The organism is Rhodococcus sp. 4CII (genome assembly GCF_014256275.1).
GTDB classification, from domain to species: domain Bacteria; phylum Actinomycetota; class Actinomycetes; order Mycobacteriales; family Mycobacteriaceae; genus Rhodococcus_F; species Rhodococcus_F wratislaviensis_A.
Genome location: NZ_JACCFE010000002.1, coordinates 4,228,675 through 4,459,360, shown reverse-complemented (window position 1 = coordinate 4,459,360; position 230,686 = coordinate 4,228,675). Strand labels below are relative to the sequence as shown.

General features: G+C 66.8%; 206 protein-coding genes and 5 pseudogenes (2 of these 211 running past the window's edge). 75 read left to right on the top strand and 136 right to left on the bottom strand.

Going from position 1 to position 230,686, the window contains the following annotated elements:
* Window positions 1-663, bottom strand: partial view of a cytochrome P450 gene (locus tag H0B43_RS21385; RefSeq protein WP_185726117.1) — the 5' portion only. Its footprint begins 576 nt before the window's first position; only the first 663 of its 1,239 coding nucleotides appear in the window; its start codon is at window positions 661-663; its stop codon lies beyond the left edge, outside the window.
* Window positions 664-1,396: 733 nt separating this feature from the next.
* Here H0B43_RS21385 and H0B43_RS21380 point away from each other — a divergent pair.
* Window positions 1,397-3,076 (top strand): 4Fe-4S binding protein, encoded by a 1,680-nt coding sequence (locus H0B43_RS21380; RefSeq protein ID WP_312033679.1) that lies wholly within the window; start codon window positions 1,397-1,399, stop codon window positions 3,074-3,076.
* 1,041 nt (window positions 3,077-4,117) lie between these two features.
* Here the strand turns inward: H0B43_RS21380 and H0B43_RS41695 are convergent.
* The 8 genes from H0B43_RS41695 to H0B43_RS21340 form a co-directional block, all read right to left on the bottom strand.
* On the bottom strand, window positions 4,118-4,387 hold the full coding sequence (locus tag H0B43_RS41695) for a TetR family transcriptional regulator (protein WP_185726119.1): 270 nt from the start codon (window positions 4,385-4,387) through the stop codon (window positions 4,118-4,120).
* Between the two features lie 97 nt (window positions 4,388-4,484).
* Window positions 4,485-5,513, bottom strand: a complete 1,029-nt coding sequence (locus H0B43_RS21370; protein ID WP_185726120.1) for an acyl-CoA dehydrogenase family protein — start codon at window positions 5,511-5,513, stop codon at window positions 4,485-4,487.
* Complete coding sequence (locus H0B43_RS21365; protein ID WP_185726121.1) at window positions 5,513-6,664, bottom strand: acyl-CoA dehydrogenase family protein; 1,152 nt, start codon at window positions 6,662-6,664, stop codon at window positions 5,513-5,515. The genes H0B43_RS21370 and H0B43_RS21365 overlap by 1 nt, the downstream gene beginning before the upstream one ends.
* A 61-nt stretch (window positions 6,665-6,725) precedes the next feature.
* Window positions 6,726-7,892: a thiolase family protein gene (locus H0B43_RS21360; RefSeq protein ID WP_185726122.1), complete on the bottom strand. Its 1,167-nt coding sequence runs from the start codon at window positions 7,890-7,892 to the stop codon at window positions 6,726-6,728.
* Window positions 7,893-7,977: 85 nt separating this feature from the next.
* On the bottom strand, window positions 7,978-8,994 hold the full coding sequence (locus H0B43_RS21355) for a PDR/VanB family oxidoreductase (RefSeq protein ID WP_185726123.1): 1,017 nt from the start codon (window positions 8,992-8,994) through the stop codon (window positions 7,978-7,980).
* Window positions 8,991-9,701, bottom strand: a complete 711-nt coding sequence (locus H0B43_RS21350) for a nitroreductase (RefSeq protein ID WP_252189743.1) — start codon at window positions 9,699-9,701, stop codon at window positions 8,991-8,993. The genes H0B43_RS21355 and H0B43_RS21350 overlap by 4 nt, the downstream gene beginning before the upstream one ends.
* 41 nt (window positions 9,702-9,742) lie before the next feature.
* A complete protein-coding gene (locus tag H0B43_RS21345) occupies window positions 9,743-11,542 on the bottom strand; it encodes a long-chain fatty acid--CoA ligase (RefSeq protein WP_185726124.1) in 1,800 nt (599 codons plus the stop codon).
* Window positions 11,543-11,599: 57 nt separating this feature from the next.
* A complete protein-coding gene (locus H0B43_RS21340; protein ID WP_185726125.1) occupies window positions 11,600-12,664 on the bottom strand; it encodes a phosphotransferase in 1,065 nt (354 codons plus the stop codon).
* Between the two features lie 187 nt (window positions 12,665-12,851).
* Here H0B43_RS21340 and H0B43_RS21335 point away from each other — a divergent pair, with 187 nt between their 5' ends.
* Complete coding sequence (locus tag H0B43_RS21335) at window positions 12,852-13,292, top strand: nuclear transport factor 2 family protein (protein ID WP_185726126.1); 441 nt, start codon at window positions 12,852-12,854, stop codon at window positions 13,290-13,292.
* 65 nt (window positions 13,293-13,357) lie between these two features.
* On the opposite strand, the gene H0B43_RS21330 is transcribed toward H0B43_RS21335, so the two are convergent.
* The 7 genes from H0B43_RS21330 to H0B43_RS21300 all read right to left on the bottom strand — a co-directional run bounded on the left by H0B43_RS21330 (window position 13,358) and on the right by H0B43_RS21300 (window position 20,669).
* Entirely contained in the window at window positions 13,358-14,368 is a 1,011-nt protein-coding gene (locus tag H0B43_RS21330; RefSeq protein ID WP_185726127.1) for a hypothetical protein, read from the bottom strand.
* 102 nt (window positions 14,369-14,470) lie between these two features.
* A complete protein-coding gene (locus H0B43_RS21325; RefSeq protein WP_185726128.1) occupies window positions 14,471-15,778 on the bottom strand; it encodes a Rieske 2Fe-2S domain-containing protein in 1,308 nt (435 codons plus the stop codon).
* Window positions 15,779-15,969: 191 nt separating this feature from the next.
* Window positions 15,970-16,794, bottom strand: coding sequence for an alpha/beta fold hydrolase (locus H0B43_RS21320; protein ID WP_185726129.1), 825 nt, complete (start codon window positions 16,792-16,794; stop codon window positions 15,970-15,972).
* The gene (locus H0B43_RS21315) at window positions 16,794-17,243 is read right to left on the bottom strand and encodes a nuclear transport factor 2 family protein (RefSeq protein WP_185726130.1); all 450 of its coding nucleotides are present in this window, start codon (window positions 17,241-17,243) and stop codon (window positions 16,794-16,796) included. The genes H0B43_RS21320 and H0B43_RS21315 overlap by 1 nt, the downstream gene beginning before the upstream one ends.
* Window positions 17,244-17,270: 27 nt before the next feature.
* A complete protein-coding gene (locus H0B43_RS21310; protein WP_185726131.1) occupies window positions 17,271-18,023 on the bottom strand; it encodes an enoyl-CoA hydratase in 753 nt (250 codons plus the stop codon).
* Window positions 18,023-19,072: an LLM class flavin-dependent oxidoreductase gene (locus H0B43_RS21305; RefSeq protein ID WP_185726132.1), complete on the bottom strand. Its 1,050-nt coding sequence runs from the start codon at window positions 19,070-19,072 to the stop codon at window positions 18,023-18,025. The genes H0B43_RS21310 and H0B43_RS21305 overlap by 1 nt, the downstream gene beginning before the upstream one ends.
* Window positions 19,073-19,172: 100 nt before the next feature.
* The gene (locus tag H0B43_RS21300) at window positions 19,173-20,669 is read right to left on the bottom strand and encodes a carotenoid oxygenase family protein (RefSeq protein WP_185726133.1); all 1,497 of its coding nucleotides are present in this window, start codon (window positions 20,667-20,669) and stop codon (window positions 19,173-19,175) included.
* Window positions 20,670-21,002: 333 nt separating this feature from the next.
* Here H0B43_RS21300 and H0B43_RS21295 point away from each other — a divergent pair, with 333 nt between their 5' ends.
* The 5 genes from H0B43_RS21295 to H0B43_RS21275 all read left to right on the top strand — a co-directional run bounded on the left by H0B43_RS21295 (window position 21,003) and on the right by H0B43_RS21275 (window position 26,689).
* The gene (locus H0B43_RS21295) at window positions 21,003-22,496 is read left to right on the top strand and encodes an MFS transporter (protein WP_185726134.1); all 1,494 of its coding nucleotides are present in this window, start codon (window positions 21,003-21,005) and stop codon (window positions 22,494-22,496) included.
* A 65-nt stretch (window positions 22,497-22,561) separates the two neighbouring features.
* Entirely contained in the window at window positions 22,562-24,514 is a 1,953-nt protein-coding gene (locus H0B43_RS21290; protein WP_213015209.1) for an NAD(P)/FAD-dependent oxidoreductase, read from the top strand.
* A 43-nt stretch (window positions 24,515-24,557) separates the two neighbouring features.
* Window positions 24,558-25,046: a nuclear transport factor 2 family protein gene (locus tag H0B43_RS21285; RefSeq protein ID WP_185726135.1), complete on the top strand. Its 489-nt coding sequence runs from the start codon at window positions 24,558-24,560 to the stop codon at window positions 25,044-25,046.
* Between the two features lie 6 nt (window positions 25,047-25,052).
* Complete coding sequence (locus tag H0B43_RS21280) at window positions 25,053-25,496, top strand: Zn-ribbon domain-containing OB-fold protein (protein WP_185726136.1); 444 nt, start codon at window positions 25,053-25,055, stop codon at window positions 25,494-25,496.
* Complete coding sequence (locus tag H0B43_RS21275) at window positions 25,493-26,689, top strand: lipid-transfer protein (RefSeq protein ID WP_185726137.1); 1,197 nt, start codon at window positions 25,493-25,495, stop codon at window positions 26,687-26,689. The genes H0B43_RS21280 and H0B43_RS21275 overlap by 4 nt, the downstream gene beginning before the upstream one ends.
* A gap of 87 nt (window positions 26,690-26,776) precedes the next feature.
* Here the strand turns inward: H0B43_RS21275 and H0B43_RS21270 are convergent, their stop codons facing one another.
* From H0B43_RS21270 to H0B43_RS21215, 12 genes are all read right to left on the bottom strand, one after another.
* Complete coding sequence (locus H0B43_RS21270; RefSeq protein ID WP_185726138.1) at window positions 26,777-28,093, bottom strand: Rieske 2Fe-2S domain-containing protein; 1,317 nt, start codon at window positions 28,091-28,093, stop codon at window positions 26,777-26,779.
* 36 nt (window positions 28,094-28,129) lie between these two features.
* Window positions 28,130-28,852 carry a hypothetical protein gene (locus tag H0B43_RS21265; RefSeq protein WP_185726139.1) on the bottom strand — a complete coding sequence of 241 codons (723 nt, stop codon included), beginning with the start codon at window positions 28,850-28,852 and terminating at the stop codon, window positions 28,130-28,132.
* A gap of 99 nt (window positions 28,853-28,951) precedes the next feature.
* Window positions 28,952-30,262 (bottom strand): Rieske 2Fe-2S domain-containing protein, encoded by a 1,311-nt coding sequence (locus tag H0B43_RS21260; protein ID WP_185726140.1) that lies wholly within the window; start codon window positions 30,260-30,262, stop codon window positions 28,952-28,954.
* A gap of 57 nt (window positions 30,263-30,319) precedes the next feature.
* A complete protein-coding gene (locus H0B43_RS21255) occupies window positions 30,320-31,555 on the bottom strand; it encodes an ABC transporter substrate-binding protein (protein WP_185726141.1) in 1,236 nt (411 codons plus the stop codon).
* Window positions 31,556-31,835: 280 nt separating this feature from the next.
* Window positions 31,836-32,444, bottom strand: coding sequence for a PaaI family thioesterase (locus tag H0B43_RS21250; protein ID WP_185726142.1), 609 nt, complete (start codon window positions 32,442-32,444; stop codon window positions 31,836-31,838).
* Window positions 32,434-33,651, bottom strand: a complete 1,218-nt coding sequence (locus H0B43_RS21245; RefSeq protein WP_185726143.1) for an ABC transporter substrate-binding protein — start codon at window positions 33,649-33,651, stop codon at window positions 32,434-32,436. Before H0B43_RS21245 ends, H0B43_RS21250 begins: the two co-directional genes overlap by 11 nt.
* A gap of 75 nt (window positions 33,652-33,726) precedes the next feature.
* Window positions 33,727-34,449 (bottom strand): ABC transporter ATP-binding protein, encoded by a 723-nt coding sequence (locus tag H0B43_RS21240; RefSeq protein WP_185726144.1) that lies wholly within the window; start codon window positions 34,447-34,449, stop codon window positions 33,727-33,729.
* The gene (locus tag H0B43_RS21235; protein ID WP_185726145.1) at window positions 34,439-36,256 is read right to left on the bottom strand and encodes an ATP-binding cassette domain-containing protein; all 1,818 of its coding nucleotides are present in this window, start codon (window positions 36,254-36,256) and stop codon (window positions 34,439-34,441) included. Before H0B43_RS21235 ends, H0B43_RS21240 begins: the two co-directional genes overlap by 11 nt.
* An 18-nt stretch (window positions 36,257-36,274) precedes the next feature.
* Window positions 36,275-37,024 carry a branched-chain amino acid ABC transporter permease gene (locus H0B43_RS21230; RefSeq protein WP_185726146.1) on the bottom strand — a complete coding sequence of 250 codons (750 nt, stop codon included), beginning with the start codon at window positions 37,022-37,024 and terminating at the stop codon, window positions 36,275-36,277.
* Window positions 37,025-37,335: 311 nt separating this feature from the next.
* Window positions 37,336-38,364 carry an acyl-CoA dehydrogenase family protein gene (locus H0B43_RS21225; protein ID WP_185726147.1) on the bottom strand — a complete coding sequence of 343 codons (1,029 nt, stop codon included), beginning with the start codon at window positions 38,362-38,364 and terminating at the stop codon, window positions 37,336-37,338.
* Window position 38,365: 1 nt separating this feature from the next.
* Window positions 38,366-39,502 carry an acyl-CoA dehydrogenase family protein gene (locus tag H0B43_RS21220; protein WP_185726148.1) on the bottom strand — a complete coding sequence of 379 codons (1,137 nt, stop codon included), beginning with the start codon at window positions 39,500-39,502 and terminating at the stop codon, window positions 38,366-38,368.
* A gap of 31 nt (window positions 39,503-39,533) precedes the next feature.
* Complete coding sequence (locus H0B43_RS21215) at window positions 39,534-40,454, bottom strand: hypothetical protein (protein WP_185726149.1); 921 nt, start codon at window positions 40,452-40,454, stop codon at window positions 39,534-39,536.
* Window positions 40,455-40,749: 295 nt separating this feature from the next.
* Between H0B43_RS21215 and H0B43_RS21210 the strand changes: the two genes are divergently transcribed.
* A complete protein-coding gene (locus tag H0B43_RS21210; protein ID WP_185726150.1) occupies window positions 40,750-41,409 on the top strand; it encodes a TetR/AcrR family transcriptional regulator in 660 nt (219 codons plus the stop codon).
* A 74-nt stretch (window positions 41,410-41,483) separates the two neighbouring features.
* On the opposite strand, the gene H0B43_RS21205 is transcribed toward H0B43_RS21210, so the two are convergent.
* The 10 genes from H0B43_RS21205 to H0B43_RS21160 form a co-directional block, all read right to left on the bottom strand.
* The gene (locus tag H0B43_RS21205) at window positions 41,484-42,299 is read right to left on the bottom strand and encodes a mycofactocin-coupled SDR family oxidoreductase (RefSeq protein ID WP_185726151.1); all 816 of its coding nucleotides are present in this window, start codon (window positions 42,297-42,299) and stop codon (window positions 41,484-41,486) included.
* Window positions 42,300-42,369: 70 nt separating this feature from the next.
* On the bottom strand, window positions 42,370-42,618 hold the full coding sequence (locus tag H0B43_RS21200; protein ID WP_185726152.1) for a hypothetical protein: 249 nt from the start codon (window positions 42,616-42,618) through the stop codon (window positions 42,370-42,372).
* Window positions 42,619-42,639: 21 nt separating this feature from the next.
* Complete coding sequence (locus tag H0B43_RS21195; RefSeq protein ID WP_213015208.1) at window positions 42,640-42,951, bottom strand: hypothetical protein; 312 nt, start codon at window positions 42,949-42,951, stop codon at window positions 42,640-42,642.
* A complete protein-coding gene (locus tag H0B43_RS21190; RefSeq protein WP_185726154.1) occupies window positions 42,918-44,060 on the bottom strand; it encodes an alkene reductase in 1,143 nt (380 codons plus the stop codon). The genes H0B43_RS21195 and H0B43_RS21190 overlap by 34 nt, the downstream gene beginning before the upstream one ends.
* Before the next feature lie 91 nt (window positions 44,061-44,151).
* On the bottom strand, window positions 44,152-44,760 hold the full coding sequence (locus H0B43_RS21185) for a nuclear transport factor 2 family protein (RefSeq protein WP_185726155.1): 609 nt from the start codon (window positions 44,758-44,760) through the stop codon (window positions 44,152-44,154).
* Window positions 44,761-44,800: 40 nt separating this feature from the next.
* Window positions 44,801-45,616 carry a mycofactocin-coupled SDR family oxidoreductase gene (locus H0B43_RS21180; RefSeq protein ID WP_185726151.1) on the bottom strand — a complete coding sequence of 272 codons (816 nt, stop codon included), beginning with the start codon at window positions 45,614-45,616 and terminating at the stop codon, window positions 44,801-44,803.
* 163 nt (window positions 45,617-45,779) lie between these two features.
* The gene (locus H0B43_RS21175; protein ID WP_185726156.1) at window positions 45,780-47,030 is read right to left on the bottom strand and encodes an ABC transporter substrate-binding protein; all 1,251 of its coding nucleotides are present in this window, start codon (window positions 47,028-47,030) and stop codon (window positions 45,780-45,782) included.
* Between the two features lie 89 nt (window positions 47,031-47,119).
* Complete coding sequence (locus H0B43_RS21170) at window positions 47,120-47,863, bottom strand: ABC transporter ATP-binding protein (RefSeq protein ID WP_213015206.1); 744 nt, start codon at window positions 47,861-47,863, stop codon at window positions 47,120-47,122.
* Entirely contained in the window at window positions 47,860-50,604 is a 2,745-nt protein-coding gene (locus H0B43_RS21165; protein ID WP_185726157.1) for a branched-chain amino acid ABC transporter permease/ATP-binding protein, read from the bottom strand. Before H0B43_RS21165 ends, H0B43_RS21170 begins: the two co-directional genes overlap by 4 nt.
* Window positions 50,605-50,939: 335 nt before the next feature.
* Window positions 50,940-52,547: an AMP-binding protein gene (locus H0B43_RS21160; protein ID WP_185726158.1), complete on the bottom strand. Its 1,608-nt coding sequence runs from the start codon at window positions 52,545-52,547 to the stop codon at window positions 50,940-50,942.
* Window positions 52,548-52,730: 183 nt separating this feature from the next.
* Between H0B43_RS21160 and H0B43_RS21155 the strand changes: the two genes are divergently transcribed.
* On the top strand, window positions 52,731-53,411 hold the full coding sequence (locus H0B43_RS21155; protein ID WP_185726159.1) for a TetR/AcrR family transcriptional regulator: 681 nt from the start codon (window positions 52,731-52,733) through the stop codon (window positions 53,409-53,411).
* Between the two features lie 67 nt (window positions 53,412-53,478).
* Here the strand turns inward: H0B43_RS21155 and speB are convergent, their stop codons facing one another.
* Window positions 53,479-54,495, bottom strand: coding sequence for an agmatinase (speB, locus tag H0B43_RS21150; RefSeq protein WP_185726160.1), 1,017 nt, complete (start codon window positions 54,493-54,495; stop codon window positions 53,479-53,481).
* Window positions 54,496-54,542: 47 nt separating this feature from the next.
* Window positions 54,543-55,922 (bottom strand): MFS transporter, encoded by a 1,380-nt coding sequence (locus H0B43_RS21145; protein ID WP_185726161.1) that lies wholly within the window; start codon window positions 55,920-55,922, stop codon window positions 54,543-54,545.
* A gap of 163 nt (window positions 55,923-56,085) precedes the next feature.
* Here H0B43_RS21145 and H0B43_RS41690 point away from each other — a divergent pair, with 163 nt between their 5' ends.
* Together H0B43_RS41690 and H0B43_RS41685 are read left to right on the top strand one after the other, a co-directional pair.
* Window positions 56,086-56,697: a PucR family transcriptional regulator ligand-binding domain-containing protein gene (locus H0B43_RS41690; protein WP_312033680.1), complete on the top strand. Its 612-nt coding sequence runs from the start codon at window positions 56,086-56,088 to the stop codon at window positions 56,695-56,697.
* Complete coding sequence (locus tag H0B43_RS41685; protein WP_312033681.1) at window positions 56,667-57,623, top strand: helix-turn-helix domain-containing protein; 957 nt, start codon at window positions 56,667-56,669, stop codon at window positions 57,621-57,623. Before H0B43_RS41690 ends, H0B43_RS41685 begins: the two co-directional genes overlap by 31 nt.
* Before the next feature lie 37 nt (window positions 57,624-57,660).
* Here the strand turns inward: H0B43_RS41685 and H0B43_RS21135 are convergent, their stop codons facing one another.
* The 9 genes from H0B43_RS21135 to H0B43_RS21095 form a co-directional block, all read right to left on the bottom strand.
* On the bottom strand, window positions 57,661-58,866 hold the full coding sequence (locus H0B43_RS21135; RefSeq protein ID WP_185729863.1) for a cytochrome P450: 1,206 nt from the start codon (window positions 58,864-58,866) through the stop codon (window positions 57,661-57,663).
* Between the two features lie 30 nt (window positions 58,867-58,896).
* On the bottom strand, window positions 58,897-59,871 hold the full coding sequence (locus H0B43_RS21130; RefSeq protein ID WP_185726162.1) for a PDR/VanB family oxidoreductase: 975 nt from the start codon (window positions 59,869-59,871) through the stop codon (window positions 58,897-58,899).
* A 112-nt stretch (window positions 59,872-59,983) separates the two neighbouring features.
* Complete coding sequence (locus tag H0B43_RS21125) at window positions 59,984-60,139, bottom strand: hypothetical protein (RefSeq protein WP_185726163.1); 156 nt, start codon at window positions 60,137-60,139, stop codon at window positions 59,984-59,986.
* Window positions 60,140-60,219: 80 nt separating this feature from the next.
* Complete coding sequence (locus H0B43_RS21120) at window positions 60,220-60,969, bottom strand: IclR family transcriptional regulator (protein WP_185726164.1); 750 nt, start codon at window positions 60,967-60,969, stop codon at window positions 60,220-60,222.
* Window positions 60,970-60,996: 27 nt separating this feature from the next.
* Window positions 60,997-62,634, bottom strand: a complete 1,638-nt coding sequence (locus H0B43_RS21115; RefSeq protein WP_185726165.1) for an ABC transporter permease — start codon at window positions 62,632-62,634, stop codon at window positions 60,997-60,999.
* Entirely contained in the window at window positions 62,631-63,560 is a 930-nt protein-coding gene (locus H0B43_RS21110) for an ABC transporter ATP-binding protein (RefSeq protein ID WP_185726166.1), read from the bottom strand. Before H0B43_RS21110 ends, H0B43_RS21115 begins: the two co-directional genes overlap by 4 nt.
* 8 nt (window positions 63,561-63,568) lie before the next feature.
* Entirely contained in the window at window positions 63,569-64,273 is a 705-nt protein-coding gene (locus H0B43_RS21105; RefSeq protein ID WP_185726167.1) for a TetR/AcrR family transcriptional regulator, read from the bottom strand.
* A 48-nt stretch (window positions 64,274-64,321) separates the two neighbouring features.
* The gene (locus H0B43_RS21100; protein WP_185726168.1) at window positions 64,322-64,723 is read right to left on the bottom strand and encodes a decarboxylase; all 402 of its coding nucleotides are present in this window, start codon (window positions 64,721-64,723) and stop codon (window positions 64,322-64,324) included.
* 152 nt (window positions 64,724-64,875) lie between these two features.
* Window positions 64,876-65,613 (bottom strand): dienelactone hydrolase family protein, encoded by a 738-nt coding sequence (locus H0B43_RS21095; RefSeq protein ID WP_185726169.1) that lies wholly within the window; start codon window positions 65,611-65,613, stop codon window positions 64,876-64,878.
* Between the two features lie 146 nt (window positions 65,614-65,759).
* On the opposite strand from H0B43_RS21095, the gene H0B43_RS21090 reads away from it, so the two are divergent.
* Window positions 65,760-66,131, top strand: a complete 372-nt coding sequence (locus tag H0B43_RS21090; RefSeq protein WP_185726170.1) for a hypothetical protein — start codon at window positions 65,760-65,762, stop codon at window positions 66,129-66,131.
* Between the two features lie 5 nt (window positions 66,132-66,136).
* On the opposite strand, the gene H0B43_RS21085 is transcribed toward H0B43_RS21090, so the two are convergent.
* Window positions 66,137-67,186, bottom strand: a complete 1,050-nt coding sequence (locus tag H0B43_RS21085; RefSeq protein ID WP_185726171.1) for a LacI family DNA-binding transcriptional regulator — start codon at window positions 67,184-67,186, stop codon at window positions 66,137-66,139.
* Window positions 67,187-67,274: 88 nt separating this feature from the next.
* Between H0B43_RS21085 and H0B43_RS21080 the strand changes: the two genes are divergently transcribed.
* Both H0B43_RS21080 and H0B43_RS21075 read left to right on the top strand, forming a co-directional pair.
* Window positions 67,275-68,804 carry a cytosine permease gene (locus H0B43_RS21080; protein ID WP_312033682.1) on the top strand — a complete coding sequence of 510 codons (1,530 nt, stop codon included), beginning with the start codon at window positions 67,275-67,277 and terminating at the stop codon, window positions 68,802-68,804.
* A gap of 36 nt (window positions 68,805-68,840) precedes the next feature.
* Window positions 68,841-69,950 carry a C45 family peptidase gene (locus tag H0B43_RS21075; RefSeq protein ID WP_185726172.1) on the top strand — a complete coding sequence of 370 codons (1,110 nt, stop codon included), beginning with the start codon at window positions 68,841-68,843 and terminating at the stop codon, window positions 69,948-69,950.
* A 15-nt stretch (window positions 69,951-69,965) separates the two neighbouring features.
* Here H0B43_RS21075 and H0B43_RS21070 read toward each other — a convergent pair whose 3' ends face one another.
* From H0B43_RS21070 to H0B43_RS21040, 7 genes are all read right to left on the bottom strand, one after another.
* The gene (locus tag H0B43_RS21070) at window positions 69,966-70,733 is read right to left on the bottom strand and encodes a VOC family protein (RefSeq protein ID WP_185726173.1); all 768 of its coding nucleotides are present in this window, start codon (window positions 70,731-70,733) and stop codon (window positions 69,966-69,968) included.
* A 228-nt stretch (window positions 70,734-70,961) separates the two neighbouring features.
* On the bottom strand, window positions 70,962-71,726 hold the full coding sequence (locus H0B43_RS21065; protein ID WP_185726174.1) for an IclR family transcriptional regulator: 765 nt from the start codon (window positions 71,724-71,726) through the stop codon (window positions 70,962-70,964).
* A gap of 56 nt (window positions 71,727-71,782) precedes the next feature.
* The gene (locus H0B43_RS21060; RefSeq protein ID WP_185726175.1) at window positions 71,783-72,778 is read right to left on the bottom strand and encodes a cyclase family protein; all 996 of its coding nucleotides are present in this window, start codon (window positions 72,776-72,778) and stop codon (window positions 71,783-71,785) included.
* Window positions 72,775-73,050, bottom strand: a complete 276-nt coding sequence (locus H0B43_RS21055) for a hypothetical protein (protein ID WP_185726176.1) — start codon at window positions 73,048-73,050, stop codon at window positions 72,775-72,777. Before H0B43_RS21055 ends, H0B43_RS21060 begins: the two co-directional genes overlap by 4 nt.
* Before the next feature lie 20 nt (window positions 73,051-73,070).
* A complete protein-coding gene (locus H0B43_RS21050; protein WP_185726177.1) occupies window positions 73,071-74,408 on the bottom strand; it encodes a TRAP transporter large permease subunit in 1,338 nt (445 codons plus the stop codon).
* The gene (locus tag H0B43_RS21045; RefSeq protein WP_185726178.1) at window positions 74,405-75,766 is read right to left on the bottom strand and encodes an NAD(P)-binding domain-containing protein; all 1,362 of its coding nucleotides are present in this window, start codon (window positions 75,764-75,766) and stop codon (window positions 74,405-74,407) included. Before H0B43_RS21045 ends, H0B43_RS21050 begins: the two co-directional genes overlap by 4 nt.
* Before the next feature lie 592 nt (window positions 75,767-76,358).
* Window positions 76,359-77,750 carry an MFS transporter gene (locus H0B43_RS21040; protein ID WP_185726179.1) on the bottom strand — a complete coding sequence of 464 codons (1,392 nt, stop codon included), beginning with the start codon at window positions 77,748-77,750 and terminating at the stop codon, window positions 76,359-76,361.
* Between the two features lie 718 nt (window positions 77,751-78,468).
* Between H0B43_RS21040 and kdgD the strand changes: the two genes are divergently transcribed.
* From kdgD to H0B43_RS21020, 4 genes are all read left to right on the top strand, one after another.
* Window positions 78,469-79,383 carry a 5-dehydro-4-deoxyglucarate dehydratase gene (kdgD, locus tag H0B43_RS21035; RefSeq protein ID WP_185726180.1) on the top strand — a complete coding sequence of 305 codons (915 nt, stop codon included), beginning with the start codon at window positions 78,469-78,471 and terminating at the stop codon, window positions 79,381-79,383.
* A complete protein-coding gene (locus tag H0B43_RS21030; RefSeq protein WP_213016033.1) occupies window positions 79,380-80,987 on the top strand; it encodes an aldehyde dehydrogenase (NADP(+)) in 1,608 nt (535 codons plus the stop codon). The genes kdgD and H0B43_RS21030 overlap by 4 nt, the downstream gene beginning before the upstream one ends.
* Before the next feature lie 54 nt (window positions 80,988-81,041).
* Window positions 81,042-82,250 carry an L-talarate/galactarate dehydratase gene (locus H0B43_RS21025; protein ID WP_185726182.1) on the top strand — a complete coding sequence of 403 codons (1,209 nt, stop codon included), beginning with the start codon at window positions 81,042-81,044 and terminating at the stop codon, window positions 82,248-82,250.
* Between the two features lie 113 nt (window positions 82,251-82,363).
* Window positions 82,364-84,706, top strand: a complete 2,343-nt coding sequence (locus H0B43_RS21020; protein ID WP_185726183.1) for an FHA domain-containing protein — start codon at window positions 82,364-82,366, stop codon at window positions 84,704-84,706.
* Between the two features lie 17 nt (window positions 84,707-84,723).
* On the opposite strand, the gene H0B43_RS21015 is transcribed toward H0B43_RS21020, so the two are convergent.
* Both H0B43_RS21015 and H0B43_RS21010 read right to left on the bottom strand, forming a co-directional pair.
* On the bottom strand, window positions 84,724-85,047 hold the full coding sequence (locus H0B43_RS21015; RefSeq protein ID WP_185726184.1) for a hypothetical protein: 324 nt from the start codon (window positions 85,045-85,047) through the stop codon (window positions 84,724-84,726).
* Between the two features lie 177 nt (window positions 85,048-85,224).
* Window positions 85,225-85,782 carry a LysR substrate-binding domain-containing protein gene (locus tag H0B43_RS21010; protein ID WP_312033683.1) on the bottom strand — a complete coding sequence of 186 codons (558 nt, stop codon included), beginning with the start codon at window positions 85,780-85,782 and terminating at the stop codon, window positions 85,225-85,227.
* A 28-nt stretch (window positions 85,783-85,810) separates the two neighbouring features.
* Here H0B43_RS21010 and H0B43_RS21005 point away from each other — a divergent pair, with 28 nt between their 5' ends.
* The 4 genes and pseudogenes from H0B43_RS21005 (at window position 85,811) to H0B43_RS43205 (ending at window position 87,374) form a co-directional block, all read left to right on the top strand.
* The gene (locus tag H0B43_RS21005; RefSeq protein WP_312033684.1) at window positions 85,811-86,269 is read left to right on the top strand and encodes an aldehyde dehydrogenase family protein; all 459 of its coding nucleotides are present in this window, start codon (window positions 85,811-85,813) and stop codon (window positions 86,267-86,269) included.
* 59 nt (window positions 86,270-86,328) lie between these two features.
* Complete coding sequence (locus H0B43_RS21000) at window positions 86,329-86,475, top strand: hypothetical protein (RefSeq protein WP_185726185.1); 147 nt, start codon at window positions 86,329-86,331, stop codon at window positions 86,473-86,475.
* A gap of 55 nt (window positions 86,476-86,530) precedes the next feature.
* Window positions 86,531-86,773 (top strand): annotated as a pseudogene (locus H0B43_RS43210) (alpha/beta hydrolase); the annotation flags it as partial.
* 157 nt (window positions 86,774-86,930) lie between these two features.
* A complete protein-coding gene (locus H0B43_RS43205; RefSeq protein ID WP_213015205.1) occupies window positions 86,931-87,374 on the top strand; it encodes an alpha/beta hydrolase in 444 nt (147 codons plus the stop codon).
* Between the two features lie 23 nt (window positions 87,375-87,397).
* On the opposite strand, the gene H0B43_RS20990 is transcribed toward H0B43_RS43205, so the two are convergent.
* Window positions 87,398-90,664, bottom strand: coding sequence for a protein kinase domain-containing protein (locus H0B43_RS20990; RefSeq protein WP_185726186.1), 3,267 nt, complete (start codon window positions 90,662-90,664; stop codon window positions 87,398-87,400).
* Between the two features lie 207 nt (window positions 90,665-90,871).
* Here H0B43_RS20990 and H0B43_RS20985 point away from each other — a divergent pair, with 207 nt between their 5' ends.
* Complete coding sequence (locus H0B43_RS20985; protein ID WP_185726187.1) at window positions 90,872-91,300, top strand: MarR family winged helix-turn-helix transcriptional regulator; 429 nt, start codon at window positions 90,872-90,874, stop codon at window positions 91,298-91,300.
* Window positions 91,284-92,720 (top strand): MFS transporter, encoded by a 1,437-nt coding sequence (locus H0B43_RS20980; protein ID WP_185726188.1) that lies wholly within the window; start codon window positions 91,284-91,286, stop codon window positions 92,718-92,720. The genes H0B43_RS20985 and H0B43_RS20980 overlap by 17 nt, the downstream gene beginning before the upstream one ends.
* On the opposite strand, the gene H0B43_RS20975 is transcribed toward H0B43_RS20980, so the two are convergent.
* Genes H0B43_RS20975 through H0B43_RS20960 form a run of 4 tightly spaced genes read right to left on the bottom strand, consistent with a single transcriptional unit; the run spans window position 92,717 to window position 96,822 of the window.
* Window positions 92,717-93,913, bottom strand: a complete 1,197-nt coding sequence (locus H0B43_RS20975; RefSeq protein ID WP_185726189.1) for an acetyl-CoA C-acetyltransferase — start codon at window positions 93,911-93,913, stop codon at window positions 92,717-92,719. The genes H0B43_RS20980 and H0B43_RS20975 overlap by 4 nt on opposite strands.
* Window positions 93,914-93,927: 14 nt before the next feature.
* Entirely contained in the window at window positions 93,928-94,380 is a 453-nt protein-coding gene (locus H0B43_RS20970; RefSeq protein ID WP_185726190.1) for a MaoC family dehydratase, read from the bottom strand.
* A gap of 44 nt (window positions 94,381-94,424) precedes the next feature.
* Window positions 94,425-95,648 carry an acetyl-CoA C-acetyltransferase gene (locus H0B43_RS20965; protein WP_185726191.1) on the bottom strand — a complete coding sequence of 408 codons (1,224 nt, stop codon included), beginning with the start codon at window positions 95,646-95,648 and terminating at the stop codon, window positions 94,425-94,427.
* A 4-nt stretch (window positions 95,649-95,652) separates the two neighbouring features.
* A complete protein-coding gene (locus H0B43_RS20960; protein ID WP_185726192.1) occupies window positions 95,653-96,822 on the bottom strand; it encodes an acyl-CoA dehydrogenase family protein in 1,170 nt (389 codons plus the stop codon).
* 230 nt (window positions 96,823-97,052) lie between these two features.
* Here H0B43_RS20960 and H0B43_RS20955 point away from each other — a divergent pair, with 230 nt between their 5' ends.
* From H0B43_RS20955 to H0B43_RS20940, 4 genes are read left to right on the top strand one after another with little or no spacing between them, the layout of a single operon-like run.
* Window positions 97,053-97,394 carry an AMP-binding enzyme gene (locus tag H0B43_RS20955; RefSeq protein ID WP_185726193.1) on the top strand — a complete coding sequence of 114 codons (342 nt, stop codon included), beginning with the start codon at window positions 97,053-97,055 and terminating at the stop codon, window positions 97,392-97,394.
* Between the two features lie 22 nt (window positions 97,395-97,416).
* Window positions 97,417-98,607: an acyl-CoA dehydrogenase family protein gene (locus H0B43_RS20950; protein ID WP_185726194.1), complete on the top strand. Its 1,191-nt coding sequence runs from the start codon at window positions 97,417-97,419 to the stop codon at window positions 98,605-98,607.
* A 32-nt stretch (window positions 98,608-98,639) separates the two neighbouring features.
* The gene (gene fabG, locus H0B43_RS20945; protein ID WP_144288532.1) at window positions 98,640-99,383 is read left to right on the top strand and encodes a 3-oxoacyl-ACP reductase FabG; all 744 of its coding nucleotides are present in this window, start codon (window positions 98,640-98,642) and stop codon (window positions 99,381-99,383) included.
* 17 nt (window positions 99,384-99,400) lie between these two features.
* A complete protein-coding gene (locus H0B43_RS20940; RefSeq protein ID WP_185726195.1) occupies window positions 99,401-100,270 on the top strand; it encodes a LysR family transcriptional regulator in 870 nt (289 codons plus the stop codon).
* Here H0B43_RS20940 and H0B43_RS20935 read toward each other — a convergent pair.
* On the bottom strand, window positions 100,210-101,103 hold the full coding sequence (locus H0B43_RS20935) for a LysR family transcriptional regulator (RefSeq protein ID WP_185726196.1): 894 nt from the start codon (window positions 101,101-101,103) through the stop codon (window positions 100,210-100,212). The two genes, H0B43_RS20940 and H0B43_RS20935, sit on opposite strands and share 61 nt — an antisense overlap.
* Before the next feature lie 71 nt (window positions 101,104-101,174).
* Here H0B43_RS20935 and H0B43_RS20930 point away from each other — a divergent pair, with 71 nt between their 5' ends.
* Entirely contained in the window at window positions 101,175-101,942 is a 768-nt protein-coding gene (locus H0B43_RS20930) for a hypothetical protein (RefSeq protein ID WP_185726197.1), read from the top strand.
* Between the two features lie 23 nt (window positions 101,943-101,965).
* Here H0B43_RS20930 and H0B43_RS20925 read toward each other — a convergent pair whose 3' ends face one another.
* Both H0B43_RS20925 and H0B43_RS20920 read right to left on the bottom strand, forming a co-directional pair.
* Window positions 101,966-104,341 carry an FdhF/YdeP family oxidoreductase gene (locus tag H0B43_RS20925; RefSeq protein ID WP_185726198.1) on the bottom strand — a complete coding sequence of 792 codons (2,376 nt, stop codon included), beginning with the start codon at window positions 104,339-104,341 and terminating at the stop codon, window positions 101,966-101,968.
* 14 nt (window positions 104,342-104,355) lie between these two features.
* Window positions 104,356-105,906 (bottom strand): FAD-dependent oxidoreductase, encoded by a 1,551-nt coding sequence (locus H0B43_RS20920; protein WP_185726199.1) that lies wholly within the window; start codon window positions 105,904-105,906, stop codon window positions 104,356-104,358.
* 103 nt (window positions 105,907-106,009) lie between these two features.
* Between H0B43_RS20920 and H0B43_RS20915 the strand changes: the two genes are divergently transcribed.
* On the top strand, window positions 106,010-106,708 hold the full coding sequence (locus H0B43_RS20915; RefSeq protein ID WP_185726200.1) for a Clp protease N-terminal domain-containing protein: 699 nt from the start codon (window positions 106,010-106,012) through the stop codon (window positions 106,706-106,708).
* 9 nt (window positions 106,709-106,717) lie between these two features.
* On the opposite strand, the gene hppD is transcribed toward H0B43_RS20915, so the two are convergent.
* Window positions 106,718-107,923: a 4-hydroxyphenylpyruvate dioxygenase gene (gene hppD / locus H0B43_RS20910; protein WP_185726201.1), complete on the bottom strand. Its 1,206-nt coding sequence runs from the start codon at window positions 107,921-107,923 to the stop codon at window positions 106,718-106,720.
* A gap of 181 nt (window positions 107,924-108,104) precedes the next feature.
* Between hppD and H0B43_RS20905 the strand changes: the two genes are divergently transcribed.
* The 4 genes from H0B43_RS20905 to H0B43_RS20890 all read left to right on the top strand — a co-directional run bounded on the left by H0B43_RS20905 (window position 108,105) and on the right by H0B43_RS20890 (window position 112,805).
* Window positions 108,105-108,632, top strand: a complete 528-nt coding sequence (locus H0B43_RS20905; RefSeq protein ID WP_185726202.1) for an Lrp/AsnC family transcriptional regulator — start codon at window positions 108,105-108,107, stop codon at window positions 108,630-108,632.
* A 206-nt stretch (window positions 108,633-108,838) separates the two neighbouring features.
* Window positions 108,839-110,065 carry a Glu/Leu/Phe/Val dehydrogenase gene (locus H0B43_RS20900; RefSeq protein WP_185726203.1) on the top strand — a complete coding sequence of 409 codons (1,227 nt, stop codon included), beginning with the start codon at window positions 108,839-108,841 and terminating at the stop codon, window positions 110,063-110,065.
* A gap of 16 nt (window positions 110,066-110,081) precedes the next feature.
* Window positions 110,082-111,500, top strand: coding sequence for an amino acid permease (locus tag H0B43_RS20895; protein WP_185726204.1), 1,419 nt, complete (start codon window positions 110,082-110,084; stop codon window positions 111,498-111,500).
* A 135-nt stretch (window positions 111,501-111,635) separates the two neighbouring features.
* Window positions 111,636-112,805, top strand: a complete 1,170-nt coding sequence (locus H0B43_RS20890; RefSeq protein ID WP_185726205.1) for an NADH:flavin oxidoreductase — start codon at window positions 111,636-111,638, stop codon at window positions 112,803-112,805.
* A 7-nt stretch (window positions 112,806-112,812) separates the two neighbouring features.
* Here the strand turns inward: H0B43_RS20890 and H0B43_RS20885 are convergent, their stop codons facing one another.
* Both H0B43_RS20885 and H0B43_RS20880 read right to left on the bottom strand, forming a co-directional pair.
* Window positions 112,813-113,301: an SRPBCC family protein gene (locus H0B43_RS20885; RefSeq protein WP_185726206.1), complete on the bottom strand. Its 489-nt coding sequence runs from the start codon at window positions 113,299-113,301 to the stop codon at window positions 112,813-112,815.
* Window positions 113,298-113,630: a helix-turn-helix transcriptional regulator gene (locus tag H0B43_RS20880; RefSeq protein WP_185726207.1), complete on the bottom strand. Its 333-nt coding sequence runs from the start codon at window positions 113,628-113,630 to the stop codon at window positions 113,298-113,300. The genes H0B43_RS20885 and H0B43_RS20880 overlap by 4 nt, the downstream gene beginning before the upstream one ends.
* 88 nt (window positions 113,631-113,718) lie before the next feature.
* Here H0B43_RS20880 and H0B43_RS41680 point away from each other — a divergent pair, with 88 nt between their 5' ends.
* Window positions 113,719-113,844, top strand: a complete 126-nt coding sequence (locus H0B43_RS41680) for a glycosyltransferase 87 family protein (RefSeq protein WP_312037646.1) — start codon at window positions 113,719-113,721, stop codon at window positions 113,842-113,844.
* 198 nt (window positions 113,845-114,042) lie between these two features.
* On the opposite strand, the gene H0B43_RS20870 is transcribed toward H0B43_RS41680, so the two are convergent.
* The 20 genes from H0B43_RS20870 to H0B43_RS20775 form a co-directional block, all read right to left on the bottom strand.
* Window positions 114,043-114,993: an NAD(P)H-binding protein gene (locus H0B43_RS20870; protein ID WP_312033685.1), complete on the bottom strand. Its 951-nt coding sequence runs from the start codon at window positions 114,991-114,993 to the stop codon at window positions 114,043-114,045.
* A gap of 71 nt (window positions 114,994-115,064) precedes the next feature.
* Window positions 115,065-118,586: a multifunctional oxoglutarate decarboxylase/oxoglutarate dehydrogenase thiamine pyrophosphate-binding subunit/dihydrolipoyllysine-residue succinyltransferase subunit gene (locus H0B43_RS20865; RefSeq protein WP_312037645.1), complete on the bottom strand. Its 3,522-nt coding sequence runs from the start codon at window positions 118,584-118,586 to the stop codon at window positions 115,065-115,067.
* Between the two features lie 673 nt (window positions 118,587-119,259).
* The gene (locus H0B43_RS20860; RefSeq protein WP_185726209.1) at window positions 119,260-120,453 is read right to left on the bottom strand and encodes an NADP-dependent malic enzyme; all 1,194 of its coding nucleotides are present in this window, start codon (window positions 120,451-120,453) and stop codon (window positions 119,260-119,262) included.
* An 86-nt stretch (window positions 120,454-120,539) separates the two neighbouring features.
* Window positions 120,540-121,898: a coenzyme F420-0:L-glutamate ligase gene (locus H0B43_RS20855; RefSeq protein ID WP_185726210.1), complete on the bottom strand. Its 1,359-nt coding sequence runs from the start codon at window positions 121,896-121,898 to the stop codon at window positions 120,540-120,542.
* A complete protein-coding gene (gene cofD, locus H0B43_RS20850; protein WP_185726211.1) occupies window positions 121,895-122,860 on the bottom strand; it encodes a 2-phospho-L-lactate transferase in 966 nt (321 codons plus the stop codon). The genes H0B43_RS20855 and cofD overlap by 4 nt, the downstream gene beginning before the upstream one ends.
* Window positions 122,861-124,117, bottom strand: a complete 1,257-nt coding sequence (locus H0B43_RS20845) for an MFS transporter (protein WP_185726212.1) — start codon at window positions 124,115-124,117, stop codon at window positions 122,861-122,863. It abuts the gene before it with no gap.
* A gap of 139 nt (window positions 124,118-124,256) precedes the next feature.
* Window positions 124,257-124,919, bottom strand: a complete 663-nt coding sequence (gene cofC, locus H0B43_RS20840) for a 2-phospho-L-lactate guanylyltransferase (RefSeq protein ID WP_312037624.1) — start codon at window positions 124,917-124,919, stop codon at window positions 124,257-124,259.
* Window positions 124,920-124,966: 47 nt separating this feature from the next.
* Entirely contained in the window at window positions 124,967-127,525 is a 2,559-nt protein-coding gene (locus H0B43_RS20835) for a bifunctional FO biosynthesis protein CofGH (RefSeq protein WP_185726213.1), read from the bottom strand.
* Window positions 127,522-128,685: an acyl-CoA dehydrogenase family protein gene (locus H0B43_RS20830; protein ID WP_185726214.1), complete on the bottom strand. Its 1,164-nt coding sequence runs from the start codon at window positions 128,683-128,685 to the stop codon at window positions 127,522-127,524. Before H0B43_RS20830 ends, H0B43_RS20835 begins: the two co-directional genes overlap by 4 nt.
* Entirely contained in the window at window positions 128,682-129,380 is a 699-nt protein-coding gene (locus H0B43_RS20825) for an enoyl-CoA hydratase/isomerase family protein (protein ID WP_252189746.1), read from the bottom strand. The genes H0B43_RS20830 and H0B43_RS20825 overlap by 4 nt, the downstream gene beginning before the upstream one ends.
* On the bottom strand, window positions 129,377-130,426 hold the full coding sequence (locus tag H0B43_RS20820) for an LLM class flavin-dependent oxidoreductase (RefSeq protein ID WP_185726215.1): 1,050 nt from the start codon (window positions 130,424-130,426) through the stop codon (window positions 129,377-129,379). The genes H0B43_RS20825 and H0B43_RS20820 overlap by 4 nt, the downstream gene beginning before the upstream one ends.
* Before the next feature lie 110 nt (window positions 130,427-130,536).
* Window positions 130,537-130,854 (bottom strand): NIPSNAP family protein, encoded by a 318-nt coding sequence (locus H0B43_RS20815; protein ID WP_185726216.1) that lies wholly within the window; start codon window positions 130,852-130,854, stop codon window positions 130,537-130,539.
* Window positions 130,835-131,515, bottom strand: a complete 681-nt coding sequence (gene npdG, locus H0B43_RS20810) for an NADPH-dependent F420 reductase (protein WP_185726217.1) — start codon at window positions 131,513-131,515, stop codon at window positions 130,835-130,837. The genes H0B43_RS20815 and npdG overlap by 20 nt, the downstream gene beginning before the upstream one ends.
* 130 nt (window positions 131,516-131,645) lie before the next feature.
* A complete protein-coding gene (locus tag H0B43_RS20805) occupies window positions 131,646-132,467 on the bottom strand; it encodes an IclR family transcriptional regulator (RefSeq protein WP_185726218.1) in 822 nt (273 codons plus the stop codon).
* Window positions 132,468-132,496: 29 nt separating this feature from the next.
* Window positions 132,497-132,967, bottom strand: a complete 471-nt coding sequence (locus H0B43_RS20800) for a VOC family protein (RefSeq protein WP_185726219.1) — start codon at window positions 132,965-132,967, stop codon at window positions 132,497-132,499.
* Window positions 132,968-133,032: 65 nt separating this feature from the next.
* Window positions 133,033-134,643 carry an AMP-binding protein gene (locus H0B43_RS20795; protein ID WP_185726220.1) on the bottom strand — a complete coding sequence of 537 codons (1,611 nt, stop codon included), beginning with the start codon at window positions 134,641-134,643 and terminating at the stop codon, window positions 133,033-133,035.
* Window positions 134,625-136,079, bottom strand: coding sequence for an aldehyde dehydrogenase (locus H0B43_RS20790; protein ID WP_185726221.1), 1,455 nt, complete (start codon window positions 136,077-136,079; stop codon window positions 134,625-134,627). The genes H0B43_RS20795 and H0B43_RS20790 overlap by 19 nt, the downstream gene beginning before the upstream one ends.
* A 28-nt stretch (window positions 136,080-136,107) precedes the next feature.
* The gene (locus H0B43_RS20785; protein ID WP_185726222.1) at window positions 136,108-136,995 is read right to left on the bottom strand and encodes an LLM class F420-dependent oxidoreductase; all 888 of its coding nucleotides are present in this window, start codon (window positions 136,993-136,995) and stop codon (window positions 136,108-136,110) included.
* A 28-nt stretch (window positions 136,996-137,023) separates the two neighbouring features.
* The gene (locus tag H0B43_RS20780; RefSeq protein ID WP_185726223.1) at window positions 137,024-138,226 is read right to left on the bottom strand and encodes a CaiB/BaiF CoA-transferase family protein; all 1,203 of its coding nucleotides are present in this window, start codon (window positions 138,224-138,226) and stop codon (window positions 137,024-137,026) included.
* A 292-nt stretch (window positions 138,227-138,518) separates the two neighbouring features.
* On the bottom strand, window positions 138,519-141,785 hold the full coding sequence (locus tag H0B43_RS20775; protein ID WP_185726224.1) for a protein kinase domain-containing protein: 3,267 nt from the start codon (window positions 141,783-141,785) through the stop codon (window positions 138,519-138,521).
* Window positions 141,786-142,193: 408 nt separating this feature from the next.
* On the opposite strand from H0B43_RS20775, the gene H0B43_RS20770 reads away from it, so the two are divergent.
* The gene (locus H0B43_RS20770) at window positions 142,194-143,036 is read left to right on the top strand and encodes a hypothetical protein (RefSeq protein WP_185729867.1); all 843 of its coding nucleotides are present in this window, start codon (window positions 142,194-142,196) and stop codon (window positions 143,034-143,036) included.
* Entirely contained in the window at window positions 143,033-143,488 is a 456-nt protein-coding gene (locus H0B43_RS20765; protein ID WP_185726225.1) for an OsmC family protein, read from the top strand. Before H0B43_RS20770 ends, H0B43_RS20765 begins: the two co-directional genes overlap by 4 nt.
* A gap of 45 nt (window positions 143,489-143,533) precedes the next feature.
* Here the strand turns inward: H0B43_RS20765 and H0B43_RS20760 are convergent, their stop codons facing one another.
* Window positions 143,534-144,517 carry a potassium-tellurite ethidium and proflavin transporter gene (locus H0B43_RS20760; protein ID WP_185726226.1) on the bottom strand — a complete coding sequence of 328 codons (984 nt, stop codon included), beginning with the start codon at window positions 144,515-144,517 and terminating at the stop codon, window positions 143,534-143,536.
* Window positions 144,518-144,660: 143 nt separating this feature from the next.
* Here H0B43_RS20760 and H0B43_RS20755 point away from each other — a divergent pair, with 143 nt between their 5' ends.
* Window positions 144,661-145,230, top strand: a complete 570-nt coding sequence (locus H0B43_RS20755; RefSeq protein ID WP_185726227.1) for a TetR/AcrR family transcriptional regulator — start codon at window positions 144,661-144,663, stop codon at window positions 145,228-145,230.
* 168 nt (window positions 145,231-145,398) lie between these two features.
* On the top strand, window positions 145,399-147,714 hold the full coding sequence (locus H0B43_RS20750) for a serine/threonine-protein kinase (protein ID WP_185726228.1): 2,316 nt from the start codon (window positions 145,399-145,401) through the stop codon (window positions 147,712-147,714).
* A gap of 98 nt (window positions 147,715-147,812) precedes the next feature.
* Here the strand turns inward: H0B43_RS20750 and H0B43_RS20745 are convergent, their stop codons facing one another.
* Window positions 147,813-148,439, bottom strand: coding sequence for a TetR/AcrR family transcriptional regulator (locus tag H0B43_RS20745; protein WP_185726229.1), 627 nt, complete (start codon window positions 148,437-148,439; stop codon window positions 147,813-147,815).
* Between the two features lie 140 nt (window positions 148,440-148,579).
* On the opposite strand from H0B43_RS20745, the gene H0B43_RS20740 reads away from it, so the two are divergent.
* Window positions 148,580-149,788, top strand: coding sequence for an oxygenase MpaB family protein (locus tag H0B43_RS20740; protein WP_185726230.1), 1,209 nt, complete (start codon window positions 148,580-148,582; stop codon window positions 149,786-149,788).
* Window positions 149,789-149,796: 8 nt separating this feature from the next.
* Here H0B43_RS20740 and H0B43_RS20735 read toward each other — a convergent pair whose 3' ends face one another.
* A complete protein-coding gene (locus tag H0B43_RS20735) occupies window positions 149,797-150,303 on the bottom strand; it encodes a mycothiol transferase (RefSeq protein WP_185726231.1) in 507 nt (168 codons plus the stop codon).
* A gap of 92 nt (window positions 150,304-150,395) precedes the next feature.
* Entirely contained in the window at window positions 150,396-152,537 is a 2,142-nt protein-coding gene (locus tag H0B43_RS20730; RefSeq protein ID WP_185726232.1) for an MMPL family transporter, read from the bottom strand.
* 99 nt (window positions 152,538-152,636) lie between these two features.
* On the opposite strand from H0B43_RS20730, the gene H0B43_RS20725 reads away from it, so the two are divergent.
* On the top strand, window positions 152,637-153,083 hold the full coding sequence (locus tag H0B43_RS20725) for a MarR family winged helix-turn-helix transcriptional regulator (protein ID WP_185726233.1): 447 nt from the start codon (window positions 152,637-152,639) through the stop codon (window positions 153,081-153,083).
* On the opposite strand, the gene H0B43_RS20720 is transcribed toward H0B43_RS20725, so the two are convergent.
* Together H0B43_RS20720 and H0B43_RS20715 are read right to left on the bottom strand one after the other, a co-directional pair.
* The gene (locus tag H0B43_RS20720; protein WP_185726234.1) at window positions 153,084-153,887 is read right to left on the bottom strand and encodes a hypothetical protein; all 804 of its coding nucleotides are present in this window, start codon (window positions 153,885-153,887) and stop codon (window positions 153,084-153,086) included.
* Window positions 153,888-153,963: 76 nt separating this feature from the next.
* Window positions 153,964-154,497: a lipoprotein LpqH gene (locus H0B43_RS20715; RefSeq protein WP_185726235.1), complete on the bottom strand. Its 534-nt coding sequence runs from the start codon at window positions 154,495-154,497 to the stop codon at window positions 153,964-153,966.
* 208 nt (window positions 154,498-154,705) lie between these two features.
* Between H0B43_RS20715 and H0B43_RS20710 the strand changes: the two genes are divergently transcribed.
* From H0B43_RS20710 to H0B43_RS20690, 5 genes are all read left to right on the top strand, one after another.
* Entirely contained in the window at window positions 154,706-156,037 is a 1,332-nt protein-coding gene (locus H0B43_RS20710) for a hypothetical protein (protein WP_185729868.1), read from the top strand.
* Window positions 156,034-157,062 carry a hypothetical protein gene (locus tag H0B43_RS20705; RefSeq protein WP_185726236.1) on the top strand — a complete coding sequence of 343 codons (1,029 nt, stop codon included), beginning with the start codon at window positions 156,034-156,036 and terminating at the stop codon, window positions 157,060-157,062. Before H0B43_RS20710 ends, H0B43_RS20705 begins: the two co-directional genes overlap by 4 nt.
* Window positions 157,034-158,575, top strand: coding sequence for a lipopolysaccharide assembly protein LapB (locus tag H0B43_RS20700; RefSeq protein ID WP_185726237.1), 1,542 nt, complete (start codon window positions 157,034-157,036; stop codon window positions 158,573-158,575). The genes H0B43_RS20705 and H0B43_RS20700 overlap by 29 nt, the downstream gene beginning before the upstream one ends.
* Window positions 158,569-159,840: a CHAT domain-containing protein gene (locus H0B43_RS20695; RefSeq protein ID WP_185726238.1), complete on the top strand. Its 1,272-nt coding sequence runs from the start codon at window positions 158,569-158,571 to the stop codon at window positions 159,838-159,840. Before H0B43_RS20700 ends, H0B43_RS20695 begins: the two co-directional genes overlap by 7 nt.
* 91 nt (window positions 159,841-159,931) lie before the next feature.
* On the top strand, window positions 159,932-160,345 hold the full coding sequence (locus tag H0B43_RS20690; protein WP_185726239.1) for a VOC family protein: 414 nt from the start codon (window positions 159,932-159,934) through the stop codon (window positions 160,343-160,345).
* On the opposite strand, the gene H0B43_RS20685 is transcribed toward H0B43_RS20690, so the two are convergent.
* Window positions 160,310-161,521, bottom strand: coding sequence for an FAD-dependent monooxygenase (locus tag H0B43_RS20685; protein WP_185726240.1), 1,212 nt, complete (start codon window positions 161,519-161,521; stop codon window positions 160,310-160,312). The genes H0B43_RS20690 and H0B43_RS20685 overlap by 36 nt on opposite strands.
* A gap of 92 nt (window positions 161,522-161,613) precedes the next feature.
* Between H0B43_RS20685 and H0B43_RS20680 the strand changes: the two genes are divergently transcribed.
* Window positions 161,614-162,333: a TetR/AcrR family transcriptional regulator gene (locus H0B43_RS20680; RefSeq protein WP_185726241.1), complete on the top strand. Its 720-nt coding sequence runs from the start codon at window positions 161,614-161,616 to the stop codon at window positions 162,331-162,333.
* A gap of 21 nt (window positions 162,334-162,354) precedes the next feature.
* Here the strand turns inward: H0B43_RS20680 and H0B43_RS20675 are convergent, their stop codons facing one another.
* From H0B43_RS20675 to H0B43_RS20650, 6 genes are all read right to left on the bottom strand, one after another.
* Window positions 162,355-163,581, bottom strand: a complete 1,227-nt coding sequence (locus H0B43_RS20675; RefSeq protein ID WP_185726242.1) for a GTP-binding protein — start codon at window positions 163,579-163,581, stop codon at window positions 162,355-162,357.
* 114 nt (window positions 163,582-163,695) lie between these two features.
* Window positions 163,696-164,337: a nitrile hydratase subunit beta gene (gene nthB / locus H0B43_RS20670; protein ID WP_185726243.1), complete on the bottom strand. Its 642-nt coding sequence runs from the start codon at window positions 164,335-164,337 to the stop codon at window positions 163,696-163,698.
* A 26-nt stretch (window positions 164,338-164,363) separates the two neighbouring features.
* Window positions 164,364-164,987, bottom strand: coding sequence for a nitrile hydratase subunit alpha (gene nthA / locus H0B43_RS20665; RefSeq protein WP_185726244.1), 624 nt, complete (start codon window positions 164,985-164,987; stop codon window positions 164,364-164,366).
* Window positions 164,988-165,028: 41 nt separating this feature from the next.
* Window positions 165,029-166,084, bottom strand: a complete 1,056-nt coding sequence (locus H0B43_RS20660; RefSeq protein WP_185726245.1) for a phenylacetaldoxime dehydratase family protein — start codon at window positions 166,082-166,084, stop codon at window positions 165,029-165,031.
* Window positions 166,085-166,249: 165 nt separating this feature from the next.
* Window positions 166,250-167,155 (bottom strand): helix-turn-helix domain-containing protein, encoded by a 906-nt coding sequence (locus tag H0B43_RS20655; RefSeq protein WP_213015202.1) that lies wholly within the window; start codon window positions 167,153-167,155, stop codon window positions 166,250-166,252.
* 117 nt (window positions 167,156-167,272) lie between these two features.
* On the bottom strand, window positions 167,273-168,295 hold the full coding sequence (locus tag H0B43_RS20650) for a helix-turn-helix domain-containing protein (protein ID WP_185726247.1): 1,023 nt from the start codon (window positions 168,293-168,295) through the stop codon (window positions 167,273-167,275).
* 259 nt (window positions 168,296-168,554) lie between these two features.
* Here H0B43_RS20650 and H0B43_RS20645 point away from each other — a divergent pair, with 259 nt between their 5' ends.
* The 3 genes from H0B43_RS20645 (at window position 168,555) to H0B43_RS20630 (ending at window position 171,829) form a co-directional block, all read left to right on the top strand.
* Window positions 168,555-170,108: an amidase gene (locus tag H0B43_RS20645; protein ID WP_185726248.1), complete on the top strand. Its 1,554-nt coding sequence runs from the start codon at window positions 168,555-168,557 to the stop codon at window positions 170,106-170,108.
* A gap of 249 nt (window positions 170,109-170,357) precedes the next feature.
* Entirely contained in the window at window positions 170,358-171,539 is a 1,182-nt protein-coding gene (locus tag H0B43_RS20635) for a zinc-dependent alcohol dehydrogenase (RefSeq protein ID WP_185726249.1), read from the top strand.
* Between the two features lie 137 nt (window positions 171,540-171,676).
* Window positions 171,677-171,829 (top strand): hypothetical protein, encoded by a 153-nt coding sequence (locus H0B43_RS20630; RefSeq protein WP_185726250.1) that lies wholly within the window; start codon window positions 171,677-171,679, stop codon window positions 171,827-171,829.
* A gap of 96 nt (window positions 171,830-171,925) precedes the next feature.
* Here H0B43_RS20630 and H0B43_RS20625 read toward each other — a convergent pair whose 3' ends face one another.
* Entirely contained in the window at window positions 171,926-174,136 is a 2,211-nt protein-coding gene (locus tag H0B43_RS20625; protein ID WP_185726251.1) for a thiamine pyrophosphate-dependent enzyme, read from the bottom strand.
* A 318-nt stretch (window positions 174,137-174,454) separates the two neighbouring features.
* Here H0B43_RS20625 and H0B43_RS20620 point away from each other — a divergent pair, with 318 nt between their 5' ends.
* Window positions 174,455-175,675: a serine hydrolase gene (locus H0B43_RS20620; RefSeq protein WP_252189748.1), complete on the top strand. Its 1,221-nt coding sequence runs from the start codon at window positions 174,455-174,457 to the stop codon at window positions 175,673-175,675.
* Between the two features lie 13 nt (window positions 175,676-175,688).
* On the opposite strand, the gene H0B43_RS20615 is transcribed toward H0B43_RS20620, so the two are convergent.
* The gene (locus tag H0B43_RS20615) at window positions 175,689-178,049 is read right to left on the bottom strand and encodes a transketolase-like TK C-terminal-containing protein (RefSeq protein WP_185726253.1); all 2,361 of its coding nucleotides are present in this window, start codon (window positions 178,047-178,049) and stop codon (window positions 175,689-175,691) included.
* 266 nt (window positions 178,050-178,315) lie between these two features.
* Here H0B43_RS20615 and H0B43_RS20610 point away from each other — a divergent pair, with 266 nt between their 5' ends.
* Entirely contained in the window at window positions 178,316-178,798 is a 483-nt protein-coding gene (locus H0B43_RS20610) for an Lrp/AsnC family transcriptional regulator (RefSeq protein WP_185726254.1), read from the top strand.
* A 9-nt stretch (window positions 178,799-178,807) separates the two neighbouring features.
* Here H0B43_RS20610 and H0B43_RS20605 read toward each other — a convergent pair whose 3' ends face one another.
* From H0B43_RS20605 to H0B43_RS20595, 3 genes are all read right to left on the bottom strand, one after another.
* Complete coding sequence (locus H0B43_RS20605; protein WP_185726255.1) at window positions 178,808-181,198, bottom strand: excinuclease ABC subunit UvrA; 2,391 nt, start codon at window positions 181,196-181,198, stop codon at window positions 178,808-178,810.
* Window positions 181,199-181,269: 71 nt separating this feature from the next.
* Window positions 181,270-181,680, bottom strand: coding sequence for a VOC family protein (locus H0B43_RS20600; protein WP_185726256.1), 411 nt, complete (start codon window positions 181,678-181,680; stop codon window positions 181,270-181,272).
* A gap of 10 nt (window positions 181,681-181,690) precedes the next feature.
* On the bottom strand, window positions 181,691-182,134 hold the full coding sequence (locus H0B43_RS20595) for a helix-turn-helix transcriptional regulator (RefSeq protein WP_185726257.1): 444 nt from the start codon (window positions 182,132-182,134) through the stop codon (window positions 181,691-181,693).
* 45 nt (window positions 182,135-182,179) lie between these two features.
* On the opposite strand from H0B43_RS20595, the pseudogene H0B43_RS43200 reads away from it, so the two are divergent.
* Window positions 182,180-182,309: pseudogene (locus H0B43_RS43200) on the top strand (Zn-dependent protease); the annotation flags it as partial.
* Window positions 182,310-182,383: 74 nt separating this feature from the next.
* Here the strand turns inward: H0B43_RS43200 and H0B43_RS20590 are convergent.
* Window positions 182,384-184,747 (bottom strand): arylsulfatase, encoded by a 2,364-nt coding sequence (locus H0B43_RS20590; RefSeq protein WP_397517510.1) that lies wholly within the window; start codon window positions 184,745-184,747, stop codon window positions 182,384-182,386.
* 320 nt (window positions 184,748-185,067) lie between these two features.
* On the opposite strand from H0B43_RS20590, the gene H0B43_RS20585 reads away from it, so the two are divergent.
* Entirely contained in the window at window positions 185,068-186,213 is a 1,146-nt protein-coding gene (locus H0B43_RS20585; RefSeq protein WP_185726259.1) for an aromatic acid exporter family protein, read from the top strand.
* Window positions 186,214-186,237: 24 nt separating this feature from the next.
* Here the strand turns inward: H0B43_RS20585 and H0B43_RS20580 are convergent, their stop codons facing one another.
* Window positions 186,238-186,633 (bottom strand): VOC family protein, encoded by a 396-nt coding sequence (locus tag H0B43_RS20580; RefSeq protein ID WP_185726260.1) that lies wholly within the window; start codon window positions 186,631-186,633, stop codon window positions 186,238-186,240.
* On the opposite strand from H0B43_RS20580, the gene H0B43_RS20575 reads away from it, so the two are divergent.
* Complete coding sequence (locus H0B43_RS20575; RefSeq protein ID WP_185726261.1) at window positions 186,632-187,507, top strand: nucleotidyltransferase domain-containing protein; 876 nt, start codon at window positions 186,632-186,634, stop codon at window positions 187,505-187,507. The genes H0B43_RS20580 and H0B43_RS20575 overlap by 2 nt on opposite strands.
* 56 nt (window positions 187,508-187,563) lie before the next feature.
* Here the strand turns inward: H0B43_RS20575 and lpdA are convergent, their stop codons facing one another.
* The 4 genes from lpdA to pdhA are packed head-to-tail and all read right to left on the bottom strand — an operon-like array spanning window position 187,564 to window position 192,270.
* On the bottom strand, window positions 187,564-188,937 hold the full coding sequence (lpdA, locus tag H0B43_RS20570) for a dihydrolipoyl dehydrogenase (protein WP_185726262.1): 1,374 nt from the start codon (window positions 188,935-188,937) through the stop codon (window positions 187,564-187,566).
* Window positions 188,938-190,128, bottom strand: a complete 1,191-nt coding sequence (locus H0B43_RS20565) for a dihydrolipoamide acetyltransferase family protein (protein ID WP_185726263.1) — start codon at window positions 190,126-190,128, stop codon at window positions 188,938-188,940. It abuts the gene before it with no gap.
* The gene (locus tag H0B43_RS20560) at window positions 190,125-191,129 is read right to left on the bottom strand and encodes an alpha-ketoacid dehydrogenase subunit beta (RefSeq protein ID WP_185726264.1); all 1,005 of its coding nucleotides are present in this window, start codon (window positions 191,127-191,129) and stop codon (window positions 190,125-190,127) included. The genes H0B43_RS20565 and H0B43_RS20560 overlap by 4 nt, the downstream gene beginning before the upstream one ends.
* Before the next feature lie 4 nt (window positions 191,130-191,133).
* Window positions 191,134-192,270, bottom strand: a complete 1,137-nt coding sequence (gene pdhA, locus H0B43_RS20555) for a pyruvate dehydrogenase (acetyl-transferring) E1 component subunit alpha (RefSeq protein ID WP_185726265.1) — start codon at window positions 192,268-192,270, stop codon at window positions 191,134-191,136.
* A 134-nt stretch (window positions 192,271-192,404) separates the two neighbouring features.
* Here pdhA and H0B43_RS20550 point away from each other — a divergent pair, with 134 nt between their 5' ends.
* Entirely contained in the window at window positions 192,405-192,881 is a 477-nt protein-coding gene (locus H0B43_RS20550; RefSeq protein WP_185726266.1) for an Lrp/AsnC family transcriptional regulator, read from the top strand.
* A 206-nt stretch (window positions 192,882-193,087) separates the two neighbouring features.
* On the opposite strand, the gene H0B43_RS20545 is transcribed toward H0B43_RS20550, so the two are convergent.
* The 3 genes from H0B43_RS20545 to H0B43_RS20535 form a co-directional block, all read right to left on the bottom strand.
* Window positions 193,088-194,101, bottom strand: coding sequence for a CNNM domain-containing protein (locus H0B43_RS20545; RefSeq protein WP_185726267.1), 1,014 nt, complete (start codon window positions 194,099-194,101; stop codon window positions 193,088-193,090).
* On the bottom strand, window positions 194,094-195,458 hold the full coding sequence (locus tag H0B43_RS20540; protein WP_185726268.1) for a hemolysin family protein: 1,365 nt from the start codon (window positions 195,456-195,458) through the stop codon (window positions 194,094-194,096). Before H0B43_RS20540 ends, H0B43_RS20545 begins: the two co-directional genes overlap by 8 nt.
* Before the next feature lie 193 nt (window positions 195,459-195,651).
* A complete protein-coding gene (locus tag H0B43_RS20535) occupies window positions 195,652-196,092 on the bottom strand; it encodes an Lrp/AsnC family transcriptional regulator (protein WP_073361703.1) in 441 nt (146 codons plus the stop codon).
* 77 nt (window positions 196,093-196,169) lie between these two features.
* On the opposite strand from H0B43_RS20535, the gene H0B43_RS20530 reads away from it, so the two are divergent.
* From H0B43_RS20530 to H0B43_RS20520, 3 genes are all read left to right on the top strand, one after another.
* Complete coding sequence (locus tag H0B43_RS20530) at window positions 196,170-196,913, top strand: AzlC family ABC transporter permease (RefSeq protein WP_185726269.1); 744 nt, start codon at window positions 196,170-196,172, stop codon at window positions 196,911-196,913.
* Window positions 196,906-197,235 carry a branched-chain amino acid transporter permease gene (locus H0B43_RS20525; RefSeq protein ID WP_185726270.1) on the top strand — a complete coding sequence of 110 codons (330 nt, stop codon included), beginning with the start codon at window positions 196,906-196,908 and terminating at the stop codon, window positions 197,233-197,235. The genes H0B43_RS20530 and H0B43_RS20525 overlap by 8 nt, the downstream gene beginning before the upstream one ends.
* Before the next feature lie 88 nt (window positions 197,236-197,323).
* Entirely contained in the window at window positions 197,324-197,560 is a 237-nt protein-coding gene (locus tag H0B43_RS20520; protein WP_037242822.1) for a hypothetical protein, read from the top strand.
* An 85-nt stretch (window positions 197,561-197,645) separates the two neighbouring features.
* Here the strand turns inward: H0B43_RS20520 and H0B43_RS20515 are convergent, their stop codons facing one another.
* Window positions 197,646-198,800 carry a LuxR C-terminal-related transcriptional regulator gene (locus H0B43_RS20515; RefSeq protein ID WP_185726271.1) on the bottom strand — a complete coding sequence of 385 codons (1,155 nt, stop codon included), beginning with the start codon at window positions 198,798-198,800 and terminating at the stop codon, window positions 197,646-197,648.
* A 128-nt stretch (window positions 198,801-198,928) separates the two neighbouring features.
* Between H0B43_RS20515 and H0B43_RS20510 the strand changes: the two genes are divergently transcribed.
* The 5 genes from H0B43_RS20510 to H0B43_RS20490 all read left to right on the top strand — a co-directional run bounded on the left by H0B43_RS20510 (window position 198,929) and on the right by H0B43_RS20490 (window position 202,409).
* Entirely contained in the window at window positions 198,929-199,732 is an 804-nt protein-coding gene (locus H0B43_RS20510; RefSeq protein WP_185726272.1) for an MBL fold metallo-hydrolase, read from the top strand.
* 197 nt (window positions 199,733-199,929) lie between these two features.
* The gene (locus H0B43_RS20505) at window positions 199,930-200,463 is read left to right on the top strand and encodes a putative immunity protein (protein ID WP_185726273.1); all 534 of its coding nucleotides are present in this window, start codon (window positions 199,930-199,932) and stop codon (window positions 200,461-200,463) included.
* 70 nt (window positions 200,464-200,533) lie between these two features.
* Window positions 200,534-200,923 (top strand): helix-turn-helix transcriptional regulator, encoded by a 390-nt coding sequence (locus H0B43_RS20500; protein ID WP_185726274.1) that lies wholly within the window; start codon window positions 200,534-200,536, stop codon window positions 200,921-200,923.
* On the top strand, window positions 200,920-202,002 hold the full coding sequence (gene arsB / locus H0B43_RS20495; protein WP_185726275.1) for an ACR3 family arsenite efflux transporter: 1,083 nt from the start codon (window positions 200,920-200,922) through the stop codon (window positions 202,000-202,002). Before H0B43_RS20500 ends, arsB begins: the two co-directional genes overlap by 4 nt.
* Window positions 201,999-202,409: an arsenate reductase ArsC gene (locus tag H0B43_RS20490; protein WP_185726276.1), complete on the top strand. Its 411-nt coding sequence runs from the start codon at window positions 201,999-202,001 to the stop codon at window positions 202,407-202,409. Before arsB ends, H0B43_RS20490 begins: the two co-directional genes overlap by 4 nt.
* Here the strand turns inward: H0B43_RS20490 and H0B43_RS20485 are convergent.
* Window positions 202,390-202,854 carry an ArsI/CadI family heavy metal resistance metalloenzyme gene (locus H0B43_RS20485; RefSeq protein WP_185726277.1) on the bottom strand — a complete coding sequence of 155 codons (465 nt, stop codon included), beginning with the start codon at window positions 202,852-202,854 and terminating at the stop codon, window positions 202,390-202,392. The two genes, H0B43_RS20490 and H0B43_RS20485, sit on opposite strands and share 20 nt — an antisense overlap.
* A gap of 98 nt (window positions 202,855-202,952) precedes the next feature.
* Here H0B43_RS20485 and H0B43_RS20480 point away from each other — a divergent pair, with 98 nt between their 5' ends.
* The 5 genes from H0B43_RS20480 (at window position 202,953) to H0B43_RS20460 (ending at window position 207,054) form a co-directional block, all read left to right on the top strand.
* Window positions 202,953-203,312 (top strand): Rv2640c family ArsR-like transcriptional regulator, encoded by a 360-nt coding sequence (locus tag H0B43_RS20480; protein WP_185726278.1) that lies wholly within the window; start codon window positions 202,953-202,955, stop codon window positions 203,310-203,312.
* A 201-nt stretch (window positions 203,313-203,513) separates the two neighbouring features.
* Window positions 203,514-204,965: an APC family permease gene (locus H0B43_RS20475; protein WP_397517456.1), complete on the top strand. Its 1,452-nt coding sequence runs from the start codon at window positions 203,514-203,516 to the stop codon at window positions 204,963-204,965.
* A complete protein-coding gene (locus tag H0B43_RS20470) occupies window positions 204,949-206,313 on the top strand; it encodes an FAD-binding oxidoreductase (RefSeq protein ID WP_185726280.1) in 1,365 nt (454 codons plus the stop codon). The genes H0B43_RS20475 and H0B43_RS20470 overlap by 17 nt, the downstream gene beginning before the upstream one ends.
* Before the next feature lie 142 nt (window positions 206,314-206,455).
* Window positions 206,456-206,650 carry a CsbD family protein gene (locus H0B43_RS20465; RefSeq protein WP_185726281.1) on the top strand — a complete coding sequence of 65 codons (195 nt, stop codon included), beginning with the start codon at window positions 206,456-206,458 and terminating at the stop codon, window positions 206,648-206,650.
* Window positions 206,651-206,805: 155 nt separating this feature from the next.
* Window positions 206,806-207,054: a hypothetical protein gene (locus H0B43_RS20460; RefSeq protein WP_185726282.1), complete on the top strand. Its 249-nt coding sequence runs from the start codon at window positions 206,806-206,808 to the stop codon at window positions 207,052-207,054.
* A 5-nt stretch (window positions 207,055-207,059) separates the two neighbouring features.
* Here the strand turns inward: H0B43_RS20460 and H0B43_RS20455 are convergent, their stop codons facing one another.
* Window positions 207,060-207,686, bottom strand: coding sequence for a DUF2867 domain-containing protein (locus tag H0B43_RS20455; protein WP_185726283.1), 627 nt, complete (start codon window positions 207,684-207,686; stop codon window positions 207,060-207,062).
* Between the two features lie 34 nt (window positions 207,687-207,720).
* Entirely contained in the window at window positions 207,721-208,020 is a 300-nt protein-coding gene (locus H0B43_RS20450; protein ID WP_185726284.1) for a WhiB family transcriptional regulator, read from the bottom strand.
* Window positions 208,021-208,281: 261 nt separating this feature from the next.
* Between H0B43_RS20450 and H0B43_RS20445 the strand changes: the two genes are divergently transcribed.
* A complete protein-coding gene (locus H0B43_RS20445) occupies window positions 208,282-209,730 on the top strand; it encodes a CYTH and CHAD domain-containing protein (protein WP_185726285.1) in 1,449 nt (482 codons plus the stop codon).
* A gap of 13 nt (window positions 209,731-209,743) precedes the next feature.
* On the opposite strand, the gene H0B43_RS20440 is transcribed toward H0B43_RS20445, so the two are convergent.
* The 3 genes from H0B43_RS20440 to H0B43_RS20430 all read right to left on the bottom strand — a co-directional run bounded on the left by H0B43_RS20440 (window position 209,744) and on the right by H0B43_RS20430 (window position 212,347).
* Entirely contained in the window at window positions 209,744-210,211 is a 468-nt protein-coding gene (locus H0B43_RS20440) for a histidine phosphatase family protein (protein WP_185729870.1), read from the bottom strand.
* Window positions 210,212-210,318: 107 nt separating this feature from the next.
* The gene (locus H0B43_RS20435) at window positions 210,319-211,623 is read right to left on the bottom strand and encodes an APC family permease (protein ID WP_185726286.1); all 1,305 of its coding nucleotides are present in this window, start codon (window positions 211,621-211,623) and stop codon (window positions 210,319-210,321) included.
* 64 nt (window positions 211,624-211,687) lie between these two features.
* Window positions 211,688-212,347: a hypothetical protein gene (locus H0B43_RS20430; protein ID WP_397517543.1), complete on the bottom strand. Its 660-nt coding sequence runs from the start codon at window positions 212,345-212,347 to the stop codon at window positions 211,688-211,690.
* A gap of 102 nt (window positions 212,348-212,449) precedes the next feature.
* On the opposite strand from H0B43_RS20430, the gene H0B43_RS20425 reads away from it, so the two are divergent.
* Window positions 212,450-212,692, top strand: a complete 243-nt coding sequence (locus H0B43_RS20425) for a hypothetical protein (RefSeq protein WP_185726288.1) — start codon at window positions 212,450-212,452, stop codon at window positions 212,690-212,692.
* A 2-nt stretch (window positions 212,693-212,694) separates the two neighbouring features.
* On the opposite strand, the gene H0B43_RS20420 is transcribed toward H0B43_RS20425, so the two are convergent.
* A complete protein-coding gene (locus H0B43_RS20420) occupies window positions 212,695-215,979 on the bottom strand; it encodes a protein kinase domain-containing protein (RefSeq protein WP_185726289.1) in 3,285 nt (1,094 codons plus the stop codon).
* A 355-nt stretch (window positions 215,980-216,334) separates the two neighbouring features.
* Between H0B43_RS20420 and H0B43_RS20415 the strand changes: the two genes are divergently transcribed.
* Window positions 216,335-216,472, top strand: coding sequence for a hypothetical protein (locus H0B43_RS20415; protein WP_185726290.1), 138 nt, complete (start codon window positions 216,335-216,337; stop codon window positions 216,470-216,472).
* Here H0B43_RS20415 and H0B43_RS20410 read toward each other — a convergent pair.
* Complete coding sequence (locus tag H0B43_RS20410; RefSeq protein WP_185726291.1) at window positions 216,459-217,175, bottom strand: hypothetical protein; 717 nt, start codon at window positions 217,173-217,175, stop codon at window positions 216,459-216,461. The two genes, H0B43_RS20415 and H0B43_RS20410, sit on opposite strands and share 14 nt — an antisense overlap.
* 434 nt (window positions 217,176-217,609) lie before the next feature.
* Between H0B43_RS20410 and H0B43_RS20405 the strand changes: the two genes are divergently transcribed.
* The gene (locus tag H0B43_RS20405) at window positions 217,610-218,656 is read left to right on the top strand and encodes an alpha/beta hydrolase (protein ID WP_185726292.1); all 1,047 of its coding nucleotides are present in this window, start codon (window positions 217,610-217,612) and stop codon (window positions 218,654-218,656) included.
* Window positions 218,653-218,970, top strand: a complete 318-nt coding sequence (locus tag H0B43_RS20400; protein ID WP_312037623.1) for a hypothetical protein — start codon at window positions 218,653-218,655, stop codon at window positions 218,968-218,970. Before H0B43_RS20405 ends, H0B43_RS20400 begins: the two co-directional genes overlap by 4 nt.
* Window positions 218,971-219,436: 466 nt before the next feature.
* On the opposite strand, the gene H0B43_RS20390 is transcribed toward H0B43_RS20400, so the two are convergent.
* The 3 genes and pseudogenes from H0B43_RS20390 to H0B43_RS43195 all read right to left on the bottom strand — a co-directional run.
* Complete coding sequence (locus H0B43_RS20390; RefSeq protein WP_185726293.1) at window positions 219,437-220,120, bottom strand: MspA family porin; 684 nt, start codon at window positions 220,118-220,120, stop codon at window positions 219,437-219,439.
* Window positions 220,121-220,191: 71 nt separating this feature from the next.
* Window positions 220,192-220,875 carry an MspA family porin gene (locus tag H0B43_RS20385; protein WP_185726294.1) on the bottom strand — a complete coding sequence of 228 codons (684 nt, stop codon included), beginning with the start codon at window positions 220,873-220,875 and terminating at the stop codon, window positions 220,192-220,194.
* Between the two features lie 20 nt (window positions 220,876-220,895).
* Window positions 220,896-221,105, bottom strand: a pseudogene (locus H0B43_RS43195) (hypothetical protein); the annotation flags it as partial.
* Window positions 221,106-222,092: 987 nt separating this feature from the next.
* Here H0B43_RS43195 and H0B43_RS20375 point away from each other — a divergent pair.
* Window positions 222,093-223,219 (top strand): annotated as a pseudogene (locus H0B43_RS20375) (IS630 family transposase).
* Between the two features lie 125 nt (window positions 223,220-223,344).
* Here H0B43_RS20375 and H0B43_RS20370 read toward each other — a convergent pair.
* The 7 genes and pseudogenes from H0B43_RS20370 to H0B43_RS20340 all read right to left on the bottom strand — a co-directional run.
* A pseudogene (locus tag H0B43_RS20370) lies at window positions 223,345-223,761 on the bottom strand (RNA-guided endonuclease TnpB family protein); the annotation flags it as partial.
* 12 nt (window positions 223,762-223,773) lie between these two features.
* Window positions 223,774-224,655 (bottom strand): NAD(P)-dependent oxidoreductase, encoded by an 882-nt coding sequence (locus H0B43_RS20365; RefSeq protein ID WP_185726295.1) that lies wholly within the window; start codon window positions 224,653-224,655, stop codon window positions 223,774-223,776.
* Window positions 224,656-224,917: 262 nt separating this feature from the next.
* Window positions 224,918-226,423: an aldehyde dehydrogenase family protein gene (locus H0B43_RS20360; RefSeq protein WP_312033687.1), complete on the bottom strand. Its 1,506-nt coding sequence runs from the start codon at window positions 226,421-226,423 to the stop codon at window positions 224,918-224,920.
* Window positions 226,424-226,482: 59 nt separating this feature from the next.
* A complete protein-coding gene (locus H0B43_RS20355) occupies window positions 226,483-227,346 on the bottom strand; it encodes a phytanoyl-CoA dioxygenase family protein (RefSeq protein WP_185726296.1) in 864 nt (287 codons plus the stop codon).
* A 281-nt stretch (window positions 227,347-227,627) separates the two neighbouring features.
* On the bottom strand, window positions 227,628-228,794 hold the full coding sequence (locus tag H0B43_RS20350; protein ID WP_252189750.1) for an aspartate aminotransferase family protein: 1,167 nt from the start codon (window positions 228,792-228,794) through the stop codon (window positions 227,628-227,630).
* Window positions 228,795-229,051: 257 nt separating this feature from the next.
* Window positions 229,052-229,834, bottom strand: coding sequence for a gamma-glutamyl-gamma-aminobutyrate hydrolase family protein (locus H0B43_RS20345; protein WP_185726298.1), 783 nt, complete (start codon window positions 229,832-229,834; stop codon window positions 229,052-229,054).
* Window positions 229,831-230,686, bottom strand: the 3' portion of a protein-coding gene (locus tag H0B43_RS20340; RefSeq protein WP_185726299.1) for a Zn-dependent alcohol dehydrogenase. The gene runs 257 nt beyond the window's last position; the window shows 856 of its 1,113 coding nt (coding positions 258-1,113); its start codon lies beyond the right edge, outside the window; it ends in the stop codon at window positions 229,831-229,833. The genes H0B43_RS20345 and H0B43_RS20340 overlap by 4 nt, the downstream gene beginning before the upstream one ends.

The following is a 230,686-nucleotide window of genomic DNA, read 5'->3' as shown; positions in this document are numbered from 1 at the left end:
TGGCTGCTTCCTCTTCTTCTCGATCACGTCCTCGACGAAATCGCGCAGGCGGCGCCCGTGGGCAGCGGTGCGCTCCAGCGTCTCTTTGGTCGCATTGGGGTCGTGCGCGGGGCTTCCCTTGTCCGCCAGAGCCAGCGCCAAGAACTCGTCCTGGTCCTCATGGGGCACCCCCAGGAGTTCACCGATCGCGTAGACCGGCAGCGGGTAGGCGTAGTCGGCGATGGCGTCCATGCCCTCGTTGCCTTCGACCTGGTTCAGCAGTCGGTCAGCGATGTCCTCCACACGATCCTTGAGCCGCTTGAGACCGCGCGTCGAGAAGGCTGGCGCCGAGCCCTTGCGTAGACGTGTATGTTCGGGCGGCTCGGTCGTCACCATCGTCGGGCCCTTGAACGCCTGGTACCGCTCGCCATCCACCGGCCGCTCGGTCATGTGCGGCTTGTCGATGTTGTACTGGGCAGAGGAGAAGTTCTCGTGATCCCGCAGCACCAGGGCGACGTCGTCATACCGCGTCGCGAACCACAACCCGCGCTTCGTGTTCCAGTGCATCGGTTCGGTCTCGCGCATCATCGTGTAGACGGCGATCGGATCGTCGACATGCGCAGGATCCCAGGGGTCGAAGCCGGACAGCAGGCTGCCGACCTTGGACGACAGAATGTCGGTCATTGATGTTCCTCTCGGTTAGAAAGATCCGCGCGGTACGGGTTCCGGCCCGATGCGCCGAGACCGCCGAGCAGTCATCAACGTAATGGAGCCAGATTTCTAGGTGAGTGTGCGCCCGCATCGAGCTGCTGCGCTCAGCCGTGATCATATTCGAGTCGTTCGAGACGAGGAAGACAACCAGAGGGCGATGTCCTCGACGTCGCACGACGGTCAGATGGGACCGCAGTGGCTATGGAAAGGCTCCCGCGTGAAGTTCTGGTTGACGGTCTGCGTCTCACCCGCTCCTTATCACCTGATACCGGAGGTCTTGTAGGTAGATACGAGATCCACACCGGCGAGGCCGTATGCGTCACACTCTAACGAGTCGGGCCTGATAATTGCAAGACTGACAGTCGCAAATCTCCTGGATGGGCTTTCTTTCAATTGATTGCGACATAAGCTCCCATCACCGTCTTTACGGCCCTTCAAGGAAGCGCGGAGCCGGACCCGAGATGACTTCATGCGCCCGTCGTACGCACGATCCGGGTGTGGTGTCGCCAGGTGGGGAGGCGCCGACGGATCGCTGATGGAACACGGCCGGCGCGAGACTCCGACCGGACCGGAGCCGACCCCGAACAATATATAGACAATGAGGATCAAAATACGGCACAATCGCGGCAATCGAAGAGCGCGACACCGCAGTCGGCAGTCCAACCACGACGCGGTACCGCTCCCACCGTTCCAGAGAGGTCCCGCCGTGGCTTTCGTGATCACCCAATCATGTTGCAACGATGCGTCTTGCGTGTCGGTCTGCCCCGTCAATTGCATCCACCCGACACCGGACGAGGCACCCTTCGCGACGACCGAGATGCTTTACGTCGACGCCGACACGTGTATCGACTGCGGTGCGTGCGCCGACGAGTGCCCCACCGACGCCATCTACGCCGACCACGAACTCACCGAGGACCAGGAGCCGTACCAGCAGCTCGCCACCGAGTACTATGAGCGGTACCCCATCGGGCCGGAGTGGCCGACTGGCCGGGACCACGTCAACGCCCCCGTAGATCTGGGTACTCTGCGAGTCGCCATCGTCGGCTCGGGCCCTTCTGCCTGCTACGCGGCCCTCGACCTGACGTCCCGCGCCCGTGTGGAGGTGAGCATGTTCGACCGCCTCCCCACCCCGTACGGGCTGGTCCGCAGCGGCGTCGCCCCGGACCACACCAGCACCAAGGCTGTGGGCGACCTGTTTCGCCGCGCGCTCGGCCACAAGAACACGGAGTGCCACTTCGGGGTCGAGATCGGCACCGATCTCACCCATGCCGAGTTGCTAGCCAACCACCACGCCGTCATCTACGCCGTCGGCGCCGCAGGTGACAGGCGCGCGGGTATCGAGGGCGAGGACCTGCCGGGTTCCCACGCAGCCACCGAGTTCGTCGCCTGGTACAACGGTCATCCCGACTATGCGGACCGGGTGTTCGACCTGTCCGGTGAGCGTGCCGTGATCATTGGCCACGGCAATGTCGCCCTCGATATCGCGCGGATCCTCGTAACCGATCCCAAACACCTGGCCCGGAGTGAGATTGCGGAACACGCCGTGGCCGCGCTACGCGGCTCCGCGATCCGTGAGGTTGTCATCGTTGGGCGACGAGGTGCGGTGCAGGCCGCTTTCACGACACCCGAACTCATGGCCCTCGGCAACCTCGACGGCGTCGACATCGTCGTCGAAGACAACGAACTCGCCCTCGATCCATCCACGCAGGCGGCGCACGACGACCCGGACACCGAACCCCGGATCCGCTGGAAAGTAGGCCAACTCGAGAAGTTCGCGCAGCAGCCGGTCACACCGGGCAACAAACGTATCGTGCTCCGCTTTCTCTCGTCCCCGATCGAGCTCACGGGGAACGGGAAGGTGGAGGCGATCACCCTGGAACGCACCGCACTCATGACAGTGGACGGTCGGGCAGTGGCGTCGGGCACCGGCGTGCTGGAGACTCTCGAGACCGGTCTCGTCCTGCGTTCTATTGGGTACCGGGGGAAATCGATCCCCGACCTGCCGTTCGACGACCGCCGCGGCACGATCCCCAACGATGGCGGCCGTGTAGTCGACCCCGCCACTGGCAATCCCGTAACCGGGGTGTACACCGCCGGCTGGATCAAGCGCGGTCCGAGCGGCGTGATCGGCACGAACCGACTGTGTTCGGAACAGACCGTGGACGGCCTGATCGAGGACTTCGTCGCGGGCCGTCTCATGCCGCCGGTCGGCGGGCGGGAGAAGCTTGCCGCACTCGTCGCGGAACGCGCTCCGCAGTACGTCGACTATGAGGGCTGGCAGCGGATCGACGAGCGCGAACGCGCCGCGGGCCGGACCGACGGCCGGCCGCGCACCAAGTTCGTCACCACTGCCGACCTGCTGCGGGCCTCGATACCCCCAGCCTGACAGCACCGATGGTCGATGTGTTCCGTCGGTCGTACCCTCACCGATGTGGACGCGTGTTCGAACACGATCCGACCAGGAAGCATTGTCGCCCGGATCGTGCATGACGAGGCCCGCCGGTGCGACCATCACGGGCGTGCCCACCCGCATCGCGGTCGTGTTCGCCCTCACCAGCAGCTGCGCCCGGCGGCCTCTGCCGCCGCCGTTCGTGGTGATGGTCCACACCTCCCGATCGTCGACCGGTGGGCGACCGCCGCCTTGGGCGGGTGGCGAACCGCGTACTCCGCGGCTCAGCGATCTCCCACAATGCATCCGGTACCAAACTGCGAAGAAAGCTCATGCATCACGAGTCACATCAATCACATGAGCCACGCGCCGATGGAGACGGCCTCACCCGGGCGCGCTATAGGTGAGGACTGAAACGCCAGCCGTGTCGTAGATCGACCCACCATGCAGCCCCGGATTCGAGCAAGTGATGCGGTTGCGGCGCACCTGGTTTCGGTTTATTGATGCGGGTTAGTCATGTTCGCCGACAACCGCATGTGCCACCGCGCCGATTCGCGGACATCGCGACCGAGCGGTCCCACCGCGGGGCCACCGGCCTGGCCAGCTGTCGGTCCCATCGCCCCGGTGCACCCTGAGGTCTACACGTCTGGATTGTTGTCGCCCCTGCCCCGCGAACGGTCGCGGGCTGGTGCACATAGCCGCGGTTGAGCCGGCTTGCTGTCAGCGCGGGCCAGACAGTCCTCACCGAAGACGTGTTGACTACGAAGTTATTCAAATTCGTCCGCGCGATTCCAACCCGACAATGCCCCTTTGGCCATGCGCTGGAGCACGCCCGAGATGCCCGAAGGACGCGTGATTCCCTCGGGACGGGAGTGTCCGACGAGATCAGGCCATGCACTGCGCGAACTGCCGCCGCGAGTTCTTCTCGCGCATGGCCGGGATAGTTGGCATCAAGCGCGCGGATCCAACGATCGATGGATGTACCTGCGCTTACGCCTCGTGATGTTGGCGCGGTACACCTGCGACAACGTCGCCTGCTCACGGTTCCAGTTGGTTGCGAGCTCGGGATTGTCGATCGAGAATTCCACATGTGCGGCGATCAGGCCTTCGAAATCCGCCTCGGGGGGAATCAATCGGTTCGCCGATCCGAATCAGCAGAGCATCGAGGAGGCGATAGACGAGCGCGGCGAGGACCTCGTCCTTACTGGAGAAATGGCGGTAGACAGCAGAACCGGTGATACCCGCAGCCGCGGCGATCGCATCGACGCCGACGACATCGAAACTCCGCCCGGAGAACGGCAGGGTCACCGCAGGACGACGAAGACGATCGTCTCCAGGTCCGGTGATCGGAAAACGTGGGGCAACGTCGGGTCGACCGTTTGACCGCACGCGGGCTGGGACTCCTCTAGCCGGTGACGAGACCCCACAGGCCGTCGCGCCCGGCGGCGAGCGCAGCGTCGGTCAACTTGTCGTCCCAGTACTGGACGGAACCGAATTCCGACCGCCAGGCCAGTGCCGGCTTGGTGAACTCGTGCAGTCGGTGCTCGCGGGTCGTGCCGATCGCTCCGTGCACCTGATGGGCGTTGCGCACGACGACCGACGCCGCGTGCCCGGCGCACGACCGGGCGACCGCAATGGAGAACTCGAGATCCGTTGCCGCCCACTGCGTACGCACCGCCACGGCGAGCGCGGCCTCGGTGGCGGCCCGGGCCAGCGCAGCCTCCGCGGCGATGTCGGCCACCAGGTTCTGCACCGCCTGGAACTTGGCGAGTGGACGACCGAACTGCGACCGTTCACTCGCATGCGACACCGACAGGTCGACGATGCGGTCGAGCGCGGCACACGTCTGCAGAGCCCGGACCAGCGCCCCGCGCAGGAAGAACTGCCGAACGATCGACTCGTCGACGGCGGTGCCCGACAGCGCCGTCAGGTCGATGCGCACGGTGTCACGGGGCTCCTCGGCCAGGTTGACACCCTCGGTGATCTCGAAGGCGCTCGTCGCGAGATCGGCTACGCGGTAGGTGTTTCCGTCGTTCCATACGGTGACGATCCGCTCGGCCTCGCGTGCCCACGGCACACTCGACGCAGCACCGTAGGCGCCCAGCACGGCCACTGTGCGCCGCGCCGTGCCGACCGGCAGTCCGGCCGTCTCGAGGAGCCACCCGGCGAGGAGGTCGTGTTCGGCGACGGGCACCCGGACGCCGTTCCAGACCGCGGCCTGGACCAGTTCGGCCGCCTCGAGCCAGCTTCCGCCGCTCCCGCCCGTGGCCTCGGAGCCGGTGAGGCGGACCAGGCCCAGTTCGTCGAGCTGCGCCCAGAGCGTCGTGTTCCAGGGTGCCGCGCCGATCGCCGGTTCGTGTTGCTGCCGGTGCCGCGCGAAGACCGCGGACATCATGTCGACCAGATCGGTGTCGATCGTCGTTGCGGTGGTCATCAGCGCATCCCCAATCCTCGTGCGATCACGCCGCGCAGAACTTCGTTGGTGCCGCCACGGAGCGTGAATCCCGGACGTTGGACGACGGCGCTCTCGAGCATCGCCGCGTAATCCGCCTGCTCGGCGGACGGGTCGCCGGTGAGCAGATCGGCGAAATCGGCGATGTCGCCCTCGGTGGAGGTTCCCAAGACCTTGACGACCGCCGCCGCGGTATCCGCCGGCTCGTGTCGTCCGAGTGCTCCGGCCACGGCCGTCGACATCTGGTGCAACCCGGCGATCCGCGCCACATACCGGCCCACGTCGGTGTGCCGGGGCAACGCCTCACGGCGCATCTGCTCGGCGGACTCCGCGAGCAGAGGAAACGTCGACAGGAAGCGTTCCGGCCCGCTGCGTTCGAAACTCAGCTCGGACGTGACCTGCTGCCATCCGTTGCCGATGGTGCCGAACACCATGTCGTCGGGGACGAATACGTCGTCGAGGATGACCTCGTTGAAATGGTGCCCGCCGTTCATCGAGACGATCGGGCGGACGTCGACGCCCGGAGAATGCAGGTCGACGATGAACTGGCTGAGACCGTCGTGCCGGTGCGCAGGATCGACCGGGGCGGTTCGTGCCAGGCAGATGAACATGTGCGCGCGGTGCGCACCCGAGGTCCACACCTTCGTTCCGGTGACGGACCATCCCCCGTCGACGCGGGTGGCCTTGGTGCGGACGCTGGCGAGGTCGGAGCCGGAGTCCGGTTCGCTCATGCCGATTCCGAAGTAGCAGTCGCCGCTCGCGATGGCGGGCAGGAACCTGTGCTTCTGGACCTCGGTGCCGTACTTCAGCAACGAGGGGACGATCTGCCGGTCGGCGATCCAGTGCGCGGACACCGGCATTCCGGCCGCGAGGAGTTCCTCGGTGACGACGAATCGCTCCAGGTGGCTGCGGCTGTGGCCGCCGTACTCGCTCGGCACGGTCATGCCGAGCCAGCCGCGGGCCGCGAGCGCCCGGGTGAAGTCCTCGTCCCACCCGGTCAGCCAGCAGTCGACCTGCCGGTGGACGCGACCGTCGGCGATGTACTCGGCCACGAAGTCGCGGACCTCGCGGCGCAACTCGTCCAAGGCGTGCGGATCGTCCGACACCGGGGGAACCAATCGAGAAGTGTTCATGTGCAGGCTTTCGGGATCGGGAAGCGTGGGCGCGGGCGGTGACCCGCCGGAATCGAGGTACTCAGGAACCGACTTCGACAATCACCGCCGAGGCCATCCCACCACCGGCACACATCGCGGCAACGCCGGTGCCACCACCGCGGCGCCCGAGTTCGTGGACGATGGTCGTCAGCATGCGCGCGCCGGTCGCCGCCACGGGGTGCCCGAGGGAACACCCGCTGCCGAACGGGTTGACGCGGTCCTCGTCGAGATTCAGCGCGCGGCAGGCCGCGATCGGAACCGACGCGAACGCCTCGTTGATCTCCCACAGGTCGATATCGGTGACCGACATGCCTGTGCGGGACAGTGCCTTCCGGATCGCGTCGACCGCGGCGAGTCCGGTGCGCACGGGGTCGACACCCACCGAAGCGCCGCCCCGGATCGTCGCGAGAGCCGGTAGTCCGTCGGCGTCGACGACATCCGAGGAGGTGATCATGAGCGCGGCAGCGGCGTCGTTGATCCCGCTGGCGTTGCCTGCGGTGACACTGAAACCGGGGATCTCGGGGTGCAGGACCCGCAGGGACGCGAGTTTCGCGGCGTCGGTCGTGGCGCGCGGGTGCTCATCCGTATCGAATACTTGTATCGCGCCGTCCGCTGCGGGCACCGACAGCGGCACGATCTCGTCGGCGAACACGCCCTTCTCGATCGCCGCCAGGGCGCGTCGATGTGAGCGCAATGCCCACGCGTCCTGGTCCTCGCGCGAAATTCCGCTGAGGCGCGCTGCATTCCAGCCCACGGTGACGGACATGTCGTCGGCGGGCGCGTCGAGGGTCGGCCGATGCGACTGGAACAGCCACGCGGTGTCCGGGTCCTCACGGAGCCGCAGAATAGGTGCGGTGGAGGAGGATTGGACGCCGCCGGCGATGATCGACCGCTCGCCGCCCCCGCGCACACCGGCCGCGGCGAGGAGTACGCTGCTGAGCCCGCCGGCACAGTGCCGGTTCACGGCCAGGCCCGGCACGTGCGTCAGGCCGGCCTCGATCGCTGAGAATCGTGCGATATCGCCCCCGCCGTAGAGTGATTCGGCAAGGATGACGTCGTCGACCAGATCGGGTGCGACGCCCGATTCCTTCAGTGCCGCCGTGATGACCGGGACGGTCAGTACGTCGGGCTGGGTGTGTGCCAGGCTGCCCTTGAACGCCGTCCCGATTGCGGTGCGGACGGCGGAGGTGACGATGGCCTCGACCATGAGGACTCCTTCGTGTCGGTGATGTCTGATCCCGGCGCGACGGGCAGAACGATCGTTCCTCGATCGGCACCGGGAATTGCAGGATCTAGAGGTCCAGGATCAACCGGGGGGTGCACGAACGCCCGACGCAGATCATCATCGTTTCGTTCGCCTCGCGCTCCTCGTCCGACAGCACGGAGTCGCGGTGCTCGGGAACCCCACCGAGAACACGTGTTTCACACGTTCCGCAAAATCCTTCCTCACACGACGCGGGCGCGTCAGGGATCACCCCACGCACCGCTTCGAGGATCGTGACGTCCTCCGTGACGTGCAAGGTCGTACCGGTTCGCTCGAGCACGACCTCGAAGGAGGTGTTGTCCCCCGTCTCGGCCGGTTCGCTCGACGCGCCGAACCGTTCGAAGTGCAGCGACGCACCGCGCCCAGCCTCCGTGCACACGTCCTCGAGCGCCCGGAGCAAGCCCTCCGGCCCGCACGCGTAGATCAGGGCATCGGGATTCGTCGCCGCGACCTCGGCTGCCAGGTCCGGCAGCCCGCGCTCGTCGTGCGCGACGATGTCGACCGACTCCGCACCGAAACCGGTGGCCCGCTCCACGAACGCCATCGACGAACGACTGCGTCCGCCGTACACGAGCCGCCACGTCGCGCCCTGCTCGGCTGCGGCGCGAATCATCGGGAGGATCGGCGTGATCCCCACTCCCCCGGCGACGAACAGGTACGAAGGCGCGGGACGCAGCTCGAAGTGGTTACGCCGATCGCGCGCCACGAGCACGTCGCCGACCTGGACAGACGCGTGCAGTTCGATCGAGCCGCCGCGGGATTCGGGTTCCCGCAGCACCGCGATCTCATACGCGGATCCGTCGGCGGGATCGCCGCACAGCGAGTACTGCCGGATCAGGCCCGACGGCAGGACCAGGTCCAGATGGGAACCCGGCGCCCACGCCGGCAGTGCGGTGCCGTCCTCGGCGGCGAGCCGGAATCCGCGGACGCAATCCGATACGTCGACTGCGTCCACGACCCGCAGTCGCAGCGATTCTTCGTTCACGTCGTCCCCGCTTTCGCCCGCGGTGCTCTCGAATCGGGTCTGTGCCTCGTCGATGGTCATTGCTCGCCTGCCCAGGAAATGATCTCGTCGGCGGTCTGCCGCCGGGTGCGGAAGCCGTTCACCGGATCGGAGGTGTCGGCGTACCCGAACGAGATGCCGAGCAGAATCATCCGCTCCTCCGGAATGTCGAAGAAGTCCCGGATGAACGGGGCCTGGCTGGCCATGGCGGCCTGGGGAACGGCCCCGATCCCGCGGGCCTGTGCAGCGAGGAGGAAGCTCTGCACGAACAGTCCGCAGTCCACCGCGCCGTAGATGCCGAGGTTGCGCTCGGTGGTCACGATCGCGACGTGCGGAGCCCCGAACAGCGAGAAGTTCTCGAACATCTGCCGGTGGGAAGCGACGCGGTCACCCTTGGCGATGCCGACGCTCTCGTAGAGCTGGAACCCGCACTCGCGGCGGCGCGCCAGGTACTCCCCCTCGTAGGCCGCCGGAAACGCAAAATCGGGGTCGTCCTCGAACTTCTCACCGACGTGCTCACTGAGCCCCTTGCGGAACCGTTCGGTCTCCTCGCCCTCGGTGACGATCACGTTCCACGGTTGCGTGTTGCACCAGGACGGGGCGTGGCTCGCGTCCGCGACGAGCGACCGGATGACGTCACGGTCGACGGGTTCCGGCCGGTAGCTGCGGCAGCTACGGCGCTCCGTGAGCAGGGTGGCGAGGACGTCGGCAGGCGTCGAGTTGATCAGGTCCATGGAGGGTTCCCACATTCGGTCGGACTCTCGGGAGAGTCGGTGTCGTGTTCGGCGGTTCAGCCGGCGGAGCCGGCGAGGGCACGACGGTCGTACAGTGCCCGGATCTCTTCCTGGTAGCGGTCGGCGACACCCTTGCGGCGGATCTTGAGCGTCGAGGTGACCTCGTTTCCGCCCGGTGCCCACGTGTCGGTGACGATGTGGAACGTCTTGATCTGCTCGACGCGTGAGAGCCCCTGGTTCGCCGTCTCGACGTCCTCCGCGACGACGGCGAGAATCCGCGCGTCGGTGGCCAACTCCTCCAGCGGAGCGGGTTCGATGCCGTTGTCGGCGCAGTATGTGGCGAGAGCGTCCGGGTCCAGTGTCAGCAACGCCACGATGTAGGGCCTGCCCTCGCCGATCGCGACCGCGGTCGACAGCAACCGGCCGTGCTTGCGGAGTTCACCCTCGATCAGAACCGGCGACATGTTCTTGCCTGCCGCGTTGATGATGAGTTCCTTCTTGCGGCCGACGATCGTCAGATAGCCGTCGGTGTCCCGCGTGGCGATGTCACCGGTGTGCAGCCAGCCGTCGCTGTCGATCGCCTCGGCGGTGGCCTCCGGCATGTCGCGGTAGCCGACCATGACACCGGGCCCCTTGACGAGGATCTCGCCGTCGTCGGCGAGGCGGACCTCCTGCCCGTCGAGGGGGACGCCGATCGTTCCGAAGCGCACACCGTCCGGTGGGTTCGTGGTGCACACACCACCGTTCTCCGACATGCCGTACGACTCACCCAGCGGAACGCCGACGGAGTGGAAGAACTCCATCAGTTCCCGTGCCACGGGGGCGCCACCGATGATCGCGGCCGCGATCCGGTCCAGGCCGACCAGCGCTCGGATGTCGCGCATGACGGCGATGTCCGCCTCGTTCGGCTTCTCGCCCCGCCGGACGAGTTCGAGACCCTGCTCGAGGGCGGAGGTCAGCTCCGCACGGCGGGCCGGATCACTCTGCGCGGCAATCTCGGCCTGGATGCGCGACCTCAGCTTCTCCCACATGCGTGGTGGGGAGAAGAACAGACCCGGGCGGACTTTCAGCATGCCGTCGAGGACCTCGGAATGGTCGGTGAGCAGCGTCATCTGGAAGCCGCGCAGAATCTGTCCGTAGTGGTCCATGTTCCGCGCGGCGATGTGTGCCATCGGCAGGTACGACATCTGCGCGGAGCCGAACGGCAGACCCATCCGCTCCATGTAGGTGCCGACCGCCCACAGGATGTTGCCGTGCGTGAGCTGGACGCCCTTCGACACACCGGTCGTCCCGGACGTGTAGATCATCGTCGCGAGGGCGGACGAGGGCACCTGCCGCCAGCGCGCCTCGAAGTCGAAGTCGGCGGGCGTCGCGGCGACGTGGTCGGCCCACGCGTGCCGGTCACCCGGGACCGCGTCGACGACCGTGACGTGCTCGATCAGGCCGGCGGCCTGCTCCGCCTGCTCGCTGTACGCGCGCTCGGTGACCAGGACCCGGGCACCGGAGTTGGTGAGCAGGTATTCGATGAACTGCGGCGGCGCGGTGTTGTAGACCGAGACCGTGCGGGCACCCAGGTGCAGCGCCGCGAGGTCGAACCAGTGGAACTCGGGGCGGGTGGAGAACAGGAGTGCCACGCAGTCACCCCGGCCCACTCCCATGGCCGCGAGTGCCCCTGCGGTTTCCTCGACCTTGCGGGCGTATTCACCCCAGGTGATGTCTGCGAACGACCCGTCGAACGACGTGAACGCAATCCGGTCCCGGTAGCGCGCGGCGCTGTCCTGGAAGCGGGCGCAGAGACTCGCCGGAGCGGAGTCCGCGGCGAGGACGGAACCTTCTCGACCACTATCAGCGTGCACTTCGGTCTCTCCTGTTCATTTCCGAAAGCTCTACTCGAGAAAGAGTGCGGCGGATCGTCACGCGTACACGTCCGCGACGGCGCCGTGGTCCATCACGGCGGTCACGTAGCGGTCGCTCATGATCCGGCTGCGCTCGAAGGGCTGCATCACCTTGGGTGTCATCGTCCACATCAGCCCGTGGACGAGGTGCCGGACGTAGTCGGCCCACGCCTCGTCGAATGGAATCCGCGGTCCGCCGGCCGCCGCGAGCTGGTCCAGGTAGTCCCTGAGGAGATCCCGTTCGCTGCTCCGGCGGTCCTCGACGGACAACGCACCCGACAGGAAGAGGGCGACGTCGTAGGACCACGGTCCGAAGCAGTAGCACTGCCAGTCGATGAAGCCGAGGTCGCCATCCGGGCGCAGGAATGTGTTGCCGAGGTGTGCGTCGCCGTGCTGCAGGGAGTGCACGGCGACGTCGTCCGATTCCCACACCTTCTTGAACGCCCGGTACAGCAGGTCGGGGTTCTGAAGCTCCGCGGGGTACTGGGGTGCACCCTCCTGCGCGAAGTGCGAGTTCCAGTACTTCTCTCGGTAGAAGAGCTTCGCGGCCTTCCGGGTGATGCTGCCGACGCCGACGCCCGGAAGGTCGGCTGCGGTCTTCCCCCAGGTGGCGGCGTGCCACTTCGCCTGGTGACGCAGTCCGCTCACGACCTGATCGACGGTGAGGACGTCACCCGGCTCGATGAACGTCGATCCCGCCGCGGCGATGTCTTCGAGGACGATCAGTCCCTTGCCGCCGGTCCGGTCGACGCCGGCGTAGTAGCACTCGGGCGCCGAGGACTCGAACAGGTGCCGCAGTTCCCCGTAGAACCGGGCCTCCATCGTGTGGATCGCGTCGTCGGAGACGTTGTCGAGACGGCGATCCAGGCCGCCCTTGACGCACAGATTGCGGGACAGCGGGACGTCCGGCTGTCCGGAGTAGGTGGCCTCGAGGAGCACCTTCGTGGCTGTGCCCCAAATGATCTTGGTGACCTCGAGGTGCTCGACCGTCAGCGTCGGGTTCTGCGGGCGCAGGACCCCGGTGAGCCACGCGGCCGTGATCTCGTCCGGCGCGCTCGGCTGGAAATCGGAAGTATCAAGCATGAAACCGGAGTCTCCTCGACTGTCGGCGCGAATATAATTGAGACTGCTAGGATCAATATAGGAACCGCACGCAGCGCCGTCAAGCCATTCGCGTTACCCGACTCACATCCTGCACCCCACGGTGAGTCGATCCACCCACCGCCCGGAATCCGCCGGGACCACCCGTTTCACACCGCCGGGAGACACCGTGCCGAGCATCGAAGAACGCCTGATCAGACTCGAGGACATCGAGCGAATCCGTCGCCTGAAGGCCGAGTACTGCAACGTCTGCGACGATCACCACGACCCGGACGCGATCGTCCGGCTCTTCGCTGTCGACGGCATCTGGGAGGCCGACGGGGTCGGCACATACCGGGGTCACGACGAGATTCGCCGGGCATTCGAGCGATTCGGGCGGTCCATACGCTTCTCCCAGCACAACACGACGAATCTCGACATCACCGTGACCGGGGATACCGCGTGCGGAACGTGGCATTTCGTGGGCGTCGTCGACTTCCACGACGGCGCCGCCCGGCTCACGCTCGCGCGATACGACGAGCGGTACGTCAAGATCGAAGGTGATTGGAAGTTCGCGCACCTGAGCGCCGTGCGGCCCGCCCACCACGAGCTGCCCGGCCTGCAGAGATGACGGAACCGCCCGTGCGTGACGCACGGGCGGTCCGGTGGTTCCGAAACGGGCGACAGCCTTCGGAGTCAGGCGTCGCCGTGGACCAACCCGAACGGGCGGCCGTCCTCCATCCGGTCCGTGACCTCGATCCAGCCGGCACCGGACTTGCCGTTGATCTGCACGTTCGCGAGATGCTCGACGATGCGCAGCACCTCGTCACCCTTCGTGTGCCGGAGCGGGAGACGGCACGTCGGCTGGTAGGTCGCCTCGAACACGTCGCCGTCCGGCAGCGGGATCGTGACGTCCGCACCGGCCAGCCAGTAGTCGGGGGCCCCGTCGTACCGGCATTTCACGCTCATCTTCGTGACGACGTGCGGCGTGCCGTTCTTCAGGACGATGCCCGCGACCGCGGGTTCGGGCGTGCCGACCTGCATCGCGACGACGGAGAAGAGGTTGTCGGCATTGAGCTGGCCGTAGACCCACCGCCAGCAGTCGATCGACTGCCAGTTGCGCACGCCCCATGAGTGGTCACGGAAGCCGAATCCGCGAATTCGCTTCTCCTGACCGTCGATTCGGACGGTACCGGTCACCTGCCCGACGCCGGCATAGTGATCCTTGGCGACCGATTCGCCGCCGTGGTACGTGCCGTCCGTCGACGTGCGGTAGGGCGGGGCCAGGTCGACCCACGACAGGTCGAACGCGACCTTCTCCTTCGGCGAGTTGCGGAACGCCGTACCCGGATCCGCGAATTCCGTTCCGTCGGCGAGGTGGCTCAGTTCGCCGTCGAACGAGATCGACCAGCCCCCGGCCGTCCCCTCCGCGGCGAAGTCGAGGTCCCCGGCCTGCCACCGGAGGTTGTCGGTGATCTTCGCTCTCCGGAAACCGACCAGCGCGTCACCAGTGCTGCGCAACTGGAGCGCCGTCACCTCGGCGAAACCCTCGTTGACCCGTCGGCCGATGCGGAACAGCGCCCCGGCCGAACCGTCCTCTTCGACGACGTGGAAGAAGGCCGACTCGTTCCAGTTCGACTCCGGGCCGGGATCGTGCATCGCCTCGTCGGCCGCGACGACGTTGAAGAATGCGGACTGTGCATCCATGTTCTGTTCCTCTCGACAGAGGCGACCGGCCGTGGCAGCGGGCGCCCGGGATCGGACGGGCGGCAGGAACACCTCTCTCCCGCCGCCCGCACCCGACCCGATTCAGTTGACGGCGGAGTCCTTGGCGACTCCGCGCGAACCCACCTGACCCTTCCAAGAGGTTCCCGGCTCGATCATCTTCTCGGCGGCGCGGATCTCCTCGTACGAGAAGTTCCGCCCCAGGCCGATCGGGGTCTCGCCCTTCGCATACTTGCGCGCGGCGTCGAGTATCAGGCGCCGCATGCGGATGATGGCCAGGTCCGACGTGCCCAGGTGCTCGCGGCTGCGGTCCTCGATGGGACCCATGCTCTCCTGGATGCCGAGGTCCTCGACCTGGTTACCGGTCATGCCGCTGAAGCTGAATTTGTCACCGTGCTTCTTGCGGTCCATCGAGTCCCGATCCTGCTGCCACATGTTCCCCGAGTGGAAGTCCATGTGGAAGTTTTCGTCAAGTTCGCCGACGCCGGACCATTCCAGAATCTTGGCGCGGTACTCGGGCTCGATGTTCTCGTCGTCGAGACGGGCGTGGATGAAGTAGAAGATGGTGTTCTCGTCGTCGACCGGCACGAACACCTGCGAGAACACCCAGTTCTCCGGCGCCGAGAACAGCGCCCAGAACGGGGCGACGAACTGGGTCGTGCGCACGTACTTCTTGTGCTCACCGTCGACGAGCGCGTCGCGGATGCCCGCGTAGTGGAACCCGTAGGGCAGGTTCTCGACCTCGAGGCGCGGCGCCCCGTCGGTCAGCTGGAAGTTGAGCAGGCCGCCGCCGCCGGTGTAGTCGCCGCCTTCGGCCAGACGCCGGTTGAGGTCGTTGTGCAGGAAGTTGGAGTGGGCCGAGTCGATGGCACCCTCGAGGGCTTGAGCCCAGTTGCATCGCTGCGCCACGCGAATCGTGTAGATCTGCTCGGGCTTGCGAGCGGTCCAGTCGAACGCCGGGAATTCCGGTTCGGCCTTCGGGTCACCGAAATACGCCCAGATCAGGCCGCCGGCCTCACGCACCGGATACCCGATGTGACGGATCTTGTCCTTGAACGTGCTGTCTGCCGGCTCCGACGGCGTCTCCACCACCTTGCCGTTCCGATCCACCCGCCACCCGTGATACAGGCACTGCAATGCACAATTCTCGTTGCGCGCCAACGCCAACGACGCACCCCGGTGCGGGCACGCCTCGTTGAGCACCCCGACCTTGCCCTCGGTGTCCCGGAACGCCACGTACTTGCCGCCGAGGATCTTGATCCGCCGCGGAGCGCCGTCCGAGACGACGTCCTCCGACATCAGCACCGGCGTCCAGTACTGACGCATCAAGACACCCATCGGTGCGTCACCCTCGACGCGGGTGAGCAGGTCGTTGTCTTGCTTGTTCAGCATGAGTTCTCTCCAAGTTCGGGGTCTGACGACCGGGCTGCGGTTCCAAGTTCTTCGAGGGTGGAGGATCCGTACCTACCCGACGTCCGACTCGGCCGGTGACGCTGGTGATCCATCCCACGCGTTATTTTGAATATTATCGTCTCATAATAGACGTGGCAAGGAAACGACGGACACGACTTGTCCGATCGCTCCTACGCGGGCCGCTCGCAGCCCACGGCCTGCGCGAATGCGAGCAACTCCCGCTCGAGCGCGTCGGGCTCTTCCAGCATCGGATAGTGGCCGCACCCCTCGATCGTGACCAGTCGCGAGCGCGTCAGCTGCTCCGACAGCCAGGCCGCACCCCGCGCCGAGTGCACGGGGTCGGCACGTCCCACTACCTGCAGAACGGGTACGCGGACGTGTGCGAGCTCGTCGATCTGGTCGGATTCGAGCATCGAGCGGTAACACTCGATCGCCGCCCACGACGGCATCTGCAACGACACCCGCATGAGCCACTCGATCGTCGACTCCGTCGGCGGCTGGGCGAACGCACTTGCGAGGTTGGTCCGCCGAGACCCCAGCCGATCGGCGTTCTCGCCGTCGAGGAGACGCGGCAGCACCTCACTCGCGGGCGCACCGAACGGGAAGTCCGCGCTCCGGCTGGCACGGACCGCATTCGATCCCACCAGCACGAGCCCGGCGATCCGGCCGGAATCCAGGGCCGCAGCCTTGAACCCCACCTGCCCGGCGAACGAGTGCCCGACCAGCGTCACTCCGGCGAGGTCGAGCGTCTCGACCACGTCGAGAAGATCGCGGGCCAGCTGCGGGACGTCGTACCCGTGGCGGGGCTTGTCCGAGAGGCCGTGCCCCCGCTGGTCCACACAGATCGCCCGGAAACCCGCGTCGGCCAGCACCCGCATCTGGCGGTCCCACACCGTGTGGTCGAGACCGAAACCCGCCACCAGCACGACCGGCGGTCCCTCGCCGAGCTCGTGCACGGCGAGTCTGACACCGCTGCCGACCCTGATCAATTCCATCAGGCGCCGTCCACCGCAGTGGCCGAGGCGGCGAGAAGCTCGGCCGTATCGCGGTAATACGCGCGGATCGCGGTCGCCTTGCCGTTCTCGAACGTCCATTCCTCAACGGCGCCGGACGCGATCGGCGCACCGCCGCCCGGCGGGTACCAGTCGAACGACAGCCGCGCCGCGACGCGGTTGCCGCCGTCGACGAGCGCATCGAGGGTCAGTCCGCGCGGACCGACGTCCACCACACCGCGGGCCATGGCCTGGAACATTGCGCGAAGTCGCCGTGCACCCTCGACCCGGCCCCCGTAGGGAAGGGACGACGGCATCTCCACGTAGATCGCGTCGTCGAAGCCTGCGTCGGCCAGCTCCCCCAGTCGCTTGGGATCCTGGTCGATGAGCGCGCCGTAGAACGCACCGACCACCTCGGCCGGTGTGAGTGTGACGTGAGTGCCGTCAGGCATGTCGATTCCTTTCCCGATTTCCACGAATCATCGGCCGAACTCGGCCACGTACTTCTGGAACGCCGGCTGCGTGACCGATGACGCCTGCGCCCACGACTCGAATTCGAGTACCGACGCCAGGTCGCCGTCCTGGGCGAGCTGCACCGCACGCTTCATGTCCGCGAGCATCCCGCGGTCCCGCGTCGAATACCGCTCTGCGAGTTCGAGTGCCGTGGCAATGGGGTCGTCGGCGAGTTCGGTCGCCAAGCCCTCCCGGTACGCCTCGTCCGCTCCGATCGTCTTGGCGCCGAGAATCGTCGCCATCGCACGGTCGGCGCCCATCCGGCGCGTCAGGAACCAGCTGCAGCCGCCGCCGGGGTGCAGGCCGATGTCGGCGAACGAGACGACGAAGCGAGCCCGTGGACCGGCGACCACCACATCGCAGGCCAGCGCGATGTTGACGCCCGCGCCCACGGCGGCGCCCTGCACCGCCGCGATCGTCGGGATCTTCAGGTCGTGGATCCCGAGGAAACTCGCATACACCGTCTTGAGTTCGTCGCGGATCTCCGCGGGCGGCCGGGTCGTGTCACCGAACAGGCTGCCGACGTCGGCGCCCGCGCAGAACGCCCGGCCGGAGCCGGACACGACCAGTGCGCTCGCCTCGGGGTCCGCGGCGACGGCGGCGATCGCAGCGGCAAGCTCGTCGAGCATGTCCCGATCGAGGGCGTTGAGCCGCTCGGGCGCATTGAGTTGGATATGACGAACCGGTCCACGGTTCATCAACTCGATCGTCGAGCCCATTACACGATCACACTCCCGGATTCGTCTGCCGGTTCGACCGGCAGCGGTGTCTTGTTTGATTCACAGTTGTTGTTGCCCTTGCCGATTCCACGGAGGAGCGGCGCCATCCGACGCGCGATCAGGTCGACCGTGCGCTCGACCGTCTTCTCGGGCATGCCTCCGACGGAGGCCCAGAGGAAGACGGTGTCGACCGGGCAGTCGCCGATCCAGGCGGCGAACCGGGCGGTCAGATCCTCGGGTGTCCCGAACCAGAACGCTCCCGGACCGGACAGCGGCCTGTTGCGTCCGGCGGCGGGGTCGTACTCCCGGGGAGCCGGTCCCTCGATTCCGCGCGCCATGTGACGCCGATACGAGTTCTGCTGATATGCGATGTACCCGGACATCTCGGGCCACTCGCGGTTCGGGTCCTCGCTCGGAAGCGCGAAGAACGGCCCGCCCATACGTCCGGTGTCGGGGTCGAGCCCCGCGTCGGCGCGGCCCTGTCGATACGCCGGCATCAGGTCCGGATTGACGAACAGCAGGTTGGCACCGAGTCGCCCGGCACGACGCGCGCCGTACTCACCGCCGCTGCCCAGCCAGATCGGGATCGGGGACTGGACCGGAGTCGGTGTCACCTGCTGCCCCGCCCACATCTCTCGCAGTTCGGACACTTGCCTGGTCATGGTGGTGAAGCGGGCGTCGCGGTCGGCGCCGTAGAGATCGAACTCGGCCTGCTGGTATCCCGCGCCGAGCCCCAGGTCGAGACGGCCGTCGGAGATCAGATCGAGGACCGCCGCTTGCTCCGCCAATTCGACGGTGGCGTGCAACGGTGCGACGACGAGCGCGGTTCCCACCCGGACGGTGCGGGTGCGCGCCGCGACCACCGCCGCGAACGTGAGCGCCTGCGGGAGGTACCCGTCGTCGAAGCCATGGTGTTCGCTGACCCAGATCGAGTCGAGGCCCGAGGCCTCGGCGAACTCGCACATCTCGAGGGTGTGCGCGTAGACGCGGGCCGGGTCGAGTCCCGATCCGGGCGGCACCCGGAGATCGAAATACACTCCGACCTTCACGAGAGTCCGCCCTTCGACAGCGCGACACGCTGCCAAGTCGGGAGCGCGGAAGTAATCGTCGAATCCGACATGGTCATCTGCTCCGTTCGAGGCCTGCCGGTCAGCGGAAGTCCATCCAGTGTCCGTGCGGGGTCCAGCCCATCAGGAACGGAATCTCGATCCGCGCGACCGGGCCCGCGGTGATGTCGTAGGTATCGAAAATCAGATACTCACCCCGCCGCTCCGCCCACCACGACACCGGCACGATGATGAACCCATCCCCCTCCGGCGAGGTCGGGGTCCGCGGCGCGAACGTCGCCTCCAACACCGCCGCCGCCTCCGTCGACCGGATCTGATACACCTGCTCGGCCATCGTCTTCACATTCGTCACGACCAGGCTGTTCATCGACATCCCGTTACGCTTGACCACCCCACCGACCTGGAACCCGAACGTGTACCCCTTGCCGTAGAACCGCTCGTCGACCTTCGGCAACTCCGACGGCCGATCCGAGAGCTGCTCCGTCTTCGCCGCCCCCGTCTTCAGATCGATCGTCCACCGCCCCAGAAAACTCCGCGACACCGAGAAGAACAACGCCACATCCTCGCCCTCCGCGAAATCCTCCGCGAACGGGAACGGCGGCCGGTTGAAGATCGGCGCATCCAACATCAACAGATCACCCTCGACATTCGCCGACAAGGTGTGCATCACATACTCCGCCGGCAGATCCGTGTTGATCCACCGCACCGGCCCCTGCAGATCGTGCCGCGGAATCAACGCGATCACGATCGGCAACGACGCATCCCACCCCCAGATCCCCAACTTGCGCTCGGTGATCTGCTTCCGATCCGCCGTGAACGGCTGAAACGGCATCACGATCCACTCCGGCGTCAACCAAATATCATGCGCCACCGTGTTATACGGGGCATCCTCGAGATCCCGCGACTCCACCGCACCGTCCGGGTGCACGATATGGATCGTCACGAACGGCGCCTCGTCCCGCCAATTCCACCCATACAACGTCCCGGTGTCGTGATCCCACTTCGGATGCGCCGTGAACGAGGCATCCCCGAACGACGACTTCGCGTGCAGACCCGCCGACAACTTACTCGACCAATTCACGATCCCCCGCGTCTGCAGGGTGATCGGATCCAACGCGATCGGCGGCCCACCCTGCTCACCCGACGCCAGCACCTCCCCCGCGAACGGGAAAATATTGATGTTGTTCGTACCCTGCGGAACCCCCACCGTGAACTCGTCACGCTTGACATCGCCGTACGCGTGATCACGCCAATCCCCGAACCCCCCATCGGTCCACTCGAACAACCCCCGCCCCGCCCGCTCCTCCGCCACGAACTTCGGCGTCCGAATCCACCGATTCCGGAAATCCGCCCGTCCATTGTCCAAAACCAGACCCTGCACCATCCCGTCCATACTGATCAACGGGGTCGTACCCTGCTTCGACGGACGACGCCACGTCGGACCCGACCGATAAAAACCACCCGACAACTCCCGCGGAATCTCCCCCGACGTCACAATGCACTCCTCGACCGTCGCCTCGAAACGCATCGGCTGAAACGGCCCCCGCAACGAATTGCCCTTGGGTAACGGATATCCCATTTTCCTCATACCTCCGATAGCGACGGCTGGGTGAAATCCGGCAGCACGTCGCACATTAGCACCGCCCGGACGCGAATGGAAACGCTCGTTCACATTGCCCGATTTGGGCACTTGACCTGCGCCGACGCGCTCGCGCCGGACCCAGGGCGGCGAGACGCTTGCAGGCCGCGTGATACTTATGATACTTCAAATATCATAATATCGTGGGTCGGGTCGGCAGGCAGACGAAACAAGACCGTCATTTCACGCCTGCCCGGAGCATCTCGGTTGCCTCCGGTTCTGCTCGAACACGGATCACAGACCGGAGGCACTGCAGTGATATTCCCCCGCCGAATGCCTCCCACCTGGCTGATCGTCACGTTGATGGCGCTGTGCGGCACGATCGTCTCGCTCCAGCACACGATTGCGATCCCGATGCTTCCGTCGGTGCCGGAGACGTACGGGGTGAGCACGGACGACGCCTCCTGGCTCGTCACCTCAACCCTGCTCGTCGCCGCCGTCGCCACCCCGGTGGTCACCCGACTCGCCGACATGGTGGGACGGCGCCGGATGCTCGTCGTCGCCATGTCGGTGATGACCGCAGGCTCGTTCATCGCCCTCCTCGGCACCTTCCCGGCGCTCATCGCCGGGCGGTCTCTCCAGGGCTTCGCGACGGCGCTCGTGCCCGTCGCGATCAGCATTCTCAGAGATACGCTGCCCCCGGCGAGAATCGGCACCGCAATCGGGGGGCTGAGCGCGACGCTCGGCATCGGGACCACGCTCGGAATCCCTCTCGCCGGATTCCTGCAGGACATGGCGGGACCACTCACCGTGTTCTGGGTCGCGGGAGCCTGCGGGGCGCTGCTGACCGTCGGCGCACTCCTCATCGTCCCCGATATCGGGTCACGGTCACCGGGACGCTTCGACTTCGTCGGCGCACTGCTGTTGTCGATGGGACTCGCCGCGGTGTTGCTGGCGCTGTCCAAGGGCGGGTCCTGGGGCTGGGCCGGTCCGCGCACACTCGGCTGTGTCGCCGCAGCGGCCGTCGTCTTCGCGGTATGGGCGCCGCTGCAATGGCGGGCGCCCAATCCACTGGTGAACCTGCGGACCGCCGTCTGTCGCCCGGTTCTGCTGACCAATCTGGCCGGCATGCTCATCACGTTCGCGATGTTCATCAACACGCTCGCCACGACGCAGCAACTACAACTCCCGACCTGGACCGGTCACGGTTTCGGTCTCACCGCCACCGCCGCCGGCCTCGCGGTCGCGACGACCGCGTTCGCACAGGTGATGGTCTCGCCGTTCGCCGGAATGCTCATCGACCGCTGGAACGGTCGTGCCGTGCTGCTGATCGGGAGTGTCGTCACCACCGTCGCGTGTGCCACCCGGCTCGTGGTGCCCGGCACCGTCGTCACCGTCACGGCCATTGCGTTCGTGATCGCCGGGGGCACCGCCATCTCGTTCGCAACACTTCCCGGGCTGGTCATGGCGGCCGCACCGGAATCCGAATCTTCGGCCGCCAACGGCATCAACTCCCTTCTCCGTTCCGTCGGCGCGTCGCTGGCGAGTGCCACCCTCGCGATGATCCTCGTCTCGCTCAGCGTCGACTCCGGTTCTGTCCCCATCCCCACGGCACGAGCGTTCGACGTCGTGTGGGTGGTGGCCGGGATGTGCGCCCTCGTGACCACGTTCCTGGGCGTGTTCCTGCCCCGACGGTCTCCGGTACACATCGAGGTCACAACGATCGATCCTCGCCGGAATGCGCTCGCAGGCAATGAAACGACCTTCCCCGCACCGAGCAATTCGCCGGTTCCCATTGCGGCACGACGCGCACGTAACCTATTCTGATATTCAGAGTTTCAAAATCCGCCGAGTCGCGGAGCCCTTTCCCGTCGCCAGAAGTCAGGAATCCTGTGACCCAAACAACTCCCGCGCCGCTGTCCGTCTCGGACCCCGCAGAGGCCGAGTTCCAGCACTCCCTCGCCGCCGCGCTCGACGATGCCAATCTGCCGACACTGCTGGCGGCGGTCGTGCAGCTCACCGGCGATCTGTCACTTCTCGAAGGCAAGTTCCGGCCCACCGCCATGCGCGGACCGGGCGACCACGACGACGGCGGCATGCCCGAAGACGTTCGAGCCGAGCTGCGCACGCTTGCGTTCGACGTCGTCCTGGCGCATCGACGCGGCGAACTGCCGGACGCTCCCGCCCTGACACCCGAGCAGGTACTGCACGTCCTCGGCCGATGCCTGGACGAAGAAGTGCCGAGCGCGCAGGGCGGCATGCTCGCCGAGGAACTCGGCGCTCTGTCCCGTGCAACGCCGGTCATCGACACCGCGTCCGGTGAACGGGCACCGCACGTCCTGGTGGTCGGCACCGGCTTCTCGGGACTGTGCGCGGCCATCCGTCTCGACGAGGCCGGTGTGCCGTACACGATCATCGACAAGAACCCGGACGCCGGCGGCACGTGGCACGAGAACGTCTACCCGGGCTGCGGCGTCGACACCCCCGTCCACCTCTACTCGTACTCGTTCGCCCAGCGAGCGGATTGGCCCCGGTACTTCGCCAAGCAGTCGGAGGTCGAGGGTTACCTGCTCGACATCGCGACGTCGTACGGCATCCGTAAGCAGGTGCAGTTCGGCACCGAACTGGAAACTGCCGAGTGGGTCGAGGACCGGCAGCACTGGCGGGTCACGCTCCGCCGCGTCGACAACTCCACGTACACCGCGGAGTACCCGGTCGTCATCACCGCGGTGGGTCTGCTCAACCGTCCTGCCTACCCGAAACTCGACGGTCTGGACTCCTTCACCGGACCGGTCGTCCACACCGGTGCCTGGGATCCCGGGATCGACCTGGAGAACAAGCGGGTCGCCGTGATCGGAACCGGCGCCTCCGCGATGCAATTGGTGCCGGCCATCGCAGGCACCGCCCGTGAGGTAACCGTCTTCCAGCGTTCGGCGCAGTGGATCATGCCCAATCCCAATACCACTCGCGGCGTGGAGCCGGCCAAGCAGTTCCTCATGGCCGAGTTCCCCGGCTACCTCGCCTGGTACCGGCTGCAGCAGGCGTGGAAGTTCGGTGACCGACTGCATCCGATGCTGCGCATCGATCCGGAATGGCCGCATCAGGACCGGTCGATCAACTCCGAGAACGAGCGCCACCGCCAGTTCCTGACCCGGTACATCGAGCAGAAGCTTGCGGGCCGCCCCGATCTGATCGAAAAGTGCGTGCCCGACTACCCGCCGTACGGCAAGCGTCCACTGCTCGACCACGGCTGGTTCGACGCCCTTCTCCGTGACGACGTCGCCCTCGTCGGCGAGGGTGTGTCCCGCATCGACGGTCAGCGCGTAGTCACCTCGTCCGGCGCCGAGCACGAGGTTGACGTGATCGTGCTGGCCACCGGCTTCCAAACGCTCAACATGCTTGCTCCCATGGAGATTCACGGCCGCGACGGGACAACGTTGCGGGAGAGTTGGGGTGCCGACGACGCGCGGGCCTACCTGGGCATGACCGTCCCCAACTTCCCCAACATGTTCATCCTGTACGGCCCCAACACGAATGCAGGCCACGGTGGCAGCCACGTCCTGAGCGTCGAGATGCAGGTCCGCTTCGTACTGCAGGCTCTCGCGCGGATGGCGAAGCGGAACCTGTCGAGCATCGAATGCCGGCAGGAGGTCTTCGACGCCTACAACGGCGAGATCGACGCTGCGCTGGACGGTTCGATCTGGACCCACACCGGCATGACGACCTATTACCGCAACAGCAAGGGCCGCATCGTCACCAACACGCCATGGACGAACGCCGACTACTGGCATCGCACTCGCAGTCTTGTCGCCGAGGAGTTCATCGAGCGCACGCGCGATCTGTGAGCCGCATCCTCCTCATACCTACTAAGACGGAAGGCAACTCGACATGACCGACACCGAACGCACCCGGGTTCTGGTCCTGCAATTCAATGAGGCTCGCGCTCGTAACGACGTCGACGCGATCGCCGCGCTGCTGGCCGAGGACGTCGAATGGCACCCACCCGCCGGCATCCGTCCCCGGCCCTTCCGCGGCCGAGAGCGGGTGGCCGCCGCCCTCACCGGGGCGAATACGAGTCGGGTACTTCACGTCGACACGATCGAGCGCGAAGTCGTCGCGGTCGTGGTCGACGGCGAGACCGCAGTCGTCCGGCAGCTCATGCGCGCGAAGCGAATCGACGGCGAGACCTACACCAATGACTACTGCTGGATCTACACGTTCCGCGAGGGATTGATCCAGCGGATGGACGAGTACGGCGACACCCTGCTCACCGCACGCGCCGGGTTCGTCCCGCTGCTGCCACCCGAAGATTCGGCGACCGAACGGCCGAAGGCCACGAACCTCGTTGCCACCACCCACACCCCCGAAAGGAACTAGGGAATCATGACGACACCCTCCCGTTCCGCCGTCCCCGACTGGTTCGACGCGAGCGAGACCCGGCTCCTGGGCAAGGCGTGCACGCGCTGCCGTTCCGTCTTCTTCCCCCCGACCATCGACCGCTGCCGCAATCCGCGGTGCGGCGGCGATGTGCTCGAAACCCACCCTCTGAGCACCCGCGGCCGGATCTGGTCGTGGACACGCAACCACTACAAGCCTCCGGCCCCCTACGTCTCGGGCGATCCGTTCGAGCCCTACACCGTGCTCGCGGTCGAGCTCGAGGAGGACGGCCTGGTCGTACTGGGGCAGCTCAGCCCGGACAGCCCGCCCGCGAACGTCGGCGACATGGTGTCGCTGCGCACCGAGAAGCTGCTGGAGGACGAAGACGGCGTCCAGTTGGTGTGGCGCTGGACCCTCGACAATTCCGAGACCGTGGAGGTCGCATCATGAGTGGAGTAGCCGTTCTCGGGGTAGGTATGCACCCGTGGGGCAAGTTCGGGAAGTCGTTCGTCGAGTACGGCCGGGTGGCCGCACGCGCGGCCCTCGAGGATGCCGGCATCGACTGGACCGACGTGCAGATGGTCGCCGGCGCGAACACCTGGCGGGGCGGCTATCCCGGCCTGGTCAGCGGCGCGGCCTTCGCGCAGGAGCTCGGCTGGAACGGAACCCGTCTGAGCAGCTCGTTCGCCGCGTGTGCGTCGGGGGCTCAGGCCATCGGGGCCGCCCGGGCCCACATCCTCGCCGGTCTGTGTGACGTCGCCCTCGTCATCGGCGCCGACGTCGCCCCCAAGGGGTTCTTCGGCCCCTTCGGCGGCGGCGATCAGACCGATCCCGACTGGCTGCGGTTCCGGCTCCTCGGCGCCACCAACCCCACCTACTTCGGCCTCTACGCGCAGCGCCGCATCGCGGCGTACGGCGCGAGCGAACGCGATTTCGCGATGGTGAAGGCGAAGAACAGCCGTGCGGGCGCACTCAACCCGAACGCACGGTTCACCAAAGTGGTCACCGAGGACGAGGTGCTGGCGAGCGCGTACGTCGCCGAGCCGCTGCATCTGCTGGACGTGTGCGCCACGAGTGACGGCGCCGCGGCACTGGTCATCACGAGCGAGGACTACGCGCGTCGTAAGCAGCTCGAGCGGGGTGGCCGCGCCGTTCGCATATCGGCGTTGTCCACGAACTCGCCGACCTACCCGAACAACGTCATCGAGATGCCCAACTTCGCCACCGACTCGACACTCGCGGTGCCCGCACCGGACGAGGGTTTCAAGACCTCGCTCGCCAGTTCGGCGTACGCCGAGGCCGGTCTCGGGCCCGACGACCTGAATCTTGCAGAAGTCTACGATCTTTCGACTGCGCTCGAACTCGACTGGTACGAGCACATCGGGCTGTGCGCCGAGGGCGAGGCCGAGAAGATTCTGCACGACGGCGTCACCTCACTGGGCGGACGGGTGCCGGTGAACCCGAGCGGCGGACTCGCGAGCTTCGGCGAGGCCGTACCGGCACAGGCCATCGCCCAGGTCGTGGAATTGACGGTCCAGTTGCGCGGCGACGCGGGTGAGCGTCAGGTGCCGAATGCCAACGTCGGCATGTCGATCAACCAGGGTCTCTTCGGTCACGGTTCAGCAGTGATCGTCACGGCCTGACCTTCACTCCGAACGCCTCGACCCCGTTGCACCGATATGGAATCGGTGCAACGGGGTCGAGGCGTTCGTACTCAGCTCAATTACGGGTCATGCGTCGGTCGACTGCGCGGCCTTGGCCGACGAGGGGACACCGACAACGTCCTGCCAGCGCACACCCGGATCGATCAGTTCCTCCGCCGAACGGATTTCGTCGTAGCGGAAATCCCCCGCCAGGCCCAGTGGCGTCTCGCCGCGCTGGTTCCGACGTGCGGCGTCCAGCATCAGGCGACGCATGCGGATCACGGCGAGGTCGGATGTGCCCAGGTGCTCACGGGTGCGGTCCTCGATCGGACCCATGCTCTCCTGTACCCCGAGATCCTCGGTCTGATTTCCGGTCATGCCGCTGAAGCTGAACTTGTCACCGTGCTTCTTGCGGTCCATCGAGTCCCGATCCTGCCGCCACATGTTCCCCGAGTGGAAGTCCATGTGGAAGTTTTCGTCGAGGTCACCCACACCGGACCATTCCAGAATCTTTGCGCGGTACTCGGGCTCGATGATCTCGTCCCCCTCCCGGGCGTGGATGAAGTAGAAGATGGTGTTCTCGTCGTCGACCGGCACGAACACCTGCGAGAAGATCCAACCCTGCGGCGCGGAGAACATCGCCCAGTACGGCGCAACGAATTTCGTCGTCCGTACATATTGCTTGGTCGTTCCGTCCTTCAGTGTCGCGTCACGGATACCGGCGTACTGGAACCCATAGGGCAGGTTGTCGATCTCGAGACGCGGAGCGCCTCCGACTAGGACCTTGTCGAACAGCCCACCGCCGCCGGTGTACTCACCGCCGCCCGCCAACTTGCGCATCAAATCGTTGTGCAGAAAATTCGCATGCGCCGCATCGATCGCACCCTCGATCGCCTGCGCCCAATTGCACCGCTGCGCCACCCGAATCGTGTAGATCTGCTCCGGCTCGCGAGCGGTCCAATCGAACGCCGGGAACTCCGGTTCGGCCTTCGGGTCACCGAAATACGCCCAGATCAAACCACCCGCCTCACGCACCGGATACCCGATATGACGGATCTTGTCCTTGAACGTACTGTCCGCCGGCTCCGACGGCGTCTCCACCACCTTCCCGTTCCGATCCACCCGCCACCCGTGATACAGGCACTGCAGAGCACAATTCTCATTGCGCGCCAACGCCAACGACGCACCCCGATGCGGGCACGCCTCGTTGAGCACCCCGACCTTGCCCTCGGTGTCCCGGAACGCCACATACTTGCCACCGAGAATCTTGATCCGCCGCGGAGCACCGTCCGAGACGACGTCCTCCGACATCAGCACCGGCGTCCAATAACGACGCATCAAGACACCCATCGGTGCGTCACCCTCGACACGGGTGAGCAGGTCGTTGTCTTCCTGGTTCAGCATGAGCAGTCTCCAAATCAATTCCGTAGGAGGTGAGTATCAGACACAGGTGAAGTGGACGCCGGCGACGTCGAACTGCTCTTTCACGACGATTTCGCTCGGGAGCTTCAGGTCGACGGCGCAGATTCCCTCGCGCAGTTTGTCCTTGGTCGTGGTGAAGCGCACGACCTGGCCGGCCTCGAGCAGGTGGACGTGCGCCTCGTCGTCCGAGACCGTTTCCACCCTGGCATCGAGGGCCACTGCCCATTTCTCGGCGGCGTGGCGTGCATCCAGCATCCGCACTTCCATGGAGAGGATCCCACCGTCGGGATGCTCGGGAACCTTCCCGGACCAGGCCGGACCTCCCCACCTCCACGATTCGTACGGCGTCGCCCAGTCGACCGACACCATCGCTCCCGGCACATCCTTCGGATGCAGCATGTTCGCGCCCTGGTCGAACAACTTCAGCTCCGCGATGATCCGCACCCCCAGCCCGTCCAATCTGGCTCGGGCACGGTCGTTGTCGGGTACCTGGAACACCGCCATGTATCCGGCATCGCCGCCGCGTTCCTCGGCGTATCTCCGAACGGGACCGTCCTCGTACGGGGAGCAGATCTCCAGGAACGAGTTGCCCAGGCCGAAAACGGCGTTGTGCGTCGAGAACTGGTTCGCCAGGTCGTCGTTGAACGGCTCCGGCAACCGTAATGCTTGCTGCACCGTGTCGACCGTGCCCGCCAAGTCCGCGGTCACCACCGCGACATGTCTGAGACGAATGTGAGTCATAGGAATCCTACCGATCTTGATCGTTGTCATCGCGTAGGAAGCCCGGACCGGGGCTGCGTCCCGGACTCCGTTCCGCGGTGCCAGATTGTTCGACGTTCTCTACACGGTTCGCGTTGTCGCAGGTGCTTCGCCACGCGAGCCGACGGTCTCCTGCCAGCACACGCCGGGTTCGATCAGTTCTTCGCCCGGCCGGATCTCGCCGTACAGGAAGTCGCCACCCAGAGCCAGGGGAGTTTCACCGCGCTTGCTGCGGCGTGCGGCGTCCAGCATCAGGCGACGCATCCGGATCACGGCGAGGTCGGATGTGCCCAGGTGCTCGCGGGTGCGGTCCTCGATCGGACCCATGCTCTCCTGTACCCCGAGATCCTCGGTCTGATTTCCGGTCATGCCGCTGAAGCTGAAGTGGTCGCCGTGCTTCTTGCGGTCCATCAGGTCTCGGTCCTGCCGCCACATGTTCCCCGAGCGGAAGTCCATGTGGAAGTTGTCGTCGAGGTCACCCACACCGGACCATTCCAGAATCTTGGCCCGATAGGGCTCATCGATGATCTCGTCCCCCTCCCGGGCGTGGATGAAGTAGAAGATGGTGTTCTCGTCGTCGACCGGCACGAACACCTGATTGAAAGCCCACCCCTCGGGCGCGGAGAAGAGGGCCCAGTTCGGAGCGACGAACTGGGTGGTCCGCACATACTGCATCGGCCTACCGTCCGATACCGCATTGCGGACGGCTGCGTATTGGAAGCCGTAGGGCAGATTCTGGATCTCCAGTTTGGGGGCGCCGTCCACGAGGGTCAGGTTCTGCAGGCCGCCGCCGCCGGTGTAGTCGCCGCCGCCCGCCAACTTGCGCATCAAATCGTTGTGCAGAAAATTCGCATGCGCCGCATCGATCGCACCCTCGATCGCCTGCGCCCAATTGCACCGCTGCGCCACCCGAATCGTGTAGATCTGCTCCGGCTTGCGAGCGGTCCAGTCGAACGCCGGGAATTCCGGTTCGGCCTTCGGGTCACCGAAATACGCCCAGATCAGGCCGCCGGCCTCACGCACCGGATACCCGACATGACGGATCTTGTCCTTGAACGTACTGTCCGCCGGCTCCGACGGCGTCTCCACCACCTTCCCGTTCCGATCCACCCGCCACCCGTGATACAGGCACTGCAAAGCGCAATTCTCGTTGCGCGCCAACGCCAACGACGCACCCCGATGCGGGCACGCCTCGTTGAGCACCCCGACCTTGCCCTCGGTGTCCCGGAACGCCACATACTTGCCACCGAGAATCTTGATCCGCCGCGGAGCACCGTCCGAGACGACATCCTCCGACATCAGCACCGGCGTCCAATAACGACGCATCAAGACACCCATCGGTGCGTCACCCTCGACACGCGTCAACAGATCGTTGTCTTCCTGGTTCAGCATGAGTTCACTCCCACACACGTTTGTCGATGTCGCCCGGACAGAGTCCAGGCCTTGCCTTCACCGCCTGCTTGCGCGGAGAGCCTTCAGTCCCGTGTACACGCCCTCGTCCACACAGAGCGGGCCCACACCCTCCGGGGAGACGAACGCGCCGTCCTCGATCCCCATCACGAAGTAGCACGGCACCGACGACGTCTCCCCCTCGTGGAAGTTGAGCGGTGCGGTCCACCCGTCGAGTGTCTCGTCCACGAGACCGTAGAGGCCGTTGCGCACGTCGGCCGGCGTCGACTGCGGTCCCACTCCGCCGCCTTCGGCTGCGGCCTTGAACAACTCGAGACCCGCCCACACGAGCGCGGCGGGCTGTTGGAACAGTTCCGAACCGCGAAGGTCCGGGGCGAAGGTGTCGATGGCTTCGAGGAAGGTCCGGACTCCCGGGACAGACTCGTCCTGCCACGGCGCGATGGCCGACGACATGAGTCGGCCGTCGAAATTCGGGTCCTGTGTCCACGTGTCCGAGGACCCACCGGCGGTGGAGACGGTGGTCGGTGTGTATCCCTGCTGGGCGCAACTCGACAGCACGCGCGCCTGCACGGGTCCCGAGTTGAGGATCATGAGGGCATCCACGCCCTCGTCGCGCATCTGCAGGCACTGCGCCGTGTAGTTGGGCGCGGTCGACGAGACGGGCGCCGAGACGATCTCCATACCCAGACCCTTGACGATCTTTTCGGCGACGCCGGCGGAGTCCTTGCAGGTCGGTGAATCGGAGCAATACAGGAAGCCGAGCTTTTCGGCTCCCTGTTCCTTGGCGAGGGAATAGGCGCCATACTCCTGCAGCGTCAACGACGCGCCGGTCGAGAAGAAGTCGGGGCTGGTCTCGTACGGCGTGGAGAAGGTGAGCCCACCCACGACAGGGACTCTCTTGTCCGCGAGGTAGTTCACCCACGAGGAGCTGACCAGACTCGCTTCCCCGGAGATGGCCATGACCTTGTCGTTCTCGACCAACTCCTTCACGGCCTGGAGCGAGCGGGCCGCGTCGAGTCCGTCGTCCTTGACAATGACCTCGACCGGGTGGTCGTTGATTCCTCCGGAAGCGTTCACCGATTTGGCCCATGCCTCTGCGATGTCCGCCATCCGGCCGAGCGCATGCGACTGCGCCCCGGAGCAGCTACACACGAATCCGATGCGAATCGGGTCCCCGGTCACCGCGCTCGCCGGTTCCTCGACCTGGCCACATCCGGCGACCAGGGCGATCAGCGAGGCTCCGGCGATCGGGGCCAGCTTCCTCCACAAATTCATGACGTTCCTTCCAGGATTCCAATGAAACTGCGGCCCAGCATGTTTACGCCTGCTGACATCTTGGGAACGGATCGACGGGAAGGAGCTGGAGACGAGCCACCCCCGGCCGATATCCAATTACGAGAATTATCGACTCAAAATCGTGGTGTGACCCACTACACACGACCGGAGGTGCAGATGTCAACGTGCGGAACACGGAATTTTCGCGCACCGGGCGACTTCGTAGTTGCGTAACAAAGGATTACGGAAGGGGTGCCGGATCTGCAGGACGTGCGTTTCGTCAGATCGTGGTCGCGACGAACAACGACTCTGCCTGCGCGCACACTGTGTCCCCGTTCCGCAACGTGCCCCGGAGGAAGCGCTTGCGCCCCTCTTCCCGCTCGAACACGGCCTCGAGTATCAGGGGCGTGTCGAGCGGTGTGACCGAAAGGTACGACACGTTGAGATAGGCCGTGCGCGAACTCGAGCGTTCCCACGACGCGAGTGAGCCGAGCACGTCGTCGAAGATCAGCGGGATCGCGCCGCCGTGTGCCACACCGCCCACACCGTTGAAGAACCGACCGAACCGCACTTGGGCGACCACGCTGTCGTGATCCCGTTCGACCACCTCGAACCACGGAGTCATCGATTGGCCGCGGCTCGGCACGTCGCGGCGGTGCGAGAAGTCGCGATGGACGTCGGGCACCTGATGCTCCGCGAGCGAAGACGCACCCGTGACGAGCAGGGTCGTCAGCTGTTCCGCTTCGGCGACCGGGAGGGCCGCGCCGGCGAGCAGGTCCTGGAAGCGTCGCATCTCGGTGATGAGCCGGTCGAAGACCGGTGCCGGGAGGATCGGCGATTCGGTCCTCCCGGCAATCTCCCGATCGGGTCGTACCTCGCTAGTCGGCATCGGGAACGAGCATTCCGTCGACCGTCGGGCCCGCGTGGACGAATACGAGTTCGTCGGCGCCCCAGGTCATGGTGTGGTCGTCCGCGCTGAAGTCCCAGTCCACGGGCCCGATGTACTTCTCCCGGATCTCGGCCGGAACCCGGCCGCTTTCGAGTGCGTCCGCGAGATCCGCGGCCTCGTTGCTCTCGCTGGCCTCGTATGCACCCCACGCGAGGATCAGATCGTTGTACGTGAACCCCGGGGTCACGAGGCTCACGCCGATCGGCTGGTCGGTGTGGTTGCCCAGCGCCTGGCGGAAGGCGGCGAACGTGTCGCTCTGCGCACTCGGCTGCCCCTCGACCGCGAAGGCGTAGCAGTGGAGTTGGACGTTCGCCCACTGCTCCGGTTGGGCGATGGTGGCGAAGTCGGTTGCGCAGGTCTCACTGCTGCCGAAGATGGGCTTGTCCCATCCCGCGGTCCGGGCACTCGAGAGGTAGACGCCGGTGATCGGCCCGGCTCCGGCGAGGAACAGTGCGTCCGGCTGCTGCGCGGCGAGCTTGAGCATCGTGGGTGTGACGTCGACCGATGTCGGCGCGACCAGTTCCGAGACCACCGAGATCCCGTGCTCGCTGCCTGCCTTCTCCATCGCGGCCAAGCTCAGTCGTGCACTCGTCGTGTCTGCCCCGATGTACGCGATCTTGTGGTACCCCTCGGCCTGGAAGTGCTCGATGACGCGGGCATTCACTTCCATGAACGTCGTACCGGAACCGAAGGCATACGGGAACTTCTCGGGATCGTTCGCATCGGTAGCACCCCCGACGTGGATGGTCAGGATCTGGTTCGCGGTGGCGAGGGGCAGAACGGCCATCACCTCCTGGCTCGTCAGGCCCGGCATGAGCATGTCCGGCCTGCCGTCATCGGTCAGGTAGGTCTGTAGCCGTTCGACACCGGTCGCGGCGTCACCGGCGTTGTCCTCGGCGTCCACGACGACGTTGCGGCCGTCGATGCCGCCCTTGTCGTTGATGATGTCAGCGGCAGCTTCGAGCCCCGCGACCTGGAGAGATCCGAGAGAGCTCAGCGGCCCGCTCAGCGGGGCCAGTGCCAGTACGTGGAACGCGGACCCGTCGTTGCCTGCACTCGCACCGGCACTGCAACCGGTCAACACGAGAGCGGTACACGACAGCCCGGCCAGGCCGGTGAGCCATCGGCGGGTGGAAGTGTGATTCATCGATTCCTACTTTCGTTGTGGCCCGGGGCACGACGCTTCGACGAGGGCCTCACGCGAGGCCCACCGGCGACGGCCTCAGACGAGAAAATCCGAAGTGATCCGATCGGGGGTCATCTCCTCGGCCGAACCCGCGAACGTCACCCTCCCTCGATCGAGGACGACGACGTCGTCGGCGATCCCGTCGAGGAGCATGTCGACGAGTTGGTCGACAAGCACGACGGCGAGACCGCGATCCCGGACGGACTTGATCACGTCCAGGACCTGGGCGAAGGCGACCGGGGACAGGCCTGACGACGGCTCGTCGACGAGCAGCACCCGGGGTTGACCGACGATCGCCTGCGCGATGGCGAGCAGTTGCTGCTGCCCACCGCTCAGGTGCCCGGCCACGCGTGCACGCATCTCGTGGAGGAGCGGGAAGTCCTCGAACACGGCGTCAAGCAGTCGCCGCCGCTCGACCGACGACACCCGCGGCAGTCCGAGCAGGAGATTCTCGTCGACGCGCAAGTCGCCGAAGATCCGCCGGCCCTCCTGAACCAGGCTGATTCCGGAACGGGCCCGCTTCCACGCAGGCGAACCGGACAGATCCTTCCCGTCCAGCACCACCGAACCTGCGCTGATCGGAAGCGATCCGGCGATCCCGTTGAGCAGCGACGTCTTCCCGGCACCGTTGCGCCCCACGAGGACCGTGACCCTGCCGGGCGAGGCGGTCAGTCCGGCGTCCCACACGGCCGTCATGTCGCCGTAGGCGACCTTGACGCCGCTCACCTCGAGTCGCCCACCGCGAATCTCATCGGACATCTTGCGCTCCTTGCGGATCGAGCGTCTCGGGCACTGCCACGGTCAGCGGACGACCCAGGTAACTCTCGATCACCTGGGGAGAGTTGCGCACCGCCTCGGGATCACCTGACGCGATGACCTTCCCGAGGTGCATCGCGAACACTGTGTCAGCCAACGACATCACGAAGGGCACGTTGTGTTCGATGAGGACAATGGTTGCGCCGAGTTTGCGGAGCGACTGCAACAGGCGCGTCAGGTCGTTCAGCGCGGTCTCGTCGAGGCCTGCGGCGGGTTCGTCGAGCAGGATCACCTTGGGCGCACCGACCGCGGCACGGAGGACCTCGAGCAGGCGACGCGTGCCCAGGGGAAGCGTGGCCGCTTCCTGGTCCGCGAGGTGATCGAGCCCGACGAGCGCGATCAACGCTTCGGCTCGGTCGGTCTCGTCACGCCGTGCACGTCGGTAGGACGGCAGGCGGAGGATTGCCGCCACGGGACGGAATCGGCCCGTGCGCAGCATTCCCGAAGCGACGATCTCGCGGACGCTCATCTCATCGGGAATCGCCGGGGTCTGAAACGCGCGGGATACGCCCGACCGGGCCGCGGCAGCGGCTGTGAGGCGGGAGATGGACGTGCCGTCGACCTCGATCACTCCCGACTCCGGCCGGATGAAGCCCGAGATCGCGTTGAGCAGAGACGTCTTCCCCGCGCCGTTGCTGCCGATGATCGCGGTGATCCGGCCCGGCTCGGCGACGACACCGGCCCCGTCGAGCGCGGCCACGCCGCCGAAGTGCTTCGTCACGCCACTCGCCCGCAGCGTGCCCCCGCTCAAGTCCGGTAGAACCCCGTCTGCGCGCTGCGGCACGGCGCGTTTCCGGCTTTCCCGCGCGGCACCCAGCATCCGTTTCGTCAGCATCGACAGGTAGCCCGCGATGCCGTGCGAGAACAGCACGGCCACAATGACCAGGAATGCACCGAAGATCGCCATCGAGTACACCTCGAACGAGGAGATGCGGTCCGGGACGATCACGAGAATCGCCGCACCGATCACCGAACCGTAGATGCTGCGTGTTCCGCCGAGGACCGAGGCCGCCAGAACCGCCAGAAGCATCGACAGGTTGAACGGGGCAGGTGAAATGTATCCGGCGAGGTACGCGTAGAGAACACCGCCCATAGCGGCGGGAATCGAACCCACGACATACGAACTCAGCTTCATCGTGGTGGCCGAGTGGCCCAGAGACTCCACGAGGCGCGGGCTCTCGCGGAATGACCTCAGCGCCACGCCGTAGCCGGACAGAATCAGGTTGCGGAAGATGACGAGCCACACTCCGACCACCACGATGGTGGCGGTGTAGAGTTCGCCGGTCGTCAGCGGGACGCCGAGGAAGGCGGGCGGGGATATCAACTTGCCCTCCAGCCCGCCGGTGTAGTCCCGCAGGGCGACCACGACGGACGGCAACAACATGATCAGGAAGAACGACGTCAGACCGAGCGACCACTTGCTGAGCCGCAAACCGGGCAGGCCGGTGACCAGACCGAGCAGGACGCCCGCAACACAGCCGACGACGAGATTGACGACGAGATCGTTGATCCCGTTGATGCCCAGAATCATCGCGCTGTACGCTCCGGCCGCCATTACGGCGACCTGACCCAGCGCGAGTTCACCGCCGAACCCGAAGCTGAGGTTGATGCCGGCCGTCACGAGGCAATAGACGCCGATCAGTATGATCTGGCGTTCGGACAGCATCGAAAAGCCGAGCGCGGGGAGGAGCAGGACGACGAGCCACAACACGACTGGTACGGTCCAGCCGTACTTGACGATGCGCTCCATGGGTCGATTTCTCCTAGTTCAGACGAGCCGGAGCTGACGTGTCCCGAACAGCCCTGTCGGGCGGATCAGCAGCGTCAGGAGAAGGAGGGCGAACGCGAAGATCAGTGAGTATTCCGCGCCGATGTAGCGGGCCGTGTACGCCTGCAGGAGGCCGACGATCAGCCCGCCGACGAGGCATCCGTGGAAGCTGCCGATTCCCCCAACAGCAAATGCGACGAAAGCGTAGACCAGGAGCTGGATCCCGAGGTCGAACGACGAGTGGATTTTCGTGGCGGCCAGGATGCCCAGCGCACTCCCCAGTGCGCCGGCAAGCATCAGCACCTGAGCCCGGCCGCGGGTGCCGTTGATACCCCTGAGCATCGCCGATTTGGCATCGATGGTCACCGCCCGACCCTCGAGCCCCCACCGGCTCCGGCGGGTCAGGGTGTGCAGAGCCAAGATGCCGGCCACCGCGGCGAAAACGAGAACGACGTCGACGACGGCGAGCCGTCCCCCGAGGAGATCGATGCCCCGGTCCAGCCCGAAGACCGAAACCCGGTGCCCGTCGGTTCCGTACGTCGCGAAGGCGATCCCCTCGAGGACGAAGGCGACCCCGACCGTGGTGATCAGGATGCCGTCACCGCCCCTGGAGATGACCGGCCTCACGGCGACCAGTTCGGTGACGTAGCCGAGTATGGCGCCAACCACGAGGCAGATCGGCACCAGCAGAAGGGCGGGGATCTGAGGTCCCCGGGAAACGAATTCGTACGACGCGAACGCTCCGACCATCACAGTCTGCGGCGCAGCGAAATTGAATACCCCGGATTGCGCCTCCCGATGTTGAACAGCGCCGCGACGAGGGCGTACAGAGCGCCGATCGCCAGAGCCGACCACAGCAACGTCACGTGTAATCCTTTCGCCGTGCCCCGTCGGACACGACACATCGTTCCGGGACCGTGGCATGAGCTCCGCCACACAATTTCGAGCTTATTAGTCTTAATACTGGAAGACATGGGTAGAGGCGTTAAATAAACTTTGCCCCAGTCGATTACATAAGAAATACTGGTTGGGCCGATCCTGAGATCGGCCCCGACCGCGGTTCAGCCGACAAGGCTCGCCTGCCGAGTGCGATTGAAATCCGACTCGACATCACCCAAGGCGTCGAACACTCTGTCCGAGTGGAACTCGGTTGTCCCCCAGGCATTGAGCAGGCTCCAGATCCGCATCAGGTACAGGTGGAGATCTGCTTCCATCGTGTACCCGATGGCACCGTGGCACTGCAAGGCCGCCTTGGCTGTTCGGCGGGCAGCCTTGTTCGCCATCACCTTCGCCATCGAACAGACGCGACGGGAGTCGTCGGCGTCCGTCGCCATCGCCCAGGCAGCCGCTTCCGCTACCGGGCGGGCCATCTCGACCGCGATGTGCGCATTCGCCATATGATGCTTGACCGCCTGGAAGGTTCCGACCGGGGAACCGAATTGTCTCCTGCTCGAGGTGTACTCGACGGTGATCTCGATCGCCCTCGCGGACAGTCCCAGCAGGAAAGAGGCCGTCATAAGCGCTGCACGATCCTCCGCGCGCGCGATGTGGGCGGCCACCCCGGGGCCCTGCGCGAGGACCTCGGCCGTGTCGATCCGCGACCGGTCGAGGCGTCCGACCGCCCGTGACGAGTCCATCGATTCCTGCGGTTCGATACCGTTCAGATCGACGAGCCGGATGCGATCCGATTCCAGAACGAGCGCGTGCCCGGCGCCGAGGTACGGAACGACGTCCGAGACGGTCGCAGTGAGGCCTCCGCTCATCGCTGCGGAATCCGCGAGCCGGTCCGGAGCCAGTGCGGCGAGCAGCGGCACAGCGACGGCAGCGTGCTCGACGACAGGCCCGGGCACGGCGGCCCGGCCCAGTTCCTCGAATGCCGACGTCAGCTCCAGTTCGCTACCACCGCCACCGAGTTCCTCCGGCGCGAGCAGCGCCAGCAGGCCGAGCCCGTCGAGCCCGTCCCACAGGGCAGCAGGCGTCCGCCCGGTGGCCCACGCTGCACGGACCACGTCGGGCCGGCACTCCCGTGACACAAAACTTCTCGTCGCCTCCGCGAAGGCGATCTGATCCTCGGTCGGTGTGAAACGCATGTCAGCTCCTCGGCATTCCAAGTACACGCTCAGCGACGATGTTGCGCTGAATCTCGTTGGTTCCTGCAAAGATCGGCGTTGCCATCGACGTAATGAACCCGTGCCACCACTTTCCGTCGATCTCGGCACCGTCACCGAGCAGGTCGAGCGCCGTCTCGTGCATGTGCACGTCCATCTCCGACCAGAACACCTTGTTGCCACTCGATTCGGCTCCGACCTTGCCGCCCTCCGCTATCCGGGTGACAGTCTTCATCGAGTTGTACCGGTAGGCCTGAGCCGAGATCCACGCGTCGACGACGTCCCGCTTCAGGGTCGACGAAGGTCCGTCGACGGAGGCGTACAGATCGACGAGATTCTGGGCCGCAGCCATGAACCGGCCGGGCGAGCGCAGGATCAGCCCACGCTCGGAACCCGTCGTCGCCATCGCGACCTTCCAGCCGTTGCCGACCCCGCCGAGCACCTCGGAGTCGGGAACGAAGACGTCATCGAAGAAGATCTCGCCGAAGCCGGTCTCGTTGCCCAGCTTCTGCACCGGACGAACCGTGACGCCGGGGGCATCCAGATCGATCAACAGGTACGACAGGCCGCGGTGGCGCGTGGACTCCGGATCGGTTCGGACCAGCGCGAAGAGACGGTTGCAGAACGGGGCGCGCGTGCTCCAGGTCTTCTGACCGTTGACCCGCCAGCCGCCGGCCGCCTCGTCCCGGTCCGCCCGTACCCGCACAGCGGCGAGGTCGCTGCCCGCCTCGGGTTCCGACCAGCCCTGCGCCCACATGTCCTCGACCCCCGCGATGCGGGGCAGCAGTTGGGCCTTTTGCGCGTCGGTGCCGAACTCGAACAATGACGGCGCCAGGAGGAACAGCCCGTTCTGAGCGGCCCGCGGGCCCAACCCCGCCGCGAAGTACTCTTCCTCGAAGATCATCCACTCCCACAGGCCGAGACCGCGGCCGCCGTACTCTTCGGGCCAGGACACCGCAGCCCACCCCGCCTCGAAGAGCGTCCGTTCCCACTCGCGGTTGAGAGCGAAGCCACGCTCGGTATCGGGAGACGGCAACCGTTCGGCCGGACGATTCGTCCGCAGCCAGTCGCGCGCCTCCATCCGGAATTCGTGGTCGGACGAGGATTCCTCGAGATTCATTTTGCCGCCTTTGATTTGAATTGGTTACAGGTCAGGGGTGCGCTCGGGGTTCGACCAGCTCGAACGGGACACCCAGCGTCGACGACGGGTCGAGGCGACGGATCCGCTCCCCGTCCGCGTTCGTCGAGGTGACACCCGTGATACCGCGATCGGCTAGCACCGTCTCCATGTAGTCGAGGTCGCCGACTTCGAGGACGATGGCGTGCGGCCCCGGGCCCCACTCGCGATGGAACGCGCCGAGCTCGGAGTCCGGGCGCGCTTGGCACAGTTCGAGCGCCGCACTGAGCGGATTCCCCAACTCGTAGGTCGCGCTGACTCCGTACTCGTGCGTGCTGACCGAGGTGGCCACGAGGCCGAGGTTCGCGTCGAGTGCCCGCACCGCGACGTCGACGTCGTCGACCAGAAACCTCCGGGCCCTGATCCTGCGCACACCCGGGCCGTCACCGGCACCGTCCTCGGCGGGCACTGCGGGCACACCCGAACTCGATGTGGGCACGACCTCGATCCACAGACCGGCGTCGACGTCGGCGTCGTATCCCAGGGGGTCGTCGGCCGTGACGCCGATCCACACCCGGGGGAAGTCGAAGTCCTCGCTCACCGGGGTGACCCGATGCCGCACGTCGTTCGTCCGGAGGTGCTTCATCACGGCCTCGACGTCGCCCGCGAGTACTGTCGCGTGCGTGCGGACCGGGCGGTTGCCCTGGGCGTCGATGCGCTCCTCCACGTAGTCGTGTGGCGCGGTCCGTGGGCGTGCACCGATCAGTTCGATACGGGTCGGCGCCGACCTCATCGACGGTTGCATCCGCAACCACGCCGCCCGAAAGCCGTGCCCCTCGGGTTCGAGGAAGGCATTCGGCCTCGGTGCGGGCAGGCCCAGTAGCTCCACGAGGGCCGCGGCCGCTCCGTCCGGATCGTCGGTCACGATGTCGGCTGACACAAGTGCGTCGTACAAGGACCCGACCTCCTTTCATGTCAACGTCTTTATATTGAGACAGCTTATGCCATAACTGTTGCAGGCGGAACTCCCCGTGGCAATTCATTCCGGATCGCACCTGCTCGCACATACGGAGAACAGTTGAGCGGAAAGCGCTCTCGGTAAACACGCTCGGGCACTGGTACCGTCCCGCGCCGGCAACTAAGCTGGCGAACATCGAATTGCTACCCAACCGCCGGTGTCGAACATGTGGCGGCTTTGCCGAACAAGAGCGGCGCGCACCTCAGACCTTGCCGATACCAGGAGAGTACGTATGACTCGAACAACGACAGGTGGCCGATCCACCGATCGGAAGTCTCCAGCGAAACGTCCGGTCGGGCGCCCGAAACTCCGGATAGACCCGGACGAGGTCGCTGCCGTCGCCATTCGACTCTACGACGAGCACGGCTTCGACGCGGTGTCCATCGAGGCCGTCGCTGAAGGGCTGGAGGTGTCCCGCGCGACCCTGTACCGGACGGTGCGATCCTTAAACGAGTTGCACAACATCCTCCTCGAACGCATTCTGTCGACGGTCGAGAACAGTGCAGGCAAGATCCTGAGCGCACACGACGAGCCGGGAACCGCCCTGATCGCCCTCATCCGTTTCCAGATCGACGCATCGGTCCGGATGAGGAACTACGTAGGCGTCTACTTCGGCTGGGGGCTGTCCCCCGAGGTATACGACAAGTGGCGCTCGTGGGCCGGCGGGTACGAGCAACTCTGGACCGAGGCGGTCAGGAGCGCGGTCGACGCCGGCTACCTAGAGAGCGACGACGTCAGAACCACCACGCGGTTGATCCTGGGCATGGTCAACTGGGTGTCCCGCTGGTACAGCTCGACGAGCGGACCGACACCGGACGACATCGCGAACGCGGCGATCAAACTCGTGCTCCCCAACTGGAGCGGACCGAGGCCCGATTCCTCCGCATCCTGACCGCCGGGAACGAGAAGAGGCCCTCGATACCAACGGATGTCCGTGATATCGAGGGCCTCCGCTGAACGGCCGGCTCAGTAGGAGTGCGCGCCCGCATCGATACTGATGTGCTCGGACGTGATCTTCTTCGAGTCGTCCGACACCAGGAAGAGCACCAGATCCGCGATATCGTCCACGTCGATGCGGCGGTCCGGCAGAAATGCGGTCGCCATCAGGCCCAGCGGCGGATTGGTCTGCTCCACCTGAGCAATTCGCTGCTGCATGTCACCCGAGCCCATCGGGGTTTCGACAGCGCCCGGATGGATGCTGTTCACCCGGATATTGTGCTTGCCCAATTCGGCGGCGAAGGCGCGCGCCATCCCGGTGACCGCGTGCTTGCTCGCCGTGTAGGGAACCATGAACGGCTGAATCTTGACCCCGGCGTACGAACTGGTCATGACGATGGAACCGCCGCCCGCATCGACGAGGTGCTTGGCACCGGCCATCACGGTGTGCCAGACACCCGTGACGTTGATGTCCATCGTGTCACGGAACTCCTCGGGCGTCGTCGCGTCCCACGTGTTCGGGATACAAATTCCCGCATTGGCGACGATTCCGTCCAACCGGCCGAACTCCTCCACACCCCGGTCGACGAGCGAGGTCATGAACTCCAGGTCCCGGACATCGCCCTGCTCGATCAGCGCCCGGCGCCCGGTGGCCTCGACCAGCGAACGCGTCTCCTTCAGATCCTCGAGCGTCGCCGAATCGTACGGAACACCGGGCAGGTGATCGGCGACGTCGATGCCGATGACGTCAGCACCCTCCTGGGCCGCGCGAACCGCGATCGCCCTACCCTGACCGCGGGCGACACCGGTCACGAAAACAACTTTTCCTTGCAAGCGCTGACTCATCAACATTCTCCACAATTCTCGAATTCATTTCGGTCGGGCAAGAAGAGTGACCGGACCGCAGGCCGGCGAATTACAGGCGCACCGCGCCCAGACCGACCTCGTCGTCGGATTCGATGGCGATACCGAAGAGCCGCAGCGGAACACCGACCCGCAGCTCGAACTCCTTCGCCTCCCGGACCGCTTCGAAGTCGGCAGGGCTGATGCCGATGCTCTGGATGTCGAGGCCGGCATCCCGAGCCGCCGCGATCGCTGTACGGGCATTGTCGAGCAGCACCGCCAGAGAGACATCCTGCGTGATGCCCTGATTCACGACCTGCATTTCACTCACTCCTTGGATCGGTTACGTATTCGGCTGGTTCAGCCGCTGGAGGTTGGCCACCTCGTCGTCACTGAGGCACTTGTAGCCCGGGCCGTCGGGGGACGTCAGTTCACCGTCCTTGACTTCGAACGTGAAGTAGCACGGGATGTTTGCCGGGGTGCCCTCTGTGAAATTGAGCGGGATGGAGAAACCGCCGAGCGTTTCATCCTTCAGAGCGTACAGACCTTTTCGCACATCGTCCGGCGTCGACGTCGGACCGACGTTGCCAGCCTTCGCGGCGGCCTCGAACAACTGGTCCGTCAAGAAACCGCCGCAGAGCTGCCCGGCGTCCAATGAAGGGAGGGATAGTCGATATACCCTGTGGACAGGTCACCCGTCGGAGAAACGTAGAACGACGCACGGTCCGGTGCATTTAGTGGCGCACGGGTACGGAAGCGCTCCGGGAGATCCGGATTGGCGATGAACGAAGCGCCGAAGCTCACCGCGTCGGCTCCCCCGAGTTCGAGTAGCGACTCGGCTGATTCTCTATCGAACCCGCCGTTGGCGACGAGCGCGCCCGAGTAGTGGGCTCTGATCAGCGCAATCGGGTCGAGCCGGGGTATCTCCGAGTGCGATCCGCGATAGTCCGCGACCTCGACAAACGCGAGCCCCATCGTATTCAGGCGGCTTGACAGGTACGCATACAGCTCCTGGGTGTCTTCGTTGCGAACGTCGTTGAAGTTGAAACCTGGCGACAGCTTTACGGCGACCGTCTCTGGACCAGCGATCTCAGCGGCAGCTTCGAGGCACTCGAGCAGGAACCGCGAGCGATTCGCGATTGATCCTCCGTAGGCGTCCGTTCGCTCGTTGGCGTTGGACGACAAGAATTGCATGGGCAGATAGCCACTCGCGGCGTGGATCTGGATTCCGTCGAATCCTGCACGCATTGCCCGGATGGTCGCCTCCCTGAAGAAGCCGACTTCCCTCGAGATTCCTGCCGTGTCGAGCGCTTCGGGTACAGGGAATGGCCGATCGTGCCGTGGGCACCTGATCGGATAGCCACGAAATGCCGGGTCTGGTTGCACCGCCGAAGGGGCGATCGGGTTCACCCCACCCGGCAATAGTTCAGGGAACGATATTCGACCGACGTGCATCAGCTGGGCAAAGATCAGCCCACCGGCGTCGTGCACGGCATCGGTGACAGGTACCCATCCCCGCTCGTGTTCATCGGTGTAAAGGGCGGGCACGTTGTAGTATCCCCGCCCATGTGGAGACGGATTCACACCCTCCGTGATGATCAGCCCGGCGGACGCGCGCTGGGCGTAGTAGGTCGCCATTACCGACGTCGGCACCTGGTCGATGTCAGCACGGTGACGCGTGCAGGGTGCCATGAAGACTCGATTCCGAGCGCGAACCCTGCCGATGCGTAGTGGACTGAGCAGCGGTGTCGACAACGTGTGCATCCTTTCGTAGCGGGCGGAACGCCTGGAGCCAGGATCGAGCCTCCGGAATGTTCCGCTCGATTCAATGGGTAGCTGCGCCTACCAAGTTGATTCAGGACATAGACGTACGCTTCGCAACCTGGTCACGATGGCGACTCCAGAATTCGTCCCAGGTCTTCCAGCGGTGGGGCAAGGTGGGGCGGAATCGGGAGTGCGCGTCGGGTCGGCTCGGCCAGGATACGAAGCCGGCGTCCTGAGGCGACTGCCGAGGGTCGCCAGTGTGAAGATAGGCCATTTGACGATCATCGAAGAGCCAGCGGCCGTCGACGCGAATATAGCGGTCGAAATACACCATCAACTGGACGATCCAATCGTCCCCGTCTTCGTGCTCTACGCGACAGTAGACGGTGCCCTCGGCGTGGTCGCTGTCGACAAGATCCACAACGTGACCGCAGATCTGATGCATGCTGCGGTAGAACCTGGTCAGGACATCGTCGCTGTCGAACATGGCGCGTACACCCTCAGGGCCCAGAGCGTCCGAGAATCCGAAACGGGTGTAGTCGGCACTGGGCGAGTAGAGCGCGGCGAGCGCATCGATGTCGCGCGCATCGACCGACCGCGCGTATCGAACCGCGAGCTGTTGAATGTCGAAGTGTGCCTCGACACGTTCGAGGCGACTCTCGAGCGTCTCACAGGACGTGGCTGATGTGCGCGAGTTCATGCTTGCTCCTCGATTGATTCGTACAGTGGCCGTGCGAGATTCAGTAGGAGTGCGCGCCCGCATCGATACTGATGTGCTCGGACGTGATCTTCTTCGAGTCGTCCGACACCAGGAAGAGCACCAGATCCGCGATATCGTCCACGTCGATGCGGCGGTCCGGCAGAAATGCGGTCGCCATCAGGCCCAGCGGCGGATTGGTCTGCTCCACCTGAGCAATTCGCTGCTGCATGTCACCCGAGCCCATCGGGGTTTCGACAGCGCCCGGATGGATGCTGTTCACCCGGATATTGTGCTTGCCCAATTCGGCGGCGAAGGCGCGCGCCATCCCGGTGACCGCGTGCTTGCTCGCCGTGTAGGGAACCATGAACGGCTGAATCTTGACCCCGGCGTACGAACTGGTCATGACGATGGAACCGCCGCCCGCATCGACGAGGTGCTTGGCACCGGCCATCACGGTGTGCCAGACACCCGTGACGTTGATGTCCATCGTGTCACGGAACTCCTCGGGCGTCGTCGCGTCCCACGTGTTCGGGATACAAATTCCCGCATTGGCGACGATTCCGTCCAACCGGCCGAACTCCTCCACACCCCGGTCGACGAGCGAGGTCATGAACTCCAGGTCCCGGACATCGCCCTGCTCGATCAGCGCCCGGCGCCCGGTGGCCTCGACCAGCGAACGCGTCTCCTTCAGATCCTCGAGCGTCGCCGAATCGTACGGAACACCGGGCAGGTGATCGGCGACGTCGATGCCGATGACGTCAGCACCCTCCTGGGCCGCGCGAACCGCGATCGCCCTACCCTGACCGCGGGCGACACCGGTCACGAAAACAACTTTTCCTTGCAAGCGCTGACTCATCAACATTCTCCACAATTCTCGAATTCATTTCGGTCGGGCAAGAAGAGTGACCGGACCGCAGGCCGGCGATAGCGGTATGGGCGTTGTCGACCAGCAGCGCCAGACAGACATCCTGCGTGATGCCCTGAGACACGACCTGCGTTTCACTCACTCCTTGCCGGAATCAAGCGGTCTTCTGATTGAGGCGTCCGAGGGTCGCCACTTCGTCGTCACTGAGGCACTTGTAGCCCGGGCCGTCGGGGGACGTGAGTTCACCGTCCTTGACTTCGAACGTGAAGTAGCACGGGATGTTTGCCGGGGTGCCCTCTGTGAAATTGAGCGGGATGGAGAGACCACCAAGGGTCTCGTCCTTCAAGGCGTACAGGCCCTGGCGGACGGTATCCGGTGTCGAGGTCGGGCCGAGGTTGGCCGCCTTGGCAGCCGCCTCGAACAGCTCGAATCCGACCCACACCAGAGAATTCGTCTGACTGAACTGACTGGTGCCACGCAGATCGGGCAACTGCTGGTCGACCGCGTCGAGGTACGCCTTGACGGCGGGGATACTCTCGTCGGTGTAGTTCGCGGCCGGTGACGAGGTAAGTCTGCCCTCAAAGTTGGGATCGGAGAACCAATCGTCCGAAATGCCACCGGCCGTGGAGATCGTGGCGGGTTCATAGCCCTGCTGACGGCAGCTCTCCATTACCCTGGACTGCACCGGTGACGTTCCCAGAACCTTCAGAACATCGACGCCCTTATCCTTCATCTGAATGCATTGGGCCGTGAAATTGGGAGCCGTGCTCGAGATCTGCAGCGACGAGAATCCCAGGCCGAAATGATCGGCGATTCTCCCCGCCAGTCCTTCAGAGTCCTTGCATGCGGGAGATTCTCCGCAGTAGAGGAAGCCAAGATTCGTCCCGCCCGTTTCCTTCGCCATCTTGTAGACCACGAATTCCTGCACTGCCAGCGACGGACCGGATGCGTAGAAATTGGGACTCGTCTGGAAGGCGGGCGTGAACGACAAGCCACCGACGATCGGGATCTTCTGGGAATCAACGTAGTTCACCCATGAATCGGCGACAGGACTGGCTTCGCCGACGATCGCAACGACCTTGTCGACCTCCACGAGTTCCTTGACCGCCTGCAGCGAACGAGTGGGATCGAGACCGTCGTCCTTTACGACAAGCTCGACCGGGTGGCCGTTGATACCTCCGTTGGCATTGGTGGCCTTGACCCACGCCAGGGCGACATCGTCCGTCGCGCCGAGCGAATCGGACTGCGGGCCCGAACAGCTACACACGAATCCGATGCGGATCGGATCGCCCGATACGGTGCTGACGGGGTCGGTTCCCGCCGACGACGCTCCACTGCAGCCGGTTACGACGGCCAGGGCGGCCACGCTGCCGGCCACGGTCAGTGCTTTCTTCCACGTGCGCATGTCACTCCTTGGAGACGCGGTGTCCGGGGACCCGCTGACGGGTTTTTTCGAGGGGTATCGGTGGAAAGTATTGGGGCACCGAGCAGGCCTCACACGCTGAGTGTGTGGTCGGAGGAAGCCTCGACGTGGAGGTATTTCTGTGCCAGCTCGTCTTCGTCTATCTCTTCCGGTGACCCCGAGAACACGATCTCGCCCCGCTCCAACAGGTAGAGATGGTCCGCGAAGGCCAGTGCTTGGCCGATGTACTGCTCGACCAGCAGCAACGAAGTACCCGTCGCGGCAAGCGCGCGCAGTGCTTCGAATATCTGCTCCACGACGAGGGGCGCGAGCCCCATGGACACCTCGTCGAGGAGGACAACTTCCGGATTCGTCATGAAGCAGCGGGACAACGCGAGCATCTGCTGCTCACCGCCGGACATCTTGCCTGCATCCTGGTGGAGCCGCCGACCGAGGGCGGGGAAGGCCTCGACCGCGACGTCGATGCCCTCCTGCTTGTGGCCGGCGGGTGCGAACAAGGCCAGGTTCTCCTTCACCGTCAGACGCGGGAAGACGCCCCGGCCCTCCGGGACCAGACACAGGCCCGCTGCTGCGCGTCGATGGGGGCGGTCCGCGGTGACGTCTTTGCCGGCCACGGTGACAGTGCCTTCTCTGGGCTCGAGCAGGCCTCCGGCGGTGCGCAGCAGAGTTGTCTTACCTGCGCCGTTGGGTCCGAGCAGAGCCACGACAGTGCTCGGCGGGACGGTGATGTTCACGTTTTGCAGGACCGGTGCCCCGGTGTAGCCCGCCGTGAGGTTCTTCAGTTCCATCGCGGGAACGGTGTTGTCGTTGGTCATGACGCGGGAACACCTTCCGGCAGCTTCACTGCCATGTCGTCGAGTTCGTCTGCGACGGCCTTCTCGAAGTCGTGGTCTTCCCCGAGGTAGGCGCTCTGGACGATCGGGGACTGCATAGCTTCCCGAGCGGTGCCGGAGAAGATGTGCTTGCCGAAGTCGAGGACGTGGAGGGTCTCGCAGACATCGAGGACCAGGGCCATGTCGTGTTCGACGAGGAGAATGCCGACCCCTCTTTCCTCGACGACGCGACGCAGGATCTCGCCGAACCGTTCAGTCTCCGCCCGATCCAGGCCGGACGACGGCTCGTCGAGGAGCAGGATTCGGAAATCACCCACCAGACACCGCGCCAGTTCGACCAGCCTGCGCTGACCGGTCGACAGGGACGCGGCAGGCGTGTCCGCGAGATCGGTCAGCTCGCACAGCGCGAGGGCTTCCTCGGTCCTCGCATCGACGAGCGCGTGCTCTCCGCGCTTGGGCAGAAAGTGCTTGATCGGGTTGGCACCGGCGAGCGCGGCCTCGAGACCGATTGCAACGTTCTCGCGCACCGTCAGCGAGTCCAGCAGCTGCATTCGTTGGAAGGTTCGTCCGAGGCCCAGCCGGGCCCGGGCGGCTGGACCCAGACGAGAGACGTCCTTGCCGTTCAGCAGGACCCTGCCGCGGGCGGGCTGGTTGAGGCCCGAACAGGCGTTGAACGTGGTGGTCTTGCCCGCGCCGTTGGGACCGATCAGTCCGGTGACGGTTCCGGTCGGCGCGGAGAACCCGAGGCCGTCGACGGCGACGATTCCACCGAACTGGACGCGCAGATCTTCTACCGTCAGCTCACCCTGTGGCACGCGCCCGCGCCGGACCGCCGCGACCGGGACCTTCGACTTCTTCGCGTGGTTACCGCGCGAACCGAAAATCCGGTCGACGACGCGTTGTACTACGACCGGGGCTCCGCCCGACGAATTCGGTTGCACAGCAACGACAACTGCGAAAATGCCGAACAGCAACTGGAAGACGATGTTGACGGTCTCGCCATGAATATAGGCAGGGACGAGGGTCATACCGATCGCAGCCATGACTGCGCTCCAGGGCATTCCGCCCACATTGATCATGATCAGAACGAAGAAGGTCAGCGACAGCATCGGCGGGTAGGAGATCGCCGAGATCGACGTCTGCGCGGCCCCGACGAGCGCGCCACCGACACCGGCGAGGAACGCCGACAGGCAGAACACGAGGACGCGTGTGACATTGACGGACGCGCCGCTCGTCGCGAGTGCGGTCGGCGAGTCCGACATCGCTCGCAGCAGCTTGCCGAGGCGGCCGATGTTGAGTGCCATGACGGCCATCGCGGTCACCACGACGAGCGCGAGAACCACGTAGTAATAACCGGTGTCGGACTGAAAGAAGGCAAGTTCCGGCCGGGGGACGTTCAGGGTGGCGACGCTCGCGCCGAACATGAAGCTTTGCGTGTAGAACATTTCCTGCAGCAGGACCGCGAAGCCGAATGTCGCAAGGGCGAGGTACAGGCCGCCAAGTCGACTCGCGGGAATGGCCAGGATCGCTCCGATCGGGACTGCCACGAGTCCCGCGAGAATCAGGGAAACGATCCACGGCAACCCGGAGTTCAGCCCGATCTGAGAGAAGGCGACCGCTCCGACTGCCATGAACCCGACGTGGCTGAGTGAGACCTGGCCAGCGGTTCGGACCAACAGAACCAGGGACAGGAACACGATGATCAGGGCCAGCGTGGTCGTCCATGCCGTCAGGTACACGCTGGCGAACGCGGGCACGACCGCAAAGACCAAGGTGAGAACGACGCCGGCAACGACATGCATGCGCATCGGTGCCGCCCAGACCGGACGTGGACGCGGGATCGTGAACGCCGGAACCGACAGGGCGCGCTTCGGGAAGACCAGCAGCACGACGAAGAGGACGAGGAACGGAAGCGCCGCAGGGATTCCGGCGAGAATTCCGTCGGTGAACCATTTGGTGGACAGCGAGGCGAGTACACCGATCACCAGACCGCCGAGGAAGGTGACCCACAGGTTCGAGAAGGCTCCCAACGCGGCCGCACCGAACGCGGAGACGACCAGGAACGTAAGTTGGACGGCGTCGAGTGGCAGCAGCGGCGCGAACAACACTCCGCTGACCGCGGTGAACACACCGCCGATGACCCACGCGATCCGACGGGTCAGGGCCGGGCTCATACCGACGACGTCGAGCAGCTCAGGGTTGTCGACGACGGCGCGCATTGCGATGCCGCGCCGGGTCACTCTGAAGTACACAGATAGCCCTATGGTCGCGAGCAGAGCCACACCGCAGGTGATGACGTCGGCGATGAGAATCGTCGTGCCGCCCAGCTTGAAAGTGTCCGTTCCGAGGAACTTACGCACGATCAGGAGCTGGTCCGTTCCGTAGATCAGCTGGGCGGAAGCCCCGATCGCCAGGAGGACACCGACGGTGGCGGCGACCTGCAAGGGCAGGCTCGTCGACTGGATCCGTCTCGCCAGCAGCTCCATCGCCAGGCCCAGCAGTGGGCCGATCACGAAGACGGCGATCGCGGCGGCCATCTGCCACGGCAGTTTCATCGTGATGTGCAGCGAATAGAACGAGTACGCGGCGACGGTGGCCAACGCGCCGTGGGCGAAGTTGAAGACACCGGATGTCTTGTAGGTCAGGACGAGACCCACGCCGGCCAGGCCATATACCGCACCGAGCGTCAGCCCGGCAATCACGAACGGCAATAAACTCGACATGCCTCTCCTAGGGGGTTCCGAGACCGCATGCCTTCGGGCCAGAGTTGCCGTCGAAGCTGGGTCGGTGTGACGTGACCCACTCTATGACCAGCGGTCGGTAATTGCAAGACTTATCGTCGCAAATTAGTTTCCTGATCATTTCCGCACTTCAATTGGCCCCGGCACGCTTGAATCGCAACGACTTTACGCGCAGGGTCCGCACGCACGGCAGTGCCGCACCGTGCGTCGTGAGTTCCGCGAGGCCGGCGTCACCAGGCAGATCGTGAGACCCGCGCATGACAGATCCCCGCGACCCAGTTCGGTTGCAAACCAACCGATCACGCGATCGGCGGCCCTCAGCGGCGCACGGCCGGGGCGATGGTCAGCCCGAGTACGCGGTGGTCCCAGGTTTCTGCGGTCACTCCGCGCTCACGTAACAGGTGCTTCTGTATCCGATCGACCTGGTTCCTCGGAAGCTCGGCGACGATCTCGACATACCTCGGTACTGCGAAGTACGGAACGTGGTCCTGCATCCATTCGAACAGACCGGGCGGTTCGATCGTCTCGCCCTCCCGCACGACCAAGCACGCCTTGATGTCGTCCTCCCCCAGTTCGGATTGCACGGCGTGCACTGCGGCCTCGACGACGGCGGGATGGCGACACAGCGCCGCCTCGAGTTCGAGACTCGACACGTTCTCGCCGCGCACCCGGAGCGCATCCTTCTTGCGGTCGACGAAGCGGAGCGCACCGGACTCGCGGATCGTGCCGAAGTCGCCGGTGTGGAACCACAATCCCTCGAATGCCTCCAGGGTGTCTTCCGGGCGCCCCCAGTATTCGTCGAACATCGCGAAGCGGTGCCGCGGACGTACGCAGATCTCGCCCACCTCGCCCTGCGGCACCGGCTGCCCCCGGTCGTCGAGCAACGCGATCTCCAGATCTCGCAGCGGTTTACCGTTGCTGTCCCGGTCGCGCCGACCGTACGGGGAGTTCAGGGTCTGGAACACGCATTCGGTCTGGCCGTACGACTCGGTCCAGGGGTCGACACCGAATCGTTCCCGGAATTCCGGGTGATACGTCGACGCCAGTGGCGACACGTTGAACAGCCGGAGCTTGTGTGCCTTGTCGTACCTGCCCGGTGGCGTACGGAGCAGCATCATGCCCATCGCACCCACCGCGTTGGCGACGGTGGCACCGGCCTCGGTGGCGGTCTCGAAGAATCCGCCGGCGCTGAAAGCCGGCACCACCACGACGGGAATACCGGCGATCAAGGACGGCATGATCGACGCCAGTTGGCCGCCCGCGTGGAACAGCGGCAGCGGGGTCAGGAAGACATCGTCCTCGGTCAGCCTCATGACCTCTGCGATGGTCTGGCCGGCCCGTGCGTAGTAGCCGTGCGAGAGGACGCACCCCTTCGGCTGCCCGGTGGTGCCGGACGTGTACATGATCGCCATCGTCGATTCGGGGCCCACGTCGACCGAGGGCGCGATCCCGTGCGGCATCTCCCGGTAGAGCACGGCGGGAATGTCGGCGGAACGGTCGTCCACGTCGTCGAACAGCACGACCGCTCGGATCGACGGCACCTCGGGGAGCAGTGGCCGTAGCGCGCGCCAGCCCGGCCCATCGGTGACCACGATTCCGGCTGCGGAATCTCGCAGTTGGTGGCTGAGAAACTCACCCTTCAGGTAGGGATTGAGCGGAACCTGGATGCCGCCCATCTCGGCGATACCGACGAAGAGTTCGAGTAGTTCGTATCGATTCGGCGCCAGCGTGGCGATCCGGTCTCCCGGAAGCGCGCCCAGCGCGTGCAGCTGACCGGCAAGTTCTTTCGCCCGGGCGTCGATCTCGGCGTACGTGGGAGCCCAACCACCGAACTTGGCGAACACGCCGCCGGGCTTCGCCGAGACCAGCTCCGCCAGGATTTCGGTGACCGAAATATGCCTGATCCCCTGCCAAGACGCCTGCATAAGACCTCCGTGTGCGCTGCGGGCCGATGCCCCGAGGATTACGAAATGAACTATCTCAAAATGACAAACTGTCGTCAACCTCGGGTTCCACCCCTGCGCCGGGGTGCCCCGTCCCGGGATCGGCGTCGAACTTCGCATGATCTCGTATCGTGGACCCGATATCCGATGCGATGTGGAGGCACGATGCCGGGGAAAAATGCGAGGACGACCGAGGCTGTCGCCGAAGCAGACGGCGGCAAACGCCCGGTGGGGCGTCCACGGCGCGTCATCGACCTGGATGTCGTCGCGGACGTCGCGGCCAAGTTGTACGCCGAGAAGGGCTACGACGCGGTGTCCATCGAGTCCGTGGCGGAAGAACTCGGCCTGTCACGCGCAACCCTCTACCGAACCGTCCGCTCGATGGACGACCTGCACACACTGCTGTTCGAACGCAGCGCCCGCAACGTCGAGGTCGAGGCCCGCAAGTTGATGCGAAAGGTCAAAGATCCCCGCGAGGCGCTCATCGCTCTCATCTCTTTTCAGGTGGATGCATCCATCCGCATGCGCGAGTACGCGGGTGTGTACTTCGGGATCGGATTGCCGGCCGAAACCTACGAGAGATGGCGCAAATGGGCCAGTGGGTACGAACGACTGTGGACGAGAACGGTCGAGCGCGCCATCGAGGGCGGCCACCTACGCGCCGATGATCCCGTGGTGGCCACCAGACTCATCCTCGGAATGGTCAACTGGGTCTCGCGTTGGTACAGCAGCCGCGAGAAGTACACCAGCGAATCGATCGCACAGGAAGCCGTACGCCTGATCGTCCTTCCGGACCCGGGCGCCGAGGCCGATGCGCCGACTCGACGGACGAAGCCGACCGGTTGAGAGACGGCCGGTACCACTGACGACAGAAAGCGGTGCCCGTCGCCGGGGCACCGCTCCGTCTGGATGTTCAGTAACCGAGAGCCGACGTGCCGATGGCCTCGGCCGCCGCGGCCACGGTGTCGCGCTGTGAACCCGCGACCATGAGCGACACGAGGTCGAACACCACGGTGGCCGCTGCGACACAGGTGATCTCGGCATGATCGTAGGCCGGGGCCACCTCGACGACGTCTGCGCCGACGACGTTGAGCCCGGTCAGCTGACGCAGCATCCGAAGCAGTTCGCGGGATGTCAGTCCGCCCGCTTCCGGCGTGCCCGTTCCGGGGGCGAATGCGGGGTCGAGGACGTCGATGTCGATCGACACGTACACCGGGACGTCAGCGACGCGTCGGCGGACCACGTCGACGGCCGCCTCGGTGCCCATCACGTCCAGATCGCCCGCGCGGATGATCCGGAATCCCATCCGAGCGTCGTCGTTCAGGTCGGCCTGGTCGTAGATCGGACCGCGGATTCCGACGTGAATGGAGTGGTCCTCGACCAGAAGACCCTCTTCGAACGCGCGCCGGAAGATCGTCCCGTGCGTCACCGGTGCGTTGAAGTAGGTGTCCCAGGTGTCGAGGTGAGCGTCGAAATGTACCAGGGCAATCGGTCCGTGCTTGGCGCGCAGCGCCCGCAGATTCGGCAGGGCGATCGTGTGGTCGCCGCCGATCGAGACGATCTTGCGGTCGCCGCCACCGAGAATCTCGTCGGCGTGCGCCTCGATCTGCCGGCAGGCCTCACCGATGTCGTACGGCGTCACCGTCACGTCGCCGGCGTCGACTACCTGCACTTCTTCGAGCGGTGCGACACCGAGTTCGACGTGATAGCCGGGGCGCAGTGCCCGCGCCGCCTGCCGGACGGCCATTGGGCCGAACCGGGCGCCGGGCCGGTAGGACGTGCCGCCGTCGAAGGGCACGCCGAGGATCGCGATGTCGTAGTCGTCGACCTCGTGGATGTCGGCGATGCGGGCAAACGTGCCCTTGCCGGCGTAGCGGGGAACCTGGGTTGCGGGCAGTGCACCGACGAGGGTTTCTCTGGGCTGGGGCATGGCTGTCTCTCCTGTACTCGGGAAGGGTGTAGTCGGGTCGGTTCAGGTCAGGCACGGGTCACGGGCGCCGGGCCGGGATCGGCTGATTTCGCAACTCCTGACTCGGTTTTCGACGCGGTGTCCGTCAGCGACACGCCGCGGGTTTCCGGCGCGAGGAAGATGGAGGCGACGAGTCCGACCAGGGTGACCACCGCGCCGATCATCAACGCCCCACTGGCTCCGAACGTCACCAGCGCCATCGGCATCAGATAGGTGCCTGCGGCAGAGCCGATGCGGCTGATCGCCGTGCCCATACCGACCGCGGTGGCCCGTACCTCGGTGGGGAACAACTCGTTCGGGTAGACCACCTCGAGGAAGCTCGAGGCACCGGAGCTGATGGCGAACACCGCGAGTGCGAGGAAGAAGATCCTCGCCGAGACGTCGGGAATCAGCGCGGGCACGGCGAGGGCGACGACGATGATCGCGAACGACCCGATCAGCAACTTCCGGCGGCCGACCTTCTCGACCAGCCACAGACCGGGTATGCCGCCGACGACGAACAGGATCGCGATGAGAAGCGAGCCGCCGTACAGGTTGGCGTCGCCGTACAGCCCGAAGGACTCGAGAAGGTCGGGGGCGAACGTGTACACCGCGAACAGCGGGATCACCTGGGCCGTCCAGAAGATCGCCACGAAGATGGTGCGTCGCAGGTAGGGCTTCTGGAACACCCGGAAGAATGACGTGCTGACGACGGGTTCCTCGGGAAGGTCGGCGACGCCGTACTGCTCGCCGAAGACGAGTTTGATGGACGCGTCCGCCTCCGCCATCCGCCCCTTGCTCATCAGCCAGCGGGGAGACTCCGGAGTACCCATCCGGGCGAGCAGCGTGATGATCGCGAAGATCGCCGGGCTCGCCAGCAGGAACCGCCACGCGTCGGGTCCGAGGCCCCTCGCGAGGAAGCCGACCACGTACGCGGCCGCCGCGCCGACGGCCCACACCACGAACATGGCGCCCAGCAGTCGACCACGTTGCCGTTTCGGCAGGAACTCGGCGAGCAGCGACGTGGCGATCGGATAGTCGGCGCCGATGGCCACACCCAGCAGGAACCGCAGCAGGATGACCTGCCAGGCCTCACCACAGAACGCGGAGAGGACGGAGAACACGGCGAGCGCGACGAGGTCGGCGATGTACATGACGTGCCGGCCGATCTTGTCCGTCACGTACCCGAACACACCGCCGCCGACGAAGATGCCGACCAGGCTGGCCGCTCCGATGAGACCGATCTCGGTGGCGCTGAGGTCCATGGCCGGTTCGAGGGTGATCAGCGCTACGCCGATGATCGACAACGCGAAGCCGTCGATGAACGGCCCCCCGGATGAGAACGCTGTCAGCTTCTTGTGGAAGGAGGTCAACGGTGCATCGTCGATGAGATGACCGGTACTAGTCATTGGGGCTCCTGGACTGGACGAAGTGCGGGTGCTGCCGGTTGTGACGTCCAACACAGACTGCCTGGCGATTCCGGTGGAGCACGAGTAGCCAATGCGCAAAACCGGTGGTTACGCTTTATTCGATCGCACAAACATGATTGGGCATTGACGCAGAGGAGGCTCCGTGGCCGTCACCGTCGGTGAGCTGGTGGAGATCCCGCACCTGCGCCTGGAGGTGTATTCCGGGGCATCCGGGCTCGGTCGCGAGGTCACCTGGACCCACACCTCCGACCTGCCCGAACCGTGGCGATGGGTCACCGGCGGCGAATTCCTGATGACCAACGGCATGTCGTTTCCGAAGTCGGCGAAGGACCAGGCCGACCTGGTACGGCACCTCGCGGACGCCGGGGTTGCCGGACTGGGCATCGGCGAGAACATGTACTGCCCGCGCCTGACGGCAGCGTTCACGCGGACCAGCGACGAACTGAGCTTCCCGGTCCTGTGGATCCGGTATCCCCTCCCCTTCGTCGCCATCTCCCGGTCGGTGGCCGAAGCCACCCTCGTCGACCAGTCGCATCGCCTCGCTCGCACCGTCCGGATCTACGACCTGATCCGCAGGCACACCGCCCGCGGCGCCGCGCCCGCCGCACTTCTGTCCGCACTCGCACGCGAACTGGGCTGCGAGATCCAGGTGTGCGACCGCGCCACCGGGGAGCCCTGGTTTCCGGGCACGACCCCGCTGGACCAGGAAATCAGCGACGCGTCGTGGCGTTGTCCGAGGCGTCGAAGAACGTGACGGGCGGCGCGTACGGACTTCCGTCGGTCGACGACCGGGCGGCGATGCTCACCGACATCCCCCGCCACGCAGGCGCCGCACTCGTCACGCTCAGCGATCCGCGGATTGGCGTCGACCCGATCCAGCTTCAGCACGCTGCCACCGTCGTCGCCATCGAACTATCGCAGACACAGTTGATGCTCGAACACGAACGGCGTTACGGTTCAGGGCTTCTCACTCAGATGCTCGAAGGCCGCATGGACATTGCCGGGGTCACCGCCCAGCTAGCCGATCTCGGCTTGAAACCCGAGTCCGCCGTTTTGGTGGCGGCGCGCAGCGAGGAGCCGGAACGGATGCTCGAGCTCCACAATTCGCTGTGGCGGCACGCGCTTCCGTACCTGTGCCTGCTGCGTATGGGTACCGCGCACGTCCTGGTGCCGGACGGCCCGGACACCGACTCGGTACTGTCCCGCGCGCTGGGCCCGACCGCCCGTATCGGCATCAGCCGAACCATCGGCTCCCTCGCGCGTTTTCAGGATTCGGCCCGGGAGGCCGCGTGGGCACTGTCGATCGCCGAACGACGCGAGACGGTGATCTCCCGGTACGGCAGCGCCGTCCCATGGGTCGGGCTGTCGAGCGTGGCCGACGCACAAACCCTGGTGGACACGATCCTGCGCCCGGTCCTGGACTACGACGAGCAGCACAATTCGAGGCTCGTCGAAACGCTCGACGCGTTCCTGCAGAACCAGCGGTCATGGCAGCAGACCGCGCAGGCGATGCACATTCATCGGCAGACCGTCATGTATCGCATCCGCAAGGTCGAGGCGCTGACGTCCCGCGATCTGGCGGACACCAATTCACTGTCCGAGCTCTGGCTCGCCGTGCGCGCCGCGGAACTGCTCTACACCCGCGACAGCGACTGGTCGGAGTCCAAGCCGGCGACCTGACCACCTCCCGTCGGGCAATACATACGTACGTATGGCTTCACTGGCCGAGCCGGACCCGCACCGGCACGGATTCCCACGACCGCAGGGTGTTGTTGAGGTGACGGCGCACGGGCCCGGCGATCTCCCACGATTCGACCCTCGTTGCCAGGGCCGTCAGCAGCGCCTCGGATTCGAGGCGGGCGACGTGCTGGCCGACGCATTGGTGGATGCCCATTCCGTACCCCACGTGCCCGGACGGGTTGCGGGCGAGGTCGAAGGCGTCCGGGTTCTCCCATCTGCGGGGGTCGCGGTTCGCGGCGCCGAGGAACATCAGGATCTTCTTGCCGTCCGGGATCATCGTGCCGCCCATCTCTGTGTCGCTCGTGGCGGTGCGGAAGAACGTCTGGACCGGTGACTCCCACCGGACCGCCTCGTCGAACGCCGTCCGCGCCAGCGTGCGGTTCTCCCGCAACCCCGCCCACTGCTCGGGGTGCCGCGCGAACGCGTAGAGCACGGCGGCGAGTCCGTTGACGGTGGTGTCCACACCAGCCGTCAGCAGCGAGCGCACCACGAGCGGCGCCTGCTCGTGCGTGATGTCGCCGCGGTCCGCGGCCGCCCAGATCTGCGCGCCGAACCCGTCGGCGGTGAGCGCCTCGCGGGCACACTGTTCGTTCACCCAGCCCGACAGCTCGGCCACCCGCGGAGCGCCCTTCGCCACCAGACCGTTGGCCGGGCCGAACGCATTGAACGCGTGGTCCCCGTACGGCAGCAGGTTCTCGCGTCCGGAGTCGGGGATGCCGACGGCGTCGGGAAAGACACGCAACGGGAACGCGGCCGCGAGATCGGCGACCACGTCGAATTCGGTTGCGGTCGAGAGCACCTGGTCGACGAGGACCTCCGCGTCCCGAAACCACGACGCCCGAAGTTTCTGCAGAGCGCGCGGCCTGAGAATCTTGGCGAGGACCGCCCGCGGGGCGTCGTGGTGCGGCGGGTCGGCCTCGAGCAGGATGCTCGGCGGGCGCCACGGCGTCTCGTACCGGAAGTTGCTCAGCCCGACTCCGGCGCCGGATTGGAACGACTGCCAGTCGGTCAGCGCGGCGTGGACCTGCTCGTAGCGACCCATCGCGAACACGCCGTACCGCTGCAGGTACACGACGGGGCCGGCGTCCCGCAGGTCGGCCTGGAACGGCAACGGGTCTTCGAGGACGTCGAGGGCGAACGGGTCGGCGTCACTGACGGGCAGGATCGGGGCAGGGGCGAACATCGTCACGGTGAATCCCTTCGGGTTCGAGTGTCAGAGGTCGAGCACGAGACGGTCGGAGCACGACCGCGAGACGCAGATGAGCATGCAGTCGCCTGCCGACCGCTCGTCGTCGTCGAGGACGGAATCGCGGTGGTCGGGGGCGCCGGCGAGGACGGTGGTCTCGCAGGTCCCGCACGTGCCCTCGCGGCAGGAGGACAAGACGTTCACGCCCGCCGCCTGCACGGCGTCGAGCACGGTGGCGCCGGGACTCACGGTCACCGCGAGCCCGGAACGCGCGAGTTCCACCTCGAACGGTTCGTCGCGCAGCGATGCACCACGATCCTTCGGCACGAAGCGTTCGGTCCTCAGTTGTCCGACGGGCCAGTGCGCGCAATAGTTTTCGACGGCACCGAGCAGCGGTCCGGGCCCGCAGACGTACACCCTCGTGTCGGTCGCGTCCGCCGCGGCGAGGTGCGTGGGCAGGTCCGGAAGGCCGCACTCGTCCCGAGGTGCGACCACGACGCGGTCGCCGTATGCCGCGAGTTCGTCCCGGAACGCCATCGACGTGCGGGTGCGGCCGCCGTACACGAGCGTCCAGTCGGCTCCCACCAGTTCCGCCTGTCGGATCATCGGCAGCAGCGGCGTGATCCCGATGCCACCCGCGATGAACAGGTACCGCTGCGACGGGACGAGCGGAAAGTTGTTGCGCGGGCCACCGACCCCGACGACATCGCCTTCGGCGAGTTCGTCGTGGACGTACGCGGACCCGCCCCGTCCGACGGGTTCGCGCAACACCCCGATCCGGTAGGTGTGCGCGTCCCAACGGTCCCCGCACAGCGAATACTGGCGCGTCAGCCCGGTCGGGAACACCAGGTCGATGTGCGCTCCCGGCGCCCAGTCCGGCAGACGTCGCCCCGTCGGGTGACGCAGGGTCAGCGCGACAACACCCTCCGCGACAGCCTCTTTGGCGACAACTCGCAGCGCGGCGTCCGCCGGTGCGCCGGAAGAAACCGGGTTCTGTGACATCTCGACTCCTCGATCTCGCGTTTGTTCGAGGATCTTCCGAGGAGGGGACGAGTCACCAGATCATTTTCAATAGTTGAAAGTAAAGACGTAACCAGGGTCACTCAGCCTGAGATCACGGGGTGTGGGCCCGACGGCTGATGTCCTTGTCGACGGCCGTGGCGATGTCGTGGACGAGACGGGAGTGCCAGTGTTTGTGGGCCTCGAGGTTCGCGGTGAGGGCGTGGCAGTCCGGGCATTCCAGGGGGCTGGTGTGCGATGTGCTTTCCATGGCGCTGCGCTTTCCGGGAGAAGTGGTTCCGATTCCACCGTGGCACGGGCCGGGCGGATAGTCCACCGCACCGGTGCGGGCTACTTCGCCGCCGCCATCACCCGGGTGATACCCCTCGCGGCCGCCTGCAGCACCGGGATCTGCGCGTACGCCTTCTCGTCGTTCGGGACGATCACCGACAGCGCGGCGACCACCCGTCCGGCGCCGTCCCGCACCGGAACCGCGACACCGGTGGTGTCCGGGTACAGGTGACCGGCACAGAGGATGAAGCCCTGCCTGCGGACGTCGGCCAGCACCCCGCGCAACTGCCGGGGGGTACGAATCGTCTTGTCGGTGAACACCTTCAACGGCTCCCCCAGGATCCGCTCCTGAAGGTCCGGCGAGGCGTGCGCCAGCAGGACCAGCCCGGACGACGACACGTGCAGCGGCATCCGGCCGGCGATGCGCGTGTAGTTGACCACCGCGCCGGGTGCCGTCAGGCGCTCGACGAACAACACCTCGTCCCCTTCGAGCACCCCCAGCTGGGTGTGCTGCCCGACGACGGCGTGCAGGTCTTCCATGAACGGCATCGCCGCTTCCCGGAGCCCGAGGGTCGGGGACGCCCGCGACGCGACCTCCCACAGGCGCACCCCGATCCGCACCTGCCGGTTCTCCCGCTCGAGCCAGCCGCATCCGACGAGTTCGTCGATCAGCCGCGACGTGGTCGAGATGTGGAGACCGGACCGTCGCGCGATCTCGGACACGGTCAGCAGCGAATCGTCCGAGCGGAACGATTCGACGATCCGCACCGTCCGGGCCAAGACGGACTCGCCGGTGTGCACACGCGCCATCCCTTCAGTGTGCACACCCGGTGACGCTCAGCGCAGGTCGCGCCGCCGGAACGCCGTCACGCCCACCACGATCAGTGCGGCCGTGATCAGCAGCAGCCACAGAATCGGGGTGGCCGTGAACTGCCCGCCCGGCAGTTTCGGAGCGTGGCTGAACGGCTCGAGGTCGAGTACCGCCTGCGGGAACTGCGCGATCGATCCGACCATGAAGATCAGCAGGAACGCGACGAGCACTCCCCATGCCACGGGCGTGAATCGCGGGATCACCCCGAACAGGAGGACCGTCACGCCGGCGAGCACCCAGATTCCGGGGAGTTGCACGAGCGCCGCCCCGACCACGTCGGGCAGAGCCCCACCCACGTCGCCGACGGATGCGCCGTAGGTGAATCCGGCGGCCGCCCCGGCCACCACCATCGCGACGGCGGGACCCACGAACGCGAACAGGATGTGGCTCGACGCCCAGCGGACACGGCCGACCGAGCCGGCCGTCACGGGTTCGAGCCGCTGGGCGTTCTCCTCGGAATGCATGCGCAGCGAGGCGGAGATCGCGTAGGCCGCGGCGGCGATCGCGAGCATCGTGAACGCGTACCCGATGAACGATTCCTCCAGCGACTGCGAACCACCCATCCGAAGGATGATGTCCCGGATCGTCTGGCTGTCGCCGACCTGCCCGCCGATCCCCTCGGCGGCGCTGCCGATGAGCAGACCGTACAACCCGAGGCCGGCCGTCCAGGCGGCGAGCGTGCCACGGTGCATCCGCCAGGCCAGCCCGAACGTGCCGCCGAGTGCCGGCGATGCGGCGGTGGGTCCGGGGCGTTCGGCGATCAGTCCGGCCCCGACATCCCGTCGGCGCAGGAGTGCGTAGGCCACCCAGGTGAGGACGACTGCCGTGACGAGGCTGGGGACGATTACCCACCACCGTTCGTCGGCGTACGGACGGATCTGGAGCGCCCAGCCGAGCGGCGAGAACCAGGACAGGGTGCCGGAGCCGGCGTCACCGACTGCGCGCACGGCGAAGGCGACGCCGAGCACCGTCAGTGCGATGCCGCGAGCGACGCGGGCGCCGGTACTCACCTGCGCCGCGACGGCGGCCACCGCCGTGAACACGAGTCCCGAGCAGGCCAGGGACGTGCCGAAGGCCACCGAACCACCCACCGGCAGGTCGCGGCCGAGCAACGCTGCCGCGCAGAGTATTCCGGTGACGACGGAGGCGCCGCCCGCCAGGGTCAGTGCCGCCGTCAACCCCGCGTACCGTCCGACGGACGTGGAATCGAGGAGCTCGGCCCGGCCGGTCTCCTCCTCGGCGCGGGTGTGCCGGATGACCGTGAGGATCACCACCAGCCCGATCAGTGTGTAGTAGATGCCGGCCTTCCACACTCCGACCGACCCGAGGCTGGAGTTGAAGATCGGCCCGTACATCGCGATCTGCGCCGGACTGGCCGCCGTCGTCGCCGCGAAGTCCGCCAACTGGGCGTCGGAGGTGTAGATGTCGGCGATGCTCGCCACGTACAGGGCCGGCGCGAACGCGAAGATCAGGATCCACAGTGGCAGCGCGATCCGGTCCCGGCGCAGGAACAACCGCAGAAAGTGCAGTGTCCCCGTGAAATCCGAGGAGGACACCGGCGCCGGCTCGGTCGGCCGGTACCGGGATACCGTTGCGGTACTCATGCCCGCACCTTCTCCACCGTTCCGGACGACGCCGTCGTGCCGTCGTCGATCTCATAGTGCCGCAGGAACAGTTCTTCGAGGGTCGGCGGCTTGCTGACGAGGCTCCGCACCCCGGTGTCGCCGAGCACCCGGATGAGCTCGCCGAGATGTTCGCTGTCGACCTGGCAGTGCAGCGTCGACCCGTCGAGGTGGATATCCTCGACGCCCTCGATGCGGCCGAGATCGCCGGGGTCACCGAGGAGTTCGGCGGTGATCGACGTGCGGCTGAGGTGTCGCATCGACGCGAGCGTGCCCGATTCGACCGTCCGTCCCGCCCTGATGATGGTGACCCGTTCGCACAGCGCCTCCACCTCGGACAGGATGTGACTGGACAGCAGCACCGTCACCCCGCGGCCGCGGGCCTCGGCGACGCACTCCCGGAAGACCTGTTCCATCAACGGGTCCAGGCCCGAGGTGGGTTCGTCGAGTAGGAGCAGGCGAGCGTGCGACGAGAACGCCGACACCAACGCCACCTTCTGACGATTACCCTTCGAGTACGCGCGCCCCTTCTTCCGAGGGTCGAGGTCGAAACGCTCGATCAGCTCCTGTTTGCGGGTCTCGTCGAGCCCGCCGCGCATCCGAGCGAGGAGATCGATGGTCTCGCCTCCGGACAACGACGGCCACAGCGTCACGTCGCCGGGCACATACGCCATCTCGAGGTGCAGGGCGACGGCGTCGCGCCAGGGATCGCGACCGAACACGGTGGCCTCACCGCTGTCCGCGCGGAGGCTGCCGAGGAGGACGCGGATGGTGGTGGATTTTCCGGCGCCGTTCGGCCCGAGGAACCCGTGCACCTCACCTTCGCCGACCTCGAGGTCGAGTCCGTCCAGCGCCCGGGTTCGTCCGAACGTCTTCACCAGGTTGCGCACTTCGATGATCGCACTCATAGCTACTCCTAGTTCGGGGAGTCTTTGAATTCTGTGTGTGCGGCAGCCGCCTGTGCGGCACCGTCTTCGGTGGCCAGGTACGCCTCGAGCGTCGACGAATCCGGGAGCAGGCCTTCGGTGTACATCTCGAGGGCGGGCAGCGTGACGTCGGTGGCGAGGTCGCGGATAGCCGTCGCGTAGTCGAGCGGACTTTCCTTGTCGGCGCGCATCTGCAGATAGAGAAGCAGCGCGCCGACGTTGTAGAGGGTGAGATAACGTGCCCGCGCCTGCGGGTTGCGGCTGGCCCGCACACGCCCCGCCGCCACTCCCACTTCGAGGTACTCCGCGGTGTCTTCGACCATGTGCTCGAAGAGCGATTCGCCGAGACCGCCGCCGGCCTGGAAACTACGCACGATGTACGCGACGAGCGGCGCGTACTGCTCGATGTCGGCGAGGGCCTGCATGGCTCCGGCCGGTCCGGGCGTCGAGATCGCCTCCGCCTTCTGCTCGCGGATGATCCGCAGGACGTGCTGGTCACATTCGGAGCGCAGACCGTCCTTCGAACCGAAGTGGTGGATCACCAGGCCCGGCGACACCCCGGCGGCGGTGGCGATCGCCCGCACTCCGGTACTGAAACCGTGATCGCCGAACACCGTGATCGCCGCGTCGCGCACTCGGGCGCGGGTGGTCAGGTCGGGTTGCGGGGTCTCGGAACCAGCACGGGTTGAACGCATGTTTAATACCCTAAACACGCGTTCAACCAGTACGCAAGGGGTGTGGCGTCAAGATCTCGTCAAGGCCGAGACACCGGCGCCGGTGCCCGCGAAAACGACCGTCGGGCGGGGGTATCGGTTGCGGGCGCAGGCTTCGTCCAGACCGTCGTCGACGGCGTCGCGGATGCCGGTGGGATCTGCATCCAGCAGCATCAATTCGGTCAGGATCACGCCGTAATCGCGCCGCACCTGTTCCATCAGGCCGATCACGTCGTCGACACGGCCGGCGACGGACTGCGGATCATCGGACCCGGACGAGACACTGCAGCGGAACCCAACCAACCGCAGCCGTGGCTGGTCCATCACCGCACGCACCGCGTCCTCGATGCCCGGGCCCATCTCGGACACGTCGAGCACCGTGTTCTCGCGCGCCTGTTCGTGAACGAACGGGTGCGGCAGATGCATCGTCATCGGAACCTCCTCGATCCGGTGGGATCCCCGGGTCGAACAACGCGGGGGATCAGTTCCAGATCTACCCCCGCCCAGCGGGGCTGCAGCCGATCTTGACGCCGAAATGACTCCCCCGCCCGCAATCCTGACGCGGTTTTGGCGGGTATCGCCCTTCAGTCGGGGCCGCCGAGTTTGTCGGCGAAGAACGCCAGCACCCGCTCGACACCCTCCTGCCGCCGGTGCGCGGTCAGCGTCGAGTGCTCCGCGCCCGGAAACTCCACCGCGATGAAGTTGTCGCCGAACTCGCGGCGCAGCGTCTCGAAGCGATTGCCCACCAGACCGTCCTCCCGAAACCGCAGGCCAAGGACCTGGCAGCCGGCGTTCACCTTCGCGCGCACCACGTCCAGGTCTGCGGGGCTGAGCCCGAGGTCCCGTCTACGCGTCTCGCCGACCGGAAACGGGGCGGACGGCTGCGCCAGCACGGGCGCCACCACCGGGGCGTCGACCATCATCGCCAACGCATAGCCACCCGTGAAGCACATTCCGACCGCACCGACTCCGATGCCACCGAGTTCCTCGTGCAGATCGCGCGCCAGCGACCGCAACCACACCGCCACCGGTGCCGTCCTGCCGAGCGCCAGTTTCGTGAACTCCCGGCTCACGCAGACCTGCGCCAGCGAACTGACGGTGCTGAGCGTGCCGTACCCCCGCTCCGGCTTCCCGAACAGGGAGGGCATCACCACGGTGTGCCCTCGGGCGACGACCTCCTCCGCGAATCCGATCACCTCCGGCGTCACACCCGGCACTTCGTGGATCACGATGACGCCCGGCCCACGCCCCCTGCGGTAGGTCGAGTGTGTGATCCCACCGACCGTGTGACAGCCCGGTGTCCACCCGTCCAAAAGCCTCATGACACAAGAACGTACTGGACCGATCACGGATCTCCCGCTCTGCCGACGACACGACCGTGGGTTTCATTCGCCTGCGTTCCCCGCGCCGCCTGTGCAAGTACGGTACGAATCGGCACAATCCGGACAACCGAGGAAAGGGCACATCCATGCGCAACCTTCGACGGATGGCAGTGGCGGGGGCCATGATCGCGGGCGTGACGGCTGCGGGAGTCGCGACGGCGTCCGCTGCGCCGTTCGGCTCCCTCGGTGGCGGGCCGGATCTCGCGATCACGCAGGCGAATGCCCAGGGTGTCAGTGCGTGCGCCGTGCGGGTCACGAACGTGGGCGACGGCACGGCCACGGGGGTGACCGTCCACACCCCGCTCACGTACGCACCCCAGGACCTCGGCCCCCTCGCCCCCGGCGAATCGGCGATCGCCCAGTACTTCGATTGCGGAATCTTTCCCAGCATCAATTACTTCGTCACCGCGAACGGTGAGACCAACTGGGCGAACAACTTCCTGCGCATCGACGTCTGAGGGGATCAGGGTCGCGGCACCGCGCCTTCCGTCGCTTCCCGAGTGGACTGCCGGACGACGAGGCGGCCGTGCAGTGGTCCGGGCGGCACCGGCCGGCTCTGTTCGTCGAGCCGATTGGTCAGCACCGTGACTGCCACCCGGGCAAGGAGTTCGGGTTGTAGGTCCACCGAGGTGATGGGCGGCGTCGCCGACCGCGTGTGTTCCGAGTCCGATCCGCCGACGATCTGCACGTCGCCGGGGACGGCGAGTCCGCGCTCGCGGACCCGGGCGAGCACCCCGGCGGCGTGGCGCCCCGTCAGGCAGTACACCGCATCCGGCGGGTCGGTGCGGTCGAACAGTTCGTCCGCGGCCTCGCGCCCGCCGGCCTCCCCGTCGGTCTCCGGCCGGACCGCGACCAGTTCTGCCTGATCGCGCTCCGCCGCCCACGCCCGGTACGCCGCCTCGGCGCCGAGATTCCATGAGTTCGCATCGGTTCCGACGACGAGGGCGACCCTGCTGGCGCCGCACTCCTCGAGGTGCCGAAGCACACGCCCTGTCATGGCCTCGGTCTCGGTGTCGAGCCACTCCGGGTAGTCGACGCGGGCCGGATCCCGCCCGACGGACAGGAACGGCACACCCTCGTCGAGCAGCATCTCGATCAGCGGATCGTCCACGACGGGTTCGGTGATCAGGAACCCGTCACAGGCCAGGGCAGCGGCGGGCGACTCCTCCCGCGTCGGATCGGATACCAGCATCAGCCCGTAGCCGAGTTCCATCGCGGCCAGGGCCGCCGACCCGGCGAAGCGCAGAAAGTAGTCGACGCCCTCGGGAAGAAACGAGTCGAGCGTTTCCAACGGGCGGAGAACGAGGGCGATCACGCCGAGCCGGTTGCTCCGCAGACTCCGCGCCACCACGTCCGGCCGGTAGCCGAGCGATTTCGCCGCCACCCGGACCCGCTCACGCGTCGCGGTCGCGACGACCCCCTTCCCGCTGAACGTATGCGAGACCGTTGTCGCCGACACGCCTGCCCGGCGTGCGACGTCGTGGATCGTGGGTCGCGGGCGCCTGTCCGTCACCCACCTAGGGTATCAACCCGTACCAGCACCAAATCGATTTGAATTATGATCTGAGACGCTATTGTCCAAATCGATTTGGTTCCGTACGGTGACCGGCATCACGCAGGTCTACGGCACGCACCCGTGGCCCGCTCCCCCGCCCGATCATCCGGAGGACCTCATGGCACCCACCACCGCGAACTCCCGAACGGAGTCGCCCGAGACAGGGTCACCCAATACCGGGTCGACTGCCGATCTGGCCGGCCGTGTGGAATCGCACGGCATCGACGTCATCCCCGACAGCGAACGGCACGGTCGTGCCCGGGACCTGTTCGCGGTGTGGGCCGCGCCCAACGTCAGCTATCTGGCCCTCGTGGTCGGCGGCGCACTGATCCTGATGGGCCTGACGTTGTGGCAGGCCCTGGCCGTGATCGTGGCCGGCAATCTGTTCTCGGTCCTCACCGGCATCGTCGCCGCGAGCGGCCCGGCGTCGGGGACTCCCAGCGAGGTGATCACGCGGGCAATATTCGGCATCCGGGGCAACCGGGTGAACATCCTCGTGACCAGTTGGTTCATCAGCGTCTGCTATCTGGCGCTGAACTGGGCTGCTGCGTCGTATACCGCGTTCAGCCTGGTCGGGAGGTTGGGCATCGAGGTCACCACCCCGGTCCAGATCGGGGTGATCCTGGCGGTCGCCGCGATCACCCTGGTCATCAGCGTGTATGGGCACGCCACGATCGTGCGGCTCTACCAACCACTGGCGGTCACCCTGACCCTGGTGTTCGTGGTGATGGCCGGATTCGTGCTGGCCGAGACGAACTGGAGCTACCGGCCCGAATCGGCGCTGCACGGCATCGATCTGTGGGCGACCGCGCTCGCCGGTCTGACGATCGTGGCGTCCGCCCCGCTCTCCTACACCAACAGCGCGGACTTCTCCCGCTATCTGCCGCGCACCACGTCCCCCGTCGCGGTCGCGGCGTGGACGGCGCTCGGCGCCTTCGTCCCCAGCGTGCTGTTCACCGGACTCGGCGCGCTGGCCGGAACCGCTCTCGACATGACCGACCCCCAGGCCGCCCTCGAGACGATCGTGCCGCCGTGGTTCACGCCGATCTTTCTGATCGCCGTCATCTTCGGCACCATCGCGAACAATGCCATGACGGCATACAGTTCCGGCCTGGCTCTGCAGTCGGTCGGGCTTCGCCTGCGCCGGTCGCGCAGCGTCCTTCTCGACGGCTCGATCGGTGTGGCCCTGACGCTGTACGCGCTACTCGTCTCCAACTTCCTCGACACCGTCAACAACATGATGCAACTCGTCGTCACCGTCATGGGGCCCGTGATGGCCGTCTACGTCGCCGACGTCCTGTGGCGACGCAACCGCTACGACGGCCCCGGTCTCAGCGACGAAACCCGCACCAGCCCGTACTGGTTCACCGGCGGAATCAACTGGGCAGGAACGATCGCCGTGTTCGCAGGCATCGCGGCGGCCGGCCTGTGCGTCGACGCCGAGATCTACACCGGAGTGATCGCCCGCGCCGTCGGCGTGGACCTGTCCCTGCCGGTCGGCCTGCTCGTCAGCGCCGGCCTCTACATCGCCCTGATGGGGATGTACCGCACCCGCACTCCACTCGTAACCCGCTGAACTGCAGCCCCGTTCGCTCCACCTTGTGAGGACACCATGACCGACACCCACCCCACCCGCGCGCACGTCCGAGTCGACGACACCCGCCCCCACGAACGCGGCCTCGCCCGTGGCGAGCAGCTGCGCGACACCCTGCCCGAGTCCCTCGCGCTGTACCTCCGGCTGTTCGACACGGTCGGGGTGAGTGAGCACCGGGTCCGCGACGGCGCGCACCGCCTCGCGGACGTCGTGGCCGAATGGAATCCCCGGTACACCGAGGAGATCGGGGGCGTCGCGGCAGGCGCCGGGCTCGAGGCCTGGCAGGTGATGGCACTGAACGGCAGAACCGAGATCCTGGCCCAGGCGAACGGGACCCGCCCCGGCGAGTGCTCCACCCTCGCCTACACCGGCACCGGACCCGTGCACGCACCGTTCGGTGTCCAAACCTGGGACTGGCACCAGGAATTGGACCCGTACTGGCACACCCATGAGGTCTCCGGAACGCGGCATTCGTTCGTCGGGCTGACCGAGCACGGCATCCTCGGCAAGATCGGGATGAACAGCGCGGGCCTCGGGGTCTTCTTCAACATCCTCGGCCACCGCGACGACGCACCGTCGGGGGTCCCGGTCCACCTCCTGTCCGCGGCGGCGCTGGGCGAGGCGGGCAGCGTCGACGAGGCGCTCGACCTGCTGCGCTCGGCGCCCGTTGCGACGTCGGGCGCGCTGACCCTGCTCGACGCAAACTCGGTCGTGTGCGCGGAGGTGAGCCCGGCCGGGATTGCGACGTTACGCCCGACCGAGCGGTTCCTGGCGCACACCAACCACTTTCTCGACCCGGCCAATGCCGAACGCGAGAAGCGTGGCCTGTACGAACCGGACTCGCAGGATCGCTATGGTCTCATCGCCTCCCGGGTGCGCCGGTACGCCGAGCCGACCGAGGCCGATCACCTCGTCGAGTATCTGTACTCCGATCCGGGTCAGCCGCAGCTGTGCTGTGTCCCCGCCCCGGACGCGGCCTTCGGGCAGCGATGGGCCACCCTGGCGACCGTTCTGCTCGAGCCCGGGCGCCGACGCGTCCGTGTTCTCGCCGGCACCCCGATCGATGCACGCCGGCGACCATGGATCACTCTCGACGCCACGGAATCCGCGGACGTCACGGGCAGGTAGCCGAATCGGCGCGTGTCACCCGGCCAGCGGGGAACCCACCGTGAATTTCGCACCGAACGGATCGGTGACCTCCGCGGTCCGCCCGTACGGCATGTCCGCCGGGTCGTCCGCGGTTCCCCCGCCGGCGCGCGCGGCGGCCACGGCCGCGTCGGCGTCGGCGACCTGGAACAGCGTCCCCCAGGACGACGACGGCGCGTCCGGGGCGCCGATGATGCCACCGATTTCGTGCCCGTCCGGACGACGGAGGAATGTGAAGTCCATGCCGGGTAGGTCGTCGTTCCCGTCCAGCGTGAAGTCGAACACCGCGGTGTAGTAGTCGCGCGCCGGTCCGGGGCTCGCGGTCACCAAGTCGTTGCGCAGCAGCGTGTTCGGCTCGTTCACGAGCTCGCACCCGACGTGCGCCCGGCCTTGCCACAGGCCGAACTGGGCACCGGCAGGATCGCGGACCATCGCCATCCGGCCCTGGTCGGCGATGTCCATGGGCTCCATCAGCAGCGTGCCGCCGGCGTCGGTGGATCGGGCGAGAGTGGCGTCGACGTCATCCGTGGCCAGGTAGACGTTCCACCAGAAGTCGGTGGCGTTCTCGTCGGCATTCGGCATCAGCGCGGCGACCTTCTTACCGCCGAGCAGACACATCGTGTATCGCCCGAATTCTTCGGGGCCCACATCGAACTCCCACCCGAAGACCCCACCGTAGAAGCTCATCGCGCGGTCGAGGTCGGGGATACCCAAGTCGATCCAGGTGGGCGTTCCGAGAGGTTGGTTCGTGGTGACGGCACTCATCGCTACTCCTCAGCTGTCGGGTACGGATCCGACGCTAGACCCTGGCACCGACATCCGGGTTGACGAATCGGGAAGCCGTGCCGATAGCCCTCCCCACACCAGGCGCACAACACACAGGAGGCAATCATGGGATCGACCGACTCGGCCGCGCACATCGGCACGTGGCTTCAGCAGGGAATGCCGGCCGATGATTCTCTGGCGATTGCCGGCGGTTCCCGTCGCCCGTGACTACCCCGCGACGGGAACCCGAGCGCCCAGACTGGTTGCAGCGCGGCGCACTTCGGGGATCAAGTGCTCGATCTGCGCGTCGGTGAGGGCGTCCACGGGCCCGGTCACACCGATGACCGCGACGAGGGTGCCGTCGGAGGCATGGACGGGGGCGGTGACTGAGGCGATGCCGAAGAGGCGTTCGCTGACCGAGACCGCGAACCCGTCGCTGCGAATCTTGTCGAGTTGGGCGAGCAGGTCGGCTTTGGAGATCGATGCCCCACCGGCGAGGGTGATGTCGCCGGCGGGGGCCAGGATCGCGTCGATCTCACCGGCATCCATTTCGGCGAGAATTGTCTTGCCGGCACCGCCGAGGTAGAGGGGCAGCCGTTCGCCGACCGGAAGAATGTAGTTGAGGGGGTTGTCGCTTTCCACCCGGCCGATCAGGACTCGTGAGGTTTCGACCCGCACGTACATCGACGCGGTGAATCCGGTGCTCGCTGCGAGTTGCTGCAGCGTGGGCTGGGCGAGGACGCTGAGCGGGTTGGTCACCATGAACGCATGCGCGACCGCGAGTGCGGCCGGGCCTGCGGTGTAGGTGTCGCCGATCCGGGCGGCGTATCCGCGTTCGAGGAGGACACCGAGTATCCGTTGCACCGTCGCGACGTGGAGGCCGGAGTGCCGGGCTACCTCACTGAGCCGCAGCGGTTGCTTTGCTTCCTGGAGGACGCCGAGCACGTCGAATGCGCGGTCCAGGGATCGCATGTTGCTGGTCGGCGTCGTCATCCGTCCTCCTCGATTCGCCCTACTTTCGATCAAACTTATCATCCTGCGATAAGGGATCAGCGGACGGCGGTGGCGTTACACGGCGAACCAACCCCTCCGACGAAGTTCAATGGTTTGACGGTGACCAGGGCGTCCCAGGTGTGAGTACGGCGGCTGTCCTCGACGAGAGCGGTGAGGTTCCAGAGCTCGCCGAGGGGGACGCCGAGTTTGCCGATCAGCTCTTGGTGCATCATGCCCGCATCCTCCGGCGCGGACTCCGTGAACGGGCTGCAAGGGAGGACGGGGAGCACTTCGACGGCGAAGGTGTCGGTGGCGAAGAGCGCGATCTTGTTGTCCCACAGCCACTGCGGAAACTCACGACTCTGCGCGAACCCAGTGGACCGCCGGCCCGTGCGCACCTCGTCGCGTTCCTCGTCGGAGGCGCCGAGGTACCAATTCGCCCACCCCGTGTGGACGAGGACGAGGTCGCCCTCGCGAATCTCGCAGCCCTGCCGGGTCAGCGCGGCGTCGAGATCCGCGGCGTCGATCGCCGGACCCTGGTGGTGATCGAGTGGTCGGCCACGCTCCGCGAACAGGCCGTCGAGGTCGATCAGCACTCCGCGACCGACGATCGGGTCCTGCGACCAGGCCTGAATCCCGAGCGGCGGGGTGCCCGCGACGATCTCGCCGTCGGGTACACCGTCGTAGAACCCGTGCCCGGACACCCGTCGGTGGCGAAGGCCGTCGAGATGGCTGCTGGCCTGTAGATAGAAGCCGTCCAGCAGATCGTCGCGGGATTCGGCGTGCGCCGAGACGATGGTGTGTTTCGGCGCGGTACGCGACCGTGCCATCGGCGGGTCGAATGCTCCGAGCGGGTAGTCGAGGGCGAATGCCGCACCGCGCTCGACCAACGCTGCGGCTTCGCGCACCTGCCGGGGGCCGGCGAAGTTCGCCGTCCCCCGGTCCGGGTCGTCGAACACTCCCCAACTCGATCCGGCGGGGGCGCCGTCGGTGCGGGCGCACAGATCGGCGTAGGTGGCGTCGGCGTCGATCTCGCTCACCGACGTGGTCATCCGACGTGCTCGGCGGTGCGGGCGGGAGAGTCCTCGTTTCCGAGGGCGTCCTCCTCTCCGCCGTGGTGGAAGTACGACAGGACGAAGGCGAGCAGTCCCGCGACACCGGCGGCGCCGTATGCGTAGGGAGCGAGCAGTTCCTCGACGTGGGTGACGACGCGGCCGTCGCCGAGGATCAGGCCGGCACTCTGACCGAGCACGATCGCCAGCCCGCCGAGCAGGAACACCACGACGCTGATGCGGAAGAGGGTGGAGAAGCTTTTCTGGAACATGACGTGTCCTGTCGGGGTTGTCAGACGGGAAGGAGACCGAGGGCGATGAGCACTCCGATGCCGAGGATGGGGATGCAGTAGTACTTGAGCAGGGGCATGAAGATCTTCGACGGGTCGATCCGGGCGATGCCGGAGGCAACGTAGATCGGGGCGCCCGAGGGCGGGGAGGCTCCTTCGGTGGACGCGAACACCAGCACCGCGGCGGCTGCGATCGGTGCGGCGATGCCGGTGCCGACCAGCGCGGCGACGGCGACGGGGCCGACAGAGGCCATGGTGGCCGACGCCGTCAGCGGGATCGCGATGATGACGATGATGAGGCCGACGAGGATCGCCATCAGCCAGGACGGAGCGCTCAGGCTCTCCAGCATGGCGGTCAGCTGCTGCGGCAACTTCAGCTTGGCCAGCACCGCCGAAGCGGAGAACGCCGCGACGATGGTGATGCCGATGACGCCGAACTGAGGTGCGGCGTCGCCGAGGACCTTCCACCAGCCGGTGGTGGTGTTGGGCAGGTGCCGGCGGCCGAGGAAGAGGACCAGCACGATCATCAGAACCGGGATCCAGGTGATCAGGCTCAGGGCGCTCGACATCACCAGGTCGGTGTAGTGCGCGAGGGGTGCAGCGATCGGACCGCGGGTGAGCAGCAACGGGACCAGGATCGGGACGAACAGCAACAGCGACGTCCACCCGACGCGCAGGCTCCGCTTGACCGGGATGCGGTCCTCAGGCGCGATCGGCTGCAGGCCGTTCTTGCGGACCAGGTAGTAGCTCAGCACCAGCCGGTATCCGAGGCACCAGAGGCCGGCGAGCGCCAACGGGACGATGATGTCGTCGGCGGCCATCATGCCGGTGACGGTGCTGGATCCGACCAGGATGAACATAGTGGCGCTGAACGGGAAGGTCACGCCCATGCCCGCGCAGCCCGCGACGACCGTGGCGGACAATTCGCCACTGACTCCGGAACGTTTCATCCACGGTACGGTCACCGAGCCGACCGCGGCGGTGACCGACGCGCCGACGTGGGCGATCGCACCGAACATGCCTCCCGCGACAGTCGAGGTGTAGATCGGCCCGCCGCGCAGTCGTCCGAGGAACGAGTTGAGGATGTCGATGAGCCGGTCCAGCACAGGAGTTTTCGCGAGGATGAAACTCATGAAGATGAACGCCAGCCCGGCGAACGTCACCTCCTCCTGCATCGAGTCGACGAACCCCTCCCACATGTACTTCGGGGCGTCGCGACCGGCGAATGCACCGACTACGACGAACCCGACGATCATCGCCTCACCGATGTTGCGTTTGAGGACCGCGTTCCAGAAGACGATGGAGGTGATGAACGCGAGGAGCGCCCATATGGCGATCATGACGCGACCTTGCGTGCGGCGATGATGGCAGCGCGACGCTGCGCCTCGTCGGCTTCGACGGCCCGGCCACCGGCCAGGCTGGTGAACGCTTCGGCGGCCGGGACGATGATGACACCGTCGTCGTCGGCGACAACGAGGTCTCCGGGGGCGCAGACCACACCGCCGACCGCGACAGGGACATCGATCTTGCCGGGGCCGTCCTTGTAGGGACCGGAGGGATTGACGGCGCGGGCCCACACTCCGAAGCCGATTTCCTGCAGGACGTCGATGTCGCGGGCGGCGCCGTCGATCACCATGCCCACGCAACCGCGGGAGCGGGCGCGCTCGGCGATCAGCTCGCCCATCAGCGCGCGGTTCTGGTCACCCTGTCCGTTGATGACGATCACCTCACCCGGCTGCACCTTCGCCAGCGCCTCGTGCAGCGCCTTGTTGTCGCCGGCGCGTGTCCACACCGTACGGGCACGGCCGACGATCCGTGCGCCCTTCCACATCGCATGAATACCCGAATCGACCATGCCCATGCGCTGGCGTGCGTCCCCGATGTTCGCCACCGGAAGACCGGCGTAGGCCTCGAACAACTCCACGATGTCCCGGCCGTTCGCATCGGCGAGGGCGGCGTGCACCCTCGCAGTCGCGGATGCAAGGACGGGGCGAACACCCAAGTTGTCGAGAAGCTCCACCGAGGCGGCCGCCTCCACCGAGCGGCGGCCGGCGTGCTTACGGGTGCCGTCACGCAGTCGGTCGAGGGAGGAAAAACTACCGGCGAGCTCGTTCGCGATCTGTTGACGTACCCACTGCTCGGCATCCGCGGCCTTGCCGGCATCCACCGATTCGACGATCAGGGCGCCGAGACCCTTCATGAACGTGCTGCGCAACAGCTTCCGGTTCGACGCATCTCCCGGTGCACCGCCGATGTCCTCGACCGAAGCACCCAGGCTTTCGAAGAAGCCGGTGGCGACCGCGGACCCGCTCCCGCTGATCACCAGATTGGTGCGGACCCCGTGCGCGGGCACCGACCCGACCACCGCGACGTCGGCGAACACCGCACCGACCCTCTCGACGACGGTGGCGACCTCGTTCTTGACCTCGGCCGATGCGGCGTTCATGTCCGCGTAGCAGGCACCTTCCGCCAGATGCGGGGCGGCGTCGGTCGCCGCGCGCAGGGCCACCTTCGCACTGGTCAGACTCAGCACGAGTTCCGCGCCGCGGACAGCGTCGGCGACGTCGTCGAAGCGGAGGACTCCCGCCGGCGTGGCGGTGTCGGCCGGGTCGAACCCGGTCACCTCCCAGCCCTTCGCAAGGAATCCCGACGAGTACAGACTTCCGGCCTCACCCAGACCGAGAACGGCAACCTTCATGATTTCCTCTCATACTGTGATAACCTCTATCACATGATGCTGTAATGGTGGTCACACAAGGGAGGGGATGTCAAGCGCGATTTCAGCGACGGCCGATCGAACAGCGACTCGTCGCCGGAAGGAGGAAGCGGTCGGCGGTGCCGACGACGAGCGTTCATCACCTGCGGGGCAACAGGATTCAGCCCGCGCAGCGGCCGTGGTCGGTACCGGTCACCGCAGCAGCCGAACACACCACGACCCGGGGCCGCACGACTCCCGACCCCGCGAAATTCCGTTGCTGCCGGTGGGGGCGTTCCGGATATTCCGTTGGCGGACCTCTGGGAAGGACGAGCGCAATCATCCGTGCCGCTCGGGATGCGGCCGACATGCGCCGCAGATTGGTTGCGGCGGCGCTCGAAATGGATGCGGCGTCGGACAACTCCGCGCAGACGCAGCGGCGCGCCGTCGTCGCCGCTCGGCCGTCACCGCGAGCTGTGCCGACCCGGGCGCCCTCCCCACGGCATCGGCGACAACCGATACATCGACGGCGGCTACCGATCCAACGAAAATGCCGATCTGGCAGCCGGATACGGGCGGGTACTGGGGGGTACAGTCAGGCGCGCTTCGCGGCGCGCCTGCTGTCGGCGCGGGCCTGCATTTCGGCGAGGTCGAGGCGCTTGATCGGTCCGACGACGAAGACGTAGACGACGACCGTCAGCAAGGCGCAGGCCCCGACGTAGACGAGGGCGAGTTCGAACGAGCCGTAGCTGTCGACGATGTAGCCGATGACGATCGGGGTGGTGATGCTGGCTACCGATCCGAAGGTGTTGAAGACTCCGCCGCCGAGGCCGGAGATCTCCTTCGGGGAGATGTCGGCCATGACGGCCCAGCCCAGCGCGCCGAGGCCCTTGCCGAAGAAGGACACGCACATCAGGGCGACGACGACCCAGGAGGCTTCGACGAAGTTGCAGCCGATGATCGCGGTGGCGAGCAGCAGACCGACGATGATCGGGGTCTTGCGGGCCCGGGTCAGCGACCAGCCCAGGCGCAGCAGCGCATCCGAGATCAGGCCGCCACTGATGCCACCGACGAATCCACAGATCGCGGGTAGGACGGCGATGAAACCCGCCTCGAGGATGCTCATCCCGCGTTCCTGGACGAGATAGACCGGGAACCAGGTCAGGAAGAACCAGGTGATGGTGGTGATGAAGAACTGGCCGACGAACACACCGAGCGACATCCGGTTGGTGAGCAGCAACTTCATGTAGCGAAGTTGATCCGACCCGGCTTGCTTCTTCTGGCCGGGTTCGTCCATGTCGACGAGTGCGCCGCCGGCCTCGAGGTAGTCGAATTCGGGCTGCTTCAGACGGGGATGCCTGCGGGGGCTGTAGATGACCTTCATCCAGACCAGGCCGAGCACGATACCGACGCCGCCGATGACGGTGAACACGTGCTCCCACCCGAGGGCGGTGACGAGCCAGCCCATGATCGGTGCGAAGACGACAGTCGAGAAGTACTGGGCCGAATTGAAGATCGCGGCCGCGGTTCCGCGCTCCTTCGTCGGAAACCAGGCCGACACGATTCGCGAGTTGCCGGGGAACGCCGGGGCCTCCGACAATCCGACCAGGAAACGGAGGAGGAAGAGGAGTCCGACCGCGGTTCCCATGCTGAAGTTGCCGAGGAACCCCTGCATAACGGTGAACGTCGACCAGAGCAGGATCGCACCACCGTAGACCCGCTTCGAACCGTAGCGGTCGAGGAGCCAGCCGCCGGGGATCTGCCCGATCAGATACGACCAGCCGAACGCGGAGAAGATGTATCCGAGGGCAACCGAGCTGATTCCGAACTCGTCCTGAATCGCGTCACCGGCGATCGAAATCGTCGCGCGGTCGGCGTAGTTGATCACCGTGACCGCGAAGATCATCGCCAGAATCGTGTACCGGACCTTCCCGGTCTTCGACGTCGAGGCGAGGGTCGATTCCTCGACCGACCGGCTGGTGGTCATCACGGAGGCTCCTTCGAAGAACTGAGATTCTACGCGGGCGAACGGACGGTGTCGTGAGTCACATTCGCGAGCTCAGCCGAATCTACACACGCCCACGAATGCGCGTCCAAGCCGACTTTTGCATCCTGCGATACCGAACAGGTATCGGACCGGCGGGCACTCGAGTACGCGACACCGTCGAAATACATCTTGCTCGCCGATTCGGGTACCAGGGCGACGCCCCTGCCGAGGTTCACCAGCGCCGGCATGGTGTGGAATTGATGCACGTACTGCACGACCACCGGCGCGACCGAGGCCTCGTGGAACACCGACGACAGCAGCTCGCAGAAGTACCGCGATTCGCTGGACGCTGCCGCCGGTGAAGCCGACGCGGAGGATGCCCGAGCGACCCTGCGACGTCTTGCGCACCGACAACGCGGCGCGCTCGGACAGTTGGGGGAGCCGTCGCGCATCCTCCATGAACGCTTCTCCAGCGGGTGTCAGAGTGACTGCGCGGCTGGACGTGTCGAGCATTTGCACCTCGAGGTATTTCTCCAACAGTTGATCTGCCGGCTCGAGGGCGGCTGCGTCATGTGAAGGCGCTCGGCGGGGAGAACATCGATACCTTCCTTGTATCAGATGATCCATAAGAAGTGTTGGACCTGAACGGTACCGAGTTCGTAGCGTTGTGAATCAGTGCACACCACGGGCACGATTGTCGACAGGAGACCGCAACATCATGACCACCGCCTCGCCTCAGGAGATCGCCCACAAGCTCGGTTCCGGTCTGCTGTCGTTCCCGGTGTCGCACCTGCGCGCGGACGGTTCGTTCGACGAGGCCGCCTACCGCGAGAACATCGCGTGGCTCGGACAGTTCGACGCTTCCGGGTTGTTCGCCGCCGGCGGCACCGGGGAATTCTTCTCGCTCACCCCGCCCGAGGTCGAGCAGGTCGTCACCGCGGCGGTGCAGGAGGCACCCGACGGTCTGCCGGTGATCGCCCCCGCCGGGTACGGCACCGCGACCGCCGTCGAGATGGCCAGGTCCGCGGAACGCGCAGGCGCGCACGGCATCCTGCTGCTCCCGCCGTATCTGACCGAGGCCAGCCAGGACGGATTGGTCGCGCACGTCAAGCAGGTGTGCGCCGCCACCGACCTCGGGGTCACCATCTACTCCCGCGCCAACGCCGTCTACACCGAGTCGGCCGTCGCCGAACTCGTCGAGAGCTGCCCGAATCTCGTCGGATTCAAGGACGGCGTCGGCAACATCGAGCAGATGACGCGGATCTACGCGGGCATCGGCGACCGCCTCACCTACATCGGCGGCCTCCCGACCGCGGAGATGTTCGCGCTGCCGTACCTGGCGCTGGGTGTCACCACGTACTCGTCGGCGATCTACAACTTCGTTCCCCAGTTCGCGCTCGACTTCTACAACGCCCTGCGACGCGGCGACACCGCATTCGTCATCTCGGCGCTGAACGACTTCGTGATCCCGTACTGCAATTTGCGCAACCGCAAGTCCGGGTACGCGGTGAGCATCGTCAAGGCCGGTATGAAGGCCGTCGGCCGCCCCGCCGGCCCCGTCCGCAGCCCACTCACCGACCTCGACGACGTCGAGCTCGCGGAATTGGCCGACCTGATCAAGAAGGTGAACTGACCGTGACCGCCGCACACACCGTCGAACTCACCGGAGCCAACCTGATCGGCTTCGGCGACGTCTCCGACGCGGAAGGCCCGTTCCAGGCGACGAACCCGGCCACGGGAGAGGCGATCGCGCCCGTCTACCACGAGGCCGACAGCGCCACCGTGGACCGCGCGGCCGCGCTCGCCTGGGAGGCGTTCGGAACCTATCGGCACACGACCCCCACGCAGCGGGCCGCGTTCCTCGACACCATCGCGGCCGAGATCGAAGGCCTCGGCGCGGTGTTGATCGAGCGCGTCACCGCCGAAACGGGCATCCCCGCCGCACGCGTGCAGGGCGAGCTGGCCCGCACCACCGGTCAGCTGCGGATGTTCGCCGCCGTGGTGCGCGAAGGCAGCTGGACGCAGGCGCGCCTGGACACCCCCGATCCCGACCGGGCGCCGATTCCCAAGCCGGACCTGCGCCAGCGTGCGGTACCGCTCGGCCCGGTGGCCGTGTTCTCCGCCAGCAACTTCCCGCTCGCGTTCTCCGTCGCCGGCGGCGACACCGCGTCAGCGCTGGCTGCCGGTGCGCCCGTGATCGTCAAGGCGCACTCCGCTCACCCCGGCACCTCGGAGTTGGTCGGCCGCGCCATCCGGGCCGCGGTGCGCGCACACGACCTTCCGGAAGGGACCTTCTCCCTGATCTTCGGCGCCGGGCAGACCGTCGGCATCGCCTTGGTCACGGACCCGCGGATCCGCGCGGTCGGATTCACCGGCTCCCAGCAGGGCGGGGTTGCGTTGACCGCGGCCGCCGCGGCCCGCCCCGTGCCGATCCCCGTCTACGCGGAGATGTCGAGCATCAACCCGGTCTTCGTGCTCCCCGGCGCACTCGACGACCGCGCCGACGCGCTCGGCGCCGAATTCATCGCCTCGATGACCACCGGCGTCGGGCAGTTGTGCACCAGTCCGGGTGTCGTCTTCCTCGTCGACGCCCCGGGTGCCGGCGACTTCGTCCGGGCCGCCGCCGACGCCGTCACGGCTGCGGCACCCGCACCGATGCTCTACTCCGGTATCGCGTCGTCGTTCGCCGACGGTGTCGCGCGCCTGGAGGCGAACGAGAACATCACAACGGCGGCCCGCGCCGACGCCGACGCGTCGATCGCCTGCGGCGCGGTGCCGCAGCTGTTCGTCACCACCGCCGATCAGTTCCTCGACGATCAGCACCTGCAGGAGGAGGTCTTCGGACCGGCATCGGTGATCGTGCGTGTCGAGGACGCCGGTCAGCTGCCGGAACTCATCGACCGGCTCGAAGGACAGCTCACCGCGACCGTGCACGCGGCGGAGTCCGACTACCAGGCCGCCGGCGCCCTGGTCGACCGGCTCGAGCTGATCGCAGGCCGGGTTCTGTTCAACGGCTGGCCGACCGGCGTCGAGGTCGGGCACGCGATCGTGCACGGCGGGCCGTTCCCCGCCACCTCGGCGCCGTCGACCACCTCGGTCGGCAGCCGCGCGATCGAACGTTTCCTGCGCCCGGTCGCGTATCAGAACGCCCCCGAGGAACTGCTCGCCCCGGAATTGCGGACCCACAATCCCCTCGGAATCTGGCGGCGCGTCGACGGCGCCCTGCAACAGAGCTGACCGGACAACTCGCCCATCTCACCCGGCAACGACGCCACCCCCGAAGGAGTACCGATGTCCACCAATACCTTTGCCACGCGGCCGACCAGCGCCCTGGCGGCCCCTGACGCCGCGATCAAGGCCCTCGCTGCCGGTGAGGCCACCGTCGACCGCATCGAGTCGATCGCCCTGTCGTCGATCACCCTTCCGCTGAAGACCCCGATCAGCGACGCGAAGGTGCTCACCGGCCGCCAGAAGCCCATGACCGAGGTCGCGTTCCTGTTCGCCGAGATCCGCACCGAGCAGGGTCACGAAGGCATCGGATTCAGCTACTCGAAGCGCGCCGGCGGCCCCGCGCAGTACGCCCACGCCCAGGAAATCGCCCCGGTCCTGATCGGTGAGGACCCCAACGACATCGGCAAGATCTGGACCAAGCTCGTCTGGGCCGGCGCGTCCGTCGGCCGCAGCGGTGTGGCCACCCAGGCCATCGCGGCGATCGACATCGCACTGTGGGACCTCAAGGCGAAACGTGCCGGTCTGCCGATCGCCAAGCTCCTCGGTTCGCACCGCGACTCGGTGCAGACCTACAACACGTCCGGCGGCTTCCTGCACACCCCGATCGAGCAGGTCCTCGAGAACGCGTCGAGGTCGCTGGCCGACGGCATCGGCGGCATCAAGATCAAGGTCGGGCAGCCGGACTGGAAGCAGGACGTCGCCCGCCTGGAGAAGGTGCGCGAGCACCTCGGCGACGACGTGCCGCTGATGGTCGACGCGAACCAGCAGTGGGACCGTCCCACCGCCATGCGGATGGGCCGGATCTTCGACAAGTTCAACCTCGTCTGGATCGAGGAACCGCTCGACGCCTACGACGCCGAAGGGCACGCGCACCTCGCCCGCAGCCTCGACACCTCGATCGCGACCGGTGAAATGCTCGCCAGCGTCGGTGAGCATGTTCGGTTGATCGAAGCCGGCGCCGTCGACATCATCCAGCCCGATGCCCCCCGCATCGGTGGTATCACCCAGTTCCTGAAGCTGGCCACGCTGGCCGAGCAGAAGCATCTGCAACTCGCACCCCACTTCGCGATGGAGATCCACCTGCATCTCGCGGCCGTCTACCCCACCGAGCCCTGGGTCGAGCACTTCGACTGGCTGGACCCGTTGTTCGACGAGCACCTCGAGATCCGGGACGGCCGGATGCATCTGTCCAACCGGCCGGGGCTGGGTTTTACCCTCAGCGACCAGGCCCGTGCCTGGACGATCGGGACCGCCTCCTTCGGAAAATAGGGCGCTCGATTACGGGTTTGCGGCCGCTCGTTCCGTCCGCGAGCGTGGGGTGCGCGTGAGACGATAGGAGTTCGACACCCCTACGCCCGAAGACGCTGACGGAGGCCGAGGCGATGGACGATCGGGCCGGCAATGGGCACCCGCGGGTGATGATCGAGACCGACCACGGCCACGGGAGCTACGACGCGGGCGAGACCATCCGCATCGGCCGCGATCCGGACAGTGAGATCACGATCGACGATCCCGTGGTGTCACGCGAGCACGCACGCCTGAATTGGGACGACGGATGGCAGCTCGTCGATTCGGACAGCAAGAACGGGATCTTCGTCGGCGGTGAGCGGCGGGAGCGGGTCCGCGTCGACAACCCCGTCGTCGTCCGTCTCGGGGACCGCGCCGACGGCCCCGTCGTGCGGATCTCCGTCGAGGATCCCGAGGCCACGCGGCAGGCCGGGCAGGGCTGGGATCAGCCGACGATCAGTGTGGGCGCCGACCGGGTCACGGCCCGTCCCCCCACCCCCGATCGTCCGCTGCCCGCCGGGTCCCTGACGATAGGGCGCGCCCCGGACAACGACATCGTCGTCCGGGACGTGCTCGCCTCACGACGGCACGCCACCCTCCACACCGGGGCGTCCGGCCTCGAGATCGAAGACCTCGGCAGCGTCAACGGCACGTTCGTCGGCGGGGCCCGGGTGTCCCGCGCGCCGCTGAGCGACGGCGACGTCGTCACCATCGGCAACACCGACCTCACCGTTCAGGACGGACGGCTCGCCCTGCGGCCAGCGGTAGCGGAGACCGTCGGCGGTCTGCGCGTGGACGGCGTCGGACTCACCATCGACGGCGGGCGGCGACTGCTCGAGGACGTCACCTTCACCGTCCCGCTCGGAAGCCTGACCGCGGTGATCGGTCCCTCGGGCGCCGGGAAGACCACCCTCGCGACCATCATCTCCGGCTCGGAAAGTCCGACGGACGGCGTGGTCGAGTTCGAGGGTCGCAGCGTGCACGCCGAGTACCAGGTGCTGCGGTCCCGAATCGGGATGGTGCCCCAGGACGACCTCGTGCACCGGCAGCTGACCATCCGGCAGGCACTCGGCTACGCCGCCGAACTGAGGCTGCCGCCCGACAGCAGCCGGGACGACCGCGACGAAGTGATTGCGTCGGTGCTCGACGAACTCCAGCTCACCGAACACGCGGACACGCGCGTCGACCGCCTGTCCGGCGGGCAGCGCAAACGCGCGTCGGTGGCATTGGAATTGCTCACCGGCCCTTCCCTTCTGATCCTCGACGAACCCACCTCGGGTCTCGACCCGGCGCTCGACCGGCAGATCATGGCGACGTTGCGCCGGCTCGCGGACTCCGGCCGCGTCATCGTCATCGTCACGCATTCGCTGTCGTATGTGGAGATGTGTGATCAGATCCTGCTTCTCGCCCCGGGCGGAAAGACCGCCTATGTGGGGCCGCCGGACCAGATCGGGGCGGTGCTCGGAAGCTCCGACTGGGCAGACATCTTCGCCCGCGTCGCATCCGAACCGGATGAGGTGTTCGCCGAATACCGCGCGCGCCGTCCCGCGGGCGAGCCGCCTCCGCCGAGTACACCGGGGCCGTTGGGGCGTCCCGCGCACACCTCGCGGTCGAAGCAACTGAGTACCGTCGCCCGGCGCCAACTCCGGCTGATTCGCGCGGACCGGGGCTATCTGATCTTTCTGTCGCTGCTGCCCTTCGTGCTCGGCGGACTGTCCGTCCTGGTGCCCGGCGACACCGGTTTCGGGCCGGCGGACGACGAATCCGGCGAACTCACCCAGATCCTCGTCGTGCTGATTCTCGGCGCCGCATTCATGGGTTGCTCGCTGACGATCCGCGACCTCGTCGGCGAGCGGATGATCTACCACCGCGAACGCGCCGCCGGACTGCTGCCGTCCGCGTACCTGACGGCGAAGATCGTCGTGTTCTGTGCCGCGGCGATCGTGCAGTCGGTGGTCATGATGATCGTCGTCTACATCGGCAAGGGCCTTCCCGGACACGGAACCGTGATCCCCTCGGGTGCAGTCGAATTGATCGTGGACATCGCCGTCACCACCTGCTCCTGCGTCCTCGTCGGCATGGCGCTGTCGTCGGTGGCACGTTCCAACGAGCAGGTGATGCCGATGCTCGTGATCGTGATCATGGTCCAGTTGGTGATGTGCGGAGGATTGATCAGCATCACCGGACGCAAAGTGCTCGAACAACTGGCCTGGTTGTTCCCTTCCCGGTGGGGATTCGCGGCCGCCGCCTCGACGGTCGACCTGCGGACGAACGTCCCCGGCACCGAACCCGACACACTGTGGCAGCACACCCCCTCGTGGTGGCTGCTCAGCATCTCGATGCTCGTGCTGATCGCCCTCGTACTGGCTGCCTTCACCTATAGCCGACTCCGCCTACGCCGTTCGCGTCGCAGGACGCGCGCGCCGGCGTCCCGGTGAGGCGGTCACCGCGGCTGTCAGTGGGCGTTCCCGGACGGGAAGTGGACGGACCCGTCGCTGCCCACACATCCGCCCTGCATCGGTCCGCTGCCGAAGTAGGTACCGTTCATTTGACCGGTACCGCCGGGAGTATTCGATCCGACTCCCACGCCGGCGACACCGAGGGCCCCGCACGCGTACCCGTTGGGGTCTTCCGGTGGACTCGTGACGTGAAGCTGTGTGCCGGGCGTGTTCGGGTCGCCGTGAATAATCGGCGCAGCAGACGCGACGCCCGAACCGGCCGCGGCGAGCGCCCCGATGGCGGCGGCCGTGATCGCTACTCGCGAAACAAACGTGTTCATTCGATGTCACCCTCGATCTCCTAGTGGCCGCCTCCCACAGGTCGCCGGTTCTCGGAAGCGGCATGATGACCTGCAACGTCGGCAGCTGCTTCTACAGAGTTTCCACCCCAAAGCCTGCTCGCCCGGGTACTGCCGCGTCAATCGACGAGGGCGGCGACACCTCGATGCGGCCAAGGATCAGGAAGGTGCACTGAGCCGTTCGTCAGGCTCTGCTTGTTCCTCGAGCGGACGGTCGAGCAGCTGCGCGACGAGTGCGCGCGTCGCCGGGCTCAGCGCCCTGCCGCGCGCGGTGGCGAGGTGGATCCGGCGCACCGCCCACGGCTCGGCGAGTTCCATCACTGCAACGCGACTCCTCCTTTCGTGGTCGAGTAGGCACTCCGGCTGCACGGTGACGCCCATTCCCGCCTGGACGAGACTGATCGCGACTTCTCCGCTCCGCACGGAGTGCTTGGAATCGAACTGCTCTCCCAGCCGATTCGCGGCCGCGCGAAATGCGGGGACCATCGCACGCGCCGCGAACAGATTCTCGGGCAGCAACTCCTGAAATGTCACCGCCGACTGCTCGGTGAGCCGGTGCCCCAGCGGCACCACAGCTACCAGGCGATCTCGCCGGTAGGGCGTGACGTCCACACCGTCGAGGTCGAGTTCGTGTGCGGCCGCGAAGACCCCGAGGTCCGCTTCACCGCGCGCGGCCTGCTGAACGATCTCGGCGTTCTCGGTCTCGCGCAATCCCACCGATCCGGCCAACCTGTTCGGCCCCCTGGTGTCCGAACGGCAGCGAGATCGGGTCGAGTCCTACCTGGAGTTGGGGCAACGCGAAGGGGCGAAGGTCGTCGTCGGCGGTGCCCGGTCCACGGCGTTCGATCGGGGCTACTACATCGAGCCGACCGTCTTCCGGGACGTCACGAACGACATGCGCATCGCCCGTGAAGAGATCTTCGGACCCGTCCTCGTCGTCATTCCCTACGAGGACGAGGACGAGGCGATCGCCATCGCGAACGATTCCGACTACGGACTCGGCGGTGGAGTCTTCTCGCCGGACCGCGAGCACGCGACCGCGGTCGCCCGCCGGATCGTCACCGGAACGATCGGAGTCAACAGCGCGTCGTTCCCCACGGAGGCGCCGTTCGGCGGCGTGAAGAACAGCGGCATGGGTAGAGAACTCGGGCCCGGCAGCCTCGAGCCGTATCTGGAGCTCAAGACGATCTTCCGGAGCGTCTGAGCGCCCGGGCACACCGAAGGAAGCACAGTGCCGAAGGAAACGCAGTGCGGAAACGTCCCATGACAGACGCGGCACGGCCGGAACACCCGACGGATGCGCGGCGGGTGATGCACCTCGAGGCAGTCGGTCACGCCGCCTGCGTGGGCTGGCGCCGGGACGACCCCTCCGCGATCCTGCCCGGCTGCTGCGTGTGGCGGTCGCCATGATCGTCGCGGCAATCGGTGGCTACTTCCTCCGTGACTTCGAAGAGCAGGTCCTCGTCTGTGTCGGTGCGTTCGTCGGGGGCATCGGGTCGTTGATGCCGCACAACCGATCACGTCGGGCAACGTCTACGGCAGCGCCCTCGCCGCGGAAGGGTTCGTCGTCATCGCGTTCGACGCAAGCTTCCAGGGCTCCAGCGGCGGCGAGCCGCGCTTCATCGAGGACCCGACATTCCGTGTCCAGGACTTCAGCTACGTCATCGACTACCTCGTGACGCTGCCCTACGTGGATGACGATCGTATCGGTGTTCTCGGAATCTGTGGCGCGGGCGGCTACGCAGTCAACGCCACGATGACCGAGCGCCGAATCAAGGCCCTCGGCACGGTCACGGGCGCGAACTACGGTCGGCTGATGCACGAAGCTTGTCACCGGCTACGACCCCATCGGTGCCCTCGAAGCCATGGCGGCACAACGCACCGCCGAAGCGCGTGGCGCCGAGCTGCGGGTGGACGACCTGCTGCCGCCTTCTCCGGAAGTCGCCAAGGACAAGGGCCTCACCGAGATCGACGTCTACGAGGCGACCGAGTACTACCGCACCGATCGCGGACAGAAACCGCACGGTCTCAACCGTTCGCTGTTCTCTCATCAGGCCACCGCCGTCGGCTGGGATGCTTTCAACCGCGCCGAGGTGCTCTTGACTCAACCGATGTGCATCGTGGTCGGTGACAAGCCGGGCGCATTCGGGGCGTACCGCGACGGCCTGGAAATCGTCCGGCGCGCAGCATCCAAGGACAAGGAACTCGTTGTCGCCGAGGGCTTCTCCCACTACGACCTCTACGACAAGCCCGAGCCCGTCAAGATCGCCCTCGACAAGCTGATCCCCTTCTACAAGAAGCATCTCTGAGATCACCGCGGGCAACCGGGAGCCTAATCGTGTTCCCGCTGCTCCACGACCCAGGCGGCGACCTGCGCCCGGGAGGTGAAGCCCAGTTTGGCCAGGATGTGCTCGACGTGCCCTTGCGCGGTGCGCGGTGAGATCACGAGGCGGTCGGCGATGGCCTGATTGGTCAGGCCTTCGGCGATGAGGTGGGCGACTTCGTGTTCGCGCTTGGTCAGTCGTGTCGACGCGCCGGTGTCACGCGCGGGGGTTCCGGACTGTTGCTCGTGGAGCGCGTAGGCGATGGCCGCGTCGAAGCCGAGTTGCTCGCCTTCACGTCGGGCGGCCTCGAACGCTTTGTCGCCGAGGTCCTTCCGCGCCTTCTCCAAGTATTCTTTTTGGTAGACAATCAGATTGGAGTGAATCACCGCGGAACTGCCGATCGCTCGCGCCAGCCCGTCCGCAGCCCCCATCAGAACGGCGGCCCGGAGTGCATCGTGTCGTTCGAAACTGATCCAGGCGAGCGCTTCGAGGCAGGCCGAAACGACACGGGGACTGCGCACCTGCCTGGTCAGCTGCAGCGACTCCTCGAGCAGTTGCACCGAACGATCTGCATCGCCCTGCTGCCAGACGGCAATTCCCAGGGCCCACAGGGAGTGCGAGCGATACATCTTCTCGCCGAATTTCTCCGTGATCGCGAGGACCCGCTCGTGGCATTCGATCGCCTGCGATGCCGAGCCGCTGAGTCCGTAGGCCGTCCCGAGCGGGTACAGGGCGGCAACTTCAAGCGTGCGGTCTCCCCGTCGGCTGAACTCTGCGAGCGCGGTCTCCAGGTGCGAGCGGGCACGGACGAGGTCACCGCCCAGGAGGCCGAGCATTCCGTCGGCGAAGGAGACGAACGCCCGTACCGAGGGGTCGCTGGTCTTCGCTGCCAGCGCGCGCCCTTGCTCGACGAGTGCCGTCCCCGTGTTCAGGTCACCCTGCACGTTCGCCATCACGCTGGCACCGTAGAGACCCTTGGCCCACTCGAGGGTGGGTGCGCCGCTCTGCCGGGCGACCAGTTGTCCGAGCCAGCGCCGCCCCTCGTTGTACAGGCCCTGCGAGCTCCAGAACAGAAACAGTGCGGCGGCGGTACGCAGCCCGGCGGCGGGATCATCGTCGATACTGAACTCGAGCGCCTCCCGCAGATTCGGTTGCTCCCGCTTCAGCCGGGTGATCCACTCCACCTGCCGGGCACTGATCCACTCCGCCTCCGATTCGAGCGCCAACGCCTCGTACCAGTCCCGATGCCGACGACGCAACGACAGAGCCTCACCGGTCTGCTCGAGTTTCTCGTAACCGTAGTCGCGGAGCGTCTCGAGCATCCGGAACCGCACCACCGACCCGTGCTGCTCCCGGATCAGGATCGACTTCTCCACCAGCGACGTCAGCGTGTCCAGCAACTCGTCCGGATCCAGGCCCGCGCCGCACACCCGCTCGGCGGCATCGAGTTCGAAGCTCCCGGCGAACACCGCCACCCGCCCCCACACCAGTTGCTCACCGGCACTGCACAACTCGAAACTCCAGTCGACCGACAACCGCAACGTCTGCTGCCTCGACGGCGCACCCCGACTGCCCCGGGTCAGCAGGGCGTAACGATCGGTCAACCGCCCGAGAATCTGCTCGGCCGACATCGCCCGCAACCGGGCCGCCGCCAACTCGATCGGCAACGGCAACCCGTCGAGGCGATGGCAGATCCCCGCCACCGCCGCCGCGTTGTCCTCGGTCAGCGCGAATCCGGGAACGGCGGCCGCGGCGCGCTCGGCGAACAGGGTCACCGCATCGTAGGTAGGCAAACCCCGCAGAGACGGCTGCCGGCCGGGATCCGGCACGGTCAACGGCGGAACCCGTAGCACCGCCTCCCCACCGATGCCGAGGGGCTCGCGGCTGGTCGCCAGAACCCGTACCTGGGGGCACACCCGCAGGACGTGACCCACGAGTTCGGCGGCCGCGTCCACCAGGTGTTCACAGTTGTCGAAAATTAGCAGCACCTCCCGCGGGGCGAGGAACTCGATCAGCACCTCCCGCAGCGGCCGCGCCGACTGATCCCGCACCCCCACCGCTGCCGCCACCGCATCGACCAGCGACGACCCGTCGCGCAGTTCCCCCAACTCGACCAGCCGCACACCGTCGGCATAGTCGCGCTGCACCGCCGCCGCGACCCGCATCGCCAACCGCGTCTTGCCGACACCACCGATCCCGGTCAACGTCACCAGCCGGGACCCGGTCAGCAGATTCCTCGCCTCCGTCAACTCGTGCCGGCGACCGACGAAACTCGTCAGCTCCAGAGGGAGGCTGCCCGTCGCGCCCACAGAGGCGGACGGCGGCGACAATCGTCCGCGCACCGACGGCTGCTGCCCGTCCCCCTGCGCGCCGGGTTCCGCGCGCAGGGCCATCTCGTCGACCGGCATCCCATGGTCGCGTTGGAGCCTGCGCAGTTCCTCCCCGAAGTCGGCGGCGGTGGCCGGACGATCACCGGGATCGCGGGACATCGCGCGGGCGATCACCGCGGACACGTCGTCGTCGATCCCGTGCTCACGAAGGTCGGGCACCTCTTGCGTGGCGATCCGCAGGAACTGCGCCACCACCTGCTCCCCGCTGCGCCGTTCGAACGCCGCATGTCCGGTCAACGCACTGAACAGCGTCGCTCCCAGACCGTAGACGTCGGCGGCCGGGCTCGGCGGATCACCGGCGAGCACCTCCGGCGCGGTGTAGGCGGGCGACCCGGTGATCGCACCGGTTGCGGTCTCGAAACCACCGCTGATGTGCGCGATACCGAAATCCGCCAACTCCGGTTCGCCGTAGTCGGTAAGCAGAATGTTCGCCGGCTTGATGTCGCGGTGCAGAATCCCGAGCCGATGCGCCGACTCCACCGCACCCGCCAACTTCACCCCCACCCGCAGCACCCGATCCAGTGCCAGCGGACCGTCGCGGCGGATGAGCGAGTCGAGGGAATCTTGCGGATGGAACGGCATCACGATGTAGGGAAGACCGGAATCGGTGGCACCGACCTGCAGCACACCTACGATGTTCGGATGCCCCGTCAGCCGGCCCATCGCCCGCTGTTCCCGGAAGAACCTCGCCCGGTTCTCCTCGTCCAGGTCGACGGTGAGCACCTTCACCGCGACCGTGCGGTCCAGGTCTGCCTGCGTGCAGCGGTAGACGACGCCGAATCCGCCGCGACCGATCTCCACGGCATCCTCGAACCCGGCGCCCGCCAACTCCGCGGCCGGCGACGGCGGATACCGCTGCGTGTCGAGCGGATCACCTTCACCCATCGGACGGACCACTCACCCCGTCGGCTCATCGGCCATCGCGCTGGTCCCGACGGCACGACCAGCGCACATTCCTGTGGACTCACCTCGCGATGGCGTCCTCTCGAGGATATCGCCGACGGAGGCCGGTGCGGACGATCCTGGCAGTGACCGGTGTGAGCCTCCCCATTTAGTCAATTAGATTGATCAATCTGGTTGTACGCTTTGCTCATGATCACCGAACAGGCCACCGCTCAGGTCCTGCGGGAAGCTTTGCGCCCGATCTGGCGACAGTTCACCGCGGGCAGGACGATCTCCGTCGGCAAGATAGGCGTGCTCGCGTATCTGGCGAAGCACGGACAAACGTCCGCGTCGACACTCGCGACGGCCGAGCGGATCAGCCCCCAGGCGATCGCCACGGCCGTGCGCGAACTGGAAGGTCTCGGGTTGGTCGTGCGGACGCCCGACGAGCAGGATCGACGTCGGATCTGGATCGAACTCACCGACTCCGGTCGGGAGAGGCTGGCGCAGGAACGGTCGAAGGGCCTGGATTGGCTGGAGCAGGCGATCGCGGAGCGGCTGACCGCCGAGGAGAAGAAGACCCTCGACTCCGTCGTCCCGATTCTGCGCAAGCTGGTGGACGATGCGCCCGTCGACTGAGACCACCACGCACCCCCGGCTACTGCCGGCCCTGGCCTACGCTGCCCTGACCACCGCCATCGTCAGTTCACTCGGCATGCTGCTGGTGCCCACGATCTCCCACGACATGCACGTCGAGGTGAGCACCGGCCAGTGGATGCTCACCGTCAATCTGCTTGTCGGTGCGGTCGCGACACCGATCATGGGCCGGCTGAGCGACGGCCCCCACAAGAAGCGCCTGCTGCTGTGCTCGCTGACCACGATCCTGGTCGGCTCGATCGTCGCGGCCGCCGCCCCCACCTTCACCGTCTTCCTCATCGGACGCGCCCTGCAGGGACTCACCTACGGAATCGTTCCGGTCACGATCGCGCTGGCCCGCCGCTATCTCCCCGAGAACCAGGCCCGGCTCGGCATCTCCAGCCTGTCGGTGACGGTGACGACGGGCCTCGGACTCGGATACCCCCTGACCGGCATTCTCGCGGACCTTCTCGGGTTCCGTTTCGCGTTCTGGTTCGCGGCACTGTTCCTGATCACCACCATCCTCGTCGTCTGGCGTGTCGTTCCCGCGGGCCCCGACGAGCAGGCGCCACGCAACACGCTCGACGTGCCCGGCGCCCTGCTGGTCGGCACCGGACTCGCGTCACTTCTCGTCGCCGTCAGTGAGGGCTCGCGGTGGGGCTGGGGCTCTCCGTGGACCGTCGGGTTCTTCGCCGGGGCCGCGATACTGCTGACGGCGTGGACGCTCGTCGAACTGCGCACCCCACACCCGCTGATCAACCTGCGGGTATTGCGCAACGCTGACGTGCTGGTCGCGAACAGCACCGCGATCGGCCTCGGCGCCGCGATGTACATCGGACTCTCGATCGGAAGCCTCATCGCCCAGGCGCCCGCCTCCACCGGCTACGGCATCGCATTGCCCCTGTTCTGGGCCGGATTCGTAATGCTTCCCCTGTCGGTCGCCAGCTTCGGCGCGAACCGACTCGTCCGCGCGGTCTCGCACCGGATCCGCATGAGAACGCTGCTGCTCCTCGGCGCGGGCCTCGTGACGGCCTCGAGCGTGCTCCTCTGGGTCGCCCACCACGCACTGTGGGAAATCCTGATCGGCATGCTGGGGTTCGGCGCCGGGATGGGCATGACGTACGCGGCGATGCCTGCCCTGATCGCACGCAGCGTCGCCGACACCGAACTCGGCAGCGCCGTGAGCTTCAACCAGGTGCTGCGTACCGTCGGCGGCTCGTTCGGCAGCGCCGTCGCGGGTGCGGTGCTCGCTGCGAACCTGGCACCGGACCTGCTTCCCACCGAAACCGGGATCGCGCACGCACTCGCCATCGGATCGATCGGATGCGCGATCGTCTTCGCCGCATTGCTTGTCAATTACGTGAAGTCGCGTCTGCCGGCGCCGAAGTCGGAGCCGGCAGACGCGAGTGTCAGTCGAGGTTAGGCACCTTCGACGACGGCGGCCATCCCCTGCCCGCCACCGATGCACATCGTGACGAGCGCCTTGCCGCCGCCACGCCGCCGCAGTTCATGCAGCGCGGTGGTGGTCATCCGCGCACCCGTGGCGCCGATCGGGTGCCCGAGCGAGATGCCGGAACCGTTGACGTTCAAGCGGTCCCGGTCGTCGAAACCCCATTCCTTCAGTACCCCGAGCACCTGGCACGCGAACGCCTCGTTCAGCTCGATCAGCGTGAAGTCGTCGAAGCTCGCACCGGTCCGGCGGAACAGCTTCGCCGCGGCCGCGACAGGTCCGAGGCCCATCAGTCCCGGCTCGCACCCGGCGGCGGCCCACCCGGTGAGGAAGCCCATCGGCTCGAGACCGAGTTCGTCCAGCTTGTCCTCGGCAACCACGAGCATCGACGACGCCGCATCGTTCTGCTGGGATGCGTTACCGGCCGTGACGACTCCGTCCTTGACGACACTGCGCAGCCGCGCCAGCGACTCCGCGGTGGTGTCGGGGCGGATCCCCTCGTCACGCGACACGACGGAGACGTTGCCCTTCCGATCGGTGATCTTGACCTCGATCACCTCGTCGTCGAACTTGCCTGCCTCCCAGGCCGCGTGGGCCTTGGCGTGACTGTCGGCGGCGAAGGCGTCGGATTCTTCCCGGCTGATTCCGCACCGCGACGCGACATTTTCCGCGGTCTCGATCATGCCGCTGATCTTCCCGAACCGCCATTCCGGCTGGGAGCGCTCACGGCCGCGGTCGAGACGGTCGTAGAGGTTGAGCGATCCGGCGCGGGTGCCCCACCGGGCTCCGGTGGTGTAGTGCTCGATGTTGCTCATCGACTCGACGCCACCGGCGAGCACGACGTCGGCTGCTCCGGTCTGCACCATCATCGACGCCGTCGCGAGGGCCTGAAGCCCGGTGCCACAGCGACGGTCGGTCTGCAGTCCGGCAACCGAGATCGGGAGTCCCGCCTCGAGCGCCGCCCACCGTCCGATACACGGGGCCTCGGAGTTGGCGTACGACTGCCCCATCGCGACGTCCTCGATGAGTTCAGGGTCGATACCCGACCGCGCGACGGTCTCCTTGATGACCGTCGCCGCCAGGATCTCGGCGGGCACGTCGCGCAGTCCGCCCCCGAATCGGCCGACGGCCGTGCGGACGGGGGCGACCAGTGCTGCTCTACGCATGTTGTTCCTCGTTTTCAGGAGACCAGGACGCGGACGGTCTCGGCGACGCACGCCGGCTTGTCCTCACCCTGGATCTCGATGGTGTATTTGACGACCAGTTGCGCGCCCTGCTTGGTGCGCTCGAACGACACGATCTCGCCGCCGGCCCGCACCTTCGCCCCGACCTTCACCGGCTGGGGGAAGCGAACCTTGTTGAGGCCGTAGTTGATCACCAGCTTCACGCCGTCGATGCGCATGAGTTCGGCGCCGAGTTTCGGCAGCAACGACAGCGTCAGGTAGCCGTGGGCGATGGGAGCGCCGAACGGGCCCTCGGCGGCCCGCTCGGGATCGACGTGGATCCACTGGTGGTCTTCGGTGGCGTCGGCGAACCCGTTCACCCGGTCCTGGGTGATCTCGAGCCAGTCGCTGTGCCCGAGCTGTTCGCCGACTGCGGATTCGACGTCGTCGATTCCCTGAAATACGCGCATGACACTCTCTTCGGGTCGGCCCGGTACCGGGCAAAGGGGAAGGGCTAGATGTTGACGTTCTCGAACACGGCCGCGATGCCCTGCCCGCCGCCGATGCACATCGTCTCGATGCCGTAGCGGGCCGCGCGGCGGTCCAGTTCACGAAGCAGATTGGCCAGGATGCGGCCACCGGTGGCGCCGACCGGATGTCCCAGTGAGATTCCGGAACCGTTGACGTTGAACCGGTCCCGCATGTCGGTGTCGTCGAACTTCCATTCCCGGGCACACGCCAGCACCTGCGCGGCGAACGCCTCGTTGATCTCGAGAAGATCGATGTCGTTCAGTGTGAGCTTCGCCCGGCTCAGCGCCTTGTCGACGGCCGGGACGGGGCCGATGCCCATCCGATTCGGCTCCACCCCCGCCACCCCCCAGCTGACGAGCCGGGCGAACGGGCGCAGGCCGAGTCGCTCCGCGTTGTCGGGGGTGGTGACGATCGCGGCGGCGGCCGCATCGTTCTGTCCGCACGCGTTGCCCGCGGTCACGGTGGCATCCGGGTCGACGCGGGAGCGGATGGGCCGCAGCGCCGCCAGCGACTCGACCGTGACATCACGGCGCGGGTGCTCGTCGGTGGTGTGGACGACGGGATCCTTGCCACGCTTGCCGGGCACGGTCACCGGGATCGTCTCGGCGTCGAACAGTCCGGCGTCCTGCGCCCGGACTGCGCGCGCATGCGATTCGGCGGCGTACGCGTCCTGCTCCTCACGACTGATGGAGTATTCGCGGCGCAGGTTCTCCGCGGTCTCGATCATGCCGCCCTCGACGGGGAAGTTCACGCCGCCGGAGTTGGTGCGCGGCTTGGCGAGCCGGTCGTGGAACTCCACCGACGCACCCTTGACGCCCCAGCGCATTCCGGTGCTGTAGAACTCGGTCTGACTCATCGACTCGGCGCCGCCCGCGATCACCAGATCGCTCATCCCGGTCTGCACCTGCATGGCCGCGTAGATCACGGCCTGCAGCCCCGAGCCGCACCGGCGGTCGAGTTGGATGCCGGGCACGGTGACGTCGAGGCCGGCGTCGAGCGCAGCGATCCGGCCGATAGCGGCCGCCTCGCCGTTGGCGTAGCCCTGACCGAAGATGACGTCGTCGATGTCGTCGGACGTGAGCGACGTCCGCTCGATCAGGCCCTTCAGCACCGTCGACGCGAGGGCGGTGACGGGGACGTCGCGGTACATGCCGCCGAATCCCCCGACGGGGGTGCGGACGGGTTCACAGATCACTGCGTCGAACATCGGTTCAGAGTGCTTTCTTCGCTTCGCGGACGAGGCCGCCGCCGATGATCAGCTGCTGGATCTCGCTGGTGCCCTCGTACAGGCGCAGCAGCCGGACTTCACGATAGATCCGTTCCACCGGAACATCTCTCATATATCCGGTGCCGCCGTGGACCTGCACCGCGAGGTCGGCGACCTTGCCGGCCATCTCCGTGCAGTACAGCTTGGCCACGGACGGGGAGATCCGACGGTCCTCACCGCTGACGTACTTGCGCGCCGCGTCCCGCACCAGCGCGCGGCCCGCGGACACGCCCACCTGCTGGTCAGCGATCATTGCCTGCACCAGTTGGAAGTCACCGATCGGGGTGCCGCCCTGCTTCGTGACCGCCGCGAAGGCGACGGACTCGTCGAGCGCACGCTGAGCACTACCGACGGCGAGGGCCGCGATGTGCACCCGACCGCGGGCGAGCGACGTCATGGCGGCGCGGTAGCCGGCCTCCTCGCTGCCGCCGACCAGGGCGGATTCCGGGACGGTGACGTCGTCGAACGCAACCTCCGCGGTCCAGGCGCCCTCCTGGCCCATCTTCTTGTCCTTGGGCCCGACCACGACACCGGCGGTGTCGGCGGGGACCAGGAACACCGCGATGCCGGTTCCGGTTTCGTCGGCGGGGCGGGTGCGGGCGAAGACGACGAACAGGTCGGCCAGCGGGGCGTTGGTGATGAACCGCTTGGTGCCGTTGATCGTCCACGAACCGTCCTTCAGAACGGCGCGGGTGGTCAGGCCCGCCGGGTTCGACCCGGCCTCCGGCTCGGTCAGCGCGAACGACGCGACCACGTCACCCGACGCGATGCGCTCGAGCCATTCCGACTTCTGTTCGTCCGTACCGAAATTCACCAGCACCTGGCCGGCGATCCCGTTGTTGGTACCGAACATCGACCGCAACGCCAGGCTCGTGTACCCGAACTCCATCGCCAGTTCGACGTCCTGGGTGAGGTCGAGGCCGAGCCCACCCCACTGCTGCGGGATGGCGTATCCGAACAGACCCATGTCTGCCGCCTTGCGGCGAATGTCGTCCGGAATCAGATCCTTTTCCGCGATTTCATTTTCCCTGGGAATTACTTCCTTCTGAATAAAGGCTCTCGTCTGCGCGAGAATGTCCTTGAAGTCTTCGTCGCTCACTTCGCGTTCAGCCATGAAGGTGAATATCCAGCAACCCGGCCCCGCTGTCAAGCACGTACCACGAACACGAACACGCAGCACAGAGCACATTTACGACCCATAGGAACAGGGCAACCCTCGGTTTCCCTGAGCGTCTTTGACCACGGCCGTCCGAGGCACTTGAATAGGGTCAGCGTCCGGGGAAATTGTCCGGGCATATTCGCGAACAATAATATTTCCCGGCGAGATGGAACTCGATATTCGACATGGTAGGCAAACCCGAGGACGCACTCCTCTACAAGGGCTACACCGTCGACCCGCAGGAACTCGAACAGTTGCTGCTGTCCCGGCGCGGTGTGCTCGACGTCGTGGTGGTCGGCCGCTCCGTGCCCGGGGTCGGAGAGATGCCGGTCGCGTTGGTGGTCGCAGACACCGCGGCGCACCTCACCGCCGAGAACCTGATCGAGTTCGTCGCCGCGAAGGTGCCGCCGTACAAGAAGGTGCGCGAGGTGGTCTTCGTCGACGAGTTGCCCCCGCCCCCGCGGGGCGCCGTGTTGCGGTCGGCGATGCGCGAACGCCTGCACGACGAGCAGAGTACGGAGAACTGATGACTACGGGACAGGTGGAACGATGACACGACTGGCGCAGACCGCCGGACTGACGGACACGCAGGACGAGATCGTCTCGGCGGTACGGGCGTTCGTCGACAAGGCGATCATCCCGCAGGCGCAGGAACTCGAGCACTCCGACACGTACCCGACGGCCATCGTCGAACAGATGAAGGAAATGGGCCTGTTCGGGCTCACCATCCCCGAGGAGTACGGCGGAATCGGCGAATCCCTCCTGACCTACGCACTGTGCGTCGAGGAGATCGCACGCGGATGGATGAGCGTGTCCGGCGTGATCAATACTCACTTCATCGTGGCGCACATGATCACCCAGCACGGCACACCCGAACAGAAGGCGCAATACCTCCCGCGCATGGCGACCGGTGAACTGCGCGGCGCGTTCTCGATGTCCGAGCCCGAACTCGGATCCGACGTCGCCGCCATCCGGACCAAGGCGGCCAAGGCTGCGGACGGCAACTACGTGATCGACGGCCAGAAGATGTGGCTCACCAACGGCGGGTCGTCGACCTTGGTGGCCGTTCTCGTTCGCACAGAGGAGGGGGCACCGAAGGCCCACGACAACCTCACCGCGTTCCTCATCGAGAAGCCCGCCGGGTTCGGCGAGGTGCTGCCCGGGCTCACCATTCCGGGCAAGATCGAGAAGATGGGCTACAAGGGCATCGACACCACCGAGATGGTGTTCAGCGGCTACCGGGCGGCCGCGGACACGATCCTGGGCGGCGACCCTGGCCGCGGCTTCCGGCAGATGATGGACGGCGTCGAGGTCGGCCGTGTCAATGTCGCCGCCCGCGCGTGCGGTATCGCGCAGCGCGCGTTCGAACTCGGCGTGAAGTACGCGAAGGCGCGGGAGACGTTCGGATCGCCGATCGCCGAGCACCAAGCGATCGCGTTCCGGATCGCGGAGATGGCCACCAAGGTGGAGGCGGCGCACCTGATGATGGTGAATGCGGCGCGGCTCAAGGACTCCGGGGAACGCAACGATGTCGCCGCCGGGATGGCCAAGTACCTCGCCAGCGAGTTCTGCTCGGAGGTGACGCAGGACAGTTTCCGGATCCACGGCGGTTACGGCTATTCCAAGGAATACGAGATCGAACGCCTCATGCGGGAGGCGCCGTTCCTCCTCATCGGCGAAGGCACCAGCGACATTCAAAAGCAGATCATCAGCCGCGGCGTGCTGCGGTCGTACAACTGAGGCGTTTCGGACAACTGAGGAAGGAAGAATTCATGACACTTCTCGAGGGACGGGTCGCCGTCGTCACGGGCGCAGCCCAGGGCATCGGTTTCGAGATGGCCCGGAAGTTCGCGAGTGAGGGCGCGTCGGTCGTCCTGGGCGACATGCACGCCGAGAACGTCAAGGCCGCGGCCGGAAAGCTGGAGGCCGACGGATTCCAGGCAGTTGCCGTCGCCTGCGACGTGACCGATCCGGACCAGATGCAGAATCTGGGAAAGACGGCGATCGACACGTTCGGCGCCATGGACGTGTGGGTCAACAACGCCGGCATCACCCGCGACGCGACGCTGCGCAAGATGTCCCTCGCCGATTTCCGCTCCGTCATCGACGTGCACCTGCAGGGCGCATGGCTGGGCACCCAGATCGCCTCCATCGCGATGCGCGAGGCGGGCAAGGGCTCGATCGTGAACATCTCGTCGATCTCGGGCAAGGTCGGCATGGTCGGGCAGACCAACTACAGCGCCGCGAAGGCCGGGATGGTCGGCCTCACCAAGGCGGCCGCGAAGGAGGTCGCCCACCTCGGCGTCCGGGTCAATGCGATCCAGCCCGGCGTGGTGAACACCGACATGATCCGTGCCCTGCGCGCCGACATCATCGAGGCGAAGCTCAAGGAGGTCCCGATGGGCCGCGGCGCCGAACCCGAGGAGATCGCGAACGTGGCCCTGTTCCTCGCGTCCGATCTGTCGAGCTACATGACGGGGACCGTCCTCGAAGTCACCGGTGGACGCCACATCTGAGGCAGTAGTCTGCACTGGTGGAGTCGCGACACGTCGAGTACTTTCTCGCCACCGTCGACAACGACGGCCTCGCGCTCGCGGCGGAGGCCCTGGGCGTCACCAAGCCGTCGTTGTCGAAGGGGCTGCGCAATCTCGAGCGTGACCTCGGTGTCGAACTGTTCCACCGCGTGGGCCGCGGCCTGGTCCTCAGCGCGGCGGGAAGGGCATTCGTCGGTCCCGCGCGCAAGATCGTGCGAGATCTGGTGGCCGCCGAGAGCTCGCTCGTCGACGTCTCGGGGCTGCCGCGCGGCCGACTCGACATCTGCGCGTCGGCACACGTTGCGGAAGGACCGGTCACGGAACTGATCGGGTCCTTCCGCAAGCAGTACCCCGGCGTGGTCGTCCGGCTCGCCGACCTGCGTCCGGTCGACGTCATCGGGTCGATGATCCGCGACGGGCACTGCGAGATCGCTTTCAGTCATTTCCCCTTCGTTGCAGCGGGATTGACGACGCGCGTCCTCGGAATTCATGAATACTGGCTGGTGGTTCCGCACGACGCCGAAATCACCTGGCGGGACCCCTTCCCCCTCGACGACCTTCCGGACCTTCCCGTGGTGGGGCTGCCCAAGGAGTCGTCGTCGCGCACCGTCATCGAGAAGGCGCTGCAGAACGCAGGCAGCCGGACGACCCTGTCGGCCGTCGTGGAACAGCGCGAAGCCGTCGGCGCTTTCGTCGTCGAGGGTGTGGGAATGTCGTTCATGGAACGCACACTTGCGAAACGCGCCGCTGTCGGCGGAGCACGGATCTGCACCCTCGACCCGCCGATCACCGCACCGTACGGGGTGATCTACGACGAAGCGCGGCTGTCTCCGGCCGGACGCGCATTCCTCGGCACGCTCGCGCCGTGAGCCTCGTCGAGCGCAGCGATGAACGCTGCCGCCGCGGGCGGAGGCGGATCCGGTCTACGGACGATTCCGATGGTGCGCACTTCCGGCGGTGCCAGCGAACGCACCACGACCCCCGGCAGTTCCTGCTCGGCGACGCGCCTCGGAAGCAGCGTCGCCCCCGCACCCTGGACCACCAGCTCCCACATCGACTGGCGGTGGGCACACTCGACGGCGATGTTGTCCACCGGCAGTCGTGGCCGCGACCCGATCTCGACGATCATCGGAATGTCGGCGAGCAGATCGACGGGCACCGGATCCGGTAGTTCGATCGCCAGATCGGCATGGAGTGCGAGCACGATCTCCTGCGTTCCCACCACCCGGGACTCGAGCCCCTGCTGGTCGCCGAGCAGTTCGGTGAACCCGAGATCGCACTCACCCGACCGGACCGCGCGGCCCACGCCGTCGGGAGCGTCCGCCGCCACCGTGACCAGAACCACGCGCGGGAACTGCCGATGAAACCGGCCGACGATGCGCGGAAGCGGATCGGCGGCAAGAGAATTGAGAACCGCGATCGTGAGCGTGCCGGACCGCAGTTCGGCGACATCGTGCACGACGGCCCGCGCCCGCTCGACATCGGCAAGAACCTGCCGCGCCGCGCTCGCGAACGACGCCCCCGCTGGGGTGATCCTCAGCTTCCGCCCGCCACGATCGAACAGTTCCACACCCAGATCGCGTTCGAGGGCGCGGATCGCCTGCGACAGCGACGGCTGGGCGATGAACAGGGCACGCGCAGCCTCGGTGATGCTGCCGTGATCGACCACGGCGACGAGATACTCGGCGTCCCGGATGTCCACCAGCCGAGTCTAGCGATTGCGAAGTGCCGACACGGCTCCGGCAGCCCGCCCGGCGCTTTACGCTGAATGTCATGGCCGCTCTTCGTGCGGAGTGGATCAGGATCTGGCGCAACCCGGCAGACACGCTCGCGACCGTTGCGTTCAACGCCGTGCTGATGATCGGTGCCTGGTTCCTGCTGCCGCGGAACTGGCTGTTCGAGTGGACCGGACCGTCGGGTTTCGCCCTGGCCCTCGCGGGCTGGATGTACGCCGACGTGACCGCCACCAATGTGCTGGCACCGGACCGTGAGCGCATTCTCGCCGCACTCGACGACCGGGACGCACTCGGGGCGATGCTCGGCGCCAAGGCGGTGGCGTTGTGGATGCTGATCGCCCCGCTGTGCGCGACGATTGCGATCGCCGTCGGGTTCGCCGATCGGGACTGGTTGTTCACGGCCGTGGTCGTCGTCGCGGTGGCGCTGTGCCCGTTCGGCCCGCTCGCCGGGTCGAGTCTGGTGGGGGTGTTCTTCCCGTACCACCAGCGTCCGCTGCGGTGGCGGTGGGAGCAGCGCGTGAGGTGGCGAACCGTTGTGGTGCGGTGGCTGATCCTGCTGGTGGTCCCTTACGCGGTGTTTCCGGCGTTCTCGGCGGCGATCGCGGTGGTCCCGGTCGTGTTGTGGCGCATCGTGAAACCGGACGACGTGCACACGGGAATCGGCACGGCCGACTTCGCGCTGTGTGTCCTCGTCGCCGTGGCGAGCTCCGCGCTCATGTGGGTGGTGGCGCGCCGAATCGCCCTGTCGCGCATACAGCAGCATGCGCCGCTGGCGGACTACCTGCGCGACCGCGACAGGGGCTGAGCAGGCACACAATGGCAACTACGTCAGGACAGATGCTTCGGCTGGGGGCTCGATTTGTGGATCCAGTCCGCGCCGACCTCGTCCTGGCCGGCCCCCGGCGGGCATTCGGCGTTGTAGCGGCCTGCGCGCTCCAGTGAGACGACGACGGATTTCGACGTGGGACAGTTGCTGCCTGCCGCCGTGGAGTCGAGGGGAACGAGCGGGTTGGTCTCCGGGTAGTAGGCGGCGGCGGACCCGCGGGGCGTGTCGTACTCCACGATCCGGAAGTCGTGGGCGCAGCGGACCCGGTCGTCCTCGGCCCAGTGGGTGAAGAGGTCGACCATGTCACCGTCGTCGAATCCGAGAGCCGCGATGTCGTCGTGGTGCAGGAAGATCACGCGGCGTCCGCCCTCGATTCCGCGGTAGCGGTCGCTGAGCCCGTAGATCGTGGTGTTGAACTGATCGTGGCTACGGATCGTCTGCAGGATCACGTGGCCCTGGGGCACCTGCAGCACCTCGATCGGGGACACCGCGAATTCGGCGCGGCCGGAGTGGGTGGGGAACGTCCGGGAGTCGCGCGGCGGGTGCGGCAGCACGAACCCGCCCGGCCGCCGGACGTTCACCTCGTACCCCTCGCAGCCGGGGATGACCCGCGAGATGTGCAGGCGGATGTTCGCGTAGTCGTCCCGCATCTTCTTCCACTCGAGGCCGTACCGGTCGCCGATGGTGGCCTCGGCGATGCGGGTGACTATGCCGACCTCCGAATCGAGGTGCGGACTGGCCGGTTTCAGCGGGCCCCGGGACGCGTGGACCGAACACGTCGAGTCCTCGACCGAGATGAACTGGGCCCCGCCGGCCTGGACGTCCTGTTCGGTGCGCCCCCGGGTCGGCAGGATGAGCGCCGTGTCGCCGCACACGAGATGCGAGCGGTTGATCTTGGTGGAGATGTGGACGGTCATCCGGGTCTTGCGCAGTGCGGCGGCGGTGACGTCGGTGTCCGGGGCCGCCTGGACGAAGTTTCCGCCGAGCCCGAGGAAGAAATGCGCCTTGCCGTCGCGCATCGCCCGGATGGAATCGACGGTGTCGTAGCCGTTCTCCCGGGGCGGGTCGAAGTCGAATTCCTTCGCGAGAGCGTCCAGGAAATGCCGCGGCGGGCGCTCCCAGATCCCCATCGTGCGGTCGCCCTGCACGTTCGAGTGCCCGCGCACCGGCAGCAGCCCCGCACCGGGTTTGCCGATGTTTCCCTGGGCGAGTGCGATATTGGTGACTTCTTTGATGATTGCGACCGAATTATGGTGCTGGGTCAGCCCCATCGCCCAGCAGAACACGGTGGCGTCGGAATCGCGCAGAAGCCGGGCTGCATCGGTGATCTGCTCCCGCGACAGGCCGGTCGTGCGGGTGACGACGTCCCAGTCGATGCCGGTGACGTGCTGCTTCCACTGCTCGAACCCGATCGTGTGCTGTTCGATGAACTCGTGGTCGAGGGCGTCCCATTCGACGAGCAGTGACCCGAAGGCCTGCAGCAGGGCGAGATCGCCGTTGAGTGCGATGGGCAGGTGCAGGTCGGACAGGTCGGTGCCCGGGCCCACCATGCCGCGGGGTGTCTGAGGATTCTTGAAATTGACCAGACCCGCCTCGCGCAGCGGATTGATCGCGAGGATCTTGGCGCCGTTCTGCTTGGCCTTCTCCAGCGCCGACAACATCCGCGGATGGTTGGTTCCGGGGTTCTGGCCCTGCAACACAATGAGTTTTGCCTGATACACGTCGTCCATCGTGACGCTGGCCTTGCCGATGCCGATCGACTCCTGGAGCGCGATGCTGGTCGATTCGTGGCACATGTTCGAACAGTCGGGCAGGTTGTTGGTCCCGAACGCCCGGACGAACAACTGGTACGCGAACGCGGCCTCGTTGGACGCCCGGCCGGACGTGTAGAAGATCGCCTCGTCGGGACTGTCCAGGGCGTTCAGCTGGTTGCCGATCAGGGCGTAGGCCTCGTCCCATTCGATGGGTTCGTAGTGAGTTCCGCCCGGCCGTTTCACCATCGGGTGCGTGATCCGGCCCTGCTGCCCGAGCCAGTGCTCGCTGTGGCAGTCGAGGTCGGCGATGCTGTGCCGGGCGAAGAATTCAGGTGTCGCCCGATCCCGCGTCGCCTCTTCCGCCACGGCCTTGGCGCCGTTCTCGCAGAACTCCGCAGCGTGACGATGGCCCGGGTCGGGATCGGGCCACGCGCAGCTCATGCAGTCGAATCCCTCGGCCTGGTTCAGCCGCAGCAACGTCTCGGCCGTCCGGACCACACCCATGTGCTCGAGCGACCGTTTCATCGACACCGCGACAGCGGTCGGCCCGGCCGCATGGTCCTTCGGGGACTCCACCCGGAGGTCGGCCTCGTCGTAGTCGCGTTCCTCGTCCTTGTGTCGCATCGTGCAGCCTTTCGTCAGGACGACCTCCCCACGAGGCGGCCGAGATAGTCGAGGACGTCATCGGCGGCGGTGGCCGCGGCGGTGAGCGCCACGTAGCCGTCGGGGCGCACCACCACCAGCGTGCCACCGTGTGCCCCGTACGCGCTGCGCGCTAAACCGCGGTCGTCGACGACGTCGATACCGGGACCGCGGGAATCGCCCACCACCACGTATTTCACGTCGTCGGGCGCCTCCTCGGCGAGAGTCTGCAGCAGGTGCCGGGACCCGCCGCCGAACCCGAGGATGGTGAAATGCGTGCCGCGGAAGACGTCGAACAGTCGTAGCGGGGTGCCATCCGGGCTCAGGCACGGCGCGTCGGGTGCGCGGTCGCCCGCGCGCACACCCGTCGTCACGTCCCCGTCCTGCGACAGCGAACTCCATGGGTAGCCGAAACCGAGTTGCTGACCGTCCTCGGTGACGGCGCCCGCGAGGCCCGTGGAATCCTCGCTGCCGAGGCTCGCCGCGACCTTCTGCAACCCCTCGCTGCTCACCCCGAGCGTCCAGCGCGCGAGCGGCATGCGCTCCTCCTGATACGTGTCGAGGAGCGACGGGTCCGCGGAGCCGGCCAGCACCAGGGCGAGCTTCCACCCCAGGTTGTAGGCGTCCTGAATGCCGGTGTTCATCCCGAGCCCACCGGCCGGCGGGTGTATGTGGGCCGCGTCCCCGGCCAGGAACACGCGACCGTCGCGGAAGCGGTCCACCATGCGCACGTTGACCCGCCACGTCGACAACCAGGTCGGTTCGGACAGTCGGACGCCCGGATCGCAGGCGACATCGTCGAGCACCCGCTGGAAGTAGTCGAGCGACGGTTCCGGCAGGTTGCCGTCCTCGTCGAAATCGGCGAACGGCACACCCTGGAACTGCCAGGAATTCACTCCCCGGAACGGGCACAACGCGACGAACCCCTTCTCCGGGTGCGTCCACTGGTACCAGCGGTCGGGGGTCAGACCGTCGACGGCGACGTCCCCGAGGAGCATGCCCTCGATTCCGCCGGCCCCCTCGAACGACACCCCGAGCGCCTTGCGCACCGCGCTGCGGCCGCCGTCGCAGCCGACGAGGTAGCGCGCCATGACGGTCCCGCCCCCGGCGAGCCGGACGGTCACCTTGTCGGTGTTCTGGTCGAAACCGACCACCTCGACGCCGCGCTCCACGTCGATTCCGAACTCCGAGAGCCGATCTCGCAGGATCTGCTCGGTCCGCCACTGCGGAATCATGAGCCCGCTGTCGTAGGGACGGTCGGGGCTGGGGCTCAGGTCCGCGTGCGGGTCGCTGTCGCTGACCACCTGACCGCGGACCGCGATCCGGTTGGGAAGGTGCCGGAACCCCGCGTCGACGACCTCGTCGACGATGCCGAGGTCGTCGAATATCTCCTGGCTGCGCGCGGTCAATCCCTTGCCCCGCGAGCCGGCGAACGGCTGGGGCGACTTGTCGAGGATCCGCACCTCGACACCGCGGCGCGCCAGTTCCAATGCGAGCGTGAGACCGGTCGGCCCGGCCCCGGCCACCACTGCCTCGGTAGGGCTCATGGCGTCATCGTATTCGCGAGGGCACCGATCCGGAGGCAAAGCCGCCGCACAAGATCGTCAAGAAAGCCTTGACGATGCGCCATCGTCAATCTAGCGTTGACGCATGACGAAAATTCGGCTCGACGACCTGATCGACGGGATCCGCGCCGGCTACCCCGACCAACCGCTCGAACAACTCACGGCGGCCGTACTCACCGCCGACCACGTCAACGAGATCGCCGACCACCTGATCGGGCACTTCGTGGACCAGGCGCGGCGCAGCGGCGCTTCGTGGACGGAGATCGGCGGCTGCATCGGAGTCACCAAACAAGCTGCGCAACAACGTTTCACCCCCAAGGAGAGCGCGAACATGTTTGCGCGCTTCACCGAGAAGGCCCGGCAAGCGGTGGTCCAGTCCCAGGAAGAGGCCCGGGCCGCCCACCAGCCCGAGATCCGATCGGAGCACCTGCTCCTCGGCCTGCTCTGCGCCCCGGACAGTCTCGCGATGCGCGCGCTGGCAGACCAGGACATCACCCCGATCGCGATCCGCGAGACCGCCGAGGCCACGGTGCCCGAGGCCGTGTCCGACGCCGAGTTGCCTGCCCTGATTCCGTACTCGGCGGCGGCGAAGAAGGTCATCGAACTCACCGTTCGTGAGGCGGTGCGCCTCGGCCACAACTACGTCGGCACCGAACACATGCTGCTCGCACTGCTCGCCGGCGAGTCCGACGCTCCCGGCCCACTCACCGCGCTCGGTGTGGACGCCGCCGCCGCCGAGGCGTTTCTGCTGACGGCGATCGGCGGCCCCCCGACCGTGGAGTGAGTCTCTCGCTCAGAAGTTTCCGCGGGCGGCCTGTTCGCGTTCGATGGCTTCGAAGAGGGCTTTGAAGTTGCCGATGCCGAAGCCGAGGGAGCCGTGGCGTTCGATGAGTTCGAAGAACACGGTGGGGCGATCGACGAGGGGTTTGGTGAAGATCTGCAGCAGGTAGCCGTCCTCGTCGCGGTCGACGAGGATGCCGCGTTTCTGCAATTCCTCGATCGGGGCGCGGACGTTGCCGATCCGGGCGCGCAGTTCCGGGTCCTCGTAGTAGGAGTCGGGGGTGGCCAGGAATTCGACGCCCTCGGCGGTGAGCTGGTCTACGGCGGTGAGGATGTCGTTCGTCGCCAACGCCAGGTGCTGCGCGCCGGGACCGCGGTAGAAGTCGAGGTATTCGTCGATCTGCGAACGCTTCTTGGCGATCGCGGGTTCGTTGAGCGGGAACTTGACCCGGTGGTTGCCGTTGGAGACGACCTTGCTCATCAGCGCGGAGTAGTCGGTGGCGATGTCCTCGCCGACGAACTCGGCCATGTTGGTGAAGCCCATGACCCGGTTGTAGAAGTCGACCCAGTGGTCCATCTTGCCGAGTTCGACGTTGCCGACGACGTGGTCGAGGGCCTGGAACAGGCGCTTGGGGGCGCCGACGCGTTTGGTGTGCGACGACGTCCGCTCGACGTAGCCGGGCAGGTACGGGCCGGTGTACCGGGTGCGGTCGACGAGGGTGTGCCGGGTGTCGCCGTAGGTGGCGATCGCGGCGAGCCGGACGGTGCCGTGCTCGTCGGTCACGTCGTGCGGCTCGTCCAGGACGACGGCGCCCTGGGCGCGGGCGTGGGCGATGCACTTGTCGACGTCGGGGACGGCGAGGGCGATGTCGACGACGCCGTCGCCGTGGGTGCGGTGGTGCTCGATCAGCGGGCTGTCCGGGTCGACGGCGCCCTTGATCACGAAGCGGACGGCCCCGGATTCGAGGACGAAGGCGTGGTGGTCGCGGTTGCCGGTGGTGGGCCCGGAGTAGGCGACGAGGGTCATCCCGAAGGCGGATTGGAAGTAGTGGGCGGTCTGGGTGGCGTTGCCGACCACCCAGACGACGGCGTCCCAGCCGCTGACCGGGAACGGGTCGCGGGTGCCGTCGTATTCCACCAGCCCGACCAGTTGCTCGAGCTGGCTGAGGTCGAGACCTGCCAGGCGTTCCTTGTCGGTGAGAGTCTGCTCGATCGTCATCGCTGTCTTCCTGGTTCGAGGGACGGGGGCGTGGCCTGTTGCCTGGATCACTACGAAAACTCACGCCGCTCACGTAGGCAACCGAGCCAGCAGTAGCTAGCCGTAGTGCCACCTTTGACGGCCCCTGGACCACTTTTCTTATACAGTCGGACTAGTTGGATCACTTCGGAGAGGCCCGACCATGAAGGACGCTGTTCAGTTGGACGAACTCGACTTCGCCCTGCTCGACGCCATGCACGACGACCCGAAGGCGGGCGTACTCGAACTGTCCCGGCGGCTCAAGGTCGCGCGGGCCACCGTCCAGGCGCGGGTGCGCAAACTCGAGGAGTCGGGCGTGATCGCCGGATACGAGCCACGCCTCGACCTCGCCGCCGCCGGGTTCGACGTGCAGGCGTTCGTCACGCTGGAGACGGCGCAGGGCGCACTCGACTCGGTGACCAACGAACTGGAGTCGATTCCCGGTGTGCTCGAGGCGTTCGCGACCACCGGTTCCGGCGACATCCTGTGCCGCATCGCCGCCGGCTCGCACCTCGGGCTGCAGCAGACCCTGATCGATCTGAACAAGTCGAGCGTCGTCGCCCGATCCACCAGCGTGATGGTGCTGTCGGTGATCGTCCCCTATCGCTCGATGCCCCTACTCCGAACCCTCGACCGACCGCGCTCGGCGAAGGCTCCGGCCTACCGCACCGCCGTCACGGATCCGGATTAACCACGTAATCACCGGTTCTGCTGCACAAACTGAATAGGAAAACGTCGAACTTCTTTCTCGGTGATGTTCATCGCGGCTACCTGCTGCGCACCCGGTTGCGGCGCACGAGTGGCGCCCACCACAGTGATCGCCGTAACAGCGCGGGCACCGGTCGGACACACCGACCGCGACGCCCCATCCCGGCAGTCGAGAAACCGAGAGAAGCGATGAAGAATCTGCTCACCCGATTCGAAGAGAAGGCCCCCGAGATCGTCTTCGAGTGGCACGACACGGAGACCTCCGCACGCGGATGGACGGTGATCAATTCGCTGCGGGGCGGCGCCGCCGGCGGCGGAACCCGGATGCGCCGCGGTCTCGATCGCCGCGAGGTGGAGTCGCTCGCGAAGACGATGGAAGTGAAGTTCACCGTCTCGGGACCGGCGATCGGCGGCGCGAAGTCGGGCATCGACTTCGACCCCACCGACCCGCGCAAGGACGAGGTGCTGCGACGCTGGTTCAAAGCGGTCACCCCGCTGCTCAAGTCGTACTACGGCACCGGCGGCGACCTCAACGTCGACGAGATGGCCGAGGTCGTGCCGATCACCGAGAGCTACGGGCTGTGGCATCCGCAGGAAGGCGTCGTCAACGGACACTTCGCGGCCAGCGACCGTGAGCGGGTGCAGCGGGTCGGCCAGTTGCGGCTGGGCGTCGCGAAGGTCGTCGAGGATGCGCGGTTCACTCCCGATCCGCAGGCGAAGTACACGGTGTCCGATCTGATCACCGGATGGGGTGTCGCCGAATCGGTGCGGCACTATTACCGGGTCTACGGCGGCGAACTTGCCGGCAAGCGGGTCATCATGCAGGGCTGGGGCAACGTCGGTGCCGCCGCCGCGTATTACCTGGCGCAGTCGGGTGCCCGGATCGTCGGCATCCTCGACCGCAACGGTGGACTGTCTAATACCGACGGCTACGACTTCGAGCAGATTCGCGCCCTGTTTCTCGCGAAGGAAGGCAACGAACTGCGCGCCGCGGGCACGTTGCCGTTCGAGGAGATCGACGAGACGATCTGGAGTTCCGGCGCCGAGGTGTTCCTGCCCTGCGCCGCATCGCGTCTGGTGACCCGCGAACAGGTGGACCGGTTGATCGCGGGCGGCCTCGAGGTGGTGGCGAGCGGCGCCAACGTACCGTTCGCGGACGATGAGATCTTCTACGGACCCACCTACGAATACGCGGACAAGAGCGTCGCGGTGGTTCCCGACTTCATCGCCAACTGCGGTATGGCCCGAGCGTTCGCGTTGCTGATGGAGGGTGACGTCGAGGTGTCGGACGAGGCGATCTTCGGTGACGTCTCCGCCACGATCGCGACGGCACTCGAGCGCTGCTTCGCACGGAATGCGCAGCCGACCGGGATCGCCGGTACCGCGTTCGAGATCGCACTCGATCAGCTCGTCTGACGGACCGGGAGAACCCATGAACACAGTGCACGACCCACCGGCCTCCACCACGCGCCTACAGCAGGCGATGAAACCGCGTCAGCTGGTGATGATGAGTCTGGGCGGCGCGATCGGCGCCGGACTGTTCGTCGGCTCCGGTGCGGGCATCGCCGTCGCCGGGCCCGCCGTGCTCGTCTCCTTCCTCATCGCCGGATTCCTCGTCGTCCTCGTGATGCGGATGATGGGCGAGATGGTGGCCGCCGATCCCGACAGCGGTGCGTTCTCCGTCCACGCCGAGAACGCGATGGGCCCGATCGCCGGCCGGACCATCGGCTGGCTCTACTGGGTGCAGGTCGTCATCGTGGTGGCCGCGGAAGCGACCGCGGCGGCCGCGATCACGGCCGCGTCGATACCCGCGGTGCCGCAATGGGTGGCGGCCCTGGCGTACATGAGCGTGCTGACCGCGGTGAACCTGGCGGGCGTCTCCCGCTTCGGTGAGTTCGAATTCTGGTTCGCCGCGCTGAAGATCGCCGCCATCGTCGCGTTCCTGGCGGTCGGCTGCGCGATGATTCTCGGCTGGATTCCGAGTTTCGACGCGCCGGGGCTGTCGAATCTCACCGGCCACGGCGGGTTCGCCCCCAACGGCGTCACCGGCATCGCGGCCGGCCTGCTGATCGTCGTGTTCGCGTTCGGCGGCACCGAGGTGATGGCCATCGCGGCCGCGGAGACGTCGGAGCCCAAGCGCAACGTGAGCCGGGCGGTGCGGTCCATCGTGTGGCGGATCCTGGTGTTCTACGTCGGTTCCGTGCTGATCATGGTGACCGTGCTGCCGTGGACCGCGGACGAACTCGCGACGGGTCCGTTCGTCGCCGTCCTGAACGCCGCGCACGTGCCCGGCGCCGGCGCCGTGATGACCGTCGTCGTGGTCATCGCGCTGCTGTCGTCGCTGAACGCCATGCTGTTCAGTGGTTCCCGGATGATCTACTCGCTGTCCGAACGCGGTGCGGCGGCGAAGGTGTTCGGCCGGGTGTCGGGCAACGGCGTTCCCCGGGTGGCGGTTCTGGCGTCGGTGGCGTTCGGTTTCGTCACCGTGGTCCTCAACTACCTGGCCCCGGATCGTGTTCTCCCCCTCCTGCTCAATGCGGTCGGCTCGACGATCCTGGTGTTGTGGACGTTCGTCACCGTGTCGCAGATCGTGTTGCGGCGGCGCGCCGAGAAGTCGGGCCGGACGGATCTGCCGCTGAAGATGTGGGCCTTCCCGTATCTGTCGTACGTCGCCCTCGCGCTGCTCGCCGCGGTCGCGGTGCTGGCGTTGTTCGACGACGCGGCACGCAACCAACTGTTCGCGACGCTCACGTTCACGTGCGCGATCACCCTGGCCTGCTGGGCGCTCGGGCGTCGGCAGCGCTCTGCGGCCGACGTCGCACCGGAGAAGGCACCCGAGACCGTCGGCTGACCGGACACTGCCGCTGTCTCACGGACGTCGAGGGGTCGTCCGTGGGACAGCGACCGTCTCCCGCTGAGCGGACACTTCCTTCTCGTCCCACCGCGTCGTGACCTACCGTCGGATGTCCGCGACGAAGGGCCGGACATGACGACACCACCAGACGTTTTCGCTCCGGCCACGTTGGGTCCCATCACGTTACGCAACCGGATCATCAAGTCGGCGACGTTCGAGGGCCGCACGCCCGACGCACTGGTCACCGACGACCTGATCGAGTTCCATCGCCGCCCCGCGGCTGGTGGCGTCGGAATGTCGACGGTGGCCTACTGCGCCGTCGCACCTGAGGGTCGCACCGAACGTGGGCAGTTGTGGATGCGCCCCGACGCGGTGCCCGGCCTGCGCAAGCTCACCGACGCCATCCACGCCGAGGGGGCGGCCGCCTCCGCCCAACTCGGTCACGCCGGACCCGTCGCGAACGAGAAGTCCACCGGACTGCCCGCGCTCGCACCGTCGCGATCGTTCAACCCGCTCAGCATGCGCATGATCCGCAGCGCGAGCGCGGCCGACATCGCCAGGATCACCGCCGCGCACGGCACCGCGGCACGGCTCGCGGTCGAGTCCGGGTTCGACGCCGTCGAGATTCACTTCGGCCACAACTACTTCGCCAGTTCCTTTCTCAGCCCGAAGCTGAACCGGCGCACGGATTCGTACGGCGGATCGCTCGGCAATCGGGCCCGGGTGGTGCGGAACGTCGCCCGGACCGTGCGCGAGACCGTCGGCGGCAGGGTCGCGATCCTCGCCAAACTCAACATGGACGACGGCGTGCCCGGTGGATTCTGGCTCGACGAGGCCATCCAGGTGGCCCGACTGCTGGAACGCGACGGCAGCGTCGACGCCCTCGAACTCACCATGGGCAGTTCGCTTCTCAATCCCATGTATCTGTTCAAGGGCGACGCACCGGTCCGCGAGTTCGCCGCCGCCATGCCGCAACCGGTCCGACTCGGCGTGCACCTGGTGGGCAAGTCGATGATCCACGCCTACCCCTACCGCGACCTGTTCATGCTCGAGCACGCACGCCAGATCCGCGCGGCGGTGACCTTGCCGCTCGTCCTGCTCGGCGGCGTCACCGACCGGGCCGGCATGGACACCGCCATGGCCGAGGGCTTCGAATTCGTCGCCATGGCCCGCGCACTGCTGCGCGAACCCGATCTGGTGAACCGCATCCGGTCCGAGCCCCGCGCCCGGTCACTGTGCATCCATTGCAACAAGTGCATGCCCACCATCTTCAGCGGCGCCCGCTGCGTGCTCGTCGAGTGATCGGCGGCTACCAGCTCGTTTGCGCCAGAACGGCATCGAGCGCCGCGTAGCTTTCGTTCATGCCGCCTTCCATACCGGACTGCAGCATGCCGTCGCGCTCCTCGGGGGTGTGGAACTGACTGACGACGGACAGCCGCGTGCGTCCGTCCCCGAGGTCGGTGAAGGAGTTGTTCTCGATGATGACGTGGCCGGGCATGCCGTCCCACTCGAACGTGTACACCAGGCGCTCTTGCGGGGTGATCTCCCGGAACCTGCCCTCGAATCCGTGGGAGTCGTCGTCGGCGTGTTCGACGACGCGCCAGTGCCCGCCACGCTCGAACTCCCAGCGCTCGACATCGAGGCGGTTACCGCGGCCCCACCACTGCGCCAGCAGGTCCGGTGTCGTGAACGCCGCCCACACCCGGTCGCGCGGGGCATTGAAAATGCGTTCGACGTGGATCTCTCGGTCCGTCGGTGTCGAGAGGGTCGCGGCGGTGGAGGACTGTGAGGTGCTCATGACGTACCTTCCGTTCGATTGAGGAATTCGTCCAGACGGTTCAGCCGACCTTCGAGCGACTTCTGGTAGTCGCGGATCCAGGCAACCTCACGCTCGAGGGAATTCGTCCCCAGCATGCAGTACCGCACCCGGCCCCGTTTCTCGGTCACGACCATCCCCGCATCTTCGAGCAGTCGCACGTGCTTCTTGATGCCGGTGAGGGTCATCTCGAAGGCTTCGGCCAGGTCGCTGATCGTGCAGGCGCCGTCGCCGAGTCGGTCGAGAATCCCACGCCGGGTGGGGTCCGCCAGTGCGGCGAACGTGGCGTCGAGAACCGAATGCTGAACCATCTAGTTCAGTGTTGCACGCGCTCGGATGTCCGTCAACGATTTCGACAGCGCTCCGCGGCCTCTCGGAGCCGGTACGGGGCGGTAACGAATCCGGACTCTGTTCTACGGCCAGATCGACCTCGTGCTGATGCTGTGGGTGCTGTGGGACTTCGCCCGGCCCGAGCGCAGCCTTCTGCGCGGGGTGGGCATCGGGCTGGGCGCCGGGGCACGCTGACCCGCCTACTTCGAGATCCTGTTCCTCGCCCTGCGGCAGTGGCGGGCCGCCGCGGTCGCGGCGGCGTGGCCGTACTGATGGAGCCCCGACTTCGCCGCGGTCGGACTGTTCCTGTTTCCACCGTCGTGGCCGATCGGGTTCGTGCTGCAGAACGTCTACGTGCGGCGCCGGCAAGACCACCTTCGCTGAACGACTTCTTCAGTCGGTGCTACCGGGGGCGTCCGTCGTCGAGAACAACTCGCGGTGTGCGGCGATGTATTGCTCGACCGTCTGCGCGGGCTGTCCGGTCACGTTCTCGACGTCGGTGGTCAGCCGGTTGTAGCGATCGTCGCGGTGCAGTTTCGCGACCGTGAGGAGGTGTTGCACGGTATGCGACGAGATACCCGGCACCGCGCCCAACAGCTCCACGAAGTCGTCGTAGGGCAGATCGGATCCGGTTACCGGCCGACCCAGGCCGCGGGTGTACTGCTCGGCGAGTCCCTCGATGTCGAGAACGGCGGGGCCGGTCAGCTCGTAAACGTGCCCGACGCGATCTGCTGGATCCTGGAGTAGGGCGGCGACGACCCGGGCCACATCGGTGGCGGCGATGGGCGAGGTCCTCCCGGTCCCGAACGGCAAAGCCAGAACGCCACGTTCGGCGACCGAACGGCTCGCCATGAGGGTGAACAGCGGATTATCCAGAAAGACCGTCGGTCTGACATGTACGACGGGCAGACCGGACCAGTTCAGAATGCGCTCGGCGAGCCAGTGCAGTCGTTGATGCCGGGACTCCTCGGTGCTGGTCGACGTCATCTGCGACACCGTCATCTGCGACATGTTCACCAACGCCGCGAGATCGCCCCGCTCGTCGGCAATCGCGCCGACAACCGCGGCGGCTTCCAGATAATCCGCGGAGACACTCATGTTGAAGAACATCCGCGTAACGCCCGCCAGCGCCGCAGCGACGTCGCCGGGGCACGTCAGATCACCGGCGACGATCTCTGCTCCCAACTCCCGTAGAGCGTCGGCACGGCCGTCATCGCGATGAACCATCGCCCGCACCGGCGCGCCGCTCTGCAGGAGCAACTCGGCGACCAGTCGGCTGATGCTGCCGTGACCACTGCCCACACCGGTCACCAGGAACAGCGGTCGGTCATTCGTCGACCTCACTCCTACGACGTTACGACAAAACGGCGCACGGTGGCAGCCCCGCGAGGCGGCGTGAGCGGCAGAGTGCCGGCTCAGGCCTGCTTCTCCAGCGCCTCGTCGATGAGCTTCCGCTGTTCCTGGGTGTGCCGTTTGCTCGAACCCGTTGCCGGGGCGGCAGAGGCCGGGCGAGACACGAGGCGAATACGACGAGAGCCGATGGTCCCGAGCTCGCTGAGGAGGAACGTCCAGGCGCCTTGGTTTCTCGGCTCTTCCTGCACCCATACCAGCTCGGCGTCGGGGTAGGTGCCGACGACATCGGCCAGTTCCGCTTCCGGCAGCGGGTAGAACTGTTCAATCCGCACCAGAGCGATCCGTGGATCCGGAGACTTGGCGAGCCTGTTGAGCAACTCGTAGTACAGCTTCCCCGACACCAACAGCACGCGGCGCACGTCGGCCTTGTCGACATCCCGCTGATCGTCGACGACGGGTTCGAATGTACCGGTGGTGAATTCGGACAGGGCGCTGGTCGCTGCGCGCATGCGCAACATCGACTTCGGGGTGAACACGACGAGCGGTTTGCGTGGGCGAGCGTAGGCCTGGCGCCGGAGGAGGTGGAAATACGATGCGGGGGTCGACGGTTGCGCCACCGTCATGTTGTTCTCCGCGCAGAGCTGGAGGAAGCGTTCGATGCGCGCCGACGAGTGATCCGGTCCGCTGCCCTCGTAGCCGTGTGGCAGGAGCAGTACAAGCGAGGACTGCTGTCCCCATTTCTGGTCGGCCGAGCTGATGAACTCGTCGACGATGATCTGAGCGCCGTTCACGAAATCGCCGAACTGCGCCTCCCACAGCACCAGCGCGTCGGATCGTTCCACCGAATAGCCGTACTCGAATCCCATTACGGCGTACTCACTGAGCAGCGAATCGTAGATCCAGAATCGACCCTGGTCCTCGGCAATGTTGGTGAGCGGGAGCCATTCCCGACCATTGTCACGGTCGTGAAGCACCGCATGGCGTTGGACGAATGTGCCCCGGCGACTGTCCTGACCGGTCAGCCGGACGGGTGTCCCCTCCACCAACAGTGAACCGAAGGCCAGTAGTTCGGCGAAGGCCCAATCGATGTCCCCGCCGCGACTCATCTGCACTCGCTTGTCGAGCAACTGTTGCAACTTCGGGTGGACGGTGAAGCCGGACGGCCGATGGTCGAAGGCATCTCCCACCAGAGCGATCACGTCGGGACTCACCCCGGTGGCGTCGGGGCTCCTCCGCGCCTCGGGTTCGGTTGCGAGCATCCTCTCCAGCGCGTCGATCGGATGTGTCGAGGAGTCCGGCACCAGGTCGTTCTGTTCGGCATGGGTTTCGGCGAACGCGCTCTCGAGACGACCGCGGAAGTCCGCATTGGCCTGCTCGTACTCGTCGAGGGTGATGTCACCACGACCGACCAGAGCCTCCGTGTAGAGGGTCCGGACACTGCGCTTGCCCTCGATGCGGTCGTACATCTGCGGCTGCGTCATCGACGGATCGTCGGCCTCGTTGTGGCCACGCCGGCGGTAGCAGATGAGGTCGATGACCACCTCGCGGTGGAACCTCTGGCGGTAGGCGAAAGCAAGCTCCGCGACCCGGACAACTGCCTCGGGATCGTCTCCGTTGACATGAAAGATCGGCGCCTGGATCGTCTTGGCGACGTCCGTCGAGTAGACGGAGCTTCGTGCCTCACCCGGCAGGGTCGTGAAGCCCACCTGGTTGTTGATGTTGATGCGGATCGTGCCACCCGTGCGGTAGCCGCGCAGCTGCGACATCTGCATGGTCTCTCCGACGACACCCTGACCGGCCATCGCCGCGTCACCGTGGATGATGATCGGCAAGGTGCCGAACGCACCGGCCGGCCTCAGGTCCTGCCGGGCACGCACGATGCCCTCCAGCACGCCGTCGACCGCGTCGAGATGGGACGGATTCGCCCCCACGTAGACCGGGATCCTCTCGCCGCCCGCGCCAGTGAAGATTCCTTCGGTGCCCAGGTGGTACTTCACGTCCCCCGAGCCGTCGGAATTGTCCGAGACATCCGTTCCCTCGAATTCGTGGAACACCTGACCGTAGGTCTTTCCTGCGATGTTCGTGAGCACGCTGAGCCGTCCCCGGTGCGCCATCGCGATGGCCACACCGTCGAGACCACTGTCGGCCGCCGCATGCATGATCGCGTCCAACAACGGGATCGTCGACTCGCCGCCTTCGAGACTGAAGCGCGTCTGGCCGATGTATTTGGTCTGGAGAAAGGTCTCGAAGGCTTCCGCCTCGTTGAGCTTGCCCAGGATCCGCATCTGCTCGTCGTGGGTCGGCTTCGTGTAAGGCAGCTCGACCCTGTCCTGGATCCACGCGCGTTGCTCCGGATCCTGGATGTGCATGTACTCGATGCCGACGGTGCGGCAATAGGCGTCACGCAGAACACCGACGATGTTGCGGAGCTTCATCTGCCGCTGGTCACCGCCGAAATCACCGGTGACGAATTCCCGGTCCAGGTCCCAGAACGTGAGCCCGTGACTGGCCACGTCCAGATCGGGGTGGGATCTCTGTGCGTACTCGAGCGGGTCGATGTCGGCCATCAAATGCCCGCGGGTACGGTACGCGTCGATGAGCTGCTGCACGCGCGCTGTCTTGTCCACCGCACTCGCCGGATCCACCCTGATGTCGGGTGCCCAGTGGATCGGCTCGTACGGAATTCGCAACGCCGCGAATATCTCTTCGTAGAACCCGGACTGCCCGGTGAGGAGTTCGTGGACTCGCCTGAGGAACTCTCCCGACGCCGCGCCCTGGATGACCCGGTGATCGTATGTGCTCGTCAGGGTGATTGTCTTGCTGATCGCGAGATCGGCAAGGGTCTGTTCGCTGGCCCCCTGGAACTCTGCCGGATATTCCAGAGCGCCCGCACCGATGACACACCCCTGGCCTTCCATCAGCCGGGTGATCGAATGTTCCGTCCCGATGCCGCCAGGGTTGGTCAGCGACAGTGTCGTACCGGCGAAATCCTCGACGGTCAGTGCGTTGGTTCGCGACTTGACGATGAGAGTCTCATACGCCGCCAGGAATTCACCGAAGCTCATCCCGTCTGCCCGCTTGATGTTCGGAACGACAAGGAATCGTGATCCATCGGGTTTCGTTACATCGACGGCGATTCCGAGGTTCACGTGGTCCGGCGTCACAGCGAACGGCTTTCCGTCCACTTCGGCGTAGGACACGGTCTGGCTCGGGAAATCCGCGAGGGCCTTCACGAGCGCCCAGCCGATCAGATGCGTGAAACTGATCTTGCCGCCGCGCGCCCGTGTCATGTGGCTATTGATGACGATGCGATTGTCGATCATGAGCTTCGCCGGGATCGTGCGGACACTCGTGGCCGTCGGAATACTCAAGCTGGCGGTCATGTTGGCGACCAGAGCCCTGGCCACCCCGCGAATAGCGGTCCCAGTGGATCTGCCCTCAGCCGGTTCAGTCGGCGCCTTGGGGAACGCGGCCACCGGAGCATCCGCCGGCTTCGGCGGGATCGACGTCGTCCGCGCTACCGGTGGCCGGCTGCCCGCAATGGATTCGGCCGCCGCGTCGGTCGTCGTACTTGGTCCGGTCATGTTGATTGACACAGCCATTCTCCTGCTTCGCTTCTGTTCGCTTCACTGCGCTTCCGCCGAGTCTTCACGGAGCGCCCACGTCACAGGCGCCGGCTCTCCGTGCCCCATCGCCGCGGATACCACCGAAGTTGAAGAAACTCTGACGCCGGAACAGGTCGACGCCATTGTCTACCAGGATATTCGGCTCGAACTTCAACGCTCTTCCCGAGCTCTCGTATTCCCATTGTAGTACTTTTATGTACCCGTAGGTCAAAAACTTGAGGTGCGCTGCATCACACATACCGGCAACGGCCTGCCACTCCGGGGCGGACCGAAAATGGGCGGTTCAGGCTGTGCGACGGGCAGTTCGGTCTCTAGTGGCCACATTCGTGCTGCTGCTGGTGCGCGTGACGGCACGGTATCGAGCGTAGTACTGGTTCACGGTGAGCCCGAACTCGGTGAAGATGTCTGCGGCACTGGGACCACCGAAAGGTTCCCATGCTCGGTGGAATTCCATGATCGCCCGGTGATATCGGTCGGTACGCGTATCCCGTTTCGTGCGCGGCCGTTGAGGGGTCATGTCTCGGTTGTTCGAGTTCTCCTTGTGGTGCCCTGACACTGCGCCGTCGCTCGCGATCACCCCGGACCATGGCCTGGGTGCGGGCTCCGGTCCGGGGTGTTCGACGGATTCTCGCTAGCCGGTGACGCCTTCTGCACGAGCAGCGGCGGCGACTGCCTCCGCGACAGCGGGGGCCACGCGAGGATCGAGCGGGCTGGGAACGATCTTGTCTACAGCCAGCTCGTCACCGACGACCGAGAGGATGGCCTCGGCGGCGGCAAGTTTCATGCCCTCGGTGATCCGGCGGGCACCGGCGTCCAGGGCGCCGCGGAACACACCGGGGAAGGCGAGCACGTTGTTGATCTGGTTCGGGAAATCGCTGCGCCCGGTGGCGACGATCGCCGCATGCTTGCGGGCGACGTCGGGGTGGATCTCCGGGTCCGGGTTCGACAGCGCGAACACGATGGAGTTCTCCGCCATGGTCGCGATGAGTTCCTCCGGCACCGTGCCCGCGGACACCCCGAGGAACACGTCCGCACCGTCCAGGGCCTCGACGATGCCGCCGCGGCGTGCGGCCGGGTTGGTGCGGGCCGCCAAATCCACCTTCACCGCGTTCAGATCCTGGCGGTCGGCGGAGACGATGCCCTTCGAATCGAGGACGGTCACGTCGGCGATGCCGGCGGCGAGCAGGATGTTCGCACACGCCACGCCGGCGGCACCGGCCCCGGAGATCACCACCCGCAGCGCGGACAGGTCCCGGTCCTGGACCTTGACCGCACCCTTGAGCGCGGCGAGGACGACGATGGCGGTGCCGTGCTGGTCGTCGTGCATGACCGGGCAGTCCAGCGCCTCGATGACGCGTTGTTCGATCTCGAAGCAGCGCGGGGCGGAGATGTCCTCCAAATTGACCGCCCCGAAGCTCGGGCGCAGCCGGATCAGGGTCTCGACGATCTCGTCGGGGTCCTTCGTGTCCAGGACCAGGGGGATCGAGTTCAGGCCGGCGAAGTTCTTGAACAGCGCGGACTTGCCCTCCATCACCGGAAGCGAGGCGCGGGGGCCGATGTCGCCGAGACCGAGGACCGCGGAGCCGTCGGAGACGACGACCACGAGGCGGTTGGTCCAGGTGTACCGGTCGGCGAGAGTCTCGTCGGCCGCGATGGCGCGGGAGACCTGCGCGACACCGGGCGTGTAGGCGATGGACAGGGCGCGCTGCGAATCGAGAGCGGTGGTGGTCTCTACGGAGAGCTTCCCCCCGATGTGGCCGGCGAAGATCTCTTCGTCGGTCAACTCGACCTTCCGCGCTGTGGTGGGCTCGGACACGATGGTCATTCTCTACTCGTTTCCCTTCGCTATCGACGATCCGCGTCAGCGTGTCGTCGGAATTGATCGATCAGGCAGGGCTGGTTGTGAGGCGGTTATTTCTCGATCAGGGCGTCGCCGGGGCCGCCAGCGGTGCGGGGTGTCAGTGGTTCGAGGGGGTGACCGACCGCGATCGCGCCGAGGGGGTGCCAGTCCGCGGGCAGGTCGAGGACGTCGCGGACGGTGTCGGCGGCGAAGATCGTCGACCCGATCCAGCAGCTCCCGATTCCCTTGGTCGCCAACGACACCAGCAGACCCTGCACCGCCGCACCGACCGCGACGGTGAACATCGTTGCCTCCGCCGCCCGCCTCCGCGGATCGGGATAGTCGTGGGCGCCGTCGGGGACGCAGAACGGGACGATCACCTCCGGGGCATCCCACAGGATGTTCCCGCGGGCCACCCGCGCCTGCACGGCATCGGCGCTCAGGCCGTCGGACGTGAGGTCGCCGCGCCACTGCTCGGCCATCCGGGACAACAATTCGTCGCGGACCGCGCGGGTGCGGACCCACACGAACCGGACCGGCCGGGTGTGGTGCGGCGCCGGAGCGGTCAGCGCCTGCGCGATCGACGCCCGCACCGCCGCCGGGTCGACCGGGTCGTCGGCGAACTCCCGCACCGAGCGGCGCAGCAGCACCGCCTCCGACCGTCCCATCTCGACGGATTCGGCGGTGCCGAGCCAGAACATATCCTCCGCGCCGCGACGATTCAGGTCCTGCGCCCGCGAACCGTCGTCGACCAGCTCCAGGCCACGCACCACGGCGACAGGCACCCCACCGAGTTTGCCCTTGACCAAGTCACCAGCCGCGGCGATCTCGTCGGCGACCGCGACCTCTGTCACGACCAACTCGTTGCCCTGACTGTCACGCGCCCCGGCGTACCTGTGCAGCACCGGAACACCGGCTGCGCCGATCGCGGCGTCGATCTGCCCGTTGCGCCACGCCCGCCCCATGGTGTCGGTGACCACCACCGCGACCGTGACACCGAGCGCGTCCTTTACGGCATCGCGGAGTACGCGGGCACTGCCGTCCGGATCCTCCGGCAGCAGAGCGAGTTCGGAACCGTCGACGTTGGAACCATCGATCCCGGACGCCGCTTGGACGATCCCGAGCCGGTTCTCGGTGATCAGGGTCCGGCCCTTGCGTGCGACGACGCGCACCGCTTCCTGCTCGACCAGCCGCCACCGGGCCGCGTCCCGTTCCTCGGGGTCGGTCGGGGACGTCACGATCCGGCCCTCCACCTTCGAGAACACCTTGCTGGTGACCACCAGGACGTCCCCGTCCCGCAGCCACGGCGCCGCCGCGACGATCGCCGCGGCCAGGTCGTCGCCGGGCCGGAACTCCGGCAGCCCGGTCACCGGGCGGATCTCGAGCGCGCGGCCCGGCGCGTGATCGGATTGTCGCGCAAATTCACTCACAGAAGAGCCCCTACCAAGTCGAGTGCGGCACGGACCATGTCGGCGGTCGTGTCAGGGTCGGTCATGATCAGCGGGACTTCCCGCACGTCCACGCCCGGCACCTCGGCGGAATCGGTGTCGTGAATCAGCCAGCCGTCGAGGATCCCGGTCCCGCTCCGCGCCCCGTACCAACGCCCGATCGCCTCCGCGGAGGTCTCCACACCGATGACGTCGAGACATTCGTCGGCCATGCCGCGCAACGGTTTTCCGCCGATGATCGGGGAGATCCCGACCACCTTCGCCGCCGTGGTCCGCAACGCACCCCGGATCCCGGGGACCGCGAGGATCGCCCCGACGCTGACCACCGGATTGGACGGAGCCAGCAACACGATGTCGGCGTTCTCGATCGCCGCGAGCACCCCCGGTGCCGGGGTGGCCTGCTCGGCGCCGATGTGCGCGAAGCTGTGCGTCGGCACCTGCGCGCGGTGCCGAACCCACCACTCCTGGAAGTGGATCGCCCGCTGCTCCCCGTCGTCGGGATCGGTGATCACGACGTGAGTTTCACTACGATCGTCGGTCACCGGGAGCAGCGTCACCCCCGGCTGCCACCGGTTGCACAACGCCTCCGTCACCGCCGACAACGGATACCCGGTGCGCAGCATCTGCGAGCGGATCAGGTGCGTGGCGATGTCCCGGTCGCCGAGCCCGAACCACTCCGGCTTCGCCCCGTACGCGGCGACTTCCTCCTTGGCATTCCAGGTTTCGCCCGCATGCCCCCACCCTCGCTCGGGATCGATACCCCCACCGAGGGTGTACATGCAGGTGTCCAGGTCCGGGCAGATCCGCAGACCGTGCAACCACACGTCGTCGCCGACGTTGACCACGGCAGTGACGCGGTGGCCCGAATCGGCACCGAGAAGCCTGCGCACCCCCTGCAGGAACCGGGCCCCGCCCACCCCGCCAACCAACACGGTCACGTTCACTCAGACCTCGGCTGGGGTGCTTGCCGTAATGGTGGTGTCGTCCATCTCGGACTTGTTCGCCGCCAACGCGACGCAGCAGAGAAGTGCGGCGAACACCCCGATCCCGGAGAGAGCAGAGAAGATGACGATCGGCGGCCGGCCGGCGAGAAGGCCGCCCAGGATCGGTCCACAGACACCACCGATCCGGCCCACTCCGGAAACGAATCCGAGAACGCTGGTGCGGATATCGACGGGGAAGTAGGTGGCCACGTATCCGAAGACGATCGGCTGCGTACCCCCCGTCCCCGCCCCGGCGAGGAACAGGAAAACGTAGAGGACCGGCGACGGCAGGTGTACCGCGAGGGTCATGACGGCGACCGCGCCGACTGTGAAGGCGGCAAGAACTGCGCGACGTTCTCCGAACTTGTCCGCAATCCAGGAGCCTCCGGACGCACCGGTGGCAGCACCGATACTGAAGATCACCAGAAAGACCAACGCGGATCCGAGAGAGTAACCGCTCGCCTTCATGATCTGCGGCAACCAGGTGAGCAGTCCGTACCACTGGATCTGGCCACAGAAGGTCAGCGCGGTGAACACCGCCAGGGCTCCCCATCCAGTGGGTCCGAGATTCTTGAAGACGTCGCGCAAGGCGCGGCGCGTGGCCCCGCCGTCCGAACGCAGAGCGTTCGGCGTAGGTACCCACCGCCGGAGTTTCACCGCGGCAATCGGTACCACTGTCAGCAGGGGAAAAGCGCCCCCGACGAAGAAGACGCCGCGCCAGCCCAGCACGTCGAGGAAGGCCAGGGCGGTGAGAGCGGCAAGGACGCCACCTATGGGTATGCCTGCCAGGATCACGCCGTTGAGAAAATTCTTCCGTTCTGCCGGTACGACACTCATCGTCACTGCGACCGCAGTGGGCACCACCCCACCGAGGCCGAACCCGGCGATGAACCGGGCGGCACCCAGCAGTTCTGCGGTGGGTGCCGCGGCGCACAGCATCATGCCGACGGAGAACCAGGTGACGGAGAGTAGGAACAATCGCCGGACACCATATCGGTCGGCGAGCACGCCTGCTGCGATGGATCCGATACCCATCCCCATGATCGCCGCACTGGCGACCACTCCGACTTGCGCGGTAGTCAGACCCCAATCAGCGTAGTGGAGCAGTTTCGGCGTCGCGGCACCGAAGATGGCGAGGTCGTAGCCGTCGGCGGCTATCGCAAGAAAAGCAAGCACTGCGACGCCTACATATGTGGGAAGGCTGAATCGAATGTTCATGTGTCTCCTCGATAGGTGAGGGAACCGCTGGGATGCGGAGACCGGGTCTGAATACTGATGGAGGCAGGCCGAATCGACCGCGTCCACGGTCGAGCGTCAGTGACGCTGAGCCCATTCGCTCGTAGATCGTTTGTGCTGGTTATGACTGAAGAGTGGCGAAGGACCGCCGAGCCGACTCCAACTCGAAGGGGTGCCCCAGACTGCGCAGGACGGCGCTCAGGGTCGCACCGGGCCGTCTCACGGCGGCGTCCAGTAGGTCGTCGAGATCGTCCACGTCCCGACGTAGGGACTCGATGTTCGAGTCCAGCGTCTCCACTGCTCCGGAATCCAGATGCGCCAACCGTGAGCGTCTTCCGAATTTCGGAGCCAGGTCTACGCCCTCGGAGGCTGTCAGGAGACTCGTTCCCTCACGTCGCCAGTCCGCGACGAACGTACGCTCGTGTCGCCCAGCCACCTTCAGCGCGACGTCCAGGTCCTCGCTGCGCAGGCTCGGGAGATCGGCGGGAATTGCCGCCAGCCGGCAACGTGTCCACAACTCGCGAGCGCGACGTCCGCCCTCACACAGAGCGGCGTTCATACCGCCCGCGTCCGGCGCCACCAAGGGAACGACATCAGGCGACCGAACGTGGGCGGCGTCCTGAATCCGGTCGACGACAACGAGGACCGCCTCCACCTGCGAGGCCGCCAGTACCGCGGAGACCGTATCTCGGAACATGGCACGCACGATCACTTGCCGGGACTCCGGCCGGAGCAGGAGCCGAGATTTCGCGGACGTGATGTCACGCTGGGGAATGACGGCCACCCAGGGCCCGTGGGGCCCTCGGCCCAAGGATTCGCCACGTGCCGCACTCACTGTGCGACCATCCCCACGCTCAGTGGCAGCACGGTCCTCACCTGGTCGTCGAATCGCTCAGCCGCAGCGGTGCGTTCGGCGTCGACCTCTTCATACGTGGTGGTGCGCTGCCGGGCCGGCCGGCCTGCCGAACCGGCCATGTGGGTGATGTCTGCGATGGTCTTCATCGAGCCGTTGGTCGAACCGGCCATCCTGCTGATGGTCTCCTCCATCAGGGTGCCGCCGAGGTCGTTGACCCCGCCGCGGAGTAGTTCCACACATTCGTCCGGACCGAGCTTGACCCATGAGCACTGGATGTTGTCGATCTGACCGTGCAACATCAGCCGCGCCATCGCGTGGACTGCGCGGTTGTCCCGTCGGGTCGGGCCTGGTCGTGCCAGACCTGCAAGGTAGATCGGCGAGCTCTGGTGCACGAATGGCAGCGGAACGAATTCCGTGAAGCCGCCTGTCTCCCTCTGGATGTCGAGCAGGACACGGAGGTGGCCGACCCAGTGCCGGGGTTCGTCCACGTGGCCGTACATCATCGTGGCGGTGGTGCGGATCCCGAGTTCGTGCGCGGTCTTGACGACCCGAATCCACTCGGCCGCGGGGAGTTTGCCCTTGGTCAGCACCCACCGAACCTCGTCGTCCAGGATCTCGGCGGCGGTGCCTGGCACGGAGTCGAGACCGGCTCTGCGTGCCTCGGTGAGCCATTCGGCCACCGAGATGCCCATGCGCGAGGCCCCGCTCACGATCTCCATGGGCGAGAACGCGTGGAGGTGGATCTGCGGGCTCCGGCGTTTCGTTTCGGCGGCCAGGTCCAGATGGATGGTGCTGGGCAGGCCCGGGTCGATGCCGCCCTGCATGCAGATCTCGGTGGCGCCTACCTCCCAGGCCTGGGCGACCCGCTCCCCCACCTCGGGGATGGAGAGCCGGTACGAATCGGCGTCGCTTGCGCGTTGCGCGAACGCACAGAAGCGACATCCGGTGTAGCAGACGTTGCTGAAGTTCAGGTTCCGGTTGACGACATACGTCACCGCGTCGCCCACCGTCGACTGCCGGACCTGATCCGCCAACGCGCACAGGGCATCCAGATCGGCGCCGTCGCAGTGAATGAGGGCAAGGGCCTCTGCGTCGCTGAGCCCGGCGGGGTTCCGCTCGGCCGCGCGCAAAGCGGCGAGTACTTCACTGCCCAGTCGAGAATGGGCGCCGGCACCGGCGCGTGCTGTCATCTCCTCGCCGAGCACAGTCCAGTCACCGAAGGCGTTCGCGAAGTCACTGCGGGTATCGGTCCGACGCCCTTCCGTGTCGATCTCGAGGTGCAGATCGGTTCTGCCACTGGACTCGCCCGGCGCTGCATCCTGCCACGGCCGTCCCTCCGGCAGCACGTCGGCGGCCAGCCCGGTCTCCAGGTCGGCGAGCGCCAGCAGGTGGGGCCGGACGCGGGCGTCGACCCACCGCTCCCCCGCGAGGACGTATTGCGGCTGGACGGCGAGGCGCTCCCGGAGCTCGAAACCGGCGGCAGCACTCAGGTCACGTAGTCGCTCGATCTCCGGCCAGGGCCGCTCGGGGTTCACGTGGTCGGGGGTCAGTGGCGACACCCCACCCCAGTCGTCGACCCCGGCCGCCAGCAGCCGGCGCAGCTCGTCCGGCTCCGACAGGTTGGGCGGGGCCTGGATACGCATCGAGGGTCCGAGCAGGATGCGGGCCACTGCGATCGTGGCCAGGTACTCTTCGAGGTCTGCGTCGTCCGCCGACCGCATCGCGGTGTCCGGCTTCGCACGAAAATTCTGGACGATCACCTCTTGAACGGCGCCGTACTGCCGTGCAATCCGGCGGATCTGGAGGATGGACTCCACGCGGTCGCCGTGCGACTCGCCGATCCCGACCAGGATTCCGGTCGTAAAGGGAATGTTGGTGCGGGACGCATCCTCGATGCACGCCAGGCGAACAGCGGGATCCTTGTCCGGGGAACCGTAATGGCATCCCCCGGGTTCCGCCCACAGCGAGCGCGCAGTGGTCTCGAGCATCAAACCCATGGAACCGGCCACCGGCTTGAGGCGCTGGAGTTCCGCCCAGGACATTATTCCCGGGTTCAGATGCGGCACCAGACCGGTCTCCTCGAGCACCAGCACCGCCATGGCCCGCACGTAGGACAGTGTGTCGGCGTAACCGCGCGACTCCAGCCACTCGCGGGCGGCGTCCCACCGGTCCTCGGGACGATCGCCCAGTGTGAAAAGCGCTTCCTTGCAACCCATCCGGGCACCCGCGCGTGCAATCTCCAGCACCTGGTCGGGAGACAGGAAGGGTTCGTCGACGCGTCCCGGCGTCGTCGCGAAGGTGCAGTAGTGGCAGCGGTCCCGGCACAGACGGGTGAGCGGGATGAACACCTTCCGGCTGTAGGTCACCACCCCGGGGCGTCCGGCGTCGAACAGGCCGGCCGACCGGACGGCCGCGGCGGCCTCGCACAGTCGGTCGAGATCGGCACCGCGCGCACTCAGGAGAGCCTCGGCCTCGCCCGCGTCGATTGTCTTGGCGGAACTCACCCGCGCAAGCGCGCGGCTCAGACTCGTCATCTGCTCGCTCCGATCCCTAAGCCCATGGACCGCGCAATGAAGTCGAGCTGGACCGAGGGCGGCCCCGCGACGACGCGGGCGATGATCCCGTCGGAGTGGTGCATCGGCAGGGCATGGTCGCGCACGTAGCCGTAGGCACCCTGGATCTGCATCGCCAGCGCAGAGGCCTCTGCGTAGAGCTGGCCCGAGAGGAACTTCGCCATGGTGCTCTCCACTTCGCATGGGAGGCCCGCGTCGAAGAGGTCGGCCGAACGGCGTACGGCGCACCGGGCCGCGTCGAGCCTGACGAACATCTCGGCGAGGGGCAACGTCACCCCCTGGTAGCTCGAGAGCGCCTTGCCGAACTGCTCGCGTTCGTTGGCGTACTGGATCGTCAGGTCGAGCACCGCCGCCACGCTTCCGAGGAAACCGGAGCTGATCATGATCCGCTCGAGCACCAGACGTTCCTTGAGGATCTGCCATCCTTCACCGGGCTCACCCAGCACCGCCGTCGCCGGGAGGGCGACGTCCCGCAAGAAGACCTCGTAGATGCCGCTGATGTTCCGCCCGAGCGCAGGCATGCGGCGGACCTCGACACCCGGATGGTCGACCGGCACGAGAAAGACACCGAGCTGGTCGCGCTTGCGGCCACCCCCGCCCACCCTGGCGACGAGTTCCATCACCGCGCCGGGCAGGCCCGCGCCCTCGCAATAGGTCTTCTGCCCGTTGAGGACCCACCCGTCGCCGACCTTCTCGGCGCGCGTGGCAACGCTTGCGGCGTCCGAGCCCACGTCCGGTTCGCTCACGGCGATCGACAGGCGCGCATCACCGGCCAGCACCGGTGCACCGTACGTCTGTTGCTGTTCGGGTGTGCCCCAGCGGTGGATGTCGCGCAGCCCGCTGAGGTTGAGGTTGAACAGAGCCACGAGGTCGGAGCTTGCCCGGCCGATCTCTTCGCAGAGCGTGATCAGCAGGCCGGCTGTCTCCTCGACGACCTCGCCGCCGGCCACCACGTCGTACCACCCGAGGCCGGCAATCTCGCGGAACAGCTGTTCGGGATACGACCCCGCCTCGTCCCAGATGCGCACGTCGTGCGCGGGAGCGTGCCGGGCCAGAAATCCCCGGGCAGCGGTACGGAGGTGCGTCTGCTCTTCGGTCTGGGTGTGGATGCTGGTGGTCATGACTGCCTTTCGAGGGTGGTCGGTAGGGGGCCCGCTTCCGAGGCGGAGAGGCCTGCTTTGAGATTGCGCAGCAGCTCGGGCGGAAGAGCCGCGAGCCGGGCTGCCATCTCGCGCGCCGTCCCGTCGAGCGAAGCCTCGGGGATGACGTCCACCAGGCCGAGCCTGGCGACGTCGTCGGCGCCACAGCGCTCGTCCAGGGCCAGAAGCCGCAGCGCCCGCGCCGGGCCGACGGCGGCCGCGAGCCTGCGCACCGTGCTGTCGGGTGGCGGGAATCCGAGTGGGAGCTCGGGGAATCGGAATGAAGCGGCAGGCGCGGCCAGAGTGATGTCCGCAGCCGCGGCGATGGCCCACCCGGCGCCGACCGCGGCACCCTGGACGGCGACGACTGCGGCCGGGTAGCCCCCCATCAGGTCGAGGCTCTCCTCGATCAGCCGCCGCCGGAGTCCCGGGCGGCCGATCGCGGTGCCGTCGTCCGAACGCACGTCGGCGCCGGCGCAGAACGCGGGCCCTTCGGCGCGCACCAGAACGACGCTGGCGCCCGCGGATCTCCCCGCGGCAAGTCCGGCGACGAACGCCTGCAGCAGGGGTACGTCGAGGGCGTTGCGCGCCTCGGGACGATTGAGCGTGAGAACCACGAGACCGTCGAGTTGTTCGGCCGGGCACAGGTCTCGGACCGCTTCCACGTCCGCGCTCATCGAAGCTCCGGCAGGACCTGGGAGGTGAGCAGCTCGACCGCCTCGCGGGGATCGGGGCCCACCGGGGCCCCGATGTAGGCCTCGGTGAATCCGGCATTCTCCGCATACTCGAGCAGCTCGGCCAGCGCTTCGATGCAATCGCCGGGAGTGCCGGAGACGACGAGCTGATCCGCGACTTCCTGCTCGAGCAGGTCGGCAGCCGCGTCGACGCCGTCACCAGCTTTGAGTGCCGCTCGGGTGGCGGCGTAGTCGGCGGGTTCGAAGCCCACCTGATGCAGGTTCTCCGGAGGCTGCTGGCTCACGATGAGGGTGGCCTGCCGTCGCGCGGCCGCACGGGCGCTGTCTCGGTCGGCCGACACGGACAGGTTCACGCCGTAGATCCGGGTGAACTCCCCCCGCCTGCTGCGCTCGCGTCCCCGGTCCAGTGAGTCGAGATTGCTCACCGCATCGAACTGGCCGCTCCGAAAGGCCGCGAGACTGTGGGCCGGGAAGTTGCTGGCGCAGATGACGCCGTCGGCGAGCTCGCCGGCCATCTCCAGCACTCGCGGTCCGGCGCCGGCGACGATCACGCGTACGTCGGGCTTGCTTGTCCAGGAGAACGACGCCCGTCCGTCCTCACGCAATCCGAGGGCGGCGCAGGTCCGCGGGTAGTCGCCCATGCGGATCGCCTCGCCCTGCCAGAGGAGCCGGCACATCGTGATGAACTCGGCCACGCATTCTGTCGGATTCTGCCGCGTCATGAGCGCACTCACCAGTCCGCCGCCGGTGCCGATTCCCATGCTGACCCGGCGCCCTTCGGGCACGAACTCCGCAAGGGTGGCCATGTTGGATGCCATCTCGAGCGGGTTGCGTCCGAAGGGGAATGTCACCGCCGTACCGACGCCCATACCGGTGCGCGCTGCGATCGCGCCGAGGAGGACGGCGACGCCCCGGGACTGGAGTTGGTCGCTGAGCCAGACGGTCTCGAAACTCCGGGCGGCGATCTCGGCCACTTCCACCATCTGTGGCCCGTCAGCCCATCCGTGGAGCTGGATGCCTTTGATCATAGGACTTCTTTTCATGATGATGAACTCGAATCACTATATGGAACAGACTAAGGACAGAAGGCGGCCACGGTCAAGAGCCGACCGGCACCTTTTTTCGGGGGCCGCGCCGGTCAGGGTCGGGCGTACTCCGGAGTGACCATGAACGTGCTCCGGATCTCCGAGATGAGCGGCCCGTCGCTCTCGGTGCGGGCTTTCAGCGCAAGCCACCGGGGATCGGCCTTGAACCGGGCCCAGTGTGCCGTCGCAGCCTCCACATCGGGGAAGGCCACGAGATAGACGATCCGGGCACGATTGCCGACCTCCTGCCAGAAGCCCTCGACCTGCAACCCGAGTTCCGTGAACAGGGCCAGCGTCTCGTCGGCGAACCTGCGGTGCAGTTCCTCCGCGCGGCCCGGTAGCGCAATGTACTCACGCAGCTCGTGAATCATGAACAACCCCATTCACGGCGAGACCCGAGCGCGTCTTGTAGCGCCGATTGACGTTGATCAGAACGGCGGTCAGCGGTTCGAGCTGCCGAGCTACCCGCAGCACCCCTCCGTCGATACCCGGCCGACCGGTGATCGCGACGGCCAGGCGAGCCACCTCGTCCTTGGCGGACCGATCGTCTCCGCACACGAGCACATCCTCAGGGAGGAGGCCCTCGTGCTCCCAGAGGTTGATCGCCGACAGGTGATGGAAGGCCGCCACAACGGTGGCATCGGGCACGAGGTCGCGCAGCTGCTCGGCAGCGCTGCCTTCCTCGACATCCAAGCCGTAGGCCCCGGACTTGTCGAAGCCGAGCGGATTCACACAGCTGACGACGAGCTTGCCCGCGAAAGTGGGCGCCAGTTCCGAGACCAGCTCACGATGGCCGTCGTACGGGACGACCAGCAGAATGATGGAACAGTCGGCGGCAGCCGACGCATTGTCGGCGGCGCTGACCACGGCGCCGTCACCGGCGTGTCTGCGCACCTCGGCCGCCGCCTCCTCCGCGCGTTCGGCCGAACGCGATCCGATGACGACGGGCCAGCCGGCCGCTGCGAACCGGTAGGCCAACCCCTTACCCTGGGGTCCGGTGCCGCCGACGACGGCGATTTTGCTGCTCTTCATCTATGTCTCCTACAAACGTTGGACGGGACACCTCCGGCTGTTGCACCGCAGGCGGGCAGCCGACCGTTGAGGGTCGACTCGGAGCGGCGGGCCCCGGCGGGGCCGCCGCATGAAGAAAAATGCCGGTTGGTCAGCCGCGCCGGGCGCCGAGGTCGGGTGTCCCCACCGGCACCGGGAAATCCTCGGGGATGCGGCCGCCGATATGCGAGCTGATCTCCCTCGAAGCCGTTACCAGGTACTCGGCGATCCCGGCCACACCCTCGGCCGTGAGGTCGTCACCGATACCCAGCAGGGCAATGAACAGGCACGGCTCACCGTCGCGGTCGAACACAGGAACTCCCACGACGTTGAGTTCCGGCCGGTATTCGCCGTAGACCGCGCCGTAGCCCTGCGCCCGGAGCTCCTCGAGTTCCTCGGCGGAATACTCGACAACCTCCAGGCGACCCCGGCTCGGCCATGCTGCCGCGAGTCGGCTGATCAACGGAGTATCTCGGTCGAAGCGCGCGCCGACCTCGATGGTGACCTTGACGGCCTTACGGCTCTCGATCTTCGCGATCGCCGTGAAGTGCCCGTCCGGCATCGGCTGGATGGCGAGACATGCCAGCTCGGTCCGCTCGGCCAACCACTCCATGTACGTCCGCGACGCGGCGACCGCCGACGTTCGCGCGATCGCAGCGACGCCGAACTCCACGAGCAGCGGGCCGAGGTTGTACCGACGCGTCTCCTGGTCGTACACGACGAGGCCCTCGACCACCATGGTCCGGAGCAGGACCGATGCCGTGCTCTTCGCCAGGGCGCACTGCTTGGCCAGCTCGGTGAGCGTCGCCCCGGCGGACTGCTGAACCAGTGTCTCCAGCACGCGGGTGGCGCGGGAGACGGCAGGTACCAACTGCTCGCTGGATTGCTCGCCCCGCTCGTCGGTCGCGCCGCCCGGGACCTCTGCCTTCGTCAAGGGTTCCTACCTTCGTCGTGTCGTTGCTGTCAGCCGACCGTAGCCGCCTGCCCCAACAATTCGGCGAAGTGGAACAGTGTGCCGTCGGGATCGCGGGCGAAGAGCAGCCGCCAGCCGTTGACTCCGTCCGGACCCATGATGGTCTGCGGCGAGTGCAGGAACTCGACACCGTCGTCCGCCAGCCGTGCGTATTCGGCGTCGATGTCGTCGGTGAGGATCGAGAAGCGGCACAAGCCGGGGTGCACGAGGTCGCTCTGTGCTCGGCCCTCGGAGCGTGCATCCCGCCACTCGATGAGGTCCAGCATGGCCTCGTCCGGGGAGTCGTTCAAGCGCATGTGCGCGAAGCGGAGCTTGCTGGCCCCTTCGACCATGAATGCTCGCGCGAGGTTGCTGTCCTCGATCTCTTTGTCCTGCGCTACCTCGAAGCCGACTCTTCGATAGAAGTCGATCGATTTGTCCATGTCGGTCACATTTATGCCGACGTGCCAGAATTTACGCATTGCTTCGTCTTTCCACTTGTTCGTCTTTTCGGTTTCCCAGCGCTTACGTTGGGGGCGACACCAGTTCACGGAGCCGGAGGCGACACCAATTCACGGCGCCGGATCTTGCCGGTTTCGGTGCGCGGCAACGTAGCGACTGCCTCGATCTCCCGGGGCCGTGCGTGTGGACCGACCGCTGTCGTGACGAGTTCTCGGAGCTGTTTCGCTATCTCCTCGGTGAGCTCGCCGGCAGCGAGGTGCACGAATGCCTTGACCTGTTGCCCCATCTCCCGGTCGGGAAGCCCCACGGCCGCCGCGTCCAGGACCTGGGGGTGACACTTGAGGGCCTCTTCGATCTCCGCGGGGCCGATGCGGTAACCGCGGCTCTTGATCACGTCGTCGGCGCGGCCGAGGTACTCCAGTCGTCGTCCATGTGAGAGCCGCGCCAGGTCGCCTGTCCGGTGCCATCCTCCGGATGGGGGTACCACCCGAGCGGACGAGCCGTCCCAATGACCGAGGAGGGCAACCGGATCCGGAAGTCCCAGCGCGATCTCACCGACCTCGCCGGGCGCGACGCGGGTGCCCTCCTCGTCGAGCAGGGCGATGCGGTGCCCGGGATACGGAGCGCCCATGGTGTCATCGTCGACGGACCCGAGTATCGCGGAGTCCCCGATGAGGGCGTTGGCCTCGGTCTGGCCGTATGCCTTGTTGACGGCGTCGCTGAGATGGTGCCGGGCCCAGCCGAGCTCCGCCGCACCGGCGGGCTCTCCTCCGGTCACGACCGCGCGGAGGCGGCGCGGAGCCGATTCCCCGTGTTCGGCGAACATCCGCAGCACCGACGCCGGCAGGAAGGCGGTCGTCACACCGAGACCGGTCATCATGTCCAGGGTGGCGCCGGGGTCGAAGCGCTGCGGCCGGTGAGCCACGACGGGAACGCCGAACGACCACGGAACCAGCAGGCCGAGCATCAGGCCGCCGATCCAACCCCAGTCCGCGGTGCCGAAGTAGACGTCACCGGGCCTGAACAGCTCGAAGGCGTAATCGACGCCGGCATGTCCGAGCAGGGCACGGTGTCCGTGGACGATGCCCTTGGCCGGACCGCTGGTGCCCGACGTGTACATCAGCAGGGCAGGATCCGAGGACCGCCCGGGAGCAGGGGCCAGCGGGTCGACCCGGCCGGCCAGGTCCCCGAGCCGCGGGCCGCGGGCGCCGTCCACCGTGAGCACGTCGACGTCGTGCAGGGAGCATCCCGTCGACTCCAGCCGGTCGAGGCCGGGACCGTCCGTGACCAGCACAGTCGCGCCCGAATCGACGAGCCGGTGCGCCACCGACGTACCGGTGAGCAGTCGTGGGACGGGCACGAGCACGGCGCCGGCGACCAGCACCCCGAAGACGACCTCGGCGGCCTCCACCGAGGGGTCGAGGTACAGGACCACGCGGTCACCGGGATTGATTCCCCGGGAACGGAGGACAGCCGCGATGCGTACAGCGGCGCGCTGAATCTGGCCGAACGTCACTTCCTCGGGCGCGTGGGTTCCCCCGCGCAGCACGGCCACGGCGTCGGGGTCGCGTGAGAAGAGGGCGTCCTCGGTGATCGTGTAGTCCGCCGCAGGTTCCCAGTCGTGGGTGTGGCGGGCATCGATCAGCCGACTTATCCGTGGTCGGGACGACCCGGAGGTCAGTCCAGGCGTGCCCATATGCTCTTCTCCTTGGTGAAGCTCTCGATGGCGGCCTGGCCCAGGTCGCTGCCGTAGCCGCTCTGCCCGAAGCCTCGATACGGCGACGCGGGGTTGAGCACTCCCCAGCTGTTGATCCACACAGTGCCGGCGTCGAGCGTCTGTGCGAACCGCAGCGCGCGACCCACGTCGCGGGTGAAGACGCCCGCGGCCAGCCCGTAGATGGTGTCGTTGGCGAGGGTGATCGCTTCCTCTTCACCCTCGAACGGCAGCACTGACAGCACTGGTCCGAAGATCTCTTCCCGGGCGATGCGCATATCCGCGGTGACCCCGGCGAAGAGCGTTGGACGGTAGTAGAAGCCCTGCTCTGCCGGTCCGTCCGGCGACTGCCCTCCACCGCTGATCAGCTTGGCACCGTCTTCGATCCCGGAGACGACGTACGAGTGGACCGACTCTCGTTGTCCGGCACTGATCAGCGGGCCGATCTCGGTGTCGGGGTCTAGGGGGTCGCCCACGCGGGCGGCCTCGACCCGCTTCTGGACGAGCTCGATCACTTCGTCGTAGATGGGCCGCTCGACGAGCAGCCGGCTCGCCGCCGTGCAGGTCTCACCCTGGTTGCTGTACATCGCGTGGAAGACCATCGCTGCGACAGCCTTCGGGGACGAATCGCCGAAGGCCACGAGCGCCGACTTGCCGCCCAGTTCCAACGAGGCCGTGATCAGACGGTCGGCTGCCATCCGGCCGATCTGCTGGCCGACCTCGGTCGAGCCGGTGAAGGTCACCTTGCCGACCAGCGGGTGCTGCACCAACGCGTTACCCGCTACCGAGCCGCGACCCGGCAGGACGTTGACCAGCCCGGGCGGCAGACCTGCCTCGAGGGCGAGTTCGCCGAGTGCCACGGGCACGAGCGGTGCGAGCTGCGCGGGCTTCAGCACGATGGCATTGCCCATCGCCAGAGCCGGCGCGATCTTCCAGACCGCCTGCACTGCAGGGAAATTCCAGGGAGTGATGGCGCCCACCACACCGATCGGCTCACGCAGGGTGTAATTGAGGAAGCGTCCGGGGGCCGGCGTCGTGCGGCCTTCGATCTTGGTCACGAGGCCCGCGAAATACTCGAGGGTCTCGATCATGATCGGCAGGTCGACCCCCAGCGACTCGCGGATGGGCTTGCCCATGTCACGGCTCTGCAGCTGAGCGAGCTCGGTCTTGTGTTCCTCGATCAGCGCGGCGTAGCGGAACATCAAGCGGGTCCGCTGAGCCGGACGCATGCGCTGCCACGCCTTGGCGGCGACCCTCGCGGCCTCGACGGCGCGCGCGACGTCCTGAGGCGTGGCCTCGGCGACGCTGGCCAGGTGCGACCCGTCAGCCGGGTTGATCGAGTCGAACGTCGCCCCGGTCGACGATGCGCTCAGTTGGTCACCGATGACGAGGGGAACTGATGAGGTGAGTGCCTGCACGATTCTCGTCCTTTCTTCCGCCGGGCCGTCAGGCCAGGTTGTGTGCGGTGGGGAGGACGGCATCAGCGAGTTCCGCGAGCTCGTCCATGGTTGCCTCGAGGGTGTCGTGCTCGAACGACGTGTCGCAGATGAAGTGGGTGACGCCGAGGTCGCCGTACGCTTCGATCGTCTCGGCGTTGTACGGCGCGGTCCGCAAAGGCCGTGCGGTGAGGGTGATCTCGTTCATGTCGCGTCCTGCCTCTTCGACGTACTGCCGCAGGGTGGCCAGGTAGCCGGCGTACTCTTCCGGCGCGATCGCCAGCGGGTGCCAGCCGTCGCCGATCGCGGCGATGCGGCGCAGAGAGGCGGTGCTGTATCCCGCGAACCAGACGGGGATCGTGCCCCGCACCGGCTTCGGATACATCTTGAAGTCGTGGAGCTGGTAGAAGTCGCCGTCGAAGTCGACCTCGTCTTCCTTCCACATGTGCCGCATCGCGTTGACCATTTCCGTGGTCCGCTTCCCGCGGCCCTCGAAGGGCGCTCCCAGCAGCTCGAACTGTTCCTTCATCCAGCCCACGCCGATGGCGACCGACAGCCGGCCGCGCGACATCACGTCGATACTGACCAGCGTCTTGGCGGTCTGGACGAGCGGACGCCACGGCAGGATCAGGCAGGACGTGCCCAGCTCGATCCGCTCGGTTGCAGCCGCCGCCCACGTCAACGATGTGAGGCAGTCGAGGTACGGCGTGGCGGGGTCCCACAGGAACTTGCCGTCCGCGGTGTACGGGTACGGCGTCTCGACTCGGGTCGGCAGCGCTACGTGATCAGTCATCCAGAGGGAGTCGAAGCCGATCTTCTCAGCGAACCGCGACACCTCCGTGATTGCCTCGGGCCCTGCCCACGGTCCCGCACCGGGGATCCTGATTCCGACCTTCATTGGTGGTTCCTTTCGCCGTGTTCGGTGGTCATCGGACGACCCGCTCGGCCCTCAGGGCCGCGATCCGGTCGTCCTCGTAGCCGAGATCGCTGAGAATCTCGGTTGTGTGCTCGCCCAACGACGTCGGTGGGCGATGTACATAACCCGGGGTGCCCGAGAGCTTGACCGGGAGACCCGGGACCCGCAACGGTCCGAGTTCCTCGTGAGTGATGTCGACGACGAGGTCCAGGGCCTGGATCTGGGGATGGTTGACGGCCTCGTCGTACGCGAGGACCGGGGCACAGATGATGTCGTGGGCCGAGAGCAGTGCGACCACATCGTCACGGTCGCGGGCGGCGAACCACGGCGCGAAGGCGGCGTCGAGGGCCTCACGGTTCTCCAACCGGGATGCGGCGTCCGCAAAGCGCGGATCGTCGAGAAGAGCCTCCACATCCATCGCCCTGGTCAGCTTGACGAAGTGACGGTCGTTGAAGGCGACCAGGTGTACCGCACCGCCGTCCCGGGTCGCATAGGCGTTGTACGGCGCGTAGAAATTGCTGCCGTTGCCTACCTTGCCCTGGATGTAGTCGGCGAGGAGGTACTGCCCCAGCCACGGAGTCTGCAGATGGAACAGCGCTCCCACCAGGGATATCGAGCCGGTCTGCCCCTCCCCCGTGCGCTGTTTCGCAAAGAGTGCGACGAGGGCGGCGATCGCGACGAGGTAGCCCGCCGCGCTGTCGGCGACGGGCGGTCCGGCCTTGAGCGGCCTCCCCGAGCGCTCGCCGGTGGCCTCCATCAGACCGGTGAGCGCCTGAGCGACCGGGTCCATCGCGGGACGACCTGCAAGGGGACCGCTCTCGCCGTACCCGCTGACATTGAGGCAGATCAGGTGCGGGTGCCGTTCGCGAAGTTCGGCGGCGGTCAGCCCGAATCGCTCACGGACCGCCGGCAGCATGTTTTCGATGAGGACGTCCGCGGTCGAGCAGAGCTCGTGGAACAGCTCGCGACCTGCCGCCGTGCGAAGGTCGAGCGCGAGGGCGCGCTTGTTCCGGTTCACGCCGGAATAGACACCACTCATGCCGTCTCGTCCTGGTCCGAATGTCCGTGACTCGTCGCCACCGATCGGCTCGACCTTGATGACGTCGGCGCCGAAGTCGGCGAGCAGCGACGCCCCCAAGGGGCCGGCCACCATCGTCGCGGCGTCGATTACTCGGATGCCCGAGAGCGCCTCGATTTTTCCGGTGAACCCCATCACTAGCTCCGTTCATTATCCTGAACTGACATCATTATTTGGAACACCACGGACGTTACGAGCACCTCCGCTCGCTGTCAATAGGGAAAATCGCCGCCCACCTCGAAGCCACCGCCGATGCGCCGGACGAGCCCTACCGGCAGCGCCAGACTCCGGAGACGGGCAGAATGAGTTTCATGGTCGGCGTTGCCGAACCGAAGAAGCTTGAGCCCCAACGGTTCTGCACACCAATGCCGCCGACGGACGATGCCCGCCCCGCTGGTCGGATTCGACGCGAACTGTTGGGTCCGTTTTATGCGTCGGTTTGCTCCACGACCCAGGCCGCGACCTGTGCTCGGGAGGTGAAACCCAGTTTGGCCAGGATGTGCTCGACATGCCCCTGCGCGGTGCGCGGCGAGATCACCAGGCGGTCGGCGATGGCCTGGTTGGTCAGGCCTTCTGCGACGAGGTCGGCGACTTGGCGTTCCCGCTTGGTCAGTCGCGTCGACGTATCGGTGCCGGGCGCGGGGGTGCCGGGCGGATGTTCGTGGAGGGCGTAGGCGATTGCCGCGTCGAAACCGAGCTGTTCCCCCTTGCGGTGGGCCGCTCCGAATGCTTTCTCCCCCAGTTTCCGTCGCGACTTCTGGTCGCATTCGTCATGGTAGACAAGCAGATCGGAGTAGATCACCACGTCGCTTCCCACCGACCGCGCCAGCCCTTCTGCGGCTCCCAGCAGAACCGCAGCCCTCGGTTCGTCGTGGAGTCCGCAGGCGATCCAGGCAAGGGCCTCGAGACCGGCTGCGGCGACGCGTGGGCCGTGCACCTGCCGGGTCAGTATCAATGACTGCTCGAGCACTCGGACCGCGCGATCGGTATCGCCCTGGCGCCACACGGCGATACCCAGGGCCCACGACGAGTGCGACCGGTACATCTTCTCGCCGTGCTGCTGGGTGATCGCGAGAACACGCTCGAGGTGTTCGATCGCCGGGTCCGTCAAGCCGCGGAGTCCGTACGCCAACCCCAACGGGTACAGGGCTGCTACTTCGAACAGTCGATCTCCGCGCTCGCTGAACTCTGCGAGTGCGGTTTCGAGGTGCGAGGCCGCACTCGCCAGCTCACCGCTGTAGAGGGCGAGCATGCCGGCGGAATAGGCAACGAGAGCGCGCATCATGGGATCGCTCGTGTGCGCGGCGAGCGCACGACCCTCCGCCACGAGCGCGGCTCCGGCCTCGAGGTCACCCTGCACATTGGCCATCATGCTGGCGCGCTGGAGTGCCTTGACCCGCTCGACGGTCGGTGGGCCGCTCTGGCGGGCGAGCAGCTGACCGAAGCAGCGCCGCCCCTCGTTGTACAAGCCCTGGGAGCCCCAGAACAAGAACAGTGCGGCGGCGGTACGCAGGCCGGCAGCGGGATCGTCGGCAAGGCTGAATTCGAGGGCCTCCCGAAGATTCGGCTGTTCCCGCTTCAGCCGGGCGATCCAGTCGAGCTGATGGGCACTGATCCACTCTGCCTCCGCGGCCAGCGCCAGCGCCTCGTACCAGTCCCGGTGCAGTCGGCGCATGGAGAGGAATTCGCCCGCCTGCTGCAGCTTCTCACAGCCGTACTCGCGGAGGGTCTCGAGCATCCGGAACCGCACCACCGCACCGGATTCCTCGCGGATCAGAATCGACTTCTCCACCAACGACGTCAACGTGTCCAGCAACTCGTCCGGCTCGAGGCCGTCACCGCACACCTGCTCTGCCGCATCGAGTTCGAAGCTCCCCGCGAACACCGATACCCGACCCCACACCAGTTGCTCACCGGCGCTGCACAACTCGAAGCTCCAGTCGACGGACAATCGCAGCGTCTGCTGCCGCGTCGGCGCACCCCGGCTTCCACGGGTCAGCAGGGCATAGCGGTCGGTGAGCCGCTGCAGGATCTGCTCGGGCGACATCGCACGCAACCGGGCGGCCGCCAACTCGATCGGCAACGGCAACCCGTCGAGCCGGCGGCAGATCCCCGCCACCGCCGCCACGTTGTCCTCGGTGAGTACGAAACCGGGAACCGCGGCAGCAGCGCGTTCGGCGAACAACGACACCGCATCGTATTTGGTCAACCCCCGCAGGGAGGGCCGCCGGGCGGTATCCGGCACCGCCAGCGGCGGAACCCGCAGCAGCGCCTCCCCGCCCATGCCGAGAGGTTCGCGGCTGGTGGCGAGGATCCGCAGCCCCGGACAGGTGTGCAACAGAACGCCGGCGAGTTCCGCCACGGCGTCCACCAAGTGCTCGCAGTTGTCGAGAACCAGCAGCAGTTCCAGTACCGCCAGGTGCTCGACGAGGACCTCACGCAGCGGCCTGCCCGAGTGATCCCGCAGCCCCATGGCGGCGGCCACCGTGTCGACCAGCGACGACTCGTCGTGCAGTTCACCCAACTCGACCAGGCGTACCCCGTCGGCATACTCGCGCCGGACAGCCGACGCGACCCGCATCGCCAGCCGCGTCTTGCCGACTCCGCCGATCCCCGTCAACGTCACCAGCCGCGATCCGGCGAGCAGGTTCTTCGCCTCGGTGAGTTCGTGCCGACGGCCGACGAAACTGGTCAGTTCCAGAGGGAGCCTTCCCGTCGCGACCGGCGCGGAGGGAGCCGGCGACCGCGGCAGTTTCGATACTCGCTGCGCCTGGTCGCGTGCCGAACCCCGCGCGGTGTGGAGGGCCATCTCGTCGACCGGAATGCCGTGATCGAGTTGGAGCCGTCGCAGTTCCTCCCCGAAGGCCGCTGCCGTGGCCGGGCGCGCGCCGGGCGTCCGGGACATCGCGCGGGCGATCGTGTCGGCCACGTCGTCGGGGATCCCGTGCTCGCGCAGGTCGGGTACCGGTTGCGTGGTGATCCGCAGGAACTGCGCGACCACCTGCTCACTGTCGCGACGTTCGAACGCGGCGTGAGCGGTCAAAGCACTGAACAAGGTGGCGCCGAGGCCGTAGACATCTGCCGCCGGGCTCGGCGGGTCGCCCTCGAGGACCTCCGGCGCGGTGTAGGCCGGCGATCCGGTGACGGCACCGGTGGCGGTCTGGAAGCCGCCGGTGATGTGCGCGATACCGAAATCGGTCAACGCCGGTTCGCCGTAGTCGGTGAGCAGAATGTTCCCGGGTTTGATGTCCCGATGCAGGATGCCGAGCCGGTGCGCCGTTTCCACCGCGCCGGCGATTTTCACCCCCAGCCGCAGCACATTCTCCAGCGACAGCGGACCGCCGCGACGGATGCGCACATCGAGCGAATCCTGCGGGTGATACTGCATGACGATGTAGGGACGCCCACTGCCGGTGGCACCGACCTGCAGCACGCCCACGATGTTCGGGTGCCCGGTCAGCCGGCCCATCGCCCGCTGTTCCCGGAAGAACCGGGCCCGGTTCTCCTCGTCGAGCTCGACGGTGAGGACCTTCACCGCCACCGTGCGATCCAATTCCGCCTGGGTGCAGCGGTAGACCACGCCGAAGCCTCCGCGCCCGATCTCCTGGGCATCGTCGAAACCAGCCGCACTCAGCTCCGAAGCGACAGCGGGGACGAAGTACCGCTGAGTGTCGATCGGATCACCTTCACCCATCGGACGGTCTACTCACCCCGTCGGCTCATGGTTCCCCGCGCACTGGTCCCGACGGCGCGACCAGTGCGAATTCACCCGTGGACTCACCTCTCGATAGCGTGCATTCAAGGATATAGCCGCAGAACGTGCGTGCGGCGGCATGTGGGAATACCTAAGCCTTCCGGGGACCCCGGGGGGTCGGCGATCCGGAAGGCGCTCGCTCCGAACCACGAGTTCGCGCAACATCCAATAATTCTGCGCAACAAGAGTGTTCGAGTTCGGGTGCTCGCAATCGGAGATGCCTCTCGCACCGGCCACGGGTGCGGTGCTTGACAGCGGTCGAGCGAGATCACTATGTTTTGTTCCAAATATCGCATCAAGTTCATTATCATGAACACGATACGCACGGCTCGCCGAGAAGGACCGGACATGATTCTCCTGGGGTATCGCGATCACAACGTCCACGAATTGGTGTGCCACGAGATCGCCAAGCGAGCGCGCTACTACGACCGTCTGGGGATCGAGGTGGAGTCGGTGCCCGGCTCGGACCATCCGGAGGCAGAGTTGTCTGCGGGGCTGGGCGGCTCGCTTGTCGAAGCACTTCGAGGGCAACGCCGCTGGAAAGTTGCGCTCGTCCACACTATTCACCCGCTGTTCTGGATCTGGGCACGAAAGGCAGGGATACAACCGGCCGGGCCGACCGTCCTGGCCGCGCATCCGGAAGGATCGATCGTGTGGGCTTTCACCCAGAGGTTGCTGAGCACCCGCTGGGCAGGGGACGAAGCCCCGTCGGTCCTGCATTTTCCTGGAGGAATCGCCGGTGATCAACAGCGACTGGAGGCACTGCGGTCCGGAACCGCAGACGCGGCTGTTCTGGGCTCCGCCTTCGCGCCCAGCGCCTTGTCACGGCTCGGGATCACCGATTCGTTGTTCTTCGGCGCCGCCCTGAGATTCCCCACTGCCGGTATCGCAGTCGACCTGGAGAAAACCAGCCTCGACGACCCGACGGTACGGAAGGTCGTTGCCGCACAAACGGCAGCAATCGCTGACGTCAAGAACCGGGCTCCTGTCGCACTCGATGCCGTTGCGTCGCTCCTGCACGACAGCAGCAGGACAGATGCGCAGCGGATGTTGTCGGACTACCTGTCCCCTCGATACGGTCCCGATCCACATGATGTTCAAGCCGCTGGTGCGGATGCGTTCGAATGGTTGACAGGCGTACTACACACGGGTGGGCACACCACCCCAGACTTCTACGAGGCGGTTCGGTGACTACTTCTCGACGTGAACAACTGGTCGTACACGCGCTGCCCGGGACCCATGGCACGACGGTCACCGCGCGCAGCCACGAGCTGACCATCGACGAAGCCACGCGGTACGGCGGGCACGACTCCGGCGCAAACCCGGTCGAGCATCTGCTTGCCGGCATTGCCGCTGCCTCGCTGGTTGTGCTCCGGCTGCTCGGCGAGGTCGCAATAGCCGAGTCTGCCGCGCTCACAGTGTCCGCGACCTTGAACGTCGATCGCGTGATGGGAGCCGACGACGGCGCCGTCATCGAACTGATCCGTGTGGACTGGGAAGTGGCGAACCCGGAACATGCCGAGCGCTTGCGTGCCGCACTTCCACACATCGCGAGCCGTCGACCAGGACAAGCACTGATCGATGCCGCGTCCGCATTTGCGGAAGAGGTGTCCGTCCGCGAATCGACGGCCGCCTGCGTGTAGCGCCGTCGGTACCTCGCCGGTCGTGGCGGCGAATGCCGGGGCGAGTCACTGCACGGAGCGACGCGAGGGGTCGAGGATCAACAGGATGGATTTCACCGCGATCATCCCCACGAAGATCGTCACAGCGGCGAGTAGTCCGGGGGTGACGGCTCGCCAAGCAGGCGGATGCAGGAGGTGAAGCCAGCTGATGGCGAGGGCAGCGACGCTCGCCACGGGAAAAGTGAACGACCAGAAACCGTGTGAAAAGGGGAGAGCGCGATAGCGTGGCAGCAAGGGCACCTGGACCATCACCATGAAAGCCGTGATTGCTGTCAGCGCTCCGAACAGAGCGTCGGGTTGCCCGTTCGAGATGGCCAGCCATGCAGCAGCGCCAACTGCCGGCGGAGCAATCATGATGACGAGCGTCGGGACGAGGGGCGCGGGCATGGCGGGGCGCAACGCGAGCCTGAGAAACAGAAGCATGGAGATCACCACCCAGAAGAACAGGCCGATCGCGAAGCTTGCGATAGCGAGCCAGTCGAGACCGGTTTGGGCGGCGGTGAGCGCGCCGACGAGGCCGGCTGCGCTGATGGGCAGGTAGTAGCCGCCGTGCACGGATTCGAGCGCCATCTCTCCGCTCATCCAGAAGCTCATCATCCATGCACCGAAGATGGCTGCGGCAATGATGGAGATCAGGGTCAGCACCGTACCGGCGAGGGGAAACGTGCGGTGCAGGTCTGCCCCCAGCAGCATCGCGGAGAGCGGAAGCAGCGCCGCGAGCGGACCGTGCGCGAAGTGGGTGAGCTGATGCGAGAACCCTAGGGCGACGCGCCGGTCGCGGTGCGCGTGCGCTGCCGCCATCACGATCCAGGCGAGCGCGGCGACCAGCCAGAACGCCTGAGTGAGGGCGAATGGAGTTCCGAGCGCGGCCGTAGCGACGGACCAGACCTGGGCAAGGCCTGCGAGACCCAGCGGGATCGCGAGGGAGTTCAGTGGGAAATGGGTGCGCGAGCCCGGCTCGCGGGCAACGCTCTTGGAATGGGCTGCCATTGAAATGCCTTCCTGGCTGGGCGGAGATTCCCGGGCATGCGGGGTGTGCACCGAGTTATTGACCCTTGGGTCTAATACGCTCGCGGCTACCTTATTAGTTATCGACCTTGAGGTCAAACACGGTCGCGGGTTAACCTACTTCGGTGGCTAGACCGATGCTCTTCAGTACGGATGTGGCGGTTGACAAGGCGATGGACCTGTTCTGGCTCCAGGGATACGCCGCGACGACTCCCCAGGAACTCGCCGGCGAAATGGGAATCGGCAAGGGCAGTCTCTACAACACATTCGGGAGCAAGCACGCCTTGTTTCTGCGAGCGCTTCGGCGCTACAGCGAAATGCGACTCGAATACCTCGCCGACCTGTTCGCCGCGCCTGGCCCGTTGAGGCCTCGCCTCGGGGTGGCGATGACTGCCCTCGCCGGGGTCGGCGAGCACCGGCGGGGGTGCGTCATGGTCAATGCCGCGGCAGAACTCGGCACGGCCGACGACGAGGTGAACCGCATCGCGGACGAGCTGTTCACTCGGATCGAGGAAGTCTTCAGGCGCGCGATCGAGCATGGACAGGAGTCCGGGGAATTCGACAAGAGCCGGTCCGCCGACATCGCAGCTCGTCAAATGCTGGCCTCGGTGATCGGCCTCAGCGTGCTCGTGAAATCGGGTGGCCAACCGGAGATCTGCGCCACCGTCGTCGAGGGTTGCATCGACGCACTGTGACAGTCGCGCAATCTTCCCGGCCCGGTTCTCGTCGGATCTGAGACACAGCAGCAGCCGGAGGCGGTCGTGACGCGGCCTTATCCGTCCCCTCGACGCACCGTCAGGAATACCCTGGCAAGTGCACACCCCTTCATCGCCTGGAATCCGCCCGCCCGGAATCGAACCGCCATGAACGATCGCCCGCCGAGTGATTCGACGATCGCGTCTGGGCCGCCCACCGAACTGGGTCAGGACACCCAGCTGCCGCCGTCGACGACGACGTCGGGCGCCGAACCCGTGTTCGTCGTCGAGAGCGGCGTCGAACGCCTCGTCGCGGATTGGGAATCGTCCGGTTCGCCCGCCGAGCTCACGGAGTATCTGCCCGACACCGCCGCGATCAGGCGTGCCGCGCTGATCGAGTTGATCAAGGTGGACCTCGAGTACCGGTGGCTGCGTTCGGGCCGCCCCAAGCGCATCGCCGACTACTGCCTCGACTTCCCGGAACTGCTCGCCGCGCCCTTGCCTCCGGAACTCGTTTACCTCGAGTACCGCGTTCGGCGCCTGAGTGGCGTCGAGGTCGAAGCCGACGAATATCTGACCGAATACCCGCAGCAGGCGGCCCGGTTCGAGAGCCTGCTCGAACACGACCGGCGCACCCTGGACCGTCGCACCGCCGCCGCCGAACTCGGGCCGCGGGACGACCTCGACGTCGGGAAGCGTCTCGACGATTTCGATCTCATGGTGGAGCTGGGCCGCGGCGCGTTCGCACGGGTGTTCCTCGCCCGGCAACGGTCGATGCAACGGTGGGTGGCGTTGAAGATCTCCCGCAACATCGGCAACGAGCCACAGATGCTGGCGCAGCTCGACCACCCCTACATCGTCCGCGTCTTCGACCAACGCCTGCTCGAGGACCGCCAGCTGCGGGTGCTGTTCATGGAATACGTTCCCGGCGGCACCCTCCTCGACGTGGTGCGGCTGGTCCGCAAGACGCCGCCCGAGCAGCGGTCGGGGAAGCTGCTCCTCGATTCGATCGACCGCATTCTGGAGACGCGAGGAGAGATCCGGCCCGAGTACTCGAGTGTGCGGGACGACATCGCCGCCCTGTCGTGGCCCGAGACCGTTGCGTGGATCGGGCTCCGGCTGGCCGACGCACTCGACTACGCCCGCCAGCACGGTGTCCTGCACCGCGACATCAAACCGGCGAACGTGCTCCTCGGCCTCGAAGGCATCCCCAAGCTGGCCGATTTCAATGTCAGTTCGAGCGACAGCGTCGAGACGCCCGGCGCCGGCGGCTTCATCGGCGGCTCCGTCGCCTACATGTCGCCCGAGCAACTGGAAGCGGTCGACCCGGGCTCCCCGCGGACCGCCTCGGACCTCGACACCCGCAGCGACATCTTCGCGCTGGGGGTGATGTTGTGGGAACTCCTGACCGGGGCGCGGCCGTTCCCGGACGACGACGGAACCGGATCGCCGCCGTCGCCGAAGGCACTACTCGAATCGCGATGCCGGGGAGTGGACCCGGAGCGGTCGCCGCTGCCCGAGGACTGCCCGGCCGCATTGCGCCGCATCCTCGTGAAGTCGCTGGCCCCGGACCGGAACGACCGGTGGTCGAGCGGCCGGAAGCTGACGCGTCAGTTCGCGCTCTGCCTCGACCCGCACGCCCGCGATCTCGTCGACCCACCACCGGGAAGCCTGCGGTCCACCATGTGGCGGTGGGCGCTGCCCATCGTGCTCGCCGCGGTCGGCATCCCGAACCTGCTGGCGGCCGGTTACAACTACTACTACAACAAGGTGCTGATCATCGCGACCCTGCCCGCCGAGGCGCAGCAGCACCTCGAACTCGTGCACCTGGTGATCGGGGGGGTCGCGTTCCCGCTGGGTGCGGTGCTGATCATCTACTGGTGTCGCCTCGCGTTCACGGTGCCGCGCGGTCTCCGTCACGGCCGCTCCTACAGTCCCGAAATCTTGGGGAAAGCCCGGGCCGCGACGCTCGGCCTCGGCGACCGTGCGGTCGTGGTCAGCTTCGGACTGTGGGTGGTCGCCGGCGTCGCCTACCCGGTCGCGCTGCAGGTCACCGCCGGCGGAATCCCGTTCCGCGCGTACATGCAACTCCTCGCGTCCCTCGCCGTGTGCGGGGCGGTCGCCCTCGCCTACCCGTTCTTCATCCTCACCTTCTACGCCGTGCGCTGCCTGTCCCCGATCCTGCTGTCGCACGGAGAGTTGCGCAAAAGCGACGGCTACCGCATGCGTGCGCTCGGCCGGAGTCTGCCGCGGTATCTCGCCGTCGCGGCGTCCGTCCCGTTGATCGGCGTCGCCGGGCTCAGTTTCGTCGGCGGGACCACCGGCGACGCGGTGAACGAGACGGTGCGCGCACTGTGTCTGGGAGGCATCTTCGCCTTCATTGGCGTGTACCAGTTGTTCCGGCGGATCGAGAGCGACCTCCGCGCGCTCGAGCGGGTGGTGTGGCTGGAGGTGCCGGGGTCGTCGTCCAGGCGGCGCCGGTAGTGATCGGGTGGCAAAAGAAAAAGGGCCCTGGCGCTGCCGGGTCGGGGTCCGACAGCGCCATGGGCTCAACCTGTATTTCTCTCGAGAGTCCCTTCGCGTTACACCCTTTTTGTCGCGCCCCCGGCGAGGCCGCCCATCGTCATGTCGTAGAGGACGGTGGCCAGCTCGTTTCTCCGGTTACGCAGGTCCTGGCGGAGGTACTCCAGGCTCACTTCGCGGTAGCTGACGGTGAGCACCAACAGCAGCGCGTCGAGGTCCACACCCGGGCCGATCGCGGACGGATTGACCGTCACATACGTACGGAGGAGGTCACGGCACCGTTCCTCGATCCGGACGGAACGGTGAGCCGACAGGGTCAAATGCGGGGCGTCGTTGAGCAACGATGCGAGGACGTCGCGATATCGGTCGAGGACCGCGAGGAGCTGAATCTGCAGGGCCGCGTCCTTCAGGAATGTCCCCTGCGCGACGGCCTCCTCGAGATTCGCCCCGAGTGAGGCGGTGGCGTCCTCCATGAGCTGGTCGATCAGCACCTCGATGATCTCGTCCTTGTTCGCGAAGTACTGATACACCGAGCCCTTCGAGATGCCCGCGGCCTCCGCGATCGCGTTGGTGCTGCAGCCGGTGTAACCCTTGGTCCGCAAAACCTGACCAGTTGCCGACAGGATGCGTGCGACCGTCGCCTGCGACCGTCGCTGGGAGGGGTCTTTCCGCTGGCCAGTGGGCATTCCCTCAGCCTCCCCGATCTGTCCCGCAATGCGACTTGTACCCGTCCGATTCGGTGAGGTGAACTGTAACTCACAGCCCCGGAGCAGGGCGGTGACACCACCCCGCGCCTGCGTCGACGAGCGAATCGAGTGCATCGGACATGACAGAAATCCAGTCCCGGGAATCCGCGCCCGGACCCTCCGCCTTCACACCGCCGCGGCGGTTCGACATGGACTCGGAATGGGGCCGCCGATCGATGCGGACGCTGTCGCGGTTCGTGCACGGCGACCCGACGCCCACCGCGGCGGAACGGGAACTCCATGCCCGCGCCGTGGCGAGTCAGGACGAGATCGGCGCCGCACTGGCGCGGGCGATTCTCGTCGACAAGACCGTCACCATGGACCAGTTCTCCCAGGCCCTGTCCGCGGGCATCGGCAGCGTGCCCGACGCCGCACCTCCGCTGACCGCGTTCTTCGACGCCGTCGACCACCGGCCGTCGTGGGTCGACGACCGCCGCCTCGAGCACGGTGCCGCTGTGTGCCTGCGCAGCGGAATGACCGGCCTCGACCTGCTGGCTACCGGTTCGCTGATGAACGGGTACCGCAGTGCGGCCACCTCCCGCCAACTGGTGGCCACCGGCAGACTCGTCGGCGAGGGCGCCGGTCAGCGGGTGACCGAGACCGTCCGATGGTGGTACGAGTGCGTCCTGCCCGCCGGCATGGACCGCGACCGCCGTGGCTGGCAGTTGTCCGTCCACGTCCGGTTGATGCACGCCTTCGTCAATCTGACCCTGCTGCAGGACGAGAACTGGGACGTGTCCGACTGGGGCATGCCTATCAACCAGTCGGATCAGGCCGGCACGCTCGCCCTCTTCTCGACGACGTTCCTCGTCGGCCTCCGGTCACTCGGCGTGTGGGTGTCGGCCGAGGAGGGCCGCGACGTGATGCACCTGTGGCGGTACATCGGCTGGCTGATCGGCATCGACGAACACTGGCTGGTCGACGACGAGAACACCGGGCGCCGCATCATGTGCCAGATCGGGATGTTCGCGCCCGGCCCCGACGAGAATTCCCGGGTGCTGGCCGACTCACTGCAGAAGTCGTGGGCCACGTTCCACTACCCGTACGCGCAGCCTCTGCGCCGCAGGCTCAACCGCCAGCGTCTGCTGAGCATTCAGCGTCTGTTCTCAGGCAAGAGCGGCATGCGTGAACTCGGGTTGCCGGTCGTGCCGGCCTGGTTCGTTCCGCTGGCACTGGCCGGGAATGGGGTGCTGCACGGTGCGGCGCGGTGCAGTCCGGCAGTACGGGACCGAGTCGGAAGGCGGTCCCGGCGGCGGGTGGAGACCTGGCTCTCCGCGAACGAGAAATAGTCGGCGGATCAGCGGCGCTCGTAGATGCCGCGGACGAACGCGGCCTGCCCGGCGTGCTGAAGGTCGTCGGAGACTACGCTGACCAACCGGACACCGAGAGTCACCGGCGGATCCCAATTCTCGTCGACGATGCGGTCGAGGTCGTCCGCACCGATCGACTGGACGTAATCGACGGTGCGATCGTGCACGGCATCGTGATACTCCCGGAGGAGGTCGGCCCTCGACCGCACCCGCGCCACCTCTTCCGCGGAGTGCCCGTACCCGATGGAGGCAACCGGGAACGGCAGGCCGAAACGCTCCACCCACCCGCCGGACGTCCACACCTGCTCGGTGCCCGCCACACCGGCGACGTGGTCGTCCTGCACCCTGGTGAGGTGCCAGACCAGCCACGCGATGGTGTTCGCCTTCGCGTCCACCCGGAACGTGAGGGCGTCGGCCGGCAGATCGGCCAGCGCGGAATGCACGGTCTCCTGAATGCGATCGAAAGCGTCGGTCAACAGCGCGCTATGGTCCACGATCTTCCTTTCGTCGTGTTCACATCCCGTTCCACTATGGCCTCATCGGGCCCGGCGCGGTGTGCTTCGGCGGCGTTCGACGGGGCGCCGCCTCACGTACGACTCGAATCCAATTCCGGCTCCGGGCGGACGGTCTCGTCCGGCTCCGGGGCCGACGCGAGCTTGCTCGGCCACCAGATCTTCTGCCCGATGTCGACGGTGAGGGCGGGTACCAGGAGTGAGCGCACGAGGAGGGCGTCGAGGAGCACACCGAAGGCCACGATGAATGCGATCTGCGCGAGGAAGATCAGCGGGATGACGGCGAGCGCCGAGAAGGTGGCCGCCAGAACCACTCCCGCCGACGTGATCACTCCCCCGGTGACGGTCAGACCGCGCAGCGCTCCGCGGCGGGTGCCGATGCGCTGGGCTTCCTCCCGGACCCGGGTCATGAGGAAGATGTTGTAGTCGATGCCGAGGGCGACGAGGAACACGAACGCGAACAGCGGGACGACGGGATCGGCGCCCGGGAATCCGAAGACGTGCTCGAAGACCAGCGACGAGATGCCCAGCGTCGCAGCGAAGGACAGCACCACCGTGCCCATCAGGAGCAGCGGCGCGAGCAGCGCCCGCAGCAGCAGGCAGAGGATCGCGAACACCACGAGGATCACGACGGGGATGATCAGCGTGCGGTCACGCGTCGACGTCGTCTTGGTGTCGAGGTCCGTGGCGGTGGTGCCCCCGACCAGGGCGTCGGCACCGTCGACCGCGTGGACGGCGTCGCGCAATCGGACGATGGTGTCCTCGGCCGCGAGGGAGTCGGCCGGGTCGGTCAGGGTGGCTTCGATCGCCACCCAGCCGTCCACCACCAGCGGGTCCTGCGTGCCGGCGGCGGACAGCACGGTGAGGTCGGCGACGCCGTCGACCCGGCCCGCATCGAGTACCGCGTCGAGCGAATCCTCGTTCGCGATGATCACGGCCGGTGAACCGGAGCCGGCATCGAAGTGGTCGCCGAGGATCTGCTGACCCGCAACGGAATCGACGTCGAGGAGAAAGGTCTCGGATTCCGCGACACCGCTCGCGTCGAACCGCGGCATCAGGAGCGCGAAGAGCACCAGCACCAGGCTGGACGCCACCCAGAATCGGCGCGGATGCGCACCGGTCCGCGCCGCGAGCGCAGCCCAGAATTTGTGGTCTGCGGCGTCGCCCCACTCGGCGTGCTCTGCGTCGAAGGCGGGCTTGCTCGGCCAGTACGCCGCCCGGCCGAGGAGGACGAGCACCGCGGGGAGGTACGTCATGGACGCGACGAACGACGCCGCGATACCGATAGCCGCGACCGGTCCGAGACCGCGGTTCGAGTTGAGATCGGACAACAGCAGGCACAGCACACCCGCGGTGACCGTGCCCGCGGAGGCGGCGACGGGTTCGAGCGTCGCCCGCCACGCGGTCCGCATGGCGCGGTACCTGTCCTGCTCGATCCGCAGTTCCTCGCGGTAGCGGGAGACGAGCAGCAGCGCGTAGTCGGTCGCGGCGCCGAACACGAGGATGAACAGAATGCCCTGGCTCTGCCCATTCAGGGCGATCATATCGGCGTCGGCGAGCAGATACACGAGCAGACTGGACAGTCCCAGGGCGAATACCGCGGACGTGATCACCGCGAACGGGAGGATCGGGCTCCGGTAGACGACGATGAGGATCAGGATGACGACGGCACCCGCCACCAGGAGCAGCAGTCCGTCGATGCCGGCGAACGCGGCGGACAGATCGGCGACCTGGCCGGCGGGCCCGGTGACGAGGACGGTGAGGCCGTCCGGCGCGGCATCGAGCGCGTCCCGGAGTTCGGTGACACTGTCGCCCACCTCGCCGGCGCTGTCGACGGGCACGAACATCTGCAGTGCCCGGCCGTCGGCGGACGGGATCGGCGGTGACACCTCGTCACCGAAACCGTGCGATCCGGCCAGGGAAGTCGCGGTGCCGGCGAGGAACTCGGTGTCGGCCGGGGTGATACCCGACGGGCGTTCGGCGACGACGGCAGCGGGCACGAATTGCGTGTCGGTGAAATCCTTCTGCAGCGTGGACACCTCGGTGGCTTCGGCCGACGCGGGGAGGAAGGACGTGCTGTCGTTCTGCTGGACCGTGGACAGTTTGCCGGCGAACGGTCCGCCGAAACCGCCGACGGCCAGCCAGACGATCACCAGCAGGGCTGGCAGAATCCACCGCAGTCGGCGAACCGGGCGTGGGCGGGCAGTTGTGATCACGTGCTCTCCGATGCTGGGCGATTCGACGACCGGATGTCCGGTTTGCGACGTTCCTATTTTGTTCAGCCTGCTGAGCAAATTGCAAATGGAGGCGAGGAAATGACGAGCGACGGCATGGACCAGTGGCCGACCGGACGTCTGCTGTCCACGGCTGCACGACTGGTCGAGCACTCGTGGGAGGACATTCTCCGGTCACAGAACATGACCCATGCAGGACTCATCTCACTGCACACGATCGCCGACCGGCCCGCCTCGCAGCGGGACATCGCGAAGGCCTCGCGGGTGACGGACCAGACCATCAGCCGCACCATCGACCGCCTCGAACGCGCCGGGTACGTCACCCGGGAGACCGATCCGACCGACGAGCGCCGCAAGCGGGTCGCGATCACCGAGTCGGGCCGCGCGATCTACCGGCACCTGCTGACCCTCGAGAAGGAGGATGCGGCCCTCACCGCCGCGGTCGGCGACCCGGGGCCGCTGCGCGAACAACTCCTCCGCCTCGTCCGGTCGCTGGGACTTCCGTCCCGGAACGAGGCCGAGGACTGATCACACATTCGCGGGCAGGGCGATGACGACCTCCTGCTCGTTCCCCGGCAGATAGTGGACCGTCACGACCCGGCCGACCTGGACGTGCGCGACGCTGCGTGGCGGCAGGAACTTCTCGACGCGGGTGGTGAACGTGGTCCCGTCGGGCCGGGTGACCACCAACCCGAGCGCGACCTTCGAATTCCCGTTGCGGATCTCGCCGGGCACACTGAGCGACTGCACCACCGCCTGCGCGGCGATGCCGCGCGCCGCGATGTCGAGCTTGCCCGGAGTGGTGATTCCCTGACGAATCATGGATCGGTTCAACGCTTCCTGCGCCGAAGACATGTCCCCGGAGCGGTCGATCTCGACCTTGTCGGTGCGGTTCGGAAGATAGCGGACGGGCAGGACGACACCGGGCTGCAGCAGCGCCAGTTCGGTCAGCGGCACGATCATCCTGGCGTGCGATTCGAACATCTTCCCGTCCGCGCCCTCCACGCCGACGTCGATCCGCACCTCCGGTTGGTCGTTGAGCGTCATGCCGGTCTGGCGCACCGACCGCACCGTTCCGATCCCGACCGCCCCGTGCCGGAAGGCCGCACTGTTGCGCTGCGTCAACGCCGCCAGCACGCTGTCACCGGTAAGGGCGAAGCAGACCATGACCAGGCTGACCGCGACGATCGGCCAGATCATCTGGGGGCCCACCCACGACAGCGCGTCGATTCCATAGTTGGTCCGCCCGCGGTCGCCGAGGCCGCACCACAGGTAGTACGCGATCGACCCGACGAGTAACACGACGGCGGCGCTCCGCACGAACTTCTTCACGATGTGTCCTTCCATGGTTGAACGGGCGGGACGCGCGCGGACTCCAACGAATCCGCGCGCGTTCCGATGGGTGGGCTCAGCCGCCCACGACGGTCGAGCAGGCGAACGTGATGTCGAACTTCGACGCACTCGGCGCGGTCGGGTTGCTCATGTCGGGGGCGCCCACCCCTTCACCGGTGACCGTGTACGTGTCACCGTCCTTCACGACCTTTGCGGAACCGCCCGGCATCCCCTGCCCGAAGCCCAGCGCGTACGGCAGGCCGTTCGACCCGCCCTTGCTGCCGGCGATCCCGACCGCCTGCACGGTGTCGGTACCGGTGATGGTGGCGGAGACGGCCAAGTCGCCGTACGTCGCGTTGGCGGTGTCCGCCAGCGCCAACGCCAGGGTGTCACCCTGCTTGGCGCAGGTCGCGTCGAAGTCGGCGTCCAGGGCCGTGCCGTCGACCGACGCGGAGGACGCGCCCGCCGGAGCCGCGGCGGCCGGCGCCTGCTCGGCGCCTCCCCCGCCGGAACCGTTGTCGCTGCAGCCCGAGACGAGCAGGGCGACCGCGGCGGCTGCGGCGATGCCGCCGGTGTAGATGCGCTTGCGAGTCCGAATGACCTTGTTCATGATCCGTCCTTCACGTTTCGTGAGGGGCGCTCGGCGCCCGTCGTCGATTCCTTCGGCTCGCGTTCCGGAGCCGATGCGAGAAAGGTAGGAACTTCTCGCGCCCTACCGATCCCAGATTTCTCGTCGCGTCGTCCGGTCGCGCCTGCGGTAACCTGCTCGAATGCAGACGGGAGCAGCGGGGTCGGAGGCTGCTCGGCGACCCCGCGCCATGGTTCTCGACGAGGTCTGGCGACAGCTCGACGACGTGGAACCGCTCAGCGGGCGCGACGGCGGACCGCTGAGCCGCACCGTGAAACTGATCCTCGATCCGCTGGTCATCCGCCCGGTGCAGAACCCACTGTGCGCCGGACCGCTCGTCACGGCCGACGGCGCGCAGTTGCTCGCCGCCCGGGTGTACGCCTGCGCCGATGCGCTCCGGGCCACCGCGGCCTGGTTCACTCTGCTCAAGCGGGTTCGCCGGACACTGCGCATCACCGACGGCAACCCGCAGGATCTCTACTTCCAGCGATGCTACGAACTCGCGACCGGGTCCGGCCCGCCCGATCCGCTCCGGGACGAGTCCGTCGCCGAGGACACCCTGCGCGACGTGCACGAGTTCGCTGCCGGTCGCACCACGCAGGCGCTGAAAGCCCACGTCACCGACCCGGCGCGGGCACGGGAACTGACCGCCCTGATCGCCGTCGCGTGGGCACGGCGACCGCTGTCGGCCGGGTCCGCGGGCACTCACACCGATGCGATCGGCGAAGTCCTCGACGCCTGCCCCGGCGCACGCCTCGCGCAGGACGGCGACGGCGGACGGGCCGCTCTCGACAGTCTCATCGCCGGGCACGCGGGCACTCATCACGGAATCGCGCTCTGGACCACCGAGGTGTCGGCCCGCAGCCTCGGCCTGACGGTGCATCCGCTGCCCGGACCGCCGCTTCTGGGGGCGTCGGCGTCCACCACGGCCCTCGGCCTGCCGTTCGACCGGTCCGTCCACGAACGCGTCTTCACCGTGCTCCGCGCGTCGACCGACCGTGCCGAACTGTCGCCGATTCACGAACTGGTCACCACCGAGATCGCCCGAAGTTGCTCGCCCTGGGCGCTTCTCGACGAATCGCTCCGCGTCGCGGCGACGACGGGCGCCGCGCTGGCAGTGGGCCTCCGTCCGATCGGGGTGGCCGCCGCGCCCGCGGGCACGGACACGGACACGACCGCCGCCCGGGTGATCAACGGCCGCTGGCAACGTGAGGCGTACGTCCTGCAGGCGCGCCGCCTCACGGTGAGCCCCGATGCGGTGTCGCTGCCCGGAACGAATCCACTCGCGGTACTCGCAGCCGAACTAGTCGAGCCGTGGCGACCGTATCTCCGCCGCCTGTGGGTCCGCCTGCACGGCCGGGACGTGCGCGAGTTCTCCATTCACGAACCGGACGAACTCTGGGACCTCCTCGACGGGGTGGCACGGTCGGTCATCCTCGACCACCGGATGCGGGTCAAGCAGGCGCTCAGCATGATTCCGCTCGCGGACGCGTCGGATGCTCCCGAATCGAGGGCGAGTTGACGACGGGCACGGTGCGGATTCAGCGTGCACCGGACGGGGTGCGGATCATCGCCCCCGACGGCGCGCCGAGCGTTCTCGACGCTACGGCGGGGATCGACGTCGCGGTGCTCGAGGTGCGCGGCGGGCATCTGTCATGGACTGTGCTCGCCGACTCGGCGGTTCCGGCGGCCGTGATCGACGACGTCGACTCCGCGCAGAACTGGGTGTGGGCGGTGTTCGGCGAGGAGGTGGCGCTCGCTCTGGCCGCCGGTTCCGGGAACGACGTCACGGCTGGACCGGCGCGACCGCGGATTGCCGCCGCTGCTCGTCGACTTGCTTTCGCGCAGTGGGCGACGCGGTGGTGGCCGGCCTCCACGGTCGACGCCATCCCGGCACTCGACGCCGGACTGCTGAACCGCGAGATCGGCACGCTCGCCGAGGACTGCGACCTCCTCGTCGACGGCGACGACGCGCTCGCCCCGGCCGGCCTCCCGGTCTCCGGCCTGCCGGGACGGGCGGACGACTATGCCCTCGCGGCCGGCGCCGCGACGGCGGCCGTGCCGAGCAGGCTCGTGCTGGCGCGCGGTGCCGGCGGAACCGATTGGCGCCGGTACCCTCCCGGGCTCGTCGACGCATCCGAGCGGGCGGTGTTCTGGGAGGTGGCACGCGCTGCCGGGACCACCTCTGTGCGGGTGAGTATCGTTGCGGCACCGAGTCTCTCCGCGGTTCCGGACCATCTGCGACCTTGGGCGACGGTCGGCACCGCGGCGGGAACCGTCGACGTCGCACTGCAACTGTCGGGGGACGCGTGGTTCGGCGAGTCGGCCGCGCCGCGGGGCTCGGAAGCCGGGGTGTCCGTGGGCGTGTATGTGCCCGGGTTCGGCGTCGACGGGTCCTCGGACGGTGCGGGCCCGGAGGCCCGCCAGCGGGTTCGGAACCTGGTCCGGCAGCGGCTCCGCCGGGCTGCGGAGACGACGCCGGACGACGGTCCCGATGCGCCGCTGCTCGCGGAAATCGATGCCGCTGCCTCGGATCCGGACTTCTGAGGTGGACGATCAGAAGGGGCGCGATCTCCTCGCGGCCGGCGCGGCGGCCTACGCCCGCGGAGATGTCGCCGAGGCGCTCGGCGTGTTCGAACGGGCCGCCCGGGAGGGCACCGGCGATGTCCGGACGAGCGCGATCATCAACGCGGCGAGTATGTCCGACGAGCTGGGCGATCACACGCGGGCCGTCGGGCTCTACCGGGACGCTCTCGCGCTGCTGCCTGCCGATGCGATGCGGATGCGTCCCGCGGCGCTGGTCAATCTGTCGCAGGCGTTGCAACATCTCGGTGACCTCGACGGCGCCCAGGACGCGCTCGAGCAGGCACGGGAACTCCTCGCGGGCCGCGCCGAACACGGCGACGTGACGGTGGCGTGCCTTGCGTCGCTGACGGCGGTCGCGATGCACCGGCAGCAGTGGGCACACGCGGCCGTCGTCGCCACCGAATCCCTCGACGCGGCCGTGCGTTTCGCGCCGTCGCTGGCCGGTCACCCGTTGATGAATCTCGCCGCCATCCACTTCGAGACCGGGCGGTTCGATCTCTCCGACGATTTCGCCGGGCAGGCGCTCGCCGCGTTCGAGACTGCCGGCGACGTCAACGCGGTCGCCGAGACGCAGCAGAACCTCGGGATCATGCGCGTCCGCGCGAATCGACTCGATGCGGCCGAACCGCTGCTGCTGTCGAGTCAGGCGTATTTCGAGCGCGCCGGCATCGGCCACCGGGCGGGCATCGGATCGAAGGTGCTCGCGTTCCTCGCCGAGGGCCGGGGCGACACCGAGCGTGCGGGAGTTCTCTACCGCCGCAGCCTCGACTACTTCCGGGAGTCCGGCGCGGTGCTCGACGTCGCAGATATCGAGACCCGCCTCGCCACCGTCGCCTTCGCCGACGGGCGGCCCGACGTGGCCGAGAGCCTCCTCGCCGCCGCGTTCGCCACGTATCGCGACCTGGGGCTCGGCCTGCACTGCGCGCAGGTCGACTTCTGGCACGCGACACTCCTCGACTCCGTGCTCACCTCCGCCGACCCGCCCGACAGCGCACTCCGGGTACGCGCCACCGCGCTCGCGGTGCCCGCGGCCGTCGCCATCGACGCCGTCCGCTACACGCTCCCGAACGGGCGGCAACGCGAGCAGTGGAATCGCGAAATAGCCGACCCGGCGATGCACTTGGCGTTCCGCCTCGCCTACTCCACCGGCGACGCGCGCCTGGTGGCCGATCTCGTCGAGACACGGTGCGCGGGAACCACCGTGGACGTCGGCCGCGCCGGACACGGCGCCCCGGCGCGCCTTCCCCTGCAGTTGCCCGATCCTCCCCCGGCGGGCGCGTCCGACACTCCGGGTTCGTTCCACCTCGGCTCCGCACTGGCCGGAATCGCGGCCGGCGCCGGCCTGCCGGTACCCCTGCCGCCGCGGCTCACCGTGACGACGGACGGCCGGGTCGTCCTGGGCGCGTCGATCACGGCCGCCGAGCAACGCTATGGGCGCGAGGTCCGCGACACCCGCACGGTGCCGGCATGGTGAGCGCGCCCGAGCAGCCGACCGCGATCGTGCGGATGGCCGACGCCGGCGACCTGTACACGTCGTGGCGATGGACTCACGACGTCCTGCCCGGCGGGGTGAACGCGGCATCCGCGGCGCAGGTCGACGGGGCCGTCGCCGCATTGGGGCGGTCCCTGCCCGACCTCACGGATCCGCAGGGTCTGCACCGCGCACTGACGACGGGCGGATTCTCCTCCTACGAGTCCGAACACGAACTGGCGCAGCATCTGTCGCGCACACTTCTTCCGTTCGGGCTGGCTCGGCAATTGCACGACCTGTTCACCCGCGGTGTGCGCCCGCATCTGCGGATACAGCCGTCACCCCGGGTCGCACAGGTGCCGTGGGAGTTGATCGCACCCGACCCGGGGCTGCGTCTCGTCGACATCGCGGATGTCTCCCTGCTCGCGCCCCTCGGCATCGTCCATGCGTCCGGCCGCGAGGCCCGGACCTGGGCGCACACCCGGCACCTGCCCGTGGTCGCGGTGCTCGACCCCCGGGTGCCGGGATTCCGGGCGGACTCGGCGCTCGGTTCCGTTCTGGGGCGGATGAGCGCGGACAGTCCGCTGTCGCAGCGGGTCGCTGCCTACGCCGACGAGGGCAGGTTGTTTCCGGCTGTGGGCGGACCGACGGACTGTTTCCGTCGCGACGACGTCGACCGGGAGTGGCTCGGCACCGCGCTGCGGGCGGGAGCCGGCCGGCTGGTGTACGTCGGGCACGTCACCGCGGCCGCACCCGAATCCGGTGAGAGCGAGCATGCCGAACTGCACCTCGCCTGCACCGCGGAGTCCACCGGGTTCGCGGAGCCCACGCGTGCGCACCGGCCGTTGTCCGCGAAGGACCTGCTGCTGGGTACGCACACGCTGACCGCCGAACCGGTCCGCGGGTCGCAGTTGTGGCCGATCCCGAGCAGGGTGGCACTCATCGCCTGCGAGAGCGGCGGGGACCTGCGGTTCAGCGAGGCACTCGGGCTGGTGTCCTCGATGATCGCGGGCGGGGCGGAACTCGTCACGGCCGGCCGCTGGGCGCTGCCCACCGATCTCGCGTTCCAGCGCTTCGCCGGCGCCGCCGCGGACGCGCATCCGCTGCAGGATGCAATCTGCTCGATCGACGCGGCACACGAACTGCCCGACGCGGTCGGGGCGCTGTGCGCCTGGCAGCGACAGCGGGTGGCCGCGTGGCGGGACGAGCGGACCATCGAGCAGTCACCGGTGCTGTGGGCGGCGTTCGCGACGGTCGCGGCCCACTGATCCGCCTCGCGTTCGACGTTCCCCCCATCGTGTCGGTCGGTCGTTGTACCGTCGTTCCTGTCGGTTCCGGCACGAAGAAGGAGCATGTCCCATGACCTCTCGTCTCAACCCTTACATCAGCTTCGACGGCAACGCGCGGCAGGCAATGGAGTTCTACAAGGACGTCTTCGGTGGCACCCTGGCGGTGAGCACGTTCGGCGAATTCGGCGCCCCGGACGCCGAGGGCTCCGACAAAATCATGCACGCCATGCTCGAATCCGACAACGGATTCACCCTCATGGCCGCCGACACACCGCCCGGGATGGAGCACAACCCGGGAACCAATATCGCCGTGAGCCTGAGCGGAGACGACGGTGACGACCTCCGCGGCTACTGGGCCAAACTCTCGGACGGCGGCACCGTGTCGGTGCCCCTGGAGAAGCAGATGTGGGGAGACGAATTCGGTGCCTGTACAGACCGGTTCGGCATTTCATGGATGGTCAACATTGCCGGGACGGCGAGCTGACAACAGCGCCGGGTAGTCCTGCAGGTCGATGTCGGTGGCGAAGGAATCGGTCAACTTCATCATCAGGCCGAACAAGGTCCTGGACTTGAACGTCGCATTGCGCAATTTGATTCGACCAGCCGACTTCGGCGCGAGAAACGGTCCCGCGTTGCCCTTCCGAGCGATCTTCGCGTACCGGTGCATCTGCTCGTTGTAGCGTCCGAACGCCACCCGGTGGTCGCCGTCGGCGCCCGCGAGCTCGCCCGCCAGTACGTACGCACCGACGAGGGCGAGTCCGGTCCCGAAGCCGCCCAGCGTGTTCCCGTACGCGGCATCGCCGAGTAGGGCGACGCGACCGGCGGTGTAGGTGCCGGTCTCGACCCTCGCGATCGAGTCGAGGTAGAACTCGGTCGCGTCGTCCAGGCCTGCGAGCAACCCGGGCACGCGCCACCCCGCGTCGGCGTACGCGGCGGTCAGGAGTCGTTTCTGCTGGGTGGTGTCGCGGCGGTCGTATTCGATCTTGTCGGAGGCGAAGACGAACAACTCCGGCGCCTTCGGTCCGCCGACCACGGCCATCCGGCCCGGTTCGTTGTACATCAGCCCCGTCGCGCGTGCCCTGTCCGTCGAGGCGTCGGTCGCCGAGTCGGTGGTCCCGACGACGGCGTAGTAATACCCGAGGAAGCGGACGAACTCCTCCTCCGGCCCGAACCGGTGGCGGCGCACGGCCGAGTGGATGCCGTCGGCGCCGAACACCAGGTCGAATCGGCGTGCGTCCGACTTCTCGAACGTGACGTCGACACCCGACTCCGTGTCGACCAGTGCGGTGACGGAATCACCGAAGAGGTACTCACACGACTCCGCGGTCCGCTCGTACAGGATCTCGGTCAGGTCGCCGCGCAGAATCTCGACGTCTCCGCCGATGAATTCGCCGGGGATCGTCGCCAGGTGCCTGTCGCGTTCGTCGACGATCAGGAGGTCGGTCTTCCCGGTCTGCCTGCGGTACACCTCGTCGAGAATCCCCATCCGCTCGAGGACTTTTCGATGGACCTCCCCCTTGAAGTCGACGGCCTGGCCGCCGAGCCGAAGGTCCGGTGCGCGCTCGACGACGGTGACCGCGTGGCCGCAGCGACCGAGCCAGAACGCCAGGGCCGGCCCGGCAATGCTTGCACCCGAGATCAGGACGGTTCTGTTCGGCACGATGACCTCCACAATTCGAATTGTGTCTGTTGGACACAATTTAGTGTATGGTAGACACTATTCCGGAGCAAAAGTCGTCCGGAGGAGCGCAGATGGTCACCCAGCCCCGTACCACCGAACTGCTGTGGGGGTCGTCGGCGAGACCGAAGCGGGGGCCGAAACCGGCGCTGAGTCTCGAGCAGATCGTCGCGACCGCGATCGCGATGGCGGATGCCGACGGCCTCGCCACGCTGTCGATGCAGCGCCTCGCGGAAGACCTCGGGTTCACCAAGATGTCGCTGTATCGCTACACCCCCGGCAAGACCGAACTGATCGCCCTCATGCTCGACGCCGCACTCGGGCCCGCGCCCGACCTGTCCGACCTCGACAAAGATTGGCGTGCCGCTCTCCACGAGTGGGCTCTCCGCATGTCGGCGGGACTCCGACGCCACCCGTGGGTCGTGGATGTCGCCGTCGGTCCCCGGGTGCTGGGCCCGAACGAATTGGGCTGGCTGGAGACCGGTCTCGCGGCACTGAGCGGCACGGGACTGACCGGTGGAGAGCGACTGGACTCGATCGTCCTGATCACCGGCCACGTGCGCAGCCTCGCTCAGCAGATGACCGCACCCGGCGCCGTCACCGACACACCCGAGAAGTCCCTGAACGACATCATGTCCGGAATCCTCACCGCCCACGCCGACCGCTACCCCGAGGCGGCGGCCGCCTTCGCCTCGGCCAGTTCCACGTCCGGGCAGGACGACGCACTGGAATTCGGCCTGGCCCGGATCTTCGACGGCCTCACGGCGCTCGTCGCCGCGCGAAATGCGAGCTGATCACCCGGAGCGAGCATGGGGTCAGAGGGTGCTCGTCTGGGCTACGTTGCTGGTCACGTGATCGGAGTGACCGGCGCCGAGAGGGTCGGGCCAGTGCGTCCACGTGTCAGGACCCAGCTCGATCTCCTCGGTGGTGAGCAGACAGCCGTCGAGTTGGTTCCGGAGTGTGTCGGCGTCGATGCCCTGGCCGATGAACACGAGTTCCTGGCGACAGTCACCGACCGGTTCTTCCCATTTGTCGAGAATGCCCTGCCGGCGGTAATCGTCCTCCGGCCAGTAGCCGTCGGGAAGGAATTTCCACCATCGACCGACGTACCCGTGCCGGATCACGTGGCCGGCCTGCGAGATACTGCCGATTTCGGTGAACCGGCCGGCATTCCAGAAGTAGCCCTTGGCGCGGAGAAGCCGGCCATTCGTCCATTCGCTGGTGAGGAACTGATGTAACCGTCGGGGGTGGAAGGGTGCTCGTTCACGGTAGACGACCGACCCGATTCCGTATTCCTCGGTCTCGGGGGTGTGCTCTCCCTGGAGTTCCTGCAGCCAGCCGGGTGCCTGTGCGGCCCGTTCGAGGGAGAACAGGCCGGTATCCATGATGGTGCCGAGCGGAACGTGCCCGTGAGATATGGGGAGGATGCGCGCGGTCTTGTTGAGTGTTCGAATCAGCGCGGTGAGTTCGGTGAGTTGCCCGGCGGAGACGAGATCGGCCTTGCTGATCAGGATGACGTCGGCGAACTCGATTTGATCGACGAGCAGATCGGAGATGTCGCGTTCGTCCTCGGGCGCGTCGGCTTCCACGGGGCCACCGGACTGGTAGTCGCGCAGGAAGCTGTTGCCGTCGACGACGGTCACCATGGTGTCCAGCCGGGCCAGGTCGGAAAGCGCGTGTCCGTCGCTGTCGATGAACGTGAACGTTTCGGCGACGGGCAAGGGTTCGGAGATGCCGGACGATTCGATCAGGAGGTAGTCGAACCGACCGTCCGCTGCCAGGGTCCTGATCTCGTCGAGAAGATCCTCCCGCAAGGTGCAGCAGATGCAGCCGTTGGTCATCTCGACCAGCTTTTCCTGCGACCGGCTCAGCGTGATCTCTCGTTCGACTTCGGCACTGTCGATGTTGATCTCGCTCATGTCGTTGACGATCACCGCCACGCGCCGGCCCTCACGGTTGCGCAGGATCTGATTCAGGAGTGTCGTTTTTCCTGCACCGAGAAATCCCGACAGCACGGTGACGGGGAGGCGCATGTCGTTCATTGGTCAGTTCCTTCCGGAGAATCTGTGCGTACTCGACAGCGGACCGGCGGGGGCCGCACGGCAACTCCGGGCGAGATGCCCGCCGCCGGTCTGTGTTCATCGTGTCGGAAGCGTTCAGACGGCGATCTCTTCGAGGTATCCCTCGAACAGGTCGACCACGACGCTGCCGGCGTCGGTGTCATCACCGAACAGTTCCTCCGCCGCGAATTCGACGTGATAGGTCGGTTCCTCGCCGGCGTCGTTGCGCCCGTGGCCTATCGCGTCGGGAAACGGCCACTTCTCGGTGGTGCGATGGGTAATCGTTCCGACGCGACCGCGGCAGTATGCCGGCACGCGGATGTGTCCGGGCACGCGCTCGTCACGAACCCGAACGCGCTGCCCGACGTCGAAGGTGACCTGATCGGTCCGCGCCGGCCGGCCTTCCGACTCGGCAGGAAGTGACAACGGGAACGGGCCGCCGGCGAGCGTCTCGAGTTCGTCGTGGGTGAGAATTCCCTTCTCTACCATGAGGGTGGCCACGCCGATGACGTATCTCTCATAGTACGGCGTCATCATGTAGTGGCGGGGTTCCATGCGCTCGACGACGTGCCGGACTTCGTCGACGCTGAACGCACCCAGGTCTGCGGCACCGAGGAACAGCAGACTGTACGGCAGGTGTTCCCACTCCGCGTGGAAGGGCCCGCCGACGTCGGCGTTGACGGTATGAGGGACCTTGCCGAACCCCTGTACGCCGGCGAGATCGTGTACTCCATCCATGGATCTGATTCCTTTTCTCCGGGTGGTCAGACGGTCGGAACCTGCGGGATCGCAACCCCGATCAGGCAGTCTTTGGTCACGAGTTGCTGGAGCTGCTCCCGACTCCATCCTTCGGTGCCCGCAGGCCGCTGGGGAAGGACGATGTAGCGCGTTTCCGCAGTGGTGTCGTAGACGCGGATTTCGACGCCCTCGGGAACGTCGGTGCCCATCTCGGACAACACCTTTCTCGGTTCGCGAACCACACGGGCGCGGTACTCGAAGCTCTTGTACCAGGTCGGCGGCAGGCCAAGGATGGGCCAGGCGGTGCACGAGCACAGAGAGCACACGATCACGTTCTTGAGCGTGGGGGTGTCCTCGAGCGCCACGATGTACTCGCCCTGCGGTCCGAGGTAACCGTATTGCCCGACGGCCGTTGTACCGTCGGTGAGCAGAAGTTCCCGGAATTCGTCGTCGGTCCACGCCCGGGCAACCAGTTCCGCACCGCGGTTGGGGCTGAAGTCCTCCTCGAAAGTCTTTTTCCAGCCTTCGACGTATCCCTCGGGAACCAATCCTTTTCCATCCAGTGCCCGGAACAGCGCCCAGGCCCGGTCGGCAGCGGGGGCCTGTGCAGGCGCCGCGTTCTCCGGTGTGTGTTCGATCGCTACCGACATATTTTCACCTTTTCTGTGTGGGCTGAAAACTGCGAATAGATCTACTGCTGCGGCTGCGCGTCACGCAGCATGCCGGTCTGCGGATGACAATTGATGTACTCGTAACGCTGATCGCGTGCGTCGAAAACCGAGACCTCATGGTAGAGCCGCAACTTCGACAGGCTCGCGGCGACGCGGAAGAACGTGGTAAAAATCCGCAGATGGGTGGGATGAGATTCCGCCCAGCGTTCGAGCTTGTCCAGCGAACCCCAGTGTCCGATGTTGTAGCTCAGGTCGAGAAAGTTTCCGTCCAGATCGATGTTGCGTACGAATCTGTTGCTGTAGCAGCCCACGGACTGTCCGTTGTCCCGCAGGAAGTCCATGCCGCCCTGCAGAGTTGGCAAGATCTCGTCGAGGTACAAGTTCCGTTCGGACGTTTCGGTGTCGGCCCAGTCCTGCCCGGAGCGAATCAGTGCGATGTTGTCGTGACCCTGTACCACCACGCGGCCACCCGCGGCGGGGTCGCCGCTGAGAACCCGCAATTCACCCGACGGCTGCATCCAGTCGGTCTGGGAGACAGGAAAGCGCTCCCGCATCGACCCCCAGTAGCCGTGCTCATTGATTTCGCCGCTGACACCGTCCATGACGGCACCGACTCCCGGAAGGGCATCCTGGAAGGCGTACAGCGTTTCGAACTGCTCGACCCGCGGGGCCACGATTTCACGGAAGTATCCCAGCCCCTCCGAAAGTCGTTCATCCGATGCCCACCAGTCCGCCACCGCAGGCAGCTGGAGCCAACGGTCGTGGGCAGCAGAATCTTTCCAGTACCCCACAACCATCAGATTTTCGTGATTCTGATTGTCGACGTGATGGGTCACGTCGTAGTGCAGTGGGCCGTCGGGCAGGTCGAAACCAGCCACCATGTCGCGCATGGCCTGCAGCGCGGCCGGGCGCTGCTCGTCACCACGGAACTGCACACCCAGATATCCCATCACCACCTGCTGCACTCGTTCGTCGGCACGTCCCACCCACATGGGGAAGGGTGGTTGGTAATCCTCCGGGACCCGGCGTGTCAATGTGCGGGGGCAGGTGAGGTGGTCGCTGATTGCAGATTCCATGAGTGCTCCTGATTGTGGTTCAACTCGTGCGGGCTGCCTTGCCGGCAGAGGGAAGACCCGGCAAGAACGAAAGTTACCTCCCCGATCCGGGGTGAATCTGACCGAGAACGACAGGAATGTGGATGAGAGTGACAACTCGAATGGCGTGTCGACCGAACAGGACTGTCAGGTCAGTGGCTGTGCCGCCGACGCCCGGTACTGGCGCGGGCTCATGCCGTACTCGTTCTTGAACGTTCGGCTGAACAATGAGGGATCGGCGAAACCCCAACGGCGAGAGATCTGGCCCACCGAGCGATCCCTGGTCGTGCTCTGCGACATCTCGCGGCGGCACTGTTCGAGTCGCCGCATCCGGATGGCGCGCGAGACCGTCGTGTCCTGCTCGGCGAATACCCGGTGCAGCTGCCGGGTAGAAATGCCGAGGGCTGCAGCGATGACCGACGGTGACAGCGAGGGATCTTCGAGATTCTCGTCGATCATCGTGACCGCCGTCCGGTAGGTGCTCGAGCGTGGAGCGCCGAGCGGCCGGACAACGGTTCGCAGGACCGCACCGATCAGGTCACCGACCTCGTCCACGATCGCGTTGCCGGCTCCGGCATCGGATGCGATCCGGCTCGTCACGATGTCGTGAAGAAACCGGCCCAGGAGCCCGCTGGCTCCGGCGCGCCCGTCGAACGCTATTGCGGTGAGATCGTGAATCTCCGATTCGGTGAACGAAAGTGAGGCTCTCGGCCACGTGAAGACCTCGAGCACCCAGGAACCGTCGTCCGGATGTCCGTCGATCTGCCAATCGAACGGCCGGGTGGTGTCGTACAGGACGAAGTCGCCGTGGGTGAGCACACACTCCCGGTCGTCCTGGGTGACCACGGCCCGCCCGCGACGGATCCGCCCGATCTGGAGGTAGTCGGCGCGGTCGGCTCGGGCCAGGCTGCCGCTGCGGACAATGCGTTGCTCGGTCGATTGCACTGTGGAGACCTTGAGATGAGCGAGTTCGGACGAGCGCACCGCACCGGTGAACCGGGGGCAGTCTTCGATGTCCGAGACGCTGAGGGCGACGAAGTGCTCGCGCAGCATGTCTTCCCAATCGCAGGCCCGTGTCGTCCGCGTGGGCAGCGCAAAACCGGATCTGACAAGCACGGGTACCTCAATTCGGTCTGATGGGTCAGCGCTCCCCCCGGGAAACTGCTCGGGCTACCTGCGCAGGTCCCGGTACTTGCTCGGGCTGACGCCGTATCTGGTCGCGAACGCTCGGCTGAACACCGACAGATCGATGAATCCGAACTCCGCGGCGACATCGGTCAGGGAACGGGAGGCGTTGCGCGGCGACAGTATCGCCTCACGGCAGACCTCGAGCCGGTGCGCCCGGATCGTGGCTGCCACAGTGTTTCCGAATCGAGCGAACACTCTGTGAACGGTTCTCGTGGAGACGAAGAAGGCGTGGGCGATGCGCTGCGGGGAGAGGTCGGGGTCGTCGAGATTCCGCTCGATGTACCGCAGCATGTTCGTGTAGAGCTCGCGTGCGGCGGCGTCGGGATCGTCCGGTTCAGCCTCCTCCTGTGCGGCCGTGACAGCCAGGTCGGCGATTCCGTCCGCCAGTCGCATCGCACCGGCCGACGACGGTTCCTTCTCGACGGCGAGAAGTCCGGCCAGCATCGGCGAGAGCAGCTGTCCTACTGCCGAATTCGATCGAACTGTGCGTGCCGTCAGTTTCTGAGACTCACCCTCGGTCAGTGCGACGGCGCTGCGCGGCCACGTGAAAACGCGGAGGTGCCATTCCGGTCGCAGGTTCCAGGTGAACGGGCGGGAGGTTTCGTAGATGGCGAAGTCTCCCGGCCGCAGAGTGCAGGTTCGCCCATCTTGAACGAGTTGCCCCTCGCCGGCGACGACCATGCCGATCTGCATCAAATCGAGCGGGTACCGGTCGGCCAGCTGCGTCGTCCGGTGAAAGCTTTGAGGTGTGGCCAGGACGTCGGCGGCCAGGAGGTGCGCGAAACGCCGCGTGTGGACCGTCCCCGCGAAGAGGTCGGAGTCGGCCGGGCTGATCTTCAACGCCACGAACGTCTCACTGATCGCCTCGACCCAGTCGCCGAGGGCGGCGGTGCGAATCACTTCCTGGCGGTGGTGCTCGCGCGCGTCCGCAGCGTTGAGCACGGCCGGAGACTCGCCGTCGAGCGGAGTCGATCGATCGTCTCCGGGTGCGAGAAACAACGGCATCACCAGCCCCTTTCCCTCGCGTGCAGATCACGCTAGGAGCAGTCCGACATGCCTGTCAATCAAAGTTCGCCTCAGCGGTGGGATTGGCGCGGAGCGCAAAGCAGGCTGTCGCTCGGAGACAAACGCCGCGTGCCGACTGCTCATACGGTTCGTGGAACGCCGGGAAAATTCCGGCTGGTCCGGTGTCGTTTCCGCCCCGACCGCAGACCCTCGACCAGGTGCCCATGAGCGCCACACTACAGCTGAGGAGCGCACCTTCATGACGTCGTTGCCTGCACCCGATTCCGCCCGATTGGCGGCGCTGAACGAGCACTTCCGCTTCGGGCTGTCCGCTGCGGACCTCGAGGAGTTCGCTCCCGCCGTCGAGGCCACCCTCACCGCGTCGATCGCGGTCGAGCAGCTCTATGAACGTGCGGTCCCGCCCGTCCCCGAACGGTCCTGGGCGCCGCCGGCACCGGAACACGATCGCCTGGGAGCGTGGTACGTCACCACCGAAATCGCCGGCTCCACGGAGGGACCGCTGGCCGGCCGCACGGTGGCGGTCAAGGACAACGTCGCGGTCGCGGGCGTTCCGATGATGAACGGCTCACGCACGGTGGAGGGGTTCGTCCCGCGTCACGATGCCACGGTGGTCCGCAGGCTCCTCGACGCCGGCGCCACGATCGCTGGAAAATCCGTCTGCGAGGATCTGTGCTTCTCGGGTGGGAGCTTCACCTCACAGCCGGGACCGGTACGCAATCCGTGGGACATCACCCGCAATTCGGGCGGGTCTTCCAGTGGTTCCGGTGCCCTGGTCGCCCGCGGCGAGGTCGATCTGGCCGTCGGCGGAGATCAGGGTGGTTCCATCCGCATTCCCGCCGCGTTCTGCGGCATCGTCGGGCACAAACCGACACATGGTCTCGTCCCGTACACCGGCGCTTTTCCGATCGAGAGGACCATCGACCATCTCGGCCCGATGACCCGCACCGTCGCCGACGCGGCCACCATGCTGTCCGTGCTCGCGGGCACCGACGGGGCCGACCCGCGGCAATCGCACCCGGTCGAGCCGGTGGACTATGCGGCGGCGCTCACCGAACCGACATCGGGGCTCCGGGTCGGTGTCGTCTCCGAAGGCTTCGGCACCGCCGTGTCCGATCCGGAGGTCGATGCTGCCGTCCGCGCCTCGGTCGAGGTTCTACGGGGTGCCGGGCTCGCGGCCGAGCCGGTGTCTATTCGATGGCATCTCGACGCGATGCACGTGTGGAACGTGATCGCGACCGAGGGTGCCGCGTACCAGATGCTCGACGGCAACGCCTACGGCATGAACACCGACGGCTTCTACGACCCGGAACTGGTCGCCCACTTCGCGCGCCAGCGCCTCGAGCGAGGTCACGAGTTGTCGAAGACGGTCAAGCTGGTGGGGCTGTCGGGCCGGTACACCTTCGAGATCGGCGGCGGAAAGTACTACGCCATGGCGCGCCAACTCGTCCCCGAACTGCGCGCGGCCTACGACGCCGCGCTCGCCGACTTCGACGTGCTGGTCATGCCTACGGTCCCCTACACCGCGAGGCAGATCCCCCCGGCCGATGTGGCTCTGGGCGACTACCTCGACGTCGCACTGTCGATGGTCGGCAACACCGCCCCGTTCGATGTCACCGGTCACCCGGCCTGCTCGGTTCCCGCCGGACTGGTCGGCGGCCTGCCGACCGGGATGATGATCATCGGCAAGCGTTTCGACGACGCGACCGTCCTACGCGTGGCACACACCTATGAACTGGCCGTCGGCGGCTTCCCCACCCCGCCGGTCACCGCGGCCGTCGGGACCACCGCATGATCGGGGCGTTCGGCGACCCGTGCCGGATTTCGACGAGGAGGGGAGACGTCGTGACGATCGATCGAGGGATTCTGGCACTGCTCGAGGCGAAGCCGGGCACGGGCGACGAACTGGCCGCGGACCCCGACATCCGTCCGGTGGACGTCATCGCCGTCGAGTAGGTCCGACCCCCACACCGCCGAGCGGTTTACCGCCATCCCCCGTCGGGCATCCGAAACGAACAATGGCCGACGAGAGGTTGGGTTCCCAGTGCGAGCAGTCACCTGGCAAGGCAAACGAAAGGTCGGCGTCGATACCGTCGCCGATCCCGAGATCGAACAACCGACCGACGCGATCATCAAGGTCACGACGACGAATATCTGCGGGTCCGATCTGCACCTGTACGAGACGCTCGGCCCCTTCATGGCAGAGGGGAACATTCTCGGCCACGAGCCGATGGGGATCGTCCAAGAGGTCGGGCCGCAGGCGGGCGATCTGAAGGTCGGCGACCGCGTGGTGATCCCCTTCCAGATCTCGTGCGGCGACTGCTTCATGTGCAACATGCAGCTGTACACCCAGTGCGAGACGACACAGGTCCGCGACCAGGGCATGGGAGCCGCACTGTTCGGTTTCTCGAAGCTCTACGGCGAAGTACCGGGAGGCCAAGCCGAGTACCTACGGGTCCCCCAGGCCCAATTCACCCACATGAAAGTCCCGGAGGGCCCGCCCGATTCCCGCTTCGTCTACCTGTCCGACGTGCTGCCGACGGCGTGGCAGTCGGTCGAGTATGCGGCGATCCCCGTGGGTGGGTCGGTCACCGTGCTCGGCCTCGGTCCTATCGGGGACATGGCAGCTCGTATCGCCCATCACAAGGGCGCACGGGTCATCGCGGTCGACAACGTTCCCGAACGCCTTGCCCGCGCCCAGGCCCGGGGCATCGACACCCTGAATCTGGACGAGCACGGCAGCGATCTCGCCGATGTCATCCGTGACGCGACCGACGGCCGCGGCACGGACTCGGTGATCGACGCGGTCGGCATGGAGGCGCACGGTTCACCGATCGGCAAACTCGCCCAGCAGATCGTCGGGTATCTCCCCGACGCCGTCGCGGCGCCGCTCATGCAGAAGGCCGGTGTCGATCGGCTCGGCGCGCTGTATTCGGCGATCGACATCGTCCGCCGCGGAGGCACCATCTCCATCATCGGCGTCTACGGCGGCATGGCCGACCCGATTCCCATGCTCACCCTGTTCGACAAGCAGATTCAGTTGCGCATGGGCCAGGCCAACATCAAGAAGTGGGTGGACGACATCATGCCGCTCCTCGGTGACGACGACCCACTCGGCGTCGACACCTTCGCCACCCACGAACTTCCCCTCGAACAGGCACCGCATGCCTATGAGATCTTCCAGAAGAAGCAGGACGGCGCGGTGAAGATTCAGCTCAAACCCTGACGGTTTCCAACCGTATGGTCAGTCGAATACTCCCCGGAAACCTACCCGAACGGGTAGGGCCCCCGACGCTCGCGCCGCGGCATACTTGCCCGGCTCGGGGGTTTCCGCAAACGATCGCAAACGATACGGAGAAACTGATGCTCGACCGGCTGTACGCCGCTGTCCTCGCCGTCGCCGGCCTCGGCTACGGGGGATACATCCTTCTCGACGAGCTGACCGGGCACTCCGACACACCCAGCGAGGACGAACATCTCCGCGCAGACGCCTTGGAGCAGGTGTCTGCGCTGTAGCTCGACCGAGGTCAGGGAAACAGTCCCCGCGCCTCGTGCGCCTCCGCCACCTGCCCGACGCCGATGACGTGGGCGGCGCGCGCGAGGGATGTGGCCCTACCGGCCTGCGAGTGCGATTGCCGCCGCCTCGATGGTGTCCTCGGACAGCAGGACCTCGAGCGCGGCGTCGCCCAACGGAATGAAACTGTCGTCGCTGGTCACCCGCGCGAGCGGTCCGGAAAATCCGTTGTCGACCAGTGCGGCGACGACACCCTCGGAGACACCGCCGGACTTCCGGGTCTCGTCGACGACGAGAACCCGTCCGGTGGCGTTCGCTTCACGCAGGATGTCGGGTACGGGTAGCGGTGCGAGCCAACGCATGTCCACCACCCGCACTGTGATGCGCGCCTGCTCAAGTCTGCGCGCGACGCGCAGGCTCATCCGCACGCCGTTGCCGAACGTGACGATGGTCAGGTCGGTACCGTCGCCGTACGTGCGGGCCGAGCCGATCGCCACGTGGTGGTCGGGATCCGGATATGCGGTCAGCCACTCCTCGTCGCCGTCCTCGTACAGATCTCTGGTGTGGTACAACGCAATCGGCTCCAGATACACACACAGCGCACCCGCGGTGCGGGCGGCCGCGGCGCAGGTGTGCATCATGGCCGCGGCGTCGTCGGGACGCGCGGGCGACGCGACGACGATGCCGGGGATATCGCGTAGCGCGGCGACGGCGTTGTCGTTGTGGAAGTGCCCGCCGAAGCCCTTCTGGTATCCGTATCCGGCGACCCGCACCACCATCGGGTTGCGGTACTGCCGGTCGGAGAAGAATTGCAACGTCGCGCCCTCCCCACGGATCTGATCGGCGGCATTGTGTAGATAGGCCAGGTACTGGATCTCCGGGATCGGCAGCAGGCCGGACACCCCGGCGCCCAGCGCGAGGCCGAGGATCGCCTGTTCGTCGAGGAGTGTGTCGAAGACGCGCGCCGACCCGGCCTTCTTCATCAGACCCCGGGTCACGCCGTACACCCCGCCCTTGCGGGCGACGTCCTCACCGAACACCAGCGCCTCGGGGTATCGGGCGAGCACGTCGAGCAGGGCCCGGTTGATCGCGAGGCCGAGGGTCAGCCGGCCCTCCTGCTCGGGGAGCGGGGATCCGACCACCTCCGCGCGTCGGGCCGGGTCGACGCGCTCGGGGACGGCCGCGGCGGCCTGCTCGGCGCTGTCGGTGAGCGGCCGCATCACCGCCGCGGAACTGCTCAGTTGGGGCAGCTCGCTGACCTTCTCGGCCAGCGCGAGCACCTCGGCGCGCGCGGTCTCGTACCGGTCGAGTACCTCGCCCGGCGTGAGGGTGCCGCTGGTGACCAGCAGTTTTGCGGTGCACAGCACGGGGTCGCGGTCGAAGTCGGCGACGATCTCGGCGGACGTCCGGTACGCGGACTCGACATCGGACCCGGCATGGCCCATCAACCGGACCGTGCGCAGGTGCAGGAACGCGGGCTTACGGTTCCTGCGGACCCAGTCGGCGGCGTGTCTCGCGGCGGCGTACGTCGCCGGAAGGTCGGAACCGTCCGCCTCGAAGTACTCGAGCCCCGCCCGGTTCCCGAAGTTCGCCGCGATCCACCCCGCCGGCGTTCTCGTGCTGATGCCGATCCCGTTGTCTTCGCACACCAGCAGTAGCGGCAACGGCAAGCCCTGGAAGGCCGAGTGGACGGCCGTGTTGATCGCACCGACGGCCGTGGAATGGTTCGCGGACGCGTCCCCGAAACTGCACACCGCGACGGCGTCGGCCGGCCACGGCGAGTCGACGTGCACCTTCGCCGCCCGGGTGATCGAGAACGCGACACCGACCGCGCGCGGGAGATGCGAGGCGACGGTGGAGGTTTGGGGAATGATGCCGAGGTCGTGGCGACCGAATACCTTGTGACGGCCGCCCGAGATCGGTTCCTCCGTTGCCGCGACGAGTCCGAGCAGCACGTCGCGCAACGGATCACTACCGTCGACCTGCCGTGCCCGCGCCAGAAAGAATCCGCCGGAACGGTAGTGCAGCAGAGCGGGATCGGTGGGTCGCAGCGCCGCCGCGACCGCCGCGTTGCCCTCGTGCCCGGAGGAGCCGATCGTGTAGAACCCCTTGCCCCGCGACCGCAACCAGCGGGCCGCCAGATCGAGATGCCGGCTGCCGAGCTGGGCGTCGAACAGGTCCAGCGTGCCCTGCACCGACAACGGCGAGGGCGGCCGGATCGGGTCCGCCGGCAGCCCTCCGGGGCGGCATTCACCGGGCACCAGCGACGACACCACCGAGGTGAAGTAGTCGTCGATCTGCTCGGCCATCGGCCACCTCCTGACGTGCTGGCGATGTTAGTCGCCGGGCACGCCTCCCACCGGACGAACGGGACGCCCGTTCGATCTGACGCAACGAGCGTCCCGTTCGTTCGGGGCAAAGGCGACGATCGGGACGACGGAGAAGCCCGAGCGCGCTGCCGTGCGATGTTAGAATCGCTTCGACGACTGCGACGTCGACCACCGGTACGCTCATCGGCGCGGCGCCGGATGCTCGCGGCGAAGGCGGTGATCCCGACGATGAGAGTTGTCCGGGCGGAGAAGAGATTTGGCGCGCGCTGCGCCGCACTCGTGGCGTGCCTTGCCCTCATGATCGCGAGCTGCTCCACCACCTCCGAACCGACCACCGAAATCGGTACCACACCAACGCAGTCCGCGTTGAACTCCATCGATCCGGCCGCATTCCGGGATGCCGTGGAGGGCGCCGCCGAGGAGCTACTCGTCCCCGGCGCGGTGGTCCTGGTGCATACCCCGCAAGGGAGCTTCACGGCGTCGGTCGGCACCACCCAGCTGGGCACGCAATCGCCGCCGGCCACCGATACCCATTACCGGATCGCCTCGAATACCAAGACCTTGACGGCGGCCCTGACCATACTGCTCGCCCAAGACGGCAAGCTCCGGTTCGACGACCCGGTGTCCGATTACGTCCCAGATGTACCGGGCGGCAACAACATCACCATCGACCAGCTGTTGAAGATGCGCAGCGGACTCTACAACTACACGAGCGCTCCCGAACTTGCGGCTACCATGGATGCCGACCCTGCGAAGGCCTGGACACCGCAGGAAGCACTGGCGATCGCGTTCAGTCACCCTCCGGACTTCCCGCCCGGCACGTCCTACGAGTACAACAACACCAACTACGCGCTGCTGGGCCTGGTGGCCGAGAAGGTCGGCGGTCGCCCGCTGGCCGAACAGTTCCAGGATCGGCTGCTCGGCCCGCTCGGACTGCAGCAGACCAACCTCCCCGCCGCCGACGACACCGCCATCCCGGATCCGTACTCGCACGGCTACATGTACGGGGGGTCGGCCTACGCACTCGTCGACGAACCGTATCCTCCCGACATCCAGGCGGCAGCGCGTGCGGGAACGCTGCAACCCATCGACTACACCAACCAGAACCCCTCCTACGCCACCGCCGCCGGCGGGGTCATCTCGACGGCCGACGACATGGCCATCTGGATGCAGGCCCTGGTGTCGGGCAAAGTGTTGAACTCCGACTACCAGCAGCAGTGGCTCCAGAGCCTGCAAGCCGAGGACCCGAGTGCACCCGACGGCCAGCAGTACGGGTACGGCATCAGCTACCAGCGTTTCGGCCCGAACGCGTCGATGTACTACCACGGCGGTGAACTGCCGGGTTTCAACTCGTTCATGGGCCATGACATCGACAACGAAGTGACGCTCGTGATCTGGACGAACCTGACCCTGTCGCCCGAGGGCAAGACGACGGCAAATGCCTTGCTGCCCACAGTTCTCGACCAGATCTACGCCGGGCTGTCGCTCCAGCCGGCGGCGCCGACCACCACGAGGTAGCCGCCCCTCGCGGTCAGTCGGCGAGGTCGAGGGCGGCGCGGACGACGGCATCGGTGTCGATGCCGTGGTACCGGTAGACGTCGTCGAGGGAACCGGCCTGCCCGAACTTGCTGACGCCGAGTGCCGCACCGCGGACGTGGTTGATGCCGGTGAGGAACGCGAGGGTGTGCGGGTGCCCGTCGAGGACGGTCACCATCGGTGCCGCCCGCTCCGCCGGGAACACCTGATCGAGGATCCAGGACGGGCCGTCGGCCAGTCCGCGGCGGGCCTGCACCGCCTCGAACACCAGTCCCGGGCTGGTGACGCACACGACGTCGGCGGCGATGCCCTGCTCGGCCAATCGGTCTGCGGCGGCGAGGGTTTCGGGGATCATCGCCCCCATCCCCACCAGGGTGACCGCCGGGTGGTCGGCGTGCCGCAACGTGTACGCACCGGCGACCACCTGACGACGCCGGCGTTCCCGGGCAGCGGGATCGGTGGGCACCGCGGCGAGGGTTTGTTCGACCGGGCGGGTCGACAGCCGCAGATACGACGACGATCCGTCCGGGCGACCGAGCCGGGAGATCGCATCGAGGAGTGTCCACTCCACGTCGATCGCGAACGCCGGTTCGAAGCTGACGCAGCCGGGTTGCTCGAGCCCGATCGACGGGGTCTTGATGGACTGGTGCGCGCCGCCTTCGGCGGCCAGGGTGACCCCGGACGGGGTGCCGACCAGGATGGACTGCCCGCCCGCGTAGATCCCGTACGACCAGGGTTCGAGGGCCCGTTCGACGAACGGGTCGTACATCACCCCGATCGGGAACAGCGGTTGTCCCCACCGACTCCAGGTGGCCCCCAGCTCACCCATCAACCCGACCAGGTTCGTTTCGGCGATGCCGAGTTCCATGTGCTGCCCGGTGGGTTTTTCCCGCCAGTGCATGATCGTCTCGGCGTCGTCGTCGAACCAGTTGCGGCGCTCGTGCGGTGACCACACCCCCACCTTGTTCAACCACCCGGCCAGGTTCGTGGTCGAGCTGACATCCGGGGAGACGGTGACGATGCGTTTGGCGGCGTCCGGTGCCTGTCGGGACAGATCCAGCAGCGCCCGGCCCAAAGCGGCCTGCGTGGTGGACGTCCCGGACGGGGTACGCCCGATGTCCGCGGGCACCGCGGGTGGGGTGGCCAGTTCGACCGGGTCACGCCGGAGCCGTCGGGCGACCGCGTCGCACACGCGTCCGGCGGTGCTGTCCGGGTCGAACCGGCCCCACGGGTTCTTCGGGTCCATCCCGACTTCGGCGGCCAGTTGTTCGTACTGTTCCACCGTCAGCAGCGACGAGTGGTTCTGCGGATGCCCCTGCGTGGGCAGGCCGCGGCCCTTGATGGTGTAGGCGATGATCACCGTCGGGCGGGTGTCGTCGATCCGCCCGTAGGCCGCGCGGAGGGCGTCGAGGTCGTGGCCGCCGAGGTTGCGGATCGCCCGCAGTAGGGTGGTGTCGTCCAGGCCGGCGATCAACGACGCGATCGCGGTCGCGTCCGGGCCGTCGCCGGGCAGCCGGTCGCGGACCTGCGCGGCGTCACAGCGCAGCAGCCGCTGGTACTCCGGGTTGGGCATGTCCAGGATCCGCGCCCGCAGCGCCGGCCCACCATGCCGGGTGAACAGCGATTCGAGCAGGGTCCCGAACTTCACGGTGAGCACCTGCCACCCGGCGGCCGCGAACATGGCCTCGAGCCGGCCGGCGGCGATGTTGGGGACCACCCGGTCCAGGGACTGCCGGTTCAAGTCGACGATCCACACGATCTCGCCGAGGTCGGCGACCGAGTGATCGAGGATCGCCTCCCACACCGCGCCCTCGTCCAACTCGGCGTCGCCGACCAGGGAGTACTGGCGGCCGAGCGCGGAGCCTGCGGAGCGATCCGAACCCACGCCGCCGGCGCCGCCGATCGCGGTGTCGACGTAGCGGCGGGCGATGGCACCCCAGATCGGGGCGGTGGCACCGATGCCGACCGACCCGGTCGAATAGTCCACCGGGTCCGGGTCCTTGATCCGGGACGGGTACGACTGCAGCCCGCCGAACTCGCGCAGCGTCGTCAGGTATTTCTCGTCCAGCTCGCCGAGCAGGTAGTTGATGCCGTGCAGTACCGGGGAGGCGTGCGGTTTCACCGACACCCGGTCCCCGGGCCGCAACTGCTCGAACCACAGCGAGGTCATGATGGTCGCGATCGACGCGCAGGACGCCTGATGACCGCCGACCTTGAGGCCCGACAGGTTCGGGCGAACCCGGTTGGCGTGATGAATCATCGCGGTCGAGAGCCACAGCACACGCCGCTCGATCTCCACGAGTGTTTCCGGAGTGGTCGAGCGCGGGGAGAGCTGTGTCGTGCGGGAGTCCGTCATCGTTCCGTCCTTGCCTGTGAATTCCTGGCACCGACTCGATCCTCCCCGGCCCAGGTCGTGGGCGGGGTGGATCGGCGGTGACGGGCAGGCGGACCTTCTGGAACCGGACCTACCGCGGGGTGGCGTCACTCCACCCGTCTGTTGCGAGTTCTTGTGCAGATCTCTCGTATCAGTCGACCACCGGCATACACTTCGAGCAATACCGGCCGCAGAATTTCAGCATTCTGCGAACCACCATGCCGTCACCCCCGTTGGAGGTTGGCACAATGCCCAGCAGCAACACCGTCGACTCCCTCGATGCCAAGATTCTCGGCGCGCTCACCGACGATCCACGCGCGACCGTGATCGCGCTCGCCGACAAGACCGGACTGTCCCGCAACACCGTGCAGGCCCGACTCGGCAAGCTCGAGCGTCAAGGAGTGCTGCAGTCCTTCGAGCGCCGCATCGACCCCGGTGCGCTGGGATATCCGCTGACCGCGTTCATCCTGACCAGCGTCACCCAGCGCAAACTCACCCCTGTCGCCGCCGCGCTCGACGGCATCCCCGAAGTGGTCGAGGTGCACGGACTCAGCGGCGCCACGGACCTTCTCATCCACGTCATCGCCCGTGATGCCGACGACCTCTATCGGATCGCCGGCCGCATCCTCGACATCGACGGGGTCGAGCAGACCACCACCTCACTGGTCATGCGCAAGCTGGTGGACTACCGCCTGACCCCGCTGCTGGATCGACTCGTCGACGGTGCCTGAACGTCGAGTTCAGGCACCGACGTAGGTCGCGAGGTGCTCGGCAGTGAGGGTGGAGCGGGCGTCGACCAGATCCGCCGGCGTGCCCTCGAAGACGATCCGGCCGCCGTCGTGACCGGCGCCGGGGCCGAGGTCGATGATCCAGTCGGCGTGCGCCATGACTGCCTGGTGATGCTCGATGACGATGACCGACTTGCCGGAGTCGACGAGCCTGTCGAGCAGGCCGAGCAGCTGCTCGACGTCGGCGAGGTGCAGGCCGGTCGTCGGCTCGTCGAGGACGTAGACCTCACCCTTGTCGGCCATGGCCGTGGCCAGCTTGAGCCGCTGCCGCTCGCCGCCGGAGAGCGTGGTGAGCGGCTGACCGAGGCTGAGGTACCCGATCCCGACGTCGGCGAGCCGCTGCAGAATCTTGTGTGCCGCCGGGATCCGTGCGTCGCCGTCGCCGAAGAACTCCTCCGCCTCGGTCACCGACATGGCGAGCACCTCGGCGATGTTCCGGCCACCGAGCGTGTACTCGAGCACCGACGCCTGGAATCGCTTGCCCTCGCATTCCTCGCACGGGGTTTCGACGGTGGCCATGACACCGAGGTCGGTGTAGATCACGCCTGCGCCGTTGCACGTGGGGCAGGCACCTTCGGAGTTGGAGCTGAAGAGTGCCGGCTTCACACCGTTGGCCTTCGCGAACGCCTTGCGGATCGGGTCGAGCAGTCCGGTGTAGGTGGCCGGGTTGCTCCGCCGCGAGCCGCGGATCGCGGTCTGATCGATCGACACCACCCCGTCGGTCCCGGAGATCGAGCCGTGAATCAGTGAGCTCTTGCCGGACCCGGCAACACCCGTGACCACGCAGAGCACCCCGAGCGGGACATCGACGTCCACACCTTGGAGGTTGTGCGACGTCGCGCCGCGGATCTCCAGCGCCCCGGACGACGAACGCACCGCCTCTTTCAGGGTGGCCCGGTCGTCGAAGTGGCGGCCGGTGATGGTGTCGCTGGCACGCAGTCCGTCGACGGTGCCCTCGAAACAGACGGTGCCGCCCGCGGTGCCGGCACCGGGGCCGAGGTCGACGATGTGATCGGCGATCGCGATCGTCTCCGGCTTGTGCTCCACGACGAGCACCGTGTTGCCCTTGTCCCGCAGCCGAAGCAGCAGGTTGTTCATGCGCTGGATGTCATGGGGGTGGAGACCGATGGTGGGCTCGTCGAACACGTAGGTGACATCGGTGAGCGAGGAGCCGAGGTGTCGAATCATCTTGGTGCGCTGAGATTCACCGCCCGACAGCGTCCCGGACGGCCGGTCCAGGCTCAGGTAGCCGAGCCCGATCTCCACGAACGAGTCCAGGGTGTCGCTCAGCGATTCCAGCAGTGGCGCCGCCGACGGTTCCTTCAGGCCGCGGACCCACACGGCGAGGTCGCTGATCTGCATCGCGCAGGCGTCGGCGATGTTGATGCCTTTGATCTTCGAGGATCGAGCGCCCTCGTTGAGCCGGGTGCCGTCGCAGTCGGGGCAGGTGGTGAACGTGATGGCCCGCTCCACGAATGCGCGGATGTGCGGCTGCATCGCGTCGACGTCCTTGGACAGGAACGACTTCTGGATCTGGGGGATCAGCCCGGTGTACGTCAGGTTGATGCCCTCGACCTTGATCTTGGTCGGCTCCCGGTAGAGGAGGTCGTTGAGTTCCTTCTTGGTGTATTTGCGGATCGGCTTGTCGGGGTCGAAGTAGCCGCAGCCGCGGTAGATGCGCCCGTACCAGCCGTCCATGCTGTAGCCGGGAATCGTGAGCGCGCCCTCGTTGAGCGACTTGCTGTCGTCGTACAGCGCGGTCAGGTCGAAGTCGGTGACCGAGCCCCTGCCTTCGCAGCGCGGACACATGCCGCCGGTGATGCTGAAACTCCGCCGCTCCTTCGTCTGACGGCCGCCCTTCTCGACGGTGACCGCGCCCGCGCCGGAGATCGACGCGACGTTGAAGGAGAACGCCTGGGGCGATCCGATGTGCGGCCTGCCGAGCCGGCTGAACAGGATGCGCAGCATCGCGTTGGCGTCGGTGGCGGTGCCGACGGTCGAACGCGGGTCGGCGCCCATCCGCTGCTGGTCGACGATGATCGCGGTGGTCAGCCCGTCGAGCACGTCCACGTCGGGGCGGGCCAGCGTCGGCATGAAACCCTGCACGAAGGCGCTGTAAGTCTCGTTGATCATCCGCTGCGACTCCGCGGCGATAGTGCTGAACACCAGCGAGCTCTTGCCCGAGCCGGAGACACCGGTGAACACGGTCAGCCTGCGCTTCGGGAGCTCGACGCTGATGTTCTCGAGGTTGTTCACCCGCGCACCCCGCACGCGGATCAGATCGTGGCTGTCGGCGGCATGCAGTTCAGTCGACTGCGTGTCCGTCCTCGTGGCCGTGCTCATCCTGTCTCCCTCTGTGTGCGGACCGCGACCGCGGTCTCCGTGGGTCGGTTGCCTACCGGCTGGACGGAAGCTCAGCGCAGTTCCTGGATGCGGATCAGGTTGCCGGCGTGATCGCGGACGGCGCAGTCGCGGACCCCGTACGGCTGCTCGGTCGGCTCCTGGACGACGTCGGCGTCACCGGCCTGCAGCCGCTCGAAGGTGCTGTCGAGATCCTTGGTGGCCAGGAGGATGCCGCCGTAGGTGCCCTTGGCCATCATCTCGACGATGGTGCGGCGCTCGTCCTCGGTGACGCCGGGGTCGACGGCCGGGGGGTGCAGAACGATGGAGACGTCGGGCTGACCCACGGGGCCGACGGTGATCCAGTGCATCCCGTTGTAGCCGACGTCGTTGCGAACCTCGAAACCGAGGGTGTCGCGGTAGAAGGCCAGGGATTCGGCCGGGTCGTTGTGCGGGAGGAAGCTCGAATGAATGCTGATGTCCATGGTGGCCACGTTAGTTGCGGCCCGCGACCTGTGCTTCTCGATTCCTGATCGGTCTCGTCACCTGTTTCGCGACGCACGACGGCATCCCCGCGGTTGCCCGCGCCGCCTCGCGCCGGTAGGTGCTGGGCGGCACACCGACCAGCTCGGTGAAGCGGGTGCTGAAGGTGCCCAGCGATGCACAGCCGACCTCGAAACAGACCTCGGTGACCGTGAGGTCGCCCCGACGCAGGAGGGCCATCGCGCGTTCGATGCGCCGTGTCATCAGATAGGCGTACGGCGACTCGCCGTACGCGATCCGGAATTGGCGGCTGAGGTGCCCCGCCGACATGTGCGCGTCGCGGGCGAGCGCCTCGACGTCCAGCGGTTGCGCGTACTCACGGTCGATCCGGTCGCGGACGCGGCGCAGCCGCGCGAGGTCGCGCAGGTACTGCGGCTCGGCAGGTCTGCTGGTCACACAGGCGATGGTGCCACGTCGCGCCGGAGTTGCCTAGAGGCCGCCGAGTGCGACGCGAGCGGCGATCTGCGCGACGGCGTGCTCGGGCTCCTCAACATCGAACTGCTCACCCACCCGTTCTCGGTGCTGCGCGGACGCCGAGCTGAAGAAATGGGTGGACAGCGGCGCCTACGCCGCGAAGACGTACAAGCAGAACTTCAGGAACTCCGACGGCTCGAAAGGTTCCGGCGAGAAAACGGATTCCGACGGCTAGTCGGCCATCGCCTCGGCCAGCTCCTCGACCTCCCGGATCACCGGTTCGGGCACCCGCACGGGACCGGGGGTGTAGGTCACCGACCGCAGTCGGCCGGTGAATCGGAAGGTCCCGCGTCGTTCCCGCAGATCCCACACCACGGGTCCGCGAGCATCGACGCCCACCGAGATCCCGGTCCACGGCGCCATGCCGACCAGCTGGAACTGGTCGTCGAGGGTGGCCACATCGGTGGTCGCTCCCGCCGAATCGGTGAGTGCCACGGCGAAATTCCACCGAACCGATTCGGTGGCCGACGCCCGCACCTGCACCCCCACCACGTTTGCACCGAGAGGCGCGGACGTCTGCGCCACCCGACCGTAGCTGTTGACGGCGAACACGATCCGGCCCTCCTCCACGTAGAGCACATACCCGCCGTGCGGATCGCCGTGCGCGACGAGCACCCCCTCGTCGCCGGCGGCGATCGCGTGGGTGGCGACGTCGACGGTGAAGTCGCGGTACTGGATCAGCACACTGGACCGATACCGTTCCAGCGTCGGTGTGCCCGCGAGGATCGTCACGGGCTCGGCGAGTCGGCGCTCGTCGGGTCGGCGCTGCACGGCCTTGCGATCGTCGAGCAGCGGGAACACCGTGTTGTGCCACGCCGCACGGTCCCACGCCTCGGCGAGTTCCCGCACCTTCTCCGGGTAGCGGCCGGCCACGTCCGTCGTCTCGGCGGGATCGGTTTCGACGTCGAACAGCTGCCACCGCGGATCGTCGACCCGAGTCGGATCCGTATGCAGCGACAGCAGTTTCCAGCCGTCCCGGTAGAAACCGCGGTGACCGCCGAACTCGGCGTACTGCTCGGTGTGCGGCGTCGGCTCCGCGGCGTCGCGCAGGACCCGCGCGATGCTGACGCCGTCCCGCTCCTGGGCGGGGAGTCCGTTCCGGTGGCTCGGCGTGTGCAGTCCGGCGAGCTCGAGCAGGGTCGGGGTGATGTCGGTGACGTACGAGTAGTGCTTGCGCAGCCCGGTGTCACCGTTCGCGCGCCGGAGTCCGGCCGGCCACGACAGCAGGAACGGCACCCGCACACCGCCGGCGAATGTCTGCCCCTTGTAGAACCGGAACGGAGTGTTCGACGCCTGCCCCCAGCCGCGCGGGTAGTGCACCCCGATCCTCTCCGAGCCGATCAGTTCCTCGTCGTGCGGGACATCGCGCACCCAGTCCGACGGGACCGGTCCGTGCACGAATTGACTGAAATACGAACGGGTTCCCACCGCACCACCCTCGGCGGTGCCACCGTTGTCGGACGTGAACACGATGATGGTGTTGTCGGTCTCGCCGAGTTCGTCCAGAGTGTCGAGCACGCGACCGACGCTCTGGTCGATGCTGTCGACCATCGCGGCGTACACCTCCTGGTACCGGGCGAACCGCTGTCGTTCGTCGTCGGTGAGTTCGTCCCACGGCGGCGCGTCGAATCCCGGTTCGGTGTTGCGCTCGGCCATCGGCGTTCCGGGCGGGAAGAATCCGGCCTCGACCTGCGCGTCGAAACGTTTGCGTCGCACGGCGTCCCAGCCCTCGCTGTAGCGGCCGCGGTACTTGTCCAGGTCTTCGGGCATGGCCTGGTGCGGTCCGTGCATCGCGATGTGCGAGAAGTACAGGAAGAACGGCTTGTCGGCGTCGTGGGCGCGCAGGCTCTTGATGCGCGCGACGGCCTTGTCCGTGATGTCGTCGGTGACGTAGTAATCCGACGGGTATTCCTCGACGTCGACGACCGAATTGTCGGAGATCAGCTCGTTCGGGTAATAGAACGAATTGAGACCCTCGAGCGATCCGTAGTAACTGTCGAATCCGCGTTGCAGCGGCCAGGAGTCGCGGGTGCGCCCCGGCGCGAGGTTGGTGTCGCGGGCCAGATGCCACTTGCCCACCGCGTGGGTGGCGTACCCGTTCGCGCGCAGAATCTCCGCGAGGCTCAGTGCGTCGTCGGCGAGTTCCATCCGCAGTCCGGGGAAGCCGGGGTCGAAGTTGGCGACGCTGCCGTACCCGGCGCGGTGCGGGTTCAATCCGGTGAGCAGCGCCGCGCGGGCCGGTGAGCAGACCGAGGTGGTGTGATAGTTCGTCAGCCGGTACCCGCTGTCGGCGAGCCGGTCGAGGTTGGGGGTGTCGATCTCGGAACCGAACGGTCCGATATCCGAATAGCCCATGTCGTCGATGAGGATCACCACGATGTTCGGTGCACCCGCCGGCGCCTTCGTCTCCGGCTTCCACCACGGCGTCGACTCCGTGCTGGTCCGCCCGATGTGTCCGCCGAACCCCTCGTATCCGCGCGCCCCCGGCGGGAGCGTCTGCCCGTCGTCGATACCGCCGGTTCCGTTACTTCCCACTTCGGGCACGCGCGCAATCCCCTTCACTCACGGAGAAGGTTTCCCCATGCATTCGGTGGAATAGTACGGTCGCCCGCGATGCCGTCGAGTGGTTTGAATCACGTGGATTTCAAAGTACGTTCGGCACCGGGTTGTGACCTGCATCGCCCGGATACGGCCGGTGAACGTGATCTGCGTAATGAAAGGGCCCACTTTTACACGACCGTAAGAAATTCACGACAAGCTTTGCGAAGGCTTGTCCACCGGCGCCGTCCGGTCCCGGCAGGCGTTACGAGATTGTGCTCCTGCCCACGTGTGACCGTTCAGAAAGCCGTACCACTGTGCTCCAGCTCATTTCGATGCTCACGTCCCTCCGACAGGCAGGCGCCACCGCGGTGCCCGCCGTGCGCGCCGCGTTGCTGCGGTTCGCCGGGTACCTGGTGCCGATCGCGCAGACGGCGGTCACCGCCGGGGCGGCGTGGTGGGTGGCGGTCGAAGTGGCCGGTCACGAGCAACCGCTGCTGGCCCCGTTGGCGGCGGTCGTGTGCCTGAGCGTTGCGCGGGGCGCCCGCAGCCGCCGGGCCGGTGAACTGATCGCCGGTGTCACCATCGGAACGATCGTGTCGGACGTCGTCGTGCGGTACATCGGCAACGGTCCGTGGCAGATCTGCCTCGTGGTGGCGGTGGCCATGTCGCTGGCCGTGCTCCTCGACGGTGGTTCCGTGATCGTCCTGCAGGCGGGGTCGTCGGCGGCGCTGGTCGCGGCGATGGCGTCCGCGACCGCCGCACACCCGTTCGACCGCGTCGTGGACGCGCTGATCGGAGGTGCGCTCAGTCTCGTGGCGCTGTCCGTGCTACCCACCGATCCCGTGCGCCGGACACGCCGGTGCGCCGCGGCCGTGCTGGACAGCGTCGGCGCCGCCCTCCGGCAGACGTCGAAGGGGCTGGCGGCCGGCGACATCTCCGCACTGGAGGATGCTCTCGCCCTTGCCCGTTCGACGCAGTCGACCATCGACAGCATGCGCGTCGAACTCCGCTCCGGATCCGAGGTGGCGCGAATGTCGCCGATCCACTGGCGGGCCCGTCGCCGGATCGGCCGGCTGGGATCGATCGCGGACCCGATCGACAATGCCGCCCGCAACACCCGAGTCCTCGTGCGGCGCGCCCTCATCGCCACGTACGACGGCGAGCAGATCGACCCGAAACTGGCCGAGGCCGTGTCCGAACTCGCGACCATCGCCGACCGGATGCGCCAGATGATCCTCGCGACCCCGACGACGAAGCCCAACGAGATCCAGATCGGCAACGAACTCGAACGATTCGCGCGCGCACTTCCGCAGCAGGACGTCTCGGCGGGTTTCTCCTCCGCGGTCGTCTCCGCTCAGGTCCGGTCGATCGTCATCGACTTCTTCGAGGTGTGCGGCATCCCCCGCGCCGTCTGCAGGCCCATGCTGCCGCGTCCCGCCCAGTACGCGGACGCTGCTTAGCCGTCGACGCCGTCACCCTCGGCGTCAGGGCATCTGGAGCCGGCACTGGTCCGGCGCGCGAGCGTTGTCGATGACGCAGAACCGGTTGCCCTCGGTGTCGGCGAGCACCACGAAGTCGGCGTTCTCGGGGTATCGGTCCCACGGCACCCGCTGCGCGCCGAGACCGATCAGTCGCTCGACCTCCGCGGCCTGATCGTCGCCGTCCCGGGCATAGAGGTCGAGGTGCAGCCGTGGCTCCGGTTCCGCGTCGTGGTCACTTTGCTGGATGGCCAGCAGCAGTCGGCCGTCGGGCCGCGTCAGGTTGGTGAAGTCGTTGGCGCCGACCGGCGGGAGCGCGGTCAACCCGAGCGCCGCGGTCCAGAATTCGGTGGCACGCCCCACGTCGCGTGCGCCGATCACGGTCGGTCCCACGATGAGCATGAACCGAACTTATCCGCTGCGCGCGGCCGAGGTGGACGATGTGGGGGTGGAGTTCGAAAATGTGGTGTTGCGACCACTCGCCGAGCGGTTGTGTCTCGTAGACGGGGTCGTCGGTGTCACCCTCGGTGGCAGCCGCGCCCGGGGAACGCACACGACGGACTCCGACTACGACGTGGGCATCTACTACCGCGGCATTCTCGACACCGACGCGCTGACCGGCCTCGCGCAGGAATGCGCGGGTGCCGGGGCGTCGGCGACGCGCACCGGAGAGTGGGGACCGTGGGTCGACGGCGGGGCGTGGCTGTCGATCGACGGCACCGCGGTCGACTGGCTGTACCGCGACCTCGATCGGGTGATCGCGGTGTGGCAGGACACGCAGCAGGGTGTGTACGGGTTTCACGCTCAGACCGGTCACCCGTTCGGATTCGCCGACATCGCGTACCCGGGCGAACTCGCGCCGGCGGTGATTCTCGCCGACCCGTCCGGACGACTCGCGGCCCTCCGCGCCGAGGTGCGGCACTACCCGGACCCGCTGCGCGACGCGCTCGTGGGGCGACTGTGGGAGGCGGAGTTCGTCACCGTGCTGGCCCGCAAGGCGATCTCCCGCGCCGATGCGACGTACGTCGCGGGTTGCCTGTTTCGCGCACTGTGCCTGTGCGCCCACGCCCTCCACGCGCATGCCCGACGCTGGTTGATCAACGAGAAGGGCGCGGTCGCCGAGGCCGGTGCGCTCCCGAACGCCCCCGCCGACTTCACCGTTCGCGCGCACGCCGTCCTCGGCCGGCTCGGAACGACACCGGAAGAACTGACCGCAGCCGTCACGCTGGCCGAGCAACTCGTCGAGGACACCCGCAGCGTGTGCCCGCTGAGCTGAGTGTGCGACGTCCTCCAGATTGTGTGGGGAAACTGCTCCGCATCAGACAGTATTCGTCAACCGTGCGTGTGCAGCGGCTTCCCAGACAACGCGAGCATCGCTTCGCCCAGTGCCTCGTTCTGCGTGGGATGTGCGTGGACGAAGCGCGCGACGTCGGAGGGCAGGGCCTCCCATGCGACCGTGAGTTGCGCTTCGCCGATGAGTTCACCGACGCGGTCGCCGACCATGTGCACCCCGACGACGGGGCCGGTGTCGCCGGCGCGCACCACCTTGATTCCGCCGGCGGTCTTCAGGATCTGACTCTTGCCGTTGCCCACGAGGTCGTAGACGAGGGACGTCACGTCGCCGTACCGGTCACGGGCGGCGTCCTCGGTGTACCCGACGGACGCCACCTCGGGGTGCGAGTACGTCACCCGCGGAACGAGGTGCTCCGCCACGGGAACGGGGGCGAGACCGGCGATCTCCTCCGCAACGAAGACACCGTGCTGGAAACCGCGGTGCGCCAACTGAAGTCCGGCTACCACGTCCCCGACGGCATACACGCCGTCGACGCCGGTGCGCAGACGCTCGTCGGCGACGACGAAGCCACGGTCGAGGGCGATTCCGTGGTCGGCGAATCCGCTGTCGGCGGTGCGGGGCCCGCGCCCCACGGCAATGAGCAGGACCTCCGATTCGACCGTCTCGCCGCTGCCCAGTTCGACGAGGACGCCGTCCGCGGATTCCTTCGCCGACTCGACCTGCACACCTTTGCGGACGGAGATGCCGCGCTTGCGGAAGGCCCGCTCGAGTTGTTTCGAGCACCACGGATCCTCCGCCGCGACCAGGCGGGGCAGCGCCTCGACGACCGTCACGTCGGCGCCGAACGATGCCCAGACGCTCGCGAACTCGACCCCGATCACGCCGCCGCCGAGAACCACGGCCGTCTTGGGGACGAACCCGAGATCGAGGGCGTCGTCGCTGGTCACGATGCGGTCACCGAGTTCGATGGACGGCACCGTGCGGGCGTACGACCCGGTGGCCAGCACCACGGACGTCCCCGTGTAGCGGACACCGTCCGCCTCGATCGTCCGCTCGCCGACATACCGTCCGTGCGCGGACACGAGGGTGATCCGGTGGTGCGCGACGAGGCCCTGCAGTCCCCGGTACAACCGCTCGATCGTGTCGTTCTTGTACGCGTGCACCGCCTCGAGGTCGATACCGTCGAATGTCGTGCGCACGCCGAATTCCGCCCCGGCGCGGGCGGTGTCGGCGACCTCGGCGCAATGGAGCAGCGCCTTGGTGGGGATGCAGCCCCGGTGCAGGCACGTTCCACCGACCTCGTCGGCCTCGATCAGCGTGACCGACAGTCCGAGTTGCGCGGCGCGGAACGCGCAGGCGTAGCCACCGGAGCCACCCCCGAGAATCAGGACGTCGCTGTGGTTCTCGGTCATCTACAGCCTCCCCAGGACGGCGATCGGGTTCTCGAGGTAGTCGGCGAACAACCGGAGGAATCCGCCGGCGACGCCGCCGTCGCAGACGCGGTGATCGAAACTCAGTGACACCTGAGCAACCTTCCGGACCGCCAGTTGTCCGTCGACGACCCAGGGTTTGTCGATGATGCGGCCGACACCGAGGATCGCGGCCTCGGGGTGGTTGATGATCGGAGTGGACCCGTCCACCCCGAACACGCCGTAGTTGTTGAGGGTGAACGTGCCGCCCGACAGTCGCGCCGGCGGGAGGGTGCCCTCGCGGGCGCGATCCGTGGTGTCCTGCAGCTGTCGGGCCAGTTCGACGGTCGTGAGCCGATCGGCGTGTTCGACCACCGGGACGACCAGTCCGCGCGGAGTCTGCGCCGCGATGCCCAGGTGCACATGGTTGTAACGGATGATCTCGTTGCGTGCGGTGTCGACGGTCGAGTTCAGTTCGGGGTATTGCGTCAGAGCGGCGAGCGCCAGGCGCGCGAGCAGCGCCATCAGGCTCACCCCGGCGTCGTCGCCGAGGGTCTGGTTGATCGCCCGGCGCGCCGCGAGGAGACCGGTGGCGTCGACGTCCACCCACGTGGTCGCGTCGGGGATTTCCCGGCGGCTCGTCGACAGCTTCTCGGCGACCGCCTTGCGCAGTCCAGTGATCGGAATCCGCTGTGTGTCGGCGGTCCGGTCGGCGGGGGTCGCCGTAAGGGTCCGTTCGACGTCGGCGCGGGTGACGACACCGCCGGGTCCGGTGGCGGACAGGGCGGTCAGGTCGATGTCATTGTCCCGGGCCAGTTTTCGTACGATCGGCGAGATCACGCGCACGCCGCCCGTTGACTTCGATGCAGGCGTGACCTCGGGTCGCCGCACACGCCGGCGACGCTGCCGGGTGTCCTCGCTGGTGCCGTAGCCGATGAGCACGTTGCCCGACCCGGAACTCTGTACGGTGATCAGGGGTGTGCCCACCTCGAGCGTCGAGCCTTCGTCGCCGTGCAGGGAGATCACGGTGCCCTCGAAGGGAATCGGCACCTCGACGGCGGCCTTCGCGGTCTCGACCTCGACGACCACCTGGTCGATGGTGACGGTGTCGCCGACCTTCACTTTCCACTCCGCGATGTCGGCCTCGATCAGGCCCTCGCCGAGGTCGGGAAGCAGAAATACCTGGTCGCTCATGCGGTCACCGCCCAGCGGGTGTCGGCGGAATCGTTCCACTGCAACCGGTCGACGCTGTCGAGGACGCGATCGACGCTCGGCAGGTGCAGGCGTTCGAGCTTCGGCGCCGGGTACGGGATGTCGAATCCGCTGACCCGCAACACCGGGGCGTGCAGGTGATGGAAACAGCGTTCCTGGACGCGGGCGGCGATCTCGGCGCCGACCCCGGCGAAACCCTGGGCCTCCTGAATGACGATGCAGCGTCCGGTCTTCCGGACCGAGGCCATCACCGTCTCGTCGTCGAAGGGCACGATCGACCGCAGGTCGATCACCTCGACATCGTGGCCCTCCGCGGCGGCGGCCGCGGCCGATTCGAGCGCGACGTTCACCGACGGCCCGTACGCGACGAGGGTCGCGTCCCGGCCGGGACGACGAACCGCGGCCTGCCCGATCGGCGCGCCCACCGCGAGGTCGACGTCGGCACGCGAGAAGTACAGGCGTTTGGGTTCGAGGAAGATCACCGGGTCCGGGTCGTCGATCGCCGCCCGCAGCAGGGTGTAGGCGTCCTCGACGGTGGACGGGGCCACCACCTTCAGACCCGGGGTGTGGGCGTAGTAGCCCTCGCTGGAATCGCAGTGATGCTCGACCCCGCCGATGCCGCCCGCGAACGGGATGCGGATGACGATCGGCACCGACAACGCACCCTTGGTGCGGTTCCGGATCTTCGCGACGTGGGAGACGATCTGCTCGAAAGCCGGATACGCGAACGCGTCGAACTGCATTTCGACGACCGGCCGGAACCCGGACATCGCCATGCCGATCGCGAAGCCGATGATGCCGGATTCGGCGAGCGGGGTGTCGAAGCAGCGGTCGTCGCCGAAGTCGCGGGTGAGTCCGTCGGTGACCCGGAAGACGCCGCCGAGTGTGCCGACGTCTTCTCCGAAGACGACGACGTTCTCGTCCGCGGCGAGCGCGTCGCGCAACGCGGTGTTCAGGGCCTGGGCCATGGTGATCGTGGGCACGGTGTCAGTTCTCCTCGGACTCGGCGGCCAGTTCGGCTTCGACCTGTGCTTGCTGCTCTCGAAGTTGCGGTGTCTGCTCGGCGAAGACGTACCGGAACAGATCCGCCGGGTCGGCGACGCGGTCGACGTTCATGCCCGCCCGCAGTTCGGCGGCCGCGCTCTCGGCCTCCGCCGTGAGGGCGGCCGCGGACGCGTCGTCGTGAAATCCGCCGCCCCGCAGGTACTTGTCGAGCCGGGCCAGCGGGTCGCGCCCGAGCCAATGCTCGACCTCGGCGGAATCGCGGTAGCGGGTGGCGTCGTCGGCGTTGGTGTGCGCATCGATCCGATACGTGTGGGCCTCGACGATGACCGGACCGTTGCCGGCGCGGACGAATGCCGCGGCCTCGTCCATCACGGCCAGCATGGCCACCGGGTCGTTGCCGTCCACCTGTTCGCTGCCGATTCCGTAGCCGACTCCCTTGTGCGCCAGCGTGGGGGCGACGCTCTGCCGGGCGAGCGGCACGCTGATCGCGAAACCGTTGTTCTGCACCAGAAAAACCACCGGGGCCTTGAACACGGCCGCGAAGTTGAGGGCCTCGTGGAAGTCGCCCTCGCTGGTCGCGCCGTCGCCGCAGAACGCCAGGGCAATGGTGTCCCGGCCCTTGCGGTTCTCGCCGTAGGCGACACCGGTCGCGTGCAGGAGTTGGGTCGCGAGCGGAGTGCACTGCGGCGCACTGCGGTGGCGGGCGGGATCGTAGCCGCAGTGCCAGTTGCCGGCGAGCATGCTCAAGATCTCCACCGGGTCGATGCCGCGGGCGGCGAGCGCCACCGAGTCGCGATAGGTCGGGAACATCCAGTCCGAGGGCCGCAAGCTCATCGCCGCCGCGATCTGGCAGGCCTCCTGCCCCCGCGACGACGGGTAGACGGCCAGCCGCCCCTGCTTCGTCAGGGCCGTCGCCTGCTGGTCGAAGCGCCTGCCCAGCACCATGTTCCGATACATCTCGACCAGGCGGTCGTCGCTCGGCCTCGGGTACCGTGCCTCGCTCCCGGTGAGCTCGCCCGCCGCGTCCAGATACTGCACCGCGGTCTCGGCGGGAAGGAACTTCCGATACGGCGTCGCCAGGGGCGGCTCTACGAGCGTCACGTCTACCTCCAGATGCATTGTGTTCGCCAATGCTCGCAACTGGATGACGGATAGACAATGACAAACGGGAAATGGAGACGATTGGTCTAGACTCGGCCTGCCGGGAGCAGAATGTCTCTCCGGAGTGCGAGCGACCACAGCGGGATGGACAGATGGCAGACGACACGGAAGACACGTATCGACTCGACGTGATCGACCGCCGCATCATCAAGGAACTCGTCGCCGACAGCCGCATCTCGATGCGAGCGTTGGCGGAGAAGGCCCACATTTCCCGGGCGCACGCCTACGTCCGCATCGAGCGGTTGCAGGACGCGGGGATCATCGAAGGGTTCACCACCCGGATCTCCCACTCGAAGGCCGGCCTCGGATCCTCCGCATTCATCGCCCTGTCGATCAGGCAGGACTCGTGGCGCGGGATCTCCACCCAACTCCGGACACTGCCCTTCGTCGAGCACTTCTCGCTGTTGGGTGGCGATTTCGACGTTCTCGTCCTCGTCCGTGCACCGGACAACAGCGCGCTGCGCCACGTCGTCCTCGAGCGTCTGCAGAGTCTCGAGGGCGTGCAGGCGACCAAGACGTGGCTGATCTTCGAAGAAGCCAACGGGCCCGGTCCGGACTGGCTCGGCTGAAGAAGCGGGTCGACGGCACCGACCGCGACATCCACGCCAACGAACGCGCGCAAGCTGAGGCCGAGGAGCTCGGCGGCATGCCACCCCCGGCGGCACCGTGGGCGGCGATGCTGACCGCCCCGGACAGTGAACCCACGAAGGAGCCGCGCACCCGCGCGACCACATCCAACCGTGAATTCACCCCGGCGAGGGTACCGTTCGACGGGTCAGGCGGAGACCCCGGTCGCCGGGTGCAGGCGGGCGAGGACGTCCGTCAGCGTGACGACGCCGATCAGCTGTTCGTCGTCGGTGACGACGGCCAGGTGACTGCGGGTCTCGCGCATGACGTGCAGCGCCTCGTACACCGCGGCGCCCGCGTCGAGCGTCAGCACCGGGCGCATCAGGTCGGCGGCGGTGACGCCTCCGCCGGCCTGCAGGCTGTCCCGGACGTGCACCACCCCGCGGATCCCGCCGTCGTCGCGGACGAGCAGTCGGAGGTGGCCGCTGCGGTCCGCGGCCGCCCTGATCGCCACCGCGGTGGCGTCCGGGGCGACACTGCTCGGCGACGTGTTCGGCCGCACCATGTCTCGCACGGCGAGCGATTCGAGTTCCAGGGCGCTCGTCAGCTGCCCGTGGTAGCGCTCGTCGAGTGTGCCGACGGTCGCCGAGTGCGCGACGAGGTGACGCAGCGCGTCCGGGTCCTGTCCTCCTCCCACCTGATCGACCGGTTCCACGCCGAACGTCCGCAGGCACCGGTTGGCCATGCGGTTCAGGACCACCAGCAGGGGACGGGTGGCCCACATGAATCCGCGCATCGGGATCGCCAGCAGTGTCGCCGACTTCTCCGGGTGCGCGATCGCCCACGACTTCGGGGCCATCTCGCCGACGACGAGGTGCAGGAACGTGACGATGATCAGGGCGATCACGAATCCGAGCACGTCCGCCAGCCACAGCGGCGCACCCCAGCCCGCGAACGCCGGGGTCAGCCAGTGATGTACGGCCGGCTTCGTGACGGCGCCGAGCGCGAGGGTGCAGACGGTGATGCCCAGCTGCGATCCGGCGAGCAGCACCGACAATTCCGAGGCACTGCGCAGAGCGGCGCGGGCCGCCCGGCTGGTGGGCGCCGCATCCTCGAGCCGGTGCCGGCGAGCGGCGATCAGGGCGAACTCGATCGCCACGAAGAACGCGCTGGCCGCGATCAGCCCGACGGTGACCACCACGACGATCCACGGATTACTCATCGGCGGATTCACTTTCCAATACGCGGAGCCTCACGAACAGCGAGGACGGAACGTGCTTGTCGACCGCCCGAACCTCGACGTCGAGGCTGCGGACGGGCGGATCTGCGTCGTCGATCAGGTCGGCCGGATCCGGATTCAGCCGGATCGTCACGACATCCCCCGCGGCGGGGAGAGCGCCGAACTCCGCGATGACGGCGCCCGCGAGTGTCTCGAAGTCACCGGACGGCAGGTCGTGGCCGACTATCCGTTCGGCCTCGTCGATGTGCAGATCTCCCGGCATGACCCAGCCGTCGGACGCCGAGCCCGTCACCGCGACGTCGAGTTCGGGGTCGTGTTCGTCGGCGATCTCACCGACGAGTTCCTCGGCGAGGTCCTCGATCGTGACGACACCGGCGAACCCGCCGTACTCGTCGACGACGAGGGCCATCTCGTCGCCCGCCGCCGTCAGGTTCGTCAGCACGTCGGGCAGGGGCAGCGACGTCGGCACGACGACGGCCGCGCGGGCCCGTGTACCGGCGGCACCGTGTGCCTGCTCGCCGAGCAGGTCGTGCAGGTGGATGACGCCGCGGAGGTCGTCGGTGGACGTCCCGACCACGGGATAGCGGGTGTGGCCGGCGCCCATCTTCGCGAGAACGCTGCTCAGGGGTTCGTCGGCGTGAACGGTGTCGACGTGGGCGCGCGGGATCATCGCATGTCCCGCGGTACGGGTGGGGAAGTCGAGGATTCGGTCGAGCAGGGTGGACAACTCCTGCGGCAGCTCGCCGGCGTCGCGCGATTCGGCGACGATGTGTTCGAGGTCGCGCGGGGTCGCCGAATGCTCCACGTCGTGGACCGGCTCGATCCGCAGTACCCGCAGCAGCAGATTCGACGACTGGTCGAACAGCCGAATCAACCAGCCGAAGAGTTTTAGATAGAGGGTGGTCGAGAGCGCGAGCCCGCGGGCCACCGGCTCGGGCCGGGCGATCGCCAGGTTCTTCGGGAAGAGCTCCCCGAACAGCATCTGGACGAAGGTGGAGAACAGCACGGCGAGGACGGCGCCGATGCCGATCCCGACAGCGGTCGGGATGCCGACACCGCCGAGGAGTTCCCCGAGGCCGCGGCCGATCAGGGGTTCGGCGACGTAACCGACGAGCAGGCCGGTGACGGTGATGCCGAGCTGGGCACCGGACAGCATGAACGACGTGCGGCGAGTGACGGCGAGGGCGCGGGCCGCCCCGGCGTCTCCCGCCTCGGCCCGGGCTTTGAGCCGCGAGCGGTCGACCGACATGTACGCGAATTCCTGGGCGACGAAGTAGCCGGTCAGGGCCGTGATGAGCAATACGACGACGACGCCGAAGAAGATGCTCAGGAGGGTCATCGTGCGGTCACCCGCGACGTGCGTCGGGTGCCGCGGGGGTCACGCCGGGGCGGGCTGGGTCTTCGGGGGCGCGAGGCGCTGGTCATGGCTCTCTCTGTATGCGGAGGATGAATCACCCATAGTAAAGGACTCTTTACCCTCGCGGACGCCGGGTGCGCGGCGTCACAGCGCGCGACGGCAGGCCCGCCCCCGCTCAATCGACGCTCTTGATCGTCTTCATCGTGATCAGCGAGGTGACCCGCGAGACCGCCGGAAGCCCGCTCAGCTTGGTGGCCATGAAGTTCTCGTACGTCGCGAGGTCGCGGACCGCGACGCGGATGAAGTAGTCGGGGATCCCGAACAGCCGCCGGCATTCGATCACCTCGTCGAAGGCGGCCACCCGCGACTCGAACTGCTCGATCGTTGCCTGGTCGTTGACGCCGATCTCGGCCGTGACGATCACCTGGAAGCCCCGATCGAGCGCTTCCTGACTGACGATGGCGCGATAGCCGGTGATGATCCCGTCCGCCTCGAGCTTCTTGACCCGGCGCAGGCACGGTGACGGCGTCAGCCCCACCAGATCCGCCAATTCCGTATTGGTCAGACTGGCATCTGCACGGAGGTGGTCCAAAATTGCTTCATCGATAGCATCCACCGCACTATTATTGCGCATGAGGCCGCCATCCGGCATTTGCCCGCAATCGCGCACCGCGATGATTGCTATAGATTTGCGTGGTGATCGATCCAGCAACCCTCCCGACGGCCACCGCCGTCGACTCCGACCCCCGGCACACCCCGGAATGGCGCCGCGCCCTGCAGGCGTCGCTCCCCGTCGGAATCGGGCTCATCCCACTGGGAATCGCCCTCGGCGTGCTCGTCGTCCAACAGGGTCTCAACCCCTGGTGGGCGATGGTCTTCACCTCGCTGATCTATGCCGGGTCTCTCGAGTTCGTCGCGGTCGGCATGGTGGCCGCGATGACGCCGCTCCCGTACATCGCACTGACCGCACTGCTGGTCAACTTTCGGCACGTGTTCTACGCGTTGAGCTTCCCCCTCGACAGGGTCAAGGGCGGGCTCGCCCGCTTCTACAGCATGTTCGCGCTGACCGACGAGGCGTATGCCATGTCGGTCACCGGCGACCGGAAGTCGATGTCCGGCCGGGTCATCGTGTACTCGCAGTTGTATCTCCACGCCTACTGGATCGGCGGCGCGATACTCGGAGCCACTGCGGCGCAATGGATTCCGGACAACATCGTCGGTCTCGACTTCGCGCTGACCGCGCTGTTCGTCGTGCTGTCCATCGAGGCGATCCGGGCTCAGAGCGGTTACGCGGTTCCCGCGATGGCCGTGACGTGCGCGCTGATCGCGCGACTCGCCGACCCGGACCACATGCTGCCGATTGCCATGGGTGCCTTCGTAAGTCTGCTCATCGTCAGGTATTTCCTGTCCCGGAGGAAGGTGTCCGCCGATGCCTGACACCGGGTACGTCCTCGCGGCCGTCGCGATCATGGCGGTCGTCACGTTCGCCCTGCGCGCCGTTCCCTTCGCGATCGTCATGCCGCTGCGCTCGTCCGCGCTCGTCGGCTATCTGGGCGTCTACATGCCGGCCGGGATCATGCTCATCCTGGTGGCGTATTCGCTGAAGGACGTGTCCGTCACCGCGCCGGCACACGGGATCCCCGAACTGATCGCGGTGGCGGCGACGGCCGCGGTGCACCTGTGGCGCAAGAACGCGGTGCTTTCCATCGTCGCCGGGACGGCGCTGTACGTCGTCCTGATGAACTGGGCATTCGCCTGAGCCCGGCGCGCCTCACGTTCTACCATGCAACCACACGGGTAGGCAGGAACCACAAGACAGTCGGCCGTTTCTCGGGAAGGACGCACTGATGAGTGAACAAGATGCACGTTCGGTGACGGGTATTCGGGACAAGGACTACAACCTGATCTGGTTCGTCGAAGCGTCACTGAGCAACGCCCTGCGTCTCGAGGGCTACATCTCGGATGCCGACATGGACGGCGACGCCGAGCTCGCCGACTTCTTCCGCCGCGCCCAAGCCGTGAGCCGCAAGGGTGGCGATCTGGGCAAGGCCATGCTGGCCGCCCGCCTGAAGAAGGAACAGTAGACGCCCGCTCCCGACTTCGGCCGCATCGGAATCCGTCCGTATCGGCCGACCGTCATCGTGTGCCCGGGTGGCCGGTGCAACCGGTCTACCCGGGTTCACTGCTCGGCGGCGGCCAGGGACCGCCCCGGACAGGTCTGCCCGCGGCGGTCCTCTTCTCGTTGTCGCGGAACCGCGGTTCGTAATGCTGGAAGAACACCTTGCCGACCAGGTCACGTCGGCTGTGCACACCGGTCTTGTCGAAGATGCTTTTCAGGTGTTGCTGCACGGTATGCGCCGACACGTGCAGCTCAGCGGAGATCTGCGACGTCGACGCCCCCTGCAACACCCTCGACGTGACCTCCTTCTCGCGCTCGGTCAGCCCGTAGGCCGACATCAGCAGCGGATACAGCCGACTCGGATGTGCCGGCTCCACGATCACAGCGATGCGCCGCGTGCCCGTCGACGCGAGGCACGCGCCGTGCAGCACCAACCACGCACCCGACTGCGACAGCACCCGGGAGATGGCCACGTCGCCCAGCCGATCGCGGTCTTCCACACAACGCAACACCCGACCGGCGAGAGTGATCACCGCCGCAGGCAATTCACCCCGATCCCAGTCGCCACCCGGCAGATCCATCATCCACCGGTCGACCCCGGGGGTCGCGGATTCGATGTTCCAGTTCTCGTCGAGGACGAGCAGACCCGGCGAATCTGCATATTCCGGTTCCTCGGCCTGTCCGTACAGCAGCGCACGGCGGGCACCGCCCGCGAGGACCGGCGCGATCTCGTGCACGAACGACTTCTCGGTTTCCGAGAACATCGGCATCCCGTCGTCGCGATAGAGACTCAGCGCTCCCCACGTCTCTCCCGAACGCGTGCGTAACCGTGCGATCAACTCCTGGTCGCCGCCGAGTGTCCGGTTCCGGCGCCATCGCGGGCTTTCCGACGGATCACCCTGCGCGGCTTCGTGCAACGTGGAAATACCTTTGGCGGACCGCATCACGTCGGGGACGGTCTGGACGTCGTCCTCGTAGTACTCGGCGGCCAGCCACTCCCCGGGAAATTCGTCCATGCCGAAGTGATAGTGACTGGTCATCAGCAAGGACACGGGGTCCAGGGTGAACCAGCACGGCGTCCAGTAGTACGGGACGACCCCGGCGACGACGTCCGACGCCTCTCGCCACAGCGAGACCAGGCCTCGTGGGGCGGCGCACAATTGTGCGACCTTCTCTGCCGCGCATTGCGCGGAATCCACGCTCACGAGTCAATCGTACGAGCGCGGATCGGCGGCCGAAATACCACAATTGTGGAATGGTGCGACTGCTCCACCGCTCGTAACGTCGGCGACAATCCAGACTGCGACAGCCACGAGGAGCGAAAGGCAATGTCATGCGTATCAACAAAATCCGACGCGACATCACGGTACTCGCCGACGAACTGGAGGTGCCGGGGATCGGGCACCTACCGGTGAACGCGTATGTTCTCCACGCCGCCGAACCTGTCGTCGTCGACACCGGACTCAGCTTGCCCGGGCGCGGCTTCATGGATGCGCTGGGATCGGTGCTCGACCCCGCGGACGTCGAGTGGATCTGGCTGACACATCCGGACCGCGATCACACCGGCGCACTGTTCGATCTGATCGACGCGGCGCCGCGCGCCCGCCTTATCACGACCTTCGCGGGCGTCGGCATCCTGTCGTGCGCACGGCCCGTCCCCATGGGCCGGGTCTACCTGCTCAATCCGGGCCAATCCCTCGACGTCGGCGATCGGACGCTGACCGCCTTGCGTCCGCCGCTGTTCGACAATCCCAGCACCGTCGGCTTCTACGACGACCGGAGTGAGGCCTGCTTCTCCTCGGATTGCTTCGGGGCGCCGATGGAGACCGCCGAACTCGCCTCCGCCGACGATGTCGGGTATTGCGCGCCCGGCGCCATCCGTGCCGCGCAACATCTGTGGGCCACCGTCGACAGTCCCTGGGTGCACCTGGTGGACGAGGCGAAGTTCCTGCAGACCGTTGCCGGGCTCCGAACGCTCGACCCGCGATGGATCCTCAGCACCCATCTCCCTCCGGCGGACGGACACACGGCCGAGTTCCTGGACATGCTCGCCGAGGCACCGAAGTCGGACCCCTTCATCGGGCCCGACCAGGCCGCACTCGAGCAGATGCTGGCCGGTTTCGAGCCTGTCGGGTGAGGTCCTGGGCAGAAAAAACCGCCGGCACCTGATGGTGCCGGCGGCTTCTCTGCGACGGTGCCGTCATATCGCCTCTCGGCAAGTGGTCGCTCTCGGCGACGAATTTAATGTGGTACCCGGGGTATGTCCGACACCGTCGACGCGTACAACAGTACCGCCCTCGGAGATATTCCGCCCCTCTGGTCGAAGATAGGAGCATGGCGGGCGACGTGAGCGAGATCGTTCTGAGTATGCAGGAGCTTCGTGAGGTCGCTGCGTTCGCCGCGGGTTGCGCGGAGGTGGTGCTCGAGATATTCGAAGCCGATCAACCGGACGACTCGCGGCCGCGAGAGGCGATCGGTGCTGCCCGGGAGTTCGCGCGGGGTGGCGAACGTGGGAAATCTCTGCGGGACACCGCGTGGGCGGCGCTGTCGGCGGCCAAGGGCACGCGCACCGCGGCTGCGCGCGAGGCGGCTTGGGCCGCGATGTCCGCGGCGGGCGCCGCCTACCTGCATCCGCTGGCCAAGGCCACCCAGGTCAAGCACATTCTCGGAGCGGGTGCACATGCGGCCAGAGCAGCCGAGCTCGTCGCCGGTGACGATCGGACGGTCGGCGCCGAACGGGTCGAGCAAGCGATACGTCGTGCGAACCCGCTCGTCGTCGACGTGCTCGAACGCTTCCCGGCGGCACCGGGTGGCGGCGGACGGGTCGGGGAGTTGGTCCGCATGCTGGACGCGGGCCTCCGCCGCTGATCGCACGCGCGGTGCGGGGGTCGCCGTCCGGCGCATTGCGGCCTGATTCGACATCTGTCAATATCGACGCATGTCGAATCAGAGCCCGGCGGCGGGCACCGAACCGTGTTGCTCGCCCCTGGCGCGCGAACCGCTGTCCGAGAACTGGGCCGGCGATCTGGCCCGGATGTTCAAGGCGCTCGGCGACCCGATCCGGTTGCGACTGCTGTCGCTCATCGCCTCACACCCGGGTGGTGAAGCGTGCGTATGCGACATCTCGCCGTCCTTCGATCTGTCGCAGCCGACGATCTCGCACCACCTGAAGGTGCTCCGGGAGGCCGGGCTGCTCGACTGCGAACGGCGTGGCACCTGGGTCTACTACTGGGTGATTCCCTCTGCGTTGCAGCAGCTCTCGTCGGTGCTGCTCACCGAGACCGGTCCGACGGTTCCCTCCGAGTCCTGCGCCGAGGTGCCGGCGTGAGCGAGACCACCACCGCACACCACCCGGCCGTCGTCGGGAAGCTCTCCACGCTGGATCGGTTCCTGCCGGTCTGGATCGGCGTCGCCATGGTCGCCGGTCTGCTGCTGGGCCGGACGATCCCCGGACTCAGTGGCGCCCTGTCGGCGGTGGAGATCGGCGGAATCTCCCTGCCGATCGCCGTGGGCCTGCTGATCATGATGTATCCGGTGCTGGCGAAGGTCCGCTACGACCGCCTCGATTCGGTGACCGGCGACCGCCGCCTCCTGATCGGATCCCTGGCCTTGAACTGGGTGCTGGGCCCGGCGCTGATGTTCGCCCTGGCCTGGTTGCTGCTGCCGGATCTTCCCGAATACCGCACCGGTCTGATCATCGTCGGCCTGGCCCGCTGCATCGCCATGGTCATCATCTGGAACGACCTCGCGTGCGGTGACCGGGAGGCCGCGGCCGTGCTGGTCGCGATCAACTCGGTGTTCCAGGTGCTCATGTTCGCCGTCCTGGGCTGGTTCTACCTCGATGCGCTGCCCGGCTGGCTGGGGCTCGAGCAGACCACCATCGACACCTCCCCTGGGCAGATCGCGAAGTCGGTGCTGATCTTCCTGGGCATCCCGCTGCTCGCCGGCTACCTGACGCGCCGAATCGGTGAAAAGGCCAAGGGCCGAACCTGGTACGAGACCAAGCTGATTCCGCGAATCGGGCCGTGGGCGCTGTACGGGTTGCTGTTCACGATCGTGATCCTCTTCGCCCTGCAGGGCGAGCAGATCACCTCTCGGCCGCTCGACGTGGTGCGGATCGCGATCCCGTTGCTGGCGTACTTCGCGATCATGTGGGGCGGCGGCTACCTGCTCGGCGCCGCCACGGGCTTGGGGTACGAGCGGACCACGACCTTGGCGTTCACCGCGGCGGGCAACAACTTCGAACTGGCCATCGCCGTCGCGATCGCCACCTACGGTGCCACCTCCGGCCAGGCCCTGGCGGGTGTGGTGGGCCCGCTGATCGAGGTCCCCGTGCTGGTCGGACTGGTCTACGTGTCGCTCGCCCTGCGAGGCCGCTTCACCTCAGGAAAGGTGCCCACCCCGTGACCGACACGCCCAGCGTGCTGTTCGTCTGCGTGCACAACGCCGGCCGTTCCCAGATGGCCGCCGCGTTCCTCCACCACCTCGCCGGCGATCGGATCGAGGTCCGCTCCGCCGGATCCGCTCCGGCCGACCGGATCAATCCGGCCGCCGTGGCGGCGATGGCCGAGATCGGGATCGACATCGCGCAGCAATCCCCGAAGATCCTCACCCCGGACGCCGTCGAAACCTCCGACGTCGTCATCACCATGGGCTGCGGAGACGCCTGCCCCGTCTTCCCCGGCGTCAGTTACCGGGATTGGGCTCTCGACGACCCGGCGGGCAAGGGCCTCGACGCGGTCCGCCCGATCCGCGACCGGATTCGCGTCGAGGTCGAAGCCTTGATCGCCGAACTCACCCCCGCCCACTCCTGACCTCGGGCGCGACGGAGGTGCCGCAGCACGTGGCGGCCTCGGGCTTCGCGTCGAGATGGCCTGGGCTGCGGCCGAAGGTGTCCGAGTCGGCCAGGACGGTGTAGACCTCCCACTTCTCCCCGGCCGGGCCGGTCACCCACACCTTGTCCTGGGTGGCGAAGCAACAAGTCGTGCCGATCTCCTCCTCGGTGAGCAGTCCCTCGCCGGACAGGCGGGCGATCTCCGCGTGCACCTTCTCCGAGGATTCGACCTCCACCCCCAGATGGTTGAGGGTGCCCCCCGAACCGGGGTTCTCGATCAGCACCAACTTCAGCGGCGGATCGGCGATCGCGAAGTTCGCGTAGCCCGGTTTCAGTTTCGCCGGTTGGGTATCGAACAGTTTCGAGTAGAACGCGACCGCGTCCTCCACGTTGTCGACGTTGAGGGCGAGTTGGGTGCGAGACATGACAACCTCCGACGTGTGTGACATATGTCGAATTTCTGGACGACTTCAGCATCCCACCTTTTCGACATAAGTCAAGAAGGTTGGGTAGACTTGCCCTCATGCCGAAGACACTGCCCGTGGTCGATGTCAGCGCCCCGATCTGCTGCGCGCCGGTGTCCGCCGCGCCGATGGACGACGACGCCGCCCTGCAGGTCGCGTTGCGACTCAAGGCGCTGGCCGACCCGGTGCGGATCAAGCTGATGTCGATCCTGCTCACCACCGACGACGGCGAGGTCTGCACGTGCGATCTCGCCACCGGTGTCGGCCTGTCCGAATCCACCGTCAGCCATCACCTCGGCCAGTTGAAGAAGGCCGGAATGGTCGAACCGACCCGCCGCGGCATGAACGTCTATTACCGGGCCCGCAGCGACGCCCTCGACGCTCTGCGACTCGTCCTCGACCCGAACTGCTGCACATAACCCCGCGGCCGCGCCGACGTGGGAGTAGTTAGGCGGCCGAATCATTGCTGACATCGGTACCGGCGGCGAGTAACAATGAAACAGACCACTCGCTCTGATCGCGGAACGGATCTGCTTTCGGTGGTTGCCCTTCCCGCGATGCACCAACTCCCGCAGTTCCCGATTGAACGTGAGGCGGCCGAGATGACGGCGGAAAAACCGATGCCCACGCAGACCGCCGATCAGGAATGCCGCGACTGCGGTTACGCACCGGAGCTGAAACGCACACTGGGCTCGTTTCAGGTGTTCGCGATCTCGTTCGCGTTCATCTCCGTCGCGGTCGGGATCTTCGGCACCTACGACGACGTCCTGCGAGACTCCGGGCCGGTGGGGATCTGGCTCTGGGTGGTCGTGGCCGTCGGCCAAACCCTGGTGGCGCTGGTGATCGCGCAATTCGCGGCCCGCATCCCCCTGAGCGGCTCCTCCTACCAATGGGCCTCCCGGCTGGCCAACCCGAAGATCGGCTGGGTGTTCGGCTGGCTGACCTTCTGCTACCTGGCGCTCGGGGTGGTCACGGTCGACAACGCGATGGCAAGCTCCGCGCTCATGCCGCTGTTCGGCATGCAGCCGGACGAGGACACCGCCCGCATGATCACGCTCGTCGTCGTGCTCGTCCAGGCGGTCCTCGTCGTGTTCTCCACCCGCCTCGTCGGTTTGATCACGTCGGGCGCGGTGGGGCTCGAACTGGTGATCGTGGTGGTGCTGGCGATCGGGCTGTTCGTCGCGGTGGCAGTCACCGGCAACGGCTCGATCGGCAACCTCACCTCGCGCGGCATCACCGATGGCGCGCCCGACTACTTCGCCATCGGCGGCGGATTGATGGCCGCGATGATCATGGGACTCGCCACGCTCGTCGGTTTCGATTCCGCCGCGAACATGGCCGAGGAAGCCAAAGACCCCTTCCGCAGCGTCCCGCGCGCGATCGTGGGATCGGTCGTGGCTGCGGCGGTGCTGGGACTGGTGTTCCTCATCGCGCTCACCGTCGCGATCAAGGACATTCCGCGGATCAGCGCCAGCGACACCCCGGTGGCGGCGATCCTGCGCGACCAGCTGGGTCCGGTGATGGAGCACCTGCTGCTGATCGCCATCGCGTTCGCCTTCTTCGGCGCCGGCATGGTCACCCTGGCCACCTGCTCACGGATGGTGTTCGCGATGTCGCGCGACGCACGGTTCCCGGCGTACCGGCTGATGCGCCGGGTCAACCCGCGCACCCAGACACCGATTCCGGCGACCATCCTGATCGTCGCCGTCGGGGTCGTCCTGATGGCAACGCTTCCCGGTGGCGCACTCCTGGAGTTGCTCACGGTGGGAACGGTCATCTCGGCGGTCCTCTACGGCGGGATCATCGTCCTCTATCTCGCGGTCCGCAGACGACTCGGTCACCAGGAGGACGCGTTCGATCTCGGACGGTTCGAATGGCCGGTCGCGATCGGAGCACTGGTGTGGTCTGCGGTCGTCCTGTTCGTGATCGTGTCACCACCGGAGGCCCTGACCTCGATCCTGATCGCGGTCGGCCTGCTCCTGCTGGGCGGGCTCTACTTCGGCTACCTGTGGTTCTTCCAACGTGAGGTCCTGGACACCGAACCCGGAGACGCCGATGTCTTCTCACACTGACCCGGAGGCGAGACCCGTCCCCGCCACACTGACCGGCGACGTGGTGCGGGTGGGAGACCCCCGCTACGAATCGGCGCGGATCGGCTGGAACCGCCTGCATTCCCGCTATCCCGACGCCATCGTCTTCTGCTGCGACAACCAGGACGTGGTCAACGCGGTCGCCTGGGCGCGACGGGAGGGCATCGCCCTGCGGGCCCGCAGTGGCCGCCACAGTCTCGAGGGCTGGTCCTCGATCGACGGCGGCCTCGTCATCGACGTCAGCCGAATGAAGAACCTCACCATCGACCCGGACGCGCGCACTGCGACGGTCGGGACGGGACTCACTCAGGCGGAGACGGTCGCGGCACTCGGGCAGCGCGGCTTCGTGATTCCGACCGGCTCGGAAGGCGGCGTCGGTCTCGGCGGTGTGGTGCTCGGCGGCGGCTTCGGGTTACTCACCCGCAGCTTCGGTTTGGCGAGCGACAACCTGCTCGCCGCCGAAGTCGTGGTGGCCGACGGCGAGCACTCGGCGAAGATCGTGGATGCCACCGAGCACACCAACCCCGACCTGCTGTGGGCGTGCCGCGGGGGTGGCGGCGGCAACTTCGGGATCGCGACGTCGTACACGCTGAAGCTGCACGAGCTGTCCGACGTCACGTTTCTCGTCGCCCGCTGGACCGGGCACGGCGACCTCGGCGCACTGCTGCGCACGTGGCAGCGTGACGCCCCGGTCGCCGACGAGCGGCTGACCAGTGCGGTCGAGGCGGATTCCACCGCGGTCGAACTCTCCGCCGTGTTGTACGGCGGCACCCGCGGCGAGTTGGAAGACCAACTACGTGCGCTGCTGGCGATCGGCGACCCCGAGGTGAGCGTCGTCGAGGACGCGTGGCCGACCGTCTACGGGCAGGTCGACCGGGGCCCGAACGACGTTCCCTTCTGGAAGTTCTACTCACAGTTCGTCACCCGCCCGTTCCCCGATGAGGCGATCGATCTGGTCGTCCGCTTCATGGACAACACGCCCAGCGGCGCGAGCAACTTCTTCTGCTCGAGCTTCGGCGGAGCCGTGCGGGACGACCCACCCGGTGGGTCGGCGTTCCCGCACCGGAACGCCTTGTTCTACTGCGAACCGGGCGCCGCCTGGAGCGATCCCGCCCTGAATGCGACAGCTCTGGGCTGGGCGGCCGACTTCTGGCGTGCCCTGCGCCCCTACGGCGACGGCGCCTACGTCAACGTGCCCAACGCCGCCGCCGCGGACTGGGAGCGCGAGTACTACGGCCCGCACCGAGAGCGGCTGCGCCGGGTCAAGACCACCTACGACCCGGACAACGTGTTCAGCTTCGAGCAGAGCGTGCCGCCCTGCGCTGACTGATCGGGCTGCCTACGAGCGTCTGTTGACACGTTCTGGCCGTGCGGCGTTCACTGATGAGTGCAACCCCGCAGCACGGTTTCTGCCACGAGCCCGCCGTCCAGCCTGGACCCGGCTTGGCACTCGAGAGACGAGACGCATCGCCATGAGCATCGGGAAGAAGATCCGGCACAAGGCCGAGACCGCCGAGGGCACCGCCAAGAAGAACGTCGGCAAGGCACTCGGCAACGAACGCATGGAGGCCGAGGGTCGCGCACAGGAGGCGAAGGGCAACGCAAAACAGGTCGGCGACAAGATCAAGCAGGCGGGACGAAAGATCAAGAACTCGTTCAAGCACTGATCGCGGACTCCCGGATCCGCGCTTCGCCGCCCACGACTTCTTTCGAGCGACAGGGTGGGTTCTGAGCACCCTGGGGTGGCTGTCGGCACCGCTCGCGGGACGGCAGTGTTGGTGTGACCAAGTAACACTCGATCACACACCAACGAGGACTCAGCATGTTTCGTCATACCGCCATCCGCGCCGGCCTGATGTTCGCCGCAGTCGCAATCTCCGTCACCGGCGCAGCCGGAGTCGCGACGGCCATGCCCACCACATCGGATTCGGGCATCGCACATGTCTCGCCGTCGGACCGCGACACCCGCGACCGCGACCGCGCCGAACGCTTCGACGACAACCCGAACATTGTGTTCTGTGAGGGCAAGTCCGTCATCGCGAACCCCCAGTGCTCCTCGTTGCCGTACTGAGATCCTCAGGTGTCCTCGGGTGCCGGCCGAACGGCGCCGCTGATACCTGCCCGCCATCTCCGCTCGATCTGCCGCATCATCGCCGGGTAGACGATCATGCGCCGGAACGGCGCGATGGCATGCATGTACCAGGTGCCGAGCAGCCCGTTCGGCTTGGCATAGACCGCCATCTCACCGCGGTAGCCGCCGGCATCGTCGGGAACCCAGCCGATGTGCATGACTCCGTGGACGGTCCGATTGGCGAGTTCCACGGCCCATTCGTCGTCGAGCAGGTAGACGGAGGCGAAGGAGCCCAGGTCCGGCCCGGACGGGGCGTCGCGCAGATCGGCCGGTAGACGGTCTCGGAGCGTCGGCACCCTGTAGCCGACACCGGAGCCCGACCCGTCCCATCGGAACACCCGCCCGAGCGCCCTCCGGATCGCGAACAGCATCCTGGTAGCGCGTGAGGTGACATGCGACGAGTCGCCGGACGCCAGCCCTTGCATCAGCCGAGGGAAGTCCTGCACCAGCCGGGTGAAGTCGTTCCGGCCGCCCGGAGTCGGCAGCGCCCACACATCCTCGAGCGTGAAATCGCTGGTGAGTTCGTGGACGCGCCAGGACCGGGAGGTGTGCACCGCGTTCGAGAGCCTCATACCGCACCTCCATGCTGTGGCAGCGTGATTCACGCTAACACCGGCGCTGCGCCTCGAACAGCTCCGACCAGGAGACGCCGGGGTGCTCCTTCAGCAGCGCACGACGCTGACGTTCCGTCATACCGCCCCAGATGCCGAACTCGATTCGATTGTCGAGTGCATACGCGCCGCATTCCATCACTACGGGGCAATGCCGACACATGGCCGCCGCCTTGCGTTGTAAGGCACCTCTCACGAAGAGCTGATCCGGGTCTCCTTCCCGGCATTGTGCCCGCGTTATCCAGTCGAGTTCCACGGGACGGTCGAGATCGAGGCGCCTGTTCGGAGTGCACATGTGGGACGTTCCCCTTTCGAAGACCGAACACGGTCGGGGCACTCGGAGATGCGGCTCACCCGAGTGACCTGCCCCGCGCAGGTGGCATTGCATGAAGCATGCATCAAGCGATCGAAAGATCCATTTGCGAAACGTTTTTCGCGGCGCACCGGCCTCGACGTCGAGGCGCGATCGACCACTACCGTGCAGACAGATTACCCGCACTCCGTGCCGATTGCGCGACGAGCAACGGCACGGTGGTGGTGGGTGCACACTGAGTTCATGGTGTCGACGCAGCGGGAGCGGGACAAGTACGAGGTGGGTCTGGAATTCGTCCTGCCGAGCTTCGAAGACGTGATCCCCGACGGGGGCCGGATCGAGTCGGGAACCGTGAACCGGACCAGCGTCTATTACGACACGGCCGACCACGACCTGCTGCGCCAGCACCTCACGTTTCGCCGCCGGACGGGGAATGCAGACGTCGGCTGGCAGTTGAAGGTCCCCGCGGGCAAGGCCCGTACCGAGATCAGGATGCCTCCGGGTGAGAGTGACGCCGTACCCGACGAGCTGACGGCATTGATTTCGGGTGTCGCACTGGGCAAACCGGTGCATCCGGTGGCCACTCTGGCGACGACGAGACGCACGCGACGCCTGTTCGACTCCGAAGACCGCCTCGTGGCAGAGGTAACCGACGATCGGGTGCGCGGCACCCTCTCGGGTGACCGTACCGTCGTGAGCAAGTGGCGCGAGGTGGAGGTGGAACTCGGCCACGCCGGCGACGAGAAACTGCTCGGGAAGATCGGTAAACGCCTCAGCCTGCGCGGCGCGAAGCCGTCGTGGCACCCGTCGAAGCTCGGTCGTGTGCTGAACACCGCGCATCTCGTGCTGGATCGCAGGAACCGGACTCCGACACAGGCGCTGCTCGTCGGCTATCTGGACACCCAGTCGCAAGCGATCGTGGCCGGTGACGTGCGGTTTCGCCGGGGACGGGACCCGGTGCGTTCCACCCGGGCAGGGATCCGGCGGTTCCGCAGCACCCTCCGGGTCTTCGAGCGCCTGTTCGAGCCGACGGCCGCGGCAGAGTTCGATGCGGAGTTGTCTTGGTACGAAAGTCTTCTCGACGATGTGCGAGACCGGCAGGTGCACCGGGCGCACGTCGCGGACGCGCTCGCCGGCCTTACGGCCGAACTAGGTCCGGTCGTGTCGCGCGTCGGCGATGATCTGCTCGCCGACGAGCGGCGCAGCCTGCAGGAGGTGACGGCCGCCCTCGACGGTGACCGTTACCGCACGTTGCTGGCGGCGGTGGCGCGGTGGCGAACGGACCCACCTCTGACAGCCGAGGCCGCGGACGGCCCCACGGTGCTCGAACGGAGCGTTCGGCGGGCCGAACGCAAAGCCGCCACCCTGGTCACGACCGCGGCGGTGGGCACGGACGAGGAGGCGCTGCACCGGGCGCGCACGGCCGCCGAACGTGCCCGCTATGCCGTCGAACTCGTCGCACCGCTGCTCGGAAAGAAGTCCGCGAAAAAGAAGGCAGCCAAGTACAAGAAAGTCCAGCAGGTGCTCGGCGAGCACCAGGACAGCGTCGCCGCCGCCGAGGCCCTCCGGGCGTCCGGGGCACGCGCCGGCACGACGTCGGACGAGAGCGGTTTCATCTTCGGTCTGCTGTACGCCGTGGAATCGACGCGGACACGGCAGGCCCGCGAGAGCGTCGCCGCATTCGCGGGCTAGACAGCGGTCGCCGTCAGCGGGCGGGCGCCGGCGCGAGGTACTTCAGGGTCGGGGGCACGCCGGCCGCACAGTCCACGAACCAGGCGCCGCCTTTCGCGGTCGCCCCCGACGGTGGAACACCGGGTGTTCCGTGGGACCGCGCGAACTCCGCCAGGGCGTTGAGGACCTCCCCGTGGGTGCAGAAGACGGCCCTGTCGGCGTCCGGCGCGTGCAGCACCGCGAAGAGTTCCTCTGGCGGTGCGTCCGGGCCCAGCAGTGGATGATCCTGCACGCTGAGACCGCGCTCGTCGGCGAGCGGCAGCAGACTCTGCCGACAGCGGGTGGTGGGACTCGAGAACAGCACTGCCACCTCGATGCCGGTCAGCGTTTCGACCAGGCCCTGGGCCTGCTGATCCCCCAACGTGCTGAGTGGGCGGTCGGCGTCGGGGCCGTCCCAGTTCTTCTTGTCGCCGGCGTGGGCGTGCCGGAGCAGGATGAACAATTCACCCACCTCCTCCCGGTCACATCACGCGGCGGGCGCAGCGCAGTGGATCGTCGTTGAAGGCTCCCATGCGAGGCTGCGGTTGGCCAGCCCGCGACGGCGGCGCCTCAGCCCGCGGAGCGCGAAACCCGACCCTCGCCGGCCGCTCCAGATGCCGATCGGATCGCGTAGATCAATGCCCCGATACCGAGGACGATCACGCCCGAGACCACGGATGCCAGCGGTAGGAACACGGCGAGGACGACACACCCCACCGCGCCGGCCATCGTCACCGCGCGTGGCCACCATCTCGGGGAGAGTGTCCAGGCGGACGCGTTGGCGATCAGGTAGTAGACCAGCACCGCGAACGAGGAGAATCCGATGACCCCGCGCAGATCCGCTGTCGCGGCGAGGATCGCACCCACGGCGCCGACCGCCAGCTCGGCCCGATACGGCACCGCGAACCGCGGATGCACGGCGTCGAGTAGGCGCGGCAGGTGACCGTCGCGGGCCATCGCGAAGACGGTGCGCGAGACCCCCAATGTCAGCGCGAGCAGCGAACCGAGCGCGGCCACCACCGCGGCCACCCGGACCACCGGTTCGAGCCCACCGAACCCGGCAGCGGCAACCGCCTGCGCGAGCGGGTCGGTGGCGACGGCGAGGGCGTCCGGGCCGAGCGCTGTCAGCACCGCCACCGACACGAGCAGGTAGACGACGAGTGTGATGGCCAGCGCGATCGGGATGGCCCGGGAAATGGTTCGGTGCGGATCCTTCACTTCCTCGCCGAGCGTCGCGATCCGGGCGTACCCGGCGAACGCGAAGAACAGCAGACCCGCCGCCTGCAGGACCCCGATCACTCCGTTGCCGGAGCCGATCCCGAGGTCCCCGACGGTGGTGTCGGAACCGGTCAGGCAGGCCCCGACCACCAACGCGAGGACGGCGAGCACCGCGACCACGATGCCTCGGGTGACCAGGGCCGATTTCTGCACCCCCAGATAATTCACCGCGGTGACGGCGACCATCGCGATCACCGCGACGACGTGCTCGCGGCCCGGCCACAGGTAGGCGCCCACCGTCAGGGCCATCGCGGCGCACGACGCGGTCTTACCCACCACGAATCCCCAGCCGGCCAGATACCCGATGAACGGTCCCAGGCGTTCACGGCCGTAGACGTAGGTGCCGCCGGATTGCGGGTACAGCGCGGCGAGCCGAGCCGACGAATTGGCATTGCAGTACGCGATCACCGCGGCCAGCGCCAGCCCGACGAGCAACGCACCCCCGGCGGCGGCCGCGGCAGGCCCCAGCGCCGCGAAGATCCCCGCCCCGATCATCGAGCCGAGGCCGATCATCACCGAGTCGAACACCCCCAGCCGGCGACGCAAGTGCGGTGTTGCCGTCGAATGCGCGTGGTTCGAACCCTCGTTGCCGGCCATGCGTGGCGGTTCCCCTTCTGGCGTGCGGAAGTCGACCGCGTCAACGGTAGTGCCAACCCGCGATCTACGCCGTTGTCGCCTTCTCGACGGCTGCGCGCATGAGTTCGGTCAGCTGTCCGATATTTCGGGGTGTGGCCGGGTAGCCGGCCGACGTCACGCCGACGACCTGGCCGCCCGCGAGCGCGCCGACTCCGATGTGAGTGTCTTCTCCCTGAGTCACCACGCCGGCGAACGCCTTGTCGCCGACGTCGGCGGGAGCCGGCAGCGGCGCAAAGCCCGGGACCACTTCACTCGCGTCGATCGCTTGCTCGAATGCGGCCGAGGCCGAGTCGGGGCTGGGATACCGATCGACCGACACCGTGATCCGCTTGCCGTCTTCCCCCTCGTAGATCACCATTCTCGTCGCGTCCGGGTTACCGGAAGCAGTCGAGTTCTCACTCGTCGTGGTCTGGTGATCGATCTCCGGGAAGTAGCTCTGCACGGCGTCCAGCGCGACCAGAACGTCCTGGGGCAGCAGGTTCGTCGCGGAAGTCGTCACGTCCTGTCGTGATTCGGATTCGGACGGCGTGGTCTGCGATCCACACCCGGCCACCGGCAGGACCGCCACCGCCATGATCGAGAGCACGGCGAGAGCGGTACGACGGCCGCGAAGTCGCCCGCGGTTTCGCTTCGTCGGTTGCACGTGACACCCCTGTCGCTCGTCGCGATAATGCCGAGGTCTCATTCTCCGCGCCCCGACGGCTCCGAAACAATGCCGGTCAGACGGGGTTGTGCTCGGCGCGAGCGGCGGGTGCAGGCGGGACGCTTCGCGCCGCGGTGGTGCTCAGTGCGCGGTTACGGGGGGGTCGGCGACACCCTGGTGTCGTATCTCGTCGCTCGGTCTCACGAAAGCGCGAACAAGGTCGCGTGGGTGGCATTGGACCCGCCCTACGAGGAGCGGTTCGCCTTGGTCACCCACGCGGGCGGTGGACTGTCGCCGGCAACGAAACACTTCATGCAACTCGCGCACCGTCACATCACCGCACTGCAGGGCATCGCGTCCCACTGGAGCGGCAGACACCCGAGCTAGCTTCAGGAACCCTCGCCCCGGGATTCCACGACCCACGCCGCGATCTGTGCACGCGAGTTGTATCCCAGCTTCGTCAGGAGATGCTCCACGTGCCCTTGCGCGGTGCGAGGCGAGATCACCAGTCGAGCGGCGATCTCCTTGTTGGTCAGCCCCTCGGCGATCAGGGCGGCAACCTCCCGCTCCCGTTTCGTCGGCTTCGACGACGGACCCGCCGACGCCGACGCCTGCGCGGACGACACCTGCTCGCCCAGTGCGTAGGCGACCGCTGCGTCGAAGCCGAACCCCCGACCCCTTTCGTGCGCCGCGGCATACGCCTGCTCGGTCAGCGCCTCCCGGGTCCGGTGTTCGCACTCGTCCTGATACACGCTCAGACCGGGTACCAACACCGCCGAACTGCCCACCGACCGGGTCAGCGCGTCGGCGGCTCCCATCAACACGACCGCCCGCTCCGCGTTGTCCTCCTCCGCGGCGATCCACGCGAGCGCCTGCAGGCAGACGCTGGCATTGAGCCGGTCGTTCACCCGGCGGTCCACCTGGAGTGCCTGCCCGAGGAGGCGCGCCGCGCGCTCCCTCTCGCCGAGCCGCCACACGGCCACGGCCAGCGCCCACAACGAATAGGACCGATAAACCGATTCGCCCTGCGCCTCGGTGATCGCGAGGACGCGCTCATGGCATTCGATGGCCCGTGCCGTGTCGTTCAAGAGGTCGTGCGTCATACCCAGGCCCACGATGGCGGCGACCTCGTAGAGGTCGTTGCGTCCCGCGAAGGCCTCGGCGGCCTGGTCGAGTCGCGCGCGTGCGTCGGGGAGCCGCCCACCGAACAGTGCTGCGTATCCGACCGTGTGGTCGACGTGGGCGCGCACCATCGGGTCGGTCGTCCGGGCGGCGAGCGCCTGCGCCTCGTCCGCCAGGGTGTCCGAGACCGGGATGTCGCCCTGTACTCCGGCAAGCACGGTGCCGGCGTAGAGCGCCGTCGCGCGATCGCTCGTCGGTTCGGACGGCAGCCGATCGAGGAAGCGGCCGAGCCACCGCCGCCCCTCGCCGAACAATCCGCGGGACAGCCAGAACGGGTACAGAGCGGCGGCGATGCGCACTCCGATGTCCGGGCTTTCGGACACGCAGAACTCCAGCGCCTCACGGAGATTCGGTTGTTCCCGCCCCAGCTGGGCGATCAGCGGGAGCTGCCGGGAGCTGATCCAATCGGCATCGGCGTCCAGCGCCAATCGCTCACACCAGTCACGGTGCCGACGGCGAAGTTCGGTGTACTCCCCACTCTCCTGCGCCTTTTCGCACCCATAGGCGCGCAAGGTCTCGAGCATCCGGAACCGCACCGCGGTACCCGACTCTTCACGTGTCAGGATCGACTTGTCGACGAGGAAGGTCACCGTGTCGAGCAGGTCCTCCGCCTCGCCGCCGCCGCACACCTGTTCCGCGGCCTCGAGTTCGAAACTGCCCGCGAACACGGCCAGCTGCGCCCACATCCGTTGTTCCGCGGGTGTACACAGGTCGTAACTCCAGTCGATGCACATCCGCAGTGTCTGCTGCCGCGACGGCGCATCCCTGCTGCCGCGGGTGAGAAGCAGGTAGCGGTCGGTCAGCCGCCGCAGAATCTGGTCGGGCGTCATCGCTCGAAGCCGGGCGGCCGCCAACTCGATCGGCAGCGGCAGTCCGTCCAGCCGCTGGCAGATCCTGGCAATGGTGACCTTGTTGTCCTCGGTGAGTTCGAACCCGGGGACGGCGGCGGCGCCCCGCTCGACGAACAGAGTGACCGCATCGTTGCGGGGCAGACCCTTCGGAAGGTGATCGGGATCCGGGACCGGCAGCGGGGGAATCAGCAGCGCCGTTTCCCCGCCGATCCCGAGCGCTTCGCGACTGGTGGCGAGAATCCGCAACTGCGGACACGCTCGAAGCAGGATCTCGGCGAGCTTCGCAGCCGCGGCCACCACCTGCTCGCAGTTGTCCAGCACGAGCAACAGGTCCCGCGGGGCGAGGAACTCGACCAGCACCTCGTGAGCGGATCGCGCCGACTGGTCCCGCACCCCCAGCGCAGCCGCCACCATCCCCGGCAGCAGCGAATCATCGCGCAGCTCACCCAGTTCGACCAGCGTCACGCCGTCCGAGAAGTTCCGTTGCACCTTGGTGGCGGCACGCAGGGCGAGCCGGGTCTTGCCCACCCCGCCGATTCCGGTCAACGTCACCAGCCGCGACGTCGACAAGAGGTTCGTCGCCTCGGCCAGTTCGGTGCGGCGGTCCACGAAGCTGGTGAGCTCGAGCGGAAGTCCACCCGTCCGACCCGAATCGGCCGGTGACCACGCGGGCCTGCGTGACGCACTTTCCTCCGTCGAACGGCCTCCCACGACGGGCAACCCGCCCTGCACTGCAACGGGTTCCGGATTCATCGCCATCTCGTCGACCGGGAAGCCGTGATGCAGTTGGCACTCACGAAGTTGCCGGCCCAGTTCCACCGCGGAGGGTCGGTCACCGGGTTCCGCGGACATCGCGCGCTCGATGACCGCGCTGATGTCCTCGGCGATGCCGTGCTCGCGCGGGTTCGGAACCGGCTCGGACGTGATCCGCAGAAACTGCGCCACCAGTTGCTCACCGCTGCGGCGCTCGAAGGCAGCGTGCCCGGTGATGGCCGCGAACAGCGTCGCACCGAGACCGTAGACGTCGGCGGCAGGACTCGGCGGGTCGCCGGCCACCACCTCGGGGGCGGTGAACGCCGGCGATCCCGTCACGATCCCGGCATCGGTTTCGAACCCGCCGGCGATGTGCGCAATGCCGAAATCCGTCAACGCGGGCTCACCGTAGTCGGTGATCAGGATGTTCCCGGGCTTGACATCGCGATGGAGGATTCCGAGGCGGTGGGCAGTCTCCAGCGCCCCGGCCGTCTTGACTCCGAACCGCAGTGCTTCGTCCGGTGGGAGCGGACCATGGCGCCGGATGCGCTCGTCGAGAGAACTCCCCGCGCAATACGGCATGACGATGAACGGCCGGCCGTTCTCCGTAACGTCGGCGTGGAGAACGTTGACGATGTTGGGGTGCCCGGTCAGCCGGCCCGCCGCACGCTGTTCGCGCAGGAACCGCGCCCGGTTCTCCGCGTCCAGGTCTGCGGTGAGTACCTTGACCGCCACGGTGCGGTCGAGCGCGGTCTGGGTGCAGCGGTAGACCACCCCGAAACCGCCACGACCGATCTCCTGGGCGTCGTCGAACCCGGCCGCCGCCAACTCCGCGGTGACCGAACCGGACACGTCGCGTTGGGTCGCGAACGGATCGACATCGGTCATCGACTACATCGATTCATCTCCTCAGGATATCGCCGACTGCCCGTCCGACGGCCGACTTGCGACCCACGTCTGCCGAACTGGGATGAGACGCATTGCGGATGTCGGTACCGTCCGGTCTGTTCTTCGGCCGGGTAGGTAGTCGGGGTGAACCGGCGGCGCACAACATTTCCGCCGCGCCCGAGTAACTCGCCCATCGGCGGGGTACCCGACATTTACGCTGCACTGGGCTCGGCGGCCCCGAGACGCAGCCAGGTCCCCTGACCGGTCCCCCTCGGCCGGGTGGCCGCCCGCCGCTCGTGTGCGAGGACGCCCCCCTCTTCCTCGGACACGGGCGGCACCCAACCCGGTAGGCCGCGTGGCGGCACCGACGTCGATCCGGTCGTGCTCCCCAGCATTGGAACTCGGACTGGTGAAGTCGAATTGGACCGCGATCACCGTCCTGCCGCGCAGGCACACGGGCAAGCTCGTCAAGCGTCTGATCACTGTGGGCTGACCACGCCGGACACCTCCACCGCCGCGGGCGCGAGACCGTCACCGGAGGCGCCCCGGGTGTACTCGCCCAGCACGCGGTATCCGTGGTAGTAGGTCACGAGCATGAGAGCCCAGACCGACAACGCCAGAATGTAGAACAGCGTGTGGTCTGCATCATCACCCGGAATCGGGAAGAAGTCGTAGATCACCGCCACGAACGCTCCGAGGGCCGTAGCCACGAAGACTCCCACCGCGTGCCGTCGCTCACGGATCTGCCACAAACGAACTGCTACCGCGAACATGAACAGCGCCACCGCAAGATTCATCACGAGATAGAAGATCGCCCATCCCAACTCGACGGGACGTACTTCGAGTGTGCGGTTCAATCCCACCGCGACCGCTGCCGCAACGGCGCCGACGTCCACCATCCACGACGGACGGTACCCGCGGGTCACCGCCATCATCCCGAGCACGATGATCAGCGTCATCCCGAACGAACGCGAGAACGCGTCGAAGAACACCATGAGGTGATAGCTGAAACTCGAGTGCACGATCCCGGTGGCGGCCAGGAACAGCACGTTCGTCCCGGACAACGCAATCACCAGCCACTCGATCCCGAGCAGAAGATTATGCTGGCGGCGAAGGAATTTGACGCCGTAATAGTAGCCGGCGCCCAGCATCGAGACGTTGGCGATCAGCAGCAACGCCGTATGGAAAGTGTTCACCAGTGATCCTTCGGGGAGAGGAGTCCGCCGTCAGCCGCGACCGTACCGACGTCCGATGCATATGGCCCCATCGCAACTCCCTGTCCGAGAACGGTTTACACAGAACGATTCATTCGTTGCTGGTGGTCGTACACAACTGTTCATCTGACCTAGTCGGTTAACTTGGTCACAGTGAATAGATACCCTCGTGGGACGCGCGATGTCAATGGCACCCACCCGGACGAGATGATTTCCTTTCCGAGACTTCCACTCGATCCGGTCTCACAGTGGACATCAAACCGATCATCTGACATGATCGTATGATCTGTCACTCGGTTCGTCGGACCGAGTACATGCCTGCTTTCGGTGCGGCCGCTGACGTACCAACGCATCGGACACCGGTAGCGGCCGGCTTCCCACCACATCATCGTCGCGCGATCGGAGAGTGATTGCATATGACCTACTCGCAATGGCAGGACGTCCTGGACTCGGATGCGCTGGCAGTGGCCAAGCAGCTCGAGGAACTGCTGCCGGGACCCCTTCATACGCTGGGGCTCGACGGTGTTCGGCAGTTCGCTGCGCCAACTCCCCCGCCCCGCACGACACAGGTGTTATCGGTCGAGGACCGCACCATCTCCGGAGTCGCCGACGGCGGGAACGTCTCGGTGCCGGTCCGTATCTACCAGCCCGACCGCACAACCCGGGCCGGCGCGCTGCTCTACATCCACGGCGGCGGCTTCACCGTCGGTTCGCTCGACGGCGTCGACGAGCTGTGCCGGATCATCGCCGACGAGGCCTGCTGCGTCGTCGTATCGGTGGATTACCGCCTTGCGCCCGAGCACCCCTTCCCGGCGGCGATCACCGACGTCCGCGCGGCCTATGACTGGCTCCGGGCCAACGCCGCCGAACTGGGCGTCGCCCCGTCCCAGCTCGCGGTCGGCGGCGATTCGGCCGGCGGTGGACTGGCCGCCTCGCTGTGCCTCGACCTCCGCCGTCGCGGAATCGCTCAGCCCGTGATGCAACTGCTCGTCTATCCGGCGGTGGACGATCAGTTCACAAGGCCGTCGTGGACCGACTTCAAGGACGCCCCACTACTCGACGCCGAAACCGCGCAGTGGTTCTGGAGGCAGTACGTCGGTGATTCTCCCGCCGATCTCGACGAGCTCGCGGTTCCGATGAAGGCCGGTTCGCTGGCCGGACTGGCCCGGGCTCACATCGCCACCGCCGAGGTCGATCCGCTTCGCGACGACGGCGAGGCATATGCCGCCGGTCTCCACGAGGCAGGCGTGGCGGTGCGTCGCCAGCGATACACCGGCATGTTCCACGGGTTCTTCCCGGAGGTGCAGACCTACGCCAAGAGTCGCCGCGCCGTGCTGGACGCATGCGAAAGCCTGCAACTGGCGTTCCGATTGGGTCCCGCAACCACGTTTGGACAGACGCCGAGTCGCCCTCATACGGACGCAATGTCAGGAGTCGTCGAATTCGGTGGACACACAGCGTGACGTTCAACGAAAGAATGACCTCCACCGAAGATGGCAGAGGGCACCTGCGGCACGCCGCACGGGGTGCGGTCGATCACAAGCGGAAGCATCGCGACAAAGAGGCGGCGATCCTTATTGGGTTCGCGAGTATGTGGGCACCGTACGGGGGCGCTGGTGACGACGAGATCCTCGTTCGATTCGGACTGTCGAGACTCCAGTTCATCGACCGCTTGTGGCAGAAAATCCCGGATTCCAACTGCGCCTTGGAGGAGTTACAACTCCTGGCACGGGCGTACCCGCGCCGTCCACGAAACAACGGAATCCACGCACGTTGAGTGAGTGGCTGTGGAGGCGTGGCTCCAATGGGCGACCGCCGGTCGACAGACTCTGATGGGGGAGTTCAGCGAACGCGGGTGACGTTGTGGAGTTGGTGGAATTCACCCGTCGGTATCGAAAAGTTCATCCCTCGCCTACCTGCACGGCGGCACCGAAGCTCGACATCGAAGCGCGCCGGATCGCAATCGGGCGCCACTCCGCTGGCGGCAATCTCGCCGCTGCCGTCTGCCTGCACCGGCGCGACGAGTGGACCTCGGACGTCCGCTGGTTCTGCGAGCTATACGTCCGCCGAGACACCGGGCGACGAACACCTCGCGGCAGCCGTGCGCGCCGAAACGCGCGCGGCTGCCGCCCGCCTTGATCCTGACCGCGGAGGTCGACCCGATCCGGGACGATGTCGAGGTGTACGGGGCCCGGCAGCGGCGCGACGGCGTGATGTCCCTATCCAGCGCCCCGTGATGGCCCCTAGCCGATGCTGAAGGGCTGGCCCCACAGCGTGACGGTGCTCGTGACGTTCTCGGTCTCGACCTCGACGTTGACGAAGGCCCGGGCCTGGGCGTAGCCGGCGCACCCGCTCACCCCGAGGGTGGAGTCGCTCCACGAGACCGAACCGGTGGGTCCCTCGACGTAGTTGCCACCCCAATGCGCCTCCCCGCCGTAGGGGTCGGCGTATTCCTGGTCCAGGATGTCGACCGGAATCGCCTGGCCGGGGCCGAGAGTGATTCCGCCACTTGTCCCCCCGGCAAGTGGATTCCCGACCGACCCGGTCGCGATGTCCGCCCACGACATCCCCGCCCCACCCTCGGCGCCCGCCTCGGCACCGAAGTCGACCTGGCACGCCAGCACGTAGCCGGGATAGATGTACGCACTCTGCACACCGTCACCCTGCAGCGCGACGGCGGCCTTGCCGGAGACCCACACGTTGCGGTGCAACGGCGTCGACCCCATCGACGGCGAAATGTTCGCACTCTCGTCCGTCAGGTTCACCGTCACCACGGTGCCGTCCGCGAGGGTCTGCGTGATGCTGCCACCGGGCAGCGGCACGAACGTGTCGGCGTTCGCCGCACCGACGGAAAAGAAGCCCATGGTCGCGGCAGCAGCGGCCCCGACCGCGGCCAGACGCACACCGTTCTTACGGTTGATGATCATTGTTCCCCTCTAAGGGTAGATAACTCGCGCACGCGAGAAAGTGGGTGGGAAGGACTGCGAAAGAGCCGAAATCAGCCGATGCTGAACGGCGCACCGTACAGAACGGTCTTCGAGTAGTCGTTGCCCACGATCTCCACGACCGAGTACGAACGAGCCTGCGCGAAACCGCCGCACTTCTGCACCTGCAGCTCCGAATCCTGGTACTGCAGCGCGTAGACGCCGTCCTTCTTGATGTCCTTACCACCGAGCGGCACGTACTTGACCTCACCCGAAGCCAACGGAACCGTCAGACCCGCACTCGCCGACAACGAATCCAAACCCAGACTGAACGACGGGTTCGCCGACAGACCCGTGATGTCCACCTGGCAACCCACGATGTACCCGGTCGACACCCGCGAAACACCATGCGTGGTCGACGCATTCGTACCGTTGTAGGTACCCGCATTGTTCGTCGTGTTGTTCGCGTCCGGAACGTCGGTGACGTCCTTGATGCCCTTGACATCGGCAACGACGGTGCCCGACACCCACGCCACACGACCGACGCCATTGGCAGCCAACGACGGCGACGACAGAGCACTCTCCGCCGTCCGCGTCAACGTCACATTCGGGCCGGTCTTCGAACCATCAGGCAGCGGGATGAAAGTATCCGCGCTCGCCGCACCAGTAGACATCACACCGAGTAGGGCAGCCGCAGCAGCACCCAGGCCTGCAATACGGACGCCCCGGCGCAGTCCCGATGCAGAGTTCTTCATCATTTGCTTCCCTCAGAACTTTCTCAAAGATATTCAGTCGCAGAATGTTTGGGTGGAAGTAGCCACACCCGCGAGATGTTGGGGAAGCTTAACCTGAGACTGAGATCAGTTTCGTAACTGTGATGCGCATCACATAATTTTCGACCGCCGTTCTCAGCGAGAGGGTCCGCGGTCGACGGACTCGGGACGAGGAACGACGGTTGACCTCCCGCGGCAAACCGGACCCGCCTCCAACAACAACGCCTTCCGCACCTTCCTCGTCACCCCCAGCTAGCTCGCCTGCCCTGTCCGCGCGCCCGCCGAATGCGTGTGTCAATGCACAGCGGAAAGAGCGAGCGATCTCCTGGGATACGCCACCGGGAGGCACACCGTGCAGACGTCGTCGAACGTATCGCGAGCTGGATGACCTGGACGATGCCTGGGACTGCAAGAGGAGGTCTCCGTTTTGCCGCCTCCACGCAGCCGGACCGCCCATCTCGCAGTGGACGCCCTTCCGATCATCTGACATGATCGGAAGATCCGTGCGCTCAGTTCATCGGACGAGAACTGCCTGCCTTGGGTGCGGCCGCAGACCTACGAACGCATCGGCCGCCCGTAGCGGCCGGCTTCTCACCACATCATCGTCGCGATCGGAGAGTGATTGCATATGACCTACTCGCAATGGCAGGACGTCCTGGACGCGGATGCGCTGGCAGTGGCCAAGCAGCTCGATGAACTGCTGCCGGGACCCCTTCATACGCTTGGGGCTCGACGGTGTTCGAAAGTTCGCTGCGCCAACTCCCCCCGCCCCGCACGACACGGGTGGCCTCGGTCGAGGACCGCACCATCTCCGGGGTCACTGAGGGCGGGAACGTCTCGGTGCCGGTCCGTATCTACCAGCCCGACCGCACAACAACGGAATCCACACCCGTTGAGTGAGTCGCTGCGGAGGCGTGGCTCCAATGGGCGACCGCCGGTCACGGCCCACATAGCCGAGGCGGGTAAAATACAGGTGAAACCGCGGGTGGCGGGACAGCCACTCATTGATCGCCTTCCCGCGTGTTGCGTGGAGGCGCTGTCATCCGGGACTGCCCCCAGCAACTGTCCGTGCCGGTGACACCGAACAGGTCCGACACGAAGATCGGTACACGACCTTCGCCAGCACGGAGCGGATCGTCGACGATCCGGACCGCCTAGTGTCGTACGCCATAAATTCGTGCTTTAACTTGATATCCTGAGGCATGCCTCGAACCGGACGCCCGAAGGCGGAGTTGATGTTGACCGATAACGAACGCGAACAACTCGTTCGATGGTCGCGGCGAGCGAAAACCCCACAATCGTTGGCACTGAGGTCGCGGATCGTGTTGGCCTGCGCGGAGCCGGGGATGACCAACAAGCAAGTCGCGGCAGACCTGGGGATATCCGCTAACACGGTCAACAAATGGCGCGGGCGCTTCGTCGACCGACGCCTCGACGGCTTGGTCGACGAACCTCGACCGGGTCGTCCGCCCTCGATCTTGCTGGACCGGGTCGAAGACGTGGTCACCGCGACGCTGGAAACCGCCCCGGCCGATGCGACGCACTGGTCGCGTACCTCGATGGCCAAGCGCACCGGCCTGTCACCGTCGACGATCGGCCGGATCTGGCGCAAGTTCGAACTCAAACCGCATCTGACCGACGGGTTCAAGCTTTCCACGGATCCGCAGTTCGTGGACAAGGTCGTCGATGTTGTTGGCCTTTACCATAATCCGCCCGAGCATGCCGTTATCCTCTGTGTGGACGAGAAGAGTCAGATGCAGGCCTTGAACCGTTCCCAGCCGGTGCTGCCGATGATGCCGGGCATGCCGGAACGGCGCAGTCATGACTACGCCCGCAGCGGCGTCACCAGCCTGGGGGTACCTCCCTGGACGTAGTCCTTGGGGGAGTCGCGGCGTTCAACATCGCCGACGGCACGGTGATCTCCGAGCTTCATCGACGTCACCGGGCCGTGGAGTTCAAGAAGTTCCTCACCGCGATCGACAAGGCCGTCCCCGACGAGTTGGACGTGCATCTCGTCTGCGACAACCTGGCCACCCACAAGACGCCGGCAGTGGGCGACTGGTTGGCCAAGCACCCACGTTTTCACGTCCACTTCACCCCGACCGGGTCCTCGTGGATCAATCAGGTCGAGCGATGGTTCGCATTCCTGACCGATCAGCTGCTCCGCCGTGGTGTACACAAAAGCGTTGCAGCACTGGAGAAAGACGTTCGCAACTGGATCAAGACCTGGAACGACGACCCGAAGCCGTTCGTCTGGCACAAGACCGCCGAGGAGATCCTCGATTCCCTCGCCAAATATATCTCACGAATTTCTGACGCGGGACACTAGAGATGCTCGTTCGATGTCGATGTCGGTGTCGGTGCGCCGGACGATCATCGATCGTTTCCGGTGCAGATCGAGATCCCCGACGAACGAACTGCTTCCCGGCAGGACACAACGAAGACTCAGGACGAAACCGACCGCTGCCCATACCAGTCGGCCTTGTACTCGAGCATCGACCGGAACTCGGACCAACCCGCATCCGAGATCGCCCGCGACAACGACCGATTCCTGACCATGTTCCGCACACTCAGATCCTCGATGGCGATCACTTGATTTTCGCGCACCAGCCGAGTGGAGAGTGTGTGCAGATGATCGCGCCGCCGATCGGCGATCCGGCCATGAATCTTCGCGACCCTCAGTCGGGCCTTGGCCCGGTTACGGGACCCTTTCGCCTTCCTGGCCAGCACCCGCTGCGCCTTCGCCAACCGCGCACGGTCCCTGCCCTCATGACGCGGGTTGGTGATCTTCTCCCCCGTCGACAGCGTGTACAGGCTCCTGATCCCGGCATCGAGCCCGACCACCCGATCAACCGGTTCGAGTTCGGGAATCGTGTTCACGGATCAGCTATGTTGGCTGCGGTCTCGGATCTGCCGCAATAGGGGGACGGCACCTGACGGGATCTCGTTCGCCCGGCCCTCCGATACTCCGAGGGCGAAGAGTTCACGGGCGGCGGAGGAGATAATCGGACGGGCCGCGATCGTGGCGGACGCCTTCCAGACGAGGTCCATGCAGTGATGGAAGGTTCCGATCGTCGCCTCGTCGGTTGTGTAGTCGCCACTTTCGACTCGTCGCACCGTCTCGTCGACTTCACGTTCGAGGACCGGCAGTCCCGGCCTGACGAACTCGACGAGCCGGTCCGGACTCACACCGAACGCTTCCGCGAAGACCACCGCCTCCTGGAACGCGGCGATGCTCGACATGTAGAAGATCAGCATCGAAAGGTCGAGGGTGCTCGCGTCGGTAATAACCTCGCCGACGTGCCCGCTCAAGCCGCCGAGCGCGAGAAGCATCTCCGCATTCCGGTTCCAAAGCTCAATGGGCCCTGCGTAGTTCACCCCGCCCACAGGAGTGCCGATGTCCTTTGGATAAGCCGAGATCGTACCTGACAGCATCAGCCCGTTCCGCTTGGTGACCCACTGCTCGAGCTCACGTGCATCCGCCGGGGTCCCTGTCGCCAGATTCACTATGGTGCGACCGGTCAAATCGATGTCGTCACCGAGACACTCGACGAGAGCGGAGGAATCGACGAGGACGGAGATAGTGATGGGGCTCGACTCGACGGCCTCGACAGCGGTGAAGGCCGCTTTGCCGCCTGCCGCCGTCAGGGGGGCGGCCTTCTCCGTGGTTCGGTTCCACACGGTAACCGAGTAGCCCTTGTCGATCAGTGTGTGGGCGATTGAGCTCCCCATGAGACCGAGACCGAGAACCGATACATCGGACATGACAATCCATTTCTCTCGTTGACACCGGTCCCCGGATCGCATTTGCCCGCGCGATCCGGGGAGCGATGGCCTTCATTGAAATACCGTTACTCACTGACCGTTTCAGAATGAGTTCGGCGTCACCGAGGCCTACCCGGGTGTTCCGGTTCCCGGGACGTATGTCGACTGACGATCGCATTGCCCTGGCAGACAACGTGTTCGCGCAGCGGATAGGCGTCAGTGGCCCCCGAACATCAGAAACGATCTGTCGCGCACCCAGCGATTACAGCTCGATCCAGGTCGTCTTGAGGTGCGTGTATTTATCCAGACCGTGATTGCTCCTGTCCGCACCGTGCCCGGACAGCTTGCGTCCGCCGAACGGGACCGAGGAGTCGCCCTCTTCGTAGCAGTTGATCCAGACCATACCGGCGTCGATCCCGCGCGCCATCCGGTGAGCCCGGCTCAGATCCGCGGTCCACACCGACGAACCCAATCCGAAAACCGTATTGTTCGCGATCGCGAGCGCCTCCTCCTCGGTACGGAAGGAGTGCACCGCCAGCACCGGACCGAAGATCTCGTGCTGAGCGAGCCTGCTGTCCGGATCGACGTCGACGAAGACAGCAGGGTCGACGTACAGGCCGTCATCACGCCTGGTATCGGAGCCCAGAACCAGTTTGGCACCCGAGTCGATCCCCTTGCGGATCTCGGCCAGGACGTCGTCGCGATGCGCGGCAAAGGCGAGCGGACCGAGAGTGGTCGCCGGATCCAGAGGATCACCGATCACCGCCGCGTTCAGGTTGTCGACGACCTTCGCCACCACTTCGTCGCGTATGTCTTCGTGGACCACCAATCGCGACCCTGCAGTGCACATTTGACCGCTGTTGAAGGACACCGCCCAGGCAGCCATTGATGCTGCCCGGTCCAGGTCGGGCGCGTCGGGGAACACGATGTTCGGCGACTTGCCGCCCAGCTCGAGCCACACCGGCTTGGCGTTGGACGCACCCGCGTAGGACAGCAGCTGCTTTCCGACGTCGGTAGATCCGGTGAAGGCCAGGGTCGCGATGTCGTCGTGCTTGCCCAGCTGCTCGCCGACCTTGGCGCCGCTGCCGGTGATCACCTGCAGCACGCCCGACGGAATGCCCGCCTCGTAGGCAAGCTCCGCGGCCCGCAGCAACGAGAACGGCGTCTGACTGGCCGGTTTGGCGACGACGCTGTTGCCGGCGACCAGGGCAGCCGGAATCTTGAACATGGCCAGTGTCATCGGGAAGTTCCACGGCGTGATGATGCCGACGACGCCGACCGGTTCACGGGTCACCAGGGCGACCGCGCCGTTGCGCCCGCGCGGCGACTCGTCCATCAGTTTGTCGGCCAGCTCGCCGTACCAGCGCACAGTGTTGATCGCGGTACGCATTTCGACGTTCCACGCGATTGTGACGGGTTTACCCATTTCATACGCGACAAGGAATGCCAGTTCATCACGATGCTGGTCGAGCAGGTCGGCCCACCGGATCAGCGCCTCACCACGCTCACGCGGCTCCAAGCCTGCCCACACCCGGCTGCGAAAGGCGTTCTTGGCGCCCTGTATCGCGCGCTCGACATCCACTTCGGCAGCACTCGCCACCTGCGTTGTCTCGCCGCGGCGGGGACTGGTATGCGTTGCGGTATTGCCGCCGCTTGCCTGCGCCCACTCGCCGTCGATCCACATCGCGGTCGGCAACTCGGCCGGCATTTCGACGTCCAGCCACTCGTTGGGTGTGGCCCGTCCCGGGGTCTCAGTTTCGACTGCCACGGTTACTTCCGCCTTTCGCGCGGCTCGGTGCCGCTGCTCTGAATTCTCGAACGACCGATTCAGCTGTCGAGCCCGAGGACTCCGGCCAATTCGTTGTAATCGACCTGCCACAGGCCAGGCGATGTCAGCGGGTACTGCGAGCGGAATCCGACCAGCCGTTGCGCACGCGGCGACAGCGACTTGGCTATCTCCAGATCGACGATGAACGGGTAGGCCTCTTCGGGGGTCAGGAAGCCGGCGTTGAACGTGAACGCAACAGCCCGACGGTACTTGTTGTCAGTGAGATTGGCCCCGCCACCGTGGACAGTCTTACCACTGATGAACAGCGCGTCGCCGGCCTTCATGATCGCCGGGATCGTCCCTTCCGGAGTCCCGTTGTCCTCGAAGTCGTCCCAATGATTGCTGCCCGGGATGACACGAGTCGCACCATTCTCTTCGGTGAAGTCGGTCAGCGCGATCAGAAAGTTGATGCACGCTTCGGGGCCGGACGGGCCCATGGCGATGAAGGGCGCCCAGTTGCCCAGGTCACGGTGCAGCATCTGAGCCTTGTTACCTGGGCCGATCTCGATGACCTGCGCCGTGGTCATCCAGTACGTGCCGGATTCCTCGACGAAGGTCTGATCGCTCAGTTCATGAACCAGGTCGTGCTCGATGATCTCCGTGCGGAAAGTCTCGCTGTGCGTGACCAGATTCGTCAGGCGCTTGGTGTTGCTTCCGTGGAACTCGGCGATGAGGCCGTCATGCGTCGAGCCCGGGCGCAGCTTTGCCATCGGATCGTCGATGTCAGCGTTGAAGCGCTTGATCTGGTCCTCGGTGAGGAAGTCTCCGATGATCACGCCGCCGTCGCGGCGGACGATCTCGAGAATCTTCTCCGCAGACGTGGTCACGGGTACTCGCTGCAGTGCCTGCTGGTCGACAGTCATATCTTGTTCTCCATCCGGTAGACGGGTGATTTATAATCGTTTGATTTTATCGTTTGATCAGTGTTCAGACAAGGGTTTTGGTTAGATCCGTCACATCCGCGTCGGCGGTCGTTCCTTCTCTTGAAAGTACTGTGGTACAGCACTATTAGCCCACGATCTGTGCACCTTCGCGAATCCGACCGGACGCGTCACTCAGGCCGTCGATGCCGAAGCGGGCACCGAATCGGCGCTCCTTCTGATCACGTGATCAAGCAGGCAAGCGGACGGCGCGCGCCAACAGCTCAGACGACGACGCGGCTCAGCGCCTCGGCAATGAAGTCGATGTCTTCCGCGGTGTGCGCAGTACTCAGGAAGATTTTTCCCGAGGGCATGAACATCACGCCTTCGGCGAGCATCCCGCCCAGGACCTTCCCCCAGATGCCGCCGGTTCCGTGGAGCCCGGTGGCCGCGTCCTCCGGCACGAATTGCAGCAACGATCCGACCCGGTTCAGATGGGCCGGGACTCCGGCGTCGGCCAGTACCGTATCGAACCGGTCGTGGAACCGCGCCGCGTTGCTCTCCAGCGTCGCATACACCGCCGGGTCCGCGAGCACACCCATCGTCGCCTCGACCGCGGCCAACGCGACCGGGTTTCCGTTGAACGTTCCGGCGTGCACCACGCCGTCGGTGACCTGATCTATCAAGTCCGCGCGGCCGACGACCGCGCTCTGGGTGAACCCGCCGGCAATCGCCTTGCCGAGCACCGATAGATCCGGGCGTACCCCGAAGCGCTCGGTGGCGCCACCGCGCGCGATCCGGAAGCCAGCAATGACCTCGTCGAAGATGAGCACCACGCCGGCCTTATCGCACAGCGCCCGCACCGCCTGCAAGAACTCCGGGAGCGGTTCGGTCACCCCGGCGTTGCTCATGATCGGGTCGAGCAGGACCGCGGCGATCTCGAGCTCGCGCGCGTCCTCGAGAATGCCGGTGATCATCTCGATGTCGTTGAACTCCGAGACGATCAGGTCATCGAGGACGCTCGGGCTCTGACCTTTGGTTGCGGTCAGCGTCGGCCTGCCGTACTCGTCCGACGACATGCCCGCATAGACCGAATCCTGCCAGCCGTGGTAACTCTTGGCGAACTTGACGATGCGTCGACGTCCGGTCGCGGCCCGGGCCAGCCGCAGCGACACCTGCACGGCCTCGGTGCCGGTGTTGCTCCACAGCAGGCGCTCACCGTGCGGAACCGCGTCCAGCACCGCTTCCGCCGCCGCATACTCCAGGACGTGACCGGTGCCGACCACCTGCATGCGGTCCAGGACTCCCCGGACCGCCGACACCACCCGTTCGTCGCTGTGACCGAGTACCATTGCACCCCATGCCATTACACAGTCGACATAGCGATCACCGTCGAGGTCCCAGACGTGGGCGCCGCGAGCTTCCGCGACGAACAACGGATGCGGCTGCATGGACGCACGCAGCCCCGAACTGACCCCGCCGCCAATGCTGTTCCGGGAACGCTGAAATGCGGCAAGTGAAGATTGAAGACCCATACCCGGTGACAACTCCTCGTGTAACTGAACTCCAGCCCGAACCTGTCGAGACGATTGTCGACACGGGCTGGCTTGCACCACCTTTGGGGTGCGGGGACTCATAACATGTGTAATCGCTTGACCATATCCAGTGGTGGACTAGGCCGATTTCGACCGAAACTCGGATCCGAGAGTTAACCGACCTTCCTGTCCTGTTGGCCCTTTTGGCGCTCGTCCATGGTCCACGTGCACCGTTCGATGAGCCAATCGAAGATCGGGTCACGCTCGGTTTGCCATTCGGGGTGCCACTGGACGCCGACAACCGGTCGGCCACTCAGCTCGATCATCTCTGCAATTCCATCGGTGGCTCGGCCGGTGACCGTGAGTCCGACACCGGGCAGGTCGACCGCCTGATGGTGCCATGAGTTCGATGTTCGATGGGCACCGTAGATCTGGCGTCCGACACTGCCAGAGGAAAATTCGACGACATGCTTGTCGTCACCGGCGTAGGGGGCAGCCTTCGGTGAAGAATGCACGATTGACGTTTCCTCGATGTCCTCGATCAGCGTTCCGCCGAGGACGGCGTTCAGCAGCTGATGCCCGCGGCACACGCCGATAATGGGGATGCCCAGAGACAGCGCATCGGCAATCAGATCGGCCTCGTACTGGTCCCGCTCGAAGTCGATGACGTCGATGTTCCGGCGCGGATCGGCATCCGGGTCGACCGGCTGCATGCCACCCCAGCGCGACGGGTGCACGTCCTGTCCGCCCGTCACGATCAACCCGTCCAGCCTGTCGGCCACACCGGTCGAACTCGACACGAACGGAAGGTTGACCGGAATGCCTCCGGCTTCGGCCACGCACCGGTCGAAGTCGGTGAAGAAGGAGTTCGTCAACCGATCGGTGAAGCGGGGCGATGTACCGGCCACCATTTCCAGCCGATAGCAACGGCCCGTGATACCGATGAGTGGTCTCATGTCGACTCCTTCCCGATTCGTGCGACAACGCGGATTTCCCTGCCTGATGCCAGGGCAGAGAACCCTTCGTTGATCGTTTCGAGTGAGTATTCTGCGGTGACCAGCTCGTCGAGCTGCAACAGTCCCGCCCGTGCGAACTGCAGATACATGGGGATATCCACCTTGAAGTGGTTCGATCCCATGAACGACCCGCGCAAGCTCTTTTCCTGCATGAAGAGTTCGGATCCACGAAGTGGAATCGAATGCGAATCCGGGATCATGCCCATCACCGTGGCCACGCCGCCCGGTCGCAGCATCGCGAACGCCTGCCCTGCGGTGGCCCCGGAGCCGACCGCCTCGAACGCGTGGTCGGTGCCGCCGCTGGTCAGCGCCCGCACCGCCGCGACCGGGTCGGTCTCGCGGGCATTCACCACGTTCGTTGCTCCAAAGAACTTGGCCTGCTCCAGTTTTTCCGGCACGACGTCCACGCCGATGATCTGAGCCGCGCCGGCCAGCCGGGCGGCCTGCACCGCGGAGAATCCGATTCCGCCGAGCCCGATCACCGCGACAGTCTGCCCCGGACGAACGCAGGCGCTCTGCAGCACCGAGCCCATCCCGGTGGTCACCGCGCAGCCGAGCACACTCGCCGTTTGCAGACGTACCCCCGGCGCGATCCCGACGACGCTGTTCTTGTGGACCAGTGCCATCTCGGCGAAACCACCGATCCCGGCAGTGGCGCGCACCGCCGCCCCCTGACTGTTCGTCAGACGGGGCCGGGCGCGGCCCTGCTGCAACTCCGCCCGACGCGCGCACAGGGTCTGCTGCCCGGCCAGGCAGAATTCGCACGACCCGCAGTACACCGACAGACAGGTC

Coding starts and splice junctions, on each gene's coding strand:
- H0B43_RS21370 (WP_185726120.1), bottom strand. CDS start 5,513: ATGACCACCGCAACGACGATCGACACCGATCTGGTCGACATGATGTCC.
- H0B43_RS21365 (WP_185726121.1), bottom strand. CDS start 6,664: ATGAACACTTCTCGATTGGTTCCCCCGGTGTCGGACGATCCGCACGCC.
- H0B43_RS21360 (WP_185726122.1), bottom strand. CDS start 7,892: ATGGTCGAGGCCATCGTCACCTCCGCCGTCCGCACCGCAATCGGGACG.
- H0B43_RS21355 (WP_185726123.1), bottom strand. CDS start 8,994: ATGACCATCGACGAGGCACAGACCCGATTCGAGAGCACCGCGGGCGAA.
- H0B43_RS21350 (WP_252189743.1), bottom strand. CDS start 9,701: ATGTGGGAACCCTCCATGGACCTGATCAACTCGACGCCTGCCGACGTC.
- H0B43_RS21340 (WP_185726125.1), bottom strand. CDS start 12,664: ATGCTTGATACTTCCGATTTCCAGCCGAGCGCGCCGGACGAGATCACG.
- H0B43_RS21330 (WP_185726127.1), bottom strand. CDS start 14,368: ATGGATGCACAGTCCGCATTCTTCAACGTCGTCGCGGCCGACGAGGCG.
- H0B43_RS21325 (WP_185726128.1), bottom strand. CDS start 15,778: ATGCTGAACAAGCAAGACAACGACCTGCTCACCCGCGTCGAGGGTGAC.
- H0B43_RS21320 (WP_185726129.1), bottom strand. CDS start 16,794: ATGGAATTGATCAGGGTCGGCAGCGGTGTCAGACTCGCCGTGCACGAG.
- H0B43_RS21315 (WP_185726130.1), bottom strand. CDS start 17,243: ATGCCTGACGGCACTCACGTCACACTCACACCGGCCGAGGTGGTCGGT.
- H0B43_RS21310 (WP_185726131.1), bottom strand. CDS start 18,023: ATGGGCTCGACGATCGAGTTGATGAACCGTGGACCGGTTCGTCATATC.
- H0B43_RS21300 (WP_185726133.1), bottom strand. CDS start 20,669: ATGGGATATCCGTTACCCAAGGGCAATTCGTTGCGGGGGCCGTTTCAG.
- H0B43_RS21295 (WP_185726134.1), top strand. CDS start 21,003: ATGCCTCCCACCTGGCTGATCGTCACGTTGATGGCGCTGTGCGGCACG.
- H0B43_RS21285 (WP_185726135.1), top strand. CDS start 24,558: ATGACCGACACCGAACGCACCCGGGTTCTGGTCCTGCAATTCAATGAG.
- H0B43_RS21280 (WP_185726136.1), top strand. CDS start 25,053: ATGACGACACCCTCCCGTTCCGCCGTCCCCGACTGGTTCGACGCGAGC.
- H0B43_RS21275 (WP_185726137.1), top strand. CDS start 25,493: ATGAGTGGAGTAGCCGTTCTCGGGGTAGGTATGCACCCGTGGGGCAAG.
- H0B43_RS21270 (WP_185726138.1), bottom strand. CDS start 28,093: ATGCTGAACCAGGAAGACAACGACCTGCTCACCCGTGTCGAGGGTGAC.
- H0B43_RS21265 (WP_185726139.1), bottom strand. CDS start 28,852: ATGACTCACATTCGTCTCAGACATGTCGCGGTGGTGACCGCGGACTTG.
- H0B43_RS21260 (WP_185726140.1), bottom strand. CDS start 30,262: ATGCTGAACCAGGAAGACAACGATCTGTTGACGCGTGTCGAGGGTGAC.
- H0B43_RS21255 (WP_185726141.1), bottom strand. CDS start 31,555: ATGAATTTGTGGAGGAAGCTGGCCCCGATCGCCGGAGCCTCGCTGATC.
- H0B43_RS21250 (WP_185726142.1), bottom strand. CDS start 32,444: ATGCCGACTAGCGAGGTACGACCCGATCGGGAGATTGCCGGGAGGACC.
- H0B43_RS21245 (WP_185726143.1), bottom strand. CDS start 33,651: ATGAATCACACTTCCACCCGCCGATGGCTCACCGGCCTGGCCGGGCTG.
- H0B43_RS21240 (WP_185726144.1), bottom strand. CDS start 34,449: ATGTCCGATGAGATTCGCGGTGGGCGACTCGAGGTGAGCGGCGTCAAG.
- H0B43_RS21235 (WP_185726145.1), bottom strand. CDS start 36,256: ATGGAGCGCATCGTCAAGTACGGCTGGACCGTACCAGTCGTGTTGTGG.
- H0B43_RS21230 (WP_185726146.1), bottom strand. CDS start 37,024: ATGGTCGGAGCGTTCGCGTCGTACGAATTCGTTTCCCGGGGACCTCAG.
- H0B43_RS21225 (WP_185726147.1), bottom strand. CDS start 38,364: ATGCGTTTCACACCGACCGAGGATCAGATCGCCTTCGCGGAGGCGACG.
- H0B43_RS21220 (WP_185726148.1), bottom strand. CDS start 39,502: ATGAATCTCGAGGAATCCTCGTCCGACCACGAATTCCGGATGGAGGCG.
- H0B43_RS21210 (WP_185726150.1), top strand. CDS start 40,750: ATGACTCGAACAACGACAGGTGGCCGATCCACCGATCGGAAGTCTCCA.
- H0B43_RS21205 (WP_185726151.1), bottom strand. CDS start 42,299: ATGAGTCAGCGCTTGCAAGGAAAAGTTGTTTTCGTGACCGGTGTCGCC.
- H0B43_RS21200 (WP_185726152.1), bottom strand. CDS start 42,618: ATGCAGGTCGTGAATCAGGGCATCACGCAGGATGTCTCTCTGGCGGTG.
- H0B43_RS21190 (WP_185726154.1), bottom strand. CDS start 44,060: ATGCACACGTTGTCGACACCGCTGCTCAGTCCACTACGCATCGGCAGG.
- H0B43_RS21185 (WP_185726155.1), bottom strand. CDS start 44,760: ATGAACTCGCGCACATCAGCCACGTCCTGTGAGACGCTCGAGAGTCGC.
- H0B43_RS21180 (WP_185726151.1), bottom strand. CDS start 45,616: ATGAGTCAGCGCTTGCAAGGAAAAGTTGTTTTCGTGACCGGTGTCGCC.
- H0B43_RS21175 (WP_185726156.1), bottom strand. CDS start 47,030: ATGCGCACGTGGAAGAAAGCACTGACCGTGGCCGGCAGCGTGGCCGCC.
- H0B43_RS21170 (WP_213015206.1), bottom strand. CDS start 47,863: ATGACCAACGACAACACCGTTCCCGCGATGGAACTGAAGAACCTCACG.
- H0B43_RS21165 (WP_185726157.1), bottom strand. CDS start 50,604: ATGTCGAGTTTATTGCCGTTCGTGATTGCCGGGCTGACGCTCGGTGCG.
- H0B43_RS21160 (WP_185726158.1), bottom strand. CDS start 52,547: ATGCAGGCGTCTTGGCAGGGGATCAGGCATATTTCGGTCACCGAAATC.
- H0B43_RS21155 (WP_185726159.1), top strand. CDS start 52,731: ATGCCGGGGAAAAATGCGAGGACGACCGAGGCTGTCGCCGAAGCAGAC.
- speB (WP_185726160.1), bottom strand. CDS start 54,495: ATGCCCCAGCCCAGAGAAACCCTCGTCGGTGCACTGCCCGCAACCCAG.
- H0B43_RS21145 (WP_185726161.1), bottom strand. CDS start 55,922: ATGACTAGTACCGGTCATCTCATCGACGATGCACCGTTGACCTCCTTC.
- H0B43_RS21135 (WP_185729863.1), bottom strand. CDS start 58,866: ATGTTCGCCCCTGCCCCGATCCTGCCCGTCAGTGACGCCGACCCGTTC.
- H0B43_RS21130 (WP_185726162.1), bottom strand. CDS start 59,871: ATGTCACAGAACCCGGTTTCTTCCGGCGCACCGGCGGACGCCGCGCTG.
- H0B43_RS21125 (WP_185726163.1), bottom strand. CDS start 60,139: ATGGAAAGCACATCGCACACCAGCCCCCTGGAATGCCCGGACTGCCAC.
- H0B43_RS21120 (WP_185726164.1), bottom strand. CDS start 60,969: ATGGCGCGTGTGCACACCGGCGAGTCCGTCTTGGCCCGGACGGTGCGG.
- H0B43_RS21115 (WP_185726165.1), bottom strand. CDS start 62,634: ATGAGTACCGCAACGGTATCCCGGTACCGGCCGACCGAGCCGGCGCCG.
- H0B43_RS21110 (WP_185726166.1), bottom strand. CDS start 63,560: ATGAGTGCGATCATCGAAGTGCGCAACCTGGTGAAGACGTTCGGACGA.
- H0B43_RS21105 (WP_185726167.1), bottom strand. CDS start 64,273: ATGCGTTCAACCCGTGCTGGTTCCGAGACCCCGCAACCCGACCTGACC.
- H0B43_RS21100 (WP_185726168.1), bottom strand. CDS start 64,723: ATGACGATGCATCTGCCGCACCCGTTCGTTCACGAACAGGCGCGCGAG.
- H0B43_RS21095 (WP_185726169.1), bottom strand. CDS start 65,613: ATGAGGCTTTTGGACGGGTGGACACCGGGCTGTCACACGGTCGGTGGG.
- H0B43_RS21090 (WP_185726170.1), top strand. CDS start 65,760: ATGCGCAACCTTCGACGGATGGCAGTGGCGGGGGCCATGATCGCGGGC.
- H0B43_RS21075 (WP_185726172.1), top strand. CDS start 68,841: ATGACCGACACCCACCCCACCCGCGCGCACGTCCGAGTCGACGACACC.
- H0B43_RS21070 (WP_185726173.1), bottom strand. CDS start 70,733: ATGAGTGCCGTCACCACGAACCAACCTCTCGGAACGCCCACCTGGATC.
- H0B43_RS21065 (WP_185726174.1), bottom strand. CDS start 71,726: ATGACGACGCCGACCAGCAACATGCGATCCCTGGACCGCGCATTCGAC.
- H0B43_RS21060 (WP_185726175.1), bottom strand. CDS start 72,778: ATGACCACGTCGGTGAGCGAGATCGACGCCGACGCCACCTACGCCGAT.
- H0B43_RS21055 (WP_185726176.1), bottom strand. CDS start 73,050: ATGTTCCAGAAAAGCTTCTCCACCCTCTTCCGCATCAGCGTCGTGGTG.
- H0B43_RS21050 (WP_185726177.1), bottom strand. CDS start 74,408: ATGATCGCCATATGGGCGCTCCTCGCGTTCATCACCTCCATCGTCTTC.
- H0B43_RS21045 (WP_185726178.1), bottom strand. CDS start 75,766: ATGAAGGTTGCCGTTCTCGGTCTGGGTGAGGCCGGAAGTCTGTACTCG.
- H0B43_RS21040 (WP_185726179.1), bottom strand. CDS start 77,750: ATGACCACCAGCCGGTCGGTCGAGGAATCGACCCTCGCCTCGACGTCG.
- kdgD (WP_185726180.1), top strand. CDS start 78,469: ATGACCACCGCCTCGCCTCAGGAGATCGCCCACAAGCTCGGTTCCGGT.
- H0B43_RS21025 (WP_185726182.1), top strand. CDS start 81,042: ATGTCCACCAATACCTTTGCCACGCGGCCGACCAGCGCCCTGGCGGCC.
- H0B43_RS21020 (WP_185726183.1), top strand. CDS start 82,364: ATGGACGATCGGGCCGGCAATGGGCACCCGCGGGTGATGATCGAGACC.
- H0B43_RS21015 (WP_185726184.1), bottom strand. CDS start 85,047: ATGAACACGTTTGTTTCGCGAGTAGCGATCACGGCCGCCGCCATCGGG.
- H0B43_RS21000 (WP_185726185.1), top strand. CDS start 86,329: ATGACAGACGCGGCACGGCCGGAACACCCGACGGATGCGCGGCGGGTG.
- H0B43_RS43205 (WP_213015205.1), top strand. CDS start 86,931: ATGGCGGCACAACGCACCGCCGAAGCGCGTGGCGCCGAGCTGCGGGTG.
- H0B43_RS20990 (WP_185726186.1), bottom strand. CDS start 90,664: ATGGGTGAAGGTGATCCGCTCGACACGCAGCGGTATCCGCCGTCGCCG.
- H0B43_RS20985 (WP_185726187.1), top strand. CDS start 90,872: ATGATCACCGAACAGGCCACCGCTCAGGTCCTGCGGGAAGCTTTGCGC.
- H0B43_RS20980 (WP_185726188.1), top strand. CDS start 91,284: ATGCGCCCGTCGACTGAGACCACCACGCACCCCCGGCTACTGCCGGCC.
- H0B43_RS20975 (WP_185726189.1), bottom strand. CDS start 93,913: ATGCGTAGAGCAGCACTGGTCGCCCCCGTCCGCACGGCCGTCGGCCGA.
- H0B43_RS20970 (WP_185726190.1), bottom strand. CDS start 94,380: ATGCGCGTATTTCAGGGAATCGACGACGTCGAATCCGCAGTCGGCGAA.
- H0B43_RS20965 (WP_185726191.1), bottom strand. CDS start 95,648: ATGTTCGACGCAGTGATCTGTGAACCCGTCCGCACCCCCGTCGGGGGA.
- H0B43_RS20960 (WP_185726192.1), bottom strand. CDS start 96,822: ATGGCTGAACGCGAAGTGAGCGACGAAGACTTCAAGGACATTCTCGCG.
- H0B43_RS20955 (WP_185726193.1), top strand. CDS start 97,053: ATGGTAGGCAAACCCGAGGACGCACTCCTCTACAAGGGCTACACCGTC.
- H0B43_RS20950 (WP_185726194.1), top strand. CDS start 97,417: ATGACACGACTGGCGCAGACCGCCGGACTGACGGACACGCAGGACGAG.
- fabG (WP_144288532.1), top strand. CDS start 98,640: ATGACACTTCTCGAGGGACGGGTCGCCGTCGTCACGGGCGCAGCCCAG.
- H0B43_RS20930 (WP_185726197.1), top strand. CDS start 101,175: ATGGCCGCTCTTCGTGCGGAGTGGATCAGGATCTGGCGCAACCCGGCA.
- H0B43_RS20925 (WP_185726198.1), bottom strand. CDS start 104,341: ATGCGACACAAGGACGAGGAACGCGACTACGACGAGGCCGACCTCCGG.
- H0B43_RS20920 (WP_185726199.1), bottom strand. CDS start 105,906: ATGAGCCCTACCGAGGCAGTGGTGGCCGGGGCCGGGCCGACCGGTCTC.
- H0B43_RS20915 (WP_185726200.1), top strand. CDS start 106,010: ATGACGAAAATTCGGCTCGACGACCTGATCGACGGGATCCGCGCCGGC.
- hppD (WP_185726201.1), bottom strand. CDS start 107,923: ATGACGATCGAGCAGACTCTCACCGACAAGGAACGCCTGGCAGGTCTC.
- H0B43_RS20905 (WP_185726202.1), top strand. CDS start 108,105: ATGAAGGACGCTGTTCAGTTGGACGAACTCGACTTCGCCCTGCTCGAC.
- H0B43_RS20900 (WP_185726203.1), top strand. CDS start 108,839: ATGAAGAATCTGCTCACCCGATTCGAAGAGAAGGCCCCCGAGATCGTC.
- H0B43_RS20895 (WP_185726204.1), top strand. CDS start 110,082: ATGAACACAGTGCACGACCCACCGGCCTCCACCACGCGCCTACAGCAG.
- H0B43_RS20890 (WP_185726205.1), top strand. CDS start 111,636: ATGACGACACCACCAGACGTTTTCGCTCCGGCCACGTTGGGTCCCATC.
- H0B43_RS20885 (WP_185726206.1), bottom strand. CDS start 113,301: ATGAGCACCTCACAGTCCTCCACCGCCGCGACCCTCTCGACACCGACG.
- H0B43_RS20880 (WP_185726207.1), bottom strand. CDS start 113,630: ATGGTTCAGCATTCGGTTCTCGACGCCACGTTCGCCGCACTGGCGGAC.
- H0B43_RS20865 (WP_312037645.1), bottom strand. CDS start 118,586: ATGACCGGACCAAGTACGACGACCGACGCGGCGGCCGAATCCATTGCG.
- H0B43_RS20860 (WP_185726209.1), bottom strand. CDS start 120,453: ATGACCATCGTGTCCGAGCCCACCACAGCGCGGAAGGTCGAGTTGACC.
- H0B43_RS20845 (WP_185726212.1), bottom strand. CDS start 124,117: ATGAACATTCGATTCAGCCTTCCCACATATGTAGGCGTCGCAGTGCTT.
- H0B43_RS20835 (WP_185726213.1), bottom strand. CDS start 127,525: ATGACGAGTCTGAGCCGCGCGCTTGCGCGGGTGAGTTCCGCCAAGACA.
- H0B43_RS20830 (WP_185726214.1), bottom strand. CDS start 128,685: ATGACCACCAGCATCCACACCCAGACCGAAGAGCAGACGCACCTCCGT.
- H0B43_RS20825 (WP_252189746.1), bottom strand. CDS start 129,380: ATGAGCGCGGACGTGGAAGCGGTCCGAGACCTGTGCCCGGCCGAACAA.
- H0B43_RS20820 (WP_185726215.1), bottom strand. CDS start 130,426: ATGATCAAAGGCATCCAGCTCCACGGATGGGCTGACGGGCCACAGATG.
- H0B43_RS20815 (WP_185726216.1), bottom strand. CDS start 130,854: ATGATTCACGAGCTGCGTGAGTACATTGCGCTACCGGGCCGCGCGGAG.
- npdG (WP_185726217.1), bottom strand. CDS start 131,515: ATGAAGAGCAGCAAAATCGCCGTCGTCGGCGGCACCGGACCCCAGGGT.
- H0B43_RS20800 (WP_185726219.1), bottom strand. CDS start 132,967: ATGCGTAAATTCTGGCACGTCGGCATAAATGTGACCGACATGGACAAA.
- H0B43_RS20795 (WP_185726220.1), bottom strand. CDS start 134,643: ATGGGCACGCCTGGACTGACCTCCGGGTCGTCCCGACCACGGATAAGT.
- H0B43_RS20785 (WP_185726222.1), bottom strand. CDS start 136,995: ATGAAGGTCGGAATCAGGATCCCCGGTGCGGGACCGTGGGCAGGGCCC.
- H0B43_RS20780 (WP_185726223.1), bottom strand. CDS start 138,226: ATGGGGTTCACCGGAAAAATCGAGGCGCTCTCGGGCATCCGAGTAATC.
- H0B43_RS20775 (WP_185726224.1), bottom strand. CDS start 141,785: ATGGGTGAAGGTGATCCGATCGACACTCAGCGGTACTTCGTCCCCGCT.
- H0B43_RS20770 (WP_185729867.1), top strand. CDS start 142,194: ATGATTCTCCTGGGGTATCGCGATCACAACGTCCACGAATTGGTGTGC.
- H0B43_RS20760 (WP_185726226.1), bottom strand. CDS start 144,517: ATGGCAGCCCATTCCAAGAGCGTTGCCCGCGAGCCGGGCTCGCGCACC.
- H0B43_RS20750 (WP_185726228.1), top strand. CDS start 145,399: ATGAACGATCGCCCGCCGAGTGATTCGACGATCGCGTCTGGGCCGCCC.
- H0B43_RS20745 (WP_185726229.1), bottom strand. CDS start 148,439: ATGCCCACTGGCCAGCGGAAAGACCCCTCCCAGCGACGGTCGCAGGCG.
- H0B43_RS20740 (WP_185726230.1), top strand. CDS start 148,580: ATGACAGAAATCCAGTCCCGGGAATCCGCGCCCGGACCCTCCGCCTTC.
- H0B43_RS20725 (WP_185726233.1), top strand. CDS start 152,637: ATGACGAGCGACGGCATGGACCAGTGGCCGACCGGACGTCTGCTGTCC.
- H0B43_RS20715 (WP_185726235.1), bottom strand. CDS start 154,497: ATGAACAAGGTCATTCGGACTCGCAAGCGCATCTACACCGGCGGCATC.
- H0B43_RS20710 (WP_185729868.1), top strand. CDS start 154,706: ATGGTTCTCGACGAGGTCTGGCGACAGCTCGACGACGTGGAACCGCTC.
- H0B43_RS20700 (WP_185726237.1), top strand. CDS start 157,034: ATGCCGCTGCCTCGGATCCGGACTTCTGAGGTGGACGATCAGAAGGGG.
- H0B43_RS20695 (WP_185726238.1), top strand. CDS start 158,569: ATGGTGAGCGCGCCCGAGCAGCCGACCGCGATCGTGCGGATGGCCGAC.
- H0B43_RS20690 (WP_185726239.1), top strand. CDS start 159,932: ATGACCTCTCGTCTCAACCCTTACATCAGCTTCGACGGCAACGCGCGG.
- H0B43_RS20680 (WP_185726241.1), top strand. CDS start 161,614: ATGGTCACCCAGCCCCGTACCACCGAACTGCTGTGGGGGTCGTCGGCG.
- H0B43_RS20675 (WP_185726242.1), bottom strand. CDS start 163,581: ATGAACGACATGCGCCTCCCCGTCACCGTGCTGTCGGGATTTCTCGGT.
- nthB (WP_185726243.1), bottom strand. CDS start 164,337: ATGGATGGAGTACACGATCTCGCCGGCGTACAGGGGTTCGGCAAGGTC.
- nthA (WP_185726244.1), bottom strand. CDS start 164,987: ATGTCGGTAGCGATCGAACACACACCGGAGAACGCGGCGCCTGCACAG.
- H0B43_RS20660 (WP_185726245.1), bottom strand. CDS start 166,084: ATGGAATCTGCAATCAGCGACCACCTCACCTGCCCCCGCACATTGACA.
- H0B43_RS20655 (WP_213015202.1), bottom strand. CDS start 167,155: ATGCTGCGCGAGCACTTCGTCGCCCTCAGCGTCTCGGACATCGAAGAC.
- H0B43_RS20650 (WP_185726247.1), bottom strand. CDS start 168,295: ATGCCGTTGTTTCTCGCACCCGGAGACGATCGATCGACTCCGCTCGAC.
- H0B43_RS20645 (WP_185726248.1), top strand. CDS start 168,555: ATGACGTCGTTGCCTGCACCCGATTCCGCCCGATTGGCGGCGCTGAAC.
- H0B43_RS20630 (WP_185726250.1), top strand. CDS start 171,677: ATGCTCGACCGGCTGTACGCCGCTGTCCTCGCCGTCGCCGGCCTCGGC.
- H0B43_RS20625 (WP_185726251.1), bottom strand. CDS start 174,136: ATGGCCGAGCAGATCGACGACTACTTCACCTCGGTGGTGTCGTCGCTG.
- H0B43_RS20620 (WP_252189748.1), top strand. CDS start 174,455: ATGATCGCGAGCTGCTCCACCACCTCCGAACCGACCACCGAAATCGGT.
- H0B43_RS20615 (WP_185726253.1), bottom strand. CDS start 178,049: ATGACGGACTCCCGCACGACACAGCTCTCCCCGCGCTCGACCACTCCG.
- H0B43_RS20610 (WP_185726254.1), top strand. CDS start 178,316: ATGCCCAGCAGCAACACCGTCGACTCCCTCGATGCCAAGATTCTCGGC.
- H0B43_RS20605 (WP_185726255.1), bottom strand. CDS start 181,198: ATGAGCACGGCCACGAGGACGGACACGCAGTCGACTGAACTGCATGCC.
- H0B43_RS20600 (WP_185726256.1), bottom strand. CDS start 181,680: ATGGACATCAGCATTCATTCGAGCTTCCTCCCGCACAACGACCCGGCC.
- H0B43_RS20575 (WP_185726261.1), top strand. CDS start 186,632: ATGAACCGAACTTATCCGCTGCGCGCGGCCGAGGTGGACGATGTGGGG.
- H0B43_RS20580 (WP_185726260.1), bottom strand. CDS start 186,633: ATGCTCATCGTGGGACCGACCGTGATCGGCGCACGCGACGTGGGGCGT.
- lpdA (WP_185726262.1), bottom strand. CDS start 188,937: ATGACCGAGAACCACAGCGACGTCCTGATTCTCGGGGGTGGCTCCGGT.
- H0B43_RS20565 (WP_185726263.1), bottom strand. CDS start 190,128: ATGAGCGACCAGGTATTTCTGCTTCCCGACCTCGGCGAGGGCCTGATC.
- pdhA (WP_185726265.1), bottom strand. CDS start 192,270: ATGCATCTGGAGGTAGACGTGACGCTCGTAGAGCCGCCCCTGGCGACG.
- H0B43_RS20550 (WP_185726266.1), top strand. CDS start 192,405: ATGGCAGACGACACGGAAGACACGTATCGACTCGACGTGATCGACCGC.
- H0B43_RS20545 (WP_185726267.1), bottom strand. CDS start 194,101: ATGAGTAATCCGTGGATCGTCGTGGTGGTCACCGTCGGGCTGATCGCG.
- H0B43_RS20540 (WP_185726268.1), bottom strand. CDS start 195,458: ATGACCCTCCTGAGCATCTTCTTCGGCGTCGTCGTCGTATTGCTCATC.
- H0B43_RS20525 (WP_185726270.1), top strand. CDS start 196,906: ATGCCTGACACCGGGTACGTCCTCGCGGCCGTCGCGATCATGGCGGTC.
- H0B43_RS20520 (WP_037242822.1), top strand. CDS start 197,324: ATGAGTGAACAAGATGCACGTTCGGTGACGGGTATTCGGGACAAGGAC.
- H0B43_RS20510 (WP_185726272.1), top strand. CDS start 198,929: ATGCGTATCAACAAAATCCGACGCGACATCACGGTACTCGCCGACGAA.
- H0B43_RS20505 (WP_185726273.1), top strand. CDS start 199,930: ATGGCGGGCGACGTGAGCGAGATCGTTCTGAGTATGCAGGAGCTTCGT.
- H0B43_RS20500 (WP_185726274.1), top strand. CDS start 200,534: ATGTCGAATCAGAGCCCGGCGGCGGGCACCGAACCGTGTTGCTCGCCC.
- H0B43_RS20485 (WP_185726277.1), bottom strand. CDS start 202,854: ATGTCTCGCACCCAACTCGCCCTCAACGTCGACAACGTGGAGGACGCG.
- H0B43_RS20480 (WP_185726278.1), top strand. CDS start 202,953: ATGCCGAAGACACTGCCCGTGGTCGATGTCAGCGCCCCGATCTGCTGC.
- H0B43_RS20475 (WP_397517456.1), top strand. CDS start 203,514: ATGCCCACGCAGACCGCCGATCAGGAATGCCGCGACTGCGGTTACGCA.
- H0B43_RS20470 (WP_185726280.1), top strand. CDS start 204,949: ATGTCTTCTCACACTGACCCGGAGGCGAGACCCGTCCCCGCCACACTG.
- H0B43_RS20465 (WP_185726281.1), top strand. CDS start 206,456: ATGAGCATCGGGAAGAAGATCCGGCACAAGGCCGAGACCGCCGAGGGC.
- H0B43_RS20460 (WP_185726282.1), top strand. CDS start 206,806: ATGTTTCGTCATACCGCCATCCGCGCCGGCCTGATGTTCGCCGCAGTC.
- H0B43_RS20455 (WP_185726283.1), bottom strand. CDS start 207,686: ATGAGGCTCTCGAACGCGGTGCACACCTCCCGGTCCTGGCGCGTCCAC.
- H0B43_RS20450 (WP_185726284.1), bottom strand. CDS start 208,020: ATGTGCACTCCGAACAGGCGCCTCGATCTCGACCGTCCCGTGGAACTC.
- H0B43_RS20445 (WP_185726285.1), top strand. CDS start 208,282: ATGGTGTCGACGCAGCGGGAGCGGGACAAGTACGAGGTGGGTCTGGAA.
- H0B43_RS20435 (WP_185726286.1), bottom strand. CDS start 211,623: ATGGCCGGCAACGAGGGTTCGAACCACGCGCATTCGACGGCAACACCG.
- H0B43_RS20430 (WP_397517543.1), bottom strand. CDS start 212,347: ATGAGACCTCGGCATTATCGCGACGAGCGACAGGGGTGTCACGTGCAA.
- H0B43_RS20420 (WP_185726289.1), bottom strand. CDS start 215,979: ATGACCGATGTCGATCCGTTCGCGACCCAACGCGACGTGTCCGGTTCG.
- H0B43_RS20405 (WP_185726292.1), top strand. CDS start 217,610: ATGACCTACTCGCAATGGCAGGACGTCCTGGACTCGGATGCGCTGGCA.
- H0B43_RS20390 (WP_185726293.1), bottom strand. CDS start 220,120: ATGATCATCAACCGTAAGAACGGTGTGCGTCTGGCCGCGGTCGGGGCC.
- H0B43_RS20385 (WP_185726294.1), bottom strand. CDS start 220,875: ATGATGAAGAACTCTGCATCGGGACTGCGCCGGGGCGTCCGTATTGCA.
- H0B43_RS20365 (WP_185726295.1), bottom strand. CDS start 224,655: ATGTCCGATGTATCGGTTCTCGGTCTCGGTCTCATGGGGAGCTCAATC.
- H0B43_RS20355 (WP_185726296.1), bottom strand. CDS start 227,346: ATGACTGTCGACCAGCAGGCACTGCAGCGAGTACCCGTGACCACGTCT.
- H0B43_RS20350 (WP_252189750.1), bottom strand. CDS start 228,794: ATGCAGCCGCATCCGTTGTTCGTCGCGGAAGCTCGCGGCGCCCACGTC.
- H0B43_RS20345 (WP_185726298.1), bottom strand. CDS start 229,834: ATGAGACCACTCATCGGTATCACGGGCCGTTGCTATCGGCTGGAAATG.